Source organism: Pseudoalteromonas rubra (genome assembly GCF_000967655.1).
GTDB lineage: Bacteria > Pseudomonadota > Gammaproteobacteria > Enterobacterales > Alteromonadaceae > Pseudoalteromonas > Pseudoalteromonas rubra_A.
On the sequence record NZ_JXYA01000016.1, the window covers coordinates 115,343 to 332,381 of the forward strand.

At 47.4% G+C, this 217,039-nt stretch carries 193 protein-coding genes and 3 pseudogenes (1 of these 196 only partly in view); 63 read left to right on the forward strand and 133 right to left on the reverse strand.

What is annotated here, in order from left to right:
* Positions 1 to 128, reverse strand: the start of a protein-coding gene (locus TW77_RS07800; protein WP_046004405.1) for a helix-turn-helix domain-containing protein. It extends 841 nt beyond the left edge of the window; the window shows 128 of its 969 coding nt (coding positions 1-128); its start codon is at positions 126 to 128; the stop codon falls past the left edge of the window.
* A 220-nt stretch (positions 129 to 348) separates the two neighbouring features.
* Here TW77_RS07800 and TW77_RS07805 point away from each other — a divergent pair, with 220 nt between their 5' ends.
* The gene (locus TW77_RS07805; RefSeq protein WP_046004406.1) at positions 349 to 1,470 is read left to right on the forward strand and encodes an efflux RND transporter periplasmic adaptor subunit; all 1,122 of its coding nucleotides are present in this window, start codon (positions 349 to 351) and stop codon (positions 1,468 to 1,470) included.
* Positions 1,467 to 4,520: an efflux RND transporter permease subunit gene (locus tag TW77_RS07810; RefSeq protein WP_082078872.1), complete on the forward strand. Its 3,054-nt coding sequence runs from the start codon at positions 1,467 to 1,469 to the stop codon at positions 4,518 to 4,520. Before TW77_RS07805 ends, TW77_RS07810 begins: the two co-directional genes overlap by 4 nt.
* A 268-nt stretch (positions 4,521 to 4,788) precedes the next feature.
* Here TW77_RS07810 and TW77_RS25105 read toward each other — a convergent pair whose 3' ends face one another.
* The 8 genes from TW77_RS25105 to TW77_RS07845 all read right to left on the reverse strand — a co-directional run bounded on the left by TW77_RS25105 (position 4,789) and on the right by TW77_RS07845 (position 14,413).
* Positions 4,789 to 4,956 (reverse strand): hypothetical protein, encoded by a 168-nt coding sequence (locus TW77_RS25105; RefSeq protein ID WP_156158623.1) that lies wholly within the window; start codon positions 4,954 to 4,956, stop codon positions 4,789 to 4,791.
* A gap of 218 nt (positions 4,957 to 5,174) precedes the next feature.
* Positions 5,175 to 5,423, reverse strand: a complete 249-nt coding sequence (locus tag TW77_RS07815) for a hypothetical protein (RefSeq protein ID WP_046004408.1) — start codon at positions 5,421 to 5,423, stop codon at positions 5,175 to 5,177.
* An 11-nt stretch (positions 5,424 to 5,434) separates the two neighbouring features.
* Positions 5,435 to 6,280: a CsiV family protein gene (locus TW77_RS07820; protein WP_046004409.1), complete on the reverse strand. Its 846-nt coding sequence runs from the start codon at positions 6,278 to 6,280 to the stop codon at positions 5,435 to 5,437.
* Positions 6,277 to 9,750, reverse strand: coding sequence for a transcription-repair coupling factor (mfd, locus tag TW77_RS07825; RefSeq protein WP_046004410.1), 3,474 nt, complete (start codon positions 9,748 to 9,750; stop codon positions 6,277 to 6,279). Before mfd ends, TW77_RS07820 begins: the two co-directional genes overlap by 4 nt.
* Positions 9,751 to 9,866: 116 nt before the next feature.
* Positions 9,867 to 10,757 (reverse strand): carbon-nitrogen hydrolase, encoded by an 891-nt coding sequence (locus tag TW77_RS07830; RefSeq protein ID WP_046004411.1) that lies wholly within the window; start codon positions 10,755 to 10,757, stop codon positions 9,867 to 9,869.
* A 5-nt stretch (positions 10,758 to 10,762) separates the two neighbouring features.
* Positions 10,763 to 11,806: an agmatine deiminase family protein gene (locus tag TW77_RS07835; protein ID WP_046004412.1), complete on the reverse strand. Its 1,044-nt coding sequence runs from the start codon at positions 11,804 to 11,806 to the stop codon at positions 10,763 to 10,765.
* A gap of 54 nt (positions 11,807 to 11,860) precedes the next feature.
* Complete coding sequence (locus tag TW77_RS07840; protein WP_046004413.1) at positions 11,861 to 12,454, reverse strand: PilZ domain-containing protein; 594 nt, start codon at positions 12,452 to 12,454, stop codon at positions 11,861 to 11,863.
* Between the two features lie 84 nt (positions 12,455 to 12,538).
* The gene (locus TW77_RS07845; protein WP_052713099.1) at positions 12,539 to 14,413 is read right to left on the reverse strand and encodes a methyl-accepting chemotaxis protein; all 1,875 of its coding nucleotides are present in this window, start codon (positions 14,411 to 14,413) and stop codon (positions 12,539 to 12,541) included.
* Positions 14,414 to 14,586: 173 nt separating this feature from the next.
* On the opposite strand from TW77_RS07845, the gene TW77_RS07850 reads away from it, so the two are divergent.
* Positions 14,587 to 15,546: a DUF4382 domain-containing protein gene (locus TW77_RS07850; RefSeq protein WP_046004414.1), complete on the forward strand. Its 960-nt coding sequence runs from the start codon at positions 14,587 to 14,589 to the stop codon at positions 15,544 to 15,546.
* A 49-nt stretch (positions 15,547 to 15,595) separates the two neighbouring features.
* Here the strand turns inward: TW77_RS07850 and TW77_RS07855 are convergent, their stop codons facing one another.
* Together TW77_RS07855 and ald are read right to left on the reverse strand one after the other, a co-directional pair.
* Positions 15,596 to 16,423, reverse strand: coding sequence for an HDOD domain-containing protein (locus tag TW77_RS07855; RefSeq protein WP_046004415.1), 828 nt, complete (start codon positions 16,421 to 16,423; stop codon positions 15,596 to 15,598).
* Between the two features lie 136 nt (positions 16,424 to 16,559).
* On the reverse strand, positions 16,560 to 17,681 hold the full coding sequence (ald, locus tag TW77_RS07860; RefSeq protein ID WP_046004416.1) for an alanine dehydrogenase: 1,122 nt from the start codon (positions 17,679 to 17,681) through the stop codon (positions 16,560 to 16,562).
* 139 nt (positions 17,682 to 17,820) lie between these two features.
* Here ald and lrp point away from each other — a divergent pair, with 139 nt between their 5' ends.
* The 7 genes from lrp to rmf all read left to right on the forward strand — a co-directional run bounded on the left by lrp (position 17,821) and on the right by rmf (position 25,398).
* The gene (lrp, locus tag TW77_RS07865) at positions 17,821 to 18,300 is read left to right on the forward strand and encodes a leucine-responsive transcriptional regulator Lrp (RefSeq protein ID WP_046004417.1); all 480 of its coding nucleotides are present in this window, start codon (positions 17,821 to 17,823) and stop codon (positions 18,298 to 18,300) included.
* A 68-nt stretch (positions 18,301 to 18,368) separates the two neighbouring features.
* Entirely contained in the window at positions 18,369 to 21,023 is a 2,655-nt protein-coding gene (locus TW77_RS07870; protein ID WP_046004418.1) for a DNA translocase FtsK 4TM domain-containing protein, read from the forward strand.
* A complete protein-coding gene (gene lolA / locus TW77_RS07875; protein WP_046004419.1) occupies positions 21,023 to 21,679 on the forward strand; it encodes an outer membrane lipoprotein chaperone LolA in 657 nt (218 codons plus the stop codon). The genes TW77_RS07870 and lolA overlap by 1 nt, the downstream gene beginning before the upstream one ends.
* Positions 21,672 to 23,024 carry a replication-associated recombination protein A gene (locus TW77_RS07880; protein ID WP_046004420.1) on the forward strand — a complete coding sequence of 451 codons (1,353 nt, stop codon included), beginning with the start codon at positions 21,672 to 21,674 and terminating at the stop codon, positions 23,022 to 23,024. The genes lolA and TW77_RS07880 overlap by 8 nt, the downstream gene beginning before the upstream one ends.
* Positions 23,025 to 23,029: 5 nt before the next feature.
* On the forward strand, positions 23,030 to 23,410 hold the full coding sequence (gene crcB / locus TW77_RS07885; protein WP_046004573.1) for a fluoride efflux transporter CrcB: 381 nt from the start codon (positions 23,030 to 23,032) through the stop codon (positions 23,408 to 23,410).
* A gap of 11 nt (positions 23,411 to 23,421) precedes the next feature.
* Positions 23,422 to 24,711, forward strand: a complete 1,290-nt coding sequence (gene serS, locus TW77_RS07890) for a serine--tRNA ligase (RefSeq protein ID WP_046004421.1) — start codon at positions 23,422 to 23,424, stop codon at positions 24,709 to 24,711.
* 516 nt (positions 24,712 to 25,227) lie between these two features.
* Positions 25,228 to 25,398, forward strand: coding sequence for a ribosome modulation factor (gene rmf, locus TW77_RS07895; protein ID WP_046004422.1), 171 nt, complete (start codon positions 25,228 to 25,230; stop codon positions 25,396 to 25,398).
* Positions 25,399 to 25,477: 79 nt separating this feature from the next.
* Here rmf and fabA read toward each other — a convergent pair whose 3' ends face one another.
* A complete protein-coding gene (gene fabA, locus TW77_RS07900; RefSeq protein ID WP_010384707.1) occupies positions 25,478 to 25,993 on the reverse strand; it encodes a bifunctional 3-hydroxydecanoyl-ACP dehydratase/trans-2-decenoyl-ACP isomerase in 516 nt (171 codons plus the stop codon).
* 361 nt (positions 25,994 to 26,354) lie between these two features.
* Here fabA and TW77_RS07905 point away from each other — a divergent pair, with 361 nt between their 5' ends.
* From TW77_RS07905 to TW77_RS25755, 5 genes are all read left to right on the forward strand, one after another.
* Positions 26,355 to 27,209 carry a 6-carboxytetrahydropterin synthase gene (locus TW77_RS07905; RefSeq protein ID WP_046004423.1) on the forward strand — a complete coding sequence of 285 codons (855 nt, stop codon included), beginning with the start codon at positions 26,355 to 26,357 and terminating at the stop codon, positions 27,207 to 27,209.
* Entirely contained in the window at positions 27,202 to 28,050 is an 849-nt protein-coding gene (locus TW77_RS07910) for a M23 family metallopeptidase (RefSeq protein ID WP_082078873.1), read from the forward strand. The genes TW77_RS07905 and TW77_RS07910 overlap by 8 nt, the downstream gene beginning before the upstream one ends.
* Positions 28,047 to 28,478 (forward strand): acyl-CoA thioesterase, encoded by a 432-nt coding sequence (locus TW77_RS07915; RefSeq protein ID WP_046004424.1) that lies wholly within the window; start codon positions 28,047 to 28,049, stop codon positions 28,476 to 28,478. The genes TW77_RS07910 and TW77_RS07915 overlap by 4 nt, the downstream gene beginning before the upstream one ends.
* A 216-nt stretch (positions 28,479 to 28,694) precedes the next feature.
* Positions 28,695 to 29,207 (forward strand): GNAT family N-acetyltransferase, encoded by a 513-nt coding sequence (locus TW77_RS07920; protein WP_046004425.1) that lies wholly within the window; start codon positions 28,695 to 28,697, stop codon positions 29,205 to 29,207.
* A gap of 8 nt (positions 29,208 to 29,215) precedes the next feature.
* Complete coding sequence (locus tag TW77_RS25755; RefSeq protein ID WP_240479470.1) at positions 29,216 to 30,127, forward strand: hypothetical protein; 912 nt, start codon at positions 29,216 to 29,218, stop codon at positions 30,125 to 30,127.
* 103 nt (positions 30,128 to 30,230) lie between these two features.
* Here TW77_RS25755 and TW77_RS07930 read toward each other — a convergent pair whose 3' ends face one another.
* Genes TW77_RS07930 through TW77_RS07950 form a run of 5 tightly spaced genes read right to left on the reverse strand, consistent with a single transcriptional unit; the run spans position 30,231 to position 35,753 of the window.
* On the reverse strand, positions 30,231 to 31,568 hold the full coding sequence (locus TW77_RS07930) for a Na+/H+ antiporter family protein (protein ID WP_046004426.1): 1,338 nt from the start codon (positions 31,566 to 31,568) through the stop codon (positions 30,231 to 30,233).
* 4 nt (positions 31,569 to 31,572) lie between these two features.
* A complete protein-coding gene (locus tag TW77_RS07935) occupies positions 31,573 to 33,519 on the reverse strand; it encodes a transglutaminaseTgpA domain-containing protein (RefSeq protein ID WP_052713100.1) in 1,947 nt (648 codons plus the stop codon).
* Positions 33,509 to 34,459 (reverse strand): DUF58 domain-containing protein, encoded by a 951-nt coding sequence (locus TW77_RS07940; protein ID WP_046004427.1) that lies wholly within the window; start codon positions 34,457 to 34,459, stop codon positions 33,509 to 33,511. Before TW77_RS07940 ends, TW77_RS07935 begins: the two co-directional genes overlap by 11 nt.
* Positions 34,460 to 34,461: 2 nt before the next feature.
* Positions 34,462 to 35,373, reverse strand: a complete 912-nt coding sequence (locus TW77_RS07945; protein WP_046004428.1) for an AAA family ATPase — start codon at positions 35,371 to 35,373, stop codon at positions 34,462 to 34,464.
* Complete coding sequence (locus TW77_RS07950) at positions 35,370 to 35,753, reverse strand: response regulator (protein ID WP_046004429.1); 384 nt, start codon at positions 35,751 to 35,753, stop codon at positions 35,370 to 35,372. Before TW77_RS07950 ends, TW77_RS07945 begins: the two co-directional genes overlap by 4 nt.
* A 586-nt stretch (positions 35,754 to 36,339) precedes the next feature.
* Between TW77_RS07950 and TW77_RS07955 the strand changes: the two genes are divergently transcribed.
* Positions 36,340 to 37,248 (forward strand): substrate-binding periplasmic protein, encoded by a 909-nt coding sequence (locus TW77_RS07955; RefSeq protein ID WP_052713101.1) that lies wholly within the window; start codon positions 36,340 to 36,342, stop codon positions 37,246 to 37,248.
* Positions 37,249 to 37,409: 161 nt separating this feature from the next.
* Here TW77_RS07955 and TW77_RS07960 read toward each other — a convergent pair whose 3' ends face one another.
* The 8 genes from TW77_RS07960 to ggt all read right to left on the reverse strand — a co-directional run bounded on the left by TW77_RS07960 (position 37,410) and on the right by ggt (position 44,604).
* Entirely contained in the window at positions 37,410 to 37,982 is a 573-nt protein-coding gene (locus TW77_RS07960; protein ID WP_046004430.1) for a tRNA-(ms[2]io[6]A)-hydroxylase, read from the reverse strand.
* 137 nt (positions 37,983 to 38,119) lie between these two features.
* Positions 38,120 to 38,758, reverse strand: coding sequence for a sulfotransferase (locus TW77_RS07965; protein ID WP_046004431.1), 639 nt, complete (start codon positions 38,756 to 38,758; stop codon positions 38,120 to 38,122).
* Complete coding sequence (locus tag TW77_RS07970; protein WP_046004432.1) at positions 38,758 to 39,132, reverse strand: MAPEG family protein; 375 nt, start codon at positions 39,130 to 39,132, stop codon at positions 38,758 to 38,760. Before TW77_RS07970 ends, TW77_RS07965 begins: the two co-directional genes overlap by 1 nt.
* Positions 39,133 to 39,180: 48 nt before the next feature.
* A complete protein-coding gene (locus tag TW77_RS07975) occupies positions 39,181 to 39,879 on the reverse strand; it encodes an SIMPL domain-containing protein (RefSeq protein WP_046004433.1) in 699 nt (232 codons plus the stop codon).
* Positions 39,880 to 39,969: 90 nt separating this feature from the next.
* Entirely contained in the window at positions 39,970 to 40,785 is an 816-nt protein-coding gene (locus tag TW77_RS07980; protein ID WP_046004434.1) for an ABC transporter substrate-binding protein, read from the reverse strand.
* Complete coding sequence (locus tag TW77_RS25395) at positions 40,730 to 40,888, reverse strand: hypothetical protein (RefSeq protein ID WP_162197949.1); 159 nt, start codon at positions 40,886 to 40,888, stop codon at positions 40,730 to 40,732. The genes TW77_RS07980 and TW77_RS25395 overlap by 56 nt, the downstream gene beginning before the upstream one ends.
* Positions 40,889 to 40,972: 84 nt before the next feature.
* Positions 40,973 to 42,667, reverse strand: coding sequence for an NAD-dependent malic enzyme (locus tag TW77_RS07985; RefSeq protein ID WP_046004435.1), 1,695 nt, complete (start codon positions 42,665 to 42,667; stop codon positions 40,973 to 40,975).
* Between the two features lie 173 nt (positions 42,668 to 42,840).
* Entirely contained in the window at positions 42,841 to 44,604 is a 1,764-nt protein-coding gene (gene ggt, locus TW77_RS07990; RefSeq protein WP_046004578.1) for a gamma-glutamyltransferase, read from the reverse strand.
* An 82-nt stretch (positions 44,605 to 44,686) separates the two neighbouring features.
* Between ggt and rrtA the strand changes: the two genes are divergently transcribed.
* Positions 44,687 to 45,259 carry a rhombosortase gene (gene rrtA, locus TW77_RS07995; protein ID WP_046004436.1) on the forward strand — a complete coding sequence of 191 codons (573 nt, stop codon included), beginning with the start codon at positions 44,687 to 44,689 and terminating at the stop codon, positions 45,257 to 45,259.
* A gap of 43 nt (positions 45,260 to 45,302) precedes the next feature.
* On the opposite strand, the gene TW77_RS08000 is transcribed toward rrtA, so the two are convergent.
* The 5 genes from TW77_RS08000 to TW77_RS08020 form a co-directional block, all read right to left on the reverse strand.
* A complete protein-coding gene (locus TW77_RS08000; protein ID WP_046004437.1) occupies positions 45,303 to 47,777 on the reverse strand; it encodes a S9 family peptidase in 2,475 nt (824 codons plus the stop codon).
* A gap of 304 nt (positions 47,778 to 48,081) precedes the next feature.
* On the reverse strand, positions 48,082 to 49,023 hold the full coding sequence (locus TW77_RS08005; protein ID WP_046004438.1) for a YeiH family protein: 942 nt from the start codon (positions 49,021 to 49,023) through the stop codon (positions 48,082 to 48,084).
* A gap of 62 nt (positions 49,024 to 49,085) precedes the next feature.
* Positions 49,086 to 50,234 (reverse strand): 5-(carboxyamino)imidazole ribonucleotide synthase, encoded by a 1,149-nt coding sequence (locus tag TW77_RS08010; RefSeq protein WP_082078874.1) that lies wholly within the window; start codon positions 50,232 to 50,234, stop codon positions 49,086 to 49,088.
* A gap of 2 nt (positions 50,235 to 50,236) precedes the next feature.
* Entirely contained in the window at positions 50,237 to 50,719 is a 483-nt protein-coding gene (gene purE / locus TW77_RS08015) for a 5-(carboxyamino)imidazole ribonucleotide mutase (protein WP_046004439.1), read from the reverse strand.
* Between the two features lie 119 nt (positions 50,720 to 50,838).
* Complete coding sequence (locus tag TW77_RS08020) at positions 50,839 to 51,048, reverse strand: hypothetical protein (protein ID WP_046004440.1); 210 nt, start codon at positions 51,046 to 51,048, stop codon at positions 50,839 to 50,841.
* 223 nt (positions 51,049 to 51,271) lie between these two features.
* On the opposite strand from TW77_RS08020, the gene TW77_RS08025 reads away from it, so the two are divergent.
* Positions 51,272 to 51,793: a TetR/AcrR family transcriptional regulator gene (locus TW77_RS08025; protein WP_046004441.1), complete on the forward strand. Its 522-nt coding sequence runs from the start codon at positions 51,272 to 51,274 to the stop codon at positions 51,791 to 51,793.
* 79 nt (positions 51,794 to 51,872) lie between these two features.
* On the opposite strand, the gene TW77_RS08030 is transcribed toward TW77_RS08025, so the two are convergent.
* The 3 genes from TW77_RS08030 to TW77_RS08045 form a co-directional block, all read right to left on the reverse strand.
* Positions 51,873 to 53,486, reverse strand: coding sequence for a PepSY-associated TM helix domain-containing protein (locus tag TW77_RS08030; RefSeq protein ID WP_046004442.1), 1,614 nt, complete (start codon positions 53,484 to 53,486; stop codon positions 51,873 to 51,875).
* Positions 53,483 to 53,794 (reverse strand): hypothetical protein, encoded by a 312-nt coding sequence (locus TW77_RS08035; RefSeq protein ID WP_046004443.1) that lies wholly within the window; start codon positions 53,792 to 53,794, stop codon positions 53,483 to 53,485. The genes TW77_RS08030 and TW77_RS08035 overlap by 4 nt, the downstream gene beginning before the upstream one ends.
* Positions 53,795 to 54,143: 349 nt before the next feature.
* A complete protein-coding gene (locus TW77_RS08045; protein ID WP_046004445.1) occupies positions 54,144 to 54,593 on the reverse strand; it encodes an HPP family protein in 450 nt (149 codons plus the stop codon).
* A gap of 95 nt (positions 54,594 to 54,688) precedes the next feature.
* Between TW77_RS08045 and TW77_RS08050 the strand changes: the two genes are divergently transcribed.
* From TW77_RS08050 to TW77_RS08065, 4 genes are all read left to right on the forward strand, one after another.
* Positions 54,689 to 55,255 carry a TetR/AcrR family transcriptional regulator gene (locus TW77_RS08050; protein WP_046004446.1) on the forward strand — a complete coding sequence of 189 codons (567 nt, stop codon included), beginning with the start codon at positions 54,689 to 54,691 and terminating at the stop codon, positions 55,253 to 55,255.
* 79 nt (positions 55,256 to 55,334) lie between these two features.
* Positions 55,335 to 56,627: a polysaccharide biosynthesis C-terminal domain-containing protein gene (locus tag TW77_RS08055; RefSeq protein WP_046004447.1), complete on the forward strand. Its 1,293-nt coding sequence runs from the start codon at positions 55,335 to 55,337 to the stop codon at positions 56,625 to 56,627.
* Positions 56,628 to 56,758: 131 nt separating this feature from the next.
* Positions 56,759 to 57,154: a glutaredoxin family protein gene (locus tag TW77_RS08060; RefSeq protein WP_046004448.1), complete on the forward strand. Its 396-nt coding sequence runs from the start codon at positions 56,759 to 56,761 to the stop codon at positions 57,152 to 57,154.
* Between the two features lie 99 nt (positions 57,155 to 57,253).
* Positions 57,254 to 58,342, forward strand: coding sequence for a tetratricopeptide repeat protein (locus tag TW77_RS08065; protein ID WP_156158624.1), 1,089 nt, complete (start codon positions 57,254 to 57,256; stop codon positions 58,340 to 58,342).
* A gap of 239 nt (positions 58,343 to 58,581) precedes the next feature.
* Here the strand turns inward: TW77_RS08065 and TW77_RS08070 are convergent, their stop codons facing one another.
* Positions 58,582 to 59,976: a fibrinogen-like YCDxxxxGGGW domain-containing protein gene (locus TW77_RS08070; protein ID WP_046004449.1), complete on the reverse strand. Its 1,395-nt coding sequence runs from the start codon at positions 59,974 to 59,976 to the stop codon at positions 58,582 to 58,584.
* Positions 59,977 to 60,322: 346 nt separating this feature from the next.
* Complete coding sequence (locus tag TW77_RS08075) at positions 60,323 to 61,309, reverse strand: rhodanese-related sulfurtransferase (RefSeq protein WP_046004450.1); 987 nt, start codon at positions 61,307 to 61,309, stop codon at positions 60,323 to 60,325.
* A gap of 237 nt (positions 61,310 to 61,546) precedes the next feature.
* Between TW77_RS08075 and TW77_RS08080 the strand changes: the two genes are divergently transcribed.
* The 3 genes from TW77_RS08080 to TW77_RS08090 all read left to right on the forward strand — a co-directional run bounded on the left by TW77_RS08080 (position 61,547) and on the right by TW77_RS08090 (position 64,253).
* On the forward strand, positions 61,547 to 62,878 hold the full coding sequence (locus TW77_RS08080) for a DEAD/DEAH box helicase (RefSeq protein ID WP_046004451.1): 1,332 nt from the start codon (positions 61,547 to 61,549) through the stop codon (positions 62,876 to 62,878).
* Between the two features lie 2 nt (positions 62,879 to 62,880).
* On the forward strand, positions 62,881 to 63,717 hold the full coding sequence (locus TW77_RS08085) for a CvfB family protein (RefSeq protein ID WP_082078876.1): 837 nt from the start codon (positions 62,881 to 62,883) through the stop codon (positions 63,715 to 63,717).
* A gap of 104 nt (positions 63,718 to 63,821) precedes the next feature.
* Entirely contained in the window at positions 63,822 to 64,253 is a 432-nt protein-coding gene (locus TW77_RS08090; protein ID WP_046004453.1) for a hypothetical protein, read from the forward strand.
* A 45-nt stretch (positions 64,254 to 64,298) separates the two neighbouring features.
* Here the strand turns inward: TW77_RS08090 and TW77_RS08095 are convergent, their stop codons facing one another.
* From TW77_RS08095 to TW77_RS08120, 5 genes are all read right to left on the reverse strand, one after another.
* The gene (locus tag TW77_RS08095) at positions 64,299 to 65,150 is read right to left on the reverse strand and encodes a GNAT family N-acetyltransferase (RefSeq protein ID WP_046004454.1); all 852 of its coding nucleotides are present in this window, start codon (positions 65,148 to 65,150) and stop codon (positions 64,299 to 64,301) included.
* 117 nt (positions 65,151 to 65,267) lie between these two features.
* Entirely contained in the window at positions 65,268 to 65,963 is a 696-nt protein-coding gene (locus tag TW77_RS08100) for a hypothetical protein (protein WP_046004455.1), read from the reverse strand.
* Between the two features lie 302 nt (positions 65,964 to 66,265).
* The gene (locus TW77_RS25400) at positions 66,266 to 66,556 is read right to left on the reverse strand and encodes a hypothetical protein (RefSeq protein ID WP_046004457.1); all 291 of its coding nucleotides are present in this window, start codon (positions 66,554 to 66,556) and stop codon (positions 66,266 to 66,268) included.
* Positions 66,556 to 69,609, reverse strand: coding sequence for an efflux RND transporter permease subunit (locus TW77_RS08115; RefSeq protein ID WP_046004458.1), 3,054 nt, complete (start codon positions 69,607 to 69,609; stop codon positions 66,556 to 66,558). Before TW77_RS08115 ends, TW77_RS25400 begins: the two co-directional genes overlap by 1 nt.
* Positions 69,610 to 69,625: 16 nt before the next feature.
* Positions 69,626 to 70,666: an efflux RND transporter periplasmic adaptor subunit gene (locus TW77_RS08120; RefSeq protein WP_162197950.1), complete on the reverse strand. Its 1,041-nt coding sequence runs from the start codon at positions 70,664 to 70,666 to the stop codon at positions 69,626 to 69,628.
* Between the two features lie 654 nt (positions 70,667 to 71,320).
* On the opposite strand from TW77_RS08120, the gene TW77_RS08125 reads away from it, so the two are divergent.
* Complete coding sequence (locus tag TW77_RS08125) at positions 71,321 to 73,132, forward strand: hypothetical protein (RefSeq protein ID WP_046004460.1); 1,812 nt, start codon at positions 71,321 to 71,323, stop codon at positions 73,130 to 73,132.
* 72 nt (positions 73,133 to 73,204) lie between these two features.
* Here the strand turns inward: TW77_RS08125 and TW77_RS08130 are convergent, their stop codons facing one another.
* The 6 genes and pseudogenes from TW77_RS08130 to TW77_RS25770 form a co-directional block, all read right to left on the reverse strand.
* Entirely contained in the window at positions 73,205 to 73,543 is a 339-nt protein-coding gene (locus tag TW77_RS08130; protein ID WP_046004461.1) for a hypothetical protein, read from the reverse strand.
* A gap of 109 nt (positions 73,544 to 73,652) precedes the next feature.
* A pseudogene (locus TW77_RS25760) lies at positions 73,653 to 73,888 on the reverse strand (transposase); the annotation flags it as partial.
* A 379-nt stretch (positions 73,889 to 74,267) separates the two neighbouring features.
* A complete protein-coding gene (locus TW77_RS25110) occupies positions 74,268 to 74,579 on the reverse strand; it encodes a hypothetical protein (RefSeq protein ID WP_156158625.1) in 312 nt (103 codons plus the stop codon).
* Between the two features lie 43 nt (positions 74,580 to 74,622).
* Entirely contained in the window at positions 74,623 to 80,889 is a 6,267-nt protein-coding gene (locus TW77_RS08135; protein ID WP_046004462.1) for an ATP-binding protein, read from the reverse strand.
* Between the two features lie 97 nt (positions 80,890 to 80,986).
* Positions 80,987 to 81,163 carry a hypothetical protein gene (locus TW77_RS25765; protein WP_156158626.1) on the reverse strand — a complete coding sequence of 59 codons (177 nt, stop codon included), beginning with the start codon at positions 81,161 to 81,163 and terminating at the stop codon, positions 80,987 to 80,989.
* A 78-nt stretch (positions 81,164 to 81,241) separates the two neighbouring features.
* A pseudogene (locus tag TW77_RS25770) lies at positions 81,242 to 81,481 on the reverse strand (transposase); the annotation flags it as partial.
* A 200-nt stretch (positions 81,482 to 81,681) separates the two neighbouring features.
* On the opposite strand from TW77_RS25770, the gene TW77_RS08145 reads away from it, so the two are divergent.
* The 3 genes from TW77_RS08145 to TW77_RS08155 all read left to right on the forward strand — a co-directional run bounded on the left by TW77_RS08145 (position 81,682) and on the right by TW77_RS08155 (position 84,360).
* Positions 81,682 to 82,977: a hypothetical protein gene (locus TW77_RS08145; RefSeq protein ID WP_046004463.1), complete on the forward strand. Its 1,296-nt coding sequence runs from the start codon at positions 81,682 to 81,684 to the stop codon at positions 82,975 to 82,977.
* Between the two features lie 158 nt (positions 82,978 to 83,135).
* Positions 83,136 to 83,609 (forward strand): peroxiredoxin, encoded by a 474-nt coding sequence (locus TW77_RS08150; RefSeq protein ID WP_046004464.1) that lies wholly within the window; start codon positions 83,136 to 83,138, stop codon positions 83,607 to 83,609.
* A 157-nt stretch (positions 83,610 to 83,766) separates the two neighbouring features.
* The gene (locus TW77_RS08155) at positions 83,767 to 84,360 is read left to right on the forward strand and encodes a GNAT family N-acetyltransferase (RefSeq protein WP_046004465.1); all 594 of its coding nucleotides are present in this window, start codon (positions 83,767 to 83,769) and stop codon (positions 84,358 to 84,360) included.
* Between the two features lie 39 nt (positions 84,361 to 84,399).
* Here TW77_RS08155 and TW77_RS08160 read toward each other — a convergent pair whose 3' ends face one another.
* From TW77_RS08160 to TW77_RS08190, 7 genes are all read right to left on the reverse strand, one after another.
* The gene (locus TW77_RS08160) at positions 84,400 to 84,687 is read right to left on the reverse strand and encodes a transcriptional regulator (RefSeq protein ID WP_046004466.1); all 288 of its coding nucleotides are present in this window, start codon (positions 84,685 to 84,687) and stop codon (positions 84,400 to 84,402) included.
* Positions 84,680 to 85,162: a hypothetical protein gene (locus tag TW77_RS08165; protein WP_046004467.1), complete on the reverse strand. Its 483-nt coding sequence runs from the start codon at positions 85,160 to 85,162 to the stop codon at positions 84,680 to 84,682. Before TW77_RS08165 ends, TW77_RS08160 begins: the two co-directional genes overlap by 8 nt.
* 85 nt (positions 85,163 to 85,247) lie before the next feature.
* A complete protein-coding gene (locus TW77_RS08170; protein WP_046004468.1) occupies positions 85,248 to 86,375 on the reverse strand; it encodes a PAS domain-containing protein in 1,128 nt (375 codons plus the stop codon).
* 190 nt (positions 86,376 to 86,565) lie between these two features.
* A complete protein-coding gene (locus TW77_RS08175; protein ID WP_428838743.1) occupies positions 86,566 to 87,777 on the reverse strand; it encodes a metallophosphoesterase in 1,212 nt (403 codons plus the stop codon).
* Between the two features lie 99 nt (positions 87,778 to 87,876).
* Entirely contained in the window at positions 87,877 to 90,666 is a 2,790-nt protein-coding gene (locus TW77_RS08180) for a TonB-dependent receptor (RefSeq protein ID WP_046004470.1), read from the reverse strand.
* 399 nt (positions 90,667 to 91,065) lie between these two features.
* A complete protein-coding gene (locus TW77_RS08185; RefSeq protein ID WP_046004471.1) occupies positions 91,066 to 91,992 on the reverse strand; it encodes an electron transfer flavoprotein subunit alpha/FixB family protein in 927 nt (308 codons plus the stop codon).
* A complete protein-coding gene (locus tag TW77_RS08190) occupies positions 91,989 to 92,741 on the reverse strand; it encodes an electron transfer flavoprotein subunit beta/FixA family protein (RefSeq protein WP_046004472.1) in 753 nt (250 codons plus the stop codon). The genes TW77_RS08185 and TW77_RS08190 overlap by 4 nt, the downstream gene beginning before the upstream one ends.
* Before the next feature lie 176 nt (positions 92,742 to 92,917).
* Between TW77_RS08190 and TW77_RS08195 the strand changes: the two genes are divergently transcribed.
* The gene (locus TW77_RS08195) at positions 92,918 to 94,567 is read left to right on the forward strand and encodes an electron transfer flavoprotein-ubiquinone oxidoreductase (protein WP_046004473.1); all 1,650 of its coding nucleotides are present in this window, start codon (positions 92,918 to 92,920) and stop codon (positions 94,565 to 94,567) included.
* Between the two features lie 117 nt (positions 94,568 to 94,684).
* Positions 94,685 to 95,167 (forward strand): acyl-CoA thioesterase, encoded by a 483-nt coding sequence (locus tag TW77_RS08200; protein ID WP_046004474.1) that lies wholly within the window; start codon positions 94,685 to 94,687, stop codon positions 95,165 to 95,167.
* Between the two features lie 34 nt (positions 95,168 to 95,201).
* Here the strand turns inward: TW77_RS08200 and TW77_RS08205 are convergent, their stop codons facing one another.
* Entirely contained in the window at positions 95,202 to 95,999 is a 798-nt protein-coding gene (locus tag TW77_RS08205; RefSeq protein ID WP_046004475.1) for a MipA/OmpV family protein, read from the reverse strand.
* A 305-nt stretch (positions 96,000 to 96,304) separates the two neighbouring features.
* On the opposite strand from TW77_RS08205, the gene TW77_RS08210 reads away from it, so the two are divergent.
* A complete protein-coding gene (locus TW77_RS08210; protein WP_046004476.1) occupies positions 96,305 to 97,093 on the forward strand; it encodes a response regulator in 789 nt (262 codons plus the stop codon).
* Here the strand turns inward: TW77_RS08210 and TW77_RS08215 are convergent.
* Positions 97,090 to 97,443, reverse strand: coding sequence for a hypothetical protein (locus tag TW77_RS08215; protein WP_046004477.1), 354 nt, complete (start codon positions 97,441 to 97,443; stop codon positions 97,090 to 97,092). The two genes, TW77_RS08210 and TW77_RS08215, sit on opposite strands and share 4 nt — an antisense overlap.
* Before the next feature lie 150 nt (positions 97,444 to 97,593).
* Between TW77_RS08215 and tsaA the strand changes: the two genes are divergently transcribed.
* The 3 genes from tsaA (at position 97,594) to TW77_RS08230 (ending at position 101,114) form a co-directional block, all read left to right on the forward strand.
* The gene (gene tsaA, locus TW77_RS08220; protein ID WP_046004478.1) at positions 97,594 to 98,304 is read left to right on the forward strand and encodes a tRNA (N6-threonylcarbamoyladenosine(37)-N6)-methyltransferase TrmO; all 711 of its coding nucleotides are present in this window, start codon (positions 97,594 to 97,596) and stop codon (positions 98,302 to 98,304) included.
* A 158-nt stretch (positions 98,305 to 98,462) separates the two neighbouring features.
* Positions 98,463 to 100,187 carry a proline--tRNA ligase gene (locus tag TW77_RS08225; RefSeq protein WP_046004479.1) on the forward strand — a complete coding sequence of 575 codons (1,725 nt, stop codon included), beginning with the start codon at positions 98,463 to 98,465 and terminating at the stop codon, positions 100,185 to 100,187.
* 126 nt (positions 100,188 to 100,313) lie between these two features.
* The gene (locus TW77_RS08230; RefSeq protein WP_046004480.1) at positions 100,314 to 101,114 is read left to right on the forward strand and encodes a UDP-2,3-diacylglucosamine diphosphatase; all 801 of its coding nucleotides are present in this window, start codon (positions 100,314 to 100,316) and stop codon (positions 101,112 to 101,114) included.
* Positions 101,115 to 101,156: 42 nt separating this feature from the next.
* Here TW77_RS08230 and TW77_RS08235 read toward each other — a convergent pair whose 3' ends face one another.
* Genes TW77_RS08235 through TW77_RS08245 form a run of 3 tightly spaced genes read right to left on the reverse strand, consistent with a single transcriptional unit; the run spans position 101,157 to position 103,961 of the window.
* Positions 101,157 to 102,365: an ABC transporter permease gene (locus tag TW77_RS08235; protein WP_046004481.1), complete on the reverse strand. Its 1,209-nt coding sequence runs from the start codon at positions 102,363 to 102,365 to the stop codon at positions 101,157 to 101,159.
* The gene (locus tag TW77_RS08240; RefSeq protein ID WP_046004482.1) at positions 102,358 to 103,143 is read right to left on the reverse strand and encodes an ATP-binding cassette domain-containing protein; all 786 of its coding nucleotides are present in this window, start codon (positions 103,141 to 103,143) and stop codon (positions 102,358 to 102,360) included. The genes TW77_RS08235 and TW77_RS08240 overlap by 8 nt, the downstream gene beginning before the upstream one ends.
* Entirely contained in the window at positions 103,140 to 103,961 is an 822-nt protein-coding gene (locus TW77_RS08245) for a DUF3025 domain-containing protein (RefSeq protein ID WP_046004483.1), read from the reverse strand. Before TW77_RS08245 ends, TW77_RS08240 begins: the two co-directional genes overlap by 4 nt.
* A gap of 181 nt (positions 103,962 to 104,142) precedes the next feature.
* On the opposite strand from TW77_RS08245, the gene TW77_RS08250 reads away from it, so the two are divergent.
* Together TW77_RS08250 and TW77_RS08255 are read left to right on the forward strand one after the other, a co-directional pair.
* Positions 104,143 to 105,774, forward strand: coding sequence for a M28 family metallopeptidase (locus TW77_RS08250; RefSeq protein ID WP_046004484.1), 1,632 nt, complete (start codon positions 104,143 to 104,145; stop codon positions 105,772 to 105,774).
* A 72-nt stretch (positions 105,775 to 105,846) separates the two neighbouring features.
* Positions 105,847 to 107,007: a putative manganese transporter gene (locus TW77_RS08255; RefSeq protein WP_082078885.1), complete on the forward strand. Its 1,161-nt coding sequence runs from the start codon at positions 105,847 to 105,849 to the stop codon at positions 107,005 to 107,007.
* Between the two features lie 53 nt (positions 107,008 to 107,060).
* Here the strand turns inward: TW77_RS08255 and TW77_RS08260 are convergent, their stop codons facing one another.
* From TW77_RS08260 to seqA, 17 genes are all read right to left on the reverse strand, one after another.
* Positions 107,061 to 107,588, reverse strand: coding sequence for a DUF3833 domain-containing protein (locus tag TW77_RS08260; protein ID WP_046004485.1), 528 nt, complete (start codon positions 107,586 to 107,588; stop codon positions 107,061 to 107,063).
* A gap of 4 nt (positions 107,589 to 107,592) precedes the next feature.
* Entirely contained in the window at positions 107,593 to 108,180 is a 588-nt protein-coding gene (locus tag TW77_RS08265; RefSeq protein WP_052713103.1) for a chalcone isomerase family protein, read from the reverse strand.
* Entirely contained in the window at positions 108,173 to 108,685 is a 513-nt protein-coding gene (locus tag TW77_RS08270; protein ID WP_046004486.1) for a DUF2878 domain-containing protein, read from the reverse strand. The genes TW77_RS08265 and TW77_RS08270 overlap by 8 nt, the downstream gene beginning before the upstream one ends.
* Positions 108,663 to 109,940, reverse strand: a complete 1,278-nt coding sequence (locus TW77_RS08275) for an SAM-dependent methyltransferase (RefSeq protein ID WP_046004487.1) — start codon at positions 109,938 to 109,940, stop codon at positions 108,663 to 108,665. Before TW77_RS08275 ends, TW77_RS08270 begins: the two co-directional genes overlap by 23 nt.
* Before the next feature lie 3 nt (positions 109,941 to 109,943).
* A complete protein-coding gene (locus TW77_RS08280; protein ID WP_046004488.1) occupies positions 109,944 to 110,753 on the reverse strand; it encodes a DUF1365 domain-containing protein in 810 nt (269 codons plus the stop codon).
* Positions 110,753 to 112,006 (reverse strand): NAD(P)/FAD-dependent oxidoreductase, encoded by a 1,254-nt coding sequence (locus tag TW77_RS08285; protein ID WP_046004489.1) that lies wholly within the window; start codon positions 112,004 to 112,006, stop codon positions 110,753 to 110,755. The genes TW77_RS08280 and TW77_RS08285 overlap by 1 nt, the downstream gene beginning before the upstream one ends.
* Positions 112,003 to 112,728, reverse strand: a complete 726-nt coding sequence (locus TW77_RS08290) for an SDR family NAD(P)-dependent oxidoreductase (RefSeq protein ID WP_046004490.1) — start codon at positions 112,726 to 112,728, stop codon at positions 112,003 to 112,005. Before TW77_RS08290 ends, TW77_RS08285 begins: the two co-directional genes overlap by 4 nt.
* Entirely contained in the window at positions 112,713 to 113,198 is a 486-nt protein-coding gene (locus TW77_RS08295; protein ID WP_046004491.1) for a nuclear transport factor 2 family protein, read from the reverse strand. Before TW77_RS08295 ends, TW77_RS08290 begins: the two co-directional genes overlap by 16 nt.
* Before the next feature lie 247 nt (positions 113,199 to 113,445).
* Positions 113,446 to 114,096 (reverse strand): ChrR family anti-sigma-E factor, encoded by a 651-nt coding sequence (locus TW77_RS08300; protein ID WP_046004492.1) that lies wholly within the window; start codon positions 114,094 to 114,096, stop codon positions 113,446 to 113,448.
* Positions 114,089 to 114,748 carry a sigma-70 family RNA polymerase sigma factor gene (locus tag TW77_RS08305; protein WP_052713104.1) on the reverse strand — a complete coding sequence of 220 codons (660 nt, stop codon included), beginning with the start codon at positions 114,746 to 114,748 and terminating at the stop codon, positions 114,089 to 114,091. The genes TW77_RS08300 and TW77_RS08305 overlap by 8 nt, the downstream gene beginning before the upstream one ends.
* Before the next feature lie 104 nt (positions 114,749 to 114,852).
* Entirely contained in the window at positions 114,853 to 115,410 is a 558-nt protein-coding gene (locus tag TW77_RS08310) for an LON peptidase substrate-binding domain-containing protein (protein ID WP_052713105.1), read from the reverse strand.
* Positions 115,411 to 115,605: 195 nt separating this feature from the next.
* Positions 115,606 to 117,153 (reverse strand): dihydrolipoyllysine-residue acetyltransferase, encoded by a 1,548-nt coding sequence (locus TW77_RS08315; RefSeq protein ID WP_046004493.1) that lies wholly within the window; start codon positions 117,151 to 117,153, stop codon positions 115,606 to 115,608.
* A 10-nt stretch (positions 117,154 to 117,163) separates the two neighbouring features.
* Complete coding sequence (locus TW77_RS08320) at positions 117,164 to 118,141, reverse strand: alpha-ketoacid dehydrogenase subunit beta (protein WP_046004494.1); 978 nt, start codon at positions 118,139 to 118,141, stop codon at positions 117,164 to 117,166.
* Positions 118,141 to 119,358: a thiamine pyrophosphate-dependent dehydrogenase E1 component subunit alpha gene (locus TW77_RS08325; RefSeq protein ID WP_046004495.1), complete on the reverse strand. Its 1,218-nt coding sequence runs from the start codon at positions 119,356 to 119,358 to the stop codon at positions 118,141 to 118,143. The genes TW77_RS08320 and TW77_RS08325 overlap by 1 nt, the downstream gene beginning before the upstream one ends.
* Positions 119,359 to 119,602: 244 nt before the next feature.
* Positions 119,603 to 120,634, reverse strand: coding sequence for a succinylglutamate desuccinylase (gene astE, locus TW77_RS08330; protein WP_046004496.1), 1,032 nt, complete (start codon positions 120,632 to 120,634; stop codon positions 119,603 to 119,605).
* A 114-nt stretch (positions 120,635 to 120,748) separates the two neighbouring features.
* Positions 120,749 to 122,386, reverse strand: a complete 1,638-nt coding sequence (pgm, locus tag TW77_RS08335; RefSeq protein WP_046004497.1) for a phosphoglucomutase (alpha-D-glucose-1,6-bisphosphate-dependent) — start codon at positions 122,384 to 122,386, stop codon at positions 120,749 to 120,751.
* 9 nt (positions 122,387 to 122,395) lie between these two features.
* Entirely contained in the window at positions 122,396 to 122,938 is a 543-nt protein-coding gene (gene seqA / locus TW77_RS08340; protein ID WP_046004498.1) for a replication initiation negative regulator SeqA, read from the reverse strand.
* Positions 122,939 to 123,063: 125 nt separating this feature from the next.
* Between seqA and TW77_RS08345 the strand changes: the two genes are divergently transcribed.
* The 5 genes from TW77_RS08345 (at position 123,064) to fur (ending at position 125,503) form a co-directional block, all read left to right on the forward strand.
* On the forward strand, positions 123,064 to 123,837 hold the full coding sequence (locus tag TW77_RS08345; protein ID WP_046004499.1) for an alpha/beta fold hydrolase: 774 nt from the start codon (positions 123,064 to 123,066) through the stop codon (positions 123,835 to 123,837).
* Positions 123,838 to 123,923: 86 nt separating this feature from the next.
* Entirely contained in the window at positions 123,924 to 124,145 is a 222-nt protein-coding gene (locus tag TW77_RS08350) for a DUF2788 domain-containing protein (protein ID WP_046004500.1), read from the forward strand.
* On the forward strand, positions 124,145 to 124,423 hold the full coding sequence (gene ybfE, locus TW77_RS08355) for a LexA regulated protein (protein ID WP_010384731.1): 279 nt from the start codon (positions 124,145 to 124,147) through the stop codon (positions 124,421 to 124,423). The genes TW77_RS08350 and ybfE overlap by 1 nt, the downstream gene beginning before the upstream one ends.
* A 14-nt stretch (positions 124,424 to 124,437) precedes the next feature.
* A complete protein-coding gene (fldA, locus tag TW77_RS08360) occupies positions 124,438 to 124,965 on the forward strand; it encodes a flavodoxin FldA (RefSeq protein ID WP_046004501.1) in 528 nt (175 codons plus the stop codon).
* A gap of 100 nt (positions 124,966 to 125,065) precedes the next feature.
* A complete protein-coding gene (fur, locus tag TW77_RS08365; protein ID WP_046004502.1) occupies positions 125,066 to 125,503 on the forward strand; it encodes a ferric iron uptake transcriptional regulator in 438 nt (145 codons plus the stop codon).
* A 300-nt stretch (positions 125,504 to 125,803) separates the two neighbouring features.
* Here fur and TW77_RS08370 read toward each other — a convergent pair whose 3' ends face one another.
* The 19 genes from TW77_RS08370 to TW77_RS08460 form a co-directional block, all read right to left on the reverse strand.
* Positions 125,804 to 126,193, reverse strand: coding sequence for a response regulator (locus TW77_RS08370; RefSeq protein WP_046004503.1), 390 nt, complete (start codon positions 126,191 to 126,193; stop codon positions 125,804 to 125,806).
* A gap of 131 nt (positions 126,194 to 126,324) precedes the next feature.
* Entirely contained in the window at positions 126,325 to 127,764 is a 1,440-nt protein-coding gene (locus tag TW77_RS08375) for a M1 family aminopeptidase (protein ID WP_240479473.1), read from the reverse strand.
* Between the two features lie 423 nt (positions 127,765 to 128,187).
* Positions 128,188 to 129,057: a hypothetical protein gene (locus TW77_RS08380; protein WP_046004504.1), complete on the reverse strand. Its 870-nt coding sequence runs from the start codon at positions 129,055 to 129,057 to the stop codon at positions 128,188 to 128,190.
* Positions 129,058 to 129,436: 379 nt separating this feature from the next.
* Positions 129,437 to 130,009 (reverse strand): NAD(P)H-dependent oxidoreductase, encoded by a 573-nt coding sequence (locus TW77_RS08385; RefSeq protein WP_046004505.1) that lies wholly within the window; start codon positions 130,007 to 130,009, stop codon positions 129,437 to 129,439.
* A 61-nt stretch (positions 130,010 to 130,070) separates the two neighbouring features.
* Positions 130,071 to 130,424 carry a MerR family transcriptional regulator gene (locus TW77_RS08390; protein ID WP_046004506.1) on the reverse strand — a complete coding sequence of 118 codons (354 nt, stop codon included), beginning with the start codon at positions 130,422 to 130,424 and terminating at the stop codon, positions 130,071 to 130,073.
* Positions 130,425 to 130,535: 111 nt separating this feature from the next.
* A complete protein-coding gene (locus TW77_RS08395) occupies positions 130,536 to 130,964 on the reverse strand; it encodes a hypothetical protein (protein WP_046004507.1) in 429 nt (142 codons plus the stop codon).
* A 108-nt stretch (positions 130,965 to 131,072) separates the two neighbouring features.
* The gene (locus TW77_RS25120) at positions 131,073 to 131,240 is read right to left on the reverse strand and encodes a hypothetical protein (protein ID WP_156158627.1); all 168 of its coding nucleotides are present in this window, start codon (positions 131,238 to 131,240) and stop codon (positions 131,073 to 131,075) included.
* Positions 131,241 to 131,665: 425 nt separating this feature from the next.
* On the reverse strand, positions 131,666 to 133,693 hold the full coding sequence (locus TW77_RS08405) for an amidohydrolase family protein (RefSeq protein ID WP_052713107.1): 2,028 nt from the start codon (positions 133,691 to 133,693) through the stop codon (positions 131,666 to 131,668).
* Positions 133,694 to 133,808: 115 nt separating this feature from the next.
* Positions 133,809 to 134,429: a substrate-binding periplasmic protein gene (locus TW77_RS24195; RefSeq protein ID WP_162197951.1), complete on the reverse strand. Its 621-nt coding sequence runs from the start codon at positions 134,427 to 134,429 to the stop codon at positions 133,809 to 133,811.
* A 303-nt stretch (positions 134,430 to 134,732) separates the two neighbouring features.
* Positions 134,733 to 136,478 carry a PAS domain S-box protein gene (locus TW77_RS08415; protein WP_046004509.1) on the reverse strand — a complete coding sequence of 582 codons (1,746 nt, stop codon included), beginning with the start codon at positions 136,476 to 136,478 and terminating at the stop codon, positions 134,733 to 134,735.
* Between the two features lie 150 nt (positions 136,479 to 136,628).
* Positions 136,629 to 136,955, reverse strand: a complete 327-nt coding sequence (locus TW77_RS08420) for a gamma-glutamylcyclotransferase family protein (protein WP_046004510.1) — start codon at positions 136,953 to 136,955, stop codon at positions 136,629 to 136,631.
* 20 nt (positions 136,956 to 136,975) lie between these two features.
* Complete coding sequence (locus TW77_RS08425; protein WP_046004511.1) at positions 136,976 to 137,875, reverse strand: helix-turn-helix transcriptional regulator; 900 nt, start codon at positions 137,873 to 137,875, stop codon at positions 136,976 to 136,978.
* A gap of 54 nt (positions 137,876 to 137,929) precedes the next feature.
* A complete protein-coding gene (locus TW77_RS08430; RefSeq protein WP_046004512.1) occupies positions 137,930 to 141,022 on the reverse strand; it encodes an efflux RND transporter permease subunit in 3,093 nt (1,030 codons plus the stop codon).
* Positions 141,019 to 142,158, reverse strand: a complete 1,140-nt coding sequence (locus tag TW77_RS08435) for an efflux RND transporter periplasmic adaptor subunit (protein WP_046004513.1) — start codon at positions 142,156 to 142,158, stop codon at positions 141,019 to 141,021. The genes TW77_RS08430 and TW77_RS08435 overlap by 4 nt, the downstream gene beginning before the upstream one ends.
* A complete protein-coding gene (locus tag TW77_RS08440) occupies positions 142,148 to 143,035 on the reverse strand; it encodes an ABC transporter six-transmembrane domain-containing protein (protein ID WP_205623851.1) in 888 nt (295 codons plus the stop codon). The genes TW77_RS08435 and TW77_RS08440 overlap by 11 nt, the downstream gene beginning before the upstream one ends.
* 166 nt (positions 143,036 to 143,201) lie before the next feature.
* Positions 143,202 to 143,639, reverse strand: coding sequence for a GNAT family N-acetyltransferase (locus TW77_RS08445; RefSeq protein ID WP_046004514.1), 438 nt, complete (start codon positions 143,637 to 143,639; stop codon positions 143,202 to 143,204).
* A 112-nt stretch (positions 143,640 to 143,751) separates the two neighbouring features.
* Positions 143,752 to 145,089 (reverse strand): N-succinylarginine dihydrolase, encoded by a 1,338-nt coding sequence (gene astB / locus TW77_RS08450; protein WP_046004515.1) that lies wholly within the window; start codon positions 145,087 to 145,089, stop codon positions 143,752 to 143,754.
* 258 nt (positions 145,090 to 145,347) lie between these two features.
* On the reverse strand, positions 145,348 to 145,722 hold the full coding sequence (locus TW77_RS08455; protein ID WP_052713109.1) for a hypothetical protein: 375 nt from the start codon (positions 145,720 to 145,722) through the stop codon (positions 145,348 to 145,350).
* Positions 145,723 to 145,880: 158 nt separating this feature from the next.
* Positions 145,881 to 146,867 carry a zinc-dependent alcohol dehydrogenase family protein gene (locus tag TW77_RS08460; protein ID WP_046004516.1) on the reverse strand — a complete coding sequence of 329 codons (987 nt, stop codon included), beginning with the start codon at positions 146,865 to 146,867 and terminating at the stop codon, positions 145,881 to 145,883.
* A 98-nt stretch (positions 146,868 to 146,965) separates the two neighbouring features.
* Between TW77_RS08460 and TW77_RS08465 the strand changes: the two genes are divergently transcribed.
* The 3 genes from TW77_RS08465 (at position 146,966) to TW77_RS08475 (ending at position 148,791) form a co-directional block, all read left to right on the forward strand.
* The gene (locus TW77_RS08465) at positions 146,966 to 147,859 is read left to right on the forward strand and encodes a LysR family transcriptional regulator (RefSeq protein ID WP_046004517.1); all 894 of its coding nucleotides are present in this window, start codon (positions 146,966 to 146,968) and stop codon (positions 147,857 to 147,859) included.
* A gap of 63 nt (positions 147,860 to 147,922) precedes the next feature.
* Complete coding sequence (locus tag TW77_RS08470; protein WP_046004518.1) at positions 147,923 to 148,441, forward strand: RNA polymerase sigma factor; 519 nt, start codon at positions 147,923 to 147,925, stop codon at positions 148,439 to 148,441.
* A complete protein-coding gene (locus TW77_RS08475; protein WP_046004519.1) occupies positions 148,438 to 148,791 on the forward strand; it encodes a DUF6768 family protein in 354 nt (117 codons plus the stop codon). The genes TW77_RS08470 and TW77_RS08475 overlap by 4 nt, the downstream gene beginning before the upstream one ends.
* Before the next feature lie 16 nt (positions 148,792 to 148,807).
* Here TW77_RS08475 and TW77_RS08480 read toward each other — a convergent pair whose 3' ends face one another.
* The 6 genes from TW77_RS08480 to TW77_RS08500 form a co-directional block, all read right to left on the reverse strand.
* Positions 148,808 to 149,176: a hypothetical protein gene (locus tag TW77_RS08480; protein ID WP_046004520.1), complete on the reverse strand. Its 369-nt coding sequence runs from the start codon at positions 149,174 to 149,176 to the stop codon at positions 148,808 to 148,810.
* Positions 149,177 to 149,205: 29 nt separating this feature from the next.
* Positions 149,206 to 149,856 carry a flavin reductase family protein gene (locus TW77_RS08485; protein WP_046004521.1) on the reverse strand — a complete coding sequence of 217 codons (651 nt, stop codon included), beginning with the start codon at positions 149,854 to 149,856 and terminating at the stop codon, positions 149,206 to 149,208.
* A 63-nt stretch (positions 149,857 to 149,919) separates the two neighbouring features.
* A complete protein-coding gene (locus tag TW77_RS08490) occupies positions 149,920 to 151,482 on the reverse strand; it encodes a cryptochrome/photolyase family protein (RefSeq protein WP_046004522.1) in 1,563 nt (520 codons plus the stop codon).
* On the reverse strand, positions 151,475 to 151,627 hold the full coding sequence (locus TW77_RS24755) for a DUF2256 domain-containing protein (protein ID WP_082078882.1): 153 nt from the start codon (positions 151,625 to 151,627) through the stop codon (positions 151,475 to 151,477). The genes TW77_RS08490 and TW77_RS24755 overlap by 8 nt, the downstream gene beginning before the upstream one ends.
* 15 nt (positions 151,628 to 151,642) lie before the next feature.
* On the reverse strand, positions 151,643 to 153,094 hold the full coding sequence (locus TW77_RS08495) for a cryptochrome/deoxyribodipyrimidine photo-lyase family protein (RefSeq protein ID WP_046004523.1): 1,452 nt from the start codon (positions 153,092 to 153,094) through the stop codon (positions 151,643 to 151,645).
* Positions 153,091 to 154,449 carry a DASH family cryptochrome gene (locus TW77_RS08500; RefSeq protein ID WP_046004524.1) on the reverse strand — a complete coding sequence of 453 codons (1,359 nt, stop codon included), beginning with the start codon at positions 154,447 to 154,449 and terminating at the stop codon, positions 153,091 to 153,093. Before TW77_RS08500 ends, TW77_RS08495 begins: the two co-directional genes overlap by 4 nt.
* A 161-nt stretch (positions 154,450 to 154,610) precedes the next feature.
* Here TW77_RS08500 and TW77_RS08505 point away from each other — a divergent pair, with 161 nt between their 5' ends.
* Positions 154,611 to 155,450, forward strand: coding sequence for an alpha/beta fold hydrolase (locus tag TW77_RS08505; RefSeq protein WP_046004525.1), 840 nt, complete (start codon positions 154,611 to 154,613; stop codon positions 155,448 to 155,450).
* A 175-nt stretch (positions 155,451 to 155,625) separates the two neighbouring features.
* Positions 155,626 to 156,834 (forward strand): endonuclease/exonuclease/phosphatase family protein, encoded by a 1,209-nt coding sequence (locus tag TW77_RS08510; RefSeq protein ID WP_052713110.1) that lies wholly within the window; start codon positions 155,626 to 155,628, stop codon positions 156,832 to 156,834.
* Positions 156,835 to 157,293: 459 nt separating this feature from the next.
* On the opposite strand, the gene TW77_RS25125 is transcribed toward TW77_RS08510, so the two are convergent.
* A complete protein-coding gene (locus TW77_RS25125) occupies positions 157,294 to 157,452 on the reverse strand; it encodes a hypothetical protein (RefSeq protein ID WP_156158628.1) in 159 nt (52 codons plus the stop codon).
* Positions 157,453 to 158,478: 1,026 nt separating this feature from the next.
* Here TW77_RS25125 and TW77_RS25940 point away from each other — a divergent pair.
* The 5 genes from TW77_RS25940 to TW77_RS24200 all read left to right on the forward strand — a co-directional run bounded on the left by TW77_RS25940 (position 158,479) and on the right by TW77_RS24200 (position 160,805).
* Positions 158,479 to 158,610, forward strand: a complete 132-nt coding sequence (locus TW77_RS25940) for a hypothetical protein (protein WP_275041930.1) — start codon at positions 158,479 to 158,481, stop codon at positions 158,608 to 158,610.
* Positions 158,611 to 158,625: 15 nt separating this feature from the next.
* Complete coding sequence (locus TW77_RS25945) at positions 158,626 to 158,757, forward strand: hypothetical protein (RefSeq protein WP_275041931.1); 132 nt, start codon at positions 158,626 to 158,628, stop codon at positions 158,755 to 158,757.
* Between the two features lie 15 nt (positions 158,758 to 158,772).
* Positions 158,773 to 158,904 carry a hypothetical protein gene (locus tag TW77_RS25950; protein ID WP_275041932.1) on the forward strand — a complete coding sequence of 44 codons (132 nt, stop codon included), beginning with the start codon at positions 158,773 to 158,775 and terminating at the stop codon, positions 158,902 to 158,904.
* Positions 158,905 to 159,352: 448 nt separating this feature from the next.
* Positions 159,353 to 160,123, forward strand: a complete 771-nt coding sequence (locus TW77_RS08515) for a hypothetical protein (RefSeq protein ID WP_046004526.1) — start codon at positions 159,353 to 159,355, stop codon at positions 160,121 to 160,123.
* A gap of 4 nt (positions 160,124 to 160,127) precedes the next feature.
* Positions 160,128 to 160,805 (forward strand): hypothetical protein, encoded by a 678-nt coding sequence (locus TW77_RS24200; protein ID WP_052713111.1) that lies wholly within the window; start codon positions 160,128 to 160,130, stop codon positions 160,803 to 160,805.
* A 122-nt stretch (positions 160,806 to 160,927) separates the two neighbouring features.
* On the opposite strand, the gene TW77_RS08525 is transcribed toward TW77_RS24200, so the two are convergent.
* The 7 genes from TW77_RS08525 to TW77_RS08555 all read right to left on the reverse strand — a co-directional run bounded on the left by TW77_RS08525 (position 160,928) and on the right by TW77_RS08555 (position 167,350).
* Complete coding sequence (locus TW77_RS08525; RefSeq protein WP_046004527.1) at positions 160,928 to 161,776, reverse strand: S1 family peptidase; 849 nt, start codon at positions 161,774 to 161,776, stop codon at positions 160,928 to 160,930.
* 149 nt (positions 161,777 to 161,925) lie between these two features.
* Positions 161,926 to 162,531: a DsbA family protein gene (locus TW77_RS08530; RefSeq protein WP_046004528.1), complete on the reverse strand. Its 606-nt coding sequence runs from the start codon at positions 162,529 to 162,531 to the stop codon at positions 161,926 to 161,928.
* A gap of 34 nt (positions 162,532 to 162,565) precedes the next feature.
* Positions 162,566 to 163,369 (reverse strand): DUF2071 domain-containing protein, encoded by an 804-nt coding sequence (locus TW77_RS08535; protein ID WP_046004529.1) that lies wholly within the window; start codon positions 163,367 to 163,369, stop codon positions 162,566 to 162,568.
* 116 nt (positions 163,370 to 163,485) lie between these two features.
* Complete coding sequence (locus TW77_RS08540; protein ID WP_046004530.1) at positions 163,486 to 164,499, reverse strand: hypothetical protein; 1,014 nt, start codon at positions 164,497 to 164,499, stop codon at positions 163,486 to 163,488.
* Between the two features lie 94 nt (positions 164,500 to 164,593).
* On the reverse strand, positions 164,594 to 165,478 hold the full coding sequence (locus tag TW77_RS08545) for an NAD-dependent epimerase/dehydratase family protein (protein WP_046004531.1): 885 nt from the start codon (positions 165,476 to 165,478) through the stop codon (positions 164,594 to 164,596).
* A gap of 10 nt (positions 165,479 to 165,488) precedes the next feature.
* Positions 165,489 to 166,040 carry a hypothetical protein gene (locus TW77_RS08550; protein WP_046004532.1) on the reverse strand — a complete coding sequence of 184 codons (552 nt, stop codon included), beginning with the start codon at positions 166,038 to 166,040 and terminating at the stop codon, positions 165,489 to 165,491.
* 113 nt (positions 166,041 to 166,153) lie between these two features.
* The gene (locus TW77_RS08555; RefSeq protein ID WP_046004533.1) at positions 166,154 to 167,350 is read right to left on the reverse strand and encodes a serine hydrolase domain-containing protein; all 1,197 of its coding nucleotides are present in this window, start codon (positions 167,348 to 167,350) and stop codon (positions 166,154 to 166,156) included.
* A gap of 299 nt (positions 167,351 to 167,649) precedes the next feature.
* Here TW77_RS08555 and TW77_RS08560 point away from each other — a divergent pair, with 299 nt between their 5' ends.
* On the forward strand, positions 167,650 to 168,429 hold the full coding sequence (locus TW77_RS08560; RefSeq protein ID WP_046004534.1) for a substrate-binding periplasmic protein: 780 nt from the start codon (positions 167,650 to 167,652) through the stop codon (positions 168,427 to 168,429).
* Positions 168,430 to 168,523: 94 nt separating this feature from the next.
* On the opposite strand, the gene TW77_RS08565 is transcribed toward TW77_RS08560, so the two are convergent.
* Positions 168,524 to 170,920, reverse strand: a complete 2,397-nt coding sequence (locus tag TW77_RS08565) for a TonB-dependent siderophore receptor (protein WP_046004535.1) — start codon at positions 170,918 to 170,920, stop codon at positions 168,524 to 168,526.
* Between the two features lie 169 nt (positions 170,921 to 171,089).
* The gene (locus TW77_RS08570; protein WP_046004536.1) at positions 171,090 to 172,289 is read right to left on the reverse strand and encodes an MFS transporter; all 1,200 of its coding nucleotides are present in this window, start codon (positions 172,287 to 172,289) and stop codon (positions 171,090 to 171,092) included.
* A gap of 161 nt (positions 172,290 to 172,450) precedes the next feature.
* Between TW77_RS08570 and gtfA the strand changes: the two genes are divergently transcribed.
* Positions 172,451 to 173,923, forward strand: coding sequence for a sucrose phosphorylase (gene gtfA / locus TW77_RS08575; RefSeq protein ID WP_046004537.1), 1,473 nt, complete (start codon positions 172,451 to 172,453; stop codon positions 173,921 to 173,923).
* Positions 173,924 to 173,937: 14 nt separating this feature from the next.
* Here the strand turns inward: gtfA and TW77_RS08580 are convergent, their stop codons facing one another.
* On the reverse strand, positions 173,938 to 174,981 hold the full coding sequence (locus TW77_RS08580; protein WP_046004538.1) for a LacI family DNA-binding transcriptional regulator: 1,044 nt from the start codon (positions 174,979 to 174,981) through the stop codon (positions 173,938 to 173,940).
* A gap of 6 nt (positions 174,982 to 174,987) precedes the next feature.
* Complete coding sequence (locus TW77_RS08585) at positions 174,988 to 175,875, reverse strand: LysR family transcriptional regulator (RefSeq protein WP_046004539.1); 888 nt, start codon at positions 175,873 to 175,875, stop codon at positions 174,988 to 174,990.
* A gap of 108 nt (positions 175,876 to 175,983) precedes the next feature.
* On the opposite strand from TW77_RS08585, the gene TW77_RS08590 reads away from it, so the two are divergent.
* Positions 175,984 to 176,358, forward strand: a complete 375-nt coding sequence (locus tag TW77_RS08590) for an isochorismatase (protein WP_046004540.1) — start codon at positions 175,984 to 175,986, stop codon at positions 176,356 to 176,358.
* Between the two features lie 21 nt (positions 176,359 to 176,379).
* Here the strand turns inward: TW77_RS08590 and TW77_RS08595 are convergent, their stop codons facing one another.
* The 7 genes from TW77_RS08595 to TW77_RS08625 all read right to left on the reverse strand — a co-directional run bounded on the left by TW77_RS08595 (position 176,380) and on the right by TW77_RS08625 (position 188,234).
* Positions 176,380 to 176,766: a DUF805 domain-containing protein gene (locus TW77_RS08595; protein ID WP_046004541.1), complete on the reverse strand. Its 387-nt coding sequence runs from the start codon at positions 176,764 to 176,766 to the stop codon at positions 176,380 to 176,382.
* A 135-nt stretch (positions 176,767 to 176,901) separates the two neighbouring features.
* On the reverse strand, positions 176,902 to 177,690 hold the full coding sequence (locus tag TW77_RS08600) for a tetratricopeptide repeat protein (RefSeq protein WP_046004542.1): 789 nt from the start codon (positions 177,688 to 177,690) through the stop codon (positions 176,902 to 176,904).
* A gap of 189 nt (positions 177,691 to 177,879) precedes the next feature.
* Positions 177,880 to 180,273: a glycoside hydrolase family 15 protein gene (locus TW77_RS08605; protein WP_046004543.1), complete on the reverse strand. Its 2,394-nt coding sequence runs from the start codon at positions 180,271 to 180,273 to the stop codon at positions 177,880 to 177,882.
* A 19-nt stretch (positions 180,274 to 180,292) separates the two neighbouring features.
* Positions 180,293 to 181,783: an MFS transporter gene (locus tag TW77_RS08610; protein ID WP_046004544.1), complete on the reverse strand. Its 1,491-nt coding sequence runs from the start codon at positions 181,781 to 181,783 to the stop codon at positions 180,293 to 180,295.
* A gap of 1 nt (position 181,784) precedes the next feature.
* Positions 181,785 to 183,641: an alpha-amylase family glycosyl hydrolase gene (locus TW77_RS08615; RefSeq protein ID WP_046004592.1), complete on the reverse strand. Its 1,857-nt coding sequence runs from the start codon at positions 183,639 to 183,641 to the stop codon at positions 181,785 to 181,787.
* Positions 183,642 to 183,801: 160 nt separating this feature from the next.
* Positions 183,802 to 185,310 (reverse strand): tryptophan halogenase family protein, encoded by a 1,509-nt coding sequence (locus TW77_RS08620; protein ID WP_046004545.1) that lies wholly within the window; start codon positions 185,308 to 185,310, stop codon positions 183,802 to 183,804.
* 68 nt (positions 185,311 to 185,378) lie between these two features.
* Positions 185,379 to 188,234 (reverse strand): TonB-dependent receptor, encoded by a 2,856-nt coding sequence (locus tag TW77_RS08625; RefSeq protein ID WP_046004546.1) that lies wholly within the window; start codon positions 188,232 to 188,234, stop codon positions 185,379 to 185,381.
* Positions 188,235 to 188,966: 732 nt separating this feature from the next.
* Here TW77_RS08625 and TW77_RS08630 point away from each other — a divergent pair.
* The gene (locus TW77_RS08630) at positions 188,967 to 190,589 is read left to right on the forward strand and encodes an alpha-glucosidase family protein (protein ID WP_046004547.1); all 1,623 of its coding nucleotides are present in this window, start codon (positions 188,967 to 188,969) and stop codon (positions 190,587 to 190,589) included.
* 55 nt (positions 190,590 to 190,644) lie between these two features.
* Here TW77_RS08630 and TW77_RS08635 read toward each other — a convergent pair whose 3' ends face one another.
* The 7 genes from TW77_RS08635 to TW77_RS08665 form a co-directional block, all read right to left on the reverse strand.
* Positions 190,645 to 192,207 (reverse strand): EAL domain-containing protein, encoded by a 1,563-nt coding sequence (locus TW77_RS08635; protein WP_240479471.1) that lies wholly within the window; start codon positions 192,205 to 192,207, stop codon positions 190,645 to 190,647.
* A 188-nt stretch (positions 192,208 to 192,395) separates the two neighbouring features.
* Complete coding sequence (gene ihfA / locus TW77_RS08640) at positions 192,396 to 192,695, reverse strand: integration host factor subunit alpha (protein ID WP_010384797.1); 300 nt, start codon at positions 192,693 to 192,695, stop codon at positions 192,396 to 192,398.
* Between the two features lie 2 nt (positions 192,696 to 192,697).
* The gene (gene pheT, locus TW77_RS08645; protein ID WP_046004549.1) at positions 192,698 to 195,085 is read right to left on the reverse strand and encodes a phenylalanine--tRNA ligase subunit beta; all 2,388 of its coding nucleotides are present in this window, start codon (positions 195,083 to 195,085) and stop codon (positions 192,698 to 192,700) included.
* A gap of 13 nt (positions 195,086 to 195,098) precedes the next feature.
* The gene (gene pheS, locus TW77_RS08650) at positions 195,099 to 196,079 is read right to left on the reverse strand and encodes a phenylalanine--tRNA ligase subunit alpha (RefSeq protein ID WP_046004550.1); all 981 of its coding nucleotides are present in this window, start codon (positions 196,077 to 196,079) and stop codon (positions 195,099 to 195,101) included.
* 192 nt (positions 196,080 to 196,271) lie between these two features.
* The gene (hda, locus tag TW77_RS08655; protein ID WP_046004551.1) at positions 196,272 to 196,976 is read right to left on the reverse strand and encodes a DnaA inactivator Hda; all 705 of its coding nucleotides are present in this window, start codon (positions 196,974 to 196,976) and stop codon (positions 196,272 to 196,274) included.
* Position 196,977: 1 nt separating this feature from the next.
* Complete coding sequence (locus tag TW77_RS08660) at positions 196,978 to 198,033, reverse strand: DUF2066 domain-containing protein (protein WP_205623852.1); 1,056 nt, start codon at positions 198,031 to 198,033, stop codon at positions 196,978 to 196,980.
* Between the two features lie 111 nt (positions 198,034 to 198,144).
* On the reverse strand, positions 198,145 to 199,350 hold the full coding sequence (locus tag TW77_RS08665; RefSeq protein WP_082078883.1) for a sensor domain-containing diguanylate cyclase: 1,206 nt from the start codon (positions 199,348 to 199,350) through the stop codon (positions 198,145 to 198,147).
* 224 nt (positions 199,351 to 199,574) lie between these two features.
* On the opposite strand from TW77_RS08665, the gene TW77_RS08670 reads away from it, so the two are divergent.
* The 4 genes from TW77_RS08670 to gloA all read left to right on the forward strand — a co-directional run bounded on the left by TW77_RS08670 (position 199,575) and on the right by gloA (position 204,261).
* Entirely contained in the window at positions 199,575 to 201,074 is a 1,500-nt protein-coding gene (locus TW77_RS08670) for an ethylbenzene dehydrogenase-related protein (RefSeq protein WP_046004553.1), read from the forward strand.
* Positions 201,071 to 201,745 (forward strand): DUF1566 domain-containing protein, encoded by a 675-nt coding sequence (locus TW77_RS08675; RefSeq protein WP_046004554.1) that lies wholly within the window; start codon positions 201,071 to 201,073, stop codon positions 201,743 to 201,745. Before TW77_RS08670 ends, TW77_RS08675 begins: the two co-directional genes overlap by 4 nt.
* Before the next feature lie 21 nt (positions 201,746 to 201,766).
* On the forward strand, positions 201,767 to 203,725 hold the full coding sequence (locus TW77_RS08680; protein WP_046004555.1) for a pre-peptidase C-terminal domain-containing protein: 1,959 nt from the start codon (positions 201,767 to 201,769) through the stop codon (positions 203,723 to 203,725).
* Between the two features lie 95 nt (positions 203,726 to 203,820).
* The gene (gene gloA / locus TW77_RS08685; RefSeq protein WP_046004556.1) at positions 203,821 to 204,261 is read left to right on the forward strand and encodes a lactoylglutathione lyase; all 441 of its coding nucleotides are present in this window, start codon (positions 203,821 to 203,823) and stop codon (positions 204,259 to 204,261) included.
* A gap of 1 nt (position 204,262) precedes the next feature.
* Here the strand turns inward: gloA and TW77_RS08690 are convergent, their stop codons facing one another.
* The 6 genes from TW77_RS08690 to TW77_RS08715 form a co-directional block, all read right to left on the reverse strand.
* Positions 204,263 to 205,162, reverse strand: a complete 900-nt coding sequence (locus TW77_RS08690; RefSeq protein WP_156158631.1) for a hypothetical protein — start codon at positions 205,160 to 205,162, stop codon at positions 204,263 to 204,265.
* A gap of 75 nt (positions 205,163 to 205,237) precedes the next feature.
* Positions 205,238 to 206,005 (reverse strand): hypothetical protein, encoded by a 768-nt coding sequence (locus tag TW77_RS08695; RefSeq protein ID WP_046004557.1) that lies wholly within the window; start codon positions 206,003 to 206,005, stop codon positions 205,238 to 205,240.
* A gap of 91 nt (positions 206,006 to 206,096) precedes the next feature.
* Positions 206,097 to 208,874 (reverse strand): collagenase, encoded by a 2,778-nt coding sequence (locus TW77_RS08700; protein ID WP_156158632.1) that lies wholly within the window; start codon positions 208,872 to 208,874, stop codon positions 206,097 to 206,099.
* 333 nt (positions 208,875 to 209,207) lie between these two features.
* The gene (locus TW77_RS08705; protein ID WP_052713113.1) at positions 209,208 to 209,510 is read right to left on the reverse strand and encodes a hypothetical protein; all 303 of its coding nucleotides are present in this window, start codon (positions 209,508 to 209,510) and stop codon (positions 209,208 to 209,210) included.
* Between the two features lie 181 nt (positions 209,511 to 209,691).
* The gene (locus TW77_RS08710) at positions 209,692 to 210,207 is read right to left on the reverse strand and encodes a hypothetical protein (RefSeq protein WP_156158633.1); all 516 of its coding nucleotides are present in this window, start codon (positions 210,205 to 210,207) and stop codon (positions 209,692 to 209,694) included.
* Positions 210,208 to 210,334: 127 nt separating this feature from the next.
* Entirely contained in the window at positions 210,335 to 210,754 is a 420-nt protein-coding gene (locus TW77_RS08715) for a hypothetical protein (RefSeq protein ID WP_046004560.1), read from the reverse strand.
* A gap of 275 nt (positions 210,755 to 211,029) precedes the next feature.
* Here TW77_RS08715 and TW77_RS08720 point away from each other — a divergent pair, with 275 nt between their 5' ends.
* The 3 genes and pseudogenes from TW77_RS08720 (at position 211,030) to TW77_RS08725 (ending at position 213,954) form a co-directional block, all read left to right on the forward strand.
* Entirely contained in the window at positions 211,030 to 212,001 is a 972-nt protein-coding gene (locus tag TW77_RS08720) for a hypothetical protein (RefSeq protein ID WP_046004561.1), read from the forward strand.
* 748 nt (positions 212,002 to 212,749) lie between these two features.
* Positions 212,750 to 212,902 (forward strand): annotated as a pseudogene (locus TW77_RS25775) (transposase); the annotation flags it as partial.
* A gap of 80 nt (positions 212,903 to 212,982) precedes the next feature.
* Positions 212,983 to 213,954: a hypothetical protein gene (locus tag TW77_RS08725; protein WP_046004562.1), complete on the forward strand. Its 972-nt coding sequence runs from the start codon at positions 212,983 to 212,985 to the stop codon at positions 213,952 to 213,954.
* A 309-nt stretch (positions 213,955 to 214,263) separates the two neighbouring features.
* Here TW77_RS08725 and TW77_RS08730 read toward each other — a convergent pair whose 3' ends face one another.
* Positions 214,264 to 216,903, reverse strand: a complete 2,640-nt coding sequence (locus TW77_RS08730) for a DNA repair protein (RefSeq protein ID WP_205623853.1) — start codon at positions 216,901 to 216,903, stop codon at positions 214,264 to 214,266.
* Positions 216,904 to 217,039: the final 136 nt, after the last annotated feature.

Genomic DNA, 217,039 nt, shown 5'->3' on the forward strand with positions numbered 1-217,039 from the left:
CTGTCTAAATAATTGAATGCAGATTTTTCTGTATTCAGGTGATGAAAACCAAAATGACTTCTTAGTTGAGTAGAAGCGTCAAATGCGCTCTGCGTTGTGTACTCTTTTGGCACATATGCTTTGTTCACAAAATACTCCAGGTGTCGATATTGGGATATTGGTGTTGTTATTAGGATATAGATATTACTTCATCAAGTCTAATATTGGCGTTCTGAATTTTAGCTCCTTCAATAAGTGATCCCTCAAGCCATTTTCCTTTAGAGATCACAGTCGCAATTGTGGAAAACAACATAGGTCAATTAATGCAATTTGTTAGTACTTCAATGTATCAGAAACCGTCGGAGGCTCATGATGTCAACTCAACGAAATAAAAACAGCCTGTTACTTGCGCTTATCATGTCGATTGGTCTGGTAGGATGCCAACCTATTGAGCGTCTGCCGATAGAGACTATCAGGCCAATTAAGGTCATGCAGGTTGGTTCAGGGGAGCAACTCGCTGCGGAGCAACTGCCAGGAGTTGCCAAAGCTACTCAGGAAGTTGAGCTGTCTTTTAGGGTCTCCGGTACATTACAAAATATGCCAATAAGAATCGGTCAGGAGGTGCGGATCGGGGATACATTGGCTGAACTAGATAAACGAGATTTTGAAGTTGCGGTAGATAATACGAAGGCGGCGTTAGCAAGTGCAGATGCCCAGCTTAAAAATGCCAAAATAGAATATGATCGAGTTACTCGTATTCAGCAAAGAAAACCTGGCGCTGTGAGTCAATCAACCGTTGACCTTCGTCATACAGCCTACAATAGTGCGAAGGCAAGTTATGCCGCTGCGATGGCCCAATTAAATGCTGCTGAGGACAGGCTTAGCTACGCAACGCTAAAAGCACCATTCGATGGTGTAGTGGTTCAACGCTATGTGGAAAATTACCAGGATATTAATGCCAATAGTCCAATTTTCCGATTGGTTGATATATCAAAGATAGAGATGGATATCAGCATTTCGGAAAACCAGATTTCGAACTTGCCATATGTAAAAAAACCAAGAGTCGTGTTTGATGCTTTTCCGGACATTGAAATCCCGGCACGCATTAAAGAGGTTAGCAGCGAAGCGTCTCAAACAACCAGAACATACAATGTTAGATTAATCATGGATCCACCTCCTGGCATTGATATATTACCTGGCATGTCAGGCGTCGCGATGGCTGATGTCGATTTACCCGGCCAGGAAAATCAAGTCATGATACCTGTGAGTTCAGTGTTTAGCTCAGCAGATAACAAAACCACCTATGTGTGGCGCTACAACCAAGAGTTACAGCAGGTGAATAGAGTAGCTGTAGAAACCGGAGGTATCGGCAATCAGGGCTTAGTTATAACGAGTGGATTGGCCCGCGGCGACCAAATCGCGACTGCTGGCATACACTTTTTAACTGAAGGGCAGAAAGTGCGTTTACTCAGTGAGCACGGAGCCAGATGATGAATCTTACTGAATTTTCTGTTCGGCACCAAGTCATTACCTGGTTTTCAGTTGCTTTACTGGCAATCGCCGGGGCATTGTCATTTTTTAAACTAGGGCAATTAGAAGACCCTGTTTTTACAGTGAAGACAGCGTTAGTTATGACCCCATATCCAGGAGCAAGTGCAGAGCAAGTTGAACTAGAAGTCACTGACAAAATAGAAAATGCAATTCAGGAAATGCCGGAGCTGAAGTCTCTGCATTCGCGCTCGACTCCTGGCCTGTCTTTGGTTACCGTCGAGATAAAAGGAGAATACTGGTCTGACCGTTTGCCGCAAGTGTGGGATAGATTGCGTCGTAAGGTCGGGGATGTTCAGAGTGCTTTGCCAACAGGTACAGTGCCTTCAAAAGTGATAGACGAGTTTGGCGACGTATATGGCATGTTAGTCGGTGTGATCGGCGATGGTTACAGCTATCGGGAGATGGATGAATATATCAAAAAGCTAAAAAAAGAAGTTAGCTTGGTTAAAGGGGTCGCGAAAGTCGGGGTGTGGGGAAATCAACAACCTGCTGTTTATCTCGATGTATCTGAAGGTAAGTTGTCAAACTTGGGCTTGTCATCCGCAGAAGTGACAGGGCTTTTGAAGAATCAAAATTTGGTCGTAGACGCGGGGCATATTGAATCGGGACGATTTCGGCTCAATATTCATCCGAGTGGGAGCTTTACTTCTCCGCAGGACATTGGAGATTTGCTGGTACATGTAAAGTCACGGACTAAAGCCAATGAATTCATTCGTATCAGTGACATTGGCACGATCAGAGAAGGGTATATTGAACCTGCTGAAAGAATAATGCGCTTAAATGGCCGCCCAGCGATTGTTTTGTCTATTGCACCACTTGAAGGGACTAACGTTGTTGAGGTCGGTAAATTGGTGGCTGAAAAGATAGACCAGATGGCAGCGGAGTTTCCTGTCGGGCTGGAAATCGAAAAAATCCATTGGCAGCCACAAGTTGTAGATGAATCAGTGCATTCTTTTTTGGTTAACTTTGGCCAAGCAGTGTTAATTGTACTCGTTGTACTAGCACTTGCAATGGGCTGGAAAATGGGAGTCGTTATTGGCTCAGCGCTGGTACTGACCATTTTGGGCACTTTCTTCTTTCTCGCTATATTTGGCATCGACTTACACCGTATGTCACTAGGCGCCTTGATTATTGCTTTAGGCATGATGGTAGACAACGCGATTGTTGTTGCAGAGGGCTATGTAGTAAAGCTGCAAAAAGGTGTGAGTAAAACGCAAGCGGCCCTGGAGTCTGCTCAGGCACCGTCTATGCCTCTATTGGGGGCAACGATAATTGCCATCATGGCATTTTATCCCATTTTTGCATCAGAATTAGATACGGGGGAATACTGTAGAACGCTCTTTATCGTCGTAGCAATTTCTTTAATGGTAAGCTGGTTTGTTTCACTTACGCTAACGCCCTTGCAGTGTATGCTATTTTTGGATGTCCAGGCTAATGAAAAGGAACAGGAAGGCAAGTTACTGTCATCCTTCCGCTCATTTCTTGAACTGGCTTTAAAAAGGCGCCTGCTCGCTGTAAGTTGTTTAATTTTGTTGTTAGCGGTGGCGCTTGGAACATTTGGCAATGTCAAACAGATCTTTTTCCCTAATTCGGCAATGACGAAATTTATGGTTGATGTTTGGGGGCCTCAGGGTAGCCGCTTACAGGCAACAAAAGCTGAAATTGTAAAGATCGAGCAATATCTATTGCAGGACAAACGAATAAAAACAGTGTCGAGCTTTGTCGGCGAAGGCGCCCCCAGGTTTTACTTGCCCGTGTCACCAGAAAACCCTAACTCAGCGTTCGGTCAATTGATCGTTAATGTCCATAATTATGAAGATTCCGAAGCTGTTACTAGAGAATTGCGCGATTGGCTCGCAGACAATATGCCTGATGCAATGACCCGGGTCAGGAGGTATACTGTAGGTCCGGCAATTACCTGGACATTTGAAGCCAGATTTATAGGACCTGCAGATGCTGATCCGGCAGTTCTTCGGGAGTTGGCGGAGCAGGGAGCGGCAATATTGCGTGATTCTTCATTAGCAAAACACATATCAACAGACTGGAGGCAGCAAACGCTCAAAGTTGTGCCGGAGTACAGCCAAATTAAGGGGCGGACCTCAGGGATAGCCCGTAACGATTTAGCGAGTACAACTAAGCAGTTTTATGATGGCAATACAGTGGGTACGTATCGGCGCGCAGACACACAGCTACCAATAATCGTACGTGAAGACATAAACAACAGGCACAACAAAAACTTAGAGCTGCTTCAAATCGAATCATCTATTCCCGGCTCCGCAGTGCCATTGGACCAGGTCGTCGATGGCATTAGGGTGGAGTGGGAGAATTCGGTAATTTGGCGATATAACCGACATAGAGCTATTACCGTTCAGGCTTCTCCCATAGAAGGCGTGACACCAGCTGCATTGAGGCAAACTGTGCTAGAAAAATTCGAGCAGATAAAGTTACCAGAAGGATATAGGTTACATTGGTTTGGCGAGCATAAGAGCACAACGGATTCTAACGAAGATCTCAAGCCCGGAATGCTGCCTATGTTTGGCGTGATTTTACTTATTCTGGTCGGTTTGTTTAATGCTATCAGGCCGATGCTGATAATTATGCTTTTGCTTCCCTTTGTGATGATAGGAGTATCCGCTGGGTTACAGCTAACCGGTGCTGCTTTTGGGTTTGTTGCTATCCTGGGTGTTATGAGTCTTATCGGTATGATTAGCAAAAATGCAATCGTGTTGATTGACCAAATCAACTTGGAAAAGGAGCAAGGCAAAACACCGCATCAAGCGATTATCGATGCGGCAGTATCTAGGGTAAGGCCCGTATTTTTAGCTGCAGCGACCACAGTTTTAGGGGTAATTCCATTGATCCCAGATCTGTTTTGGCAAGGTTTAGCTGTTTCAATTATGGCTGGTCTTTCATTTGGCACAATTTTAACTATGGTTCTTCTACCTGTGTTTTATTCGCTATTTTACAAAACACACAGTAATCCCTATTGATTTCCCCCACTAAACTACATCGCTCTGTAGCTCAAAACAAATGGGTGCAGACATTGACTGGCAGTTACCGTTTGTTATCGGTAGCTGTCGGTTTAGGCTTGAGCCCCAGCTTAATCAACGAGCGAATCAACTTGGTCTACGTACGGGTCTTTATGATTGGTGCAGATGTGTTATTTCGTTTGAAGGGAATATAAACCGTTAATCCGTTATTTTTTTATACAGGTGTAGGATTAGCAAGAGCACACGAGTGCACTCTTGCTTGTAGCTATTAACCAGGCATACCGTCGGTACCACCTGTTCTGCACTGCTGTACAGAGTTTATACACACATTAGTAGCAGAGCTGCCGCCTGCGATAAACTGTGTTGCTTGCTTGGCTAGCATTTCATTGTTGGTCAAATTTTTTAGTTTCTTTGTTTTAAGATTTAAATGGTTCATGGTTTCTCCTTAATGTATATTGTATGCAAAATAAATCGAGACCTATCTAATCATGGTGTGTACCTGTTGTCAACGTTCAGTGAATAGCAAACACGACAAATCAAGGATCTGTATTTAAGGGTAAACAGGAAGACTGGGATTGATAAAGCGAAATTAGATATGAGATAACTGTTCGCGGATGAGGCAAACAGGTAAGGAAACCTGTTTGCCGGTACATCTTACTCCAGCCCTTTTTTGCTGTACAGGGTAACCTTATCCGATACCAGTGTTACTTTAATGTGTTTGCTGTCGTTGCCCCAGGTGCAGTTGGTGTGCAGGGTTTTCTCTTCGCACTGATCTGCTGAGCCAAGGAGCTGCTCAAGTTCAGTCTTGTCCATACCTACTTCGATTTTGTCGTAGTTTTCCATGCTTACTTTAGAGCAGGCGGCCAGGCCGAGGAGCAAAGTCAGGGTTAAAATTTTTTTCATAGTAGTTTCCGTCAGTGTCTGTATTTTCTGATTTGGAAGATGATCCCCATCTTGGGATGATCTAAATAATGGATGTCGCCGCTGTATACCCGGGTAAACTGAGACATTCTGGCGCTTTCTAAGTCGCCTTCATCACTTTTGTAATGATAGTCAAAGTTACTGGTGACGTATAAATAATGCCGCACGTGGATCTTCATCCAGCCTTGCAGCTCCCATTGTGCCGGGTCTTGTTCTTTTACCGCACGCGGCTCTGGCTGACCCAGCAGGCTGATAAAGCCATCATCGGGTGCTTCCAGACGGGCTACATAGCTGGCGGGTTGCTCAAACTTTTGTCCGCCGTAAACCAGTATGTTTGGCGCGCGCTTTTTACTTTGTTCTGGAAAGCGCCAGCCGGTATGTAAAATGGGCTCAAGTCCTTTTCTTTTTAGCTGATTGAGCACGCTGTCAAACCTAAGCTGTTCTTCATTAAGCAAATAGATGCTTTGCATATGCTCTTGCGGCTCAGCGTAGGGCGTCAGCGGCAGTTGCTGGTATTTTTTCATATAGCCTGCGCCATCAGCGCAATGCCAGGAGGCATCCTGCTGCACAAAACGACTGGTAACCGGGCGCGTATCAAAACGACTGTCGCCATTCAGACAGGCCTGCTGGCCAGCACCGTTATAGCCTTTGGTAAGCAGGTCCAGTGTTCGGTTTAAATCCAGCTCGGGGTTTTCTATCGTAAAGTCTTCGCGCAGCTGCTCGTTGTCCTTTTGAGCAAAGGCGATTAGCTCTACCTCAAACCAGCGTTTTGCGCTGGCAGGTGCAGAGGCCAGCAAGGCTGTGCTCAGTATTGTCAGTGAAAGGGCCGTCCTTATCATGCCACCGCCTTTTTCTGAAAGTCGTCTATCATTGCATTTACCAGTTTTAAGCGTTCCTGACCATTTTTCTCTTCGATATTAAAGCGTAACTTACTGGCACCTTCCATGCGGTACACAGCCGGGTTGCTTTGTATCAGAGCAATGATGAATGTCGGGTTAACCGTGGTACTGGCGCTGAATTCAAAGTAGCCGCCTTTTTGGTTGGCTTCTACTTTGGTGATCCCCAGTTTAGCCGCTTTTGATTTCAAAAGTTGGATACTAAAGAGGTTTTTCGCTGCATCCGGCAACAGGCCAAAGCGGTCGATAAGCTCAACCTTAAGTTCGTCCAGTGCCTCTTCATCATTGGCGCTGGCAATGCGCTTGTACATGCTCAGGCGCATATTAACGTCATGGATATAGTCATCAGGCAGCAGGGCGGGGATCTTCAGGTCCACATCGCTTTGCTGTTGTAACAGGTTCTCAAGGGTCGGCTCTTTGCCCTCTTTAAGTGCCTGAACGGCCTGTTCCAGCATTTCCATGTACAGAGTAAAGCCCACCGTCTGGATCTGGCCGCTTTGCTCATCACCGAGCAACTCACCAGCGCCTCGGATCTCTAAGTCGTGGGTGGCCAGGGCAAAGCCGGCACCAAGATCTTCAAGTGATTCGATGGCCTGCAAGCGTTTTACTGCATCTTTGGTCAGTGTCTGGCTGTTACGGGTTAGCAGGTAAGCATATGCCTGGTGGTGGCTACGGCCAACCCGACCACGTAACTGGTGCATCTGTGCAAGGCCCAGCTTGTCTGCGCGGTCCATGATGATGGTATTGGCAGACGGGATATCAATCCCGGTTTCTATGATGGTGGTACACACCAGCACATTGTGCTTTTGGTGATAAAAGTCGCTCATCAGCTGCTCAAGCTCTTTTTCACGCATCTGGCCGTGGGCGATGGCAATGCTGGCTTCGGGCACCAGTGCGGCAATGTCGGCTGCGGTTTTATCTATGGTCTCGACATTGTTGTGCAGGAAGTACACCTGACCACCGCGTTTGATCTCCCGCAGTATGGCTTCGCGGATCACGTCATCGTTGCGCTCCTGCACAAAGGTTTTAACCGCCAGGCGTTTTGCTGGTGGCGTGGCAATGATAGACAGGTCGCGCATACCGCTCATGGCCATATTCAGGGTTCTGGGAATGGGCGTGGCGGTGAGGGTGAGTATGTCTACATCGGCGCGCAGTTGTTTGATTTTCTCTTTTTGTCTTACCCCAAAGCGATGCTCTTCGTCGACAATCAGCAGACCTAAGTCTTTATACTTGATGCTCTGTTGCAGCAGCTTGTGCGTACCGATGACAATATCGAGCTGGCCATTTTCGAGCTTGTCCAGGGTGTCTTTTTGCTCTTTGCTGCTGTTAAAGCGAGACAATACGCCCACCTCAATAGGCAAAGACGCAAAACGGTCGCGGAAGTTTTCGTAGTGCTGCTGCGCCAGCAAGGTAGTGGGTACCAGCACGGCCACTTGCTTGTTGTCGTTAATGGCCACAAATGCGGCGCGCATTGCCACTTCAGTTTTACCAAAGCCAACGTCACCACACACCAGCCGGTCCATTGCCAGCGGGGTTTGCATATCACCCAGTACAGCATCGATGGCGTTGCGCTGGTCGTCGGTTTCTTCAAACGGGAAGGTATCGCTGAATTCCCGATAGGCCTGGCCGTCGAGCTTAAATAAATGGCCGGGCTTGCTCTGGCGTTTCGCGTAAATGTCCAACAGCTCAGCGGCAACATCACGGACTTTTTCGGCCGCGCGGCGCTTGGCTTTTTCCCATACATCAGAGCCGAGCTTATGCAGCGGCGCCGAGGCTTCTTCACCACCAGAATAGCGGCTTAGCATATGCAGTGCCGATACCGGTACATACAACTTGGCGTCGTTGGCATAGATGATGGTTACAAACTCAGTGGCAACACCAGCGGCGTCGATGGTTTGCAGACCAAGGTAACGGCCAACACCATGGTCCAAGTGCACAATCGGCTGGCCTTCTTTAAGTTCGGCCAGGTTGCGAATAAGCGCATCCTGCCCTTGATCGTATTTATGCTTGCGACGGCGGCGCTGCGACACCTTAATGCCCAGCAGCTCTTGTTCCGTCAGTATGCTCAGTGGCTTGTCACCATCAAGCAGTACCGAACGCTCCAGCGGGCTGACGATCAGACCCACATCGTTGCGTGCATCAACAAAGTCGCTAAAGGTGTCGAACTCTTTGAGTTTTAGGCCACTTGGCTTGAGCAAGGTCATCAGGGATTCGCGACGACCATCCGATTCCACGCTGAACAGCACCCGGCCTTTGTTCTTCTTCTGGGTGGCAATGTAATCCAGCAAGGGCGTGTAAGGGTCGGCCTGTTTATGGTCAACGCGAACATCGCTTACCAAATTGGCGCTGAGGTTCGTATGACCAGCTTTAGTGCCTAAGCTTGCTTCACTCAGGCGAATTCTGGGGTAACGTGCAAAGCCCTCAAACAGGGTTTCGACATTTTGATACAGGCGCACCGGCTCCAGCAGAGGGCGCAGCGGGTCAACCCGACGGCTTTCATAGCGTTTGTTAACATCGAGCCAGAACTCCGAGGCGGCTTGTTCAATGTCACCCAGATGCATAAACACCGCTTGCTCTGGCAGATAGTCAAAAATCGTTGCAACTTGCTCATAAAATAGCGGCAGATAATACTCGATACCCGCCGGCCAGTTGCCGCGGGTAACCTGCATATAAATGGAATCCTGCTCGCTGCTCGCGCCAAAGGTCTCACGATACGCAATCCGAAAACGCTCTATGTCTTCTTCATTGGTGGGGAATTCATGGGCCGGTAACAGGTCGATTGACTTGATCTGCTCGCTGGAGCGTTGGGTTTCAATATCAAACAGGCGAATACTGTCGAGTTCGTCATCGAAAAAGTCGAGCCTGAATGGCGTGGTGCTGCCCATCGGGAACAAGTCTATGATAGAACCGCGCACGGCAAATTCGCCATGCTCCATTACCTGTTGCACATTGCGATAACCGGCCTGTGCCAGTGTTTCTTTGAGCTTTTGTGCATCCAGCGAGTCACCAACTTTAAACTGTAAGGCATTACCGTAAATAAACTCCGGCGGTGCGGTGCGTAACATTAAAGTCGACACCGGCAGCAGTAATACGCCCTGATGTTGTTGGCGCAAAGAGTTCAGACTGGCAAGACGCTGCGAGATAATGTCCTGGTGCGGCGAAAAGTGATCGTAAGGTAAGGTTTCCCAGTCGGGAAAAACATGGACTTTGTCTTCGCCCAGCAAATAACCCAGCTCAGTCTCCAGGCGCAGCGCACTTGGCGTGTCGGGGGTGACGACCACAACCAGTGCATCATGTTGCCTGACGCCCTCGCTGATGGCAATGGACATGCTGCTACCGACCAGCTGGCCCCAATGGATTTTATCCTTTTGTGATTTGACCCAGGGAAGTTTGCTCCACTGCGCTGTTGCCATTCATATACTCCTGTTACTGCTCGTTGTTTTTATTACACTGTGTTTTATTCAATGCGTTTTTGCGATGATAAAACAGAACGGCCTGACTGAGTGTCGAGGCCGTTTGATGGGATGATTTAGTCCCGATAGATTTTGCAAAGATCCTGATAGTGGTCGATGCGACGATCTCTCAGGTACGGCCAGATGCGTCGTACCGACTCGCTACGGCTTTGGTCCAGTTCAACCACCAGAAGCTGCTCTTCAGACTCGCTTGCGTGTGCCAGTAGTTCACCCTGAGGCCCGGCAACAAAAGAGTTACCCCAGAACTGGATCCCCTCGCTTTGGGCGCTAGGGTCGGTTTCGTGGCCAACGCGGTTGACACTTAACACTGGCAGGCCATTAGATACGGCATGAGCGCGCTGTGCGATCATCCAGGCATCGCGTTGACGAATTTGCTCACCCTTATCATCGCGCGGATCCCAGCCAATGGCGGTCGGGTAGATCAACATATCAGCACCAGCCATCGCCATTAAGCGTGCGCCTTCGGGGAACCATTGATCCCAGCATACCAGTACACCCAGTTTACCGACTGAGGTTTGAATTGGGGTAAAGCCCATGTCGCCCGGTGTAAAGTAGAACTTTTCATAAAAGCCCGGGTCGTCGGGAATGTGCATTTTACGATATTTACCGGCAATGCTGCCGTCGGCTTCAAACACGACCGCCGTGTTGTGATACAAGCCGGTTGCGCGTTTTTCGAAAAGCGAGGCAACGATCACCAGGTTCAGCTCTTTGGCAAGCTGGCAAAATAGGTCTGTACTTGGGCCTGGAATGGTTTCTGCCAGGTCAAAAAGGTCGGTGTCCTCGGTCTGGCAAAAATACAGGCTGCAATGAAGCTCCTGCAATACCACAAGTTTAGCGCCCTGGGCCGCCGCATCACGGATCCCCGCAATGGACTTGTCCAGGTTGTTTTGTAGATCTGCACTATTGCTGTGCTGAACCAGTGCGACTTTTAACGTGTTGTTGCTCATTAAAATTAGTCCTGTTTTAAAAATCCGGCGGGTAGCTGCATGGTAATACAGTGCAGGCTGCCAAACTGATGAATAATAGGCAGGCAGTCAATGCCAATCACGGTACGTTCCGGGTGAGCGCTTTGCAATTGAGCCAGCGCTTGGGCGTCGTTGTCATCGCCATATAACGGCATCAAAACGGTGTCATTGATGATCAGATAATTCGCATAGGTGGCAGGTAAACGGTCACCTTCATCGTTAAAGACCGCTTTGGGCCAGGGCAGGGCAACCAGGTTGTATGGCTGACCTTGGGGTGTGCAAAACGACTTAAGTTGTGTTTCCATGGCGCTCAGGGCCGCATAATGCTCATCCTGCGGGTCATCACAGCTGACATACACCAAAGTATCATTGGGGGCAAAGCGCACCAGCGTATCAATATGGCTGTCGGTATCATCACCTGCCAAAAAACCATGGTCGACCCACAGAAACTGTTTTGCTCCCAGTATGTTACTTAACTCATGCTCTAATTCGGTTTTGCTCAGGTGCGGATTACGGTTTGGATTGAGCAAACACTCAGAGGTGGTTAACAGGGTACCTGCTTCGTCAATTTCAATACCGCCGCCTTCGAGTACCAGCTCTATGCGCTCATAGTGGTTTGCAGGGTTGACGACTTGAGCCAGAAGCTGCGCGTTTATCTGATTATCCAGCTCGGCCGCAAACTTATTACCCCAGCCATTAAAGGTAAAGTCTTTCACAGACAGCTGACCCGATGCGTCACGGGTAGTGAGTGGACCATGATCGCGGGCCCAGGTGTCATTGCAGGGCGCATCCACGAACACAATTTGCGCCATGTCGACGTCCGCTGCAATCAGGGCTTCAGTAATGTGTGCTCTGAGCTCGCTGTTGTGCGCCACAATAACCACTTTCTCAACCTGAGAGATGTGCTGACATAAAGCGATATAAACGGGTTCAACCTGGGGTAAAATATCTGCCCAGTCGGTATCTTGATGTGGCCAGGTGAGCATCACCGCATCTTGCGGCGCCCACTCAGGTAAAAGTGTAAAACTCATGGTGTTATCAATCAAAATTAGTAGACGACTAGTTTAGCACTGACAGCTTGGCTGTCAGCTATTTTGTTCGTTTTCGTCAGGCGACTGACGTTTTTTTAGCTGCCGGGTTTGGGCGTGTAAACTGGCTCGCACCAGCAGTTCCTGATCGTTATCGCGGATCTGAGTAAAAGCCAGGGTATAGCGAAAGCCCAAGTCCACGGTTTCTTTGTCTATGACCTGAGCATAACAAAAGATGGCGCTGGCTTCGTGCTGCAAAAAAACCTTGGTTCTGAAATCCTGGCCTATCTCATAGTCCTGCTCAAGTGTTGCGGTAATGCCACCGCCGCCGTAGCTGTCGCACCTCAGCAGCTCGTCCTCAGGTTGCTCTGTGGCCAGAATATGACTCATGATCAGGTCTATTTTACGCGACTGAGCTTGCAGGTAGGCGGCCAGGTCGCTTGCCACATCGCCCAGGTTGCGCAGTGGTCGCAGCGCATTTAAGTCCAGCTCGTTGATTTCATTTGCCAGTCTGAACAGCGGTGGAATAGCCGCCTCCAGCTGTGCCTGGCTCTTTGGTACCATGTTGGCATCTACCGGGTACAAATTGATTTGGTTTGATTCGGCAATCTGGAAATATTGCTCGAATGTCTCTTTAAGGTCGCTATGCATATGCCGAAATGATACTGATACTGTCTTTATATCCATATACTAGCGAGTTTTAACCGCACTCGCTAGTATTATGCTGTGGCAAAATTAGACTCTGAACTGTTCTAACATATTTTCCTGCTTGGCAATTTTCTCTACCTGAGACTGCATGGTGTGATCAACGGCCTTAGCTTCATCAAAGACGGTGTCTGACAGGTTGCGAATTTGCGAAGCGTTATTATTCACCTCTTCTACCACATGCTTTTGTTCACTGATCATATCGGCAATGTTGACATTTAAATCCACAATACTGGCGATAGACTGGCGGATAGACTCCAGCGCGTCGCGGGTATCGTTGGCTTTGCTGACCGACTTTTCTACAATGCTCTGGCTCTGATTCATCACCCCAACGGCACTTTGTGCGCCGCTTTGCAATTGGTCAATCATGGCTTTGATTTCGGTGGTGGCTTCCTGAGTACGTTGCGCCAGGGTTCTCACCTCATCTGCCACAACAGCAAAGCCACGGCCAGATTCGCCAGCACGGGCGGCCTCAATGGCAGCGTTAAGGGCCAGCAGGTTGGTTTGCTCGGCAATGCCATTGATCACAGATAAGATCTGCTCAATGCCTGAAGAAGACACTTCCAGCTCGGCCACCACATCGACCGCTCGCTTGATTTGCAACGACAGCTCGGTGATGGCGTCGGTCGACTCGGCCACTATGGTTTCGCCATTACTGGCAAGGTTGTCGGTATTTTGTATGGCATCCGCAGCTTGCTGCGCGGTATCGGCCACTTGCTGCTCTGTGCTCGACATATTGCTTGTCGCGGTTGTCAGCGTATTGAGGGCATTCAGTTGCTCCTCAATGGCCATGGTTGCCTGGTTTGCACCGGTGGAGGTTTGACGGGCATCCTCTAACACTTCGTGGCCAAGCTGCTGAATGTCTGCGATCAGATTTTGCAGGCGCGAGGTAAAGCGATTAAAGTTTTCTGCCAATGAGGCAAATTCCGGCTCGCTGGAGGCTTCAAGGCGTACGGTTAAATCGGCATGGCCCTGCGCGATATTAGCCATGGCAAGGTTTATATCCTCAAGTGGTTTTAGTAGTAAGTTAATTACCAAAGAGAGTACAACCACTGCTGCGATAACAGCGATAATTGAGAACAAAGTCGCGTCCTGCGCCATAGTGTCGACCGCTCCGAACACTTTGTCTTTTTCCAGTGCTACACCGACATACCAGTCCAGCCCATCCACATCTTTAAAGGTGACCAGATAGGTGCGGTTGTTCATTTCCACTTCCTGCACCGTTTGTGAAACCTGAGTACGGCCTAAAAATTCGCTTGCCTGCTGGCCATTAAGCTCTGTGTTGGGGTGGGAGATAATGGTACCGTCTTTACTGACCATAAAAGCAAAGCCGGAATCAAATAGCTCGAACGAGTTGATCATATTGCCGAGCTTGGCCAGACTGACATCAAAAAAGATAGCGCCATGGAAACGGCCGGCTTTTTTCACGGGCGTGCCCACCGACACCACAATTTCTTTAGTAACAGAGTCGGCGTAGGGCGCGGTTACAATCAGCTGATTTGCCTGCTTGGCACCGGCAAACCAGGGTCGCACTCGCGGGTCCCAGGTCGGTCCAGGATCCCAACCCGGGTCACTGGCCACATACTTGCCTGTGGCGTCTTCACCGTAACCTATCAGTAAAAATGTTTCTTTAAGCTTCGGCTGTGAGATCAGTGGCAGGGCCTCCTGCAAGGAGTCGCTTTGTTCAACAAGGCCTGTGGTCAGGACTGCCAAATCAATGGCACCTTGCATTTGCGAGGTCACTGTATTACTGATCCCCTGAATGATTTCTCCTACACTATCATTAACTTGTTGTTGTAGATTATCTTTCAGTAAAAAGTACTGTTTGAGTGATAGTAGTAACAGGGCCAGAAAGAGCACTGAGGCTGAAACGGCTATTACCTTAAATTTGAACTTCACAGGCATATCTCCTAACTGCTTCCCTCTATAAAGGTAAATCATTGACGGAAACTTTCAATTATTTAGGTATTTAAATCCAAAGAAGGGTTTGGCTTTAAAACAGGGTCGAGATATTAAAGTTACGTTCATAACAAAGTGACTACATTAAATTGCGAAATAAGCAATAAAGGGGTTTGGGTATGTTACACAAAGTATATGGTCTGGCATTGGCTTCAACATTTTTGGTTGCCTGTGGAGGTAGCGATAGCAATAGCGAACCTAACAATCAGACGAATGTACTGTCGGAACAAAAAACCATGTTTTCTTTAGGGGTGTCGGATGCAGCCGTTAATAATGTGGCGCAAGTTAACCTGGTATTTAAAGAGGTTGTTCTTCAAGGTGCCACCGGCACAACGACTCGTTTTGAAACGCTGGATGAGTCTGGCAATCCACAGAAAGTGAACTTACTGGCCTACCAGGGCAGCAGCACTTTTGAACTGATTGCAGATACGGAGATTGACGCTGGCGACTATGAATGGATGCGTGTCACTGTGGTCAATGGGGTTGAGGGTGAAGCAAGCGAGATGCGCTCTCATGTTGTTTATGAAGATGAAAGCCGGGCTGCACTGGCAGTCAAGCGTAAAGGCAATGATGGTGAGGGTGAAATCCAAATCAACTCAGTGCTGGTTAACCAGGGTGAGAATGACTACGTCCTTGAGTTTGACTTAGGCAAAGCGTTGGTCAAAACAGGTAACAGCAGCACGGTCTACCTAAAGCCAACCGCCGTCAGGCTAGAAAACCAGGCGCTGGTATTTGATATTTCAGGTACTGTAACAGCAGATCTACAAACAGCCTGTATTGCCGATAATGCGGCTCTGGCACCGACAGTCGGTGGGTTTAAGCAGGTTGTTTATTTGTATACCCAGACCGAGGGAGAGCTTGGGGATGTTCAGGAAGAGGGGAGCGGACCTATGGCAACGGCGGTCATCAATCAGGAGGGGCAGTTTGAGATAGGCTTTGTACCCGCAGGAGACTATCAGATAGCGTATTCTTGCCTTGGGCACCTGGACGACCCTGAGTCTGTTGACGCCAACTTTGCATTGTACTCGACGCAAACTGTTTCTGTGAGTCAGGATACGCAAGTGACTTTCTCAGAATAACCGAATACGATTTAATCAATAAACCCGCTTTAGCTAGCCTGGAGTGGGTTTATTCACCCCAGAGTTCATCCAGCTCTTCATCGGATATTTCCAGATAATCTATCACATCATCTTTGATCACCTGCCACTCGGGGCTTTGTTCACTTACCGGGTTGGTCGATAAATAGGTTTTATGACGGGCAATTTTTAAAATAGACAGCAAATCGTTACCAAGACCATCCAGCTCTCCCGAAGTGAGAATGCCATCGACATCGTGTTGATAATAAATCACATTAATGACTACCTTTGGCAATCGCCATTGCTGCGCCAGTAATGCGCCTATAGTGCCATGGCTGGTATGAAATTGTGCGAACTCAAACTGACTGGCCTCAGTCCAGCCATCGGATTGTGCTTTATCCAGGACGCTCTGATAATCGTCAAAGTGCTGGCATAAAATCGGAATACCAACGCCATGAAACAACCCAAGCATGTAAGCGTGGTTAGCAAGCGCAGGGCGATTAAGGCGATTGCAGATGACGGACGCATGTTGTCCTATCTCTGACTGGGTTTCCCAAAAGTCACTGAGCGCTGGTGGCAAGTCAACGGATGACTTTAAAGCGACGGCTTTCACCAGGGGAATAAGCCGCTTTAGACCCAGTATCATAACGGCCTGTTCGATGGAATCGATCTCGCGAGAGCGCCTAAAGGCGGCAGAGTTCACGACTTGCAAAATGGCCGCACTGATCGCCACGTCGCTTTGCAGTATGTCGGAAATTTTTGTGATATTGGGCTCAGGCTGTTTCGCTTCTTCTGAAAACTGCAATAACGCCTGAGGGCGCGGAGGGATGTTGACCGTTTTTAAAATGAGTTTTTCTTGCTGTGTGAGGGAAATGGCCATGCAACACTACCTGTACAACTGACTATTATAAAAAGATAGTCAATAATCAGTGGTGCAGGCAACTCTCTGTTTCAGGGCGCTGTAAAAAGCAAAAAGCCCCGCGTGAGCGAGGCTTTTGAAATGCTATACGTCTCTATTACACGTTAGCAAGCGCTGCACGTGCGTCAACATATTCCATGTTGAAACCTTCAGCAACTTCTTTACAGGTGATCTGACCTTTCATTACATTCAGACCATTCAGGAAGTGCTGATCAGCAAGCAGGGCTTCTTTGTAACCCAGGTTTGCAAGCTTGATGATGTAAGGCAGAGTTGCATTGTTCAGTGCAAATGTAGAAGTACGAGGTACGGCACCCGGCATGTTAGCAACACAGTAGTGAACTACGTCGTCAACAATGTAAGTTGGCTCTGCGTGTGTAGTTGCTTTAGAAGTGGCAATACAACCACCCTGGTCGATAGCAACGTCAACAATGGCAGCGCCTGGCTTCATTGCTTTGATGTGATCCGCAGTAACCAGCTTAGGTGCAGCAGCACCCGGGATAAGTACACCACCGATAACCAGGTCGGCTTCCAGTACGTGCTTCTCAAGCGCATCAGCAGTTGAGTAGATCACTTTTGCCTGGCTACCGAACTGAGCGTTCAGGCTGCGCAGTACGTCGATGTTACGGTCAAGGATAGTAACGTCAGCACCCAGACCAACCGCCATTTGTGCAGCGTTACGGCCAACCATACCACCACCGATAACAACCACTTTAGCTGGCTCTACGCCTGGTACGCCGCCAAGCAGCATGCCACGACCTTCGCGAGACTTTTCAAGCGCCTGAGCACCAGCCTGAATAGACATACGGCCAGCTACTTCTGACATAGGTGCAAGCAGAGGTAGACCGCCACGTGCGTCAGTCACTGTTTCGTATGCAATACAGATTGCGCCGCTCTTAACCAGGTCTTCTGTCTGAGGCAGGTCAGGTGCAAGGTGCAGGTAAGTGAACAGGATTTGATCTTCACGTAGCATCGCGCGCTCAACAGCCTGTGGCTCTTTCACTTTCACGATCATGTCTGCTTCTTCAAAAACCTGTGCTGCCGTGTCGCGGATCTCAGCACCTACCTGAATGTAGTCTTCATCTGTGAAACCGATACCGATACCGGCATTTGTTTCTACTATTACCTGGTGGCCGTGATTAATCAGTTCACGAACACTTGCTGGAACCATACCAACACGGTACTCGTGGTTTTTTATTTCTTTAGGTACACCAATAATCATAACAATTCGCCTCAATTAAGAACGGGGTAAAAATTTTCGACCATTATAGATATGGTTTGCTAGTATGTCCTACCTTTTTTGATATACTCAGTAGTTATTAACACTGTATTAAGTAAATATTCAGGATAAAAAACTGATCATGCATACTCAGTTAGATAGAACCGATAGAAAGATTTTAGTTGAACTGCAAAAAGACGGACGAATTTCTAATGTAGAATTGGCAAGAAGGATTGGGCTCAGCGCAACACCTTGCCTGGAGCGGGTCAAAAAGCTTGAGCGTGAAGGCTATATAAAAGGGTATAAGGCCGTGGTAGACCCGGTAAAGCTGGGTCAGGGTCTGCTGGTGTTTGTTGAAGTTACGGTCAACAAAAACTCGCCCGACGTTTTTGACCGGTTTAATCAGGCGGTAAAGCAACACGACGAAATTATTGAATGTCACCTGGTATCCGGTAACTTCGACTATCTATTAAAAACCCGGGTAACGGATATGTCTGAGTATCGTGGCGTGCTGGGTGAGATATTATTAAAATTGCCCAGTATCAGTGAAAGCCGTACCTATGTAGTTATGGAAGAAGTAAAAGGTGAGCAAGGTGAAGTGATAAAACCTTGTGCACCCTAAGGAAATTCTTGCTAAGGTGTGCAAAAAGTCATGTTAGAATTAACTAAACAGTATTTAGGTATTACATAATGCGCTTAAATGGTATTCAGCGCCTGCTGGAGACTGGCCTGATCATCAGTACGGCGGCGGCAATTTTTACGCTGTGCGCACTCATCAGCTTTGATCCGGCCGATCCCGCCTGGACGCAAACGGGCGAATTTATCAAGGTCAATAACATCACTGGCGCTGCCGGTGCCTGGGTTGCCGACATTCTGCTGCTCAGTTTTGGTTGGCTGGCCTTTCTGGTGCCGGCTTTTATTCAGTTATTCGGCTACTTATTGTTTAAAAAACCACACAAATTATTGCAGCTCGATTATACCACATTGGGGTTAAGGCTCATTGGCGGTACTTTGTTTATCACCTCTGCGAGCGCTATCAGCAGCATTAACTTTGATGATATTTACAATTTTTCCTCCGGTGGGGTAGTGGGGGATGTAGTCGCCAGTGCCATGATGCCTGCGTTCAACTTTACCGGCACCACCATCTTATTGTTGTGTTTTTTCTTTGCTGGTTTGACGCTGTTAACCGGCGTTTCCTGGGTTGAGTTTGTTGACTATATCGGCGAAAAGGTGGTGGCGTTTTGTAAGTGGTGCTTTGCTAAGCTCAAGCAGCGTACAGAAAGTCCGTCGGTTGTCGCTTCAGAGGAAGTAAATGAACCACAAGCGATAGCAGAGACGACCCCGAGCGCTGCAGTGACACTGAGTGAACCCGAAGAACTGCAAGCTGAAGACCCCACGCGCATGCCTGCAATAGAAAACACCGCGCAGAGCACGGAGTCAGCCGGGGAGCCACAAGATGAGTCTGCAGAGCTTGAAAAGAGCAAACCGAAAAAGCTCAAAGACAGATTGTTTGGCACTAAATCAGACGCTCAGAGCGAGCCTGTGGTAAATCACGCCGAAGAGGCTGAAAAAGCAACGCTTAATAGCGACGATATTGCCGTCGCGCCGAGTGTTTTTGATGAACTGGACGATATTTTAGAGCAGGAAATTAATTTCTCTGCGGTTGATGATGAAGCCTTTGATACGGTTGCGGCACTAAACGCATTGGACGATACGCCGGCGCCCGCCGAGACCAAAGTGGTGTCGCCAGCAAGACCTTTAAAACCCAAAGAAAAACCGGCATCGGGTTATCAGCCGCCACCGACTGCTAAAGAGCAATTCGAGGCGTTGCTTGAAGCCGAGCCACCGAAAGATCCATTGCCGTCCCTTGATTTACTCGACAGACCCGATAAAGCGAAAAACCCAATCTCTGAAGAAGAGCTTGAAGCCGTGTCTCGTCTGGTTGAAGCTAAGCTGCTGGATTTCAATATTCAGGCAAAAGTGATGGGAGTTTACCCAGGCCCGGTGGTTACCCGTTTTGAGTTGGATCTGGCACCGGGCATTAAAGTTGCTAAAATCACCGGACTGGCTAAAGATCTGGCACGTTCGTTGTCTGCGGTCAGCGTGCGTGTGGTGGAAGTGATCCCGGGTAAAACATACGTGGGCCTTGAGCTGCCCAACAAGAACCGTGAAATAGTGCGGTTATCCGAAGTGATCAACGCCCCTAAGTTTGAGCAGAATCCATCGCCCCTGACTATGGTACTGGGTAAAGACATCGCCGGTCAGCCTGTGGTGGCCGACTTGGCCAAAATGCCGCACCTGCTGGTGGCAGGGACAACCGGTTCAGGTAAGTCAGTGGGCGTTAATGTGATGATATTAAGCTTGCTATACAAGTCGCCGCCAGAAGATGTGCGGATGATCATGATTGACCCGAAAATGCTTGAACTGTCGGTCTATGAAGGTATTCCACACTTGTTATGTGAGGTGGTGACCGACATGAAAGAAGCGGCCAATGCGCTGCGCTGGTGTGTCGGTGAAATGGAGCGCCGTTATAAGCTGATGTCGGCTCTGGGGGTACGTAACCTCAAAGGGTATAATCAGAAAATACTGGATGCCAAAGAAGCCGGTCACCCAATCCTGGATCCGTTGTTTAAGGATACGGATGGCATGGCGGATGAGCCACAGGAGCTCGACAAGCTGCCAAGCATTGTGGTGGTGATTGACGAATTTGCTGACATGATGATGATTGTCGGCAAAAAGGTGGAAGAGTTAATCGCCCGGATCGCACAAAAAGCACGTGCTGCCGGTATTCACCTGGTACTGGCAACCCAGCGTCCTTCTGTTGATGTGATCACGGGTTTGATCAAAGCCAACATCCCAACCCGGATGGCGTTCCAGGTATCAAGTAAAATTGACTCGCGCACAATTTTGGATCAGCAAGGCGCCGAAAACTTACTCGGTATGGGTGATATGTTGTATCTGCCACCAGGCACCAGCGTCCCAATTCGTGTGCATGGCGCGTTTGTCGATGACCACGAAGTGCATGCCGTAGTGAGCGACTGGAAGGCGCGGGGTAAACCGAACTATATCGAAGACATCCTATGTGGTGAGGCCACAGAAGATATTTTACTGCCAGGCGAGACAAGTGAGGGTGAAGACGAGGAGTCGGATCCGCTCTACGATGAAGCGGTGGCATTTGTGATTGAAACTGGCAAAGTGTCGGTCTCAAGTGTCCAGCGTAAGCTGCGCGTGGGTTATAACCGCGCGGCTCGTCTGGTTGAACAAATGGAAATGTCCGGCGTTGTTAGTGCGCCCGGGCACAATGGTGCCAGAGAAGTCCTGGTGCCCAAAGGTGGAGCGAATTAATGAAGTTACAACCACTTATTCTGGCCCTGTGTGTTATCGGGGCAACGCCTGCTGCTTATGCGGCGGCGCAAGCAACAGACAAGCAGCTCGCTAGTGTGGCTGCACAGTCATTAAAAGATAAACTAAAGGGACTGGAAAGTTTTCGGGCTCAGTTTGAACAAAGTGTGATTGATCACGAGGGCCACCTCATCCAATCAGGTAAAGGTGAAATCGCTTTGCAGTATCCCGCGAAAATTCGCTGGCAACAGGATGAACCAGACGAAACACTGCTGGTGTCGGATGGGTTGCGGACGGTCTATTTTGATAGCTTCGCGGAGCAAGCGACTATCTTAAACACGCTCGGACTAATCGATACCACGCCTTTTGTGTTGTTAACAACACAAGACCCAAAACAATGGCAAAAGTACCAGGTTGCTGAGATTAGCGGAGGCTATCGGATTGAGCCTGTTCAGTCGGGGGCTCAGGTGGAGCGCCTCGACGTTTTGTTTGCTGACGGCGGCCTGAAGATTGGCCAACTAAACGTGACGGACTCATCGGGCCAGATCTCCAGCTTTAAGTTTAGCGATGCGCAGGTTAATGTTCCAATCGATGCCGCGCAGTTTAAGTTTGTGATCCCTGAAGGGGTGGTCGTCGACGACCAGACGCAAAGTGACTAACCTGGGGTTTGACTTTGCGCCCGACGTGCGGCCTCTGGCTGCACGAATGCGCCCAACAGAACTTGGCGGCTACATAGGTCAAAGCCATATTCTGGGCTCAGACAGCCCACTTCGCCGTGCAATCACTCAGGGACGCTGCCATAGTTTGATTTTATGGGGGCCGCCTGGCGTGGGTAAAACCACGCTTGCCGAAATCATCGCCCATCATGCGAATGCGCAACTTTGTAAGCTCTCTGCCGTCACAGCCGGAGTCAAAGAGATCCGCGAGCAAGTGCTCGATGCAAAACATCGCCTGAGCCAGAGCGGTATGCGAACCATACTGTTTGTCGATGAAGTCCACCGCTTTAATAAGTCGCAGCAGGATGCCTTTTTGCCACATATTGAAGACGGCACCTTTATTTTTATCGGCGCAACCACGGAGAACCCGTCATTTGCGCTCAACAACGCGATATTATCCCGCGCACGGGTTTACACCCTCAAACCGCTGAGTCTTGACGAGCTCGCTCAGGTGCTGCGTCAGGCACTAGCTCAGGATAAAGAGCTGAGTCGTCAGCAGATAACCCTGGACGATGCCGTCATCGATGCGTTGTCACGTGCCGCGGATGGTGATGCCAGAAAAGCGCTAAACCTGCTTGAGCAGGCCACGGACTTAGGTGCCAACGGGGAAGGGCAAATTGTAATCGACGAAGCGGTGTTAAAGCAGGTTTTACCCTCACATCTGGCGAAATACGACAAAGGCGGCGACATCTATTACGATTTGATCTCGGCGTTTCACAAATCAGTGCGAGGCAGTGACCCGGATGCCGCTTTATACTGGTATTGCCGTATTCTAGCCGGTGGGGGCGATCCACTTTATGTGGCCAGACGATTACTGGCGATAGCGACCGAAGACATAGGTAATGCTGATCCTCGTGCCATGCAAGTGGCGCTCAATGCCTGGGACATTTATCACAGAGTAGGGCCCAGTGAAGGCGAACGAGCCATAGCACAGGCGACCATTTACCTGGCCAGTGCAGCCAAAAGTAACGCAGTTTATATGGCGTTTAATCAGGCCAAACAGGATGCCGCCAGTGATCCCGATTTTCCGGTGCCGGAACATCTGCGCAATGCACCCACTAAATTAATGAAAGAGCTGGGCTTTGGTGAAGAATATCGCTATGCACATAATGAGCCGGGGGCGTTTGCCGCCGGAGAGTGTTATTTTCCTGCGGATATTCAGCAGCGCCGTTATTATGAGCCCAGCGACAGAGGCCTTGAAAAGCAAATCTCAGAAAAGCTCCGTTACCTGCGCTCATTGAATGAACAAAGCGCGCAAAAGCGCTATCAAGATAAAGACGAGCGCTGATGGACTTGCTCAAAACTTACCTGATGATTGCAACAGGCGGCGCACTCGGTGCCTGTCTGCGCTTTTTTATTAGTGATATCACCCTAAAACTCTTGGGTAAGGGATTCCCTTTTGGCACGTTGACCGTTAATATTCTGGGTTCACTGTTGATGGGCATTCTCTACGGATTAATTGATAAGCAGATCATAGAAGTATCACCGGCCAAAAGTTTGGTTGGGATTGGCTTCTTGGGTGCTTTAACGACATTTTCTACCTTTTCGATGGACTCTTTGCTGTTACTTCAGCAAGGTCAGATACTGAAAATGGTACTGAATATAGTGTTGAATGTCGTGATGTGTATTTTCATGGCCTGGATAGGCCTGTGCTTAGTCATGCAAAAAGGTTAAAAGAACAAACTATGTTAGATGCAAAGTATTTACGCCAGGACATTGAGGAAGCAGCAGCGCGTTTGAAAAAACGTGGCTTTGAGCTTGATGTGGCAGCGATTAATGCGCTGGAAGAAAAACGAAAAACACTGCAAACCAAAACGCAGGAGCTACAAAGTGAGCGTAATAGCCGCTCAAAGGCAATAGGCCAGGCCAAGGCCAAAGGTGAAGACGTACAGCCACTACTGGACGCAGTTGCCGATTTAGGCGATCAGCTTAGCGCTGCAAAAGCAGAGCAAGATGAAGTGCTGGCTCAGTTGCAAGATATCGCAGCAACTTTACCTAACCTGCCGGCCGAAGATGTGCCTGTGGGTGCTGATGAAAGCGAAAATGTTGAAATCAGCAAATGGGGTGAGCCTAAAACATTCGACTTTGAGGTAAAAGATCACGTTGATCTTGGTGAAGCGCTGGGTAAAGGCCTTGACTTCGAAACGGGTGTTAAACTCAGTGGCTCACGCTTTACTGTTATGCGTGGCGGCATTGCGCGTCTGAATCGTGCATTATCACAATTTATGCTCGATACGCACACAGATAAAAATGGCTACACTGAAATGTGTGTGCCTTACCTGGTTAACAAAGCAAGTCTTTACGGTACTGGACAGCTGCCTAAGTTCGCAGAAGACCTGTTCCATACAGAAGCGCTGAGCGAAGATCAGGATGGTTACAGCTTGATCCCAACCGCAGAAGTGCCGCTGACCAACTGCGCACGTGACGAAATCTTTGACGAAAAAGAGCTACCTGTTCGCATGACTGCGTACACGCCATGTTTCAGAAGTGAAGCAGGCAGTTATGGCCGCGATACCCGTGGTCTTATCCGTCAGCATCAGTTTGACAAAGTAGAACTGGTTCAGCTGGTCAAGCCTGAGGATTCAATGGCCGCGCTGGAAGAGCTGACAGGCCACGCAGAAGGGATCTTACAAGCGCTGGAACTGCCATATCGTAAAGTGGTACTGTGTACCGGTGATATGGGCTTTGGTGCGGCGAAAACCTACGACCTGGAAGTATGGTTGCCAGCACAAAATACCTATCGTGAAATTTCTTCTTGTTCAAATATGCAAGATTTCCAGGCTCGCCGTATGCAGGCGCGTTTCCGCCGTGCCGGTGAGAAGAAGCCTGAGTTGCTGCACACACTGAACGGTTCTGGTCTGGCAATTGGCCGTACCCTGGTAGCAATATTAGAAAACTATCAACAAGCTGATGGCTCTATTGTGGTGCCAGCCGTACTAAGACCTTACATGGGTGGTCTTGAAAAAATTCAGTGAAGCACTTAACGCATTGATCTGAGGCCGCATTCCTGCGGCCTTTTTTATTACAAATTAATGAATGTTTTTTTACGCTACTTTTTGTATAAATAAGTTTTTACATCTTTATTTTTAGATGATTTTTCTATCCATATTCTACATTCATGTATTAATTATCCTTTTTGTTATTTTTAGCTCTCCCCACTCACCGCCAGCTAGTTGCATGTCAAAACGATATATGATTTATTGTTTTTGAAGGTTTGGCCAATCCTGAATTAGTCGACGTGTGTCTGGCAAAATAGTGCATTCACAGTCGGCCGTTGTTTAACCATATGCAATAGTAAAAATGTTAGTAGTTAAATGAAATTCGAGCTATCGGCTGTCAGGCAGCCTGCGGCGAAGCACTGAATCAAATTGTACAGAGGACCTTTTCGTGTTTCGTACGGATTGATATTTACGAATTTATTAACTATTTATTAAATGTGGATGTCGTTAAGACGAAAGCAACTTGAAAAATAGAAGGTGAGGAATTTACCTATGAAGAGACAGAAAAGAGACCGTTTAGAAAGAGCACATGCCCAGGGATTCAAAGCAGGTTTAGCGGGCCGGTCCAAAGAGTTATGTCCATATCAGCAAGTAGAGCACAGATCAGAATGGTTGGGGGGATGGCGAGAGGCCATAGATAACCGCAACATGTACAAAACCTAAATTCCTATAAAATATCTAATGACTAAGCAACGTCAAAAGCCCCTATAAAGGGGCTTTGTTTTTTTATCAGCACACTAAATTAGAATGCGCTGGTGTCCTGGAACAGACCTACTTTTAAGTCTTTTGCTTCGTAAATAACACGACCGTCTACTTCTACCGTGCCATCAGCCAGACCCATAAAGAGTTTACGCTTGATAACCCGCTTCATGTCTACGCGATAAGTCACTTTCTTGGCGGTTGGCAGGATTTGACCGGTGAATTTAACTTCGCCCACACCCAGTGCACGACCAAGACCCGGACCACCTGACCAGCCCAGGAAGAAGCCAACGATTTGCCACATGGCATCCAGGCCCAGACAACCTGGCATGACAGGGTCGCCACGGAAGTGGCAGTCAAAGAACCACAGATCGGGGTTAATATCCAGCTCAGCAACAATCTGGCCTTTGCCAAATTCACCGCCGTCTTCGTTAATCTCGATGATACGATCCATCATCAGCATGTTATCAATTGGCAGACGACAGTTGTTCTCGCCAAACATCTTGCCTTCAGCGCACAGGATCAATTCTTCTTTTGTATAGCTATTTTTTGGTTCCATAATCATCAGTCTTAGTCTTAAATTGTCGCTACTTTAGCTTACACTTGTACGCCAAACAACTCTGAACAGTTGAAATTTGCCTGCTCTTTGAGCACTTTACCTATTTGGCGGTTAATTATCTATCAATTACCTTGGCTGAGCCTCGTGTTTTTAATGCCGCCAGCCAAACTAGGCGCTTGTGCTTACAGGCTTATAGCGCTTTGAAAGCGCAACAATCCCGCAAGGTTGAGATTAATGAATGAAAATCATTCAAAGAGGCGGCTCAAATTGATAATTTCCTTGTTTCTCGACCTTTCAGGGCGATTTTTGCGTTAAAAATCTTTATAATTGACTCAGTCGTTTTTAATGTTAACGGAAGTTTATGATCCTTTTTGTAGATGCTTTGACGGTAATTGATTTTTCTTACCTGTGTAGTAAACGCGGCGCCGTGGGCGAGAGCTGGATTGTCGATATGACATTGCATGGCCAGTTAAATGAAGAGTCTATGGTACTGGACTTTGCCAAGGTAAAGAAACAGATCAAGGCGATTATCGATGACACAATTGATCATAAGCTGGCCATACCCAGTCAACTGGCATGCAGTTATTCATCACAACACGGCAGAGTGCAGTTTGATGGTGAATTTGGTGGCCACCACCTGGCGATGAGCGCGCCTGACGAAGCTGTGTGCATTGTTGAAGGTGAGACTATCAGCGAAGCCACGGTTATTGCATTTCTGAAGCAACAAATTTTGCCGAAAATGCCGGACAACGTAAAAGACGTTGAAATTGAATTGCGCCCTGAGCCTAGTCGCAGCTTTTACTACCATTACAGCCACGGCTTGAAAAAGCATGACGGCAACTGTCAGCGTATTATTCACGGGCACCGCTCTGACATTGGCATTTATCTGGATGATATTAGCATGCCTCGTTTGCAAAAAGAGTGGGCGGAGCGCTGGCAGGACATCTACCTGGGCAGTGAAGAAGATTTGATTGATGTAAGCGCACTAAAGCACATTACTGCACGCGACAATGATTATGCTTTTGCTTACTCGGCGTCTCAGGGCTACTTTGAGCTGGCCATCAGCAAATCACGGTGTGACTTGATCCCCTGTGACAGCACCGTTGAGTGTATTGCAGAGTATCTCGCTGGTGAGATCAAAGCACAGTATCCAGAGCGAAAAGTGAAAGTGAAGGCGTTTGAAGGCGTTGGAAAAGGAGCAATCGCTTATGCCTGATTGGCTAAGTAAAGCAAAGAAAACGGCCACGATTTTGGCCGGTTTATGCCTTGGTATGGGCTCTGCTCATGCCATTGAGCTGAAAGGATCACTCACCCAGGGGGGGATGGTGATTGCGCAGCTGGATGGGGTGCAATCTGCCAAGCTTAACGATAAAGACCTGACCATTGCCCCGGGTGGTAAGTTCGTATTTGGTTTTGGCCGGGACGCCGGCGTTGAACACAGCCTGAGCTGGGTCGACAAAGACGGCAAAACCCATACTAAAACTTTGCTTATCACGTCTCGCGACTATGACATTGACCGTATTACCGGGGTTGAGAAAAAATATGTCTCACCACCAAAGGAAGTGCTGGCTCGGATCCGCAAAGAAGGTGCGCAGGTCAGCGCCGCTAGAAGCAAGCTGAGCACTTTACCGTATTTTGATGACCCGGTATACCGTCCAGCAAAGGGCAGAATATCTGGGGTTTACGGCAGCCAGCGTTATTTTAACGGCAAACCAAGAAGGCCCCATTTTGGACTGGATATCGCCAATAAAACGGGCACGCCGGTATTAGCGCCAGTATCTGGCAAAGTGGTCTTTGCCAACCCCGACCTTTATTACAGTGGCGGTACGCTGATCCTCGACCATGGCTTTGGCATTACGTCTACCTATATTCACCTCAACAAGTTACATGTTGAGGAAGGAGAGGTTGTTGAGCTTGGTGACCATATCGCTGATATTGGTGCCACTGGCAGGGTAACTGGGCCACATTTGGATTGGCGTTTTAACTGGTTTAATGAACGCCTGGATCCACAACTTTTAATGATTGATAAACTCGCAACGAAAAGCAGTAAAGAATGACACAAACAGATAAAGACGCAGTAATTGCTCAACGAATTAAAGACTCGCAAACCTCGGTTACCAAAACGGTATTTCCAGGTCGTACCAACCACCATAACACACTGTTTGGTGGCGATGCGTTAGCCTGGATGGATGAGGTCGCGTTTATTGCTGCGACGCGTTTTTGCCGCAAACCTTTGGTAACGATTTCATCAGACAGAGTCGACTTTAAAGAAGCGATCCCGGCTGGCACATTTGCAGAGCTCGTTGCTAACGTGGTTCATGTCGGTAACACCAGCTTAAAGGTGGAAGTTCACATTTACCTGGAAACCATGCACAAAGATGATAAGCACCTGGCCATCTCTGGTAGCTTTACCTTTGTTGCCGTTGATGACAACCACAGGCCAACACCGGTTGTGTGTGATCAGATGCTAAACGGTTTTAGTTAACAGACAGCAATAGGGGGAGTCAACTAGACTCCGTTTAATTAAAGTGGAACACATCATACTTCGGAGTGGTATTAATAAACGTAGCACAGACTAAAATAGGCCCAATTTTTCAACAAACTGGTTTGAAAAAGCAAGCTAGTTTGGCGTACCATCAATACGACTATTGAGGCACAAGGAGCTCAATAAGTAGGATAGGCTTATACCTGGAAGGAATTCATGGATTACTACATTTCACCGCATTTATATCTCACTCCTCTGAACATAGAACAAGCTAATGTACTGCTGGAAGCTGTAGATATGAGCAGAGAGAGCCTGGAGATTTGTTTGCCCTGGGCGCAAGCTGTTACGGATCTGAATAGCGCCAAAAAATACATCACAGAGCGCCAAGACATGCCCGGCAGTCGCTATTTTTCGATCATGTATCATAAACAATTTATGGGCGTTTTCGCGGTTAAATCGGTAGAAGCACCAAATACCTGCGAGATTGGATACTGGCTGTGTGAACAGGCACGTGGAAACGCAATAATAGATCAGATCCTTAGTGTGATGCTACCCAGCCTGAAAGAAGAACAAGAGATACGACATATTGAGTTTCACTGTCTGGATTTCAATATACCAAGTATTAAAATCGCGCAGCGGGCAGGGGCCAAATTGCTCCGATGTTATTCCGTTACAATGCAAGATAAGCTGCCAAAAACGATGTGCATATATGCCGCTGATCTATCATAAAGGGTTATATGAAAGAGTTACTTAACAAAGGCAAAGCCGTGTTGTCTGACATGCCAGAAAAGGTGTCAGCAGATCTGTTGTCAGGCTTTCAGTTTGTAAGAGAAAAGGTGAATGGGCTGCCTATTTTCATGTCTGTGGAGAGAACCGCTACTAATAGCGCCATAAAGTATGATGAGAAGCACTATTTTTTCGTCCCCTTTGCGCTCAGTGAGCATGGTTTTGCTCTGCATACTCTAAGAAATCTGCCCGAAGGCGTGCCTGAAGTGAATAAACTGCCAAAAAGGCGTGTTTTTCACTTTCCAACCGTTCATGCTGAAGCCATGCTGCGAGAATATATGGTGAACTGTGCTGCTCAGCTTGCTATCGAACGAACCAGTGAGGACCCGAATTCACTCCATTCTCTGGCAGATCAGATAGATGCATTAGACCGCAAACTCACCTATGGTATGCTTTTGATTGGTGGCATAGCAGCTTTAACTAACCCCTTGCTCGGTGCGGGGATCGCCGCAAAAGCGTTACTCCCGGGTGTTGCAGGCATAGTATCTAAATTCACGCTCAGACCCGCTGCGCAGACACTGGCTGAACGTAAAGAAGGTGAAGCCATCAGGCAAGCAGAAGAAAATATACTGAGAGAGTTCAGCGACGCAAGTACGGTTAAGGTTATCAACCCAATTTTACAGCAGCTGGATCTGGCGTTACGTACTACGGAAAACCAGCACGACCCTTTGCTTGATTTTAACTTTAGTACGCTGGAAATCAAGGAACTTGACGGCGATAAATGGCAAGTACTAACTGAAATTGCTATGTATCATATCTACAAAGATATATACCACGACCCAACACTTTACAAACAAGCACAGCTTGGCCCTGAGGACATTCGTTGGTTTCACGCGCTGTTCAACGATCTTAAAAGCACTTAGTGATGTACTTGGCTTTAGCGTGTAAGTAGTCACGAAACACGTTTACACGGCAGGTGAGAGCATTGAATGTAAAAAGTCGACCTTAAGGTCGACTTTTTTGGTTTTAAAGCACCATTGCGGCTATCCAGCCAAAAATTAATAGCGGGATATTAAAGTGAATAAAAGTTGGCACTACTGAGTCCCAGATGTGGTCGTGCTGGCCATCGGCATTTAAACCCGATGTTGGGCCAAGGGTCGAATCAGAAGCCGGTGAGCCTGCATCACCCAGCGCACCTGCAGTCCCTACCAGAGCAACCGTTGCCATAGCAGAAAAACCGACTTCCATTGACAAGGGAACAAACAGCGTAGCAATGATTGGCACGGTTGAGAAGGAGCTACCTATGCCCATGGTGATCAGCAGGCCAACCAATAGAATCATGGCTGCCGCCAGTGGTTTATTCTCGCCAACAAAGTCAGCACAAGCACTCACCAGGCTGGCCACGTCACCGGTTTCTTTCATCACAGAGGCAAAGCCCTGGGCAGAGATCATGATAAAGCCAATCATCGCCATCATAGCAACGCCTTTGCTGAACACATCTGAGCTTTGGTCCCATTTTACGATACCGAACAGACTAAACATCATCACCCCGACCAGGCCACCCAGGATCATGGAGCCACTCACGTTTTGTGCAAGCAAAGAGCATACGACGGCTAATGTCCCGGCCATGATCACTTTACGCTTTTCCTGGGCACTAAGCTGTGGCTTATCTGTCGGTTTTACGTGGCCAGAAGGTGTGTCCTGAGTGTAGTCACGGTCTTTTCTATAAGTGATAAAAACCGCAATGATGAGGCCCGCAAGCATTCCAAGCGCAGGGATCACCATCGCATAAGGGACCTGTGTATTAACAATCTCCAGGCCATTATCAACCAGGTTTTTGTGCAAAATAGAGTATAAATAAATACCACCGAAGCCGTAAGGCAGAACCATATAGGAAGTTGCCAGACCAAAAGTTAAAATGCAGGCAATGGCACGTCGGTCGATATTCAGCTGGTTAAAAATCACCAAAAGCGGTGGGATCAGTATAGGGATAAATGCAATATGAACCGGAACCAGGTTTTGCGAGGCAATCGAGCAACCCAAGATAATGACCATGATTAACATGCTCAGTAACTGGCTCGAGTTTTGTTGATTACCATGGACCAGCGAAAGTAGTTTATCAGCCAAAATCTGAGTTAAGCCGGATTTCGAAATGGCAACGGCAAAAGCACCTAGCATGGCGTAACTGAGCGCAATTTCTGCCCCCCCAGAGAGCCCGGAATTAAACGCATTTAATGTATCCGACAGCCCCAGACCAGCAGTCAACCCGGCGACCATCGCGCTGATTGTCATTGCAACAATCACGTTCACTCTAAACAGTGTCAGGCCGAGCATCAGCAAAACACCAACAATAACAGCATTCATAATATTACTTTTTCGCCTTTTTTATTATTAAACGACCCAGCGCTTTCATCCTTGTCGCCTCCGATTTGGTTAGTTGCGCTCGGGAAAATCTTGATTTTACAAAATATTGATTAAACTCTGCCAGTTCCTGCGACAAATTAGGGTACTGAGACTGCAATGCAAGCAGCGCTTGTGCGGGGGTTACTTTATGTAATTCCCCCTCAGCAAGCTGACAAATAGCATGGTGTAATCTTACCGCTTCAGGCAATTTGACAACCTGCTTACGTTGCAGATACCAGAAGCGGGCAACGAATATAGCTATCAGCAACAAAAATACACTCAGCGCGGGCAACAGTCTGTGATATTGGCCAAATAAGTCGCGCAGCAACCGGGATTGTTTTTGCTGATCAAAGTTCAACACCCAGCGGGTCCATTGATAATCGAGCTGCTCTATTTGCAGTCTGACCCAGTTGACCAGAGCCAGATTTGAGTAGCTCATCAGGCTCAGCCCCAGGTTATCCTTAAATTCATCTTCTAACGCGGTCAGCTCAGACAAAGAACCGCTGAGTCTGTCAGGTGCAACCCAGGCAGTGGGATCGAGGCGGTACCAACCTTGCTGAGGAACATAGTATTCTACCCACGCATGGGCATCATACTGATAAACACTGTAATATCCTCGCTCCCCATTATACTCACCACCCAGATATCCCGAAACCAGACGCGCGGGGATCCCGGCTGCTCTTAACATAAAAGCGGCACTGGCCGCATAATGACCGCAAAACCCTTCGCGTGTTTCGGTTAAAAACCTGTCTATGCTATTCCGATCACTTATGGTGGGCGGCTTTAATGAATAATGAAATCTATTTTGTACAAAATATTGCTTCATCTGCTGAATAAATTCAGCGGTATTGCCGGTTGATGCATCCCACTGCAACGCCAGTGCTGTGGCCAACGGGTTAATGCCGTCGGGCAGGGCGGTGTTGAGCCTATACTGCCAGTTCACTAAACCAGGCCCGGCAGTGTGGATGGGCGTAACTTGATATTCCATGCTGCTGCTGAGGCGTTTTTGCATAAACAAAGTGCCAAACTGGTTGGTATTCACGCCCCGAGTGGATGACTTGGCCTGGCCAAGATTATACAGCCAGGTTTTGCCCGATGCTCTGGCGATAACCGTATAGCTTTCACCGACAGCACGGAAAGGTGCCTGCAAAGGAACATCGTGCTGTGCTGAAACGCGCCAGCGCGTACCATCATAGTTATCGTGAACCAAAGTACGCCAGTAAAATGGTGGTTTCATCTGGGTATTGTCGGGCAGGATGGCTCGAAACACCAGCTCATCCGAGCGAGATAATTCTGAGATTTCAAACGGATCTATGTCCTCAGAAAGACCGGTTTGGGTTTTATTGGCACCGGGTAGCTGCCAGAATGGTGACACTTTGGGCAGCAGTACAACCATGATTGCAGCCAGCGGCAGTGCAAGTAGTAAATGTCTGGCAGCCTGGCGTATCGCACTGCGCAGCGCAATACCATGTTCAATCCACAGCATTTGAGCTAAATTTACCACCAAAAGCACCAGCACAAATAACAATGACAGCACATTCTGAGAGAAGATAAAAAAACAGGGGTAGACAAAAAAGTTTAACAACTGCACCGACATAGCTTGTTTTTTCGTTTTTGCCTGAATGGTTTTCAGTGCGCAGGCACCCAGTAGTAAAGAAACGAACATTTCTACCAGGTTCGAAAAACCTATGGCGACAAACACCACCAGTATGACGGTAAATGCTAAGAGGTTGACCAGATTTTCCGAAGGACCTTGAACCAGTCCCCGGTAAATGGCCAGTTTAAACAGCACAATCAACAACATGGCGCAGGTGAATACAAGACCAAAACTGTTAAACAACAAGATACTGACTAGCCCGTACAAAAGGGTAGTCAGTAAGGTTTGGGCGCCCAGTAGTTTGTCAGAAGTCACTCAGCGCCTCCAGGCAAGCTTCTCTGTGTTTGTCTCCACGGCCCGCAGTCACCTGAACGGCATTACTCAGCCTGAGTGCAAACTCATCTCCCTGTTTGTCCGCCTCAAGTACCTGATAACACAGCTTGGACAAGCGCGCTTCTTTAGGGCCGTCGTGTGCCGCATAATCGAAAGTATGCTGAGAGTAGAAGCTGTCACCACTGTATTGCTTGACCAGCAATTGCTGACTTTTGGCGAAATGCCGCCAGGATATACGGCTTTTACTGATGCCGGGTCTGAATCGCTCAAGCCCGTCAAAGTTTTCATGACTTTGCGTGCTTTGATGCACATATTGCCCCTTCTCAGCTGTGACTTCTTGCTCACTAAATGTCAGCTGGCAGGCAAGTGGCGAAGGATAGACACAAAACGTTCTGTCAACGTTCAGGTAAGTCCAGACGCGAACCAGGCCAAATGGATAGTTACTGGATAACTTGAGTCTGCCAAGCGTGTAGCGGCCACGGGGCCCTGGATGTAAAAACAGTGACATAACCTGGGCACCTTGCGAATAGTGACTGTTACAATCACTGAAGTCGAATCCCTGGCTGGCAACATCCAGAGAATAACATGTGTGTGGCGAGGTGAGTTTTATCTGCACTTCAACAGGTTTTTCGGCAAAGTTGTTTTTTACGTCCAGTAATTGAATGCTCAGGCCATGCAAATTGAGATATCCGTATATCAGCGCCAGCACCAGGATCAGTAACATGACGTAGGCCACGCCAAGAATCAGATTGTTCTGATAATTACTGCCCAGAATAAAATTGAGGGTCACCATACATAAGAAGAATGCTCCCTGCCTGGAGGGAACAATATAAATATTGTGGTGCGACAGGGTAATTTGCGCAGCGCTATGTTTACGTTTGATGATGTCAGCCAGCCAAGACTGTAACCAGTCACGGCGCATAGTTACAATACAACCGCAACGTTATCAAAAATCCCCTTGACCACATCATCCAGCTCGTTGGCAGAAATGTTCAGACGGTGGCCGGCTACTGCGGCAAATACAGCCTGGACATCGTCTGGTAACGCATAATCCCGGCTTTGGGTCAGGGCATAGGCGCGTGTTGCCAGCCCTAATGCGATACTTGCCCGTGGCGAAAGGGGATCGCTGAACTGACCACTGTAACGTGTAAAGTTAACCAAATTGATGATGTACTGTACAATCGAGTCTGACAGGTTAACGTCAAGCACCGCTTGCTGAAGGGTTGCCAGCGCATTTAAGTCAAGTACACAGGTTAACTCACTCAAAGATTGCCTTTGCAGATTATTCCCGAGGATCAGGCTTTTTTCGGCATGCTCATCGGGGTAGCCCAGGCTGATCCGCAGGAAAAAACGGTCGAGCTGAGATTCTGGCAAAGGGTGCGTACCTGACTGATGCAGCGGGTTTTGTGTTGCGATAACAAAGAATGGCTCAGGTAATGGGTGGGTTTTACCATCCACGGTTACCTGGCGTTCTTCCATTGCTTCAAGCAAAGCGCTCTGAGTCTTCGGGCTGGCACGGTTTATTTCGTCGGCCAGTAAAACCTGGCTAAAAATGGGGCCCGGATGAAAATCAAAGCTCTGTTGCGAGGTATTAAAAACACTGGAGCCGGTAATATCTGCGGGCAGTAAATCACTGGTAAACTGAACACGCTGATAGCTCAGTCCAAGTACATTGGCCAGGCCGTGGGAGAGGGTGGTCTTGCCCATGCCCGGCAAATCCTCGATCAGCAAATGTCCTTTACACAATAAGCAGACAACGGCTAACCTAATCTGTTCTTCTTTACCCAGGATCAGCTCAGATAGCTGACTAATGATGTCTTGTGTGGTTTTATTCATGCAATCATTTCGAGTCTTTTCATTACTGAATCGACTTTTTTCGCGTTAAATGGCTTAGCAATAAAGCCTTTTGCACCCAGTTCCCAGGTATTTTGTACGTTCTCCAGGCTGTTATGGCCGGAGCACATAATGACATGCACATTGGGGTAGTTATCATTGATGTATTCGAGAATTTGTGTGCCATCGGTATCGGGTAACTCGATATCCAGGAAAATCACATTGGGAGATTTTTCGGCCATCAAAGGCATTGCAGATTTGAAGTCTTCAGACTCATAGACTTCTTCAAAACCCAGGTTTTCAAGAATGTCTATCAGGTAACTGCGCACATCTTCAACGTCATCGATGATCAAAATTGGCTCTAGGGGTCTGACAAGTTCCATATTGTATTTACTTCTTTTGAACGACAAGGCTAATACTAAGACAAGCGCAAAGTGAGCTCAATGGCAATTTATAAATTAACTGTAAATTCATCATAGCGATAAGATAACAAGGACATAAAAAGTCAGTTTTGAGATCAGGCTTAGCGCTTTCAATCAATGCCTACATGGACGTAGATACCTCAGCGATAGCAGGACGCGGGAGCGGTGTTATCGAACAATTAAGCAAATTGGTATAAGTTGCTGAGCTCATCAATGCCTGGAGTTTTAATTTGACTGGCTGAGCCAAGATTAGTTTTATTGTGTAAAACAGATTATGGCTGTGGCCATCTGTGATGAATCCCATGAAATTGAAAACTCAGGGCGAAATAAACAAACAGTCCATTTTATGTCAGAAATTACTTAATGTCCGATACCGTCTAGTATTGGACATTAAGAGCTAATTTATAGTTAAACCGAGAGTTCGAGAGCGCTCTAAACTGAGCTTTACTTTATATCCTATAATTTACGTTATGTTAAATACGGTGTCTGTGACAATACCCTGGTTTATGTCTAAGCTTATATTTAATCAGGCTAAGAGTTTTCAACAATGCCATTTGCTTTGTTTGTGTTTTTCAGTGTCTTTACCTTCCACAGCCTTGCTTCTGCCACACTCAGTAAGCAGCTAAGCGTAATCTACCGTGACTATAAAGGCACGCATACTGTGTCTGGTAAAAAAGTCAGTGATCATACTTTTCGCTACAACCTCACTGCACCCAAACAAGTCGATGTGACCACTTTGGAATGGCAACCCTATATCGGACAAAGTTTGTGTAAGCAAGGCTGGGTAATGCAAGCCGTAATCGCTTTGTTGCACAGCCAAAATTATGGCGCAACCGTGACTTTCTACCCCTGGGCTCGCGCCGTAGCCAATGCCGAAAATGGTAAAGTAGATATTCTGGTGCCGGAGTATTTTATTGAGCCCGAAGCGCCTTCGGATACTTTTCCCGGTACGCGCCGTTTGGATCATCTCACACTGACAGAACCATTTGGCTGGGGCCCAATTGCACTTTACAAACGTCTGGATTATAACACCGACCACTTTACCAGCCTCGGCGCTTTGGCCGATGAACGCATTGGTGTGGTTCGGGGCTACCAAAATACGCCGGAGTTTGACCGCTTAATGGACGCAGGAAAATTTAACGTTATTGAAGCCGTTGACGACGCCCACAATATCAGGCTGCTAATGGCCGAGCGCGTTAATCTTATCATCGGCGACCCGGAAGTTATTGAAATGGAAATTGCCTCTTTGTCGCAAGCTAACAATACGACCTCTCAGGCAAAAAACTTGGTTATGGTTGACCCCATTTTACAAATGAATGGTCTATTCTTTGCTGTCTCCAAACACAATAAGTACGGCAAAACTCTGCTGTTTGAACTAAATCAGGCCATAGCCGAATTTAAAAAACACGGCATTCTGGAAGAGATAAAATACAATACCGCTAAGAGTTGCGAGTAATACTGGCTGTCTATTTTAAAACACCTAAGCACCCTGCTGTTTTTCTCTGTTATGGGCATTATCAGGAACAAAAAAGGGAGCAACTTATATCTCCCTTTTTAACTCTATGCGCAATTTAACATAATGAAAAACAGCGCATTTTTAGCCTGAATTTTGTCCAGTTAATGCAATGCAGCGCTAAATGGAATGCTTTCGCAAATCTCGGCTTCTGCAATCAGTATTTCTTCCAGTCGTGTGTCGATCACGGTCTTGTCAAAATACTCGTAACCTAGCTCAACAAACAGGTTTTTGTGCTTTTCTTCTGATTTGGCAATGGTCACATAGAAATCTTTTTCTTTGCCTTCAGGTAAAGCTTCCGCGACCAGCGAAAAACGTTCATGGCCGCGCGCTTCAATCACGGCAGCAACTAACAGGCGATCAATTAAAAATTCATCTGAGCCCTGACGAAATAAGGCGCGCATTTTTTTAATGTAAGGGTCGGCCTTGTCATTGCCTAAAGTCACGTTGCGGTCGGTCAATAACTTCAGCACTTGTTTAAAATGGATCATCTCTTCGATGGCCAGATCCGCCATCGCTTTTACCAGTTTGATGCGATCCGGATAATGGCTCAACATAGACATGGCCATACCAGAGGCTTTTTTCTCAGCGGCTGCGTGATCCTGTAAAAAGGTATCAAAGTCAGCCATGACTTTATGAGTCCAGTCGAATGGTGTGTGGAATTTTAATTCAAACATCGTTTAATCTGTTCCGTTATCGGTTTTGGGGCATTTTACCCAACTCAGGCGCTAATTTCCAAAGCCAGCAAACAATTTGCAGCTAACACCCCTGCTCTTTATGCACATTTAAAGTAGAGTTTTTAATATCGGACATTTTATTGTTCACTGTATAACAGGCTGTCTCTGTCTGCCTTGCCATGACGGGTTGACTCGACTTTGAGCGGATGCTCAATTTGTTTCCAGGCTGTGACTTTGCCCCCCTGGTTAAGGTTTGGCATTGGCTTAGTTGAGTTTGTGTGAATACCCAGAAAGTCGCTCAGTTGTTGTAGACTGTGTGGGTGCGACACATCCAATATCAAATACTCAATCTGGCTTGCGTCTAAAAATCGCAGTAATTTTTGACGATGGCGCTGGTAGATGTCTGTCAGGTAGTGATCACACGCGATATTATCAGCACTTAAGTTGGCAAAAGTATCAAAGTAGCAGCGTTTTAAAGTGTCGTTGAATCCGCCCTGCTGAGTCTCTAGCCTGGGTAGCATGCGGGTGAGCAAGCGTCTGACTGATGGGATCCAGCTTTCCATGGCTCTGTCCAGATATATAAAGCGGCTGTTCGGATATAAAGTAGCGAGTTGTTCGTAGTCATTAAAGACCGGTGTGTCTGCTATTACTTGCGCTTGCGATAGCGCTTCACGTGTGTAAGCTGTATGTGCTGTTTTAAACCCAAACTCGAGAAATGCAGCACATACGCTGGTAGTACCGGTTCTTGGCAAGCCGGCAATAAAGATTTTTTCCATTAAACAAAATAACAATAAAGATTAATAATAGACAGCGCCAGTAATGATAAAAAGCTCAGCGCCATTCCCATTACACGCAGCTTAAGGTTAGCCAGGTTCAGGGCAAATGAATGCAAAATACGGCCGACTAGATAGGTACCGCCGGTGAGATACAACCAAATTGCCTGACCGCCCTGAAATTCCAGTGCAAACAAGAGAATTAGTAACAGCGGCGTGTATTCCATAAAGTTGGCATGGGCGCGGATCGCCCGCTCTAACGCGGGATGACCACCATCTCCGAGCGCAACCTGGTGTTTATGGCGTAAACCTATGATATCAAAGCTGAGTTTGATATAAAAAAGGGTAAATATGGCAGCAAAAAATCCTGTTATCATGACGCAGACCTACTTGTAAGTATTATAAGTAGGTCCAGTATAGAGAGTTTACTCGATAAAATACACTGCATACACTTCGGCAGTCAGTGTTGTATCTCCGGTATTATAAGCCTGGCTGACATCCATCGCTTCTGCGGCCATCATTTTGCCACGGGCATAAGGCTGCACAGGTACGTTCATCGGTGAAAATGACACAGAGTATAGTCGGCCCAAGTCCACATCAAAGTCATCGGCTAGTTCTCTGGCGGCCGCTTTGGCTTCTTCAATCGCAGACTTTTTAAGCTTTTTCATATATTCAGCTTTGTCTTCAACAACAAACTCGGTGTTATTAAACTGATTGATACCACTGTCTACAAAAGACTGAAGTAGATTAGGATATTCTGAAAGGTCTTTAAGCTTTACCGTCAGGCTGCGGCTTACTCTGAAACCGTCGAACTCTTCTTCGTTAGTGGTGCGGTTGTAGCGTGTCTGGCGATGCACATTCAGCTGCTCGGCATGGATATCGTTGCTTTTAATATTAAAGTTTTTCGCAATTTGGATTGCCTTTGCCATTATCTGATCAACGTTAGATTTGGCATCCGGTAATGACTTGTGTTTTTCAGTTATCGCGACACGAATAATGGCTGCATCAGGCTGCACTTCCATTGACGACATGCCCTTTACATACAAATGTGGTCCCTCGGGTAAACTGCCTGCTTGTGCGCAGGTACTGATCGCAAAAATTGCAGCGGCTAAAAGTGAGCGCATGTACGCCTCCTTACTCTGTTGGAATAGGATGATGTGATTATGAATTATAAAACCACAAGAGATGCGCCAATTAAAGCACAAGTTTGTTAATCAATGCTGAATGTTAAACGCTTTGTGTAAAGCGCGCAGTATGAAGGGCTCTTCTTGTTCAAAAAACAGCCCCGTATGCGCGGTGATGATCGCCAGCTGTAGATCTGGCCTTTGCAGCGCAGCTTGCAACAGGTCAATCGCTTGCTTGCCCTCGTTCGATTTAGCACAAGCGATATAGCCAAAAATGGTCAACCCAGCTTCTTCTATTGCGTGAAAGCTGTAGCCATTAAGGGCCTGTGCCGAAGGATGTTCATTAATGAATACCGAGCTGTATTCAATGATCCCATCCAGCTTGCCCTGACTCAGCATCGTTCTGAGGCGATAAGCGCTTTGGTTCCCCTCTGCAACCCAAAATGCATTGCGGTTAGCTGTAATAAAATTGTCAATCTCGAGGCCATATGAGCGCCCTTCAGACACACCTATGTTGAACCCCATTCTGAGCGCAGTTCCCAGTGAAATGGTATCGGGAATATTTGGCTGGTTTTTGAGGATCAGGCGATTAGCCGGGAAAGACATTAGCGGATAGGCGGTGAACAACGCCATCGCTTCGCGTTCAGGTGTCTTAACCTTGTTGTACAAGCAGGCGTTTGGGTTACGTACTAATTCGCGCCATTCCCTTTCGCGGCTGGCGGGCATAAAATCCAGGGTTACTTTGCCCTGAAGAGTGTGTTCTATTTTTAGTAGTAACTGGGTTGCCAAGTCGGCGGGCGCTTGTTTCGAGTCAGGAGAATAATCAGAGATAATGTCTATGTGTATCGGTTCACTTTTTACGGTTACCGAGCAGAGACATACAATAAGTAAGATGGCGTAGCGCATTCAGTTCACCTACATCGAACATCAATGCAAAGCCGGTTTTGCTGGATTCCTGCTGCATAGCAAAGTGAGGTCGGATCTGCACAGATTCTCTACAGTGCTCCATGCACAGCCCAACGCTGAGCGAACAGCGTTGAGATCAAGTGTGGCGCAAAAATCACAATTGCGCCACACTGTTTATACTACTGAGTTATACGCTACAGCGTTTATAGTTACGGTACTCAGGTAACCAGTAGTTCTTCTCAATTGCTGCCCAGATCAGATCTTCAGGCATTTCCAGCGCAACGCCCTCTTCCATTGCTTTTTTAGCAACGGCATAAGCAATGCGCTTGCTCAGTGGCTCAATTTCAACCAATGAAGGGAGTAAGCTGCCTTTACCGGTGTTAGCCCATGGCGAAGACTCAGCAAGTGTTTCACTGGCGACCATCAGCATAGATTCGGTAATGCGCGATGCTTTGGCTGCCAACACGCCCAGACCAATGCCCGGGAAGATGTAACTGTTATTACACTGCGGAATGGTATAGGTTTGACCATCGAACTCAACCGGCTCGAATGGGCTACCGGTTGCCACGATTGCCTGGCCCTGGGTCCATTCAATTACATCTTTTGGATGTGCTTCGACCTGACGAGAAGGGTTACTCAATGGGAAGATAATTGGACGCTCACAGCCTGAGTGCATTGCCTTAATAACCTGCTCGGTAAACAGCCCTGGCTGACCCGACACGCCAATCAGAATGTCAGGCTGCGCACAATGCATCACGTCAAGCAATGAAGCAAATTCGCCACTGAAGCTCCAGGCTTCTAGCGCTGATTTTGACTGAACTAAGGCTGCCTGGAAGTCACGTAACCCTTCCATACCTTCAGTCAGCAGGCCATAGCGGTCAACCATAAAGATTTGGCTACGCGCTTGTTGATCAGAAATGCCTTCGGAGACCATTTGCGCGATGATCTGCTCTGCAATACCACATCCGGCAGAGCCTGCACCGACAAACACCACTTTTTGTTCAGATAGTTTAGTGCCTTTAACACGGCACGCGGCTAACAGTGAGCCCACAGTCACAGAGGCAGTACCCTGAATATCATCGTTAAAGCAACAGATCTCGTCACGGTAGCGGCTTAATAACGGCATGGCATTTGGCTGTGCAAAATCTTCAAACTGTAGCAACACATTAGGCCAGCGGCGTTTGACCGCTTTGATGAATAAGTCCAGGAACTCGTCATACTCTTCCTGAGAAATACGCTTGTGACGCGCGCCCATATACATAGGGTCGTTGAGTAGTTTTTCGTTGTTTGTACCTACATCAAGCATCACAGGTAAAGTGTAGGCTGGGCTGATCCCGCCGCAGACGGTGTATAGCGCGAGTTTACCGATTGGAATACCCATGCCGCCGATCCCCTGATCGCCCAGGCCCAAAATACGCTCGCCATCGGTCACAACGATAACCTTGACCTTGCTTTTGGTTGCGTTGCGCAAAATGTCGTCGATTTGATGACGTTCTTCATACGAAATAAACAAACCGCGCGAACTACGATAGATATCTGAAAACTTTTCACACGCATCACCCACTGTTGGGGTGTAAATGATTGGCATCATTTCTTCAAGGTGGTCGCGTACCAGGCGGTAATACAGGGTTTCGTTGTTGTCCTGAATAGCACGCAGATAAATATGCTTGTTAAGGTTGTCGTTGAAACTAGAGAACTGTTGATAGCAGCGTTCGACTTGCTCTTCAATAGTTTCAAAGCGTGGCGGTACGAGACCTGTCAGGTTAAAGTTCTCGCGCTCGCGCTGACTAAATGCACTGCCCTTATTTAATAGCGGCGTTTCTAAAAGCGTAGGGCCAGAGTATGGAATGTAGAGATAATTGGGATCGGATTGTTTAGTCATATTTACAAGCTGTGACTCGTTAATTTAAGTACAAGGGATTATTATTGCGCAAATGCATTAAAATTCAATGAATTTTAAGCATGTCAGACCAATAAAAAACGGCTCTGCTGAGGCATGGTCAATGCGTAAACAGAGCCGTACATTATACGTTATTTAGTGAATGAGCGCCAAGGTTACTCGCTGGATTCACCCATTGCAGCCCCTTCCCTCCGTGGATCGGCACCACCGACTAACAGATCATCTTTTACCTCGATGGCGTGAATACCGGAGTTTAGATCTCTGACCCTGACGGTATGCCCTTTGGATTCCAAAATTGGCTTTAATTTTGCGACCTCGGTGCCCTTTTCAAGCGTGGTGTATTGGTTGCGATTTGTCACCCTTGGCAAGTCAATCGCCTGCTGTGGTGATAACCCCCAGTCAAGTACGCCAATGATGGTTTGTGCAACATAATTAATGATCCGGCTGCCGCCCGGAGAGCCAACCACCAATTTGAGTGAGCCATCTTTATTAAATACCATCACCGGCGACATCGAGCTGCGCGGCCGCTTGTGTGCCTCAACCCGGTTGGCAACCCACAAGTCCCCCACTTTTGGTGACAATGAAAAGTCAGTCAGCTGATTGTTTAGCAGATAGCCGTTCACCATTACGGTTGAACCAAAAGCCATCTCGATAGAGGACGTCATCGACACCGCGTTGCCATCGGCATCAACAATAGAAAGATGCGTGGTTGAGGGTAATTCATAGCTGTCGTCCATGGCGTATGCCAAAGTGCCCTTGCTGGGATCGCCAATGGGCACCTCTTTGTTGTCCTTGTCTGTGATGAGCTTGGCCCGCTGTTTCAGATAGGCTGGGTTGAGTAAGCCTTGTGTAGGTACTTCAACAAAGTCAGGATCGGCAATGTAATAGTTGCGATCGGCAAATGCCAGGCGCGAAGCCTGAGTGAATAAATGAATCGCCTGCGGTTCATTCGGTTGATATTGACTGAGCTTTTTACCTTCCAGTAGTTTTAAGATCTGCAGCACTGCAATCCCGCCACTGCTGGGCGGTGCCATTGAACACACACGGTAGCTGTGATAGCTGGTACAAATGGGGGCGCGCTCTTTGCTGTGGTAATTTTTGAGATCGGACAATGACAACACACCCGGCGCGATGGCGGCTTTTTGCACTGCACGCACTATATCATCGGCATTTTTACCTTCATAAAAGCCCTTCAGGCCAAACTCGGCGATTTCGCGGTAGAGCTTGGCCAGCTCCGGGTTACGCAGTAACGTGCCGGCTTCGAGTGGTTTACCATCAGGATAAAAGTACTCTTTGGCCGGAGATAGCTTAGTCAGACCCGGGTTGAGCTCCTTTTCTAACAGCATATGTAGGCGGGGTGACACATTAAAGCCGTTCTCGGCCAGCTCGATTGCAGGCTTAAACAGATGCCGCCACTTGAGTTTGCCATATTTATCATGTGCCTGTTTTAACGCATGAAGTATCCCGGGTGTGCCAACAGAGCGACCCCCTACAACCGCCTCAATCCAGCGAACCGGCTTGCCTTCTTTGTCTAAAAATAATGACGGGGTTGCGTCTTTCGGTGCCGTTTCACGACCATCAAAGGTGGTGAGGTATTCGTTTTCTTTATCATAATGCAGAATAAACGCACCGCCCCCAATGCCTGAGGATTGAGGCTCTACCAGGGTCAGCACCAGCTGAGCGGCAATGGCAGCATCGATGGCACTACCGCCTTGTTGTAGCATCAACTGCCCGGCTTTACTGGCATGGGCATTGGCTGCAACCACCATGTACTTTTTAGCCGTTTTCTCTTTTTTTAGCTGCAATCCGGTCGCGGCTTCGGGCTCTCTGACTTCTCTGGTGTTGTTGTCTAATGCTGAAGAAGTGAATGGTAATGCGGCGCCGAGCGCCAGTGTGGCAAGTGATAGGCGATATTTCATAGAGTCTGGAAATTCTTCTGATAGATGATTGGCATCATAAAAGTAAACAGGCACAATATGCAAAAAAATTCTAAGAAATATTATGTTTGATCTGCCGTTAGCGCCTCGCTACCTTCTTCCACCTGCAATTTTGATTGTTCTTTGTGCGGTACTTATGTTGCCACCTGTCCAGGCATTACTCACCTTCAACCGTGAGCTGATTGACCAGGGCGAATTTTGGCGGATCCTGACCAGCCAGTATGTTCATACCAACTGGACGCACTGGCTCCTGAATGTGGTTGGCGTGGTGTTTATCTGGGTGTTACATGCAGAATACCGCTCGCCAAAAACTTATGCCGTTCATCTGCTGCTGCTTGGGCTGTGGACAGGTCTGGGCATCTGGCTTTTTTGTCCGGATATCCGTATTTATACTGGCCTCAGTGGCTTACTTCATGGCGTAATATTCTGGGGAGCAATAAAAGATATTAAAGTGGGAGAAAGAACCGGCGTGCTGCTCTTTTTGGGTATTCTCGGTAAACTTGCCTGGGAGCAGTATGCCGGCCCCAGCGATGAAGTCGGTCAGTTAATTTCATCCCGGGTTGCGATTGAATCACATTTAATTGGTGCCATTGGCGGTGTGGTGCTGGCTCTGCCCTTGCTGTGGCAAAAGAAATAATGCTTAAAAAGGCGCAGCTCCAGTAAGCTGCGCCAACTTTAAATTACAGGTTTTCTTTGAACAGTTTATAAATACGACGGTATTGGTCCAGCCAGCTTGAAGGCTGCACAAAGCCATGCGGCTCTACCGGATAAATTGCCGTTTCATAATTTTCTTTCTCCAGCTCTATCAACCTTTGCACCAGTCGAACTACATCCTGGAAAAACACATTGTCATCGATCATAGGCGCATTGATCAGCATAGGCTTGTTCAGGCCTTCGGCAAAATAAATGGGTGAGCTGCGACGATACGCAATGGGATCATCCGCCGGGCGGTTGAGGATATTGGAGGTGTAAGTATCGTTATAATACGCCCAGTCAGTGACAGGTCTGAGTGCTGCGCCGGCCTGAAATAGCTCTGGCTGTGTAAACAGCGCCATAAAGGTCATAAAGCCGCCATATGATCCGCCATACGTACCTACAGCGCCTTTGTCGACATTGACGTTTTCAACCATCCAGTTCACGCCATCGGCCAAATCTTCAATTTCAGGTTTACCCATATGACGGTAAATGGCGGTACGCCAGTCTCGTCCGTACCCTTTAGACGCGCGATAGTCCATATCCATGACCACGTAGCCTTCACTGGCGAGCAGAGAATGGAACATAAACTCACGGAAATAGACGGACCACCCCATATGTGAGTTTTGTAAGTAGCCAGCGCCATGATTGAAAATCACCGCTTTGCGTGTATTACCTTGCTCACCTTCCTGGTAATCGGCCGGATAGTAAACCTTGGCATAGATTGGTTGGTCGGTATGACTGGATGGCACAGCGACAACTTTAGGGGTGATAAGTTTTTTGCTCAGGAATGCCTCAGAAACGGTATGGGTGATCTGTTCGGCTGCACTGCCCGGCTTTGCATCGGCAATAAACAATTCTGGCGGCATGGCTATTTTTGAGTGCGTCAGCAAAAGTTTGCTTTCATCCGGGCTTAGTACATAGTCCGTCATACCATTGAGGTTGGTCAGCGTTTCCAGTTCACCTGATTGCACATTTACACGATATATCTCATAGACACCCGGATGTTTTATATTCGCCTTGAAATAGATAGCGCTATCATCTTTGGTCAGCGTCAGCTCAGACACTTCGTATTTTCCTGAGGTCAGCTGAGTCGCCTTACCTTCCAGTGGTTTGGTATATAAATGACTGTAGCCAGATTCCTCAGACAGGTAATACAGCGTATCTTCATGGTTTAGCCAGCCAAAGTCATTGTGAGTATAGTTAACCCAGGCTTTATCGTGCAGGCGATGCTGCGACACCAGCTTATTGTTAGCAAAGTCTACGGTTGCAATCCAGCGGTCTTTATTGTCCCAGGCTTCAACCATTACTGCGACTTCAGAACCTTGTGCGTTCCACTGGATAGCAGATTGATCCCAGGCCCAGTCAAGGATCAGCGCAATGTGACGTGGTGACTTTTTGCTGGTGTAAGTTTTACCCTGGGCACGGGCATTTTCGCTTTTTACCTCGGCCAGTACATCTTCATCAAAACCAGGCAAGCTCTGGTAGCTCAACGCGTGTTGCCCTTTGGTATTCAGGTCAATGAATATCAGCGTGTGCTCAATGGGTTTGTTGTCTGCCACACGGCTACGCGCTTTAACGGGGTCAATATTGCCATCTTGCGTAACGTAATTAGGCATGATGTCTTGTGCGCTTCGTTCAGGCACGTCTTTGGTGGTGGCAACAATGAGTTTATCACCCGCTGGCGATAAGCTGGTCTCGACGATACGCTGACCCTCACCCAGGTAAAACAGGTTTTCGTCGAGCGTATCATTTTGCGCAATCAGCGCCTCTTTTCGGCTTTGCGCGTCTTTGGCATTCTTATGCTGAAGTGCAACATAACCAATGAGCTTGTGTTGCTCATTAGCAAGATAACTCAGTGGCTCAATGACGCCTTTTGGCGCATTTGCCGTGATGAGCTTGGCCAGCTCAGTAGTCAGGCCTGACGTCAGATCAATGGCATAAAAGGTATTGTCTGCAGCGTAGGCAAGTTGCCCGTTGGTCAAAAACTGCAATTGCTCGGCTTTTTGGCTGGAACGTGTCAGCTGGGTGACCTGGTTGGTGGTGATATCTTTGACAAATACATTGCCCGAAAAGAGGTAGGCCTGTAGCTTGCCATCGCGTGAATAAACCGCATCATCTGCACCTATCTGGTGCTTGTTCGATAAGGCGATTTGCTCAAGCCCTTTCTCACCATAGCTGAAAGTGTCTCTTAGTTTACTTCCCACTTGTTTTTGCTTAAACAGCACAGACTGACTATCTGCGCTCCAAAAAGCAGCTTCCGGCTTTCTGCCAAGCCAGTCAGGATGAGCCATTGCCTGTTCGAGCGAGATGCTTTCAGTTCCTGTCGCTTCAGAGCTGGCCATGACGGCTGGGGGGACTGTTTCGTATGCTGTTGATTTATTATTACTTGTTTGAGTGACCTGACAACCAGCCAGAAATAACGCTGATGCCACGGCGAGAGAAGTAAGAGATTGTTTCATTTTATGAATTATCTAAATTTGCTATTGAGTGCTAATTTAAGCAAATGAATACAGATAATTCGAACAATTTTAGACAAATGACCAGTTTGAGCGATTATTGCGAAAAAAAGGCCAGTAAAGCTACTGGCCAAATACTCTCTGCGCTCACATAGTCGTTGATGGACAACGAGTATGAAATGAGGCCTATCCACGCCTCATAAAAGTAGACCTGTGGTCGCCTGAATAAGTTCCAAAAAAATTCATTTTTTTTATTTTTTTTGTAATCTGCTGATCTGCATGCAGGTAACTCCCTGAACCATAGAGACTACAGCGCTATCAGGCCGTCCAAAATGAGTAACAACATCACGCCACTGACGATAAACCAGAGCACAGTTGCCATTGCAAATGGTCGCCAGCCACTTTGACGCAACATGGCCATAGATACACCGCTGCCGATCAAAAACAAGCTGGCAACCAGCACCGACTTAGCGCCACTATAAAATACAGACCAGACACCCTGATACTCAGGCAACCAGGTATTGATAGTAGCAGCAGCAATAAAACCTACAATGAACAAAGGGATACTGGCTCTTTCACTAGAGCGCGAGAATACCCCCGCCATGGCAGCATATGGCACTATCCACATCGCTCGGGTGAGTTTAATGGTGGTTGCCATTGCCAACGCGGTTGGCCCGTATACCGCAGCTGCTGCAACAACACTGCTGGTATCGTGAATCGCAAGCGCACTCCAAATCGCAAATTGACTTTCAGTGAGTGAAAAGTAATGGCCCAGCCAGGGAAAAATGAGTAGGCCCAGCGCATTTAAGGCAAAGACGACACTCAGGGAAATCGCGATTTCATCCTGTTTTGCTTTGATCACAGGCGCCATGGCAGCAATCGCACTGCCACCGCAAATAGCGGTACCAAATGAGATGAGCGTGCCGGTATTGCGGTTGAGACGAAACACCTGGCTGAGAATTTCACCCAGCCCAATTGTGGCGGTGATACTAACAATGGTTAACACCACAGAGCTGCTGCCAACAGCCAGGACATCTTCGATATTGACGTTAAACCCCAAGCCTATCACGGCGATCTTTAACAGCCATTTTGATGCGGTGTTGGAAAGATCAGTCACAGGATTCCCTAATACAAGCGCAAATCCAAGGCCGATAAATAGTGCCAAAGACGCACTGGCAAAAGGCGAAAGCGTAAATAAAAAGGCAAACAGAAATAAGGCTTTGTGAAGACCTGGTCGTTCTAATAACATAATAACGCTCGTACGCGGTCATCAGATAAAATGACGCCGGGTAAACCCGGCGTCGGCAATCCTTAATTGAGGATCAATGCATGACTGGTTTGGGCAATGCCTGGATAGGCATCTTCCGGGAGTAATTCCGCCAGTTCAGCAAGGCGCTCACCCAGTTCATGTAAGCTACTTGCTGAGACATTGATATGACCCATCTTTCGCCCCGGTTTGGCCGCTTTACCATACCAGTGACTGGTAACACCGTTCACACTCAATACCTCGGTAGGAATACTCGCCTGTCCCAACACATTGATCATAGCTGTTGGTCTGACAAGGCTGGTATCACCTATGGGTAAACCCGCAACTGCACGCATGTGGTTTTCAAACTGACTGACATGACAACCCTGTTGCGTCCAGTGGCCAGAATTGTGCACGCGCGGCGCAATTTCATTGACCAGTAAAGTGCCGTCGACATCAAAAAACTCTATCGCAAGTACGCCAACATAATCCAGCTCGCTGGCAATGGCCGAGAAAGCCGTTTCCGCCTGAGCCTGAATTGTTGATTTTTCCTTACCCGCAACAGATAGCGTCAGTACGCCATTGGTGTGCTGGTTTTCAGTTAGCGGGTAGATGCGGCATTGGCCGTGATGGTCTCGCACGCCAATAATAGACACTTCTCTGTCGAACGGGATCATCTGCTCCGCGATAATAGCGTGAGGCGTGGTGTCGGTACCGGCAGCCAGAAACTCAGACATTTCCTGCCAGATGGCATCCACTTCATCGTCATGCTTGACGCGCCACTGGCCTTTACCGTCATACCCTGCCTGACAGGTTTTAACCACAAGTGGCTTGCCGAGTTTGTCGATAGCGTCCAGAAAATGCGACTTTTCGGTGATCAGGGCATAAGGCGCGCAGGCCACCTGAGCCTTTTCAAGCAGCGCTTTTTCTTTGCCGCGGTCGCCGCCGGTTAAGATGGCTTCTGCGCCGGGATAAAACTTGCCGGTTTGCTGGCACACAGCTAACACGTCAGCCGGAATATGTTCAAATTCCGCAGTGATCGCATCTACATTCGCAATGGCTTGCTCTAGTGTGGCTGAGTGCGCTTCAAAAGTAACCGGATTAATTACTTGCTGGGTGGCAACATCGTAGGCTGAAACCTGGATATCTAAGTGCGTGGCCGACAAGCTCATCATGCGAGCTAACTGGCCTGCGCCTAAAACTAATACTTTCATTACTACTCTGCTGGGTTAGGGTTAGCCAGAACGGTTTCAGTTTGCGCCTTGCGGAAGGCTTCAACCTTTTCAAAAATTTCACTTTGCTGACAGCCCAGAATTTGTGCAGCCAGTAGGCCTGCATTTGCGGCACCAGCATCACCAATTGCCAGTGTACCGACAGCAACCCCTTTAGGCATTTGACAGATAGACAACAAGGAGTCTACGCCATTAAGTGTTTTAGATTTAACAGGCACGCCCAATACAGGCAAGCTGGTAAACGCTGCGGCCATACCCGGTAAATGAGCAGCACCGCCGGCGCCGGCGATAATCACTTTAATACCACGCTCAGCGGCTGAGGATGCGTAGTCAGCGAGCAATTGAGGTGTACGGTGTGCAGAAACGACTTTTGTTTCGTACTCGATACCGAACTTATCCAACATTTCTGCTGCGTGTTGCATTGTAGGCCAATCGGACTTAGAGCCCATAATGATGCCAACCGTCATAATTATTCCTCAGTTTAAATTGAACGATTTAGGCGCAGTTTTTTGGGGTATGCGCCAACTTCAGGCGTATTATACCCAAGTGGCGCGGCAAAGCGAATCGACATTTCTGCTAGAGCAGTTTAACCGGGAATGTTGTTTGTCACGGCAATATCAGGCTGACTGCTACGGGCTTTGCGCCAGTGATAGAAAAATGCCTCGGGTCCCAAAATAAAAAACAGGATTGCCAGTCCGCCTGGCAGCAGAACGGCTTTGAGTACAGGGCCAAGCACATAACTATAAAAAACGATGAATGGAATAAACAAAACATAACCTAAGAATCGCTGCAACATATCGCCTCCTTAATATATTTGAGCGTGCTCATATTTTTAATTGAGCGCGCTCAATTGTCAATAAATATTGTTATAGCAGCTACTCATACTGATATGATAAAGGCTAACACTCTTTCTTAATCAGTCAGTTACACGCAAGCATATGGCAACTGAAATATGACGGGCTATGTTAAGGCGACTTCTTATCGTGATATAATGCTGAAAACGGTTAGGCTGGAAACCAATGAAAAAGAGTGAAAAAACCAAGCAGCTGATCCTGGATGAAAGCTGGCAACTGTTTGTCGAAAACGGCTACAAAGATACCTCTACCCGTCAGATAGCGACTGCCGCGGGCGTTGCGGTGGGTACTGTCTTCAGCCACTTTCCCAATAAAATTGATATTCTCAAAACGGCCATGCATCAACGCATAGATGTGGTGATTGAACAAGCAAGCAGTGCTGATCAACACCACTCCGCACGGCTTAAGTTACGTCACTATGCAGGCTACCTGTTTTCATTTTACTTGCAGCACAGAGAGTTTAGCCAGGCACTGCTGAGTGATTTACTGTGGCACCAGGCCTATTTTTCCGAGCAGATTGAGATGTTTAAACAACGCCTGTTCGCTGAACAAGCGTATGACGACACAAAAGCGACGGTTATGATGGACTGTTACTTTATGACACTCATACAAGGTCTGTCTGACCCTACTTCCTGCAAAGAAAGCATGTTGCGAGTTCTCACTAATAAGCTGACCTTGTTATATTAAACATTATGTATGATGTGTTCTTTATATACTTAAAGAAAAGGCAGAACTTTCGTGTGTTCTGCCTGCTTACATTAACTGTTTAGCTGTGTTTAACCGATAGGTTTGACGTTATGGTATCCGGTGTTTCAAGATGCCAGATGCTGCCTGGCTCATTAGCCATTGCTCTGCGTTTAACATGACCTGACAGCCACCAAAACACAACGGCAAATGCCAATGCAATCACCTCAACCATCAAAGTGCCCAGACTATTTGGAAACCATAAATTGACAGCAGGAACTAAGCCTGCCAGTACAGAAGTAACAGGTATCAATACACACAGCAGTGCCAGCACCTTCAAGGTGTTTATGGCTGTTTTTGCCGGCCCGTATACAAACGCACTTATCATTACGCAGCTAAAACTTGCGTAGTAAACAAACATATATGCCTGATTGATATTCACAGGGAGCAGTGTTAGCCATTTGCTACTGGCGAATGTAGCCGCTATCCCTGTCAATGCGCCCAAACAAACACCTACGGTCAGCGCGCCCATAATGCGATAGGCCCTGCGCTGTTGCATGCCCTTCTGACGTCTTTTTTCAAGCCAAAGTATATTACCTGAATAAAACAAACAGGCACCTGCAAGGCCCATCATAAAGTAAACCCAGCGCATCAGATCGCCGCCATAGCTGCCAAAATGTAATCCAAAGAAGCTCGACACCAGTCGCGCCCAAACGGTTTGTTCCGGGTGAGCCACACTGGAGGACACCACTTCTAGTGTATAAGGATTAATAAACATAAAATCATGAAGCGCGCCTCTGGCTACTTCACCTTCATTAACCACATCTATAGTTGCAAACGCAGAAGGCTTATTCAGGTTGCTTAGCTTTATCTGAGCCACCTGATAACCCGGTGCATGCGACTGTGCTAAAGCCACCATTTCACTGACTTTAGGCAAATCAGCAATGTTACGCTCTATTTTTGATGGCGGATTGCGTGGGAATAACGGTTTATCGCCATACACTTGCGCCAAAGTACCGTAAAGCAGGTCGTGAAAAGCGAATACACAAACAGTCAACGCAATTACAATATGAAAAGGCAGGCTGGCTATCCCTAATAAATTATGTCCATCCAGCCAAAAGCGCTTTCTTTCCCCCTGATCACGGACCGCCATAAACCGCTTGACCAAGGTTGGGAGCAAAAAGATCACACCAGATACCAGTGCCAGGAAGTATAGACCGGCTGCAATACCAAGGACAAAGACACCTGACTGTGTATGGCCTATTTCACCGCCAATACCGGCGGTGCGATGCAACATGTCCAACAGTTCCGATAAGCGGTTAACGGGCACCTGCTCAGCGACCAGCTGGTCATTTTCATCTAAAGTTGCATGCCAGCGTATATCATCTAGCCTTAACCCGCGCGGCGATCCCTGCTCATACCAGCTCACAGGTGACAGCGCGTCATTAAAATGCAAGATCACATTATCACTGGCTTTAGGGTGTGACGCCAATACCGTATCCAACAGCGCATCATAACGCTCCGTGTCTATATTGGCCATTTGATGCTTGCTGGGCGTGGCCCAGCGGTCAATTTCAGGTGCAAACATGGTCAGGGCACCGGCAAAGAAACCGATAAACAGAAGCAGACTAGATGTTATTCCGGTCCAGGTGTGTAAACTTTGGTAGGTTTTCAGAATATCCGCTCTGACTTTCATAACAGCCCCCTTAAAATTGCTAAAACGCCATAACCTACCGCACTTGCAGACAATAAGCAGAACCAAGCCTGAGCCCCCGTTCTGAACAGGTAAGTAAAACTAATTATAAGTAACCAAATTGGCACACTCAGCCACATATTAAACTGAGTTTTCCACAACAACTCTGTACCACTTAAAGACGAGTTAAGACCGGAAGGACCAAACCAGGCAAACAAGCCAATGATAGAAAAACTCAGCAGGGCGCCGCCAATCAGTCCGGCCAGCGTTTTACTAAGCCAGTCAGCTTGTATCGGAGTATAATTTTTCATTCCCTACCTCTGTCTATTAACGGCAAAAATGGGATAAGCGTCAGCGACAACATGATGATCATCAAGCACACAAACAGACTGACAGGTATGCTCATGCTGGTATTGAAACCGATGAATGCAACAAAAAACAAAAGATAAGCCAAGGCGCGCCAGCCACTTTTAATTTGCTGTTTTAACCAGCGCTGGTTCTTATTACTGAGGTAAATAACGGTAGTTCCTGCAAGTAGCAGCATTACCAATATTGAAGTAAGCACTTTTCACTCCCTGTTATTGCGTAAAGACGATCCTGTCCATTATACACAAACAGTATTGATAATCACTATTATTTACTTTCCAACACAGTTAAAAGCTAAACAACCTTGCGCTTTCGGATCAGATGATAGACGCGGCCCAACAAAACCAAACAAATGGCACCCGTTAAAACCGGGAACAGCAAAAACCCCCAGCTTTTACCGGTTAGCATGATAAACAGCGGGTTTGCACCTGCTGGCGGATGTACGGTTTTGCTTAGCATCATCAGCATCACAGCCAATCCCGTTGCGAGTCCTAATGACAGTGCATTAACAGGCACAAAAGTAACAAACACGACTCCTACGACAGCAGTAAGAGTGTGACCCGCAATCACATTGCGCGCTTTCGCCAGCGGACTATCTGGCACCGCAAAGATAAGCACGCAGGATGCGCCAAACGCCGCCATCAACAACCAATACTCCTGATTGTGATGTCCAATCAGCGCTAATGCGGAAATTGCCAGCATAGTGCCGACACCCGCAGATAAAGAAACAGTCCAGTTAAACACAACACCTCCTTCAAAGTAGACAGATTGTTCTACTTGTCATGGTAGACAAATTTGTCTACTCATGTCAAGATAAGTGAAAATTGAAGGAGGCTGATATGTCGGACAAGCGAGCGTTACTACTGAACAGTGCGTTAGAGCTGTTTTACGAAAAAGGCACAGGCACGGTTGGGATCAATGAGATCATTGCACACAGCGGCGTTGCCAAGAAAACCCTGTATCATCACTTTAGTTCAAAAGAGGACCTTATCCTCGCTGCTTTGTCACTCAGGGACCAAAGGTACTTGCAGTGGCTGAGGGAAAGGCTCGCGGATGCTGACAGCAACGCCGATTTAGTCAGGCAATTATTTAATGCTCTTAATGACTGGTTTAATGACCGCGCTACCGAGCTTGGTCATTTCAGAGGGTGTTTTTTTATTAATACTGCCGGTGAATCTGCAACACGGAATCAACTGATTTCAGACCGCTGCGCCAGTCATAAAGTTGCAGTACGTCGTCTTATCACCGACAGCCTGCCCCAACCCAATGACAGGCTGGTTGACGCATTGTGCTTACTCAAAGAAGGAGCAACAACCTCTGCGTTTGTGCAGGGAGACAAGCAGGCCGCATTGCGCTGTATTGATATTGCCCTTGCATTCGATACACCTGCACCTTTTGCGGTGTAATGTGGTGAAATTTAATCGTCTGGCCCGCTGCACTATAATGGGTTAGAACTAATAAACATTTAAGTAACAACAAAACATTGTGCAACAAGATAAGTATCTGAAAAAAGGCGCACTCACACTCAGCGTGTCCGTTATTATTGGCTTTTTAGTTGATTATGCGTTCAATTTGAGCCTAAGTCGCACGCTGACGACGCACGAGTACGGCGACTATAAGGTTGCCTACGCTTATGCCACCATCTGTGGTGTATTAGTTTTACTCGGAGGAGACAGAGTCGCGCCTAAGGTCTTAGCCCGGCCATTAGCGAGCAAGTCAGCTCGTGAAGTTGGCGGCTTTGTTGCCTTCTTTAGTAAAATCGCATTCGCTTTATCACTCGCAGTCTTTTTATTTACCTATTTAAGTGGCTACCTTCACGTAGGCAGCTGGTCGGTTAACGATCACCATGCGTTGCTTTGGATCTCAGCTGCAATCCCGCTCATCGCACTCGGCGCAATACTGAGCCGGGTTTTACAAAGCGCAAAAATGCTGGTTCACGCTAATTTGCCTTGGCGCATCGTGCTTCCTTTAGCCAAGACCGTGGTGATCCTGATACTGGCGGCTGTGTTAGAGCAAGTGCATTTATGGCATATTATCGGCGCGGGCATTGTGATCCTGGCGATGATTACCAGCTGGCAGCTGAAAGTTTTACAGAATAACGACTTGCTCACCTTCTCGTACATAACGCCCGTCAGCAACCAGCCACAGCTTCTGGCAACCTCCATTCCCATGATGCTCGCGATGCTAGTGACCATTGCTATCTCACAGCTGGACTTATATATGCTCGAGCTGCTGGCACTGGAGCATGAGGTTGGGCATTATGCTGGGGCTGCTACCACAGCCCACATGATCCCGGTCGCCCAGGTCAGTGTCATCGCTTTGTTCGTTCCCTTGCTGGGACAGGCGCTGGAAAAAGGTGAAGAGCACGCAGAGCACATATTATGGCAAGGGCAGAAAATCATGCTTGCCACCGTTTTGGTACTATCGTGTGGGCTATTTATGTCGGGCTCGCACCTATTACAATTATTCGGAGAAGATTTTTTTAGCGCTAATGACGCGTTACATTACCTAATTCTTGGCTCGTGTTTCTGGGCTGTGACAGCGTTTATTTCGACCTGGCTACAATACACAGGTAAAGGCAAGTATGTTGTGATTATCGGTATACTTACACTCTGTACAGACGGCCTGTTAAATTGGTTATTGATCCCCACCTATGGCATTACCGGTGCCGCAATTTCAACTTGTGTGGCCCTTTTTCTCGCCTCACTGTTAACTTGGGCGGCATTTTTATCGACCAAAAAGCACGCGCTAAAAAGCCACAGTATTCGCTCTGGTTAACCCTGGGATCGCTCATTCTGAGGTAATTGTCGATTATTCATTAAAATAATTGACACAATATGTACCATTTTGTAACTTTAACCTGTTTGCTAGTTTGCACTCGGGAACTAATAAAAATAATAGGGAAAATTATGAAACAACAAGTAAAACAAAGCGCTGCATTGACAGTAATGCTATTGTTTGGCTTATGCTTGGGCGCTGCTCTTAAATATGGCTATACCAAATTAACTTACCACCCGCATATTTTAACACTGGATACATCGGCCCACTACGAGGGTACTGATAAGCCCGTGATCCTCTATACCACTCAATGGTGCCAGTACTGTAAGCAAGTTCAAAGCTACTTTAAACAGCATAATATTAATTACCTGAGCAGAGATATTGAATCCGACGACCAGCGTATCGAAACCCTGTTTGATAGTTTGCAGCGTGCTGATATACCTCAAATTATCATCGGAAACAAAGTCATTACCGGCACCAACCTGAGTGTTGTAGAAAAAGCGCTGCGAGAGCAGTCTTTTCTATAGCTCCCACTCGCGAGGCGAATACCTATTACGTAGACGCCTCGTCTTTGTTGCGCTATCTTAAAGAGTGTCTCCCAGTTAGCTCACTTTTTGGAGTATGCTTTGCAAAAAACTTGGTTATTTCTGGTGATTGGCGCGTTTTATAGCCTCTCCAGCTTTGCCACCCCTCAAACCTCGGTTCGCTCTCCTGCTGATATTTTAAGAGAAGCAGAGGATTACATTATTGTTGAGCCATCACACTCGTACCGTTTACTCAGGCAAATCACTTCAATTGAGGCACTCACCCCGTCACAACAGGTACGCTGGCACTTAATTAAAGTCCGTTCTGCCATCGCAACGAACAACTTAAACAATATTGAAACAGAACTGGAAGCGCTCATACAATTGCAGGAGCAAGCTTACTTTAAAAAACACCTTGCGAGCATGTTAAGTGCCATGGGTATCGCTTTAAGACGGCTTGGTTACCTTGCTGAAGCAAAAAACCTTTATACCTGTGCCCTGACACTTAAGCTCTCTGACAAAAAGCGAATGGCTTTGCTTATCAATCTGGCGGTGCTTTCAAGACACATGGACGATTATTCGCTTGCCCGTCAGTCCTACCAGTCAGCACGAGATATCGCGCTGAGACTTCACCACGAACGCGCACTCGCAAACGTAAATAATAACCTGGGCACACTTGCTCTGGACGAAGGAAAGATTGAATTAGCCGAAACTTACTATCGCGATGCGCTTGTTGGTTACCAATCCAGTGATAAACGTTCGGGCAACATTACCGCAGGCACCAACCTGTTGCTTGTATTCGCCATTCAGAAGCACACGCTCAACTTCCAACGCCTGATCAGCCCGATTTCGGCGTTGGTTGACGCTTACCCAGATAGATCTAAAAAAGCACTGCTGCTTTGGTTAGTCAGTGCTAATGATGCTAACTTGGGCAAAACGCTGCCTCAGGACACCCGGGAGAACTTATTATCTGCGTTTGAACAACTTGAAAGTGAAAAGTTGCAGCAACTGGTTAAGCGGTACCTCGCACCTAAAGTTAAGCTAGAAGTTATCCCAACCAAACGCCCGGAACGAGTCAAAAAAAAGCTGCCTGACTGGTTTAAAGCACGTTCTTTTTGCACTGAGTCTGCTGCCAAACTCAGTGCCCGGAAAAATCTTGCGTCTCAAAGTACAGAGACTGAATCAAAGTAAACGACTTAAGTGCAGCGCCAATCAGCGGGGTTTAAGCTTGCTCTCGGCCAGTTCGCTTGAATCAATCTGGCCATGGCAGTTAACCTGAGCTATTTGGTCAAAGCTCGGTAGCCTGCCAATTTTGAGGCAGTAACCAGGCTAAGTTCACAGAGCTGGCGCCATGAGCAAATCCCAACGCTTTCCCTATGCCTTAAATTGCAGCGCCATAAAGGAGCTGCAACCAACATTATTGCCAGTCGTTATCTGACGTAGATATAAGTGACCTGGCTTGCAGCATATCCATTGACATTGCTTGACTTGTACATCGCGCCGTTAAAGTTGTAGATGTTGGCATAATTCAGCATAGTGTAATCTGTGCCGCTGCCCGAGCATCCAGATGTCTCATGCCAGAACAGTCGAAATCTTGCTTCACCGGTTCTGTCTTTATTCTCTCCAAGTGTGTCCTGAAGTGGAATACAGTTTGCGATGTTTAACACGCTGAGATCGGCAATGGCGTAGTTATTAATCGCAGGCATCACCATTAGCATTTCCTGCATGCTGTTTTTGTAGTTTACCCACTGTGCATCTGTCAGATGGTAGTTGGCATCAAAACTTGTGATATTTTGCGTAGCTTCAAACCAACCATCCAGCGTCGTGTTACTGTTTGCGTAGTTATATCCCACCACTCGACGCAAACCAACCAGAGTCCAGCCACCGCCGTGCTCATCCATATTACAGTACGTTGTAAACTCAGGCATAACACCGTTGCCGTCCTGATCAAGCACATAGAACCCGGATGGAGACTGAGGTTCATTTTGTAGCAAAGCATTACAGCTAGCGTAATAAGGACTTGGTAAGGTGATGGCGTCTTTGTTTGCTCGGATACTTACCGTGTCTGAGCCGTAAGACGTCACGTCCTGAGCAAACAAGTGGCCGTCGATCGTCAGTACATTAACGACTTCCTCAATGTGTGTTAGCTCAGCGTCTTTGGATTGCTCTTCCGATAAAATAAGTTCGTGTTGTTTAAACGCAGCACCAGTGTGATCCATAACGACTTGATCGATATTGTAGGCCTCACCTGAATCAAGCGCCCCTTCCTTATTGGGCGCATAAACAGCCAGATATGCGATGCTCTGCTGCGTGGTAGCACGACCAGCAACCGATTGCTCCTGGTACTCTACATAAGCACTAAAGCCGAGCTGATTAACGTTACTCGCGCGAGCGACATAAGAAGACTGGTTGGCATCACTTTGACCACTCAAAAATAAGTAAGGCATTTGCGGCAACTGCTGAGTGAAGCGAAACGCTTTTTGTGAAGTGCCAACCTCAATACTGCCCACTTCCCATATTGACCCATCCGCCATTTCATGACGGCCTTTATCAAGCGTAAGTGTAGATACCGTTTCGCCTTGGTGAGTCCCATCCAGATAATCCCACTCAGCAAATCGTACCGACACAGTACCATCGCCATTGTCTGATACCATCACATTGCCCGGCTCAGCATCGTTTAAACTTGCCACACCAGTAACGAGGACCTGTTGTGCTGTTTTGGGAACAGCCACGCTTTGATCTGTCACTGTGATCTCTGCCAGGTTAAACGCCTGTGCAGAAGCACCAGCAAGAATACAACAGGTGAGTAGAGTTTTCTTAAACATATAAAAGTCCTTTGTGGGTCATATTATGTAGAGCTGTTTTTGTGGGTAACCTTTATTGCTAATAAGGTTACCTAATAGTCAAGTTCATCCTGGGTTCACCACGATGCTTGAATTGAAGCACATATTATCTACACATACCTTGATTTGATTCAATACTATTTTATTTTTTAAATTATGAAGGTAATTATTTAGGATTGGTTTTGTGCAAATCAGCCACAAAGGTACAACAATTCCGCCTATCAGGCGCAGGGATCATGACAAAAGAGGGAGTAATCTGGTTAACGGATAACAAAAACATAAAAGCCAGCATGACGCTGGCTTTTTCATTATTGGTTGCTCAGAGCGATTACGCCGATTTAGCGCGCTGCGCTTCTTTCTTTGCTTGTTTTTGCTCTTTACGAGCACGCAGCGTTTCTTGCGCTTCATGGCCGATATGGCCTTCACCACGTTGCTTTGCCAGTTCAATTTGTTTCTGGCGCTCAGCAAAACGGGCTTTTTGTTCTTCAGTCACGTGCTCGTAACAGTGGTGGCATGACACCCCTTCCATGTATTCAGGACGCTGCATTTCTTCTTCGGTAATTGGCATACGACAAGCGTGGCATTGCTCGTAAGAACCCTTGTTCAGGTCGTGATCAACGGCAACGCGGTTGTCGAATACAAAGCACTCGCCTTCCCACATGGTCTCTTCTTTTGGCACGTCTTCCAGGTATTTAAGAATACCGCCTTCAAGGTGATAGACTTCTTCAAAGCCCTGCTCTTTCATATATGCCGTTGATTTTTCACAGCGAATACCACCGGTACAGAACATGGCCACTTTCTTGTGTTTTGCCGGGTCGAGGTTTTTCTCGGCCCACGCCGGGAACTCACGGAAAGTTTTAGTATTGGGGTCAACGGCGTTTTTGAATGTGCCAATCTCGATTTCATAATCGTTACGGGTATCAACCAATACCACGTCTGGGTCAGAGATCAGTGCATTCCAGTCCTGTGGCTTAACATAAGTGCCCACCACTTCTTTAGGATCGATGCCCTGCACACCCATGGTGACGATTTCTTTTTTCAGTTTAACCTTAGTGCGGTAAAACGGGCAGGTTTCGTCGTATGACTCTTTATATACTATGTTGTTCAGGCCTGGCTGCTTGTCCAGCCACGCTAGCAAGGCGTCAATGCCTTCACGTTTACCCGCGACCGTGCCATTTATACCTTCTTCTGCAAGCAATAAAGTACCGCGCACTTCATTGGCTTCCATCACATCTAGCAAAGGCTGACGGATCGCTTGATAATTTGGCAAAGACACAAACTTGTACATTGCACATACAACAAAATGGTTATTCATAACTTTCTCTTCGATAAGCTTTAAAACAGCCTACACTTAAGCACGACGTGTAAGCACATAACCGGATCGTAAATCCGGCGCCAGGCGCGATATTTTACGGATTTTAAGGATAATTGCAAAACCGTTTGAGCGCGCCCGTTACAGAACTGACATTAAGCACTGTAAAGTTATGGTTCTTGGGAGAGTTAGTTTGTTATAATGCTGCGTTTTAGAAAATAATTACTGGAGAAGAGTACCTTGAGATTTTCCGAACTGGGTCTTGACCTGCGCTTTGAAAAACAATTAGAACACCAGGGGATCACCACCCCTACCGAGATCCAGGCCCAGGCCATCCCAACCGCCCTTGCCGGGCACGATACCTTTGCACAGTCAAAAACCGGCTCAGGAAAAACTCTGGCATTTTTGCTCCCAGCAGTTCAGCGCGTAATGAAACAAAAAGCACTTAGCAAGCGAGATCCTCGCGTGCTGATCGTTGCACCTACGCGAGAACTGGCTACTCAGGTGTTTAACCAGTGCCGGTTACTCATTGCCGGCACCGCTATGTCGTGCACAAAAGTGCTCGGCGGTGAGAACTTTAATGATCAGGTTAAAGCGCTTCGCAAAGACCCCCACTTTGTGATTGGTACACCGGGCCGGATCACGGACCATATAGAACAACGTAGCTTGCAGCTTCATGGCCTTGAGCTCCTGATCTTCGACGAAGCTGACCGTATGCTGGACCTGGGCTTTGAAAAGCAACTGTCGACCATTAACCAGGCGGCCGATCACCGACTTCGTCAGACCTTACTATTCTCAGCAACGCTTGAGCATGCTCAGATTGAAATCACGTCCAGAGATCTGCTCAAATCACCCAAGCGCATCCTGCTCAGTGGCAGCAACGAAAAGCATGATGATATTCGTCAGGCAATGTATTTTGCCGACCACCTGGATCACAAAGAAGCCCTGCTAAAGCACTTTGTACAACAAGGTGATGTAAAGCAATGTATTATCTTTACCGCCACGCGTCAGGATACCAACCGATTCAGTGACATGCTCAATGACATGGACATTAAAGCCGTTGCACTGGCAGGCGATTTGCCACAAAGCAAACGTCTGGAGATCATGGATGCGTTCAGCCGTGGCCTTTATAAGGTGTTAGTTACCACAGACGTTGCGTCTCGCGGTCTGGACTTACTTAATGTTTCTCATGTCATCAATTTCGACTTGCCAAAACAAGCGGAAGAATATGTTCACCGGATCGGGCGTACTGGCCGGGCTGGGTTTAAAGGCGATGCGATTTCATTTGTTGGGCCTAAAGACTGGAAGAGCTACGAAGCCATTGCAGCTTATCTTAAGGAGTCAGTTCAGTTTCAGTCCGTTGAAGGGCTTGAAGCAAAGTTTAAAGGCTTTAAACCCAAAGTGGCTAAACCTAAGCCAGGTGCTAAGCGCAAGCCTACAGAAACAAAAGCAAAGGCAAAACGGCCACTTAAACGTAAGCCACAGCAAGCGAAAAAAGCCATTCCGGCACCGTTTGATGTCGACGGACACGCGCCACTAAGAAGAAAACCTAAAAAGCCAACCGAGGAATAAACATGCTAGGTACTACTCAATTTTTAATGATCGAAGAGATTTGTGCCGAAGGTGCATACCTGGATGGCAAAGAGCATGGCGACGTTTTTTTGCCACTCAAAGAGCTGCCTGATCACCTTGAAGCCGGCGACAATGTTGAAGTGTTTGTGTACAGCGACAACCAGGGACACCCCTGCGCAACCACCCAAAAGCCACTTGCTCAATTAGGTGAGTTTGCCCTGCTCCGTGCCAAGCAAATTAATAAGGTCGGTGCGTTTTTAGATCTTGGGATTAGCAAAGATGTATTAGCGCCTTATAACGAACAGAAGCCAAAAATGCGCGAAGGCTACAGCTACCTGGTTAAGCTGTATCTGGACAACGCCAGCAAGCGTTTATGTGCCTCCAGTAACCTTGGAAAATTTGTAAACAAGACGCCTGCACAGTACAAAAAGTTTGAGCAGGTTGAGTTAATTGTCGCCGCTAAAACCGACCTGGGCTATAAGGTCATCGTCAACGAGCAACACTTTGGCATGGTGTTTTTTAATACCGTGTTTAAACGTATGTACATAGGGCAGCGCATGACCGGCTATATCAAGCAGGTTCATGAAGACGACAAAATTGACGTGTTACTCGAAAAACCTGGCATGGATAAGATCTCAGACTTGGGTGAACAGATCCTTAAAAAGCTCGAGGAAAACAACGGCTTTTTACCACTGGGTGATAAGTCAGATCCTGAGCTTATCAAAAAAACCTTCTCTACCAGTAAAGCCAACTTCAAAAAGGCCATTGGTGGTTTGTTCAAACAAGAGAAGATCCAGATTGAAGCCACATCAATCTCACTTTTAAAAAACAAAAAATAAAATTAATGCAATTTTAATTTTACATTTAACTTAAGTTTCCCTAATATGCAAACGCGCTTGTCATTTGGATACGAGCGCGTCTCATATACATAAGGAAATTTATAATGAAAGTTCTAAAAACATCACTAATTTTAGCAACCCTTACGCTTACTGGTGCAGCACAGGCTGCTTCTTTGGGAGTCAGTATCGAAGAACAACCTCGTCCGGGCGTACCACAAGCACGTTGGACAACGGTTAACATTGGTGATGCTTATTCACAAAACCAGAACGCGAAGTTTAACTACAGTGTTTCTAACTACAACATCAACTTTTCGTGGACGACCAATGACGGTGCAACGGGTGGTTGTAACATCTACTACGATGTTAACAAAGATAGCTCGACTAATTTCAACGATCAGGTTGCTAAACGTCGTTATGACACAACGAAAGCGATCCTGACGAACCTGAAGCAAGGTGATGAGTTGTTCATTCAGTCAGCGTTCGGACGCGATGGCGAACCGTGTGAAGTAACGTTAAGACACAGCATCAGCCTGTGATCTGATATGATGGGCGCACTGATGTGCGCCGTTTAGACTATTTGACTACCCTATCTCAAACGATGTTACGCCAAACGTTTGGTCTACGCCTATATCAGGCATTTCTTGCGTATACATACGTGCTGTATCAAACACCGGAGTCATATTGAGCTTTTGAGCAAGCTCATCCGCCGCTGAATGACATGCAGGTACGTCCAGAAATACCGCACAATCATCCGCAACTTGTGAGCTCAATGCGCCAATTATTGCCTCAGCCTGCTGGGTATTCTGGGCAAACAAAGGACCAATTTTATAGCCTTCCCGACACTGCCTGATAATCCCAGCCCCCTGCAATTGTCCGTCAATCAGCACACCAACAGACTTTGCATTACTCTGTGTTAGCCAGGCATGCCAAAAGCCGGTCCTTTGTACCGGGAAAAACGGCTCAAAAAATTGCGTTATTGTACTGAACGGTAAGGCATCGAGGTCTTCCAAGTCTAACGCACTTTGAACGGCCAGTTTGTGACTGCAGCCCTGATAGCGACGATTTGAATAAGCCAGAGAAAAACCGGACTTTTTATAGTTTTCCTGCTGTTCAACCACACCGTCCAGGCCAATATTACATCCGGCCAGTCTGGTCATAGCAGCCTGCCATATTTCCAATCCAAAACCCTGTCCTCTATATTCAGGCTTTACTATGTAAAATCCGATAAACCCGAATGCGTCATCATATTTGACGGCCGAGATGACTGCGATTGGTTCATCATTCAACAAGCCAATCAGAAACCCTTCTGGGTCGGCCTGATAGTAGCTTTGCGCATCTTCAAGCCCCGGGTTCCAGCCTTCCAGCGCGGCCCACTCGATTGCCAGGTCGACCTCGTCACGAGTCATAGTGCGGATTGTATAGGTGTTACTCATAAATTAGCTCCTTGATGTGAACCCACATCTGACTTACGGATATACCCGCACTATAGCGGGCCTGAGAGGAAAAGGAAGTCCGATTAGCTGGGAGCGCATTCTGTCTCTCATTCATGTTTACATGCCATTTCTTTTACAGGCCTCTGTTATCAACGTATTTATCATCGCCTTTCTATCTTGGCTATTTTCGATGACTGAGATTGCCCATGAGCAGCCCGAAAGTTCAAAGTGGACTTTCCAGTTCGGCCAGGCTAACAGTTCTTCCAGTGTATAACTTCGTCCGCCCCCGGTGTCTGCAATCCCCCCTCCTATCGACTGGCTGATAGCAAAGAGCTTTTCATTGAAAGGCGCTATAGACACAGAAAAAACATGATGCCTTGGATGACGATTCGTCGGTGCCTGATTTCTGCAACAAAGCCCGAGCCACTGTTTTTCAAGCAATTCAGGCTCTATTCGCTTTGAATTAAGAAACAGATAGTCCGCGTCCAGCTCACCACCAAATTCTAAGGATACTTTTTCTGGCGTAAACGTAAATCTCTTTGCGTTACGGGGATAGTCAAGCGCTTCCCAGCCAAAAGTCTCCCTGGGGATACTTAAGCTAAGCACGCGATACTCGTTATCTGGAAATTGTACAATCAAGTCCCCTGACTCATTGGGTGTTATACTCACAATCCGTTTGGTTATCGTTCTCGAAGCAACAGACAGGGTTGTAAGTTCATTGTTTGGCTTTGGCTGAGACTGCCTGGAAAACCCCTTTTCCATGACCAATAAGATGACTAACCCTGCCATAGCGATAACAAATGCGACTAGCAAATTCTCTCCTTATTAGATTCTACTGGCAACACATTAGCCCAAGCTGGCCATTTGCCTGTGCGCGAGATAATCCTAGCTACTTATACCGCTCAGGAAACATTTTTCTTATTATGATGCCTGACCATAGATTTGCGTCGATTTCTCTGTGCCTGATTGCGTGGCGATTTACAACATACATAATATCCATAATCAGCGCTGAAAAAGCGCCAGGGTTTCTGGAAAACTCTGTCTGCGCTTTTTCACAGTCACTATACACAGACTGAAATAATGGATTGTGTTCTAATTTTCTGGCAAGAGTTTCGTCATAGCCCATGCATGATAGTCGGCTTCTTGTTTTCGTCTTTGGTTGCCTGAGCATTTTGCTCAAATTTAGGTCGCTGAGCTTGCCTCTTAAACAATGTGACCACAAAGCAGACCAAAAACGCAAAGAGCATAACCGACATATAAACCTGTATATAGCTCACAACTCCCCCCTTATTTCCAGACATAAAAATAACCATACCATAGATACAACCACCACATGAACGAGTTGCCATCAGTGAGCCTTTTACTAACCCACTGACGCACCCCATCACCGCAACAAATGAGCTCATCAAGCGCTTTTGCGTATTAGCTGTGTTGCGCCCTGTTGGCTTGTAACCCAGGGTAAGGAAAGCAAAGCAATCATAAGCAGCAGGCCGAGCGTTATATTGGTCAACATGCCGCCTATGATAACAACCGCCAAACCTTGGTATATTTCGGAGCTCGTCGCGCCAGGCAGTAGCAAGGGCATCATGCCCACAATACTGGTCAGCGTACTTAACAGAATCGCTCTCTTTCTATGTGTGATAGCGCTGCTAATGGCTTCGATTCGGGATGCGGACAAAGCCAAATTATCCATAAAGGAAGACACCAATAGGATGCCATTATTGATCACCAATCCCATAAGCATGATGAAGCCAATGATGGTGATCATATCCAGGTTTTGATACCGAATTAGGCCAAATAAATACACGGCTAACAGGCCACCCGCCATTGAAATTGGCAAGCTGAGCATCACCACAAGCGTTGCTTTAACGGACTTAATAAACCACCAAATCAAACCGAATAAGATCACAATTGAGATAGCCAATATCTGCGCAAATTCGCTCATGAATGTGCCCATATCATCGGTGCTGCCTCGGTATTGTACAGCGACATCAAAAATTTGTTTTTGCTCGAAAAAGTCCGCAACATGGCCTTTTAGAATGGTGATAAACTTGCCAATTGGCATTGTCTCTGGGGCTTCAATATACAGCGAAGCGACCTGCTCGCTGTTAACACGCATAATCAATGAATCCGTTGGCTTCATTGCCCCTTGCGTTAATTCACCTAACCTTCGCAAGTTACCATCGGGAGTGATCACCTGACGACTCAGCAAGTCATCAACTGATGTCACCTCACGACCTTTAACATAGGCAGCAACTGCCCGGCCTTGGTTAAAGTAATCACCAATGTAATACCCATAACTCATGGCGACTAAGTAGTTATTAAGTTGCTGAACACTCATGTCTACAAATGCCAGTTTCTCTTTTTCTGGCGTGAACTCAATCACTACATCGCTTTTGACAATTTCACTATTCTCAAAGACTTCGGCACCTTGCAACTTTTCAGTTAAGTACGCCATGAGTTCAACACCGACACGGGTTAAGGTCGACAGCTCAGGGCCAACTAAATCAACTTCAATGGCTCTGTGGTTAGGTAGAGCAAGTTCAAGTAGTGCTTCTTTTTCAGCGCTACCACGGACCCCAACAATCGATGCGAGGATAGTGCTATTCAGCCAGTCATCATAAATCTCAACGGGAATATTCTTATTTGTGGCAAAATTCAAGAAACAACCTCTGGCAACACAGCGTTGCGTGAAATAATCAAATTCCGGTGCCGTATTATTTTCGATGGAGCTCAGAATGGCCTTGTTAATAGGGTCTGCCACTTGGCGTTCGATGGCCCTGGCCGATAAGTTCTTTTCAAATCGAACAAACGCAGTTACATCTCTCACCTGCGGGTTTGGCAGAACATCGAGTTCAGGTCTGAAAAACATCACCGAACACACAGTGAAAAGCACACCAAGTACAATAGACCCCATCGCCAAAGCGGGATTGCTCAATAAGGTCACAAACTTGTATGACTTTGTCTCTTGCGATTTAATTTCATATCGATTCTCAATATTGAATGCGGTGCACAGAGCAGGCAGTACATAGAGTGAATAAACCAAAGAAGCCACTAACGCAATTGAAATCACAAAAGCGAGATCTTCAAACAACTGCCCCTCTTTTGAGCTCATCAGCACGATGGGGATAAAGATTAAAACACTGGTCAATGTTGAAGAGATCAGTGCAGAGCGTACTCTCATCAAGCCTTTATACATATGTTCAAAACTGAATTTTCGCTTTAATTCTCGTTGAATGCTTTCGATGGTGATGATGGAGGCATCCACTATCAGCCCCACGGATAAAGAGATCCCGGCTAACGAGATCAAATGCAATTGTTTATCCGCAACCCACATCGCAATGAAGACAATCGACAGGGAGAATGGCACACTGGCAAACACCAATCCAATCGACGGCACATTGCGAATAAACGCAAAGATAGCGATGCAAGCCAACGCCAGGCCAAGCATTGAACTGAACGAAATGAACTTGATCGAGTCGATAATAGCCAGTGAGTTATCCATGCGCAGATCCACTCTAAAGCCACTTCTTTTTTCGAGTTTTTGGTTCATTTCCACCAGCTTCTCTTTCACCAAACTGATCGTTTCAAGTACATCAACGTCGCTAGTCGGCTGGATAAAGAAAAACATGGCAGATCTGCCGTTATAGGAAGTAGGCAGCCACTCTTCGTCCTCGATGATTTCCGTGGTGGCAACGTCTTTAACGCGTACTAGCTGTTGCCCGTTCGCTTTGATGATCACTTCACCAAGTTGCGCGAGCTTTTCTTCTCCTTTAAACACCATCTGATAAGCACGTTTACCCAGGTGTAGCTTGTCTCCCGACTGGTCATACAACTCATCCAGTGCGGTAATTACCTCATCGATCGTCACATTGTTGTGTACTAATTTTTGTTCATCAAACAGGATATTTAAGCGCAAGCGAGTACTTTGATTCGGCACCTTGACCGCTGCAACCCCTTTAATTCCGATAAGCGCCGGTTCTACTTCATCTTTGAAGACTTCAATAAAGTCTACGGTAGGCACATCGTCGCGAGCATGAAGAAAAAACGACGCCAAAGTCGAACTGGCACCGTTACTAAAGTCAAAAATCAAAGGTTTAGGCGCTTCCAAAGGCCAATTGGGCACTTGGTTTACTTTAGTTTGGATCTCCGAATAGGCTTTGGCCATATCCGTGTTGCTGTGAAAAGTGACGCTTGTCCAGGATTGACCCTTTTCGACCCAGGACACGGTACTCTTCACGTTAGCTATCCCTGCTAACTCTCTTTCTAGTGGTATTATCAGAGACTTTTCAACTTCGCTGATCGACTTCCCGGGCCAGGTGACTGCCAGGCCTATCTCTGGCAACTTCATTTCGGGCAATAGCACTTTAGCAACCCGCTGTGAGCTCATAATGCCAATGACTAAGCACAGGGCCGCAATAAATAAGATAGGCACCTGATATTTTTTTAACGCATTCATTAACTAATTTGCCCCACTACAAAGTACTGTTCACAAGTTCAACCGTTTCGCCGTCAGACAACATGTTGGCGCCCCGCACGACTAACCGCATACCATGGGTTAAGGCACCAGAAACCGTCGTCCTGGCATTAAATGACGTACCCTCGACCATGTTTACTTCAACGCGCGATGCAGACTTGTTATCATCAATCGCCCAAACATAGGAACTGCCATCCAAGTCAAAATTCAAAGCGTCGGCAGAGATACGAAATAACTTCTGCTGCGTGGTATGCACCATTTCAACACTTAAACGCTGACCAACATCGAGCGCTGAACCGTCTGGCTCGTTAAGGTAAATTCGCTTACTCTGGGTGTTTGTATTGACCACGTTACTCACTCTCTTGAGTTTGAGTGGTTGGCGGTTATATGAGAAGCTAGCCTGCTCATAGGTGCCATGAGTGGCAAATGAAAGCGGCATATCACACACGACTTCGTTATCACTCAATGGGCTTAATTGTGCAACCGGCTCTCCGCGACTCACAAACTGACCCAATTTGCTTAAGTGACGCTCTACTTCGAAATCCCCAGGTGCGCGCAATTGTGCTTTTTCACTATCCCGGGATAGCCTTGCAATTTCACTCTCTGCCAAGGCGATTTCCGCCATACTGGTTTTAACCTGCCATTTGAGCCGGTGTAATTCTGAAGGAGAAACGTGCTCACCTTGGTTTTTACGGCGCTCATACTCACTTTGGTGGAATGCCAGGTCGTGTCGTCTTTGCTCTAGTTTAATTTGTTTTTGTTGTAGTTCATTTTGTACGTAGAAATTGTCCTGGCTCGCGACCAGTTGGTTTTTTTTGACCTGGCTGCCAACGGGCAAAATTGACGTTAACTCAGCATCAACCGCAGCAGATAACACAAAGGTCCGCTGCGACATAAATTCACATGATAGAGACGATATCGCCCCGTTTTCGACTTCCTCTGCTTGTTCCACAAAGACAGCCACCCCCTGGCCTTCTTCGGCAAAGATATTCATTGCGCTTAACAAACAGCAAATCAGTGCGATGTTTTGAAATTTCACGGTGATAACTCCTTTTAAAATAAGGTCGATAGACATGGTTCAATACAGTCCTTTCGTAAGTAGGCTCATCAGTCGTCGAGCAATCGTCAACATATGACGGTTAGATTAACTTCGCGCAGTCACTTTTATATTTAAGATTGCGGAACATCTGACTACACTTCGGTTACTTGCTCTGAACTGTGGTAGCAAGTTCACTAGCGCTTTGCGACTACCAAAAGAACATCAAACTCAGTCATGATGGTGTAAGTTGATGAAAAAGGATGAGAAAACTTGGCCATTAAATACCTCTATACTTGTTGTTTTTATACTTTAACGGTGCGTGAACTATACACAAACAAAATGATAAGTACATATTTGGACTACTAGAAACGCATTCACGTAAAGTGGCAAAAAGCTTTGGTAACAGCTGGTACGCTCGGTTAATTGAGTATGAGTTCCTCCGTTATTACCCATCAGCCAATAGTATCAACCTAGTCCTGCCGCGGTACGAACCAAAGGGTTGCAGCGCGGCATGTTCAACTATTTAAAACTGACCAAACGTTATTCACCCAGAATAGGGTCAACAAATGTAATCCACTGTAATTTAGTAAATGGCTAACCTTGACTATGGTTTAGCGCGACGAGCGGTAGAACCTAAATCAACGAGGAATTGAGATGAGCGAACAAATCCCAAATGACCAAACCAAAGCTGATCCCACATGGCGCAAACGTAAATGGTCTGACGTTCAGGTTAGCGGTAAGTGGTTGGCAACCCAGACCAGTAATAAAACCACAGATTTCATTACTCAGGGTAATACGCCTGGTAACGTCGGCATTTGCTTTTCCGGTGGCGGCTCCATAGCCATGATTGCAGCACTCGGTCAGATGCGCGCACTCAACGATATGGGGGTACTTGGTCAGGCACGGGCAGTTTCAACCGTATCTGGTGGCAGCTGGGCTGTTGTACCTTTTACTTATCTGCCCGATCACATCGACGATGCAACTTTTCTCGGCCCTTTTGTGGAAGATCCTTCCACGCTGACATTAAGTACTCTAGATTACGCACCATCGGGCTATCTCGGCACAACCGTCACTCTGGATGGCATTAAGTGGGATAACATGGCGTATTCGGCTGGAAAGTTATATGTTAACCCATACTTTCCAAACAACCGGATCTGGAATTATCAAATAGCAAAGAACATTCTGGAACCATCAGGACTGTCTTCCACTCATTTCGACGGACTTATGACGCCAGTCATAGAAACCGCATGGTTTGCGTATAGTCAGGCAGATGCAGCATACATAAAAGCACAGAACCCGGGGTTACCTGACACAGTGCACACTTATCAGCAAAGTGAGGGGCGTATAAAACGACCCTTCCATTTGTGCAATACAGCCGCATTTATTACCCCGAATACAAACCCGCAAACCGGTGATATGTTGGCGCCCGTCCAGTGCACCGCTATCGCAACAGGCATCTTTGCTGACGACTTAGGTACTGTGGAAACGACGGCTACTGATTTACAACAGGTTGGTGGCGGTTTAGTGTCAAGTTATTGTTTTGACACTAAACTCACCTCCTCGGCTAAGTCCAACATCAATGCCAAACTGCCCCTGAATAATGACAATCAGGTCTCAGCGTTTTCGCTGGCTGATATTACCGCCAATAGCAGCGCGTTTTTTGCAACGGCCATTCAAGGAATGGATGGCATAGATCCTAAATATAATTACTGGTCAGCGGCAGATGTTGCTGAGGAAAAGCCGGGTGTGGCTGCGCGCTTTGCCGATGGCGGTGGCATTGAAGACAATGTTATCGCCAACCTGCTTGCCTTTGACGACATTGATCAGGTGCTGTCGTTCTCAAACGCACTGCAAAGTGTTTACCGTGATCCGGATAACTCAGACAACAGCTGGAATATTGTGGTTGATATATGGCTGCCCACTTTATTTGGATATACCCCCTACCAGCACACAGGTAATAAAGCAGGTCTGCCTACTGGCTATCATCAATATGCCAACCTCACTGAAGCCCAGTTACAGGGGCAAGGCATTCGTTACTTCAGACACAACCAGATATTTGACTCGGCACTTTTCCAGCCATTTTTACAACAACTATGGGACAGCATGGACAACTACACCAGGCCTGCGGTTTACTTCAACGACGCCATAGAGGTGATGGAAAATACCTGGTTTAACATTAAACCTCGCACCATTAAGTGGCTGTTGATCCACTATGGCCCGAATAAAACATTTGAAGCAACGCTAAAACCCGATGTAAGGGCCAAACTAGACTCATACACGGCGCACTTTTCAGGCGTTCGTAAAAAACACCCAAAACTCTATCCGCCCACACCTTTGGCCGATCAGTTTCCTAATATGGTTTTATTTGCAACTCATATGGAAGCGCCCTTAATGAACCTGTTTGCTCACTTCACCAGCTATGCGACAATCAAAGAGCGTGACCGGATCCAGACAATGTTTAAATAGCCCTGAGACTTTTTGGCGGCCGACAGGCCGCTTTGTTTCTATGTAACTTCTGGGTTTCGGGTATGCTTCTTACTATCCTCTTAACCTTAAAATCAGCTTATACACGCCAAAATAAACCAACCAGAATAGTAAAAAAGGTACAAATGCGAAGGCCAGTGTTCCGATCATAAGCCTTGATGGCTCAGTTGTGAAAAGACTTACCACGCTTAATGCCATCGCAATAATTGCAGGGGCTGGAAAAGAAAACGGAAACACCCAAATAAATGCAGGGCTAAAAAAGCAAGCTAACAGGCCACTTCGCAATGACATTTTGTTCTTTAAGCTAATATTTTCAGATTTCTTATAACCAACTAAGACAATCAGGCCAGCAATAACCATATAGGCTAAAGATAAAAATATCAGCATCCACATAAAGGCTTATCCATGTTTGTCTCTGACCATTCGTATTGCAGGGTTCTCTCTTTGGCATTAGAGACTACAATTATTGTGTACTCTTCGAGAATTAGAACTGTCGACAATAATATGCGCCATCCGCTTTTGCCGAGCTGACCTTCCTGCGCAATGGTCTGAGTAAGTCGCCAAGAACTTCTGAATCAGCTACGGAGATTGTAGATAACTCAGCCCCACGATTTGGTGCGTATTTGCTTCAATGGCCAGATGTAACTTTCGCCATGTCCGGCGTTTGTTTGCGCCGTGTTTTCTTGCGTGCCACTCGCCGTTTCAGTATACCTTCAAACCAGTACTATCAACCACGATATCAAAGCCTCCGGAAGTAATGGTATTTGGTCTTTAATGAACAGCCAGCTCTGCACTTCGCTTGCACAAACAACTTGCTTTTGAGATCTGATCACACAATGCTAGATTAGTTCAATGATTTAGGAAACAACGCAACGAGCAACTCTGAATACGGCACTTAAATGTTATCTCAAACAATTATAAGAACTAAATGAGTTATAACTGTTAACCCGTGATTTTTTGAGCTAAGTTAACAAACTCCTTGGTCTTCGCAGTTAATTCATCAAATAAATCACCACTACGATCTTCAAACTCATCTTTAATAGTATTAATCTTATCAATAAACTGAGCTTCCGTATCATCATCAAGTTTCAGCGCAACTTTTAATTTTTGCCATTCTTTATCGTGAGAGACAACTTCTGATAAAGAGCGATATATAAAACTGCTTTATTCTACGAGATATACTTTCAGTTTTATTTGCCAAAGTAAGCCATTCATCTGATTCTTCATAACCTCGATAGGGATTTGGGTTAAATACGTTATCTAGAGAAGAGATTAATTCTTGTGTCATTTTCAATGGTTCTCTATATTTGAAAACTTCGTTTTTATGTTTCCATAACTCTAAAATCACATCGCAACATTCCTTTTTTTCTTCATTAGTTGCAGTTTGTTCTTCACATTTCAAAAGAAGCTCAGCAAGATAGTTAATCATCCACTTTGATAAAGTATCGTTAGTTTATTCTAACTCATACTCTTTAATTAATTTTTGACCCAATAAGAGTACAGCGTCTAAGTTCATACAAATATCCATCAGCTTTAAGCACAAAAATTTTCACGTAGTCATCATATTGATAGTCAGGATAGCCATCGTTTCTACCATTATCCCTATCAATGACAACTTCTATAACAATATCTTTTCCTATAATTTTCAAACAACTACATAGCTCATCTATATTTGCTATTAACCGCTCACCTTTTCCTTTGCCCCTATCTCGCTTATCCCTATGCCACTTTCCCCAAATTTCAGCGATAAAAGCAGGTTCAGTTTCTCCATTTCTAGACCAAACTCCGTCTTCAACTTCTACAAGTTGACATTGGTTAACAACATCTGAACTTATAGAAACAGGTGGATAATCAATATCTCCCGCCATTGGATCAAACTGTTCGATCCCATATTCCCTTTCCCTTCTGTTTATATACCCACTCATATTAAAGTCAGGAACATGATTCTCTTGGTCGTGGCTATCTTGTCCAAGCAGTGGAATTGAGTAGATGTGATGATTGGGCTCTAGCTGCAAACTTCTTATAAGTGCGAGCGAGCTTTTAGGAGTAACTAAAGCACTTGTTATATGGACTCTTTCGGATTTTCCGTACTCACCACTAAACACAATCTCACTATATAGCTGAATAAAATCACTTTCTGGTAAAAGAATATCCATGAAATCTTGATTACTGACAGCCCATTTCCAATCTTCATCATTATATTCTTTCCCCATCCAAGGACGCTTTGGCAATGGGCAACCATTTCTACGATCTGCTTGCCATTTAGAAGTATCTACACTAACGATATGGCGGTTTAACCAAGATTCAAAGCGTTCACCATCATAATCGTCTTCTAGTACAGGATGCTCAGCTAGCAACTGCCCTGCAACTATCGCCATTGCATGCAAACCATAGTAGAAACTAAGACGATCTGTTTCTGGGTAGCTGCCGTGAGTAGAATGAGACTCACCACTATAAAGTTGTTGTTTAGCCCTAAGATCATCTTTCCAAACCCATGAACTACTACCTCCCCATCCAACAATTAAGTCCGAAGCCATTTTTTCTATTTCGGTAGTAGGAAAACCAAATACATCACTTAAATTGGGGAACCAATATCTATCCATATCATTTGTAAAATGGAAATTTGATTCCTCCTTCCCAATAGAGGTTCTCCTATACGCCCTTGTTTTAGGTTCTTGTGCCTTAGGAAATACTGAGGTATTTATTTGGCTTAAAAGGTCTACTTGTTGTGGCGTATATAAGTCATTATCAAAATCATATAGTACCAATGCTGCAACCTTAGCGTATTCTCTAATAAAAACATGCGGTTCACCTTCTGTCGCAAACTTGAAAATCGTATCAGAATACTGAGAAAAAAATAGCGGATAGTTATGAACCTCTCTGGCAACAACCATCAAAAAATGCATTTCCGCATGCATTTTATAAAATGGCAAGCGATTATCGCGGTATGCTGTATGACTCCCACCTTTTAATAAGTCAAACAAAGCTATAATTACTTTTTCTTGCTGTAAATAACAAAGACGCTTAATCATATGAGCCGAGCGCCACCTAAATTCACTCTCAGGTGAGGCTAAGCCACACCATATAAAGCCTGCAATTGAGCTTTCCATATTGCTAGGAGGAGTTAGCTCATTCCTCCAATTGCCATCCGCAACATCACCACCACAGTACCTTTCAAACCTTTGTAAAACGAACCGCAGAACATCTTCTTTATTATCAATTTTAAAATATTGGTATAGCTGTCTGAGTAAGTATTGCAAACTATTACTCGGTAGGGCATCAATATGGCTGGTTATCGTGCCTAGGATTTTAGTGAATATTTCAGCTTCGCTTTGTTGTGTAAGAGCAGCTAGATTTTCGATGTTTCTATTGGCCATATACCATGAACCAACAATATCAACACCTCTTTGCTGGATAAAACCGTCAATCACTCTTGGTATGAGTTTTTTTACTGCTGGCGATGCTTTCCACATGTGACAACAAACGTCTATTTCTTTTAATAATTCATCGTGATCAACATCATTACACTCACTAAGAGATTGAAAATATCTAGCTCTCTGGCTAACAGTTAACTTTGCTCTTAACGTACTAAATACGTCAGCCCAATTCCAACTTCGAGGTTTATCTTCATGTTCTAGTCTATTTATTAGACTTAAAAGACTCCGTTCATCATCAAACGAAAACGATTCCAGGAAATTATTAAAATAAGCAGGAAACTCAACGCTCTTAGGCTTTCGATATTCCCTTTGCGAATTATGAGAAGTATATTGCTCTTTTTTCTTACCTTCCCTTCGAGCTGCTATTTCTTCAAAATTGAACGAAGGTAGCTGAAATTCTTTTACAACACTCTCAATACCTTTGCTGACCTCTGTAGAGAACTCTTTTCTATCGCTTTTAACGTCACTAATTAATAAATTATATATGCGTTCACGCTCTTCAAAAGAAGAAGCGCCATGAAGTAATAAGCTGAAATATTTGGCATAATCCCAATGCTCTCCATAAACTTCTAACGCACAAATCATACTAGGCGAAGCAGCCTTTATTTCGGCTAAATATCTAGTAGCTACTTCAATATTTTCTTCTATCCAACCAACCTTACGCTCTCGCCATCGACTAATAATTGCCAAGCTTGACTCAGGGGATAAATAGGTAATTGATTTAACAATGCTTCCCCATGGAAATTTATGATCGTTCATTGAATGAATCAATTCAGCAACTCTTGCAAGCCTATAAGCATCCTCTGGCCTAGACACAGTATCAGCCCCTACTTCATTAGCTAATAGACAACAAGCATCGAGCATTTCTCGTGAGTTATGATCTAGTTGCTCTAATGCTTCAAACGCTATATCTAAATACGCATTTGCATCTTCATGGCTAACAACCAATGCAACTTTTGAAATATTTGCATAAGTTTGCGCTTTATCACTAGCTGATTCTAAAAAGTCGCTCAAACGTTCTGATGCTGAAGCCAGTAATTCCATTATATAAACGGAAACTTCTTCACTACTTGAGAATTGGCATAGATATTTAGCTAACTCGACCCTAATTGAAGCTGGCTGAAAGAGCTCTATCGACTCTATTTGTTCTAGAAGCTTAGTTAGTTCGCCGCAATCAACCTCTTTACTATTACACATCGCACTAAATACAGCTTTCGTCAAAAATGCCACAACACTATTAGCATCTAAGTCATAGCTGTGTTTCAGCATGTAACAGTTGCTACGAATTGTACTCAGTAATGACTCAAACAAGCCGAAAGCTTGAGCCTTATCAATTGTTCCAAATAATAATTTGGCTCTAATTTCATATACTCGCCCAAAGTATTCGATTTGCCTGCTTACTTTTTCATACGCTTTGTCATAATTATCAGAGTTCCTCATTTTTTCTTTAGGTAGCAGAATAGCTTCTGGAGATAAATCTACGCCTTTAAACGATGATGCTAAACTGAAGAAGCGCATTCCCCACTCTTTAACGTCAAAGGTCTCACCATAACTTGCAAAGTAACCATCCTGTAAAGGCCAAGCATATTTCTCTAAAAGAATCGATAGCGTTGGGCTCCCACTCTCATGGCACATATTTTCAGCTAAAATAACAGCTGCACTTCTATGCCAAGACTCTATCTCCCCATCAAAATGTGACAACTGCTTTGACAATTGAGACAAAATAGCTTTTGGTAAACTAACTTGGTGTTCATCAGCAGCAACAATTAGCCCAATAAGAATATGCATTTCATCTATTGCGGCCTCAGCAACTTTAAAAAAAGCTGAGTCAGGAAAAGGAGAATGCATCAATAGATTTATTCCTAACTTGTAGGAACATTGAGTTTGAAATAGTTTAGGTTTCCACCTGGCAATATAATCTACAACACTTTCTGGTGTTCGGATAAATAAAATCGCGAAACAAATTGCGGCAATATCTTGAGAGTCAAATTCTTCTCGATGAAATTCTTCTTTCGGTTTATTAAAGTAGTCTTGAAGCCAAGCTTCTGCCATTTCTAAAGATTGAAGGCACTCCGAATGTAAAACCTCATGAGGAGACATAATGGCCGCTTTTCGGCCTTGTTCAATACCATACCAATCGTCTTTGTGTTTTCTAAACAGTACATCCGCCACTTTACTACTTGAAGCCAACACCGACAGCAGCGCGTAATTTTTTTGAATAAATTGTGATTGGCGATCTGTTGTTTCCACTTCCTCGCTATATCTAAACAACAACTTACAAGCTAAATCATATTTTTTTGTTACTAGGCAAGCCTTAAGCGAGTATTCTATCCGGCGTTTAAAAGTTTCCCTTTTAATTATTGGATCATCAAAGTCTAAATTATCTCCCAAAGAAAGTTGGACTAGCTCGTCAAAATGCCCAACTTGGAATAATAGCCTTGGAAATGTAGTCGCAACATACGGGTCATTGAACGATTTATCTGTAAGTGCTGATACAAACTGTTCAAAGTTTTTATGTTCCGCATTAAAGTTATTCCTAAACCAAGTTTCCACTGGTTCGTCTCTAAACTGCACTCCATCATCTGAAATTCTTAGCGGATACTTCAGATCATTAATGAAACTCTTAACCCTCTGTTCATCTACACCAGCAACATTACTCAAAATATGTATAGGTACTAGCGGAGGTAATTCAGCAAGAGCGATACAAAGTAAGTTTATTTGTTCAGGAGTGTCACTAAACTTTTTAATTTCGTTCAGTGCTAACTGAACTTCATCCCCGATAAGTTCATCTGAGCTTTTTATGTCTCCCCTAATAATTTTTAAGAGTTCTTTTTTATTTTTAACACGCTCTAGATAATAGGCTTGGACTCTTGGTACACCTCTTGTATATGAATGGAACTCCTGTATCGAGTAATCGTCTACTTTATTTAAACGGCTTAATACATGACGCTTTGTTTCATCTAGAGTGAAAGGGTTAAGTTGTATCGAATGACTTTTTTGAGGTAAGGGCAGACATTTTAGGCGCTCAGTTCTTGCAACAGCTAGGATGTGAACGTCTTTTACTCCTATTTCATTCAGTACTGCGTTTACAAAAGACGTGTCATGAGCAAGCTCAGCTCCCATTACTATATTGTCTATCGCATCAAAGACAAGAACAAGCTTTGAGTTTTGTGAGCTAGCTTTTAATGACGTTATTGATTGCTCTAACCTTAGAGTGAATTTTTTAAATACTCTGTGATCTTCACTACCTGATATAGGAATAATAGGGTCACATAAGCCTGCATAAGCCAGTTCATTTGCGATTTGAATTAGCCCAAAATCAAATCTATGCCTAGGAGATGTCTCTTGCCTGTAGCTCCCTCCACCAAAACCATCGAAAACTACACAATGAAATTCAACAGGTAGAGCCTTAGCTAACTGCGAGACAATTACGGACTTTCCAATGCCTCCCTCAGCATGCAAAACCGTCAACCGATTGTTATGAATTGAGGTTACTAAATCTTTTTCTTGTGTCCTAGAAAAAAATGCTCCATTTTCTTCTATTTCTGAAGGAGCTGGCAACAAGCTACTTTTATCATCAACACCAAATTTAAGTAAAAGTTCAGGTAATCTGATTACGGGATCATCTCTGGTATCAGATAGAGTTTTCGAGTGAATTAAATCTTTTAGTCTAATTTCAACATCAGGATCATGAGAACTTGTCATGCCAATTAAGGACGCGCTCAACTGGTTAGATTGCTCATGTCTATTATCATTATGCCCATGTAAATCTAAAAGCTTAATAAACGATGGAAAGCGATTTTTAGTTCGACTAGCAGCCCTCAAAGTGTTTCTAGCATTAATTGCATGCTTTGCTGTTGCATCAGAGTGATACAATCCCTCGACAATATTTGTTGAAATTGGTCTATTGGTAACAAACTGAAAGCGTACTTTTTTATGGATAAGCTCTTTGCCATACTCATCTATCAACTCTAAGTATCTGGCACCAAAGTACTCTATTACTTCAGATATTTCTTGCGCAGACCAAGCTTTTTTTGGAGTAGTTGTAGAATATTTTAACTGACAGTATTCAACCTTCTCGGCTTCGTCAATGGCTTCACTTCCATAATAAAGAGCTGTATCTATTCCTAAAAGCCCACCATGTATTACACTATTGCCAGTCTCTTTATTAGAAATACCTTCTACAGCTACTGCGACTAGTTTGGAAGCAGGATCTAGTAGCTTTAGTGCCCTCCTTGCAGTCCAAACAATGTGAAAATCATCACCATCATTTCGATATCTAACTTTATCCTCGTGGTTCAAAAGCTTTCCCTTATTATTCTTCCGTATAATCGTTAGATGTTATACATTGAGTTGGCCTTGTTAATCAAATCCAGATAGCTTAGGCAACACTGCGATTTCAGCTGTTTCCCTGATATTCAGGCATACCTGGCCCTGCCATTCTATTGAGCACTTTCACTTTGATCATCGCTTCAGTGTGCTGCTGATTGAATCCAAGACTGAGCAGCTTGTCACCCATTAGCTGTTTATCCCGATACATTGCCGTTTCCGCCAGTGAACGTTGAAGGTAGTTCACACACTTTTTCCACTTACTGCTACCTATATGCTTTGTTAAAATGACCGCGCTGTTGGAAGCATGTCCATCCTCTCAGAACTACGCGTTGCACCTTGGTGGGATCACTGCGTCGGCCTTTTTGGCTGCTACTTCGGCATAACAGCCTCTAGTATCATATGCGCCATCCGCTTTTACCGAGCTGACCTTCCTGCGCAATGGTCTGAGTAAGTCGCCAAGAACTTCTGAATCAGCTACGGAGATTGTAGATAACTCAGCCCCCACGATTTGGTGCGTATTTGCATCAATGGCCAGATGTAACTTTCGCCAAGTCCGACGTTTATTTGCACCATGTAATCATGCCAGTTAGTGATACGCTTGTCTTTCAAAGTTCAGTCTCGGTGTTTGCTTTCAAGATCTGATCACACAAGACTAAATTAGTTCAATGACTCTAGAAACAACGCCTGTAATCGCCGGTAATGGTAACTTCTTACAATTGCTCTACAGTTAACAAGACCGTCTCGATATTGAAAGGAATTGTTATGCGCCCCCTCAAACTTTCTCTGCTCAGTGCAGCCATCACAACATTATTAGCCTGCTCTAGCGAACCGTCAGGCTCAGCTGACTCAAATAATACCGCCTCCAGCCAAGACCCGATGTTTTGCCCGGCAAATATTAATTGGGTTACCAACCCAAATAGTCCGCCCAGTGAAATCCCAGGCGGCGGGCAGAATTTGTGTCAGTTTTACCAGTTTTCATGGCAATGGTTTATTTCGTTGCTGAATGCACCCGATGGTAAAGAGCGTACTTTTTTAAACGAAGACCGCTATGCCATATATATTGGCGGTGGCCAGAACTCCTGTGCCCCCAATACCTTGCAGTCCAAATTGTTTGTCAGAGGCCCTAAAGACCCGCATACCACAAACGAAGACTTTACCGCACCCCATGAGATGAATCAGGCTCTGAACAATGCGGTATTGTACGACCAGAACGGTAATATCGTATTATATGAAACCCGTTTTGATCGTGGCATGTGTAATGTCGCTCAAGGCTCAGCAACGCTGCCTGCGGGCACAACCGAAATCAAAACATCCTGGCGCAAGATCAGTGAAAAAGACAAACCAAACTATGTTTGGGTGCGCTCCGATACCAATAATAATGGCGAGCTAGATGCCGATGAAGTGTATGGCATGGTCGGTTTTCATTTAGTCATTAGTACCCCGAGTCACCCTGAGTTTATCTGGGCCACCTTTGAGCACAAATACAATGCACCGGATTGTCAAAAGGCAAACCAGCCGGTCTCGGACTGGAGCTTTGCCAGCGAGCAATGCACAGCATCCTTACCTTATCCGGACACGGGTTGTAACTTTAATAAAACCTTTGACCCAGACTCGAAAGGCGATTCACCACTTGAAGGCCCTCCGACTGAGGTTTGTCAGGTATACGCGCAAGGCACCGCAGAGGGGGATAACCAGGCCGAGCACAACCGCGCGAATATTATCTCGCTAAATGAGCAGCTGAATAACGTGTTTAAACGCATGCCAACCTATAATTCGCTACGAGTACTGGCCAAGTATGAATTGGTTGGTGGGCTGTGGCTGAATGACGTGGCCCAACCCTCCAGCAATCGCGATAATCAACGCGGCTCTATCCAGCTTGCCAATACCACCATGGAAACCAATGCCCAGCAAGGGCGCAAATTTAATGAAGTGGTCTATACGGGCCCTGAAAACCTAACACCCGCAACAAACTGCTTTGATTGCCATGCGTACTCGGGCCCCACCAAAAATGCCGGTGTGAGTCACATCTTTAACTACATACACGGTTCAACTAAGTAGCCTGCCTAAACAGCTGGTAGCCTGAGTCATTCAAGCTACCTCTGTCAAATCAATAATATTTGTAAAAACATCGATTAACCTTGCGTTTTGTCTGTGTTTAAACTGAGATTTTATGTCTAAAATAGGGTAAATCTCTTAACATCCAATTGAGGAAAATCATGATTGAACAAGGACAAGCCTTACCCCAAGCGACATTAAGTGAGCTGACAGCAGATGGCATGGTGACACACCATAGCGACAGCCTGTTCGCAGATAAGAAAGTTGTACTTTTTGCGGTCCCCGGTGCTTTCACGCCGACCTGCTCTGCGGCTCATTTACCAGGCTTCGTAACACTTGCTGATAAAATCAAGGCCAAAGGCGTGGATATCATCGCGTGTGTGTCTGTGAATGATGCTTTCGTGATGAAAGCCTGGGGAGAGGCACACAATGCCAGCGAAATAATGATGCTGGGTGATGGCGACGCCAGTTTTACCAAAGCCCTTGGGTTGGAAATGGACACAGAAGGATTCGGTGGGATCCGCTCACAGCGCTATGCCATGATAGTTGACAATGGTGTTGTAACAACCCTGCTGGTTGAAGCGCCTAAAACCTTTGAGGTCAGCAAAGCAGAAGTGGTCCTGGAAAAACTATAAGCCGAGTTTTTAACCGAGGGAGTGTGAACTCAACGAGTGTCAACTCAGCGAGTGTGAACTCAACGAGTCTTCAGCTCCCTCATTTTGGTCTTGCGAACAAGCCAATCTGCTGCCTCATTGTCTGTATCAGCTAATTCACATGTAAGGGAGTAACCTCGTGACAGTCAAATTTGAACGAGGATGGGATATCAAACACGCTCAGTCAATTGCTAAACTCTACGACCAAGCATTTGGTAGTAAGTTTTCTCATGCCATCCCCGACAAAGCAAAGCGAGTTGCCGTTCTGCAGAATTGTTTTATACCCAGGTACTCGTTCGTCGCACTGCATAATGACACGCCGATTGGGATCGCGGGATTTAGTGATGGCTATGGTGCGCTAACAGGCGGCCTGGGTATTATCGGGTTAATTAAACATTTGGGTCTACCGGGTGGTATACGTGCTGGCCTGCTATTCAGCCTGTATGAACGCCAGCCCGATTTGAATGGACTGGTTATGGACGGGATCGCCGTTCAGGAGGCCTATCGTGGCCAGGGAATAGGTGCTCAGCTATTGGACTGTATTGTTACTCATGCCCAGAGACACAAGTATTCGTCAGTGCGCCTGGATGTCATAGACCGCAATGCCAGAGCAAGAAAACTCTATGAAGCTAAAGGGTTTGTCGCGGTTAAAACAGAGCATTTTCCTTATTTAAACTGGTTGCTCGGTTTTTCAGGCTCAACAACAATGCAGTTGAACCTGTCACCTGGTTGATATTAACCGACTAACTCAACGCTTAGCTACTGGGCGCTTTTAAAGACCAACAATCTCCCGCAGCGCCGCTACATGACCCAGATAAGCGAGTTCTCCATCACGGGTTAGAGACAACCAGGTACGCTGGCGAGCCAGACTGGTACGTTTGCTCAGCGTGATATAGCCGGCCTGCTCCAGCGCTTTGACATGCTTAGATAACACCGAATCACTGACCGAAAGCTGTGCTTTTACAACAGAAAACTCCATTTCTGCGACGCTTTCAAGCAAGGCGCAGATCTGTAACCGGTTATGGGCATGGATCAGCGGATCAAAACACGCTTTAGCCATTATTTGTGTCCTGTGATATCCACTCGCCTGCAGGTAACTTGTGTAACCCTACACTACACAAAATCCCAATCAGTAAACCTGCCAGATAAGCAAATTGCCAGCTCTCTTGCTGTGTAAGATGGTACCCCAACAGGACGATAAATGCGCTAAGCAGAGCCAGTGCAAGGTTACGGGCGGTGCTTTTAGAGTTATTGCCAAGCGGGCTTTTTACGCTAACACCCGAAAGCTTGAGATAAAAGGACCAGCCCGCCACCAGAGCTATCAGGGCGGATGAAGTACTGAGCGCAAAGAAAGTCCAAAGGCTGCTATGACTAGCCTGTGCACTGGTAATGGTGGCCGCAGCGGCCAGCAAGCTTATTATTCCATTCAGCCAAATGGGTGGCCTGAGTAAAACAAGCGCCTGTCGTTTCGCCTTGCCCGACAGCGCCAGAGCAGCCCGTGCCGCATCCACATCTGCTTTAGTGTCTTTATTCATTGTCATTCCTTTACTTTCCATTATGGAAACTAAAGACTAACAGTGACTTTCCATAATGGCAAGTGATGGGCGGTTAATTTATCGCCTATTCTTTGCCAATTAAAGACAGCAGCTGCTCCCCTGCCATAATGGCATTACTTTCACCCGCAAAGACGTTTCCGGCTTGTTTCTCTACAAAAACCTCATGCAGCCAGCTACTGATGTCTTTGTTAAACATCAGCAAAAATTCGATTGGAAACGAAGAGTTGGTAGCCTGAGCGTCAAGGCGTTCGGCGACTTCATCTATCATCAAGGCGCCATCGTTGAATTCAATACAAAAATAGAGCGTGTTGGCGAGCTCTTTATATAACCTGGCAACATTTTTAAAGCGCGCCTCAGAATACCCATTGAGCTCTATGAGGCCCGTTTCAGATTCCAGTTCACCCAGTGCACCGACGATTGACTCAACATCATCTTCTTCAATCGGACTGTCTGACCAAAATTCCTCTGCACTCAGCGCCTGTTTATTAAGACGTTGGTCGGCCTCACCTGCGGACGCTTCATCCAGGTCAAAAAACAGTTCGTCAAATTTGTCTTCTTCCGGCTCCTGATAAGGAAAGGCGTCCTGGAAAAGCTCAACATTGTCTTTCAGTTTCAATCTGCCATTGAACAATTTAGCACTTCTTTTTAGTGCCTTGAGCACCGAATCAGAGCCGCTGCCAAAGCGACTTCCTTTGCCCAAAGAATCCAGATAAAACTGTTTGAACACTTCGGTAGAGTCGCGAATTTGCCTGACCAAACGACGCATGTTGGTCAGATCTTTCTGTAGTGAAATATAATGAGTGACCTCACCGGCGTCGTTGGTGATCGCCGAGATGTTCCATTCTACCGGATACATGGAACCGTCTTTACGGTAATTCACCGACGAGCCATAAAAATAGCCATTTTTTTCCAGCGCCGGGCTGAGACGGGCCAATACCCTGCGGTTGCTCTTTGGCCCCTGTAATATTGACGTCGACTGCCCCACCAACTCAGCAAGTTCGTAGCCAGTATGACGACAGAATACCTGGTTTGCGTACACAATACGGTAACCATGGTTACGATCCGCATCGGTTACCACAATGGCATGCTGAGAATTCATCAGGATTTGTTTGAGTAATTCAATTGGAGAGGAGTTCTCCATTAGCTGACCGAAAAACAAGGTTTCTTCCATTGACGGATCATGAGTATTCATTGGCAACTCGACTCTTATTTAATCTTAGATACGCAACCCGAACTAGGGTTATATCAGGCATATACGCTATCTGTGTGTGAGTATAACTATAGTGCACAATACGCACTGCCATGAACTTTTGTTCAGACTAAAAAAGCACTGCATTAGGGTGACGAACAGCCCAAACGCCGTGCTTTTTTTCGAACTCCCTTTAGTTACTGCGCCTGGCGAAGCTAAAGGATGGCTCTGCTTTTAACCGGCCACTGCGATCATGTGGCGTGGTATAAAAAGACACATTCAACCTGTCATGCTGGTTATCTAATTCAATGTGCGCAAAGCCCCAGATAAAACTTTTCGACCACACCAGATCGTATTCCGGATAGCGCTTTTCTTGCTGCTGGGCAAAGGGCGTATGGGTGCCACGCATTTTTGCAGCCGCGCCGCTGATGATCAGCGGAAGTTTAGGTTTAGTATTGCCCGGCATGACGCGACTGCAATCATCCGTCAGTAATTCCAAATCATGTTCATGCCCGGCAATGTACGCATCAGCATACTGGCACAGCTCAGGTAAAATAAGCCGTCGTAACACATGGCCTTCGTCATATTTGGTGCCGCCAATCGACCACAATATATGGTGTCCGTACACCAGTTTCCATTTTGCTTTGGAATTTTTCAGCCCGTTAGCCAGCCATGCCAGCTGACGATGATCCTCACCGTTAACGGGCACTTCATGACGTTCAATGTCTTCTACCTCAGCCTGGCCGGAAGCCAGTGCACTGGCCAACCCCTGCTCGCTGCCGTCGGGCCGCAATGGCACCTCGTAGTAGTGCTGGCCTGAAAGCAGCATATTGGTATCCAGTACAAACAGCTCCACATCATTGCCCGGCTCCCCAATTGTGTAGCTGTAATAGCCCTGGGGCGACATGGTAAAGTTTGGCTGCTTTGCCATCCATTCGGTTTGTAGCTTGACCCCTTTGCGTGAGGTTTTCCAGTCGTGGTTGCCCAGCGCAGAATACACAACCAGATCAGGCTGTTGGGCAAATAAAGGCTGTAGTGGTTTTAAGATCAAATCATTCATACGTTGTTGATCGTCTTTACCATCGTTGGCGCCCGCCCCGTCTGGGTAAATGTTATCGCCCAGCTGAATGGCAAAGTCACAGCGTTTTTGCTGACACAAGGTTGCCATAGCCTTACCCGTGGCAATCGCCCCGGTCTGCTCTGTGGCAATGTCAGTATCAGGATAAACGTAGATAGGCGCATGATTAAACTCATCAAGCGGACGGTGTTCTTGCAGCCAGTCGGCTTTTTCAGCGGCAATAAACTGCGCCTTATTTTTTGGCTTTTCGATATGTTTTAGTTTTGGATAGTCGGGATGATAGCCGCCATCGCCAAAGGCCAGGAAAGAAATAGTGTCAGCCGACATCGCTGAGCCGCAAAGCACGCTCAGGCAGCAAAGAACAAGTGGTTTTAAAGTCATAAGGTATACGCAGTGCCGGGTTACCCCGGCACACTCCGGCCAAGTTTAAAATGAGGTGTAAGTAAAGCCCAGCTCAAACGAGCGGCCGTATTGCTCATACTGGAAGTTATATTTTTGCTCACCGTGATAAATATAAAGCGGCTCGTCGGTCAGGTTAATGGCATTGAAATACAGCTGCATTTGCTCGGTAAAGTAGTATTTCACGCTCAAATCTAACTGCATGTGGTCGTCCTGATAAACACGTGCCTCATTTTCTGTACTCAGGTAGGCCTTACTTTTGTAGTTACCGCTGATGCGCGCACTGAGTGTGTTGTCTTCATAGCCAAACATCAGGTTTGCCACGGTATCGGATTGACGGGTCAACTTGTCATCAGCATCTATCAAAGTGGTGTTTGCCGAAAACATCAGGCCATTTTTGAAGTTTTTACTGTAAGCCAGTTCAATCCCCGTCAGGTCTGCTTCACCACCGTTGACGTATTGCATGACTTTTTTATAACCCGCCCACTGAGGCTCCCCTTGTACTTCCTGCTCAGTGATAAAGTTGTCGATTTGCTTGTGGAACAAACCTGCAGACATAACGCCAATGTTCCCGGTGTAGTATTCAATCGACAGGTCTAGATTTTGCGACTCATAAGGGTCCAGATCAGGGTTACCAACTTCGCCTTCACGTTCAGTCACAACCTGACCATCGTCTTCACCCGTTTCACTTTCCAGTAGCTGATAAGCAGCCGCCTCTTCAAAGCCGGGACGAGCAAGTGTTTGGGTATAAGCAAAGCGGGAGATCAGGTCGTCTGCCAGCTCGTAACGCAAGGTCAGGTTTGGCAGTAAATGGTCATAGGATTTATCCACCTCCCAAGGTGTAATGTTAACTTGCTCACTGTCTGTCAAGTTGTCTTTTTCGAGCGCTACTCTATACCCTCTGGTGGTGTAGTCTGTATCCTCGTATCGCACTCCCGTGATGAGATTGAGTTTGCCAAAATCAATGTTAACCATTGCATACAGAGCACTGACCGTTTCATCAGAGCGGTAACTGCGCCCCTTTGATTCTATGCTAGTTTCCTGTTCGTTACGCTCAAAGCTGCCCTTATTTTGTGCAAAATAGGCTTGCAGCCCGTGCTGCGACAAACCCGGACCAAAATCACCCGGATCGTATTCTGGTGCAGGCGTTTTAAACTGCTCTGCCGTAACATCATCAAACCCGCCGTCATACACCACAGCATTAACTAAATTAAACTTCTCGCGGTCGCGGTACTTAGCACCAAACTTCAGTTCCGCGTTATGCCCCGCGATCAACAGATCTTTGCTCAGATCCAGCTTAAAGCTGGTTGCCTCGTCTTCGCTGAGATTGTTTTCGTAAACAATTTCATCCAGTTCAAAACCACTTAACTGATGCGCGGCCTCACTACGAGACAGTACCGGGGTGTCGCCCAGGCTAGCATATCCCAGCATCAAGTCTTCCCCGGCAAAGGCAATATCCAGGCGCTCCGGCTCTCGCTCATCTGATTTTGAGTACACCAAACTGTATTCAATAAACCAGTCGCTGATCAGATGCTCACCGCCAGCCACCACAGACAGAATACTTTGCTCTTCGTAGCGGTCTTTGGTATCCCGGTCCATTTCTGCGCCGCTAAAATAGGCCATGGTATCGCCCGATTGCTCGCTCAGATACTCGCCTTTATCAAACTTGTACTCATTACGCAGGCGAAACTCATCGTCTGAGAACTCACTGTACATAGTTCTGAGGTAATATTTGTTGAACAACCCCTGATGCAGATCTAAGTTTAATGCAGCACCCAGTCGCTCTCGGGTAATGCTATAGTGACGCTGCTCAATTTCCTCAGCACCAAAAAATGCCACTTCCTCTCCTGTATTGGCATCGTCCATTTCAAGTGCCATCCAGCCACCATCGGTTTCCATATTATGCGAGCCAAACTTGCGCTCGAACCAGGAAACCGCGGTTGCAACACCCAGCTGTGTCTGGCTGCTGATCTCATAAATATCACTGTAACTTGCCGACAGTTTCGGGCTGCTCTTCTCGACCTGCTCATTGTAGGCTCCCTGCACCGTAAAGCTGTAGCTCTCCCCTTCGCGGTCAAAGGCACTTAAGCTTTTCACTTCGATGCTGCCGCCAATGGCATTGGCATCCATATCCGGCGTGACCGTTTTGCTGACTTCCAGGCTCTGGATAATTTCACTCGGCAGTACATCCATCGCCACACTGCGTACACCGCCTTCTGGAGACGGCACGGCAGCACCGTTAATAGTCACATTGTTAAGGTTCGGATCTATGCCCCGAATGCCTACAAAGCGGCCTTCACCCTGGTCACGTTCGATAAACAAACCCGGTAAACGTTGCAGCGCTTCAGCAGCATTTTGATCCGGTAACTGACCAATGCTGTCTGCGCTGACCACAGATTTAATGCCATCGGCATTTTTTTGTCTGTTCAGGGCACCAGCCTGCCCGGCACGCTGCCCTTTGACTATGATGTTGTCCATTTCCCCCTGATAAGCACTGAGCTGAACTCGTGTTTGAGTCACCTGGTTGTCTTTAATCACGACTTGCTGGGTAACAGATTGCGCACCAATGTAACGCACTTCCAGCGTATAGGTGCCAGCCGGTAGATTGATGAATCTGAATTCACCATTTCGCTCAGAGCTGACTTCGCGGCCCAACTCCTTGATGATGACTTTGGCGCCTTCAAAACGGGCTTTGTTTTGCTGATCGGTCAGTTCACCTTGCAACGTATTGGCAAACGCAGGCGCACTTAACACGCCAAGTGCCATAGCAACGCCAACACAGGCTTTGGATATCACGGAAGGTAGAGTATTTTTCATATTTTTCTCGCACAGAAAGAGTCGTTTATAAAATCCGCGAAGACCTTAACCGTGCTCAATGACCAAATTATTGCAGCCAGTGTCGGTACAGGGCTTAACCCCCTTGAAACCAAGCCGTTTTCGCGCTGGGTGAGCCAAAATGCCCCCTTCTATGGCACTAACCTCTGGGATTTGAAGAGAAAAAAGCGCTACATACGCTCAGAAGTGTAATTATATGAGCTGTTTTGACCCCGCCTAAGAAAAGCAGCTGATTAAGGTAGTGCTTTTTGGTTATGAACTAACAGACAGAAATGGGGAGCAAGCTAAAAATCATAAAATTGGCGTCATAATGACACGCTGGTTAAACGAAAAAAGCCGCGGCACTGGCGTGCTCACGGCTTTAACAACCAGAATTTGTTGTTACAGGGCTTGTTCGAGCTGAGGTAATACGTCGAACAAATCAGCCACCAGACCGTAGTCAGCCACCTGGAAAATAGGCGCTTCCGGATCTTTGTTGATGGCAACGATGACTTTAGAATCTTTCATACCTGCCAGATGCTGAATCGCACCGCTAATACCAACAGCAATGTATAGGTCTGGCGCTACGATTTTACCCGTCTGACCGACCTGCATATCATTTGGTACAAAGCCTGCGTCAACCGCAGCACGTGACGCACCAATGGCCGCCCCTAGTTTGTCTGCTATGCCTTCCAGCAGTGAGAAGTTCTCCCCGTTTTGCATGCCGCGACCACCAGAAATAACCACAGGTGCCGCCGTTAGTTCAGGGCGCTCAGACTCAGTTTGCTCAACACCGACAAAGCTGCTGCTGGTGTTTTCAACCGACGCAGTAAGTGTTTCGACAGCAACAGGGGCTTGCTCACCAGCCGCATCAAACGCACTGGCACGCACGGTGATAACTTTTTGTGCTTCTAATGATTTAACCGTAGCAATGGCGTTACCAGCATAAATAGGACGCATAAAGGTGTCTGCATCTACCACATCTACAATTTCAGAGATTTGTGATTTATCCAACAATGCCGCAACGCGAGGCATGATATTTTTACCTGTAGTCGATGCCGCAGCCAGAATATGGCTATAGCCTTGTGCAAGTGTGATAACCAAGTCCGCTGTGCTTTCGGCCAACTGATGATCAAGCGCACTGTCGTCAACCAGCTTAACCGCCGTTACACCGGCGATTTGTGCAGCAGCCTCTGCCACCGAGCCAACGTTATGACCCGCGACCAGAACATGGATCTCTGCGCCAAGCTTGCTCGCCGCATGAACCACTTTTGCCGTTTCTGGCTTTAATACACCATTTTCGTGTTCAGCAATGACTAGTACGCTCATGAGATCACCTTAGCTTCAGTTTTTAGTTTATTAACCAGTTCTTCTACACTTTCAACAACGATACCCGCTTCACGTTTGGCAGGCTCTGCCACACGAACCAGCTCCACACGCGGCGCCAGATCAACGCCCAGCGTATCTGCTGCAATCACATCAAGTGGTTTACGTTTGGCTTTCATAATGTTGGGCAAAGATGCATAGCGCGGCTCATTCAGGCGCAGATCTGTGGTTACAACCGCAGGCAGGTTAAGTGCGACCGTTTGCAGACCACCGTCTACTTCACGGGTGACAACCGCTTTACCGTCTGCAATTTCAACTTTAGACGCAAACGTGCCCTGAGGGCGTTTAGTCAGTGCAGCTAACATCTGACCAGTTTGATTGTTGTCAGAATCGATAGATTGTTTGCCCAGAATAACCAACTCAGGGCTTTCTTGCTCTACCAGCTTTGCCAGTAGTTTAGCAACATGAAGCGACTCCAGTTTGGCGTCAGTTTCAATGTGAATGGCTTTGTCAGCGCCCAGCGCCAGTGCGGTGCGTAGCTGCTCCTGACAGGCCTTGTCGCCTATCGACACAGCAATGACTTCGCTGGCTGTACCGGCTTCTTTAAGGCGGATTGCTTCTTCTACCGCTATCTCACAGAACGGGTTCATTGCCATTTTTACATTGGTCAGATCAACATCGCTGTTGTCGGCCTTGACTCTTGCCTTGACATTGTAGTCAATCACGCGTTTGATTGGCACAAGTACTTTCATGGTTACTCCATCATCTGGTTATTCTATAGGGCTGACGTAAACGTCAACAAAACAATTTAATGAATCCAGACTACTTCCTGTTGACGTAAACGTCAACCTAAAATAACCTTAGCTTAACCTTAACAAAACTAAAGCCTCGTTTTAGTTAAACTACCGTCAATCTATGTGAGGTAAAAATGGTCGAACGCGAAACCATGGAATTTGATGTTGTGATCGTTGGCGCGGGCCCTGCGGGCTTATCGTGCGCGATCCGACTTGCACAACAGGCACAGGAAAAACAACAAGAACTGATGATCTGTGTCGTTGAAAAAGGCTCAGAGGTCGGAGCACATATATTGTCTGGTGCTGTCTTTGAAACTAAAGCGCTGGATGAATTGATCCCGGATTGGGCTGAAAAAAATGCGCCTGTCACCACAAAAGTGACCGAGGACGAAATCTACCTGTTTAAAGATCAGGACAAGGCAACCAGTATTCCCCACTTTGCCGTGCCGAAAACCTTTAAAAACGACGGCAACTACATTGTCTCTATGGGCAATGTCTGCCGCTGGCTGGCTGAGCAAGCTGAACAACTGGGTGTGGAAGTATTCCCCGGATTCAGCGCGCACTCGCTGATAGTCGAAGATGATGAAGTGAAAGGCATCATCACCGGTGATATGGGTGTTGGCAAAGATGGCGAGCCAAAAGACAGTTACATGCCTGGTATGGAACTGAGAGCCAAGTACACCGTATTTGCAGAGGGTTGTCGTGGCCATCTGGGTAAACAGCTGATCAGCCAGTTTGCACTGGATAAAGATGCAACCCCTCAGCACTACGGTATTGGCTTTAAAGAGATCTGGCAAATTGACCCGGCAAAACATCAGGAAGGTAAAGTTGTCCATGGTACGGGCTGGCCGCTCGATAACGAAACCCACGGTGGTTCGTTTATGTACCATGCTGAGAATAATCAGGTCGTAGTCGGATTAATCATAGATCTTAACTACAAAAACCCCTACCTGAGCCCGTTTGACGAGTTTCAGCGTATGAAACATCAGCAAGTCTTTAAAGACACGCTGGAAGGTGGTGAGCGCATTGCTTACGGTGCTCGTGCGATTGCCAAGGGTGGCCTTCATGCCTTACCTAAAATGCACTTCCCTGGCGGACTGCTGGTGGGCTGCGACGCAGGTACCCTGAATTTTGCCAAAATCAAAGGTAACCACACCGCGATGAAATCGGGCATCATTGCCGCAGATACCATTGTGGCGGCCCTGAGTGAGGAAGCACATCGCGCAGACTTAAGCGAATTTGCCGATAACTTCAAAAGCAGCTGGCTATATGACGAGCTTTATCAGTCACGTAACTTTGGCCCGGCCATGCATAAGTTTGGCCGCATCTTAGGCGGTGCTTACAACATGGTTGACCAAAACCTGTTTTCAGGTTCATTGCCTTTTACACTCAAAGATACCACGCTGGACCACGCCTCGCTTCGACTGGCAAAGGATTCGCAGGAAATTAGTTATCCCAAGCCAGACGGAAAACTGAGCTTTGATAAGCTGTCGTCGGTGTTTTTATCCAATACCAACCATGAAGAAGAGCAGCCTTGTCATTTGCAGCTGAAAGACGCCTCTATTCCTATTCAGGTAAATCTTGAACAGTATGCAGAGCCTGCACAGCGTTACTGCCCGGCAGGTGTGTATGAGGTCAACGAAGATGAAAACGGTGATAAACAGTTTGTGATCAATGGACAAAACTGTGTTCACTGTAAGACCTGTGACATCAAAGATCCGAGTCAGAATATCACCTGGGTGACGCCAGAAGGCGCAGGTGGTCCTAACTATCCCAACATGTAATTTATGCTGGCAGGTGTCCCAGACCTGCCACAAACGCTTTTTATCCTAAATTGCCGGGGCAAAATGCCCCTTTTTTTCTATACTTAAGCAAACGTTTTTTGGAATAAGAGGTGCCCTATGGCGCAGCAATCTGAAGTGGTGTTTCGCTTTTTAGCCGAGCCAACCGATGTGAACTTTGGTGGTAAAGTGCACGGTGGCGTAGTAATGAAATGGATAGATCAGGCGGGCTATGCCTGTGCTGCGGGCTGGAGTGGCGCCTATTGTGTTACGGTTTCCGTCGCGGGCGTGCGTTTTCACCGCCCTATTTTGGTTGGCCAGATTGTTGAAGTCTCTGCACGCATTGCCCATACCGGCAAAACCAGTATGCAGATTTTTATTCAGGTACGTTGTGGCGACCCACAAAAGCAACACATGGTCGAAACCAATCATTGCATCATCAGCTTTATTGCCATGGACCAGGCCGGCTACCCTATTCCGGTTGCCAAATATGAAGCGAAAACCCAGGAGCAAAAAGCGCTGGAGCAATATGCCATTAAGATGAAAGAAATCGCGATTCAGACTGAGTCGTTATTACAAAACACGCTGGATCAGGGCGACTGAACCAGCGTGATCATGAGCAAAAACAGTATGACAATTAAAATTGGTAAAGCGCACCAATAAAGGCAACATCCATGGTGTCATCACCGACCAGTGGGCTTTTGCTGATCTCATCATCCAGCTCCGTTCTGCTGACACTACCGATTAAAGTGATTTCTGGTGTCAGCTGATAATAAGCATTTAGACCAAAGGTTACGTTTAATGCATTGTCATCGGTCTGATAAGCCGTCCGACCAACTGAAGCATTGATATTTTTACCGCTGATCCCATAGACGGTATTTACGTAATCTGCATCCAGCCAGCGTACCTGCGCCTGTGCAGATATACCAAATCCATTAGCACTTTCATATAAAGGGACTTCTGCGCTGAACGTAAAATTGGTTGCGTCTGATTCATCAGACAAGTCGGTATGTCCCGACAGCCCAAACCACAAAAATTTGGCCCCATAGTTTAAAACCAGCTCTCCATCCGGGGCATCGTAGCCTTCAAACACTTTACTGCTGGAGCTGTTATCGCCAAACAGGCTGTCGTAGCCCTCATTGCGATAGCCAAGACCCGCGTAGGCACTAAAAACATCCTTGATATTCAGAAACTGATAACCAATTGTCGCGTCTTCATTAGAAAACCAGTTGCCTTTTTTAATGTCGGCCATAGGTATCAACGCAAATTCGTTGTCAACGCCTTGCCAGGGCAGATCAGCCACCAATACGCCAGCCCCTACTTTGACCTCCCAGTCATCTTGCCCGGGTTCAGAGGCGTAGCTATTCACGCTTGCCAGACCCAAAAATAAGCCACCTACAGTGGCCGCTAACGTGTGTTTAGTAATCCCGATCATAATGAGCTCCTTTGTCTCTAAAAGTGTTGTTGCGCTGAGATTGAAAATACGGGAAGGCCGTGAGTGGCCATGTTGAGCAACACTCAGACTGTCCCTAAATCTGTAGCTCAATAATGCGCCGAATAAATGCAAAACTCAGTGGGAGCCTTGTGAGCAAGTGTAACTTTGCGCACCTTTTCACAACAATTACTCACATATACAGCGGTACTCTGTGGTTAAGTCACCCAAATTGGAACGGTTTAAAATTATCCAATAGAACTCTTACCTACTGGTATGAGCTGTGCTATGATTGCCGCCGGCTTAAAATGTGGTCAAATGTAGAGCAAGTAGTAGTGAGAAATGTCCGGTTTTTGGTGGTCGATGACTGTACCACTGTGCGCAATGTTGTGCGCAACATCATTAAAACGCGTCTGGGGTCAGAGCAGGTGCTGATGGCCACCAATGGCAAGCAGGCGCTGCAGATCCTCGAATCACAACCGGTCGACATTATTATTTCTGACTGGCAGATGCCCCAGCTCAATGGCGAGGAGCTGCTCTATCGGGTGCGCAACAGCGCCAGATTCAAAGACATCCCTTTCATTATGATGACCTCAAATGGCGAGCGGGACTTTGTGATTACAGCCATTCAAAACGGCGTCAGTCATTTTGTAGTCAAACCGTTTCGGGCAGACAAACTGGAAGCCGCAGTTAATAAATCCTGGAATGGGGCAAGTAAGCGTGACTCTGTGCGTCACTCAGCTCTCCCCTCACACGCAATGCGGATCATTGCATCCGATGCATTGCTTGAGGGCAAAGTACACAATATCAGTCACACCGGTATGCAGGTTTATACCGATTATGTCGATGCCCTGAAACTCTATAAAATCACAGAGTTTAATCTCAGCTTTAACAATTTTGACGGGCCTCACGCACTCAGTATTTCGCCTTTGTATGGCACCATAGTGCGTATTGAAGCCAATGATGGCCCGGAGCAGGACTGCTTATTAGGGGTTAGATTTGAGCTGGATAAATGCGCGGCGCCGGTAGTTAAGAATCTGGATAAACTGATGCAAAAGCTCAACAACGCTGTGCCGGATATCGTCGATAATCACTAGATTGCCTGTCTGGCAAGCTCAAACAGGGTTTTATTTGTGTGCCTAACCAGTTCATGACGCGGTATATCGCACTGCGACATGACCTTGCTGACGACCAGCTCAATTTCACACTGTAAGGCCGTATTAAGCTGTGTGGCGCGAATAGTGCCATCCCCAACACCGGCAAACAACGGCTGTAAGAACACGCGCCGTTTACGTAATTGCTCAACCACTAGTGGCATGACCGGCGATTGCTCGGAAAAGACCTTGCGACAAATATGACTGACCAGACGACTATAGGTCGGCTCCATCATATTGGAAACCATCTCGCCTTGCTGCGCAGCCTTGGGTGAACTTTCGATACTAAACATTTTACAAACCAATACATCATGTAATAACCCGATCCTAGCTACAAACCTGAGTCTGGGGAATTACACGTGATTACAGCACGTTGCAGTTGCATTTGTTCCGCAGGCATTACGCCGTTACAATACGCGCAAAATTACTTGCCGGAACAACGCGTGCATTTCGACATACAGCCTATAGGGGTGATCCACTCACCCTACAAACAAAAATTTGCCATACCAAGACAACCCCGACTGGTGCCAGAGGCCAGAGCCAAACTGGTATTTTGTGATGCGTTTAATCGCGAAGAGTTTGTGCGTGGCATCGAGGAATTCAGCCACCTTTGGCTGTTATTTCGCTTCCATGAGACCGCCGACAAAGGCTATTCCGCATTAGTGCGCCCACCCCGTTTAGGCGGTAACGAGCGCAAGGGCGTGTTTGCAACCCGTGCAACCTTTAGACCCAATGGTATCGGCATGAGCGCGGTAAAGCTCGAAGGAGTCGAATACAAAAACGGTCAACTGGCCCTATTGTTATCCGGGATTGACCTGCTCGATGGCACCCCGATTGTGGATATCAAGCCCTATTTGCCCTATTCCGATGCGCTCAGCGATGCTGCTGCCGGTTTTGCCGATACCCGCCCCCAGACGGCGATGACAGTGGCATTTAGTGAGCAGGCTGAGGCTTTTATTAATGCCCAGCACACCTATCCGGAGCTAAAAGCCTTTATCACCAATGTGCTTAAACAAGACCCGCGCCCGGCTTATAAGAAAAAACAGGCCAGTACACAAAGTTATGGTATGAACTTGTACGATTTTAACATTCGCTGGCAAGTCGATGGCGAACACAATTATGTGCTGGAAGTCGCTCATATCCGGGCGGATTGAGTAAAAATACTCCAGCCATTAAAACAGTCGCTTGTTCGCGGTAAATAAAGCTTTTTAAGCGGTTTTAGCACTGTTAAACTAACCCGACAAAAATACTACAACAACGTATGGTTGCCCGGGCAAACGGCCTGAACAATCATCAATTGAACGGAACAAGTATGCGTACCAGTCAATATATTTTAGCGACTCAAAAAGAGACGCCTGCAGATGCAGAAGTGATCAGCCATCAGCTGATGTTACGCGCGGGTATGATCCGCAAATTGGCCTCAGGTTTATACACCTGGCTACCTTCGGGCCTGAAAGTGCTGCGTAAAGTAGAAAAAATTGTCCGCGAAGAAATGGACAAAGCCGGCGCCATTGAAATGCTGATGCCTATTATCCAGCCCGCCGATCTGTGGCAGGAATCGGGTCGTTGGGAGCAATTTGGTCCTGAGCTGCTGCGCATTAATGACAGACACAATCGTCCGTTTGCACTGGGTCCGACTCACGAAGAAGTGATCACCGATCTGGTACGCCGTGAAGTCAGCAGTTACAAGCAATTGCCTCTGACTTTGTATCAGGTTCAGACTAAAGTGCGTGATGAAGTGCGTCCGCGTTTTGGTGTAATGCGTGCCCGTGAATTCACCATGAAAGATGCTTATTCTTTCCACCTGGATGAAGCCTGTCTGGAAAAAACCTACCAGGCTATGCATCAGGCTTACTGTAATATCTTTGAGCGCCTGGGACTGGATTACCGCCCGGTTATCGCAGATACCGGCTCAATTGGTGGTAGCGTGTCGCACGAGTTCCACGTTTTGGCCGAATCGGGTGAAGATGCCATCGCGTTCAGCACTGAAAGTGACTACGCAGCTAACATCGAAAAAGCAGAAGCCGTTGCGCCTTCTGAGCCTCGCCCGGAGCCAGCTAAGGCACTTAACACCTTTGACACACCAGAGGCCAACACCATTGCTGAGCTAAAAGAAAAACACGGTGTTAAACCACATCGTGGCGTTAAAACGCTGATAGTCTATGGTGCACCTGACGAAAACGAGCAGCGTGGTCTGGTTGCCATTATCTTACGTGGCGACCATGAACTAAACGAGCTAAAAGCCGAGAAACTACCTTTGGTTGATGCTCCGCTGGAAATGGCCAAAGAAGAAGACATAGTCGCGGCGATTGGTGCAAAGCCTGGCTCTTTGGGTCCGGTTGGCCTGAACATGCCAATCATTGTTGATCGCAGCGCTGCGGTCATGGCAGACTTCGTTGCGGGTGCCAATAAAAATGGTGTTCACTACAGTGGCATTAACTGGGACCGCGATGTAACAGAGTACACAGTTGCAGATCTGCGTAACGTGGTTGAAGGCGATCCAAGCCCGTGTGGCCAGGGCACGCTTCAGATCAAACGTGGTATTGAAGTCGGTCACATCTTCCAGCTGGGCACTAAGTACTCAGAATCGATGAATGCCGGCGTACTTGGCGAAAGCGGTAAAAACCAGGTCATGACCATGGGTTGTTACGGCATTGGCGTATCTCGTATTGTTGCCGCTGCAATTGAGCAGAACAATGATGACTACGGCATTAAGTGGCCACAAGCCATTGCCCCATTTGAGCTGGCTATTGTACCAATGAACATGCACAAGTCTCACCGTATCCCGGACATTGCACAGAAGTTCTACACGGATCTGCAAGCGGCAGGGGTAGAAGTGCTGTTTGACGATCGCAAAGAGCGCCCGGGTGTCATGTTTAACGACATGGAGCTGCTTGGTGTACCCTTTACCTTAGTCATTGGCGAGCGTAACCTGGATAACAATCAGGTTGAGCTGAAAAACCGCCATACCGGTGAAAAGCTAATGCTGGACATTGATTCAGCGGTTGCAGAAATCGCCAAAGCGCTGGGCAAGTAACGCCCCACAGGAGCGCCCCCGTGCGCTCCTTACTCTTTTGCAGTGTCATAATAGCTTCTCTTAACTGCCCTGCTATTGTCATCCGTCGTCTCTAACTTAGGGTTTATTACGCTCGAGAGCATGGCTATGACACACACCTACTATCCGACGATTTGGATCTCTGATGTCCACCTCGGCTATAAAGACTGTAAAGCCGAATTTCTGTTAGATTTTCTCAATAGCACCCGCTGCGATACTTTATACCTGGTCGGTGACATTGTTGATCTCTGGTCTTTAAAACGTCAGTTTTTCTGGCACCCAAGTCACTACCAGGTGCTGGAGTGCATTCAGCGCAAAGCCGAAAACGGTACTCGGGTAATATATATTCCCGGCAACCATGACGAAACGTTTCGTAACTATGTCGGCAAAACCCTGTTTCATGTTGAAGTCCATAAAACCTATATCCACACCACCTCGGCAGGTAAGCGGTTTTTGCTGTTGCACGGTGACGATTTTGACTCCGCCACCCGCTACAACAAACTTATCAGCATCATAGGTGATGCGGCGTATGATTTTTTACTCTTCCTCAACCGCTGGACCAATCGGGTACGCAGGTTATACGGCGGCCACTACTGGTCTTTGGCATCCTGGCTCAAAAACCGCGTACACAAAGCCCGCGAGGCCATTCATGCCTTTGAGCAAGCCGCGGTTCACGAGGCGAAAAAACGCGGTGTTGATGGCATTATCTGTGGCCACATACATCAGCCCAGGATCTCAGTGATGGACGGTATTGTGTACTGTAATGATGGCGACTGGATAGAAAACTGCACTGCCCTGGTAGAAAACGAACAGGGCCGCATTGAACTGCTGCACTGGTCAGATATCAAAAAAGTCCTGACGGTGGTTGAGCCAGAGGCTGTTTCTTCTGAAGACGTGAAAGCTGCCTGAATTGCCAGCATGGTTAGTGTGAGATTAACCATGCTGTTGGCGTTATCTGAATAACACCGCTTCGCGGCTAAACCAGCGGACACAACACGCCAACAAGGCGCTGGCAAGAAGTGTTGAAGCCAGAAAAATCAAGCCGACGGCCTGATAGTCGACGGTCCCTTTGACAATTTCCTTGATGGCCAGTGCCACATTGGTAATGGGGATCCAGGCGGTGTTGGCAGTCAATGTCATGTTAGGCAAAACCGACACCACAATCGGCACAAATACAAACATGCTCAGTGGTCCCATGTAGTTTTGTGCTTCTTTGAAGCTGCGGGCATAAATTGAAATGGCCAGTACCAGGGATGACAACATCATAGCGACCGGCAACAACAAAGCAAAAATCAGCAGAAAATCCCACTGAGTCACCGTTGCAAATGCACTCAGGATAGGATCCAGTGCACCAAACCCACTGGCAATCCAGATCCACACAGACATACTGGATACGGTCACCAGTGCACAGGCAATGGAACTGATTAAAATGGTGAAAAATTTCCCCAGTACCAGCTGAGTGCGGGTCAGGGGCGTTAGCAACAAGGTTTCGAGTGTGCCACGCTCTTTTTCACCGGCCCCCAGATCAATGGCCGGATAGCTGGCCCCCATCAGCACCAGCGGGATCAACATATACGGAATAAACGCACCAATTTTTTCGCCAATGTTCTCTCGCTGATCGGCTGTATCGACCTTTTCCATCTCCACAGGTTTAAGTATGGCAGCCTGTTTTTCCACAGCCACACCCAGCTCGCCCAATGCCTGCTCCCTGAGTGTGGCCGCGTACTCATCTATTACTTTCTTGATCCGGCTGTAAATATAGTTGATAGATTGGGCATCATTAAAGACCACCTGAAACCGCGTCTGGTTACCCAGACTCAGCTGCTTATCAGGCGCTGCCGGAATATACACCCCCACATCAATAATGCCTTGCCTTACTGCATCGCGAAGCGCTTCGACACTATCAAGTTTAGCGTCGCCGTCATAGCGCTTAAAACTGCGATGATAGAATAAGGTATCAGCAAAGGGGCGCGCATAGTCTTCGTTTACCACGTAAAAGGTATGAACCTGTTGCTCGGCTTCCAGCGCCGCTTTAGACGTGAGAAATGCGACAAAGGCGAATAACACCGGAAAAATAACAATTGGCAGGGCAATGACAAAGAACAAAGTTTTACGGTCTCTGAGCAACTCCCTAAGTTCCTTTAACATGACTTCAAACATCTTGTGCCTCCCGAATGATAGTCATAAATGCCTGGTTGAGCTCATTATTGCGCCCCAGCGTACGAAAAGCGTCCAGGTCGCCTTCAAAGCAGCTTATCCCTTTGTCAATTACACACACCTTGTCGCACAACATATCGACTTCGTCCAGATGATGGGTAGAGAAGATCACGGGGGTCCCCTGCTCTTTAAGCTGCCTGATGAAGGTCAGCACGGTCTGTTTGGTCATAATATCCAGACCTGTAGTCGGCTCGTCCAGAATAACCACCTGAGGCTGGTGCACCACAGCTCTGGCAATATTGGTTTTTTGCTTCATACCGGTAGACAAGCTGTCTGAGCGCTTATCGAGAAATGCGGTCATATCCAAAGTTTCAAATAACAGCTCGCAGCGGGTCTTGAGTGCTTTGCCTTTGAGGCCATGCAACCTGGCAAAATATTCGACATTTTCTTTGGCGGTTAGTCGCCCGTACAGGCCTGTCGTACCCGACAAAAAGCCGATACAACGGCGGCCATAGAGGGGGTTTTTAACAACATCCTGCCCATCGACCAGAATTGCGCCGCTATCTGGCGTAAGCGCCGTGGACAGCATTCTTAATGTGGTGGTCTTGCCCGCGCCATTTGGGCCAAGTAGCCCAAGCACTTCAGCTTGCTGGCACTGAAACGACACAGACTCTACGGAATGAAAATAGCCATCCCGCTCTCTGGCGTCCTGGCTGGTTTTGTTTTTGCTGTGCTCCTTGCTGAGCTTGAAGCGTTTTTGTAAACCTTCAACCTGTATCACTGTGTGTCCTTGTTTGTCGCTTTCTGCCGCTTGGGCCGAAAATAGTCGGTGTCATTGTAAAAAGCCAGGTCCTGTTGCCCCTGATACCACTGAGGTATACCCAGCAAAGGCAAAGGCGACATCTGCTTATTGTTATCGAGCAACCCCTGCTGCTCAATCATGTTTGCCAGTTGCTTATCTAAATGGCGATACTGAAGCGCCAGCGGCAGATGATAGAATGCTTCATCGACCTCAATACACACAACTTTGCCCGTTAGCCCGATAAACGGCTTAGTAAGCATTTCATAGTTGGCATGGCCAAAAACAAATGGCAGCAGGTTATGGTGCCACATTGCGCTGTATTCATAAAAAACTTCCTGCCACTGGTGTGCTCTTAACGCGGTTTGCCAGCTCATATCAGGCACCGCCAGCACCACGCCACACTCATCAAACAGCGTCAGCGCATTACGCTTTTTACTACGTTGCTTCAGGCCATGCTCGGCAATTTCCTGCATATGCAGCTGATTTAACAAAGATTTGGTTTGAGGAAACAGGCACCAGATCAAAGCCCCAAAGAAGTCATGCCAGTTATTTTCCCGGGTTGGAATGCGATTAGTCTGCGCGATAATCTCTTCGTAGTACAAGGTTTCGCCTTCCAGTTCACTGTTGGGGGTAAACACCACCTGGCGGTTATGCTGCTGATTTTGCTGCGCATTCAGCCATTCAAAAGCGGGCCAGTCTGCGTGCTGGCTGAGAGTAAAAAGTTCTTCAAGATGCTCAAAGGGTGCCTGAGTAAACAGGTCTGCATGCCAGTGCTCTGGCGCGGTAAATTTATTCATATTGCCGGTTAGTCTTTATCTGGCACAGTCAAAGCCGCCATTTTAACCCAGCATGGGCTCGTATCCCAGCCAACTTTGTGTAGTAAATAGCCAAACCCGTCAATTATCGCCAAAAGTCGAAATCCCCGTGCAAATAACGTTATACTAGCGGCGTATAACAACAAGCGAAGATAATAACACTATGAAACTAAAACTCGCGCTAAGCGCACTTTCTGTTGCTGTGTTAGCTGGCTGTATGGCGACACAAACCAATCAGCCTGGCGACGTAACCGCCGCTTATAACAGCATTAATGCCGAGCAACTGACTACGCACATTAAAACTCTTGCCTCTGATGAATTTGGTGGCCGCGCCCCGTCTACCAAAGGCGAAGAGCTGACACTGGCATATCTTAAGAAACATTTCACTGAGCTGGGTTTCCAGCCAGGCAATGGCGACAGCTTCTTTCAGGAAGTGCCTCTGGTATCCATCGAAGCCGACTCTAACATGACCCTGAGCATTGGCGGCAAAGATTACGAGTATAAGAAAGATATGGTGATGGGTACCGGCCGTATCAGCAAACTGGAGTCGATTAAAGATTCAGAGCTGGTGTTTGTCGGCTATGGTGTCAATGCCCCAGAATATGGCTGGAACGATTACGAAGGCCTGGATGTACGCGGTAAAACGGTGGTGATGCTGGTTAATGACCCAGGCTTTGCACGTAAAGATCCGGCTTTGTTTACCGGTGAAGCCATGACCTACTACGGCCGCTGGACATACAAATATGAAGAAGCGAGCCGCCAGGGTGCAGCAGGTGCCATTATCGTTCACGAAACCGCGCCAGCCTCTTACCCCTGGAGCGTTGTTGAAAACTCCTGGAGTGGCCCTCAGTTTGGCTTCCAGAAAGAAAACAACAACATGGACCGTGTCGCTGTCGAAGGTTGGGTAACCAGTGATGTTGCCAAAGAGCTATTTGCAAAAGCGGGTCTGGACTTTGCCGAAGCAAAAGAAAAAGCGGCGGCCGGTGCCTATCACGTAGACATGGGCGACTTAAGCGCGTCTGTCACCGTGAAAAGTAAGATCAGCACCTCAACGTCTTATAACTTCATCGCGACCCTGCCTGGTGCCAAGCACAGTGACGAGCACATCATTTACTCTGCACACTGGGATCACTTGGGCACAGATCCTAACCGTAAAGGCGATAAGATTTACAACGGTGCACACGATAATGCAACCGGTACAGGTGGCATGATTGAAGTCGCCGAAGCTTTCAGCAAGCTGCCTGTTAAACCGGATCGTTCAATCACTTTCCTGGCCGTGACCGCGGAAGAACAAGGCCTGCTGGGCTCAAAATTTTATGCTGCAAACCCGGTTATCCCTGCGGATAAAACGGTTGCCAACATTAATATGGACAGCCTGAACTTGCTGGGCAAGGTAAAAGATATCAGTGTTGTGGGTATTGGCAAGTCATCGCTGGACGAAATGCTGGAAACCGCCGCAAAAGCACAGGACCGTGTTGTCTCGGGCGATCCACGTCCGGCTGCAGGTGGCTACTATCGTTCAGATCATTTCGCCTTTGCTAATATGGGCGTCCCGGCCATGTATGCCGGTGGCGGTACTGAAGCGCGTGATGAAGCCACTGAGCAATACCGTAAGCGTATGAGCCTGGTTTTACGCGGTTGTTATCACCAGCCTTGTGATCGCTACCGTGAAGAATGGGACTTAAGCGGCGCGGTACAGGATCTGCAATTGTTCTTCCAGGTAGGGTACGACATTTCTCAGCAGAGTGAATGGCCGACCTGGAAAGCAACTTCTGAGTTCCAACGCAATAAATAAACGCAAATGATATTGATTTTCATTTAATATCATTCTAAAGTGCAACTGTGTTTTCAACCGGTTGCACTTTTTATGCTCTCACAATCCTACTCTACAACCACCAAACGCAGCTCAGCTCTCTCTTCGTTACTGGCAAACAAGCGTTTGCTGCTGCCGATGTTAATTTGTCTGGCATTGCTATTTGACCCTCTGCGCACTTTAACCATTGCCACGCTCGCCGACGCGTTTTTTCAGGTGAGTGTGTTTGTCGCCGGTACCCTGGCAATCTATTACTTTCTTATCGACAGGCTGCCTCAGTTAGAGCTCAGTTATCTCAAAGCCAGGTCGCCGCTATTGGAGATCTCAATGGCGGCGATACTCGGGGCGCTACCCGGCTGCGGCGGTGCAATCATCGTGGTCACTCAGTTCACCAAAGGACAGGCAAGTTTTGCCTCTGTGGTTGCTGTATTGACGGCAACCATGGGCGATGCCGCGTTCCTGCTTCTGGCTAAGAAGCCGCTCGAAGGCCTGACTATCATCGCCCTGGGTGTGGCTGTGGGAATCGTCAGTGGTTTGGTGGTTAATATGCTGCACAAACCTGAATTTTGCCAACCCAGCAGGCACAGCAGAACCGCCATAGAGTGCAAAACGCCACCCAGCGCTATCCGCTTCAGCGAGCCTGTATGGCGCTGGGTTTTACTACCTTGTGTGGTTATCGCGCTGCTTATCGCTTTTAATACGGACCTGGGCATATTAACCAAGCCTGTTGAGCTGACAGGCGCAGCGCTGGCCCTGTTCGCCCTGACTATCTGGGCATTGTCTTCAAAAGGCCAAAGCTACCGCGAAGTCACCGCTGAGGACGATGAACAGGATCCCCCTTCCAAACTGGCCAAGGTCATCCACGACACCCACTTTGTGACCGCATGGGTGGTGGCCAGCTTTATGCTGTATGAACTGTCCGTTGCCTTGTTTGGCCTGGACCTGGCGGCCTGGTTCTCAGAGTACGCAGTATTTGCGCCGCTGATTGCCATTGCAATTGGTATGCTGCCCGGCTGTGGGCCACAGATTGTCGTCACCAGCTTGTATATTCAGGGTGTCTTACCTTTCAGTGCATTAGCTGCGAACGCCATCGCCAACGACGGTGATGCCCTATTCCCGGCACTGGCGCTGGCCCCCGGGGCCGCCGCTCTGGCCACCGTTTACTCGGCGATACCCGCCTTGCTTGTGGGTTACGGCTTATATTACTTCAGCTAAAAACATAAAGGCCTGCTTGTGCAGGCCTTTTCAACGTCAAGTTCTGTTTGGTTTTAAGTATCATGCTTTTCAATGATGAGGATAACTTCCCCGACTTTAAAACCCCATTTGATGATTTCTGTGCGGTTAAACAAGCGTTTTTCGTTAACCAAATACATCCAGTCGTCTAGCGTCACCTCCAGCGGCTTACCCTGATATTGGATCTCCAGCTGATATCGCCAATACAAAGCCGATCCTGCTGTTTCGCCTTGCGCAACCCCAATCACATCACCGGCGGTACCTTTATAGCGGTTATCCGCGGTTTTCTCGAGCTGCCAGACTCTGGTTGACTTCTCCCCGTCGTCGAAGCGAAACCACTCTTTCAGCTCACCTTTATTGCCGCGCCAGGTGCCTATCAAGTCGGCCTCAAAGCGCCGGGTAAGATTGCCACTGCGATCCAGCACTATCCCGTAGGCCGTGAGCTCACCTTCAAAAAATTGCTCCAGTGCCAACTCTGGTTTGGTGTCGCTGTAATCCGCAATCGTTTTGCTGGTGCAGCCACTCAGAGCCAACGCCAGCAGCAAAGTTATAACTAGTTTCATTGTGTTACCTTCTTCCTATGAGCTGCTTTCTTAGCTTAGGCTCTGTGGTTTTTTCGGACAGCCAGATCCCTAAAAAGGCCGGCCCAAATGCACTGTCCTTAATCGCTCCTAAAAAACGCGCCGACGCTTTAAGATCAGATTCGGACAGCGACCCACTCAGCTCAGCTGGCGGTTCAGGGCGGAAATAAAAGCGACTTTGCAGGTCCTCATCGACCACCAGGATCAACTGGTTACCTTTGCGTATATCAGGCCAAAGCTGAGCAAGCTGCCGCAGCCATTGTTCACTGTTATCAAGCGAAAGCTGCTGTTTTTGCCACTGCTCTTCGGTTGCGTCAACCAACTCCTGCGCCTCAATGTCGCGCTTGTAGGTCAAGCTCAGTATCTGGGGATATTCAGTTTCCCGATAAGCCTCACCGCCGGTGTAAAGCGCAGCTGAGTAAACATCCCAGAACAAATAGCGCAAGTCTGCCGTACCGCGTAAATCAAGCTCCGACAGCTCAATTGATGTTGATGCCTCAGCCTGCGTCGAAACCACAGCGGGCGCCACAATTAATGCAACTGACAAAATCAAGCCGTTTAACTGTTTAAACATGTTGTACTCCTGTTTTCGCGACAAAACGGCTGTTAAGGTGAACCACCAGAGGCAACACAACCGCCCAGACAGCGCCAAAGACTATAAACAAATTGAAAACGGTCAGCGCGCTATCAAGTGCACCGAGTTTTATGCCGCCAATGTAGCTCAGAGCGCCAAACACCGCACCGAGTAAAGACTGAACGCCCAGATGGCAACGTCCTAACCAGCTCAGACTGTGGTTGAGCGTCAAGGTAAAATGCCCCCACAAAAAAGCAAGCCACACAGGAAGCCAGGGCTGATCACCGGCAAACTGGATGACGCCCGCTGCCGCCAGAGCTTGGTCTACCAACAAACCAAGGGGTAAAACCATCAAGCTACTGAGGTCAGCCTTGCGACTTGGCGACAACGCAAAGTGCAGCGCCAGCAACACTATGACGCCAATCAGTGCCTGGTGAGTGAACAAAGCACTCAACCACCACACTGACTGGAATATAACGAGGTTAACTAGCCAGAAATTGCTCATCATTGACCCCAACATATCTGGGTTTACGTGCAACTAAATGATGCGTACTGATCACCCGCTCCAAAAATGCGCCTTCACAATATTGCAGATAAAAGAGCCATAAACGTCTGAACTGCTCGTCAAATCCAAACGTGCGGATCTGCTGCCAGTTCTGCTCAAACTGAACCCGCCAGCGTTTGAGCGTTTGCGCATAATGCAGTCCGATATCGTCTATACCTCGCACCACCATATCCGTCTGTGTGGCCAGGTGTTGTGACATCACAGCCACAGATGGCAGACACCCGCCTGGGAAAATATAACGCTGGATGAAATCCACGTTATTGCGGTAATGATCGTAGCGACTGTCAGAAATGGTAATAGCCTGCAGTAGCATCAGACCATCGTCTTTTAACAGGCTACTGCACTTGGCAAAAAAGCCCGGCATATAACTGTGCCCAACGGCCTCGATCATCTCGATGGAAACCAGCTTATCGAACTTACCCTCAAGTAAGCGATAATCTTGCTTTAACAGGGTTATCTGCCCCTGCAAACCAGCCGCTTCAATTCTTTGCGCTGTATAGTCATGCTGAGCGTCGGAAATCGTCGTGGTCGTCACCTTACAGCCATAGTTTTGCGCCGCAAATATTGCCAGTGCACCCCAGCCCGTTCCAATTTCTAGTAAATGGTCATCGGCGCTCAGCTCAAGTTTGTCACAAATGATTTTTAGCTTGTTATGTTGGGCCTGCTCGAGGGGCTGCTCCAAGGTTTCAAAGACCGCGCTGGAATACATCATGGTTGGGTCAAGAAATGCCTGATACAGATCATTACTTAAATCATAATGGGCCAGTATGTTTTGCTTAGAGCCCGACTCACTGTTGCGATTGCCAAAGTGAAAGAGGCGATTTTTCACGGCGCTAAGCCAGGACATTTTGCCTTCCAGTTCATCCAGCTGAGATTGTGCGCGGGCAAACATGCGGATCACTTTGGTCAGGTCAGGGCTATGCCACTTCCCTTCAATAAACGCCTCTGCGGCGCCAATACCGCCTCCTTTAAGCACATCCAGGTAAAAACTAATGTCATTGACGAAGATGGTTGCCTGTAGTCTGGGTTGCATCGCCCCCAGTATGACTTTTTCACTGCCCTCAATGATCTCAAGGCGGTCATGTTCCAGTTTTTCAAGCAACTTAAAAATGACGGCTCTGGCTTTATTTATCATCAACTGATGCCACCAGGATACCGTGGCAGGCTTAGAGATGGTTTGGCTATTTTGTTCCATGTATCACTTCGCTTTATTACAGTTAGAATGCGTTTCGGGGTGCGGTATGAAAGGCACACGCTTCACCCAAAGTTTGAGTGCCTGCCAGTAAATCGCCAGGCATATTTTCAATGTCATAGAGGGCAAACACAGGCCAAGCCCCAACAGGCTTTTAACCGACAAGGGTGTTGACTTGAGTGCCATGGTGGCATCAAACAGCTTGTCGTCTTGTAAGGCGCCCTTTTGCTTGTACTCATGTTCGGCCGTAGCGTGGTTTTCTATGTGCACCAGTAATCGCCCTGCTCCTTGTGCGGGCGGCGCACTAACACGCCACAAATACTGCATATCCAGAGTCATAAATGGCGACACATGAAATACCTTATCGGTTCTATGCGCCTGACTGATATCGACCAGATAATAATGTCGCTGATTCCATGGGGTGTTGCTTACTTCTGCCAGCATCAGGTTACACTTGCCCTGCTCGTCGTAACAGAAGTACACATTAAGCGGGCTGAAATATAATCCCAGACAACGCCCCTGAACCAGTGCTTTTACGCGACCTCCGGGCCATTGCCCGCCAAGCTCTATGACTTTGTTTTTTATACGTTGTTGCAGCGTGCCGGGATCACCTTTGAGGTAGTCTTGTTGGCAAAAACGAATGGGCCGATACCACTGGGGACCAATGAGTCCTCTGCCTTTTTGCACAAAGGTGTCTTCATCCAGATCCAGGCACAGCATATAAAGGCGATAGGAAAAGCCATGAGGCACAGGAGCAAAGCGCCGATGCCTGACTTGGCCTACATATAAGGGCGAACTGTGCAGCGTGTCACTCATTACAGGTCATCCAGGCTAATGCCGAACCGTGCTGCTACATCAACCGCACTGCGCACGCCGTCTTCGTGAAAACCGTTGTACCAATAGGCGCCCGCAAAATGAGTATGCTGAAGTCCACAAATTTCCTTGCGACGCTGTTGGGCCGCCATGCTCTGGGTATTGAATACCGGATGCGCGTATTGATATTGTCCAATCACCTTGTCTTCATCGATTGGCTGGTTCAGCGTCACACAAAAGGTGCATGGTGCCTCAATACCCTGCAATATATTCATATTGTATGTTACTGCCGCAGGGCGAGATTCATTGTTGTCGAGCAAGTAGTTCCAGGCAGCCCAGGCTAAACGACGCTTCGGCAGCAAGTCCGTATCAGTATGTAAAATCACTCTGTTTTTTGCGTAAGGAATAGCCGAGAGCACGCTGATTTCTTCTGCGCTGGCATCGCCGAGTAAGTTGAGCGCCTGATCGCTATGACAGGCCAGTACCACCTCATCAAATTCACTGACGGTATCAGCAAAGTGCAACTGAACACGGCCGTTTTCTCGGGTCACTTTTTTGATGTCTGCATCAAGATGGATATTGGCCTCCAGACCACTTAACAGCGGCGCAATATACTGCTTAGAGCCACCCGGGATCACATACCACTGGGGCCTGTCGCTGATATTGAGTAAGCCGTGATGATAAAAAAAGCGGACAAAAAATTTGAGCTCGAATTCCTTCATTTTCTGTAAACTGGTAGACCAGATTGCAGCGCCCATCGGCAAAATATAATGTTCAGCAAAAAATTCGCTGAAGTTTTGCTCATCAAGAAAACTGCCCAATGTTTCGTTAGCAGAAAATTCATCTTCCGCGAAGCGCTGTTTGGCAGTTTTATTAAAACGTACAATTTCTCGGATCAGGCGCCAAAATTTAGGACGAACTAAGTTACGTCGTTGTGCGAACAAGGTATTAAGGTCGTGACCGTTGTATTCCAGCCCGGTGTCTTTATTGTGCACACTGAAACTCATTTCAGTGGGCTTGCCCTGGATCCCCAGTTTATCCATCAATTTAATGAAGTTTGGATAAGTTCGGTCGTTATAAACAATAAACCCGGTATCAACCTGATAGGTTTGGCCCTGGTACTCAACCTCTTTTGTGGCAGTGTGGCCACCAAGGCGGTCTCTTTTTTCGAACAAATGTACATCGTGTTGGGTACTGAGCAAACGTGCACAGACCATACCTGAAACGCCACTACCAATGACGGCTATTTTTTTCATCTTTTTATCCATTTTGCCGCAACATGTCGCCAAACGTTATGCGGCAACCAACCAAAAAATTTAAGCAGGTAGGTAAACCTGCGAGGAAAGTGAATATCAAACTGTTTGTTTTCTACCCCTTGAAAGATACGCTCCGCGGCTTGTTCGCTGGTTACCTGACAAGGCATTGGGAAATCATTTTTTTGGGTAAGCGGGGTATCTACAAAACCCGGATGTACAACACTTACCTGAATACCGCTTCCGGCCAAATCCACATCCAATGTCTTGGCCAAATAGGTCAGTCCGGCCTTGGAAGCGCCGTAGGCCTCAGCACGTGGCAGTGGTAAAAAGCTGGCCGATGAGCTGACAAAAACCAAAAATGCGCTGCTGTTAAGTTTGCCAAGCCAGGCATCCAGGCAGTAGCCGACTGAGATCAGGTTAACGCGGATGATGCGCTCAAACAGTGCTGAGTCGAATTGTTTGGCGTCGTCTATGTATTCACAACCACCGGCGTTGAGAATAATCCCATCCAACTGTGGCAGCTTATCCGCCACCTCAAAAATGGCAGCCTTATCGTTAAGATCAAAGCATATATGCCGGACTTGTTCAGATTCAGGCAAAACCGATTGAAGCTTGTCTTTGTTACGGCCACAAACGTGCACTCTGTATCCTGCGTCTTTATAGCGCTTGGCCAGTGCCAGCCCTATTCCGGAGCTGGCGCCGGTAATTAAAACTTCGGGCATGTCTGCTGCCCTCCATTGTCTGTGCCAGACGCTTGCTCCCCACTAATGCGAGATTTAAGCCAGCGTACCCCCATCCCCATGACGGGAATATGCTCATACAGTAAGCTGCCAGCATCAAAGTAGTCACGGTGCATTATCACTCTGCCATCCTGCACTTTTAAAAAGGAGTGGCCATCTACACTTATCTCTCGCCCTTTACTCAAGCGCTTGTGTCTGTAGTGCATAGTCCAGTACAACGCAGCCTGATCGCCCTGAGATAAGCTGTGCTGTATATCAAACTGACAGCTGATCACATTGCTGTACATATCGCTAAAATAAGTGCTCAGATTTTGTAATCCACTGATCCCATGAAGCGGGTCACTAAACTGAATGTCAGGATGGTAAATTTCTTCCAACAAGTGCAAGGTTTCTTTGTCCAGCTTATTGTAAATCCTTACAAAATTGCTGAGCCAGTCTGGTTGTTCGGTCATTACTCTGTCCTTTTTGCTAATATGCTTTGTTGTACGCGTGCAACACAGCATCAGATCAAACTCTTCCAGGTTCCAGCAACCTTTTGTCCGGGCGGCAGCCTTCCAAAGTTCGTAAACTTGCTCTTTTACTACATTAGCAGCATTTGCGATAAAACGCCTGAAATCAGCACCCTATAAACGAAAAAAGCACAAAGACGGGCTTTGTGCTCAACTCGAAGGACGAATTAGAAGGTATTTTACTGCTGGCCTAGTAAATCAGCTTGCCAATAGGATTAAACAGCTGACTAAGCCCCTGGCTAAAGTGCAGTGCATCGTCAGCCAGCGTAAAGCACAGGCACGACTCGGTTGCGACTGGCGAGTGTTCATGCTCCCCGTCAAGCATAATGAAATCGCCCGGCACATAGCTGTCCATTTCATCTTTGAAAGTGCCCGAAAGCAGCAACGTCAGCTCAAACCCTTTGTGGGTGTGTTGTGGCACACTACCACCTTTTTCAATGTGTAATAAACTGGCATGAAGCTTTCCATCGCCCAGATTCAACCTGGAGCGAGATAACTTGCCGAGTTTTAACCAGCCACTCAGACCGACATTTTGTAAACTGGATGGCAGTACAAATTGCTCTCCCTTAACCTCTATTTCGAGAGGCGCTGGTGCAGGGTCTTCAGCAAACATAGTGTTTTCTGTTATCTGGGCGATTAAATCGTCCCAGTTTTCATCGCCTTGCAGTTCCATATCCTCACCGGCAAAGCTATGCGCACAGCTTGCTTCAAACTGACTAGTCAGCTGCTGACATTGCGGGCACATAGCCACATGCATACTCACAGCCACACTGAGTGACGCGCACAGTTCTCCCTGAACATAAGATTGAAGAATTTGTTCGGATGGGTGATATTTAATCATGGTGCTCCCCCATATGTGCTTTCAGTTTACCCAGTGCCAGTCTCAGTCGGGATTTTACGGTGCCCAAAGGTATGCCGAGTTGATTTGCCAACTCTTCCTGGCTCAGTTCCTGAAAATAAATGCCTTTAACAACATTTTTTTGTTCTTCAGGTAGCTTTTCTACATACTCTACGAGCTGCCTGTCCAACAAATGATCGGAAAATTCGGCGCTGTCATCACGTTCATTGCTATGTTGCTGCCAGATGTCCTCACTGAGGTTGTCCTCGCGGTTGGTCTGCATCTTTCTGAGCATATCGAAGGACTGATTACGCACCAAGGTATAGATCCAGGTGGTTACCGCGCCTTTTTCGGCATTAAATAGGTGCGCTTTTCGCCACACATTAGCCATGCTTTCCTGCAACAGCTCTTGTGCCTGGCTTGCATCGCCAAAGCGTTGGCGCCCTAAGTGCAACACCTTAGGTGCAAACCACTTAAATAAACAGGCGAATGCTTTTCTGTCCCTTTGCTTGGCAATGCGGTGCATCCAGTCGCACAGCTGCGCCTGTTGCTCGGGACTGAGCAGGCGTTGCTCCGAAGTTTGTGTAGCAGCAACGTCTTTCATAACTGACCCTTGTGGCGTTTCGGTACTTTGCTGACGGCTTTTTTCTATCATTAGCTCACATCCATACATAATGGAAGTTTAAAAACGGATTTTTTATTTCTGTAGACCCTATACGTGGAACGAATAGATTTGGATCACACATGCTGACGAATATATCAGTCGTCCTGACCCGTTAAAATGGTATCAAGGAATTTCAGTGCCTGAGGCAATGTACCTGGCTCGCAAAAACCCTCTTTATGCTCCGGAGAAAACGGTAAAATTTCCAAGAAACGTCCGGCTACCCAGGCGGCATCCTCAAAGCGCGGCTCAGGATAGAGCGCTGCCAGCTCTGGATTTTGTTTGAATATACGCAGCAGCTCGTCACTGACGTGCTGATATCTGGGCGCCAGCTCGCAATGCGACCAGTGTAATCTTACATCAAAGCGAGCCTGACGTAATCCGTCCGCTTCCATCCAGACTTCGGTTACATCCAGCAAGCCCTTAGAGCGCACATCTATGGTCAGAATATCATCTTCCGCGGAGCCAAAATCAATAATTTCGACCCAGCTTGCCCAGGGGGCTGTCTGATATTCAGTCGCAGACTTATACAAGCTCAGCGCAAAGTGACGGTCGTCACCCGCTTCTTTCACCATACGTAAATACTTTTGTTCAAATATCCGCAACCGGGTGACGCCACCGGGCAGCAGAAATAGGGGTAGTGGAAAAAGTGCCATTTGCACGCTTTGCATCATAAAATCAGGCCAAACAATTAATTCTGACTTGTAATACGCATAAGCGATTTACACGGATCAACGAAAATCTAACTCGCTAAGCCAGTAGGTGCTTTTTAGTTTTTTGAGCGGTGAGGGCATTAAAAAAGGGCCGTAAAGGCCCTTTACAACAAGTAAGAAACTAGCAAAAAGCGATGATTAGCGCATTGCCATCATCATTTTAGCCGGCTCCTCTAAGTAAGACTTCCACAAATTGTTGAATCTTGCAATCGTTCCGCCATCAATAACCCGGTGATCGCCAGACCAGCTCACCTGCATAATCGCGCGAGACACCACATTGCCCTGCTCATCAAAGCGCGGCAAGTGCTGTAACTTACCCAGTGCAACAATGGCTACCTCTGGTTTATTGATAATCGGGGTTGCTGTCGTTCCGCCGATTGCGCCGATGTTCGAAATTGAGATCGTACCGCCTTTCAGGTCATTAGGAGACACTCGCCCTTCACGCGCAGCGTCTGTAAGTTGCGTGACCGCTTGAGCAACATCGACTATCGACTTGTTCTGACACTGTTTAATGTTTGGTACCAGTAATCCAAGCTTGCTGTCGACCGCCATGCCTATGTTGTGGTCGTCAAAGTAAGTGATCTCTGTACACTCGTCGTTGACCTGCGAATTAAGAATTGGGAATTCTTTAATCGCCAGTGATAACGCTTTGATAAAGAACGGCATCATTGTGAGTTTAATGCCCTGCTTTGCGTACTGGTCTTTTAGCGATTTGCGCAGTGCAATCAGGTCCGTCAGGTCAATCTCATCACTGTAAGTAAAATGCGGAATAGTCGAAACCGATGCAACCATCTGCTTGGCCATCGCGGCTTTCATACCACGGATAGACTCCACACGTGTACCACCTGATGATACTGGTGCTGGCGTTGATTGCTCTGCCTGAGCAGGCGTAGACGACTGAGCAGCGGTGCCACCTTGCGCAAAGCGCTCTAGGTCTTCTTTAAATACACGACCGTTTTTACCTGAGCCTGGTACCTGAGTGATGTCGATGTCCATCTCACGCGCGCGACGTCTGACCGCAGGCGAAGCAACGGCTTTGCCGTTCACTTTAGTCGCTGTCGCTGGTTGTGCAGACGGCGCTTTGCTTTCTTTGACAGGCTGTGGCTTATGGACCGCCAGTTCGTCTTGTTTCGGACTGTGATCCGCACCTAAGCGCATCTGGAATAACGGACTATGCACCTGCGCGATATCGCCTTTTTGATAATATAGTTTTTCAACCACACCATCGTATTTAGCCGGAATTTGCACCAGAGCTTTGTCTGTCATCACATCACACACAGCCTGATCTTCTTTGATTTCATCGCCTTCTGCGACCAACCACTCGACGATTTCACATTCAACAATGCCTTCACCGATATCCGGCAAAATAAAGTCTTCTAAATGCGCAGAAGAAGCAGCTGGCGCTGAACCGCTGTCACCTGTATTGCTGGCAGGTGCAGGCGCTTCGCCGGCAACATCCATTGCAAACAAAGGCTCATGGACTTTAGCAATATCACCTTTTGCATAGTGTAACTGGGTGATCACACCGTCATGTACAGCCGGGATCTGGACCAGTGCCTTATCTGTCATTACATCACAAATAGGCTGATCTTCTTTTACTTCATCACCAACATTCACCAGCCATTCGACCAGTTCACATTCGACGATCCCCTCGCCGATATCAGGTAAAATAAATTCTTTAGACATGATCCGTCCCTTAAAACTCTACTGACTTCTTAATTGCAGCGAATACTTTAAGTGCATCCGGTACATACTCTTTTTCCAGTGCCAGTGGATAAGGTGTATCCAGGCCACAAACACGCTCAATAGGCGATTCAAGATGCAGGAAACACTCTTTCTGAATAGTCGCTGCAATTTCAGCGCCGAATCCATTCGTGATTGGTGCTTCGTGGCTGATAACCAGGCGACCGGTTTTAGTTACAGACTTAGCGATGGTTTCAACATCCCAAGGTAAAATTGAGCGCAGGTCAATGACTTCACAACTGATCCCGGCTTCTTCTGCCTTGGCTGCTGCCTGCTCAATGATCTCCATCTGTGCGCCCCAGGCAAGTAGTGTCACGTCTTTACCTTCTTTCACTACTTCCGCTTTACCAATTTCAATGGTGTAATCGCCCTCAGGCACTTCACCCGTAGAAGCGCGGTACAAACGCTTTGGCTCAAAGAAAATAACCGGGTTATCGTCTTTGATACATGCGCGTAGCAGGCCCTTCGCCTGATACGGGTTACGCGGCACGACCAGCTTCAGACCAGGAGTATGAGCAAAGTAAGCCTCGGGTGATTGTGAGTGATACAAACCACCGGCAATACCACCGCCGTAAGGTGTACGAATGGTCAGATTGCCGACATTGAACTCATTACCAGAGCGATAACGGAACTTGGCCGATTCGTTTACTATCTGGTCGAACGCCGGGAAAATGTAGTCAGCAAACTGGATCTCAGCCAGCGCCGGTGCGCCGAAAGCCGCCAGACCGTTTGCAAAACCCAGGATCCCCTGCTCAGTCAGTGGCGTGTTGAACACACGGTGTTTACCGTATTTTTCCTGTAAGCCTGAAGTGGCACGGAATACACCGCCAAAATAGCCCACATCCTCACCAAAAATACACGCCTGCGGGTGCTCTGCCATGGTGATGTCTAGCGCCGAGTTAATGGCGTGCAGCATGTTCATTTTAGCCATTATTTTATCCTCCCAGCCGTGATTGGATACGCATCCGGATGCTGTTTAATATGCTCTTTAAGTTCTTCGTATTGTTTTTGTAGTGCCGGGATAGGCGTATCGTAAACGTCGGAAACGAGCTCTTCCAGTGCTGGTTTTTGAACCTTTTCAGCCACCTTCAGCGCAGCCAGGATCTCTTCGCGGATCTTGTCTTTTTGTGCTTCGTCTTCTTCTTCGTTTAGCCAGCCTTGTTTTAGCAACCAGGCCTTGAAGCGGGCAACCGGACAGTTTGACTTAAACTCGGCTTCTTCGTCTTTGGTACGGTAACCCGACGGGTCATCCGACGTAGAGTGCGCGCCTAAGCGATAAGCAATCGATTCAATAAGGACAGGCTCACCTGTGGTGACTGCGATTTCACGGGCTTTTTGCGTTGCCGCATAAACAGCTAATGTATCCGCTCCATCGACACGAATGGTCTTAATGCCATAGCCGACACCACGAGACGCAATACCGTCGCCTTTAAACTGCTCATCAGCTGGCGTAGAGATGGCGTAACCATTGTTACGGGCAAAAAACAGTACCGGTGCCTTATGCACTGCGGCCATGTTCAAACCAGCGTGGAAGTCGCCTTCCGATGCGGCCCCTTCCCCAAAGTAACAAATGGTGACGTTGTCAATTTCACTGCTTAGCTCACCGCTTTGCGCATCAATATGCTTCAGCTTCTGGCCGTACGCATACCCCGTTGCTTGCGGGATCTGTGTGCCCAGTGGCGATGAAATGGTCAGGTAGTGTAATTCGTTTGAGCCATAATGAACTGGCATCTGACGACCCTTACCCAAGTCTTTTTCGTTAGAGAACAGCTGGTTCATAAACTGCTCAAGCGAGAATCCACGATAGTGCAGCGCCGCCTGTTCACGATACTGCGCCATGATCATGTCTTCTTGTTTTAGCGCAGCCGCACTGGCGGTAATTGCAGCCTCTTCACCTAGACACTGCATATAAAAGCTGATCCGACCCTGACGCTGGGCCGCCTGCATACGTTCATCCAGCAGACGGATAAAACGCATAGTAGAATAGATACGCAGCGCCGTGTCTTTGTCTAACTCAGGTGCCGTTGCACCGTCCAAAATATCACCGTCTTCGCTGAGAATTTTCAGCGTCGGGATGTTAAGCGCATGGCCATCGATAAATTCGAGCGCATGGCTGATATTCAACGATATGTTATTGGGGTTAGTCATAACCTACCTTCTCTTGTTGTCATAACTAATTTGCAACGCCAAAGCCGCTTAAAATGGGCCGGATCCGCGGTTAGAGATTTGAATAATTAGTGCGGTAAATGCAAATTAATTAAATTAAAGCTTTTGCCACTTTACGTTAACGTAAACGGTTATTCAACTAATCCTAGATGAATAACCGTTAATTTGCACATTTTGCGGTGGAAAGTTTTTGATACGCTTTATTAAGCGCTTTATTTACAGGGGGTTACACGAAGTTTTCGTCTACTTCCAGCGGGATCACAGTCAATAATGCACGCTGACCCAGCGCGACTTTAGCATTCGGGAAGATGATGGCTTCGCCCTCAACTTCTGCAAAGTAGGCCGTATCACCATCGGTTGCGAGCAATTCGCCTTTCGCAAAGCCGGTGAAATTTACCGCAGAATCAGGGAATGGGAATGAAAACGCCTCACAGGTGCGGTTTATCGTGCGATGCACCTGGAACAACTCGAAGTCATTTGCATTAAACTCACCAAAATCGACATCTTCTTGGCTAATTAATGCTTTTAGTGTTTGCTTTACCGCGGCAAAGCGAGACATATCATTCTGACCAAAAGGCTTCACCTGCCCCAGTTCAACTGTAAAGGCGTCAGCACCAAACTGGAAAGATGAGAAGTAGCTGAAAGTAGTCGCTGCTGAGCGCATCATTAAAATGGTATTGACGCCACAGGCCAACATAAATTGCAGCTGCGACTTCTTCCACGGTTTCCCATGCAGGAATGGATAAACTGCAAATTTCTCGTTTTTGGAGCCACGAATTGCGGTATGCAGATCGTAGTGACAGCGATAACGCCCCTCTGGCATGCTGGTGAAAAAGTCACGTACATAGCCTTCAAGTTTTGCAGCGCGGATCTGCTCCGGGTTTTCGGTGCGGTTTTCGTGGGCACCGTTGAACAATCGGTTCAGGTTTTCATCCACAAAGCGCTCTGCGATATTGATGGACTTAGGGTTACCAAACACAAATAACACACGGTGTGCCAGTTCAATGCGCTCCAGGATCACATCCTGAATAAACTCGTCACATATTTCGATGGGAGCGGTTTCATTGCCATGCACCGCGCTCGATAACACGATGTCTTTGTTACCATAAGTGGCAGGCGTAAACTGAATAACACCTGTGTTTTTTACTTCAACCAAAGTACCGTTGCTCAGCGTAAATTGCTCGGCGGCAAGGGAAAACTCGTTATTGCGAGTCAGAGTCAGGAAGTCTCCAGTTTGTTTTAACGTATCAAGGTACATACGAACATCACCTTTTGTGAGAGAAATGAGCGTCGCTGAGAAGTCAAATTTCAGCAACTAAATAGTAGGTATAAAAAAAGGCCATCATAACGTATGGCCTTTTATCACTTAAAGTTAGCGGATCACGCTATCTACCAATGTCTTGGCCGCCTGTTCCAGTTCAGCAAGATGCGCTTCGCCTTTAAACGACTCAAGATAGATTTTATAAATGTCTTCGGTGCCTGATGGACGAGCCGCAAACCAACCCGACTCGGTCACCACTTTTAACCCACCGATGGCGGCATTATTGCCTGGTGCCTCAGTCAGAATATCTGTGATGGCGTCACCAGCAAGCGTGCTGGCCGTCACATCTTGTGGGCTCAAGGCTTTCAGTTTGGCTTTTTGCTCAGGTGATGCCGGTGCATCAATGCGCTTGTAAACTGGCGCGCCATATTGCGCTTCAAGTTCTCGGTAGTATTGTGACGGCGTTTTACCGGTCACAGCCAGGATCTCCGCAGCCAACAAACCCAGAATAAAGCCGTCTTTGTCTGTATTCCAGACCTCACCGTTACGGCGCAGGAAAGATGCGCCGGCGCTTTCTTCACCGCCAAATGCCAGCCATTGTTCACTCAGGCCTTCAACGAACCACTTGAAACCGACCGGTACTTCGTACACTTCGCGCTGATTGCCTTTAACCACTTTATCGATCATGGCGCTGGATACCAGGGTTTTGCCAATTTTAATCTCACTGCCCCAGTCGCGATGCTTAAGCAGATAGTCTATCGACACAGCCAGGAAGTGGTTTGGATTCATCAGACCGTCTTTCGTGACAATACCGTGACGATCGTAATCCGGGTCGTTACCAATGCCGATATCATAATCGTCTTTAATCGCTACCAGGTTTGCCATCGCAAATGGCGAAGAACAATCCATACGGATTTTGCCGTCTTTGTCCAAAGGCATAAAGGCAAAGCGTGGGTCAACCTGCTCATTCACAACTGTGAGATCTAACCCGTATTGCTTGGCAATCACCGGCCAGAAATTAATGCCAGAGCCGCCCAACGGATCAACACCAATGCGTACGCCTGCTTTTGCAATGGCTTCAAGATCGACAATATTTGCCAGGTCTTCTACATAAGGTGTGATCAAATCGACGTATTTTACAAATCCAGAGCGGCTGGCTTTTGCAAATGGGAACAGTTCAACTTCAACTAAGTCTTCGACCAATAGTTGATTGGCGCGATCTTCAATCCACTTAGTGACGTCTGTATCGGCTGGTCCACCATTGGGTGGATTATATTTAAAGCCGCCATCTTCTGGCGGGTTATGCGATGGTGTCACCACAATACCATCGGCCAGCTCATGCGGGTGCGTCTTGTTATGACATACAATCGCGTGGCTTATCACCGGGGTTGGTGTGTAATCATCGTTTTCTTGCGTTACCACATGAACTTCGTTGGCAACCAGCACTTCGATAGCGGAGTTAAACGCAGCTTCTGACAAGGCATGGGTGTCTTTGCCTAAAAACAGCGGGCCAAAAATATTGTTGGCTTTTCTGTAATCACAGATAGCCTGAGTAATAGCCAAAATGTGAGATTCGTTAAATTTCACATTATACGAACAGCCACGGTGACCTGATGTGCCAAAAGCAACGCACTGCTCCGGGTTTTGTTCCAGATCTGGCTCATTCAGATAGTAAGCCGATACCAGTTTGGGAATATTCGCCAGCTGACTTAACGGAGCTGGTTTGCCTGCATTGGGGTGATTTGCCATCACATTTCCTTATAGGTAGTCTCGGATAGTTTCTGCTTGTTGCGCCGAATAACCAAGTATGAGCGCAACTTCGTGCAACATCATTTTTTTGCGCGTCGTGTTTGAGTTTGTCATAACCCAATACTGACTGTCTGCAATGTTTTTGGGGTTTGTACTACTACCACTTTCGAGCAGCGCAGCTTTGCTGGTCGAAAAATAAATACGATCTCGCCCTTTGATTTCCAACACTTTGTGAAAATCAGCTTTGTGACTGCGATGAAACGCCGCCAAAATAAACAAGAAGCGACCAACTACGCCTTTTTGCATAGCCAGTTCCTCTTTATTTAGGATATCAAATACATTGCCTGAAGGTTCGTTTGAAACCGGCGCTTGCTGTTGCTCAACTTCTGGTTGAGCAGTTACCTCAGCGGTTTGCTCGGTTTCCTGAGCGGGCTGCGCCACAGAGTTCAGGTTCAATAAACGACGCAGGATCTGGGAAGCGCTTTCACCAATACTTTGCGTGTTACTGGCAATGTACTGATATAGCTCGTCATCTATTTCTATTTTTTTCATGCTTGTCCTGTCATTTTATACATCTACTGCATCTTCACGGGATTATATCTAAATTTAACTTATTCCTCTACGGCTATGATTTTGCTTTCAACACTGGCAAACTATGCGCCGGATCCGGAGGTATTATGTTGCTTAACTACAAATTATCGGGACAGCCACTGGGCAGTGCCGAGCCAGTTGTGTTACTCCACGGCCTGTTTGGCTCGCTGGAGAACCTGAATATTATAGCCCGCGCACTGAGTGAGTCATTTACAGTTATAAACCTGGACTTGCGAAATCATGGCCAGTCGTTCAAAAGTGATGTGATGGATTACCCTAGCATGGCTCAGGATGTGCTTACTCTGCTCGACCACCTGGAAATAGAAAAAGCACACCTGGTTGGCCATTCCATGGGTGGCAAAGTGGCCATGCAAGTCGCCATGCTCAATGAAGATAAAATCAATAAGCTGGTAGTCATGGACATTGCACCGGTGGATTATCACCCGCGACATGATGCCATTATTCAGGCGCTGAATGCGGTCGCTGCAACACCGGTGGCAAGCCGCAGTGAAGCTGACACCATCATGCAAACCTATATAGAAGAGCAAGGTGTACGCGGCTTTTTACTTAAGAGCCTGGCAAAAGACGAACAAGGCGTGCTTACCTGGCGATTTAACTTAGCTGTCATAGAAGCCAACTACGATAAGATCATATCAAATATAAATACTACTCATTCTTGTTTGTGTGATACTCTGTTCCTGAAAGGAAACAACTCAGATTATATTCTGGCCGAGCACAGAGACGCCATTATGCAATCCTTTAGCAATGCCAGAGCAAAAATCATTCAAGGTGCCGGACATTGGCTGCACGCAGAGAAGCCACAAGCCGTCAATCGTTCAATTATTGATTTTATTCAATAATTAGCCCAGTTTTTTCTCTGCGAACTTAATTTATCGGTTACAGGTATGCTATAGTAGCCGCCGTTTATGTTTTGAGTAGTGCAAAGATGATCAACGAATTTATGAATGAGTTTGAAACCATTGGTCTTTACTTTGCTCTCGCCGGGATTTTCTTCTTTATAGGTATGGCCATTCAGGACGTCCTAAAGAAAGGAGACGTGCCCAAGTTTGGTCGATACATTGTCTGGTTAGTGCTATTTTTAGGGTGCTCAGGCTTTATCGCCAAGGGCCTGATACAAGTATTTTGGCAAGGTGCGGGTGTTGGTTAATGGCCAAGTCTGAATTAGATAGAACCACTATCGACTTGTTTGAAAATGAAAAGCGCCCTGGTCGGCCTAAGACAAATCCTCTCCCCAGAGAGATGCAGCTAAAGATCAACAAGCGCAATCAGATTAAAAGAGACAGAGCAAGAGGGTTAAAGCGCGTTGAGTTTAAAATTTCCTCTGAACTATATCAGGCATTGAGCGATATGGCAGAAGAGCAAAACATCAGTCGTAGCGCGCTGATAGAAACCATTTTGCAAGAAAAATTAGCGATTAATAGATAAAAGGTAAGTAGTTAATGGCAAGCGTAGGTATTTTTTTCGGCAGTGACACGGGTAACACCGAACACGTTGCAAAAATGATCCAAAAAGAATTGGGCAAAAAATTAGTCGACGTAAAAGACATTGCCAAGAGCAGCAAAGCAGATATCGAAGAGTTCGACTTGATCCTTTTTGGTATCCCTACTTGGTACTACGGTGAAGCCCAGTGCGACTGGGATGACTTTTTCCCAGAACTGGAAGAAATCAATTTTGAAGGCAAGCTGGTTGCAATCTTCGGGTGCGGTGACCAGGAAGACTATGCCGAGTACTTCCTCGATGCAATGGGTATGGTCAATGACATCGTCACTGAACGTGGTGCAATCGTGATCGGTAACTGGTCGACAGAAGGCTATGACTTCGAAGCTTCTAAAGCCCTGGTAGACGATAGTCACTTTGTGGGTCTGGGTATCGACGAAGACCGTCAGCCAGAGCTAACAGAAGAGCGCGTTAAAAAGTGGTCTGCTCAGGTATATGAAGAAATGTGCCTAAGCGAGCTGGAAGACTAAGCCAGACCTATTCGGTTTAGTATCCAAAGCGCACTATTTTTAAGTCTGTGTCGTGCTAGACTTAAGTAGTAACTGAAATTAGACAAATTGAGACAGATTAATGACTGATCACAACTTAGAGCTAAAAAAAGCGGGTTTAAAGGTTACCCTGCCACGCATTAAGATCTTAGAGATCCTGCAGTGTCCTGATAACCAGCACATCAGTGCCGAAGACGTATACAAAATCCTGCTGGATAAAGGCGAAGAAATCGGTCTTGCGACCGTTTACCGCGTACTAAACCAGTTTGACGACGCCGGCATTGTGACCCGTCACCACTTTGAAGGTGGTAAGTCTGTATTTGAATTGTCAGGCAGTACACACCATGACCACCTGGTTTGCCTAAAGTGTGGCAAAGTGATCGAGTTTGAAGATGAGCTTATCGAGCGACGTCAGGAAGAAATTGCCAAAGAAAATGGCATTAAGCTGACCAACCACTCACTGTATCTGTACGGTGAGTGTAACGATGAAGAAGCGTGCAAAAACTACGGTGATGAATGACCGCAAGTAAATGAGTTACTGTTTTGATTGAAAAAGCCGACCAGTTGTCGGCTTTTTTGTGCCTAAACGCCCTAAAACTCATTCACGATTGGAGGCTGTGGCCTACCCTATCAATAGATTTGGCTAATACCAATTCCACTTAATGTCTATCCAGTTCTAATAAGCGTATATGACGCTAATGGTGTTAAAAGTTTCCTTTTTCAAACCTATGCCTCAGACAAAGGTTGAAATACTTTCGCCCCAAACTAGAACACTTAGTTCAGCAAATTGGTGTGACCAACATGAGGTATTAATCACAACTTAACTATTAAAAGTATTTCCCGGTATTTTATGTACAATAACGCTCTCAATTGCTTCTCTCAATCCACCTGCAGTGAAAGGTTTAACAATATAATTATTTACCCCGGCTCTGAGCGCTTCACTGATCTCAGTACGTGATGCGATGACAGTCATCATTAAAAAGCTCACATTATTGTGAGGCCCGGCCCAAATGGTCTTCACAAACTCAAGCCCCGACATATCGGGCATATGCCAGTCAGCTATGACAAGATCGAACCCTCCCTTGTTGAGCTCCTCTAATGCTGCACTGCAGGTGTCCACCTGAACTGAATCTTGATAGCCCATTTGAGACAGAACTTGTACAACACTCTTGCGTATAAAAGCACTGCTATCCACGACTAAGGTTTTCATATAACGCCTCCTTTTAAAAATAGGACATTCATTTATTTTAGTACTAACGGCGGTGCTTGGTCAGTGATTGCATAACCCAGCTCTATACCGTGAAAACCAGCAATCACCAAAGCCTTTACCAAACCAGTGTCTTAATCAGTGTGCGCTGTAGGCTCAATATGATTGTTGGATTTATAGAATTCATACAGTTGTGTGTATGATTTATAATAAACTAATCGCTTAGAATATTTTGGAGAGTACGCCCATTCTTCAAAAAAATGTTCTAAGTTCGCATTAGCATATTTTTTAATGTATTGAACAAACTGTTCTGTTGTAGCACCGGTAGAATAGTAAGTCCTGTAGAAGCCACCAATCATCTCATTAAATTTTTTTTCTCCAACCAGGTCATAAAGCAAATGAAAAAAAACCATCCCTGTGATGTATGAATTTAGACCGTGCTTACCATAATCAACAAACGCTGTTCTTGTATAAAGTGGATTTTCTTTTATGACCTTTTTCAGGTGAAGCAAATTCTTTTCTGTCTGGGTCCTCAAGTGACCTGATTTACCAAATTTATCTAATGTAAGTTCTTCTAAAAATGTTGCAAGTCCTTCATTCCACCTTGGTGAATATGCATCAAGGGTTTTTACGTTCCATTGGTGACTGATTTCGTGATATACCCTGTCAAGCTCCTTAAAGCCTTTAGCATCTTGAATAACGGCTGTTACATCTGCTTGTGCCCCATAATCTTCTGGTACTTCAATAAAGGTATAGCCTAAATCCTTCTGTAAAGGTCCAAACCACTTAGTGTATAAATCAAACGTTGCAGCAATTTTCTCAAGCAGCTGAAGAGAAGCTTGCTCTGATTCCCAACTGAACACTGAGTAATTTCCCTTTGAATAATGCTGGTAATTTGCAACTGCGAAATCCATTCGCCATGCTGGCAGCTTATTGGCATAGCGATAAGTGCTAACCTTATTACGGGTGCTGTGAGATAGTAACTCTCCACCATTCGCTACCACCAACCCCTCCGGTACATTGATAGTGACGTCATACTCATAAGTGTTCAGCCAAAACTTTGCTCTTTTGTTCACTCGGTCATTTGGATAGGTAACAAGAGGGTATGCCAGGGCGTCCATTCTGATAATAGAAAACGCTTGAGAGATGTTATCTCTAACATAGTTCATTCCAGTTTCTGAATAGCCTCGTAATGAGCCGTCAAAACTGATTTGAAACTCAAAAAACTGATTTGGTTTAAGAGGCGTATCTAGCTTAATTTCAATATAATTAGTCTGCAATACAGGCCAATCTTCGTTACTCAACACTTGCTGCGTAAATTCTAGTTCATTGCCTTTACTATCGAATAGCGAAGATACCCTAAATAAACGATATAAGCGCAGAGGAATATGATCTGCATTTTTGTTTGAGGTATTAATAACAGTAATAACACCTGAAGCGGCTAAGCTTCGCTTTTCAACATTAATATCATAATTCAACGTATAGTGATTAGCAGCCAGTTGCAGGCTTCGCTTAGAAAAAGGCACTTGCGCATGAACTATGCTCGTGAGCATCGCAATTAAGAATACAATCACTTTTGACAAAATTCATCCCTGGCTACGCCTAAAATTTAACCATTAATTATCTTCCAAAATGTCGAAACATAACCTGACAAAATGGACGGTATGACATATTGGTATCAATCAAGAGAATAAATTTCAAGCAAAGAATGCTTTGTATTTGTACAGGCATCATAATGTAACAATCGAATAACAAAGTGCACTGAAGCGATTTAAGATGGCCCCTGCGCATAGCTGTATAGTTAGCATACCAGTTGCCACATTATAGGTTCATGAATTCATTGTTTCTCTTAGCCATTTTATTGAAGCTAAAAGTCTAAATTTATCGCGTTATTTGACGTGAAAAAGCCGACAATTGTCGGCTCTTCCTGTGTGCTATGGTTAATTTAATAGCGCATTTCATATGCTGTTAGCTATTTGGCACGCATTTAATGATGCTTAGTTCAGGTTAGGCTTAAAATATAGCGGCGGATAGGCAGGGTTAAGCGTTTTGTCTTCAATAATTTGCCCTGTTTTCAAGCCACGATTTGCTGAATCAAGCGTTGACTGCTGTTGCCCATTCACCATAAATGCAACTGCCACCTGTTTGTTAGAGGCACCGACATTGGAACAAACCTTCACACGCATACTGTCGCTCATATCCTGCCAGGTGCACTGGAGTAAAGACGCTTCAACCCCTTCTATAAGTCGCTTAGCTGGGAATGGCCTAAAGTAAACCGGTGCCAGGTCACAGGCGTTCGAAGCGGGTTCTTTGTCAATAACTGCCTTACCACCCTGGAAAAGATCTAATGTAAACGAGTTTAAACTCATTAGACATTGGGCAGAGTTTTCTGCTTGTATTTTAGTCGCTACTGGGTATCCAATAGTACCGCCGTCAACCTCATCACACATTAATTCGTGAAAGTTGTTGGCTTGTTTATCCCAACGGCAATTCAGAAGCTGCTCCTGAATACCATCAACAATGCGCGTCTCGGGCTCGGGGCGAAATGAAACTGAGTGACCGTAACAAGCAGATTTGTCTCCCTCAACTTCAACCGTTCCTTTAAGCTCGGTGCGATAACCGTCAAACCAACTAACACCGCAATGGTTTTGGTTGAGCAGAATTCCCCGGCTTGCTACAAACACGTCTGGTAAGCTGGCATCCTGTGGGTTGCTACAGAGCTGGCGCTCCCAAATACCAAGTTCATTTTGACTCTCTACCTGCCAGTAACAAGACATAGGTGAACTGTCTTGTGCATATACCGTTGTCATAGCGCTGGATGCGATTAGTGAAGATACTTTTACGAGTGTTTTTATTTTATTTCTCATACTGATTGTCCTTTCTAGTAATTGAGTATTTAATGCCATCCAAAGGCAAACCGATGATAACACTTTCTTTTGCTTTTAAAATAATACAAAACAATTACTTACAATCAGTGACTCGAATTCACGAAAAGCAGTTATTGTGCTACAAAATACATCGACTTACTCACTCTGCATTCATTACAGGTACATATTAGAGGATTTCACAATAAGAAAACATCAATGTATCTGAACACGGCAAACCATGACGGGTACATATGAGACGTCATCAACCTGACTCGCCTACTGCTCTGGTTCTATTGGCCCAATGCTAACTGCGGCGATGTTTGGAGAATATACTGAACAAAACGACCCAAAAAAAAGCCGGCAACAGCCGGCTTAATTGTTAAGTTACACTCATTCCCAGCGTTTGTACCTCATCAAGCCAACTCGTTCGCAAACTCTCATCAGATAGAATTACTGACCCAAATAAAGTCACTTCAGCTTTGTTTATGCCGCAAAATTCGAGCGTATACAGGCCCAGCTGCTCCAAAACCGGCCGGGATTGTTGTTCAGCAAACTCTTGCGGCGCATCCATAGTTAATATGACTCTCGCCGTTTTACCAGTCAGCAATTGCACAACGCTGGCACAGTCATCCTGGTAAGAAAACGCCGTTCCAGGTAAAAAGCCTCTATCAAGTAGTCCTTTGAGCTTTGCAGGCAACCCGCCCCACCAGACAGGTGCAACAATTACAATATGTTCTGCCCACACAAGAGCTTCAATAAAATCGCTCAGGCAAGCTTCCAGCGCCTGAACTTCATCGTAGCCATAAGTCAAATTTGGGTCAAAATTCATATCTGACAAATTGAAACGGCGTACTGTTGCCGATTTTTCGGCGTGGTGTTGATACTCAGAGCTCAGACGATGAGTAAAGCTATTTTGTTTTGGGTTGCCATTTAACAGTAAGACTTTTTTCACTATTTTCCTCTTTAATTTAGGTAAACAATGAACATCTTAGAGTCTCCCGTTAGGGGAAGAGTCAAGCGGTTTTTTGACAAGAATTAATTGAACCTATACAGACATCTAGCTTCGCTATTTTTTCAGAAATGGCATGCAGCTCGTTTTCAAGTCTTTTCCTTATTACTACCAGGAATGCGTTAATCTCCGTCCAATTTGCGCTGCCATTGTGATATTTAATCACTCCCTTTAGCTCTGCCAGGGTTACCCCCAGCCCCTTCGCCTCTGAGATCAGTTTCAACACCTCAATATGTTCTGGGGTATAAACCCGATACACCCCTTTTCTCTTTGGTGCTATGATCAAGCCCTTCTCTTCATAAAACCGGATTGCTTTGATGGACAAACCGGTCTTCTTTGCCACTTCACCTATATACACGGTCATTTCCTTGAAAATACGACGCCTGCGTCAATTATAATCACAACACGGTTTAATCATTAAATAATGTCAGGCAAAAAAGTCGGGCTAGGCCAAACCCTAACTATGCCATTAGCTTTCAAGCGCTTTTTCAATCGCGGCGAGCAGTTTTTGAGGCTCGTTGGTGCCCAAGCTAACCGCGGTGCCGTCTTTCAGCTTAAGTTCTACGGCGTTTGAACCGGAAACATTGTATAGCCAGCCAGTGGATAACAAGCGAATACCCAGGCCATAATACCATTTGGTTGTTATAATACGGGCGGATTCTATCTGGCTGTAATCGAGTGATTTGCGCCAGAAGCCGGGGCCGAAAAACCAGCGGATCTGGCCTTCGCTTACTGTAATGGTCAATGAGCAAAATAATATGGCGATGATGCCTACAATCACAAACGCGAAGCCAATAGGCTCCTCGGGTTTAGCAATGCTGCCGTAGGCTAACACCAGTGCGGATGTGCCCATAACCGCTAATATGGCGGTACCAACCTGGGTGTGCTTATAATCCATTTTGCTTTCTCCTTAAGGTTTTTCTTAACGATGTCTCCTGACCCTTTTGTTTTATAAACCGCTTAAGTAGCAAAGGGCCGACCATAATAACCCGGTCAGCCCTTAAGTTTAGCAGCGATATCCATTTACAGACACAGGACATGAATAGTTTGGATCTGAAATTGGACCGCATCCCATCGCAGAAATCGCTCCGCCAATCAGACGTGTCTTATAAGCGTTGAGGACCGTCTGTTCAGACAGGTTTTTTACCTTCTTCTTGTTGAGTACTAATGTCATTATTTTCACCTTTACATGATTGCACCAATATTGGTAACAAACAGTGTGTTGGTGTTTTGCTCAAAAATCAATCACAAAAGGCTGATACACAAATATTTAATGGAAATACCATAATTAACAAGAACGGACGCGGTGCTGAATTTCACGTGCAAACCGAGTACAGTCAGCAAGCGCGGCATTATGATCTGTACCGTGTGCACTAACACTTCGGCCACATTGATCTCGTCCCTCAGCAAGATATTGACCTGGGCCCACTCCCCGGCATCTGAAATGCCAGCCTGGAACGGCACCGAAAATCGGATAGTCTTTCACCAAGTCGTCTACAGACATTGCTGCCGTACGTTTTTTCACAGTCGTTTAAGCCTCCTGCCCTTATGATTGATTTTTAGCGCAAGCTGACGAGGTGCCAGCTTGAAACTAACACATCAAAGTACAATGCGACTTGCTTTAGTGAAAGGTGCGATCCCGATTTGCTCAAAGACAGCCTCCGGTTTAAACACTTGCGTGCCTTTGACCACCAGCGAAAGCTTACGTAATGCTTTGATATCCTGACTCGGATCGCCGTCGACCAGGATTAGATCAGCCACTTTACCTTCGCTCACAGAACCGGTCTGGTGTGCGACTCCCATCAACCTGGCACTGTCGATGGTGGCCATTTTCAGCACCTCTGGCGCAGGGATCCCGGCCAAGGTGTACAGCTCAAGCTCTCGCAATAAGGTAAACCCGGGTACGCTATCTGTGCCTGCAACCATAGGTACGCCGGCGTCATATAGAATTTTGACCATTTTCAGCATAGCGTCGCCCGAATTCTGATAAGCACTTAGGTGCGCGTCGTCCACCTGCATCTGCGCACCTTTCAGATTGCGCACAAAGTTTGGCGGCAAATGGGCTGCGATTTCGGCAAACTCCTGATCAATTTGTTTATTTTGACTCATTAACAGACTTCTGAAGGTAGACACGGTCGGGTCTATGACAATGTTTTTATCAGCAAGCAGCTTGATAAAGGCATCCATTTGCTCGCCTGTCATCGGCATATCCGAGGCTTTTTCACCAATCAGGGAAAAACGCTGCTTGGTGCGTGTATCAACTTCTTCACCAGCCAAAAAGTTCAAAAACAACATGTTGATATGCTGGATCTCATTGTAACCAGCGTGCACCGCCTGCTCTGCCGTCATAAAGGCCGGAATATGACCACTCAGGCGCAGGCCTCGACTGTGCGCCCGCTCGGCAATTGGTTTTACCCACTTAGGGTCAATCGACGAATAGAGTTTGATCTGGACATAACCATTATCGGCAAAGAAATCGACCATATCGAGTGCCTCTGCCAGAGTCTTAACACTTAAACCCGCCGAGTTTTCACTGTGCTTATCCATAAACCCGGCACGATATACGCGTGTGCCAAGTACTTTGCCCGTATCAAACAAAGACTGGATCTCCATCAGGTTTTGGTGCTCATTCCCCATGTCCCTTACACTGGTTACGCCAGTCGCAATATTCAGGATCCCGGTATCTTTACTTAAATGGCCATGCATGTCCCACAGGCCCGGGATCAGGGTTTTACCCTCGCCATTTACTGTTGCCACGCGTTTGTTGAGCTTAATCATCGGCGCAACCTGAACGATTTTGCCTTGCTCAATTAACACCTGCTGAGCTTTGAGCGTCTTACCTGTGCTCACATCAAACACGTTCACTTTATCCAGTAATAACGCAGGATGATACTCGGTAAGTTGCTCCGCCAGATTTTCCAGGTATGCCTGCTCGGCCTTAAGCTGACGGGCTTTTAGCTGCTCAAACTGTGCTTTATTAAAACCATCGCGGATCACATACATACCACCCCAGCTCTGCGCAAAGTAGTTACCCGTTTTGTCATACCAGGCAAAATCCGGGGTCATACTCAACCCCGACTTGGCATACAAATGGACTTGCTCGTCACCCAGCTGTACCTCGTCCAGTTTAGTCAAAGTCACTTTTCCGTAGGGCAACACGTCAGTCTTTTTCAGATCGTTTTTGATCATATAACGGATCAAGGCGTTATCTATCGCCAACGTACTATTTTTCGGCACATAAAATTGAGGTTGGGTCGCTTTGGTGCTGCCCTGCTCGTCCTCATTGTGCCACTTTGCGTGACCATTTTCCCATGTATAGGACTCGCTGATCTTCGCACCAAAAGCCGACTGCCCCTCGGTTTCAAACGCAATTACCCGGCCTTTATCATCAAGCTTAAGGGTTTCATCCAATATAATTCGCCGGTTGTTCCAGCCAAATCGAGACTCAGACGTATAGGTGTTTTTATCTACCTGAGTCTGACTCATAGTACCTGCCAGTCCCTTTTCTGAGTAGATGTTGTTGACTATGGTTTCGGCCAGTGACGAGGGTAGATACATGACAGATAAAAAGGTGGTTGCTGCTAACAGATGCCGTGTTGTACAGCTCCTTCTGGTGTGTTGTTTCATTCTATTTTCCTTAAATACTATTGTAATCAAGGACGTTTATATCATACTCAGCCGCGAAATCTTAGAACCACTGAAATAATCAGCTGAATTATGCAAGGAAGTCACACGTGATAACTTAGTTTTGCTCAGCGAGTTTTTGCTGGAGCAGTAAAATAATATCAGCTGAGGTTTGCCTGTTAGCAGCAAGATAAAAGTCGTTGCTAAGTTCATCCAGTTCGAACAAAAAGCGAAAATCACTGCTTTTACAGCCAATTTTCTCACACATGTAGTCAAGGTGTATTGGTGAGGCGGCTATGATATCAGCGCGACCTTTTAGCAGCATTTTTACTGTGACATATGTCTCGGGCAAGACCACAATGGTGTCTAGCATCCCCTTGCTTTGTAAGTACTGGAATACTACATCATCGCGTTTTACTCCGACGCTGTAGTTAAGCAGATCTGACAGTCTCTCAACTTTAATGTCGGATCTTTTGCGCAATGAGATAAGGTAGGTTTTGGTGCTCATTAATACGCCCAGCCAGTGAAACAAGTCCTCTCTGGCAGGTGTTCTGACAATCGAAAAAATCAAGGTACCAGGTTCATGAGCTGCTATTTTATAGGCCCTTGCCCAGGGCATAACCTGAATATCGGCTTGAATGTTCAAATCAGACAGTAACTTATTGACCTTCTCGGCAGCCACACCCTGAACCTTACCTTGCGGGCCTGGCATTTGATAGGGCGGCAAATTTTCCGTCACAATTTTGATTTGTCCAGGATAAGCCAACCCGGAGTCTTGGCTTACCACTTTAACTGAATACAGCAAAAGTACAATAAAGAAACATAGGTTAGAAAAGCGCATTTATAACCGACTTATAGAGTGTAATAACCATAACAACGTGTATTCTTTAATACGTCTGAGATTGTTTTTCAGATGCTCTGCACCTCAAAAAATATACAATGTAGCGCAAACTATCGCTGCAAGCCCAACAAGGGCTTACATTTATTCCATACAGTCCATTTGATTAAGATTACTTTGCGGCTGCGCAGCGCTGCGCGCACTTTACTTTGACTGAATGTAGCTACTTAACTGGTCAACATGGTGACGTGTTTCATCAATCAGCCCACCGATTTCTCCTGCTGACTCCGTGGTGCGCATCGCAAGGCTTCTGACTTCATCCGCAACCACAGCAAACCCTCTGCCCGCATCGCCCGCTCTGGCCGACTCAATCGCCGCGTTGAGCGCCAGCAGGTTGGTCTGATCTGAAATACTGTTAATAGTATTGATAATCGTGCTGATCTTCGACAATACCTGCTCCATGGCATGATGCGTTTCAGTGAGTACGGCGTTACGCTCAGACACATCCGTACCGTAAAGCAGAATTTTATTCAGCTTGCCGTCTTCATCTAATACTGGCGAAATGGCGGCGTCTATCTGCACTTCACTCAGGCCAGTGGGCAAAGTAAGCTGGGTTTTAACAAACTGACCGGTGCGTATAGATTGCCATTGCTCATCACTGAGATAACTCGACAAGGTATTAAGCATTTGTTGTACTGCGCGTTTGTCGGTCGCGCCCAACGCACTGAGGCCCATCGGATTAATGAGCGTCAACTCGCCATGGGGAGCAAATTCCAGCACAATATTGGCTTCGCCTATGGCTTTTAGGCGTACATCGTTTTCCAACGCCACACGCTTGGTGCTGTCAACATTCGCCTGAATAGAGACAAAGCGCACCAGGTTGCCCTGCTCATCAAAAACCGGGTTAATGGCCAGACTTATCCAGTATGGTTCTCCCTCTTTGGTGTAATTAAGGATCTCTTCATAAAACGGCGTGCGCTGCTCCAGGTTTTTTTTGATACGCTTTTTGGTATCTGGCGAAGTATGTTTACCCTGTAAGACATGTCCGGGCTTTTTCCCCAGCACCTCATGCTGTTCAAAACCAGAGAGCTTAGTAAAACCCGGGTTTACGTATTCTATGAGCCCATTCGCGTCTGTAATAATCACTGAGTTATCGGTTTCATTGGCCACCAGAGAAAGCAGCGCAATCTGGTCGCGCTGGGCTTTTTCTTCGGTAATATCCTTAACAAACGCGGTGTAGGCGATTTTTCCAGCCACATTAACTTTGGATAACGACAAATTTGCCCACAGCACCTGACCATCGCTGCGTTCAATTTCCACATCCCGTGATGTACCTACGATTTTGTCTTCGCCGGTCCTGCGATTGCGGTTGACCATTTCATCATGGTTTCCCTGAATGACTTTGGGCACCAGCATTTTAACGTTGTGGCCGATAACTTCTTCCCGCTGATAGCCCCATAATCGCTCCGCCGCGGGATTAAAAAACGTCACTATGTTGTTGTGGTCAATCGATACAACGGCATCAATGCACTGCTCGAGCGTTTGGTCAATGCGCTCCTGAGCTTCTTTTTGCGCCGTAATGTCTTTGATAAATGCGGTATAATGAATGCCATCGGACTGGCGCACCTTAGACAATGACAGGCTGCACCACTTCCTGTCGCCGCTACGGGTTTCAATCTGGATATCGCGAGACGTACCGACGATTTTATCAGGCCCGCCATTGCGATTGGCATTCACATACTGGTCGTGATTGGTCGCAAATTCGCGTGGCACCAGCATTTTGACGTTTTTCCCCAGCACCTCTGTTTTGCCATAACCAAACAGTTTTTCTGCTGCCGCATTCATATAGGTAACGTTATTGTTCGTATCGATACTGATAACGGCATCAATAGCCTGGTCGAGGATCGCGCGAGTATTGTCCGACTTACTAAAAAAGAGTGACTGGATCATCAATTAACCTCAGAGCAAAGGTGAAAGCACGCCGCTAACAAGTTTAATGTGCTATGCAGATAAACATACCAGCATTACACTGCGGTTAATTAAACGTAGACCGAATTGTGGAATAGTGTCAATTTTAGGCATACCCGAATTATGCAATTTTTAGCGGGCAAGCGTATATACATAAACCTCTATAAATTGGCCGCCCTCCAGCTGGGCATTCGTTAGCACCCTGGTGTAATGCGCACCTTCAAAGTCATCCAACCTTTGCCAGTGGGCATCCAAGTCATCTGAAGTAAATACCAGACCTGTCACCTCCCCTGGGTGCTCATCCAAAATCAAACCGGGATAGCCTAACTTAGCGCCCCACCCCTCATTTTGTAGCTGGCCTTTTACTGTTGCGCTTTGCCATTTCCCGGTGAGTTCGGCCAGAATATGCGCATTCACGCGGCCCGGTGCCAAAGTACCATAGACAAATAAATGCGCCATAGTGCCTCCTGAGATAACCATCAACAAAGTATGGGGATCTGAAATTGCATTGTGATCCCCCCATAGTGCGCCATATCCACCTCTTCAATGTGCTCAATAAAATAGCCGTGCGGATCTATTTCGTACCCAGCGGTTTGCGCTTTGTCAAACAGGGTACTGAGCACCTGACTGTAGGCGACGTCCGACAACAAGTAAGCGCGGCAACAAAAATACGCACCGCCCGGAATGACCAAATCATGGGGCTCAGACTGACTGACCATTCTTGCTATCTGAGTATTAATCGCAGACCAACTTTTCTCCAGTTCGCTGCAAGGAGTAACGCCCAGCAAACCCACAGACTGCTCACCATATTGATCTAATATTTGATCCCAGTCCGTGGTTGCACTGGCTACTCCCATAATGTAGCGAGCATCTAGTCTCTCAAGCGTACACGGCAATGCTTCCGCCAGTTGCTTCTCCAGTGAACCTGCTTTACCTGGATGTGCCAGTTTGTCGAGCAGTACTGTGGTTTGCGCCGGAGTTGCCTGTTGACCCATCAAACGTACCGCTTTAGCGGTAAGCCCCAGTTCACGCTTAAGGGCCTTGCCTAGCGCTTGTGACGAGGCAAATCCACACATTTGCGCAATATCAGTGACAGACAAAGGGTCGTGATAGAGTAGATAATACACCGCATGTTGCAGTCGTATGCGGCTCAGGTAGCGCCCGGGTGTTTCATTGAACAGCTTGCTAAACTGACGATGAAAATGAAACGCGGAAATAGCACTTTTTTTGGCTATCTGCTGCCAGCTTAACCCTGCTTCAAGCTGCTCGTGCATCAGTAATAGCGCCTGCTCAAAGCGGTTGCGCATGTGCTCGGGTAACGGCGCCAGTAAAGCAATCTCTGGCACCAGATTAAACGCGGGCTCTTGTTTTTCAGACATAGGGGCTCACAGCTGAATCCTGGGCGACAAATATCGCCCAGGCGCTGCCCCAAGTCAACCTGCCGTAGCAGCCTCCTGCTGCGACACAGTTACGGGTTTTGGTTTGCGGTAAAAAGCCCCCAGCAATACAGGAATTAAAAACAAGGTGATCAGAGTCGCAAACAGCTCACCAAACACCAGCGAGACCGCCGCGGGTTTGAGATACTGGACCTGCTCCGATGTACCGAATAACAGCGGCAATAAACCACACACCGTCGTTACTGTGGTCAGGAAAATCGCCCTGAAGCGGGCGGTCCCTGCAACTATTAAAGCTTGTCCGGGCTCAGTGCCTTTGCGGTATTCACTGTTAAACCGGGTCATCAACACCAGCGCATCATTCACCACTATCCCCGTCATGGCCATCATGCCAAACAGCGACAATAAACTGACCGGTAAGTCCATCACGGCATGGCCAAAAATGGCACCGGCAAAGCCAAATGGGATCACGGCCATGATGATCAGCGGCTGCCAGTAGGACTTTAACGGGATCGCCAGCAACACGTATATCAGCATCAGGGTCAGAATAAGCGCCCCTTTAAAGCCTTTGCTGACCTCTTCGATTTCTTCATACTCACCGGCCGGCTTAATGCTGACGTCCGGATACAGGGCATTTAATTGCTCAATCTCGCTTGCCAGTAGTGCCAGAGTTTGCTCCGGCGAGCCTGCGGTGCGATCCTGAGACCAATAGAGGTTGATCACCCGCGCGCGCTCACGCCGTTGCAGTGTCTGAGGTTCATATTCGTCATTCAGCTCGGCCACATCACCAAGCGCCACGCTCTGCCCGTCATTGAGCATAACCCGCATGTCGAGCAATTCATGTTCGGTACGAATGGCGCGCTGGTCAAACCGCAGCACGACTTTTAGTTCCTGGGCCTGATAGAGCAATCGGTGTACTTCGCGCTCACCCAGAGCATTGGCAACCAGCTGCGCCAGATGTGCCTGAGTCAGTCCCAGCTGGCGACCAAATGCATTCAGCCTGACGCGAATTTGCCGCTGTGCAGCCTGATGATCGTCGCGCACATCTTTAACCCCAGGCAATCCTGCCAGCTTGCTGCTAAGTCTGGCACTCACCTGCTTGGCCTGCTGCGCATCAGCGGCTGAAATCGCCAAAAATGTCCCGCCCGCCGGTGGCTCGGCGGCACTGAAGTGCTGTGCATAGCTTCCTTCTATCAAGCCGGTTTGCGTACGCCATGCATCACTCAGTGTATTTGCCGGTAAGGCATTTAAGGCCTCGGATGTGAGCTCGGCAGTCACCTCAATGTCGCCATAGCCGTTAGACCAGGCCAGAACATTGTTCATCGGCGCCGTGCTCAGACCATACTCAGCTTGCAAGGCCTGGTTGGTCTTTTGTGCACTCAGCTCAAGCTGGCTTAATGCACGCGCCTGCAAGCCTAATGGCGCGCCCTCTTCCAGCGTCACTTTAGCGGTCACATAGCGCCCCGGAATTTCCGGGAACAAAGTACTGCGAATTGCGCCACCAAGCCACAATCCATATGCCAATACAAAAGCCGACACAAACATCACCAGGGTTGATCGTTTGTGATTCAGGCTCAATTGCAGTAAAGGTTTATAAACACGCTGAATAAACTGAGTTAACGCCCAACGTGCTTTGTTCTGGATTGTTGCAATTATGCCGCTTCGCGCTCCTTTTTTTGCCATTGCGGCCAGGTGGGATGGCAGAATAAATTTACTTTCAACCAGCGAGAAACACAGTGCCAGAATTACCACCGCCGAAAACCCCGCAAACAACTTGGCCAAGTCGTTATTGATCCACAACATGGGCGAAAACGCCGCAATACTAGTCAATACACCAAATACGGTGGCAACCGTTACAGACTCTACCCCAGTGTATGCCGCTTGTTTATAGTTTGCGTTACTGGTTTGATGCTCATCGATGGCTTCACCCACCACCACAGCATCATCGACCAAAATGCCCAACACCAGAATAAACCCAAATAAAGTGATGTCGTTGAGGCTGTAATCCAGCAGCTGCATGCCATATAAAGTGCCGCAAATGGCAACCGGGATCCCGGCAGCCACCCAAAATGCCAGCCTGAGATTTAAAAACACCCCTAATAACAAAATCACTATCAGCAACCCCTGCCAGGCACTGCTGCCCAGCCTTTGCAACTGCTCTTCGATGTAAGGCGCCATGTCTGCCATGGTCGTCAGCTCAATATCTTCTGCCAACACAGGTTTTAGCTCAGCAATGGTGTCACGAATTGCCGCACTAACATCAAGTAGATTGTCGCTCTGACTGGTGCTGACCATCAGTGCAATGCCCGGCATGCCATTGTTTCGCACAATGGCGTCACTTTGCTCATAGCCTCGACGCACAGTTGCAACCTCGCCTAAAGTCACTTCTCCCGCCGGGCCGTTTATCACAGGCAGACTATTCAACTCACCCAGTGCGTTCAGGTAGCCGTCTCCACGCAAGGTAATACGCCCGCCCTCGTGTTGCAACTGACCGCTGCGGGTTTCAAGTGACATTTGAGTCATGATATTGGCCAGTTGCTCTATCGTCATACCATAACGCTGCAAGGCTTCAGGCTTGGGCTCGATAAATAGTCTGGGCTCCCGTGCGCCCCAGTTGCTGACTTTAGAGATATCCGGATGTGTTTTCAGGGCCAGCTCCACACGCCTGGCAACCTGCTGCAATGCGTCATCGCTGCGCGGCGCCGAGACAATCACAAACGCTGCAAGATTAGTAAATTCATCGCGCGTGACTATGGGCTTTTCGGCCTGCGCCGGAAAGTGGCTGATAGCATTAACCTGATTGCGAACTTCCTCCAGTAACTTGCCAAGATCGGCATCGGGCTTTTTACGAATGGTTACGGTAGACAATCCAGCCTGCGACTGGCTGGTAATTTGTTTTATCCCCGCCACCGAGCTGACCGACTCCTCAACACGTTGTGTAATGCTTTCGTCAATCTGCCTTGCTGTACCGCCCGGATAGGCTACGTGAATACTAAGGCTGGATGGCGCTATCTGAGGAAAAGACTCCACCCTGAGCTGACCAAACGCCAGTAAACCACCTGCAATAATCATCGCCATAAGTAAGTTCGCAGCCACCGGGTTATCAATAAACCATTTGCTTAGCCAGCTCATAGCGCCTCCTGTTTATCCGCGACCTGCACGGCATCAGACTGAACGCTGACGCGTTTACCAGCCATCATGGAGCGCAGCGGATAGCGCACCAGCTGTAAAGTGTCAGGCTGCTCGCCTTCAAGGGAGACGAGCACTTTGTCCCCTCTGACTTCAATCACCTGAACCGGGACCTGACGCAATTGCTGCGCCTCGGTTACTATCCAGATTGTCTGGTCAGGGTCGACCGCACTCAGTGGCAGCTTATAGAGACCTTTGTGTGTAATTAGCTCAAAATGTACGGCTACTTGTTGATTTGGCAGCAACCGGGTTGAGTGCTGGTAAGGCTCAGATACCGCCAGCACCAGGGTGCGCTGACGGGTCATTGCATTCACCTGAGGTGACAAATAACGAACGAATGCGGGCCATTTTACGCCTGTGCGGCTAACGACCGTGATTGGTTGTTCACCCAGTGTCGCGCCAACTTTGTTCCAGTCACGCTGAGATAAGGGCACATGCACGTCAATGCTGTCACTGGCCACCACCTCAAACAGCGTTTGTCCCGCTTCCAGCCATTCACCTGGGCTTATCAGCCGCTGCGTGATAACGGCGTCATAGGGCGCGACAATGATGGCATCGTCCAGTAGCTGACGGGCACTTTCTACATTCTGTTGCGCACGTGCCAGCTCAGAGCGTGCAGCAGCCACGTGCGGCTCCATTCTGGCAAAGGCCGAACTGGCACCCGGGCGCATGGTTTTGGCCACTTGCTGCTCATGTAACTGCTGTTGCAAGTTAAGCTCGGCCTGTTTCAATGTGCTCTGGGCCTGGGCAAGCTGAGATTCAAGTAACCGGGTGTTAAGCCGCGCCAGCACCTGACCTTTTTTAATGTGATTACCCGGCTCCATATCCGCGCCTAAGTAGTCTAACCTGGCACTGCTGGTTGCTTTGAGTTGCAACGGCCAGCGGGCCTGCGTGTTGGCCTGTATTGTTAACTTTGGATTAAGCTCGCGGCGCTGCACCTTTAGCACCGAAACAACCGGAGGTTGTACCTCCTCGCCCTGCATCTGTGGCTCAGATGGCGTCATTAATACGACGGTCACGAGCGCCAGCAGCAAGCTAGTTGCGGCAAAGACGGCCGGTTTTCGGGATTTAAACGTCATGGATAACCTCCTGGTTCGTCGCCGAATCAACGGGCTGATTCAGTCGTTTACTAATTTCGCTTAAGCGGGACAGCGTCTGTAATGTGATTGGCAACATGATGGCAGTGTCGACAAATTCCAGTGAATAGGTCACGATGGAAAACACCTGACCGACGCTGATATCAGGGATCAGCTGGACCATCCATAAATTGCTCAGTACCGCAATGAACAGCACCAAGAAGATCAGGCCATACACCCAGGCTTCGGTATCTGACAGGCGGATCTCACAGCGCTTAAGGCGCTCAAAATGCGCACTCACTGCAACCAGTGGCCGATGGCTCAGCACCCACACTTGCTGCTCCAGTTGATCATTCAATTTGCTGTTTAAGTGGGTGAAGCGATCGTGAAACAGGCCATAAATCAAACACATTAAACCGGCGGCAAAGACCACACTGAACGCCAGATAGATATGAAAAGCAGCCAGGATCACCACCGTGGCAATTAGCTGAATAACGGCGGTAAACACCCTCGGCAAATCATTTTCGAGAAAGTCGACCAGCTCCCGTGACATCGTCAGGCGCGCATCTTTCACCGAGACAGGAGCGGCGCGCAGTTTAAAGGCCAGCATTTCAGCCAGTTTCACCCTTAGGGCGCCAAATACGCGAGTATCATAAAAGCGCCTGAGCACACTAACAACAACAAGGGCAAGCAAGACGCAGGCGAACCAGACTAACGGGTTAAATGACTGTTCAAGTACGCCGTCGATGGCATAACCAATAAATAAAGGTAATAAAATGAGTAGGATATTTTCTAAGATCACCATAGTCCAGGTGAGCAGAATTTTAACTGGGCTGGTGCGAATAATCGCACCAAAAGAAATTGAATTAAGGAGGTTCACAACCGGCTCCGCGAGTACTACAAACTTACGGCCAGTGTGACAGAGCGCGACACTAAAAAAGTGTCCCAGATTGCGCTTTACACTTTCTAACGTTTCACTACGTGGGGGGCCTGTATTCATTCACCCCCAATTCTCTTTAGAGCGGTTTAGCCTAGAACTGCAATAATTAGCGGCTTTGCTGATTTAAATAGATGTCCGGATGACAAATTTGCATCAGGATACTTGGGTCTTCCACAGCGGCAAAACCAAACTGGGCATATAAGCCGTGCGCGTCCTTGGTTGCGAGCATTATTCGGCGCAGGCCTTGTAACTCAGGGTGGTTGACCACCGCGTCCACCAGCTGCTTACTTAAGCCCTGGCCCCTGTGCTGCTCAAGAATAAACACATCTGCAAGGTAAGCGAACGTGGCTTTGTCGGTGATCACCCGGGCGAACCCCACCAGCTCTGTCGCCTCGCAGTACACGCCAAAGCACAGTGAATTATCAATTGCCCTGGCCATAGTCTCGCGGGGAATCCCTTTTGCCCAGTAAGAGCCAGAGATAAAGTTGTAAATTACGTCAAAATTGAGCCGTGTCGGGTCGTTGCTGATGGTATAAGCAGGCATAATATTCCTTTTAAGTAGTGCATGGTCTTGTTTGTTATTATCAAGACCATTAAACCTGCTAACCCTTAACTCTGGCAAGCCCGCAAATGAAATTTGTTCTGGACTGTGCTGTCTATGCCTGCTGAAATGGGTAAACCGACCCCAAATTCAGGATAGTCGTGAGCGTATCCAGAGCCGTCTGACTCTCTGTCATTAAACTTGGGTCTGCGAGATCGGCTTCGCTCAACCTGTCGCGATAGTGCGTGTTTATCCAGTCACGCAGGCGGTGATACAAACCCTCGTCCAGTAAACATGCCGGGTTCACAGCACTGAGCTCTTGCTGCGACAAAGTAACTCGCAGACGCAGGCAGGCCGGCCCGCCGCCATTTTGCATGCTTTGTTTAAGATCCATATAGATCACTTCACTTACCGGGTTGCTGGCCTGACACAGCGCAGATAAATACTGCTCCACTTTGCCTACCATCTGACATTCGCCCGGCGCAATCACGGCCATGCCACCGGAAGGCAGGCTGACCAGCTGGCTGTTAAACACGTAACTCTTAACCGCATCTTCAACACTGATATCGGCATTTTTTACCTCAATCAGGTGAAGCGGCCGGTCGCCCTGATAGCCCGCTTTGATCTGCTCAATCACGCCTTGCTGCTGATAAAACGCCTGCTCATGGAATAAAAAGACATTTTCATTGCCAATGGCAATCACGTCATTGTGAAACACGCCCTGATCAATCACCTCAGGGTTTTGCTGAATAAATAAAGTGTTCTGCGGGTCCAACTGGTGGCTACGCGCAACCGCCTCGGATGCCTGGCGCGTTTGGCGAGCAGGGAATAATTGCGGTTTTACCTGAGTATGGGCGTCTTCGCCATAAACGAATAGTGCCAGACCCTGATGGCCGTAGCTGTCTGCCAGACGCGTGTAGTTTGCCGCGCCCTCGTCGCCATACAATGGGTGCTGTGGCAGTGCCTCATGATGACTAAAAAAGTCAGGATCACTGAACATGGCCTTGAGGATCTGGCTGGTCTGCGGCGCTTCAATGGCCCGGTGCAGTTTGTTATTCAGGTTGGCTGGTGTGATATGTAGTTTCCCGTCGGCCGAATCACAGCTCGGTGATACAGTCGCCGCGTTTGCTGTCCACATTGATGAAGCGGAGTAGCATGCCTTCAGCAGCTGAGGCTGAGCTTTTGCCGCTTTGCTTATCACCGCACTGTCTGAGCCCGCGAAGCCGCAAGCCCTGAGCGTGATCAGGTCCGGCCGGGCATTCGGTGCAACCACGCCCTGATGCAGACCCAGCTGAACCAGGTGCCACATTTTCTCAAGCCCCTGAAGTGCCGCCTGTTTTGGGTTCGAGGTTTTATTGGCATTTGACTTGGACGCCACATTACCATACGACAGCCCGGCGTAATTATGTGTTGGGCCAACCAGGCCATCAAAATTTACTTCGTAGTAGTTCATATTGCCCCCTTTTGGTGCAAGCAGCCTGTTTCAGACTCATGCATTGCACCAGATTGGTTATTGTTTTTGTAGATGATCCGCCTTGCATTTTTTCTATACCCCTATAAATTTATATATTTCAAAATGTTAGGCTTTTAATGCTCGCAAGACAGTAATTATTTCTCAGTTACAGAATCAAAAGCTATGCCATGTCAGCCTGCCTAATGGCGTATCCATAGTTAGATAGCAGCAGGCTCCCTTAAATGGGTTTTGTATTGACTAGCTGCCAAAGACTTTAAAACTGAGGATAAGATAAGCGATGTAGCCGCTGAGCAAGGTGCCGCCTTCCAGTCGACTTAGGCGACGCCCGCTGAACAGAAAAAACAACAAAATAAACGCACCGGCAAGTAGCACCCACAAATCAAACTGCAACACGCGAGGGTGAGCTGGTAGTGGTTGTAATAAAGCAGAAACACCGAGGATCCCAAGGATATTAAAAATATTACTGCCAACTACATTTCCCATGGCTATATCGGGCTGAGCCTGAACGGCAGCATCCACAGAGACCACCAATTCCGGCGCTGAAGTGCCAAACCCGACAATCACCAGGCCACTGAGCAAAGGAGAAACGCGCAACCGCCGCGCCGCTGCCACTGCACCGCGGATCAGCGCCTCCCCCCCAGTGTCAGCATGGCAATACCCGCTAAAATGAGTCCCAAATCCAGCATCATAAGTTGTTAGTCCTTGTCAATTAAGCACTTATACTTTAGACGCTGTTTCCTTTCTTTTACAAAAGATACTAACAAATCACGCTAAACATCAATCACGACTTTGCCCATCGCCTGACCACTTTGCAGACGTGCATGTGCTTGCCCTGCCTGGGCCAACTCAAATCGCTGTTCATCCAGAAGCGGCTTTAGCTCACCGGCTTCGACTATGTTTGTTAACTCGTTCAGAATGTGATGATGTGCTTCACGTTTGTGGTTATGCAACATGGGGATCAGCATGAAGACCACATGCAACGACAACCCTTTAAAGTGCGCCTGCGACAGATCCAGGTCCACCATGGCCACCGTTGAGGCAACATGACCATTGAGTGCAGCCGCTTCAAACGAGTTGGCCATATTAGCTCCCCCGACCGAGTCAAAGATCAGATCAAACCCTTTGCCATCGGTGTGCTTAGCAACATAGTCAGCAACCTGCTCGGTTTTATAGTTGATTGGTTCGGCGCCCAGACGCTGAATTAAGTCCAGCTGGGCTTCACCGCCGCCGGTAGAATAAACACGGGCACCAAAATGCTTAGCTAACTGCAATGCCACATGACCGACCCCACCTGAGCCGCCATGTACTAGCACCTGTTGACCGGCTGTAATACCACCACGCTGTAACCCTTCATAGGCGGTGATCCCAACCAGGGGTAACGCCGCTGCTTCTCGCATACTCAGATTACGCGGTTTACGTGCAATCAGTCGTGCATCGGCGAGCATATATTCCGCCAGCGCACCTTGTAAGTCGGCCAGCCCACCGGCACAGCCATAAACTTCATCGCCTGGTGCAAAGCCGGTTACGCCTTCGCCTACCTCAACCACGGTTCCGGCAAAGTCCATCCCCAAAATGGCAGGCAATGCTGGTGACAAGGGCAGCGCCTCACCCAGGGTACGGATCATAGTATCCACGGTGTTAACACTGCTGGCTGCAACCTGCACCAGCACATGACCGGCGCTCACGCTGGGTTTAGCCACATCTGTAACAGTAAACTCAGCGTCATCGCCATATTGATTCAAAACCATTGCTTTCATAATTATGCTCTCCTGTGTTGATGACGAAAACTATACTTGCCTTTCACTATTTTGATAATAGACTTGGTTTTATAATTACTTTATGTATTTTGTTGATAATGAACATTGAACATCTGAAGCTGTTTATCCGCATTGCCTCCACCCACAACATCAGTCAGGCAGGTCAGGATTTGGGTCTGTCAGCCGCTGTCGCGAGCAGTCATATTAATAAGCTTGAAACCGACTTGGGCGTAAGATTGTTGCACCGTACCACCCGCAAGGTCGCTTTGACCGAAGAGGGACAGGCGTTTTTGCCTCATGCCGAGGATGTCTTAAATGGCGTTGAAGCCGCCCGTGCTGCTATTGGCGCAGGCACCACCAAACCCAGTGGCACACTGAGGCTGACCATGCCCGCCTCCTTTGGCCGCATGCACGTTCTGCCGGCTTTGCCTGGCTTTTTTGCGCTCTATCCAGACATTAAGCTCGACCTGAAACTCTCCGACACCATTGCGGACTTGGTTGAAGGCGGGTTTGATCTGGCTATCCGAAATAGTGCGCTGAAAGACTCAACTCTGGTGGCCAAGCGGTTAGCAACAGACACTCGCCTGCTCACTGCGGCTCCCGACTATCTGGCCCTTAAAGGAGCCCCGCAAAGTCCTGAGGATTTGCGGGAACATGCCTGCATTACGCTCTCTGGGCTGGAACACTGGTCTTTTCAAACCCCGGATGGCGTGCAGACCATTAAAGTTCAGGGCCAGCTGCGCGCCGACAATGGCGACGCCATCAGAGAAGCCTGTCAACTTGGCCTTGGGATCACCATTAATTCGCGCTGGAGTGCGTATCAGGCATTACGCTCTGGTGAGTTAGTTGAGGTTCTGGCGGACTACCCTCTGAAGTCTGATACCGCCATCTGGCTGGTTTACCCCAGCTCCCGATTACTCGCGCCTAAAGTACGGGTTTTTATTGATTACCTGAGCCGCTATTTCGGCGATATCCCTTACTGGGAAAAATAATGTGATGTTCGTGAACCTTTTTATGTGCTGCGCCGTCTTGTAGAAAAAGCCACAAGGAATAGCATGGAACCATCAAAGGTCGCACTACTGGTATTGTCTGCCCAACAGGGTAACCGGCGTGCGTTCGAAACCTTATGCGAAGCGTTTTATCAGCCAAGCTGGCGGTTTGCAATGAAACTCAGTGGCCAGCGCGCCTGTGCAGATGATATCTGTCAGGACGTCTGGACCAGTGTGGCAAAAAAGCTGGGGCAGCTGAAAGAGCCCAGTGCTTTTCGCGCCTGGGTGTTCAGGGCCATCTATCGACGCTTTATCAGTCAAAAGCAAGGCGAAAGTCGGTTCGAAGACACCCAACCGGAGCAAGCCTACGAGACACCGGATCTGGATACCTCGCTGAGCATTCTGGCACTGATAAATCAGCTTGCAGACGACGAACGCCACTGCGTGTATTTATTTTATTTAGAGCAGATGTCGCTCAGAGACATCGCCAATATACTGGATGTCCCCCAGGGCACCGTTAAATCAAGATTAAACCGCGCACGAGCCCAATTGCGTGCCATGGTTAACGAGGAGCAAGCATCATGAATTTAGACAAAGAGATCAGTAAAGCATTACAACAAGAGCAAGCAGAGATGGCCCCGATCCTCGCTGAGGAAAAAGGCCTGTTTACTATGCTGGGCAATGTATATCAGGGCAATACCCGCTTTTGGGTGATTTTGGCGTCTATCAGCGCCCTGTTGATCACTCTAGGTTTTGTGTACAGCGGTTATCGTTTCTATATTGCCACATCGGTGATGGATCAGGTCTTCTGGGCGGTGTGGTTTATCGCCGGATTAGTGGTGCAAATAGCCACCAAACTGTGGATCTTTATGGAAATGAATCGCCAAAGTGTTCTTCGGGAGATCAATGCTCTGGCGATGCGAATGGGCAAATAAGCGCAGGGCCCCGCTTTTAGCGAGATGCAGCTGGCGGGGCTAGTTCACAGATCACTTTTCCAAACACGCTGGCGTCTACCTCAAGGCATTGCAAGCCATTGTGGACTGACTTCACAGCGTCGCTGCAACGTTTCTCCCGCACCACCGGATGACCCTTTGGCTCTACACGATAAGTACCACCTGCACACAACTCGTTTGCTGTGCTCAGCCACAATGTCAGCAACCCAGTTGCCAGCTCATCGGGGTCTGACACGGATACCAAATACACTCCGTTTACCCGTGAGTCTGTTACCTCTATTTTTGGCGCTGCCAGAACCGTGCTACAGGCTAATAAAAGCGTTGCTGCAATGGATGCATGCCATAACTTATGTGAAACGGTTGTCACCTTGCGCTTAATGCTCCTTTTTGTGGTGCCTATTCGCCGTCCAGACTCAGCGCCCTGGGCGGCTTTTCAGGCTTTGCATAACTCAAACGGCCCAGTCTTTGGGTTTTATGATAACTGTCGAGCCCGGATATAGCGACCGTGTTGAGAGACTCAATGTCAATATATCCATCGGCCTTGATGCTCTGTTGCGGCAGCTGGATGTCCATCACTTCGCCAATCACCAAAATAGTGCCATTGATCTCCAGCTTTTGCACTTCACGCAACGCCAGCGCAAACTTAAGCTGGCTTTGCGCGACATAAGGGGCCGCAATACCCGCTTCATGCTGAACCTCCAGCCCGACTTGCGCAAATTCTGAGATGCCAGGCGCATAGCGCGCTGAAGTCTGATGCGCTTGTTGCCAGATATCCGCATTCACATGATTCAGCGTATAAAAACCGGTGGCTTTAAGATTACTTAAAGTATCTCTTGTTACCGTATCGGGGCGAATGATCATGCCTATCAGCGGCGGGTTGGCCCCGATATGAAATACCGAGCTGACAATCGCCAGATTTGGGTTGCCCTGCGCATCTTGAGTCCCCACCAGGTTAGCACTTTTAAACCCCGACAAGCTGTTGATCAGCCGTGCCCTTTCTCGCTCCTGCATATTGGCTATGTCTTCCCGGTTGAGCTGTTTGATCATCTGTATACCTTCCTCATTTATCACTGTTTTTACTGCACTGAGTCCTCTTTTGGGACGTCAGTGTTATAGCTGTTCAATATTCTCGAGCACCTGCCTGGCGCGCTCGAGCACGGCTTGTTTGTCTTCGTCTGACTTTTTCAGCCAGTTGCTGTATACCATTTTGGTGCGCGGGTTACTGGCAAACTGTGCATGGTGTTGCTGCATAAAGTGCCAGTACAAGGCATTGAGCGGACAGGCAGAGTCAGTGACAGTTTCTGTCACCTTGTAGGCGCAATCGCCGCAATAGTCGCTCATTTTTTTAATGTAGTTGCCACTGGCCGCATAGGCTTTAGAGCCAACAATACCGCCATCGGCAAACTGGCTCATGCCCCGGGTGTTTGGCATTTCAACCCATTCGATGGCGTCGATATAAATGCCCAGATACCAGTCATCCACCTCATCCGGGGCAATGCCAGCCACCAGACAGAAGTTGCCAGTGACCATCAGGCGCTGGATATGATGCGCATAGGCATAGGTCAGCGATTGGGTGATAGCATGACTGAGACAGCGCATTTTGGTCTCACCGTTCCAGAACCAGGATGGCAGAGCACGCTTGGCCTGCAAATGATTGAGCTGTGCATACTGAGGCATATTGGCCCAATAAATCCCCCGCACAAACTCACGCCAGCCAATGATCTGACGGACAAAGCCTTCGATTTGAGCCAGGCTGATGGTCCCCTGAGACTGCTCGAAGGCCGCAATGGCCGCATCGATCACCATTTTTGGGCTGAGCATTTTGGCATTAATCGCAAAAGACAGGCGGGAGTGATACAAGCTCCAGCCCCGGTCTTCACCCAGCTCTATTAGCTTGCCCGTCATGGCATCCTGAAATCGACCGAAAGACGGCAAACAATGTTGGCAAAAAAACGTCAGCAAGTCTTTTGCCTGAACCCGATTAACGGGCCACAATAACTGCTTATCTGCCTGACCTATGGTTTTGATCTGGTGGCGTTCCAGTCGCGCTAAAATGTCAGTGACATCGTTAGCGAACACCAGTGGCTCGGGGATATCGGCAAGATCCGCCGCTTTGAGTTTGTTGCGGTTATCGCTGTCGAAGTTCCACTGGCCCCCTTGCGGTTCACCATCAACCATCAACACATTAAATTCGCTGCGCATTTTGCGATAAAAGTGCTCCAGGCGATGACGCTTGTCGCGCTTGAAGTAACGACTTAGCTGTTCGTCGGCGAGATAAAAATGCTCAGTGTCATACACACTTGATGTGACTGAAAGCGACTCACAGAACTGTGCCAGTTGCGTGCGCAACCTATATTCGTCAGGGAGCTGATAGGCAAAATGACTGATGTTGTGCTCGCTAAACAGATGCGTCAGTAGTTCAGGGAGAGAGGCAAAATCCTGAGTATCATCCAGCGTCAGGTGAAGTACCCGGTGCCCGGCCGACTCAAGCGCCTGCGCAAAGGCTTGCATTGCAGCGAAAAACGCACACACCTTTTGAACATGGTGGCGTGTGTAACTGGCTTCCTGATGCAGCTCGGCCACCACATACAGCACATCGTCGGATTTTTCTTTGTACCAGGTGTGACCAGCATTAAGCTGATCGCCCAGGATTAATCTCAGTTGCTTACTCATGAGGTTCTCTTTGCGTTGACTTGCTGCCTGCACAGCGTTTGGAGCAATACTTAACATTGGGCCAGTCCCGTTGCCATTTCTTGCGCCAGGAAAAGGGACGCAGGCAGACTGGACAGGTTTTTTGCGGTAACTGTGATTTTTTCATTCTCTCATCCAGCTTTTAACTTGGCCGTACGTGCCGTTTTAAGATCCGCTGCGCCTCTTTTTTTACCTGAGGTTTCTTGCGCCACTGCCACAGCAATTCCTGGGCTGCTTTATAGCTTAGCTTTAAATCAACAATCGGCTCGGGGTAGTCTTTGCCTAGTTCAATGCCGTACATCAGCTGCTCCATTGGCGAAAGTGCCCAGGGCTGATGGACCAGCGGCGGAGGAATATCTCTGAGCGCAGGCAGCCAGGTTTTCACAAATTCGCCATCGGGGTCTTTTTCTTCCCCCTGCTTAACAGGATTATAAATACGAATGGTGTTAATGCCCGTCACGCCTGCTTGCATTTGAAACTGGCTGTAATGAATGCCAGGCTCGAAATCCAGAAACAGACGAGCCAGGTGCGCAACCCCGGCGCGCCAGTCAAGCTCAAGGTGGTGGCATAAAAAGCTCACCAGCATGGCGCGCATACGAAAGTTAATATAACCAGTTTCAATCAGACACTTCATGCAGGCATCTACAATGGGGATCCCGGTGTTACCCGTTTCCCAGGCGTGCAACCTGCGCTGCGCCTCTTCGCCGGTGCAGCGCGGCAGCTGCTCATAGCCACGGTTAATGTGTCTGAACTGCATCTCGCATTCACTTTCAAACTTCTGGATAAAGTGACAATGCCAGTGCAGCCGGGAAGAAAAGGCCACCAGAGTGCGGCGCCAGCCAACCATTTGCCAGTGGGCCAGCACACTCTGGTACACCTGACGCAAACTGATGTTGCCCCACGCCAGATAGGCAGACATACGCGAGCAGGCCTGCTGACTGAGCAGTGGACTTGAAAGACTATACGAATACCCTTTGCCCCGCCCCTGATAAAACTCGTCCAGTACCCGCTGCGCCTGCGACTCTCCGCCCGGCTGATAATTCCCCGGCGGTGCACTAAAGCGTTGCTGAATATCATGAAGCTGACCAATGGACTTACCTGTTGTGAACCAGTTCACCTGCGACAGATCTGGCGTCGCGCAGATTGAGCGCATGGTTTTTTGCCATTGTTTATCCCAGCTTTGCCTTTGTCTTAAGCCACGCTGGACCGCACCGCTGCGCGACTCCAGCCAGTCGATCCCCTCTTCGCGGCACCAGGCAGCAACGGCCTTATCCCGCTCAAATGTATTCGCCAGGCCAATTTCCTGATGAGAATAAAGCCCGGCAATCTGGTGATCAGCATGGATCTGCTGCAGGGTTTGCAGTGCACTTTGCTCACACACCCACAATGCCGCGTGTGGCACGCGTGCCTGAATGTCCTGCAGCGACTGTAAAACAAACTGCCAGTGACGCGGCGAATAATGCGGGTCTTCCAGCAGCATAGGCTCAAAGCAGTATAACAATAACACGGGGTGACCACTGGCCACTGCCCGACACAAAGGCTCGTGATCAGACAACCTTAAATCGCGCTTAAGCCAGACCAGCGCGACACTCATACATCAGCCTCAGCAGGCATCGGCCAGTCAGCTGCATCCACACTATCCACAGTGGTTATGCCCTGTTTACCCCGCCACTTAGCCACGAATACGCCTTGTGGGTCGTACAACTGTGCCTGTTTTTCAATATTAAAGTGACGACCACCGCGGGGATCAACGCCTACACCGGCGATATACTGCCAGTTACCCCAGTTTGAGGCGACGTCAAAATCAAGCAGTTGTTGCTGGAAATAAGCTGCGCCATAGCGCCAGTCCAGCCCCAGTTCGTGAACAAAATAACTGGCGACAATCTGGCGGCCGCGGTTTGACATGTAGCCGGTTTCGTTGAGCTGGTTCATCAGTGCGTTAACCAAAGATGCGGGCGTGTTGCCCTCGCACCAGCGCACAAAGCGCTCGGGCATAAAGGTGGTTAAAGGTTTCGACTGAGCCAGCCCCTGAAAACGATAGAGCTTTGCACCAAGCTTGAGACTCAGCCACTGAAAATATTCACGCCACAGCAGCTCAAACTTGATCCAGTAGGTCGACTCATTGGCCTCTACTTGGCGCTCAAAGGTGTCTGTCGCCCACCAAATCTGGCGGGGTGACAAATTACCCAGCGCCAGATAAGGACTCATTTTGGTTGAATTCAGCCAGCCATCCAGTTCATTGCGGGTCTCTTTATATCTGCGTGCCACGCCACTCTCAAAATAGTCCTTAAGATGGGCCTGAGCGGCTTCTTCACCGGCTGGAAAGTCCAGCGGTACGCGGGTTTCTGACAAATTTGACTGGAGTTGTGCTTGCCACTGCTCAAGCGCTACGCCAGCGCTACTGTCGATGCCTAATGGAGCCGGCATTTTGTTTGAATCAAAACGGCACGCAGTGACCACCGACAAAGGTGCCTTTTCAACGCGCTTACGGAACTGAGTAAAGCTGCCTAAATCACTGTTGAGTGTCTGAATTTGTGCCTGGTCGAATAAGGTATGCTGCCAAAAGCTATGCACAGGAACTGCGCCCAGTGCCCGACGCGTCTGCTGCAATATCGCTCGTTCATAAAATCCGACGGGTTCGGCACAGATCACTTGATTTATCTGATACTTCGCAACTAATTCCGGCAACAGGTGATTGGGCTCCCCCTCCAGTACCAACAGTTTGTGGCCACAGGCTGTGAGTTGGCTGTCCAGCGTCATCAGTGAATCCGCAATGAATGCCGCCTGTCTGTCGCCAAGTAATTTACAGTGATGGTTGGTCTGAGTGCGATACTTTGGGTTTATCACATACACAAACGTCAGCGCATCACTGTTGTGAGCGGCAAAATCCAGTGCCAGATTGTCATCCAGCCTGAGATCTTGAGTAAACCAGTAGAGTGTTTTTTTCACACGCAGCCCTGTTGGATTCGGATATATGCGACCTTTTACGAACCAGAAAAAGAAAAAGTTCAGCGATTAAGTTTCAGTTTTTATTGAAAGTTCAATAACAACCGCGCTAAGCTAGCTGTGGTGAATCAAATAATAAACAATCAACAACAGGAACTTGCACTATGAATAAACTCGCCACTGTCGTGCTGCTGGGCACCGCATTTGCAGGCCAGGCAGGCCAATCGCAGGATGCTCATAATTACCAATATACTGAAATCGGGGGAAAGAAGCTGGCCTATGCCTGTGAGGGAGAAGGTAAAGTAACGGCGCTGCTGGTTGCAGGTATGGGGCTTGATGCCCATACCACCTATAAAAATACCTTGCACAATGCCAACCCTGAAGGTTACCGGTTGTGCTTTTACGACCGCGCCGGTTATGGCAAAAGCCAGTATGAGAACCCCAAAGTCAGAACCATGGTTGAGCTGCGCGATGAACTTGCCGGCCTGATTGAGCACCTGAAAGTCGAGTCTCTGGTGCTGGTGCCGCATTCTTTTGGCGGTTTTGTCGCCCGTGCCTACGCCAGCAAATACCCTGACAAAGTGAAAGGGATGGTGCTGATAGACACGGCCCATGAATCCTGGTTCGACGCCATGAAATCAAATATGTCAAAACCCGGTTGGGGCACGATGGAAATGATCATCAACTGGGAGCGTGAGCATAACTCGTTTGAGGACTTTGCCGAGGCATCCAGCCATTCTGCGCTTTATAAAATTAAAGATGATCTGCCTGTTAGCGTATTATCGCGCGGCATCCCTCATGTAACCATCAGACAAACCAAAATGAGTTACGCTGATATTGATGTCTACACACAGACCTGGAACGACTCACAAAAGAAACTGGCTAAGCTCAACAACAATACGCAGGCGGTTACCATGAAATACGCTTCTCACCTGTTTGATGAGACAGATCCCTGGATTGCACTTGAACACATAGAAGCCATGGTGAATAAAGCCAAGCTCTGAGGGTAAGGCCAACCCGCTCAGGCCCCTCCCCGGGTGTCCTGAGCGAATTACAAAATACACAGGCAAGCTCCTTATTTAACCTAGACTTAGAATCAAACTCACAACGAAATGTTAACACATTTTTCTGCAAAAAAACGGTATAGTAAAGCGAGTATTACTTTGTATCAGGCTAACAATGAAAGCGATTTTCTTACCTTTAGCACTGGCCGCCGGCGTTTTAAATTCTGGCTGTCAGAGCACGTCAACCAAAGTGTCCTCAGACTCACAACCAACAAGTCATCATACTCTGAGAGTGGCCACGTTTAATGTCAGTATGGAAGCCACCAACTATGATATGGCTAAGCATACTGCCCAATCGGGTAATGCATTAACCTTTGCCCTGCAAAGCGCAGAGTTCAGCCAGATCAACAATATTGCCCAGATCATTCAACGCACCCGCCCGGATATTATCCTGCTGAACGAGTTTGATTATATAGAAGACCCGGAGCAAGGCATTAACCTGTTCAAGCGAGACTACCTTGAAGTGTCTCAAAATGGCTTTGACCCCATAGAGTATCCTTATATGTATCTGGCACCGGTTAATACCGGTGTAGAAACCCCTTTTTCCGGCGATAATACTCGTCTGACGCATTATGGGTTTGGCAAGTATCCGGGTCAGTATGGCATGGTCTTGTTGTCCAGATACCCTATCAAACAGGGGCAGGTAAGAACATTTCAGCACTTTTTATGGAAAGACATGCCTGGCAACCTAATGCCGACCCAGCCAGATGGCAGCAGCTGGTATTCTGCACAAGAGGTATCCGCCATGCGCTTGTCGTCAAAATCCCATTGGGACATCCCGGTTCAGATCTGTAACAAGCAAATCAATGTGCTGGCCAGCCATCCGACACCACCAGTGTTTGACGGTCCGGAAGACAGAAACGGCAAGCGTAATCATGATGAGCTGAGGTTATGGAAAGATTATATCAGCGCCACGGGTAACGACTACCTATATGACGACAAAGGACAAACAGGGGGATTTAATGATGCGTCATTTGTCATCCTGGGCGACCTGAACGCCAGCTCGGTTGATGGTGATGCGTATCCGGGCGCCATTGACCAGCTACTTAAACACCCCCGTGTCAATGACTACCCGGCACCAACGTCGCAAGGTGGACTACTGAATAAGCCCGAAAACAAGCATGGTGCTACACACACTGCACACTGGGGTATGCGAGCAGACTATGTCCTGCCCTCTGCAGACCTTGCCGTTACCGACAGCGGCGTGTTCTGGCCTGCAAGCAACGAGACTGGCGCAGAGCTGGTGGCAGACAGAGCATCATCATCAGATCACCGCCTGGTATGGGTGGACATTAAATTGCCTGCACTTGAATGTGACAAATAACGCCCTCTGCTGAGGGCATTTAGGTCTTATTGCTAACGCTTTCGGCATCACATGCTTTATAACCAATCCAGGTTGAAAGATGTGGTGCCACTATCTCATCAGGGATGACCGCTTAATTTATCTTGGCTTTGCTCGCCTTTGCACCCTTCATAGTTTACTTGTAAATTGAACATCTGATCTGAGCCATCGGAAAAACCATCACCAAAGACATTGATTTCAAAGAGGTGTCGCTGTTCCAACGTTGCTATGAAAAGCTCTGAAATACACATTCTCACCAATAAACTGATTTAGTACATCTCTCTAACAGCTGTTTTTTCTCGGAGGGTGTTCTCCACCTGATAATGCTTATTTTTCAAAATGGTAAAGTAGAAAGCAACGTGGTTTATCACGTTCAATATAGCTAAAAACCTTTTTTTTAGTCATTCTTTGTAAGAAATAAAGTTAGCATCGCCAGCTTTTTTAAAGCATGGCTTTGCAGGCTCGCCATAAAAACCACCATAAAAAAGGATTGACCAAAAAATAAAAGATACCATTTATAATACCAAGCGCTTCCTTCTTGGAAGACTTATCCTGCTTTAATAATTCAAAGGAATTGGTAACCCGAGCTTGTGTTCTCATGATAAAGTTATTTCCTAGCACATTACACTATCTGCCTAAAGTGAGTTCTGAAATTAAAATAACTACCTGCACTTATCCAGAGAGCATAGGTAAATCGCTCTAGTTTCAACCTGGTATATGCGATAAATTTCATCTGATAGCTCACTTAAGCTAGAGTTGGAAAATCACTAAGCCCTATCATCTAACAAGTCAAAATCCTGGGGTTAAAATACTTAAAACTTCGTTCTAATTTATCATTTTCTCAAATGATACCTTGAAATGGTTAAATCACCTTCTTCTTTTGGCTTCACAGCACTAAACCCTTAAAATCCAAAATTCAAGAGTTCATTCTCGAGTAAATTTAAAAATATTCTCATTCTCCCACTAACTAATTTCAAATATAAAAACATGCACTAAAGATGAAAAAGGCATAGAGATTTAAATTCGAAAGTTAAAGAGCAACCAATCCCTTCTTCTGCACCAATTGTTCATCATACTGAAAGGTTATCTTCACCAATCTTTCCCCATACATTTTTTAAGCATTATTTATGCAAGCAATATAACCAAACAACCTAGTTGTTACCCGCTTATAATGAACAAGCTTAAGTTTATGTATTTTATGGATATTTCACAATTTCGGCGAATTTTGCATTTGCCAAAATTTTCATCCATTCTGTGTGGCGTCGGCTAGGAAGGACGTCACTAAAGATAACGTCTACCTGGCTCATAAATTAAAAACTTAAAGGTATAAAAATTATGAAAGCAATGACCAATGACTGTATACGCACCGTTTCAGGCGGTGAGCTTCCACCTGAAATAGTCCCTACCTTTCCGGAAGACTAAAAATAATAGAAAGGTATAACGAGGGTACTAATTAGATAGTCCCTCATTGATTTAAGATTCAAACAGGATTAACACCATGAAAAAAAGCAAAACATTTTCACCACAAGTTATTGAAGAGCTAGAAGTTAAATCAGCCGTTAACGGTGGAGGCATTTTTGAGCCACCGATCTTTATTGGCATGGCTTAACCAGGAGGCTTACCAACATGAATAAACCTAACCCCTTCAACCCTGAAATTATTGACGAGTTGCAACTTAAAGAAGCCGTAACAGGTGCAGGTATTGATCGACCAATTTTCATCGGCTACCAAGAGCCAATCGAGAACATTAAATTTTAATTAAAGGATTTAACAATGAAAAACGCTAAAACATTTTCACCAAAAACAATCGAACAACTACAGCTAAAAGATGTTTCTGGCGGCTACGCATTTGACCGACCAATTTTCATCGGCTATCAAGAGCCAATCGAAAACATTAAATTTTAATTAAGGGATATAACAATGAAAAACACTAAAGCATTTACACCAAAAACAATCGAACAACTGCAACTAAAAGATGTTTCTGGCGGTTATGCGTTTGACCGACCAATTTTCATTGGTTACCAAGAGCCAATCGAGAACATTAAATTTTAATTAAGGGATATAACAATGAAAAACACTAAAGCATTTACACCAAAAACAATCGACGAACTTAATCTGAAAGAAATCGCTGGCGGTTATGGCACTTCCATTCCACCTGAATTTATCGGTATCAAGTAAATAGACGTACTACAACTAATCGACTTTTCTGGTGGCTCTACATTTGACCGAATGACTTTCATCAGTTACTCAGAAAAATCAACAACACCAAGCTTTAACTGAAGGATATAACAATGAATAACACTAAAACATTTACACCAAAAACAATCGACGAACTTAACCTGAAAGAAATCGCTGGCGGCTATGGTACTTCACTTCCTCCTGAATTTATCGGTATCAAGTAAGTAGATAGCGTTATAGATAGGTCGAAGTAGCAGTGGTATCGCTACTTCACCTCTTCTCACGTAACAATTTCGTATACGGCAATATAAAAGGACGGCATATGATGACTGATAACTTTATGAGTATGTTATCAACAAACAGCTCAGTTGAAGATCTCGAAAACGCATTCTTTGACTATGTGCAAAAACAGCAATTCAAAACACAAATTGAGCGCATGGCTTTGTGCAAAGATAACACTTATTTGGGTGATATTAGCCGCAAAGGTATTACGCTATACGAAGATGATACTTGGCTAATGCTGATTACTTTGGATGCTTTTGCAACTCAAAGTGGTGTAGCGAACACGTTTTCATCCGAGTCTTTATACTGTGTTATCTCAGATCATCATTACGCAGTGGGCGTCTATCCGGAGACCAATGGTGTACTTGCACTATCCGGTGAAAATAACCTTACTAAGACTAAGAATCTGAAAATACTGGCAAAAGATCACGCTTACGTCTTTCATGGACAACAAGAAAAAGTCGTCGTTGCCCTGCACAATAAATCAGTCTCGCGAGACGTATGCCCGCAATATGAAATTGCAACCGGTAATAAAATCGCCAGTTACTCTGGTACTCAAAATCTGGAAAGACACAAGGTCCTAATTGGATTTCTACCTCAATTTGGTGCAACGGGCGCCCCGTACCTGAGTACGCTCACAAAACACAAAATAAATGCCATTCGCTGGCAAGCTCTGGTGGAACTGTTCAAGGTGGATCACCAGCTGGCAAAAAGTATTTTAATTGAGTTCTTAGAGGACCCCTGCCAAATCATCAGAGCACAAGCGAAAGCAACACTGGATCAGTTAACAGAATTTGAAGAGGCGTGTTAATCCTATGGAATTTTACTCACCAAAAACCGTTGCTCCCAATTCCATTGCAGGATTGATGGCGTTCATTAAAAATAATGTAAAAGAAGGTCAAAGACTGTGTGACACACCCGGCCTGGTAGATCAGCTGATGGGACTGAGAGCGAATATTCCCGATGTGCTTGATGGCATCATGCAATCACTTCAGCACCCCGAGGCCAATTCATACGGTAAAAACTCTTTTGTACTTTACAAAGACGATACCTTGATGCTCCGTGCCGTTGTATGGGAGCCAAGAGCAGACAATGATTACACTAAAGATGATGCAAACCTGTTCGCATACGGTTTATGTCATGACCACAATTTCGAGCTATTAACGCTAGGGCTGAGCGGCAGTGGCTACACAACGCACATGTACGAGTATCAACACAAAGGCAGTGACTACGAAGAAGGCGAAGAAATTGATATTCATTTCAATGGCGACTTTGTATTAGAGGAAGGATGTGTGCTCTATATGGATAAATCTAAGGATTTACATTCACAAAGTCCGCCTAAAGAACTGTCGATGTCACTGAACATCATTATGGATAGCGGTAAAAAAGAACAACCTGTTTTTGTCGATACACAATCGAAACGTGTTATCGCTTTTGGCAATGTGGTTGACGGCGACCGTTATATGCAGCAACTCCAGCAAGCACTGAGCTAGTACAGCTGAGGTGGCCTTCTCTGAACCTTGCTCAATGCTATGATGTTCAGCGAAGGTCACCTGACACTGTGTTCGCAGTGCAAAGCCTCAGTAATGGAAAAATGCCTTATTTTTTGGCCAGCTCACTTTTCAAAAGACAGTGAGCTGCACAATGCATCCATCTTTTTCTCTTCCATGTTTTCGTGCAAAAAGGGATCCAGACTGGCTAATTGACGCCTGGCAGCATCGCTTTGCGCGCCGATCACTTGCTCAATCCAGCTCTGATAAGACGAAACTCGGGTATATAGCTCAGTAACGCCATATTCTCCGACATCGTAAAACCAGGAGTCGGTCCGTGAACTCACACCGAGTAATACTAAGCGCCCGTCTTGTTTGATATAGGCAGGTCCTCCGCTATCACCATTACCAGAGACACCCTCCAACGCTTCTCCTTTGCTCCCTTTTTCAAATTTAAAGACAATATCGGAGTCTGTTACGTTGACGATTCTATTTTGCGCTTTTCTTAACTTCCCTTTGTTGTCCTTATAGTTGACGGTTTCTCCCTGATCACCGGTACCGAAACCACCCGCCCCAATAAACCAAACCACCTGACCTTGTTCGTCCTGCATATTGTAAACTTCAGCGGGTTTCACACTGGTCACTGGCTGAGAAAGCCTGAGCAACGCAATGTCGTGTTGTTTGCCCAATCGATATTCGGGGTAACTAAAACGCTGTGATACTTTAACGAGTTCATTCCCTACTTTTATCAATTGTCCAGGGTTCATACAAAACACGGTGTGGGCTGCTGTCAGTACCCAGTCGGGCGCTATCAAAGTGCCATGGACACCAATGTTATACAGGGTTGCCAATGGCACAAAGTCGGATAACGAGGCATCATAGTGCTGCTGCGGGACATCGTGTCGAATAACGATGGCGTTGGCTAACGAGCTAAACAAACCGATTGTAAAGAGAATAGAACTGCTAATTTTCAATGTATTAATCCTTATTTCTAACAGTTGTCAGATATGCAGAGACTTGCGGATTAATCTAGCAAATAGCAGTTTATATGTTGTTTATTAGCCGTTTCATTTTGTAAGGATAGATTACAACTCATTCAGTTGGCAGTTGGCCAAAGCGCTGCTCACAGTTGGCCAAAGCGCTGCTCAAGTTCTGTCGCGCTGCAAAACCCTAATGTCAGTGGGTAAGCTTCACCCTGTCCGTTGACATAAAACATCGCAGGAAAACCAGAAACCCTTAAACGACGTGTCAAATCCAGATGCTGGTTGAGTTGGGCTTGGGCCTGAGCACTGCCCAGTACTTTCTGAAACCTGGGTCCATCCAGCCCGATAGATTCTGCGCACGCTATCAGTGTGTCATCCAAAGAGGGGTTTTGAGCAAGCTGATAGTAAGCTCGTTGAATGGCTTTTACCATGTCCACAGCACTGTTTTCCCGTATGCTTTGTGCTGCAATCACGGCGCGACAAGCCTGATAAGTCGCACGCACTGGGGTATTGAGCTGCCAAAAGTCATGATTAAACACCACCTGGGTTTTGCGCTCTATTTGCCGCCAGTAAGAAGCAATGGTGTCTCTGAGCGCCGGATCCATCGGCTCGGTTGTGTCAGGTGCCAGGCCTCCCATAACCCAACTAATCTCGGCCCCGGGGCGGTTGGACAAAAACAACTCTAACTCTGGCTGAAAACCATAGCACCAGCCACACATAGGATCCATTACATATAAAAACTGCATTACTTTCTCACTTGAGGTCACTTAACCATAGTCACTATACCTCTTTTGAGCAGTTTTCCAGCACAGTTGGCGGAAGATAAATTGTAAACTCATTGATTGGCTCGACTAAAACACTGTGTGCCTGTTGTTGTTCTTGTTCAGAAACCAGCCCCAGGCGGGATAGCAAACCAAAATTTGCGGACTTTAGACGTGCACAGGATACCGCCAGTTGTTTATGCCACACTCTGTAGGTGCCCAAACGGCCATCCCGACGATAATAAAAGCCCGCTAAGGGGTGAGTGAGATATACAAGTCCAGTTTCTGTGTCCGGGAACCCTGGCAGCTCAATTGTAGCCCCTTTTTCCTGCACCAGCTCAACGCTTGCAGGAGCCCAGTTTGCTTTAGTAAGCATTTTATATCGGCGGTAAAAACCCTGTAACTCATCATAGTCGCAATCAAACACAACTTTGCCATCGTACCAGGGCAGCTTCCACACAGTGCTGGGTACAATTCGCGTCCAGGAATCCAGTGTGGTGCCAAGAAACCAGACACAGCGTTCACCGGTTTTTTTGTCAATGATATAAATACGGTAGTTTGTCTGGCCCATGGTGAATTTGGGAAAAGGGTAAACGGCAGAGGTAAAGTCTACGTCCACAAATGGTACAACAGAAATAAGCCCTTTCTCTTTGCCATCAATAACAACCGTGTCAAGCGCAAAACGCGCCGGAAATACCCCCTCAAACCTGCAAGGATCAACGGCATATGTAATGATTGCAAAGTGCTGAAGCTTACACAGCACATCGACCCCTGCAGGCATTGGTCTTGGTGTTAAGCAATCTTTGAACCTTAAGGCGTGCATTTTCGCTCCCTGAGTATCTTTTAAGAAAGTTGAGGCCCTCAATGCAAAGAGTCCCTGAACTATTTGCATCTTAGCGAAAGAATGAACGTCTGTCTTACTGACATCAGGTTGTATCTTTAAACCACATAATCAACCTGCTGAACAAGGCCAGGTTTTCCGTTCTCATCAAGATAAAAACCCGATTTTCGAATTGCGCCCTGTAACTGCCCGTCTGCTCTGATGTTCATAGGTGTGTCTGCATTTTGCAAAGCAATGGCACCTATGTTGGCTTCACTGAGTGACACGAGCTGATCCTGATCTTTGTTTTTAACCCAAACTTTAAGGCTGTCAAAGATGGCGTCATTTTCATCAATAAAGCCGTTACCGTCATCATCATACTGAGCCAGGTCGGCGAAACCATTACCACTGAGCGCGCCAAACAACTCTTTGCCGTCGTCTATCCGGTTGTTTTGATTGAGATCCAGTGCCAAATAACCATAACCTTTTTTGAGCTGAGCAAAATTATCGGTCTGACCGTCAGCATCAATGTCAAAATCCATACGCTCAGTGTCAAGCTCAACAGCCCGGTTGGTAAAACTAATGATCAGGGGATCTTTCATGTTGACGTTTTCTATGATGCGCTCATAGCTGGTGTGGGATTGTTCAAAAACAGACTTAAAGGCAAAGCTGATCTGCTGACCGTTTTCCAGACGGATCTGTCCGTCGGCTTTAAAGACATTGGACTGGCTCTCGTGCATTAGCCGTTCAACCAACACCTCGGTGGGCGGTGTTTCTTCTGCCTCAGACACCAGCTCAGACATTTCTGCCTGTGACATTTCTGCCTGTGACATTTCTGCCTGTGATATGTCTTTACCGACCACAGCGTCGTACCACTGCACTTCACTGCCGGAGAGTTTCTCTACCAGTAATTTCAGGATATACATTCTGGCACTGGTTTGCATATCCAGCTCAGTGGCGCTGCTATCTACCTCAGCAACTTCCTCTTGCAACGCCTGACCCCCATTGTCAGACAGTGCCGGGTTATCGCTTTGCGACGTCGACGCCGGTGTAATTTCAGTCCGCTTTTCATAAACATGGGTTTGACCTTCATGTTTATTACTCATATTAACTTGTGCATTTTCAATTTTCATAGCTCCTCCGCTCCCATCCATGTGGTTTGTTATCGGCTGAGCTGAACAAAGATTAAGCAAAAATTATCAACAAAGATACAGACAACGCCAACGGTTATCCCTGGCGTTTTAATACGGGTAATACTTCTGCGCTTTGCGTATCGAGCATCTGCAAAACGTGCTCATACCCATAGTCTGGCTGCCAGTTCAGCTGTTGTTGCGCTGCTGAAGAGTCATAGACCCTATCCAGAGAATCAGGCAGGGTCCAGCCACGTTGTTCGAATGCCGACACAAGTTGCGGACATTTTTCAGCAATCACCTTGCTGGCTTGCAAAAACAGGCGCGTTTGATCGTCACGACAAAAGGGCGTTGCGCCAGAAATAATAAAGCGCGTAAAGCCTGGCAGGCGTTTTTTGATAGCACACAGGTGTGCATTGGCAACATCCCGGGCGTCGATACTACGTGTCAGCCTGTAAACAGCCATCAGATCAGCAGGCTCAGGAAAACATCGGGACATCTGTAATACCGTTACCGGCAAACTGTGTTCTGTCGAGATAGTTTGTAATACTTGTTCTGCCAATATTTTACTGCGGTGATAAACCGATTTAGGCTGTGGCTGAGTATGCTCTGTGATCCAGCCAGCTCGTCCTGAAGGTGTAGAGGCATGACCGTACAAGGCAGTCGTGCTGGTAAACACAAAGTGCTTTATACCTGCTTTTACACCAGCCAATGCCAGTTGCTCCGTTGCATCGACATTGATGCTTTGAAACGCATCGTCATCAACAAGCCCGACATGCGGTGCATGTAACGCTGCCGTATGGACTATCGCCTCTACCCCGTCAAGCGCGCGGCTTAAAAGCTCGCTATCTCTAATATCACCAACAAAATCTGCAGTGGAACAAGGTGTTTTATCTAACCCAACCACCTGGTGCTCATGCATGAGTTTAATGTAGATGGCGCGTCCAACTCTGCCCGCAGAGCCCGTTACCAATACCTTCACTATCTATACCTTATTCCTGTAGCGACTGCAGCCAGTCAACTACTTTGTCAGCGCAGACCTCAACCGGCAGGTCCTGTGTAATGCTCAAATCGCACTTGCAACGGGCCATACTGACCGTGTCTGCATAAATTTCTTTTAAATGATCCTGATATTTTATCAGATAGTCTTGAAGTGCATTGGGTGCATCCGACTGCCTGAGCACAAAATGCCTGTTGATCACACGAGATAAACACTGCGCCAATGGCAGATCAAGCAGCACCACATAATCTATCAATGACGCGATGCTGGCACGCGCTTTGCCAAATGGCTCTTCAACAAACAGATATACGGGCCTAGCTGCGATACATTTTTCAAGCGCTTCTTTCATGGCTGGCGTTTTAATTTTTGATACATCCGCCCCGTCTGCGTGCCATTGTCGCAAATTCTGCGGATAGCTCTGAGCATCGACATAGTCATCAAACATTACGCTGGGACATCCGAAACGCGCAGCAAGCATATTTACCAGCGACGTTTTTCCACTTCCTGAAGCGCCGCTAATGGCAACAACAACAGTTTTACGCATGTCAATTTCTTTGTGAGATGAATGTATGACGATCCTATGCCAATACTCGCTCAATACCAATCAATTGTTTTACAAAGGAGAATAGCCCTTTGACAGGTATTCTCCATTGACTGCTACATAAAGGCAGGCAACACCCGTTCTGCCATTAATTGCAGAGTGCTGTTTTCCCTTCGATTGGCAGTCACCACAACCACCAAGCCGAGTTCTTCGACCAAAATAATATACTGACCACCTCCCCCTTGGGCAGACACACTATAGAAACGCTTCTCTCCTGATTGAAGCTCAGCGTTCCACCAGTAATAACCATAGCCCTGTTTAGATACGTCTTTACCACCCCCAAATATGTCTTCATCCCCAGTGTAAAGTTGTGGGCTGATTGCTTTTGCGATGTAACCTTGCGGGATCAACCGTTCACCCTGCCACATACCTTTGTTGCTGGCTAATGTGCCCCACTTGAGCATATCACGGGATGTCATGTTGACCCGCCAGCCTGCTTCAGGAAGGCCGTTATCAGCGGTTTGCCAACGATATTGTTTGATCCCCAGCTTATCTAGCAGCTCTTGCTTGATAAACGCTTCCGCGGATCCGGGCACCACGGCATCAATCACATGCATGATCAGCATCGGGTCATCCTGATATTTAAATGTTTGCGTTTGTGCACTGATGGGAGCACTGCGCTCCAGCAACGCCTGAGCATGTTGCTGACCTTTTAGCTGTTCAGATATTTGTTGCAATCCCTTCTTTTGCTCGTCACTCAGTCGAATACCTGAGCGCATGGTCAGGGCCAGATTGAGCGTGATTTTATCACTGCCTGTTGTCAGCTTGCTGGTATCCAGACCCTTTAAAAAACTCACCACAGGTTTGTCTAGATCTGCCATGCTCAGATAACCCAGCTGAATGGCCCTGCCAAGTGCCATGCTGGTGTACACTTTGGTTGCGGATGCCTGATAATGTGGCAGGTTGATGCGGCCACGGGAATAATAGGACTCAAACACCAGCTTGCCTTTGTGGGCGATAAGTAAGCTGTCAAACTGCCCATGCATGTTGTTTTCTATTTCTTGTGCCAATTTTATTAACAGCGCCCGATTACCACCATCAATACCGGCCACGCCGACAGCCAAGCCGTCGTTTTTTCGCTTTGGCGCTGTATCAATAAATGCGCTTTTAAGCTCTGTAACATCCCGGTACCCTCCCTCTAATTCGGCCTGCGTAGCCTCTATGGGCTGAGTACACTTTGCCATTGTTAACTGACTAAAACTGCCCATAAGTAGGGTTACCACTAAGCTCGTCACTATCTTTTGTTTGATCATGTTACCTCTCCTGTTTGTACAAGCGGTAACCTAGCGAAAGCAGCTCCTCACTACCTGACTTGCGGATGATTTATTAATGACTTTAAGGTAGTAAGGAAATATATTTATTAAATTCAGGATATTATAAAAACAAATGGTGCTTTGCGATAATAGTACAATGCTCTGCTGACTTTGCAGTTACTTCATGAGTGGCTGTAGCAATATCAACACAGAAACTGGCAACCTAGGCGTTATTCAATACATTGCCGCCCGGCTGTTTATTGACTAGACTCCCTGTATTGCCACTAATTTTCCCCAATATGCTACGCGTTTTTCTTATCATTCTGTTGCTGTGTTCTACAGCTGTTTTGTCAAACGACGACAAACTGGTGCTAATCGCCGGCGATAACTGGTGCCCGGTGAATTGTGGCGAAACAGATAAACACAAGGGCTTTATGATTGATGTCGCCACCGAGGCACTGGCCATTTCTGGCTATCAGGTTCGCTATATAGAAATGCCCTGGCTCAGGGCCATACACCAGACCCGGGAAGGAAAAGTACACGCCATTGTGGGCGCCTTTAAAGATGATGCACCAGACTTTTACTTCCCAAAAGTCCCGATACTGAAATTGAGCCCAAATACCTTGTTTACCCTGTCGGACAGCACCTGGACCTATAAAAATCAACATTCACTGAATAAAATTCGCCTCGGGGCAGTACAAGGCTACGATTATGGCAACCTCTTGAATGCCTATCTAAAATCCCACCGTAGCTCGCCCAATAACTACATCACGCTGTTGTCGGGTGACAATGTGGTCTCTCGCAGCCTTAATTTGTTAATCAGCAAACGTATAGATGCATACGTGGATGCCGGACCCGTTGTCTGGTATCAGGCAAAGCAACTTGGGATCAGTGAAAAAATAAAGTCGGTTGGCTCTGTCAGTCCGCCGGAGCCCGCCTACATAGCCTTTTCCCCGCGCCTAAAAAACAGCGAAAAACTGACACTGGCATTAGACTTGGGCGTGCTCAGGCTGCAATTGGACGGTCGCCTTGCTGAAATTGCCAACAAATACGGGCTTCAGGAAATACATTATAAGTAATAGACCCAAGGGCAAATAAAAGGCAGCGTAACGACGCTGCCTTTGCAATACAAACGCTAAGCCCCAGGGGCTGACTATCTAATCAGGCATACAATTAAAATTGATATTTGACTGTAATAGACGTGGTACGACCGTTGATGGTACGCGCCCGAATAATACCCGAGTCAGGAATAATGCCTTCTTCTGCTTCAGTGATCCCTACCGCATTAAACAGGTTGTTAACGTTGAGCGATAAAGACAAGTCATCGCTCATATCATAGCTGGCAAATGCATTAACCTGGGTGTAGCCATCAAATTTCAGCGCGTTATTATCCTGTGCGTAGGCACCGGTTGAGCCAAGCAGGCTTAAACCCACCGCGCCTTGTGCCATGTTGTAACGCGCCATCAAAGAGTAAATAAAGTCTGCCTGGCGCCTTGGCGTGTTGCCCACTACCTCAGGTGACAGAGCATCTTTGGCGATCTCGGCGTCCGTCCAGGTCAGGCTGCCTCTGAAATCAAAGGAGCCAACAAAGTACACCCCTTCAAGTTCAATGCCATGCGCTTCATATTCACGGTCAAAAAAGCGCTGGCTGGTGGCTTCAAAGTTTTGCTCTTCGGTTTGCGCATAAAACGCGGTGGCAAACACACTGCCGTTTTCAAGCCGTTGCTTCAAACCAAATTCAAGCTGAGTTACTTCGTCAATGGCGTCTTCCTTTGCCACACTGCCGTCTGCATTCACTTTGCCAAACAACAGACGATCTGCATTTGCTCTGGCCCCTTCACTGAAACGCCCAAATACCGCCTGCGTTGGGCTGAGCTGATAATTAGCGCCGAGGGAGTAGCTGGTGTAATGCCAGTCGTAATCAACGAGTGACGGATTAGCCAAATCTATGCCCGCAACCTGCTCTTCAGGTTTTGAAATCTCGCCATCGGCATTCACATCCCGCTGCGATACCACAGCCCCCGCATAGGTGCCCGAGGCTTCACCTGAGTCATAACGCACACTGGCATCAACGGTTAAATCGCCCACCTGCGAGGAAACCGCCAGATAAGGCGCGCGGGTTGAATAGTCCGTATTGTAATTACGCTGACAGCAATTGCCCCAGGCAGGTGTCCCGTATGCGTACAAGCCATTGTCAGAAAATGCGGTGCCATCAGCTGCAAATACATCCAAAAGCGCTGCATTCTGCCCTTTTAACTCCAGCAAATAAGAGTTCCACAACCAGGACATTTCAATGGCCTGCTCTGATGCAAAATAGCCAAAGGTTAAAGCGGTATCGCCCAGCTGTTTGGTCAGCTTAATGTCGTTAACCAGCGAGCCAAAGTCCTGCATCTCAACATCAAAAGTATGGATCCGCATCAGATTATCGTCGCTGAATTGACTGCCAGCACTGGCACCATTCGCATATTTTAATGTCGCCCCCTCACCGGCGATGCTCTCGGCGATAGACTGGGCACTGCCCACTTCAGCCGGAAAAGGCGCATTAAACGTGCCTTTTACCTTGGCTACTCTAAACCGGTTTTCAATTTTCCAGTCGTTGCTCAGCTCAAAGCTGGCCTCAACGCCAACGCTGTCTACCTGAGGATGCATGCCATCACGCATATCCCCACGGCGCACTTCGTTGTTGGCACCCAGCCCCTGTGTTTGGGTAAACAAAACCGAATGCGGCGTATCTGACAAGGCATCAAATCCCGGCAGTGAGTCGCCATTGGCATACATGGGCATAGGTAAGTAGCCAGTTGAGCGGTCATCCAGGTGCTTGAGGTAGACTCTGACATAGCCCGACTCAAATTCTTTGGTCAGATTGGCTTTAACCTGCCCACCCTTGTTGCCGGTATAACCGGTATCACGCGGCCCTTCGCCTTGGCGCATAAATCCGCCGATATGGAATCGTACGGTGTCGGACAGATAGGTGCCAAATTCAAAGTCGGTTCTGAATTCGTCATAATCAAGACCCAGAGTCGTTGCAATGCTGCCCGATTCGCTTTCACCCGTTTTTGAAATAAAGTTGATGATGCCACCCGGCGCGTTACTCGCGGCAGTCGAAGCCGAGCCGCCACGAATGGACTCGATTGATTGCACTGTGTTATCCAGGCGCATAAAAATATCAGCATTGCCGAATGCAATATCGCCAAACTGTAATATGGGCAAGCCATCTTCTTGCAATTGCAGGAACTTGGCCCCACCGGCCGCAACCGGTAGTCCGCGTACGGCAATGTTTGCATTGCCCTCTCCCCCGGTTGACTCAGATCTCACCCCAGGTAACAAGCGAAAAGCTTCGGCTGTGGTTCTGGGTGTTGCGACGCTTATCTGCTGAGCAGAAATGCTACTGACAGACACGCTGGATGCCATCACGGTGCGCCTTTGTGGCACGCCTGTCACAATGATTTTTTCCAGCTCATTCTGAGCCTGTGCATTTGCTTGGTCCTGGCTCTGTTGTGCCCACACTGTGGGACTAAGCGCCAGAGTCAGTGCACTGAGTGCAAACCAACCGGGAGTGTATGTTGTCATAATGTGCCTCATTGTTGTCAATTATATATTGCTGGCACCACATTAAGTGGATTTAGATACTTAATCGATTAAGTAAATTAGCAAATATTTGTCGCTTTGCAATCAAAAAATTACACACGACGGGTTTCTAGTTAGATAACGCTATGATTTAGTTTTAAAAGTATTTGAGCTAGTGTGCGTTTGCCAGCCTCAGCTGGGCTGGGTTTTTCCAGTAGTTGTACGCCATCGCCAGCATCAGCAAAGCCGCAAACCCCATCGCCAGTGCAAACCCGTAGCGAATATGGCCAAAATAATCACTGACCATCCCCATCAGCAAAGGCGCCAGGGCTGCAGACAATGCGGTAAAGAACAAGATCACGCCAGCGACCGAGCCATGCTGATGCTTATCGAAGCATGAGATCCCCTTCGAATTAAGTGTGGGGTATATCATCGACATAAAGAGCCCACTGAGTGGCAACGCAATGACGGCAGCATCAACACCAAACACAAAGGTCAGCAGGTAACAAAGAAAAATGGCCGAGCTCAGCGCAAGCATCACGCTCTGCCAGCTGAACAAGTTAAGCAGCCAGACAGCCATAAAGCGCCCCACCGCCCGCAAAATAAAAAAGATGGTCAGTGCATAAGTTGCCAGCAGGCCCCAGCTCCCCTCGTAGGTTTTGAGTAACGTCGGCATCCAGACATAAATGGCGACTTCCGTCGCAACATATAGCGCAATGGCGGCCGAAAAACCCAGTGCATGTTTGTCCTTGAGCATCAGCAGGGTCTGCCTGAATCCACTGCCCTGGCTAACCTGCTTAGCGGGCCGTTCGGGAAACTTCACAGCGAACGTGATTAAACACAGAACGCTGCATAAGCCCCCTGCCAGAATATAGAGGTAAACCCAGCTGACTCCCGACGCCAACATGTAGCTCACCGCCGCCGGACCCACGATGGCGCCGACAGCAAAGAAGCCTTCGACCATGTTCATGGTCCGGGTGTGCGCCTGACTGGTTGGCGTCAAATCGCCTAACAAAGCCAGTGCTGCGGTTTTAAACAGGCCGATCGCCAGGCCAATCACACTCAGTAAGCACACAAAGGTGATAAAGGTTTCACCTATTGCAAAGCCAAAGCAGGCACCGGCAAAGAGCACAAAACCAAGAATGATGGTCGGCTTGTGGCCTATTTTATCCGCCAAAAAGCCCAGCAACAGACCACTGGCGGCAATCCAAATCATTGGCGCGTAATGAAACGCGCTCGCCTGCGTCATGGTTAACTGATAATCCCGGATCAGCTCGGGAATGATCACGCCCACGGCGTCCGATGTCATGGCAAACATAAAAAACATCATGTATGTCAGCCAGCGCAATGCGCCTAAGTTGCTGCTTGTCATAGTTATTACCTCTTAGGTATTGCGGCAAAGCCCGGTTAAGTTTAAAACTCAATCGCACCCTTGTGCCAATTTTCCTGTAAATAGTGCTTGAATATCTTGTCGTGCTGATTAAAGATATAACTTAATCGATTAAGTTTCAACAATGAGAATTGAACTGAACCATGAAAAACCAAGTGCAACTGATAACCTACGCCGATCGCCTAAGCGGTGCAGGCCTGACGGAACTCACTCAGCTGTTGGACGGTCCGTTAGCGGGATTGTTTGGCGGTGTCCATATTCTGCCGTTTTACTACCCGATTGACGGTAGTGATGCCGGGTTCGATCCGATAGACCACAGTGAGGTGGATAAACGACTGGGCAACTGGGCAAGTGTGAAAACACTTGGGGAGCGCTTTGAGATAATGGCCGATTTAATCGTCAATCACGCTTCGGCTCAGTCACCAGAGTTTAAGGATGTACTCAAACACGGCGAACAGTCGCCCTACTGGCCTTTGTTTTTAAAGGAGCAGGATATTTTTCCCGATGGGATCAGTGACGAACAAGCCAAAACGATATTCAGACCCAGGCCAACCAGCTGTTTTACGCCTAAAAAGCTGCAAAATGGTGAAACGGTCAACTTCTGGACCACGTTTACTGATAACCAGGTTGATATCAATGTTGAAACGCCCCAGGGCAAAGCGTATCTGGACAAAATTCTCACTTTGTTTGCCAAAAACAATGTCAAGATTATTCGCCTGGATGCGGCTGGCTATGCCATAAAACGCGCCGGAACAAGCTGCTTTATGACCCCTGAATCATTCGACTTTATTAATCAGTTGTCGCGTCAGGCCAATGCGCTCGGGATGGAAACCATCGCCGAGATCCACAGCCATTATCAGACTCAAATTGACGTAGCATCGAAAGTAGACCGCGTGTACGACTTTGCTTTGCCACCGTTAATCTTACACGCTCTGTTTAGCAATAATGCCGATCCCCTGCTTTGCTGGTTACAGCAATCGCCGCGTAATTGCCTGACAGTACTCGATACCCATGACGGTATTGGCATTGTCGATGCGGGTCCGGACGGTGATAAGCCCGGTCTGCTCAATGCAGAGCAAATTGATACTTTGGTAGAGACCATTCACACCAATAGTCGGGGTGAAAGTAAACAGGCGACCGGTGCCGCTGCCAGCAACGTTGATTTGTACCAGGTCAATTGCACCTACTATGATGCACTGGGTCGCAATGATCTCGATTACCTGATAGCGCGCGCTATTCAGTTCTTTTCCCCCGGCGTCCCGCAAGTTTATTATGGCGGTCTGCTGGCACTGCACAATGATATGGCGTTGCTTGAAAACACCAACGTCGGTCGGGATATCAATCGCAGTTACCTCAATGAACAACAAGTTGAAGACGCGTTATCCAAACCCGTAGTCAGGGGCCTGTGCAAACTGATTGAATTACGAAACCAGAGCAGTGCATTCGATGGAGAGTTTGTTTTGTCAGGGTCAGAAGAAGCGCTCTCTTTACAATGGTGCACTCAGAACGCCCGTGCAAAACTCGACGTTAACCTGGCGACAAGAGAAGCGTTCATTACGCTCAAAGAGACGGACCTTAAAGAGCGCATCTGTCTGGCTGATTTTCTCCAGGCTTAGTAATACCAGGGCAGTCAGATTGACTGCCCAACTCTCAGTTCAAAAGGCAGGCGTATTTGCTGCTTTTCTTTACGGATAAACAAACTTGCCGCCTGTTCGCCCTTGTTTTCGCTGTTTTGATGAATGGTGGTAATGGCAGGTTGAAACAGCTCTGCTTCATCTATGCCATCAAAGCCTACGATCTTGAGCTCCTGTGGGATCTGGATCCCCTGAGCAAGCGCTTCACGGGCGGCGGCCAGCGCAATTAAATCACTCATACAAAGCAATACATTAGGCCTTGGCCGAATGGCTAACGCTTCTTTGGCGGCGATCCGCGCAAAGCGCTCGCTGCTTTCCGGAATATTCCAGATCCTGTCTTCAGGGAGTGTCACCTGGCATGTTTCGAGCGCCTGTCGATATCCCGCCAAGCGTTGGTGTGCGATAGAGGTGCTGAGCTGAGGCAAATGATGATCATAGACCCGGCAGATAAGCTCAGTATCGAGCAATCTCAGCCCCAGGATTGCCACATCAGCCTGCTCAGACGGCGCATTGAACTGCATTAATGCGGCTTTGGCCACTTCCCGGGCTGCACCTTGGTTATCGATATTAACACTGGCCTGATCTTGCAGCTCAAAATCGACGGTCACCACCTGCTTGGTTACCGTTGCCAGCTGTTCAATTAATTTGGGGTTACGCGGACGACCATAACAAATAAAGCCATCGACAAAGTCCACTATATTATTAACGCTGTCGGTATTGCCTGAAAACAACAACAGGTTGATCCCCTGTGGTTCAAGCACTTTAGCAACGCCGCGCATAAAGCTGCTGGCCACGGGGTCAGACACCATATATTCAACGCTATCGGGTAACACCAGGGCAACTATGTTAAACGTGCCCTTTCTTAACGAGCGCGCCGCTTTATTTGGACCAAAATATCCCAACGCCTTGCAGGCCGCCAGGATCTCCTCGCGCTTTTTACTGGAAAGCTGATCGGGTCGATTAAAGGCATTGGATACCGTTGCATTCGACACGCCAAGGTGGGCAGCAATGCTTTTAAGAGTCCATTTTTTTTCTGTCATGGTTCGCTATACAATCTGATTAATAGGCTTAGGCAATCTTTCCCGTATACCTGTACTCAGCGCATCCATGCATACCTGGACTGCCATTGGGGTATGTTTGGAAAAGGGAGTAAGTAAATACACTGAATTTTCGGGTAAGCTGGTGTGTGGCATAAGCCTGATCACATCCGACAAATCATTATTCAAATAAAAATCCGGAACTAAGCCTATTCCTGCCCCAGCCCGAATGAGAGAAACGGTACTATGAAATGCATTTGTGATGCAACTAACCTGAGGAGTTAGTTGTACTTTTTCACCACTTTGGGTCATAAACTGGTGCCTTACCTGTACCCCTTCCCAGGCATTTGCAATGTAAGGGACCTGTGTCAGCTCCTCGTTTAAAAAACGTGGATGTCCGCATAATACGTCGCAAAACGTGCCCAGCCGCTGCTGCCTGAGCGTGCTGTCTTTCGAGGCACCAATGCGAATAGCAATATCGATGTTATGGGCCATCAAGTCCAGATGCTTGTCATCACAAGTCAGTTTAACAACCACCTTAGGGTAGCACTGTATTAACTTTGAAATGGCTGGTGCCAGCAAGGTATCAACCAGCGCATGCGGCGCGGTAATATGAACCTGGCCCTCTGGCTCCCCCTGCTGTGCCTGCACATCATCCCAGGCATCGATTGCAATCTGGTTGAGTGCTTTACACGCCTCATAGAAGCGCTTTCCGGGCTCAGTCAGAGACTGTCGACGGGTTGTTCGTTTAACCAGGACCACACCGAGTTCTTGCTCCAGCGTTTTTAAATGCTGACTGACCACAGACTTTGACACACCCAGCCTGTCTGCTGCCGCAGAGATAGAACCAGCTTCAACGACATGGGCAAACAGCGACATTTTACCAAGTTGGTGCATTTTGATTGTAAGCTTTAACTAAACAGTGTGTTTTATTATCTCTGTTTTTCACATCAATTAATACCATTAAGCTGACCTTACTGAAAACACCACAAGTGGAGTCATTACATGACGCAACAACAAGAGCTGGACTTATGTAAGGCGGGCATTGCCGCGTGGCAGAACGCATTTAATAACCAGGATGCACGTGGCTGCGCAGCACAATATGCCACAGCCTGTATTATGCATGCGCGGCCCATTGGCGAGTTTGACGGGAGGGAAAACATTGAGGCATTCTGGCAAGGCATCATAGATCAGGGTTTCTGTGATGTTGCTTATACCGATGTGGTCTGGGAAAAACACCCTGAAGTTGGCTACCTGCTAAGTGCCAACTGGACGATGAACAAAGCGTTTGGCAAAATCCATGCTGAGCATTGGGTGGTTGAGCAAGACGGCAAGGCCCGCCTGCACAGTGATGATTTTGAGATCCTGGGTGAGCGATAAACTCACCCACTCAATGCTTAGCTAGGCAAGTGCGCTAGTCGACTGCTCTTTCGGGTTAGGGCCATAATCGTTGTCACCCGGCGTACTATCTATCACGTAAAACACCAACAGCACCAGCGGCCCTATCACTGGCACTAAAGAGATCAATATCCACCAACCACTGCGCCCGGTATCGTGCAAGCGGCGAATGCTCAGCGCAATACTGGGGATGATCACGGCCAGCGCATATAGACCACTGAGCAGCCCAAAACCGGATTCTTCGGAATAAAGCCCCAGTGTCATATCGACCAAACCCAGCACAATTGTAACGATGATATTACAAAGCATAAACAGCCAATATTCTTTGCGTCTCGCTCGGCCGTTAAACACTGCATACTTTTTTAACGCAGATAAATAAATGTCGAACACGGGCTTTTCTCCTTGTTAATTTGCGATGCCACAATGGCATAGCCTCAGCACCGGTAGGGCGTGCTGTTTAACAGGATAGACAAAGATCTTTGCAATACAAAGTCAGCCTCGCGTGATGTAAAAATACACCGGTCTCTATTGAGCCGTTCCGCGATTGCTTTCAAGTACCTGGTGCAATTTATTAACCATTTCCTCGAATGCCGCTTTTTTCTCGGGAAACTGCGTCATACCTTGCTGGAACAAATCCATTGCAGTCTGATATTCCCGTATTTCTGCATAACACTGGGCTTTGTAATACAAGGCTGTGGCGCCGGGTGATATCGCCAGAGAATGGTCAAATGCATTGATGGCATCCTGAAACTGACCATGATCCATCAAAATAAATGCGATGTTGTCGACAGCTTCTATGAACATTGGAAAGATGTCTAACGCTTCGTGGTAAAGATCCAGTGCCTGAGAAAATTGTTTTTGCTCACTCAGCGCATAGGCCTCGCGATATTTTGCGTTGGCAGATGCAATCAGTTCATCCACTTTTTGGCCAGTAACGTCAGCGTATTTATTAAAATCGTTATGTTTCAAATAGTCCACATACCCTGCTCGCTCAAGCTCGGTTACTTCCTGATTACCCAGTCGACGCCATCCCTCAGACAGGACAGCCTGAGACAGAGGCGCATGGCGCAGTTCAATGGTGAGGTTTTTAATATCTTGTAGCGTCGGCTTGCTTTCAGACGGGGTATACATAACGGCATGGTAAGTCGGCTCTGCCGGCACATCGCTATCAATACTGACCAGTTTAAGGGCTTGCCACTGCGTATCTTGTTTTATATACACGTCACCCGCCGTACCACGCGCCAGGGAGTGGCCACTTTTCAGCAATAATACAGCAGCAAAAACAGACCCCAATACTTTAAAAACCTGACTCATAGTATTCCTTATTTAACATACTTACTTCTTCTGGCCGCACGATGGACGCTTAAGCCAACAATAAAAGACACATTGTAAACTTTAACGGGACAAGTAACAAATACAGGGCAACAAGCGCAGACATACGCGCAATAAAAAACGCGGTGACCGACAAGGTACACCGCGTTTTTTATCAGCCTATCAGCGCGATTACTTAAGCGCCTGCTCAACAATCGGGTAATGATCCCAGACTTGCTTATCGGCAAGTGAGCGAACCAGCTTCACGTACTCAGCATGCGTCCACGCCAGTGGTGTTGCGGAGTTGGTGCCCTCGCCCAGTGTATAACCAAACGGGTTCACACCCACGCCATCCCACACCTGCTCGGGCAGCATTAGGCCTTCATTTGCAAAATGCTCCATGCCTTTGATGTAAGTGTATTTGATACGCTTAACCGCATTGTCATCCAGCGCATTAGCCTGGCTGGCCGCTGCAATTTCGTAATGACCGCGCTCACCTGTGAAGAAAGGCCATACCCGACCACGCTGACCGGCTGTGTTCTGACCCTGCTCAGCATAGTTGGTCCCGCGTACCTCATCTTCTCCATAGCCGTCGTTGCCATAGCGGCGGTAGCCTGGATAACTGTTCGGGTCCCCGGCAAAGTTAAAGCTGTATTTAACTCGCAGGTTCTCCGGCAGGTTTTCATCTTCGTACTCTGGCAAGGTATTGGTAATGCTGCTGGCATCTGCCGCTCTGACGCCATAGCGTACAAGCTCGAGGAAGCCGCCATCAATGATCTGCTTCTTATCCATACCCGCACGGCCATTGTTGTCGCTTAGCTTAGTATCGGTATTCGGGTTGGCGTCTTTGCCAATGCGGAAGAAATATTTACCATCGCTTTGCTTAGAAGGCAGGTTACCCTCAGTGGTGAACATAGTCGATTCCACTTCACTGTCGTAGCGCTTGGCTGTTGCCATATAACGCTCACTGCCGGCTTTATCTCCGGCCAGTTTCGCAATGTCACTGGCAGCGACCAGACCCGCGATAATGGCAGCGGTTGTCGATGGTGAATAGCCGTCCTGCTCTTCCCAACGCTCCTGTTGTGTTGCCGGTGGTGTAATTTGCGTGTCATTCCAGAGGATTTTTGCCAATCCGCCATCGACTAAGAACTCGGCCGCTGGTTGGAGCATACGCTTGTACCAGTAAGCAAGCTTCTCATCGCTCAGTACACCGGCCTGCCAGAGTTTCCACGCCAGCATAATCGGCATAGCAGTTTGGTCCAACTGCACGCCTACCCACTCCAGCTCACCGTCAACATGGGTTTTTTGTAAGAACCAGCCGGTGTCGCCGTGGTTGCCAGGCGTCTTGTCTGTAACCTGTACTTTTTCCAGATATTCAAATGCGGTCAGTGCAGTTTGCGGATCGCCCATGGCCAAAAATGCCATCGCAACCTGATAGAAGTCGCGCACCCAGACCGCTTTATAACCGGTGTGGCCTTGCTCAGCCGCCACGGTGTCACCCCAGGGGTTAGACAAAGAGGCAATCAAAGCACCTGCGTGGGTTTTATCTTCTTGCGCTTTTAACACCAAAGCACTGGTGTAAAGTAGTTTACCCTGATCGGCCGTGTAACCGCTGAGCTTTTGCATAGGCTCAAGACTGTTCAGGTAGTCGCGCCAGCCAATGGCTTCTCCCTCACCATTGTAGTGGGCCAGCACCTGCTGATAACCACGGGCCAGTGACTGAGCACCTTCCTGGAAACTCGCGCTTTGCGATGTGCCAAAGCTCAGTGCCAGGTCGAATGTCGCCTGCTTGTCCACGTCACCCAGCTCCGCCAGCCAATTAACGTTGCCGCTTTGTGCACCTGTGCTGATGTAACGCTGTGCCATTGACTGATTTGCCTTAAGCTGCGCCAGGCCATCGCTCTGACCGGTAAAGCCCACGCTTGCCTGCTTAAAGCCCGTGCTGCTTTGCAGTGTCAGATAATTGTCTCCTTCCCAGGCAACCAGGCCCTGCTCAGTGACTTTCGCATAATCGTTCAGGCCGTTGTTATTCACATACGGGTTCACGTTCACGAACAGCTTCACGCCATCAAGCGCTGTGTGTACCTTAGCCCGGACGAACAGCGTTTGCCCGTCAGGATCGGTGAATATGTGTTTCTCAAGCGTAAAACGGCCTTGCTTGTCTTTGCTTGTCACTTTGTATGCTAAAGACAGCGGACGACCTTGCGCATCTTTATCGAGGTAATCGATGCTGACGTCCAGCGCATCTTGCTCCGTTACCGTAAAATCCGGGCCGGTAACAATAAACTGCATGTCTTTGATCTGCGCCTGGTGAATAAGACCAAACATGGTTTCCGTGATCATGCCTTGGGCGATGGAAAACCACACTTTTGATACGGCTTTTGTACTTGCCTGATCAGAATACTGGCCCTGCTTGTAAGCTTCGTAAGAAGTGCCAATGCCGGTTTTACCTGAGTAAGCCCAGTATGGTTTGTCACCCGGTGCGCCTGGCGCAGCTTGTTGCGATTGAGCCGCATTGTTGGCACTGCCGCAACCAACGAGTCCGGCCGTAATCAAAGCCAGGGTTAAACTAGATAGTTTTTTCATAAAGTCTCCTTGGGTGGTGTTATTCTTGTTCGATTTTCACCCGCATCACAGCAACCGCTGCAAGCAGGAACGACACACCACCAACCACTAATGCAAAAATCGGTTGATTATCAAATAGGTTTCTCAGGATCAGGCCAAGTACACTGGCCGCCATCAGCTGCGGGATCACGATGAAGAAGTTAAAGATCCCCATAAAGACGCCCATTTTGTGAGCTGGCAATGAATTACTCAGCATGGCGTAAGGCAGCGACAGGATTGAGGCCCACGCAAAGCCAATGCCAATCATTGGCAGCCAAAGCAGGCTCGGATCGGCAATCATTTTAAAGCTCAATAATGCGCCTGCGCCCAGTAATAAGTTAATGCAGTGTGCGCCACGCATGCCCAGACGATTCACCATCACAGGGATACACACAGCAGCCAGTGCGGCAAAACCGTTGTAGGCGGCAAACAGTACACCCACCCAATCGGCCCCATCGTTATAGGCTTTGCTCGTTACCTCGGTCGTGCCGTAGTGAAAACTGGTGACCGCAGAGGTGGTATAGATCCACATAGCAAACAAGGCAAACCAGCTGAAGAATTGCACCACGGCAAGCTGACGCATGGTGCCGGGCATAGTAAAGACATCGTAGATAACGTTATAAAAACCACCTGAGGTGCTGCCGCGCTGCTGCAGGTAGCCAGCAATTAACAGGACCAGCGTAAAGGATAAGAACAATCCGCTCAGCAGATACAGCTCTTTTTCTAGTTGCATTCCAATTACAGCAGCCAGGATCCCCCCACCAATCACGCCAGAAATAAGTGCTGCGCGCGCATAGTTGATCACCTGATAGCTCTGACTGGTTTGCGTTTCAACCGCTTCACCAGCAAACTCCGCCAGCTGCTGTGGCGTGTACTCTTTGGTTTTTAGGATGGTCCAGCCCACCGCAAAAAACAGCACCACACCACCGAAATAGAAGGCATACTTAACAGACTCAGGGATCTGACCTGCTTCAGCGGTATTGCTGATCCCAAACCAGTTAGTCATCATCCAGGGCAAGGCCGATGCCACCACGGCACCTACGCCAATAAAGAAGCTTTGCATCGCATAACCATTGGCGCGCTGCTTTTCGTTGAGATTGTCACCTACCAGTGCGCGAAATGGCTCCATGGTAACGTTGATTGACGCATCCATGATCCACAGCATACCCGCCGCTATCCAGAGTGTCGGAGAGTTCGGCATAAAGAATAACGACAAGGTGGTCAGAATGGCACCATACAAAAAGAAAGGTCGTCTGCGGCCCAGCTTGCCCCAGGTGCGGTCACTCCAGTAACCAATAATTGGCTGCACAATCAAGCCTGTTAATGGAGCGGCAACCCAGAGAATGGGAATATCATCGACTTTGGCGCCCAGCGTCTGAAAGATCCGGCTCACATTACCGTTTTGCAGTGCAAAGCCAAACTGGATCCCCAGAAAGCCAAAGCACATGTTCCAGATCTGCCAGAAACTGAGTTGTGGTTTTTGTTTTTGCATATTAATTCTCTAGTTCAAAGACCGCACTGGCCAGTGGTGCCAGGGTGACTGTCAGCTGATTATTGTTAAGCGCAACCTGCCCATGTTGTTCCAGTCTGTCAATCGCATTGCCCTGCCAGCCAGCAGGCAAAGTGACAGAGACAGTTTGAGGAGCGTCTGCATCAAAGTTGCTGATCACAACCAGACGTTGTGACTCGCTCTGACGGCCAAACCCAATGACATTGGTTGCGCTTTGACCGCTGCGCGTTGTGACTGGTGTTGAGACTAACTCGCCCTGCGCTATCGCACTAAATGAGGCCATGTTCATCAGTTTTTGATAATAAGCACGCAACGCCTTTTGCTCTTCGCTCAGCAAGGCACCATCAAATTTGCCCTGGTTCATCCAGGCCTGATGGGCCGGTACACCGATGTAATCGAAGATGCTGGTGCGGCTGGGCTTGCCGAACCCGGCCATTTCTGAGCCGTCTTCACCCACGCTCTGCGCAAAATACAATAAGGTTGGTGACTGACTGAGCAAATGACTCACCACCATGGCGGGTTTGCCTTTATTGGCATCACCCGCAAACTCGGGGCTGGCAATACGTTGCTCATCGTGGTTTTCTAAAAAGTGCAGCATGTGCGGTGCAATATCCTTAACACTGGCATGCACATCCAGCACCTGCTGCGCCGTGCCTTTGCCTTGCATCAGGGCTTTGAGCGAATCGTACAAGCCCACTTTGTCGTACAGGTAGTCCATCTTGCCCTGTTCAATATAAGCACGGTAAAGCGTTGGGTTATACACCTCGGCAAGCAAGAAGGCGTCGGGGTTTTTCATCTTGATAGACGCATTGAGAAAGCTCCAGAATTCAACGGGCACCATCTCGGCCATATCATAACGGAAGCCATCTACGCCCTTGTCCAGCCAGTAATAGGTGATATCGCGAAACTTATACCAGCTGTCTGGCAGTTTTTTATCCTGCCAGAATGCATAGTGGGCACGGTAATCAAGCTGGGCATACTGCGCCGGCAAGGTAGCAAAATCGTAGCTGCCATCGGGCTTAACACCGTAATTCACTTTGACGGTTTCATACCAGTCATGAATATGGGGCTGCGCGGCACGTGCGCCGTTACCGGTCCATTTGGCCGGGCTTTCAGTGAACTGGCCATCGGCAAGCGGGTGTGGCTCGCCGCCAAGTACCTGATAGTCTTGCGAGCTTGGCACGCTAAAATCTTCGCCGGTCACATAATAAAAGTTGTTATCACGAGCATAGGTCACTGAGGTGTCGTCATTTGCACCGAAGTCGCTGATACCTTGCGGTGCGCTGAGCGATTGATAGTTTCGGGCAACGTGGTTGGGCACTATGTCAATCACCACTTTCATGCCCGCTTCATGGGTACGGGCTATCAGGGCTTCAAATTCAGCCAGTCTGTTGGCCGGGTTCACGGCCAGGTCCGGATTGACGTTGTAATAGTCTTTTACCGCATAGGGTGAACCCGCACGGCCTTTAACCACATCCGGGTCGTCCAGGACTATCCCATACTCGGTGTAATCCCCCACCAAGGCATGATGCAAAACCCCGGTATACCAGACGTGGCTCACGCCCATGGCTTTGATTTCGGACAGGGCTTTAGGGGTGAAATCAGCGAACTTGCCTACGCCATTTTGTTCTTTTGTGCCCCAGGGAATATTGTTGCTATTGGTGTTACCGAACAGGCGAGTGAAAACCTGATAAACAACTGGCTTTGCGTCGCTGTGCTGCGCTGCCAGATTTTGAGTATCGGTGATTGGTGTCTTGTTGTCGTTAGTACTGTTGCAGGCGCTCAGTACCACAGAGCCGGTGATCAGCCCAAGAGCAATCACCAGCGGTTTTATTGTCATCATAATATTGTCATTTTTAGTATTTTCAATGAGTCTACTGACTTGGTATTCACGGGTGAACCGCTTGCATACGTATTCAGAGTCCCTATTCATCCACGCGTCATGTTCAACATTCTTAGTGCTCTGATGTAAACACTGCTCAGGGACAAAGAATGTCGATTTATCGCATCCTCGCCAATCGCTCAAGCTGCGCACGGTGGTTTTCAAAATTTAATCCGCACCGGGCAATGTAATCCTGTACCTGTGATAAGTCGTACTTGTTCGCCTCCTCATTGCCTGCGATCAATTGAGACTGCTCCGGATAAATGCCGTAACCGGCAAGTAAACAGTGCCAGCTTACAGAGGGGTAATATTTGTCGATATCCTGACGATGTAATTCATCCGATAAGTTTTTGCCCGACACCCAGGTTTGCAATACGTCATATAAAGAACGTGAGAGCTGGTTGTTGTTCGCGTTGTCGCGCCAGTATTGGGTATCGGTTCTGCTGTTTACACGATAATGCGCCACAATGTAGTCACGAATGGCCTGATAGCGTGCATCGAGTGACTGGTTATGTCTGGTTTTGAGCTTATCGGTGAACTCGCCGTCCTGATAGCATTCAATAAAACTTTGAACGGTTTCCTGAACGATATGAAGCGCCGTCGCTTCCAGCGGCTCAATAAACCCTTGCGACAGTCCAATGGCAAGACAATTCTTATGCCAGTGTTTTTTGACCTGCCCCACCTTCATAGTTAAATGACGCGCTTCAACCTCACTGTCCAGTAACCCCAGTGCGGTACGTAATTCGGTCTCAGCTTTATCTGGATCGCAATAGCGTCGGCTGTAAACATAGCCGTTACCAATGCGGTTGGTCAGCGGGATATGCCAGCTCCAGCCAAATTTTCTGGCAATAGATTGGGTTTCTGACGAAATCACCTCGCCCTGCTCGGTTGGCAACACCACAGCGGCGTCGTTAAATAAGTTATTGGCAAAGGAGTCGAAGCCCACTTCTAAATGCTGCTGCATCAATAAACTGCGAAAGCCGGAGCAATCAATAAAGACATCTCCGGTGACTTCCATACCGGCTTCACAGATCAGGGCCGCTATATCTCCATCGGGATGTTTACGCACATCGCTGACATTGGCCTGAATATGCTCTACCCCTAAATCGCGGGCTGTTTGAGCTAAGAAGAGCCCAAGCTTACCGGCATCAAAATGATAGCCATAGTTGATTTCAAACGGAAAATGATGCGCAGCGATCGGCGCTTTAGCCTGCTCTGCCAGATAGGTGGTAAGGAAAAATGGGTCCGGGTGGCCCGCTACATCAATCGCTTTTCTTCGTACAAAGCTGTTGTGAAAAAAGGCAGGTGCTGAATAATCATCGGGCTGTGAAGGAAAAGGATGAAAGTAGCTGCTAAAGCCGGGGCGCGTTGACCAGTCAACAAAGCGAATGCCGTTTTTATACGTTGCGTTACACGCTGGCATCCACTGCGCTTCACTGATCCCCATAAAGTCCATAAAGCCCTTAAACTGGGGGGTGGACCCTTCGCCAACACCAATGATGCCAATATCCGGTGATTCAACCAGGGCAATCTCAATCGGCTGGTCCTGCCAACTTTTTGCCATCAGGTTGGCCGCCATCCACCCGGCGGTACCACCACCTAAAATAACGATTCTCTTTTTATTCATCATTTTCACCTCATAAAACAAAGCCACCAGTAAACTGGTGGCTTTTTTATTACAGCACCGCTCGGTACTTAGAAGCTATAGTTAAACCCTAAGAAGTACTGGCGACCGAACTCTTTGTACTCGCCGGTTGCCAATGCCGTACCATAGTTAGTGGTGTTTGGCTCATCGGTCAGGTTATTGATTTGCAATACAGCCTGCAGGCCATTGTCAAAGTCATAAGTACCCTGCCAGTCAACCACTGTGTATTCATCCGCCCACGCCAAAGATGAACCACCTGGTGATGCGCCTTCATAAACGTATTCATCACGATAACGTACGTTCAGGTGCGTGGTAAATGCATCGATATTCCAGAAAATCGTCGCACTCCAGACATTTTTAGACAAACCAGGCATAGGTAGCTGCTGATCCGGGAAGTTACCACCACCATCAACCGTTGTTTCACTCTCGGTGTATGAATAGTTAGCGTTAAAGCCTAGACCAGAGAAAACACCTGGTAGATTGTCAAACATAGTGGTATACGCCAGCTCGACGCCACGGATATAGCCACCCTGATCATTGTTTTGAGTTGTCTGGTACTGACCCGCTACAAAACCTTCTGGCACTTCAAGACCAATTGTATCCCAGTCAACTTCGCCTTCCTGATAAGTGATGCTCTCAATCAGCGACTCAATGTCTTTCCAGAAAACGGCTGCAACGAACGCACCACCATCTTCAAAATAACGCTCATATGATAAATCAAACTGAGTTGCTCGGAACGGGTCCAGGTTTGGATTACCTTTTGACCAAACATTGTAACGCGGACTCTCACCATCATTGGCTGTATCAGCCCAAGAACCTGCTCCACCACGCAATTGATACACAGGCGGACGACCCATTACTTTCGCAGCAGCAAAGCGTATCTGATCTTCGTCAGTCACACGGAAGTTAAGGTTCAAAGACGGTAATGTATCTGTGTATTCAGGTCCGTATTCAACATTACGGTAATCCGTACGTGCAACCCCGTTATCGTCAACAATGGTATCACCTACTTCATCACCTTGGATCTGCTGAATACCCACTGATTTAGTATCTGTTCTGACAACGCGTACACCGAAGTTACCTGTGACCGGGATATCACCAATTTCAGTATCTATGTTAGCCATCACATAACCGGCCAAGACTTCTTCCTTAACGGCGCCACTTTCGATCAGGGTCCAGTTATGCTCCCAAGTTTGCTGCGCGTCATAATTGCCCGGACCAAATACCGCGTCGGCAATGCCCATCAAGTCTAGCTCAAGATAATTGAATCCTCGGGTATGCTCAACCGTAACAAAGCCATCCAGAGAATGTGGCACACAGGTGTGGTTTTGGTGGTTAAACTCACACCCTTTGTTGGTAACAATGGTACCATCTGGCATTTTGTAGCCATTCTGGCCTTCACGCGCGCCCCAGCGGAATGTTGAACGCTGATCGGTAAACTCTCGGTCTGACCAGCGGGCACCTACTTCAATAGAAGAGATAAACCCAGCTTCAACATGGTACTTAAAGTCTACTTTAAAGCTGTCAAGTTCATCTGTGTATCTGTGTGGGAACTGCTCCCAGTCACCCAGGCGCATGTTAGACAGATCTGTGTAGCTATCACCTAAAGTCAACAGGGGTGAGTTTTTCTCTTGCTGTGCAAAAGAGAAGGTCTGATTGCGCATTTCCTGCCAGGTTTCGACCAAAGTGCCATCGACAGTTGCATTTCCAAACTCATAGGCGTGCATAGATGCGATTACATCACGGCGCGTTTTTTCACCTTCACTGTGTGCAAAGTCCAGTCTAAGTTCCCACTTATCTGTCACATACTCTAAGTCCAGACCAAAACTATCGGTGGTAGAATCGGTAGACTGGTCTTCTGAGCGCATTTCAACCCAAGGACCGTTGGGGTCAGTGATAACAACATCACCAGCGACAAGGAAACCATCTTTTACGACCGCATTGTTAAGCGAGTATAGCGAGCCTAAGTTTTTCTCGAACCCTTCAATGTTCAAACCGCTTTTACGATCTTCAGATTCAAACTCAGAACGGAAATAGTCAAATTGTACTTTAAGGGCGTCTGTAGGCTGGTAGACCAAGGTGCTCATCAGGCCCAAACGCTCATCCGAACCTTTCGCTGAGCGAACCTGATAACCATTAACAGAACGTTCTTCTGTGCCATCGCCATCAAAGTCTTGTGAGCGTTTTGGCGCATGCGCTGAAACGTCAATCGCATTGTTTGGTTGGTTTAAGAAAGCCGCACCAATACCAAAGCCTAAAGTCTCATCAAGGAATTTACCCTGATAAGAGAAACTAATACGCTCACCACTTGAATCGGCGCCGACATCAGATGCCGCATCATTATATGAGTAACGAACCGATGAGTTAAAGTTGTGCTGCTCTTTCGCCTCAAGCGGGTTCACTGTTTTCAGCTCAACCGTGGCTGCAACACCACCTTCAACTAAAGAGGCCTTTGGCGACTTGTATACCGCAGCCTGATTGATAAGCTCAGACGGGTACTGGTCAAATGAAATCCAGCGACTACCTGCAGTATAACCACTGGTGCTGGCCTGTTCACGGCCATTGAGCGTAGTCTGAATAAAGTCACCATTCATACCACGGATATTCAGCTGAGATGACTGACCACTTGCGCGTACCGCTGTAACGCCGGGCAAACGGCTCAGGGAGTCTGCAATGGAAACATCGGGCAAAGATGCCAGGTCACCGGCATCAACGACTTCTGCTACAGTGTCGCTGTAACGCTTTTTATCGATTGACGCGATGATACTGCGAGAGATACCGCGTACCTCGATCACTTCAACGTCTTCTTGCTTTACTGCTTTCTCTTCTTCTGCAACGACCGAAAAGTGGCTAACGCCAGCGGCCATAAGCGCAACTGTTAGCATGCTTGGTTTGAACATAGACATAGTGTTTTATCCCAATTAACCATTTTTATGACGCCTAGTTGTTTGTTAATTCGTCACACGGAGTACCGTGGAGCGCTACAACGATTTATCAAGGCGGTAATTTTGTTGTCAGCGGCAATAGTAGCGCTGCGTTCAACATGCAAACAACTTTATGCATACGTATTCAACGCAACCCCCCTTTCATTTTGTTCACAGAACATTCACCGCTAATGGCGCTAAGCCACTGTTCCCTTTATAAATGTTATCGCAACAATCACAGCATGGACGTCGGGTAATCTCCTTCACTTGAATTTACTAAGTGTTAACTAAATTCAAATATCTGCCAGTGAAAGCGCCGCAAAATTTTGCTGAACTTTTTAACTCGCCGCTCATTAGGTAATTGGTATTACCAATTAATCTAACTGTAACACAGATAATAAAAGGCTATGTCAGGCAGGTACATATATTGGTAAACAGTCCCGACAAGTTTGCATAGGCTAATTTATATTAATTCAGTCGCAACTAATTATGCTGCATACGTATGCAGGCTTTTTACTCATATCAGCGCATGCCGTATGCTTTTCGCCATTGTTAATAATACGTGTTGGCGTATCCAGCTTAACCAAAAACCTGACCTCAATTCGTCTGAGTTGACTACAGTTATTGAGCCACTCAAAACAGAGTGTTGCCAAATGACCTAAGAGGCAGGTTTTTATATACGACAACCCGACTGCACGGCGCAGGAGAATGTGCATGGCTCAAAAAGAATGGTGGAAAGGCGCGGTAATTTATCAGGTTTACCCTCGCAGCTTTTGTGACACTAATAATGATGGAATTGGCGATATTCAGGGGATCATTAGCAAGCTTGACTATATCAAGTCGCTTGGCGTAGATGCCATCTGGGTCTCACCCTTTTTTAAGTCACCGATGAAAGACTTTGGCTATGATATCAGCGACTATCGCGATATCGACCCTATGTTTGGAAACCTGGATGACTTTGACGAGCTGATTGATAAAGCACATCAACGCGATATTAAGATCATTATTGATCAGGTACTGAGTCATACATCGGATGAGCACCCCTGGTTCAGTGAAAGCCGTATCAGCCAGGATAACCCGAAGGCCGACTGGTATGTGTGGGCAGATGCCAAGCCTGATGGCAGCCCGCCGAATAACTGGCTGTCAATTTTTGGTGGAGTTGCCTGGCAATGGGACTCACGCCGTTGTCAGTACTATTTGCACAACTTCCTGACCGAGCAACCGGACTTGAACTTCCATAACCCAGACGTGCGTCAGGCTGTGCTGGACAATGTGGAGTTCTGGCTGAAAAAAGGGGTCGATGGCTTCCGCCTTGATGCGATTAACTTCTGTTTCCATGATGAGCAGTTACGAGACAATCCGGCCAAACCTAAGGAATTGCGCCAGGGTCGCGGCTTTAGCGAAGACAACCCTTATGCGTTCCAGTACCATTATTACAACAATACTCAGCCGGAAAACCTCAGCTTTATGGCCGAGATCCGTGCCCTGCTCGACCGTTATCCGGGCACTGTGAGTCTGGGCGAGATTTCATCAGAAGATTCTCTTCAGACCATGGCGGAATACACCTCTGGCGGCGACAAACTGCACATGGGCTACAGCTTTGAGTTACTGACCAAAGACTATAGTGCAAGTTATATTCGTGAAACCGTATCGCGCCTTGAAGCGGTCATGACTGAAGGCTGGCCGTGCTGGGCATTCAGTAATCACGACGTTGAGCGCGTTGCGAGTCGCTGGTCTAAAGACGGTAAAACAGTTGATGATCGTCAGGCAAGTATGCTTACCGCCTTGCTCGGCTCTTTACGTGGCAGCGTGTGTATGTACCAGGGCGAAGAGCTGGGTCTGGGCGAAGCGGATGTTGCCTTTGAAGACTTACAAGACCCCTATGGCATTACGTTCTGGCCTAATTTTAAAGGTCGTGATGGCTGCAGAACACCCATGCCGTGGGATACTCAGCTGGGACATGCAGGTTTTACTGAAGGCAAGCCCTGGCTGCCGGTTTCGCCAGCGCATCAGCTTCGAGCGGTCTCTGAGCAAGCCGACACGGCGGACTCAGTGCTAAGTCGCTATCAGGCGTTTATGGCCTGGCGTAATACGATGCCTGAACTACAGGTCGGTGATATTGAGTTTATTGATACTCCGGAACCGGTACTGGCATTTTATCGCCGTCATCAGGGCAAGACTTTGTTGTGCGCATTTAACCTCAGCGAGCAACCTGCACAATTGGCGATAACACTTGCAGAGCATGCTCAGCATCTGGAAATCGTTCACCATAATGGTCACTATGAGGACAGCCAGCTATCCCTGCCCGGATTTGGCTGCTACTTTGCTTCATTGTAACCCCTTGAACAAAAGCCCCGACATCGGGGCTTTTTATCGCCCATTCCATGAATCTCTAGCAAATTTGCTTCAATTCGTGAATGGGCATCGCTTTATAATAATACCAGCCCTGATGAGTTGTGACCCCCTGGCGGGATAAATATTCAGCCTGATGCGCGGTCTCCACCCCTTCTGCTATCAGTTTTTTATCAAGCTTATTGGCCATTTCAATCACGGCATTGAGTACGGGAGATTGCAGGTTGTCCATGCCGATGGATGCAACAAAGGTTTGGTCAATTTTCAGCAAATCAATGGAAAAACTCTGTAAATAGTGCAGCCCGCTGTAGCCCGTCCCAAAATCGTCTATCGCTATCTCAACGCCCTGCTCTACCAGGGATTGCAGCACCGAGTGTATCTGTGCCTGAGATAGCACGTCGCGCTCGGTCAGCTCTATCGTAAGCTGAGGGATAACTTCATTGGCTTGATGTAGCATCTTAAGGTAATCCGGACAGGTCAGCAGGTAGCCGTTTACGTTAAAAGAGACTTTAAAATTGTGTCTGCTCTGCACAATGGTGCGCAACTCACTCAGCGCCTTTTCAATCTGGTAGACGGACAATTCCTGAATACTGCCATCGCGCTCCGCTTCCGGTATGAAATAGGCCGGACTCAGCTCGCCTTCAAGGGGATGTTGCCAGCGGATCAATACCTCAACCCCAACAACCTCGCGGGTGGTCGCATCAACCAGAGGCTGATAGACGTTAAACAGCTCCTGCCGGCTTATCGCGCCCAGCAAGAGTGCACGACTGCTCAATACGCGGCGGTCATAATGGTTTAACAACATAGTTAACCCCACCAAAGAGGCGCAATAGAGCAGCAGCAGAGTAAGCAGCCATACCGGCTTAATGGTAGACAACTGTTTTGCATCGCTGGCAACCATAATGGTCAGTTGCGGCAAAGCGGCCAGTGGACGGGCAAAAATATATTTTTGTGTGCCGTCATCAAAGCCTCCTTCAAACTCCGTCTCGTCACGCATCGGAAATATCACCTCACCCAGCGGCAAGGTGTATTGCCCGCGCAAAAAAATGGGCACGCCTGTGTCGCCGTCAAGCAATGCGATAAAGGCCAGGTTTTTATGCCGGGTAATGTCCAGTGTATCGCTCAGCCAGCTGGTTGGCAGCAATGCATTCACCTCAAAGCCGTCGCTGCGCGTACGCGCCAGTACAAACGCAGGTACTTGTAAAAAGTCCGTGATGATCGGGCCGTGGTATCTCAGCCCGGGTTGTTTGATAGGCTCGGTCGTTTGCACAGCGGGCTCCAGCCGGCCAAAAGAGTTACACAACAAGCGCCCGGACTGATCAACGATCCCAATCTCACTCAAGGCAGGATTAACAAACACCTGCTCTCGCATCAAAGAAATCGTGCGGCCATCACACGCCTGATTAAGTTGCTCTGCTTGCTTAAGAAAACGATCTATGTTTCGCAGCTGGGTGTCCAGTTCAAGCCTGATCAGCTCTGAAGCGGCTTGGACGGATTGCTTAGCGGCATCTTTTTGTTGCACATAAACAAAAATTGCCAGTAAACCAAACAGTAAGGAGCTGATCAACCAGGCAACAACGATGTTTTTAATACGATCGGTCAAGGAGTGATTACCCTGAGTCAACTTCGCACTCCAAACTCAAATACAAAGGCCAGATGGTAAAACAGCTAAATGAAGTTTTTATGACAAAAAACCCCGGCTTGCGCCAGGGTTTCTTAATTATCAGACAGATAGCCTATGAGCACCTCAGGAAAAGCTCCCTGAGGTTAACTACTTAGCACACTGCGTGATCACAGGTTTTTGCTGGTTCCTACTTCTACACGTGTCTTTAACTTCTGACCAGGTCTGAAAGTTACAACACGACGTGCCGAGATGGGAATATCTTCACCAGTTTTAGGGTTACGACCTGGGCGTTCTTTCTTATCGCGCAGATCGAAATTACCAAAACCGGACAGCTTTACCTGCTCTCCACTTTCCAGCGCTGAGCGGATTTCTTCAAAAAACGCTTCAACTAAGTCTTTGGCATCCTTTTTATTTATCCCCAATTTCTCAAATAGGTGTTCAGCTATGTCGGCTTTAGTAAGCGCCATATCTAGTCCCTCAACGATGCATTAAATTGTTTGGCCAATTCGGCCACCACGATTTCTACAGTGTCGTTGATGTCTTTCTCTTCGAGCGTTCTATCAACGGCTTGCAGTGTTAGAGCAATGGCTAAACTCTTATAACCAGGCTCAATACCTTTGCCCTTATACACATCGAATAAGTTTAGGTCAACTAATTGATTTCCGCCAACTTTCTCAATGCTTTCTAAAATATCGCCTATTTTTACATCATCTGCAACTAAAATAGCAATATCACGGCGATTTGACGGGAATTTCGAGATACTAACCGCTTCTGGAAGCTGTCGCTGAGCGATTGCCGCTGTTTCAACTTCAAAAACATACGCGGTTTCATTTAGATCCAATGACTTTTGCAGTTGTGGATGCACCGCACCAATAAAGCCGACTTGCTCGCCGTTAGCATAGATTGCCGCCGACTGACCAGGATGTAGCCCATCACATGCCTGTGCTTTAAAGCTGAAACGCGCTTTATCGTTACACAGAGCCAGTAATGCCTCAACGTCTCCTTTCACATCAAAGAAGTCGGTTTTACGGCTTGCAATACCCCAATGTTCATTATGGGTATTACCATAAACAACGCCGCCAATGACCGGCGTTTGACGAACGCCGTTTTCTGCAGTTTCATCTTTAATGAACTTCAGGCCGTGCTCAAACAAACGAATACGTGACTGCTGACGGTTTTGGTTATACGCCACCGCATTTAGCAATCCTGGCATTAGGCTCACGCGCATTGCCGACATTTCAACAGAAATTGGGTGAGGCAATACCAGTGCGTCACTTTCAGGGTGTAACAGCTGTTGTTTCTTCGGATCAACAAAGCTGTAGGTGATCGCTTCCTGATAACCACGTGCAACCAGTTCATTGCGCAGGCGAGAAACCGGTAAACGCGCTTCCTGATGGTCGGTCATCTTTAACGCCGCTGTCGGGGCAACGTTTGGAATGTTGTTGTAACCAAACACGCGTGCAACTTCTTCAATCAGATCTTCTTCAATGCTGATATCAAAGCGGTAGCTTGGTACCGTGGCTGTCCAGCTGTCGTTGGCAAAGGTCACATCCAGACCCAAACGCGTCAGAATGTCTGTCACTTTGCTGTCTTCAATATGGTAGCCGATAACGCGGTCTAGACGTGCGCGACGAAGCGTTACTGATTTTGCTTCTGGCAAATCTGACTCAGACACCGCTTCGACCACAGGACCTGCCTGTCCGCCCGCAATCTCAAGTAGCAACGCCGTTGCGCGCTCCATAGCATCACGTTGCAGCTGATAATCAACGCCACGCTCGTAGCGGTGTGATGCATCGGTATGCAGGCCATAGCTACGTGCCTGACCGGCAATCGCTAAAGGACTGAAGAATGCACTTTCAAGCAAGATGTCTGTAGTGCCTTCTTTAACACCTGAGTTTTCACCACCGAAGATACCGGCCATCGCCAGTGCTTTGTTGTGATCGGCAATAACCAGCGTGCTTGGCTTCAGCTTGGCCGTATTGCCATCAAGCAATACCAGCTCTTCGTTTTCTGCTGCGCTGCGTACTTTAATCCCACCTTCAATGGCATTCAAGTCAAAGGCATGCATTGGGTGGCCCAGCTCAAGCAGCACATAGTTGGTAATATCAACAACCGGATCGATTGAACGAATACCCGAGCGACGTAGTTTTTCAACCATCCATAATGGCGTCACCGCATCCAGGTTAATGCCCTTAACCACACGGCCAAGGTAACGAGGACAAGCCTGGCTGTTCACCAGTTCAATCTCAATTTTGTCATCAATAGTAGGTTCAACGGCCGGGATAGCCAGCTCATTGACATCAATACCATTTAATACGCCGACTTCGCGCGCCAGGCCTTTAATGCCCAGACAATCACTGCGGTTTGCAGTCAGGTCAACGTCGATGGTCACATCGTCAAGGTTGAAGTATTCGCGGATGTTTTGGCCAATTTGTGCATCAGCTGGTAACTCTAAAATACCATCTGAGCTTTCTGCCATACCCAGCTCTTCAAACGCACACAGCATGCCGTGTGAAGGCTGGCCGCGTAATTTTGCTTTTTTGATCTTAAAGCCGCCTGGCAAAACTGCACCGACTTTGGCCACAGCTACTTTCAGGCCCGCACGACAGTTTGCCGCACCACAGACGATGTCCAGCAGCTCGTCTTCGCCAACGTTTACTTTGGTTACACGCAGTTTGTCTGCATCCGGGTGCTGACCACACTCAACTACTTCACCAATAACCACGCCATCAAAATCACCTGCAACCGGGTCGACACCGTCGACTTCCAGACCGGCCATTGATAGCTGTTCAGATAGAGCCTCGGTATCAATCGCAGGATTAACCCATTCTCTTAACCACTTTTCACTAAATTTCATTGTTGTATCGCTCTTATCTGAATTGGTTTAGGAATTTTAAATCGTTTTCGAAGAAAGCACGCAAGTCGTTAACGCCATAACGCAGCATGGTCAGACGCTCTACACCCATACCAAAGGCAAAACCGGTGTACTTCTCAGGGTCAATGCCGACTGAACGCAGTACATTCGGGTGCACCATGCCGCAGCCTAATACTTCCAACCACTTACCATTTTTGCCTTTCACGTCGACCTCTGCTGAAGGCTCAGTGAACGGGAAGTAAGACGGACGGAAACGGATCTCCATGTCTTCTTCGAAAAAGTTACGTAAAAAGTCGTGCAAAATGCCTTTCAATTCAGTAAAGCTCACGTCGGTGTCTACCATCAGGCCTTCTACCTGGTGGAACATTGGCGTGTGTGTCTGGTCGTAGTCGTTACGATATACCCGACCCGGAGAAATAATACGCAATGGCGGTTGCTCAGCTTCCATAGTACGGATCTGTACACCACTGGTCTGGGTTCTCAGAACCAGCTTAGGGTTAAAGTAGAAGGTGTCATGATCGGCACGCGCAGGATGGTGCTCTGGAATATTCAGCGCATCAAAGTTATGGAAGTCGTCTTCTACTTCCGGGCCTGATTTAACCGCAAAACCCAGCTCACCAAAAAATTGTTCAATACGCTCGATGGTACGTGTTACCGGGTGTAAGCCACCTTGTGGCATAGTGCGGCCAGGTAAAGTCACGTCGATGGTTTCTGCAGCCAGCTTTTGAGCCAGTGCAGCCTGCTCAAGCGCTTCACGCTTGTCATTGATCGCGGTCTGAACCTGATTTTTTGCCTGGTTAATCACCTGGCCCGCTTCTTTACGTTCTTCGGGTGCCAGTTTGCCCAGGGTTTTTAGTAGTCCAGTGATCTCACCTTTTTTACCAAGGTAGTTAACTCTGACTTCCTCAAGTTGCGCAACTTCGCTCGCGTTTGCAACGGCGTCCAGCGCTTGCGCTAAAATATTCTCTAAGTTCATTCTATACCTGATCTTGTTGAGGTAATTTGCCTTTCATTGAATCGATTATAATAACTGAAACAACGGGGCAGATTCTAGCCCAAATTGGGAGCTTTTCTTGGTCAATTTACGGGTTGTTAGTTGATTTTGGGCCGGTTTGAGGTTTTAGGTGGAATTTGTGACGCAGACGCTCAAAAATTCCACAGCCAATGGTTACAAATTCAATGTGGTTTTAATAAAGGGGATGGTCAGTTTTCGTTGTGCCGCCATGGATGCATGATCCAGTTTATCAAGCACATCTAATAATGCGCGCATATCGCGGCTCAGTCGGGTCAGTAAAAACCGGGCGCATTCGTCACTGAGTTCCAGGCCTCGCATTTTTGCTCTTTTAACCAACGCTTCTGCCTTATCGTCGTCACTCATTGAGCGGATCTGAAAGGTGGTGCCCCAGGTAAAACGTGACTCCAGATCTGGCAGGCTGAGATTGAGCATATTTGGCAGCAGATCGGCCGTTACAACCAAACACTTACCTGGCTCGTTAAAACGGTTAAAAAAGTTAAACAGGGCTTTTTCCCAGGACTCATTGCCCGCCACTAAATGCACGTCATCGATGCAAACCACATCCAGCGCTTCGAGCCCGTCGAGCACAGCCGGGCCAAAGTTAATCACTTCTCTGAGCGACAGTAATATGGTCGACAGGCCCTGTTCCTGAGCATGAATACAGGTGGCATAAAGCAGGTGAGATTTACCCGAGTCACCCAGGCCACACAGATAGGTAAACTGAAAGTCCTGATGGATCGCCTCCAGCGCATTTTTCAGGTGTGTCACCTCCAGCGACCCTTCGCCGCCAAAATAGGCACTAAACGTTTCATCATCAGGCAGTGTAACAGGCAACGCCATTTGCATCGGCTGCATCATATTATTGCCCTACCCAGCTGTATCTGAGGTTATTAGCACTGGCCACCTGATAAAACGCACGCGGGTCAACAAACACACTGAATGCACGCTCTAATTTCAGCGACTTTTGCAAATCAACCACAGACGAGCCGTGCTCTACTTCAAACTTAACCAGATCGCCCTGACGATAAATCACATCAACATCCTGGACCGTACTAATACTGAGCAACTGTCGTCTGGCCAGTTCAATTTTGCTGAACGAAGTCAGTTTATCAACGGTTAAAACGGTGCTGTTGGTGGCATAAGAGCGGTTGGGATCAATCACATATTCCGCAGCCAGCGCCGTTGACATATCATTGATCATGGCAATAAGCAGTTGTTGTTTGTCGCCGACCTGCTGGGTCGACTCAAACTGATCAGTATCGGTATAACGCCAATCCAGTTGCCAGCTGCTGCTGTTGGGTTGTTTAAACAGCCGTCCGGTGATCACCCGCTCTGCGTTATAGCGCATGGATGCGGCCTCAACAGGCTCAGAAAAATTACCCCATACTTCAGCGATGCCAACCTGAGCGCGGTCGGTCAAGTCCATCAGTGGTACAACCACAGGGATCCCCCACTCGGCTGCCGTGTCATAAATGAGTCGCTCCAGCTGAGGGTAGCTTTCCTGCGTTACAAACTCTCGTCGCAAATTGTCTTCAATCACTAACCAGATAGCAATCATAGGACGACGGTTGCCCCACAAAGGTAAGTTACTGTCCCTGACCAGCTGCTCAACCTTATCGGCTTCAAACCGCACGCGGATTTTGATGTCGCCGTCGGCTGAGTCGATATACTCGTATTTGAGCATATAATCGGAAATGCGTTTTTTACTTTGGCGGATCAGCGGATGGTTTAAATGCTCCGTGCGGCCTGTCAATTTTTGGATCACACGGTCCAGGGCCTGCTGACTGGCAATAACGCGTTTTGCGCGCGTCTTGTTATCTACCTCCAGGGTAGCTTCGTATAGATCGGTTACCTCAACCGCGCTTGCGGCCATACACCAGCCAAACAACCCCAGTAAAAATAATCTCAGTGCCATAACAACCAAAAAGTTAAGGATAAAACCCGATCCTAATGCAATCGTCGCTGCAAAGCAAAAGCCAGTGCCGATTGATTTGCAGTTAACGGCATGAGGTTGCAGTGTTTGTAGTCAAAGTACCCGCTCATCATAAAAGTAAGCCTGATTTTTACCCAGCTCTTTGGATGAATAAAGCGCGCTATCGGCACACTTGAGCAGCGCCTCAGCCGTGAATACTCCGCTGTTGTTCGCAACCCCTATGCTACACCCACACTGTACTGTCTGTCCTTCTTCCAGCGAGATGGGAGCACATAAGCAGGCAATTAGGCGAGTGCAGATCTGCATTAATACGGGTCTGTCTATGGGATCAGACAAAACCACAACAAACTCATCCCCACCGAGGCGACAAAGTACGTCGTAGCTGCGCAATTCACTTTGAATTCTGCGCGCTACTTCCTGCAATACAATATCGCCATTGTGATGGCCATAGTTGTCGTTAATGGGCTTAAAATCGTCTAAATCAAGATACAAAATATGCACAGACACCGGGCCACGCTTTGAACGCTCGGCCAGGTTATTCAGCTCTCGGAATAAGAATTTTCGGTTGGTCAGGCCCGTTAGCGTATCATGTAAGGCTTCATGCTCCAGCCGCTGCTGAAGCGCTTCGCGGGTTCGAATTTCTTTTTGTAGTTCAGACAGGCTGGACTCTAGCTCCTGGGTCCGCTCGGCCACTTTGCTTTCTAACTCACTTTGGTAGTTTTGCAACACTTTGTTGGCTTCTACCAGGGCCTGCTGGTTGTTAAAAGCATCCAGCGCAGAAGAGATCACATGGCTGATGGTGTAAAGCACATCGACAATCACGCCTGAGTATTCATCTTCACGCCGATAAGACTGGATGATAAACGCCCCCATAAAATTATTGCGATTAACCAGCGGAAAGCACAGCCATTGCTTTGGCACAGTGCCGATAATATTTAACCGACCCTGAGCAACCAGCTGATGCAGCTGCTCGCAGTTATAGTTACACACACTTTGTGACTGTAACGCATAGGCCGTCAATGAATGGGCGATTTCGTCCAGTGACAAAGCTTCCAAATCTTCGGGGTTAATATCATCCTTTACGTCGTGGAAGTAAGGGAAAGTCAGACTGCCGTCTTCGCGAAACAACACAACGTAGAAGTTGTCTGCATACGTCACCTTTTGCAAAATACAGTGTATATCCAGCAAAAAGCGCTGGATTGAGTCACTGGTATTCAGGCAGGCAACGATGTCCGTCATGCTGTCAATCACTTCTCCACTGTCGAGGGCTTCCATTTTCTCTAGTACAACCTCATTCATCCTGTTCTCACTTGTTCCACTTTAATTATGGCACTTGTTTAGTTTAGTCGAGGATTTGCCAGATTGCGTCAAAAAAGCGCGCAGTAAACCAGCTAACTTGCCGCACTCACTCACAACCCGGCTAACTGGGCTGAGAATGAATTTATTCATAAGCAATTACTTGACATAAATACGCAACTCTTTATGTTTACACTATTTAAACAACAAAATAACAAACAAAAGACATGCGTAGAGTCACTTTTGTACTGCTTCATGCCCTGGTCATCGTACTTGTGTTGTGCAGCTTATTTACCGGATTGCGATTTTCTTTATTAACACAAGACTGGCTGATGTTCATCAGCCCCCTGTTACCGCAGGGCGATCTGTACCCCTGGCATCTTGCCAGTGGCAGTATCCTCAGTGTATTAGCAGCCGGGTATCTGCTGCTTTCATTATGGCGGCCTTATCGCAGTAACCCTGACCTTTATCACCTCTGGGTAAATCGCCTTGGGTATGTGGTTATTGTATGCCTGATATGTTCCGGCTGGTTTCTCTGGGCTGGCCAGTTTGTGGGTGTTATGCAGCCGATGCATTTTTATAGTCTCTGGCTACTGCTACTTTATTTAGTGATACACGGCTGGATTTACTTCATTCAACACGGTAAGCATATCCTGAGTGCATTACTGCCCAAACGACTCGAAAAACAGGGGTTATCCTTGCTGGCTGGCGTATGTATTACAGGCTTTTTGTTATTCACCGCCACCCGACATTCAACAGAGCCGCTTCAGGTCGCACACCTGGGTCCTGATGAATTTATAGAAATAGACGGCAAAGGGAATGAACCGCACTGGATGAGGGCCCCGGTTTACACCATAGAAACCCATGGCGGTGCTAACTTTGACGATGGTCGCAGCACTATTCACGTGCAGGCGCTGGCCAACCAATACGAGAGCTACTTTCTGATCCGCTGGACAGACCCAAGTCAAAGCACGCATCACCTGCCTTTGCTTAAAACCCAAAATGGCTGGAAAGTGCAACAAGACGGTTTCTATCGATTTGATGAGCGCACTTTTTACGAAGACAAACTGGCCGTGATGCTCTCTCCTTCCTGCATCAGCGGCGCCGACAGCACCACCTACCTGGGCAAGCGCCCTTTGCAGGGCAAACCGCCCAACTGGCACGGTAAAGGGTTTCACGCAAGCATGGACGGTGGGATCAGGGACTTGTGGCACTGGAAAGCGGTACGAACCAATGACATGTATCTGGCCGATGACAACTTTTTCGGACCACCCGCAAAGGTGCAGCAAGGACAGCGGCGCTATAGCGCAGGGTACCAGCCAGATGGCAAAGAAAGTGGCGCATATGTGATGAACTGGCAATGGTATACACCCAATGCCGTGGTCCCAAAACGACTGCCAGATCCCAAAAATGCCGATCTGAGTGTTTTGCCCTGGTTTGGCAGCGCCCCCTACCTAAGTAAAAACGATAAATATCCCCCAGGCAGTACCCTTTCCTCAATCCTGTATCGCTCCAACCGATTCGAAGGAGACCGTGCCGATGTCAGAGCGCGCGGCCTTTGGGATAAGGGCATGTGGACACTGGAGCTGGTACGCAAACACGAAACCGGCTCTGTCCATGATGTAGCGCTTAAAAATGGCACCTGCATGTGGTTTTCCGCTTTTGATCATGCCCAGGTTGCCCACACCCGCCATATTCGTCCCGCTGTTTTGAGGTACTCACTATGATCGCACGGTTATTGATGACATTCGCCGCCCTGTTACTTATTACGCCCTTGCTGTGGTTCCAACCGCTGAGCCCAATTGCCCAGCCGCATCCCAGGTTTGTGAAACTGGATAAAGCCGGTACCCCTTTATCACCCTGGCAGGGCCCATGGTCTTGCGTGCTGGATACCCAGAAACAGTTAGTCTGGGAAGCCAAAACCGACAATGAAAACATCCACGATGGCTACTGGACCTATTCCTGGTATCTCGCAGCCAATGAGCACCGTCCGCCAAGAGGCGACGCAAACCTGGGTGATTGCTATTTTGAATCTTCCCGGTGTGATACTCAGGATCTGATCAATAAGACCAGAAAAACAGCTCTGTGTGGCCTCACACACTGGCGTCTGCCAACCAGTGACGAGTTAAGCAGCTTGCTGCAAAGCCCCGCTCGCTCTGGACATGTACATATTGCCCAGGATTTTTTTCCGCATATGAAGCACGGAGACTACTGGAGTGCAGATCATTCACAACCACTTTCGGGCCATTACCAGCGCTTTAAACAAGGTGCAACGGCGGTTAATTTTCATACCGGAGAGCTCTACCCGCTGCCCTATCGCAACGCGGCCTTCGTGCTGCTGGTCGCCGACTTGCCACCAGAGTTTCAATCATCTCGCCTTAAAGGCGTGATCCATTAACCAACAACAGGAAACTTCTCTATGAGAGTGCTTTTTGCAGGCCTCACAACGGTTACTTTATTTACCACAGCAGCCCACAGCGCCAGTGATTATCATCGCCTGATCTGGGACACCAACCCAAGTAATCAGGCAACGCTGGGATATACGCCAACCGGTGGTAGCAATCATTACGTTAAATATGGTACCACCACCGATGAGCAAAGCTGGACGACTCAGCAACCTACTGCCAAATACGTTTTTGATGGCAGCTTAGAAAGTGAGTTTGTGACTCTGACAGGGCTCAGTGCCGACACAGCCATCTATTACCGAGTATGTGACAGCACTGGATGTGGCCAGCGTATGTGGTTTAAAACCGCGCCGGCAACCAGTACCGGGTTTGTTGCCATTGCCGGTGGAGATACCCGCACAGGCTGGACAACGCGCCGCGAAGGCAATGCGCTGGTTGCCAAGATCCGCCCGCTGTTTATTATGCATGGTGGTGACTACACCAACGCCAACTCGGCTCAGGAAATGCGTGAATACCTGAAAGACTGGCAGCTGACACTATCAAATGATGTGATTGACGGGCAAAACTATAAACGCATCTACCCGTTTGTTGCTACATTTGGTAACCATGAAGGCGACAATTTTAAAACGCTTTGTCAGGTGTTTGGCGTCGACTATGACAAAGACGGAGCCTGTACCAACAAAGACAGTTACGGGGCCTTTAACATTGCCAATCTGTTGCGCGTTTATACCCTAAACAGCCAGTATAAAGACAGTGGCTGGTCCAGCTATGCGACTGCCATGAACAACTGGCTAAAACAAGACCTGCAAAGCAATGGTGCCGGTGCCAACTGGCGTATTGCTCAGTATCACAAACCTATGTACCCGCATTACTCAGGGAAATCGGACAACACCATACTGCATACCTGGTGGGCTGACTTGTTCTATCAGCATGGGATGAACCTGGTCGTTGAATCGGACACCCATATTAATAAACTGACCGAAGCGTTGCAGCCCTCAGGCTCCGGATTTACTAAAACCACCACAGGCGGCACTGTGTATGTGGGTGAAGGCAGCTGGGGTGCCCCTGCTCGCTCGGCCAATGACCCTAAAAGCTGGACCATTGATTTGGCCAGTATTCAGCAATTTAAAGTGCTGAGTGTGACCCCGGACAGTATGAAAGTACAAACCGCCCAGTTTACCTCCGGTGCGGACACGCTGACGCGCGAGCAGCGTGCTGCCGACCCACTTGCCCTGCCCGCCAATATCAGTTGGTGGTATGCCAGTGAACTGGGTGAAACCATGACCCTCAAGCGTGCCGCCAATTCGCTGTCAATCATCGACAGAGACAGTGGCCCGGTTGACCCGGGCAATGAGCTGCAAAATGGTCAACCTGTTGGCACCTTTGCAGGCGCTGCGGATAGCGAAAAGGTATTTACTATGGTGGTGCCACAAGGCGCCAGCAACCTGCGCTTTACCATGAGCGGTGGCAGTGGCGATGCCGATCTGTATGTGCGCTTTGCACAAAAGCCAACCACCAAAAATTATGATTGTCGCCCCTATAAAGAAGGCAACAATGAGAGCTGTACCATAACTAATGTACAGGCAGGTACCTACTATATTGTTATCCGTGGTTACAGCGCGTTTTCCGGCGTGTCATTGGTTGGCCAGTATGACATGGGTACACCACCGGGCGATGACAACAAGCAAACCTGGACAGACCTCACTGCGACGGAAGGTAACTGGATCCACAAAACCTTTGAGGTACCAGCCAGTGCCACTAAGCTCACCGTGAGCACCGCTGGCGGCACTGGAGATGCTGATCTGTATGTGCGTTTTGGTGCGCAGCCGACCTCTTCTCGATACGATTGTCGCCCCTATGAAGATGGTAATGCGGAAACCTGCACACAAACGCAGCCTCAAACGGGCACCTGGCACATCTCAGTTAAAGCCTATAAAGACTTCAGCGGCGTGACATTGACCGCAGAGTATTGATAGTCTGACGCAACAAGGAGCGCAATAGCACTGCGCTCCTTGATTTTTCCTGGTTTGCCCTTATCTTTGACTCCTGACATTACAGGGGCAATTTTATGAAATATCTGCATACTATGGTTCGGGTTGAAAACCTGGACGCATCATTAGACTTTTACTGTAACCTGCTGGGACTGGTAGAGGTAAAACGCAAAGACAGCGAAGCCGGGCGCTTTACACTGGTGTTTCTGGCAGCACCTGACCAACTGGAAAAGGCTAAATCCAGCTTTTCCCCTACCCTTGAGCTAACTTATAACTGGGACACAGAGCAATATACGGGCGGGCGTAATTTTGGTCACCTGGCGTTTGCCGTAGAAGATATCTACGCGCTGTGTGACAAGCTCCAGGCTGCGGGCGTTACCATTAACCGCCCACCAAGATGCGGGCACATGGCCTTTGTTAAATCGCCAGATGGTATTTCGATTGAACTGTTACAGCAAGGAGAGCCGCTGCCACCGCAGGAGCCCTGGCTGAGCATGGAAAATACCGGAAGCTGGTAACTCAAGTCGTCGAAAGGCAGCGATGAAGCGGTGCCCAGACATATCTTGCATTCATCAGCACATCACGTGTTCTGGCGCTAAGCTCCGGGTTTTGCAGCTTTAAAGTCTGTCTTTCATTAAACTTACCCAACTTAATGGCATCACGCGTGATCGGATGCGATGCAAACAAACGGTCAAACGAGCCATCATCAATGGCTTTTTGTAAGCCATAAGTCAGCCGCGCTTTTAATCGCGTATTTTGCTTGTTGACAAAAAAATACATGGCCGTGGGATAACAAAACGCAAACCTGGGCTCCACAACGACCCCCTCAAGATTTGGCAACTCTGCCCAGGGTTCATGAAGCGCACGAGGAAATAACTCAAACCGTTTTTCTTCTAGCATTCTGGGCAATAACGTTGCAACGCTGGTGACCACAATAAAACCATTTTTCTCGTAGATTTTTGTATCCGGCCAGTCAATCCCACTGCCAATAAAAAGGTCCATGAGCTGAGCCGGTGAGTGAAGCTGGTCCAGCTTAGGCAAAATGTCTTTATGGGCCAAAAATATCCGCGCGCCCATCATCCCCTTAAGGAGCGGTACGTAAACGGCGGCCAACTGAGTTTCTCGTTGCTGAGACGTCATAGTCCAGTGTACATCCAACAACTTTCCTTGTTCCAGGATCTCGAGTGTGCGGCCCTGAGGTGTGTGATCAAATGAGTTTTCGCTTAACTGATATGGGCCATATTTATCGCGGCTTTTGTTCAAAGCGAGGCGCAATACCGCAATATAATAATCCTGTTTAGGGTCAGCGTATGCTTTAGACACATTGTAGCGCACCAGATCGGCCCCCAAACTGTGTGAGCTCGTGAAGAGTGAGGCTACCAATATCGCCCCAAAGAACCATAAAATACGTTGCCACATGCCACCACTCCTTTTTGCCGACCTTCGACTTAAATATAGGTAACTTTATTCTTATGTGCACGTAGTCCAGTTTGATCAGGGCAATACAGGCTCCACCTGATAACTGGTCATTAATTGCGCCAGCTTTATGCGCAAAGCACTGTCATAGAGTAATTCTGACAAGCGCTCAAACTGCGGCTGAAGTTGCCTGGGCGACAAAATGGCCCGGTAATAAGACTCATGGGGTTGTTTTGACAGGTAAAAGTGGTTTTGCCAGCGGTTTTTCTTAATAAAGTAATTCAGTGTGGAGCGGCTGACAATGGCAAAGTCGACTCGCTCGCGCAGCGCCAGCTCCAGTAAGCCTTCCTCGCTGTTTGCATCAACCCGTTCAAGCGCGCCGCTGTTGACCGGCTCAACGGTACGAAAATAATGATAACCCAAAATACCACCAAATTTTTTGTTTTGCATTGATGACGTACCAATGTACTCAAACGGCGTGCCCGCGCATGACACAAACTCGTCGGTGTCATACATCAGCGGTTCACTCCACAAGTAGCGCGTCTTGTCGGGGTCTTTAAACCAGACAGGATGCACACCCAGTACTACGCCGTCTAATGTTTGCTCAGTCAAGTCTCTTTCAATCCGTCGCCTGGGCAGATAGACAAGCTTATATCGGGTATGCGACTGCGCCCCATTGAGCAAAGTCACCAGATCAAAATACAAACCGCGCTGCTCAGCCTGGTTAGTTATATAAGGCGGCTTATTATGGTAGACATATATGTTCAGCCGCTCTACTGCATGCACCAGGTTCACCGCACTGAACAGCAGCCATATCAAGCTGACAATCAACAAGTTTATTTTCACAAATCACTGCCATAAAAGGCTGGAGAAGACCCTTTAAATCTAGAGCGTGTCTCTCCAACCTTCAAGCAAGTTTGTTTAATTCTATGCCTGCTTAGTTACACCAGCCATCGTTATAAGTCACCTGAATTGTTGCACCAACAGGCGCACCACTGACCTTGAGATAGCCCCAGTACTGGCTTTGACCACTGAGATTAATGCACTCGCCATTACCCGCACGCGCCGAGCGCGCTTCGACATTCTCGCCGTCAGGCCAGCCCTGATTACTGTATTCCAGCGTCAGATCGCCATTGCCATGTGCGGTTTCAATGCGAATACTTTGCTGCGCGCTGACATTTTCAAGGCTAAACCACATGGGTTCACGATTGCCCATACACACCGGCACGCCATCTGACAGGCGACCATCAGAAACACTGCCCTGAGTGGCGCAGGTATCAGGTAAAGCGGCACTGGGCGCTGTGAAACTGGCCATGAGCTCAACATCGCTGTAGGCGTTGTATCCGCGCAGCATAATGTAATAATCGCCAGCCTGTGGCGCCGCAATATCACAGCGCTCGCTGTTGCCCCCTACGTAAGGCCGACAGTCATAGGTGTCTTGTGTTGGCAACTCTCCGTAACGCAGGTAAAGATCTGCGTCACCGCTGCCACCACTGATGGCCGCACTCAAATCAGTAGCACCCTCGGGGAGTCTGACTTTAAAATAGCTTAGCTCTTTGTGCGCACCAGATACTTGCACAGCGCGGCCATTTTGTAGCTCCACCGTGCCCTGGCCTGACTCAATCACAGCCTGCGTGCTAACCTGGTGGGCCAGCCCTTGCTCGTCTGTGACGCTCAGCGTGACCGTATAGCTGCCTTCATCCTGATAGGTGTGAGTCGGGTTGGCCTGGGTGCTTTGTGCGCCATCGCCAAACTGCCACAGATAAGCCAAAGTGCTGCCCTCGGGATCTGAACTGCCCTGACTGCTAAAGCTTAGCGCCGTGCCTACCGTGCCCTGATAAGGACCATTGATAACGGCTGTCGGAGCCTGGTTTTGGTCGCCGGCCAGCTGTTGCGTCCACTGCGTGAATTCAGTGCCATACTGGGCCGCCCAGTTGTCGATACGCGTTTTATATCCAGCCCAGTTACCGACACGAGTTTCGCTCAGCATGGCATTGACTTCGTCTTTATGGGTTTCAATCATAAAACGCACCGCCAGATAACCCCAGCGGTAAATACGGTCCTGATCAAAGCCATCATAGGTGGTCGCAAAAACCTCGCCCAGTTGATAGGTACTGCCGTCTTTAATGGTATCAATGGCATCCTGATTGTCATTCAGGTTGGCAACATATTCGGCAACGCCTTCGCTCCACCACACGATTGTTTCTGTGGGCGCGTTAAAGTCGCCATAAAGGTCAAAACGGCCATCCAGATAATGGACATATTCGTGTTCCAGGTTCCAGACATAGTGATCGGGTTTTGCATAGCTGGCCTCGTAGGCAATAAAGTTTGCCTGATTGCCCACCACGCTAGGATCGCCTTCCAGGTACATACCGCCATTGTCGGTGCTGATCCCAAAAATCGGGCCCGCATACTTCTTGTAATCTGCGCTGCTGTTAAAGATATTCACCTGTAGCATGGTGTTGTTGTCGTCTGCGACCGGCGTTTGGTTGGTTTCGAGCATAGTATGGAAGCGCGTTTCTTCGGCTGCCATGGTATCGCACGCAGACAGGTGCTGCGCCTGGGTCATTTCCTGCGAGCGGATCCGAATGGTACTGCTACATTGGTAGGTCTGCGACAGTGCTTTATCCCTGAGCTCCTCCTTAAATCCACAGATCCCGAAGTCTTCACAGTTGGCATAGTAAGTCGCAACATCTGCCGCCCCCAGCCAGACACCGTCGCCATAGCCATAGCTCTGATAGGTGGCGAACAGAGATTTTAGCGCCTCATCAACGGCACTCTGAATGGGTGTCCCCTGATAATTTTTCAGCCTGGCCAGCTCGCGTGCCGCATTGATGATCAAAAACTCAGCGTCCGACCCCAGCATCCAGTTTTGTTTGGTAAAGTTTGCAAGCAAAGTGACCAGCTCGGCATCGCTGCCAACCAGAGCAACAAAATCGCTATTCCACTGACCACGGAATAAAATGGTAAAGATCCCATTCACCGCACCACGCATGTGCCAGCTGTCGGCATAGCTTTCGCTCCAGCGCGACAACCAGGCTTTCACTACAGGCAGATAAACATGCTGAAGCTCGGACGAGTCCATGGTGGTGATCACCTCTCCCAGTACTTCACCATGGGCATCATTGTTGTCATAGAAATGGCTGTTAGCCACAAAGGCGTCCAGCGCGCCTTTAACCGCAGTTTGCACACTGCTGTCAAAGCTGACCGAGTCATTATAAAACTCAACATAAAAGCCAGCCCGAATAAATAGGAAGAGCGCTTCCAGACCCGCACTGCCGGTGCCTGTGTAAGCAACAGACAGCGTTTTTGCCTGAGTCGCTACCGCCAGCATTTTTGCGGTTGTAAAGGTCGCCACCTGGGTGTCGGAAGGTGCACTGAACAAATCGTTGACGCAACCTGCCCCCTGTCCGGAGATTTGCGCCACAATGGTGGATGCACTGGCATTGGCAAAAGCTGCCAGGTCGCAGCTGCTTGCCACATCAACCGGCTCTGACGCAAGGCGCATCATCACCGGTAAATGCGCGTGCATAACGGACTCACGCGCGGCGGTCGGCGCATTATCCTGAGCCACATGACTATGGCCTTCGTCTCCATGCGCCAGTTGCAGATCCTGAGCACTGAGTGGTTTAAACTGTCTTTCAACTTGTTGCTGCGCGGCTTCCACACTGGTACAGAGCAGAGGAAGTGCAGCGAGTATTGCTGTTATTTTCATAATGTAACCTTATTAAAATGTGTATCCAAACCCCAAAAGAGGAAATATATAATTAACACCACAGACACAGTGTATACAATATAATTTATATAATATTATTGAATATGCTACCTTACTTTTCCTTTTAAGCATAAAATATTCAATTAAGTCAGAATGTTAAAAGTTTAGTGACAGTTTAACCTGGGCCAGAACAGTTCACTTTATTGCTGCTCGTGAACAGCGAATGAACCAAAAAAGGGAATGACAGAATGAAAAGCGCCACTTCAATTGGTGCTTGTTAACATATCTTTTAACAAAGTGGCATTTTGAGGAGGACTACAAAACGACGAATGATCAGGTATTGTCTGAAAGCAGTGAGGTAATAGACACAATGCCATGGTTTTCAATGGTTACAATTAACGTCTGATGCTCCAGCCTGATTGGATACTGGCCATCTGGCAACTTTCTGGCAGTCAGATTGTTCAGCCCAGTGATCAGGCCATCGACCTCACTGGCGTGATGCTGCGCCGCGCCCGGACGTCCTCGCATATACTCCATTCCCTGTTGCAGGCACTTTTCAACAACCGCATCAGCCACTTTTCGGCCCGCTTTGTGTTTCAGTGACTTAAACAGTAACCCTTTGATTAAAGAAAACATAATACTTCCTATATGCGACAACGGTGATGCAGGAAGTGTAGCAAAGGTGGGTCCAGAGGAGTATGACAAATCGTTTCAAAGTATGTCGGTGTGGGCCGGAGTGAGTGAGCAGTGGACGGCCGCTCTAGCTCATTTTTGGACGTCAATGACTTAAGACAAATGCTTCCTTTTGAGTAACTTGTTAGCTGCCTTTTTGAATAGAGCCCCAATACACTTTGTGCCTGTCAGCCAAAGGAATGATTCTATATTTTTGGATACCAAGAAGGCACCCGACCCTTGAATGCCCCTCAACTAAATGAGGCATGCCAGATTTACCACCAAGAACCTTTGCATCTAGCAATATTGGTGGAGTTAACCAAGTACCATGCTTTTTCCAATGATTGAGTACTTCCTCTCGGCAATCAATCACAGCCTCTTCAACATCGTGGAAATGCGATGCATCTTCTGATACCTCCTCAAGGAAATCAGGAAATGAAGCGTTGCTACCTATTTGCAAAAATCTTGTTGTATCAAGTTCAACTAGCTCCCACTTTAGATCAGAAAGTGATAAATCACCGTAGAGAGCTAAAAAGCGACTGTTAGCATTATGATCAATATAAAACTGTTCAATCACAGAATCAGGTGCACTAACTCCATGCTGCCTGAGCAACTCGATACTCTTATCTGTGCTACCTGGATCAAGTGCAATTTTCGACAAGTCTCTATACTTCAATTTATTGCCTCAAAACTCTGGTGACACATAACGCCCCACTTAGGGGCACAAATACGTAGGCTATAATGAAGGGAGCCTGCGTGTTTGTGTCCCAACGAGCGCTAGCGAGTGACTACAGTGCTTTGTAAGATGCCAATGTGCCTTCCCTTTGTTTGGCATATGAAAGTAACGATATGCCAATGAAGTAGTAGATACCTGCTTGAATCAGCGCTAGCCAGCCATACTGACTGTAGTAGCCAGTAAAAATACCAACAATTGGAAGTAGCATATACATTACAGCTGCAACTCTGAAACCAAAAGGACTGATTAGTCCATTGCTAGCATTCAAATTGAAAATGAGTTGAAAACACTTAATAAACAGCCATGCATTTAAGATTGCACAAACAGTTGTAATTAATACGCCGAATAGATATTTCTCTTCATGTACAGCCATAGGCATTACGGTTACGCCCAGCAAGCACAACAAATTTATAAAAAAGAGGACTATTCCTGAAGGGACTCTAACCCATGGGCTTAGCATCGACTCCTCCATAATTGCTCTTGGCAGCTGACAGCTTCTTCTGTTCTACTTTGGTAGTTCATAGCACACCACAGCGACTCATATTACATACCTTCATAATTCCACTAATAATTACTAATGTAAACAGGCATATAGCATGGCAGAAAATTCCAGCTTGTCACTTTACCCCCACAAATAGCACATTCCAAATAGCCAAATAGCAAATAGCGGACACCCATTCCAAAACTTGTCTGCCACACAACTCTCGCCTATGCTTTTCATCTGCTCCAAGGATAAGGACGAAGCAAATGCCAGCGGCACGGAAAAGCCAGGTCAGCTTAGTTGACACAAAATACTACCATTGCATCTCTCGCTGCGTAAGGCGTGCCTTTTTATGCGGCGAAGACCCGTTAACAGGCCAATCTTATGAACATCGTCGTGAATGGGTTGAAGAAAAACTACTTTTGCTTGCATCCATTTTCTGCGTTGATATATGCGCTTACGCAGTGATGAGCAACCATACTCACATCGTTTTGTATGTGGACGATAAAAAAGCAAATCGATTGCATGACAAAGCTATCGTCATACGCTGGCATAAACTATTTAAGGGAAACTGGCTGACACACAAATTCGTGGATGGTAACGAACTCACTCCGTCCGAACGCATTATGCTCGACGATATTATCGACAAATATCGTGAAAGACTGGCCAGTATTAGCTGGTTTATGCGTGTACTGAATGAAGACATTGCCCGCCGAGCCAATAAAGAAGATGGCTGTACAGGCCGCTTCTGGGAAGGTAGGTTTAAGTCCCAAGCATTACTCGATGAAGCGGCCCTTGCCGCCTGCATGGCCTACGTTGACCTCAACCCTATCCGGGCTAAAATGGCCGCCACACCGGAAACTTCTGAGTTCACCAGTGTCAAAAAACGTATTGAACACGCACAGAACGGCAAACAACCAAAAAGCCTTCTGCGCTTTGCTGGCAACCCCAGACAAAACATGCCCAAAGGCTTGCCCTTTGAGCTTGAATACTACATTGAACTGGTTGAGCTAACAGGCCGATGCATTCGTGCAGACAAGCGAGGCCATATCTGCAATACCCAACCTATCCTCGCCAGATTGCAAATAGAGCCTGAAAACTGGCTAAAACTCACCACGCGATTTACAAAAATGTTCCATGGTGCAGTCGGCAGACAGCAAGCCGTGACTGAATTTTGTGAACACCTGCAAAAGAAGCGACGCCCTAACCTCGCTAATTGTGAGCGATTTCTGGGTTAGAATTGTCATCATCTTAACTTCGAGTGATGACTGTCGCACTTAGGCAGCGCTTAAACGTGTCCAAAAAATATCAAATAACGACTATTTCAGCTGAAATTGTTCACCCGTGAAGCCTGACTTCTGAAAATTTTGCTTTTTTATTTGCAGAAGCACTTGTATTCATAGCCTACGGACCCGTATCAAGAATAGATAAGGCTGGGTGTCTGTGTTATTGCGCCAGTTTCGGGTGGGTGTCTTTGTTTGTCATTGCCATTGGCATAATTTATCATCCTCAATCCATTGAGCATTACCTAAAGGTAGACGACGTACATTCCGCACGCCAGTTTCAGGTGGGTGTCTCTGTTTGTGAGTAAATTCACAGACCAATTGCGTACATTCAGCACGCCAGTTTCGGGTGGCTGTCCATTCAATCGTCGCACTTAGGCAGTGCTTAAATGTGTCCAAAATATCAAATAACCACTATTTCAGCTGAAATTGTTCACCCATGAAGCCTGACTACTGAAAATTTTCGCTTTTTTATTTGCAGAAACACTTGTATTCACTGCCTACGGACCCGTAACAAGAACAGTTAAAGCTGGGTGTCTGTGTTTTTGTCTTGTCTACGGACCCCTAACAAGAACAGATAAGACTGGGTGTCTGTGTTATGTGTTATGTGTTATGTGTTATGTGTTTGAACTATAGTGGTGCACTTCAAATTAGAACATAGCCCCGTACCAAGAACAGATAAGACTGGGTGTCTGTGTTTTTTCTGCAAATAGAATCTGAAAATTGGCTAAAACTCACCACACGATTCACCAAAGTTTTCCATGGTGCAGTCGGCAGGCAGCAAGCCTTGACTGAATTTTGTGAACACCTGCAAAAAAAGCGACGCCCTAATCTCGCTAATTGTGAGCACAAATAGCAGACACCCATTCCAAAACTTGTCTGTCATACAACCCTCGCCTATGCTTTTCATCTGCTCCAAGGATAAGGACGAAGCAAATGCCAGCGGCACGGAAAAGCCAGGTCAGTTTAGTTGACACGAAATACTATCATTGCATCTCTCGCTGTGTAAGGCGTGCCTTTTTATGCGGTGAAGACCCGTTAACAGGCCAATCTTATGAACATCGTCGTGAATGGGTTGAAGAAAAACTACTTTTGCTTGCATCCATTTTCTGCATTGATATTTGCGCATACGCGGTGATGAGCAATCATACTCACGTCGTTCTGTATGTGGACGATAAAAAAGCCAACCGATTGCATGACAAATCTATCGTCATACGCTGGCATAAACTGTTTAAGGGAAACTGGCTGACGCACAAATTCGTGGAAGGTAACGAACTCACTCCATCCGAACGCATTATGCTCGACGATATTATCGACAAATATCGAGAAAGACTGGCCAGTATCAGCTGGTTTATGCGCGTACTGAATGAAGACATTGCTCGTCGTGCGAATAAAGAAGATGGCTGCAAAGGCCGGTTCTGGGAAGGTAGGTTTAAGTCCCAGGCATTGCTCGATGAAGCAGCCCTTGCCGCCTGCATGGCCTACGTTGACCTCAACCCTATCCGGGCTAAAATGGCCGCCACACTAGAAACCTCCGAGTTCACCAGTATCAAAAAGCGCATTGAACACGCACAGCGCGGCAAACAACCAAAGAGCCTTCTGCGCTTTGCTGGCAACCCCAGGCAAAACATGCCCAAAGGTTTGCCCTTTGAGCTTAAATACTACATTGAACTGGTTGAACTAACAGGCCGATGCATTCGTGCAGATAAGCGAGGTCACATCTGCGATGCTCAGCCTATTCTCGCCAGATTGCAAATAGAGCCCGAAAACTGGCTAAAACTCACCACACGATTTACCAAAATGTTCCATGGTGCAGTCGGCAGACAGCAAGCCATAACTGAATACTGTGAACACCTGCAAAAAAAGCGACGACCTAACCTCGCTAATTGTGAGCGATTTCTGGGTTAGAATTGTCATCATCTTAACTTCAAGTGATAACTGTAGTACTCAGGCAGTGCTTAAACGTGTCCAAAATATCAAATAACCACTATTTCAGCTGAAATTTTTCACCCGTGAAGCCTGACTTCTGAAACTTTTCGCTTTTTTATTTGCAGAAACACTTGTATTCACTGCCTACGGACCCGTAACAAGAACAGTTAAAGCTGGGTGTCTGTGTTTTTTGCTTGTACTCATTGTCTACGGACCCGTAAAAAGAACAGTTAAAGCTGGGTGTCTGTGTTTTTCTTGCTGGAGCGTCCATATATATCTGTGTTTTTGTCAACTATTGAAAATTGGCTCTACTGGCACAACAACGCCAAATTTTTTCAGTTGAAGGAACTTTGAACCAAAAATATCCGTCGGAATTTTTCGTTGGAGCAAACCAAAGAAGTTTTCATCATGTGTCGATATGATGAGCTGCTTGTCAAACTGCAAGCATATACTACGTAAAAGGTCTATCGTCGAAAGGACGTTAATCGAATCCATTGATTGGATTGGGTCATCGATCAGAATAACATCAATAGGATTGCCTTCATCATCTGTCGCGTGGAGCGCATTCGCTAGGAATACACTCAAGCTCAGAATATTCGTTTGGGCTGCACTAAAATAGAGAATTGGGGATATCATTCCACCTGCTCCATCGCTTACCAAAATGTTTAAATTTGGATTTTCCGTTTCAAAGCTAACTTTGAACCCTACTCTTTTGAATGTAGGATGTGGGTCTATTTTCTTGTAAATAGAGTTGATAAGATCTTCGAAGAAGAAGTTATTAATGAGCACTTCTAGCTTTTCTATTATGACCGCCCTTTCTGCAACTAAAGCCTCGTCAACTTGATTTCTCCGTGCTAGCTGCCGCTCTAAGGCTTCCAGTTCTTTCTGAGTAGATATATGTTTTATGTAAGGCTTGAATGAGGTCATAAGTTCCAAGAGCAACTTAACACCACTTAGCAACTTTTCTAGCTCGTGAGCACGAATCTGACATTCGTCAGCCTTAGCTGTTATTAGCACTTTTACTTGCGTTAATGTGTCATTAGAGCGAATGCTAATAATATTGGATAAACTCTTATAAAACTCATTAATTACAGATTGAGTACTGGTTAGTGCTACCTCTAAAGTTTCCTTCTCTTTCTTCAGTTGTGAAAAATCCACCCACGTTCCATTAGCTAGCATCTCCTGTTGTAATTCATGACACTGACTAGCTAGGGATTCACATGAAGTTCTATATCCTTGGACAACTGCTTCAAGCTCATTTTTTTTCATTTCACAGTGCTTGTTTATCTCTTGAGGAGCAATAGCATTTTCATTTAGATATGCCAACACTGAGACATAAACATGCGAACTGCTTTTAGTCTCCAACTCAGACTCTAACATACTGTACTCAACGCGCTTGGCTTTAAGCGACTCAATAGCTGCTTGAATTTGCGCATTTAAGTTATCTTGCTGTTGAGTCAGATTAGGCCGCTTCGCGGATAACTGGTAAATCTCTGCTTGTACTCTAGTTACAAGCTCTTGATACGAAAGCCTCCAAACTGACTTCTCTAGTTCAGCATTTCTATGCTGTAAGTTCTTACACTCACCTTCAAAGGTATTCTTCTCTTGCTCAGCTTTAACAAGTTTAACTTTAATTTCATATAACTTATTGCGAAGACCGGTGAGTTGCTGAGCCTGTGATTCAACTGCTTGCTGAGTAATTTCTTGAATTTCATCTCTAAGTTCTTTCTCCCGTGTTGAAGACTGTGAGATTTTTTTAGAGTTTTCTTGACTCAGTTCAGACAGCAGGTTTTGGCTCTTAACTTTATCTATAAGTTCCTCTGGAGATGAATGAGGAGTTGTACATAAAGGGCAAATATGAGAAGGCTCAACACTAAGATAATCCAAGCCTATGGAAATCAACCTTTCATGCAATTCCATCTGTTCTGTTAAGGCCTTCTGAGTAGAATGCAAGGCCTGGTTATGTACTTCGAGCAAATCAAGAGCAGCGTGACATCTTGCTAGCTGTTCTATTTTTTCTTTTTCAAAAGCCATGGCTCCCATACTTCCAGCTAATAAAAAACTAGATGTAATCTTTAAAGCTGATAATTTGCTCAGTTCACGACTCAATTTATCTTGCTGGGTCTTATCTATCTGGATCTCATTATTTTTATCGGTGATTTGCTGATTTAAAACGTCGATCCGCTTTCGATTATTCGATAGCTCAGAATAAACTGGACCAGAGTTATCCAACGAGCTTCTAAGCTGGGAAACTCTTTCGTCATCTATCTTAAGCTCGTTATTTAACTCTGTTAGGTTCTTCTGAAAGCCAGCTAATTCAGCATTTAGTCTGGAGCAATCTTCAGTCAAAGCGCTTTTAGTTTTAGTTATTTCTTTAAGGCGCAATTCGGTTTGTAAAAAACACTCAGCACTTTCAGCTATTTCAATCAGACGATTTAGACGCACATTCGCCTGTTTCTGATCCTCTACACATTTCTCGTACGAGTCTAATAAACTTTTATACTTGTCAGCGTCAGTAACACCTTTCAAAAGCCGGGCAAGTTTAGTTTTTTGCTCTATTTCATAGCCCGCATGAAGCTCTATTTCGGGTATTTTGTTTAACCTTTCTGACAATACTTCAAGCATTTTACTATTGGCATGGATTGATGTGTTCAGTTCATGCTGTCGCGAAACAAGGTTGGCATCAAGTTTATGAGCGGTCTGAAATGTAAGACTCTCATCAGGTAATACAATGCTTTCACCCAAAGAGTTGAGTTCAGTCGCAACTGAATTAAACTGCTCAAATATAGAAAGATCAATTGGTTGCTTCAATTCCTCTAGCAAAGATTTACGTTTCTTATTGAGGGCGCTTAGCTCAGATTTATTATCATTTATGAGTGCAGACAACTCCTTACGAGCGGTCTCAATATCGCCACCAAAGCTTTCCATGAACTTGGAGTAGCGTTCCTGTGGCTTTGCCTCCCGAAGAAATCTATCAATTTCGTCTTGGCTAAGAATTACACGTCGAAAGAAATCATTTTCTCGTTTTTTGTTATCTCCTATAAGAAATGGTCCCTAAATTTTG

What these genes read in the sequence shown, in the direction of transcription:
- TW77_RS08730 (WP_205623853.1), bottom strand. Translation starts at nt 216,903, where the DNA reads ATGGAAAGCTTTGGTGGCGATATTGAGACCGCTCGTAAGGAGTTGTCT.
- TW77_RS07960 (WP_046004430.1), bottom strand. Translation starts at nt 37,982, where the DNA reads ATGTTTGAATTAAAATTCCACACACCATTCGACTGGACTCATAAAGTC.
- TW77_RS08210 (WP_046004476.1), top strand. Translation starts at nt 96,305, where the DNA reads ATGTGGTCAAATGTAGAGCAAGTAGTAGTGAGAAATGTCCGGTTTTTG.
- TW77_RS08445 (WP_046004514.1), bottom strand. Translation starts at nt 143,639, where the DNA reads ATGCCTGCTTATACCATCAGCAACGACCCGACACGGCTCAATTTTGAC.
- TW77_RS08660 (WP_205623852.1), bottom strand. Translation starts at nt 198,033, where the DNA reads ATGGCACTGAGATTATTTTTACTGGGGTTGTTTGGCTGGTGTATGGCC.
- TW77_RS25105 (WP_156158623.1), bottom strand. Translation starts at nt 4,956, where the DNA reads ATGAACCATTTAAATCTTAAAACAAAGAAACTAAAAAATTTGACCAAC.
- TW77_RS08000 (WP_046004437.1), bottom strand. Translation starts at nt 47,777, where the DNA reads ATGAAACAATCTCTTACTTCTCTCGCCGTGGCATCAGCGTTATTTCTG.
- TW77_RS07830 (WP_046004411.1), bottom strand. Translation starts at nt 10,757, where the DNA reads ATGAGCAACAACACGTTAAAAGTCGCACTGGTTCAGCACAGCAATAGT.
- TW77_RS08175 (WP_428838743.1), bottom strand. Translation starts at nt 87,777, where the DNA reads ATGTCGGCTGACACTATTTCTTTCCTGGCCTTTGGCGATGGCGGCTAT.
- purE (WP_046004439.1), bottom strand. Translation starts at nt 50,719, where the DNA reads ATGACGGTTGGCATCATTATGGGCTCTAAGTCCGATTGGCCTACAATG.
- TW77_RS08205 (WP_046004475.1), bottom strand. Translation starts at nt 95,999, where the DNA reads ATGATCGGGATTACTAAACACACGTTAGCGGCCACTGTAGGTGGCTTA.
- TW77_RS08380 (WP_046004504.1), bottom strand. Translation starts at nt 129,057, where the DNA reads ATGAGAAATAAAATAAAAACACTCGTAAAAGTATCTTCACTAATCGCA.
- TW77_RS08430 (WP_046004512.1), bottom strand. Translation starts at nt 141,022, where the DNA reads ATGAGCTGGCTAAGCAAATGGTTTATTGATAACCCGGTGGCTGCGAAC.
- TW77_RS08235 (WP_046004481.1), bottom strand. Translation starts at nt 102,365, where the DNA reads ATGTTTGAAGTCATGTTAAAGGAACTTAGGGAGTTGCTCAGAGACCGT.
- TW77_RS08370 (WP_046004503.1), bottom strand. Translation starts at nt 126,193, where the DNA reads ATGAAAACCTTAGTCGTGGATAGCAGTGCTTTTATACGCAAGAGTGTT.
- TW77_RS07955 (WP_052713101.1), top strand. Translation starts at nt 36,340, where the DNA reads ATGCCATTTGCTTTGTTTGTGTTTTTCAGTGTCTTTACCTTCCACAGC.
- TW77_RS08020 (WP_046004440.1), bottom strand. Translation starts at nt 51,048, where the DNA reads ATGTTGCAGCGATTCTTAGGTTATGTTTTGTTTATTCCATTCATCGTT.
- TW77_RS08420 (WP_046004510.1), bottom strand. Translation starts at nt 136,955, where the DNA reads ATGGCGCATTTATTTGTCTATGGTACTTTGGCACCGGGCCGCGTGAAT.
- TW77_RS08070 (WP_046004449.1), bottom strand. Translation starts at nt 59,976, where the DNA reads ATGTTTAAGAAAACTCTACTCACCTGTTGTATTCTTGCTGGTGCTTCT.
- TW77_RS08690 (WP_156158631.1), bottom strand. Translation starts at nt 205,162, where the DNA reads ATGTGGCAACGTATTTTATGGTTCTTTGGGGCGATATTGGTAGCCTCA.
- TW77_RS07910 (WP_082078873.1), top strand. Translation starts at nt 27,202, where the DNA reads ATGCCTGATTGGCTAAGTAAAGCAAAGAAAACGGCCACGATTTTGGCC.
- TW77_RS08495 (WP_046004523.1), bottom strand. Translation starts at nt 153,094, where the DNA reads ATGAGTGTCGCGCTGGTCTGGCTTAAGCGCGATTTAAGGTTGTCTGAT.
- TW77_RS08590 (WP_046004540.1), top strand. Translation starts at nt 175,984, where the DNA reads ATGACGCAACAACAAGAGCTGGACTTATGTAAGGCGGGCATTGCCGCG.
- TW77_RS25400 (WP_046004457.1), bottom strand. Translation starts at nt 66,556, where the DNA reads ATGAGCTCATTTGTTGCGGTGATGGGGTGCGTCAGTGGGTTAGTAAAA.
- TW77_RS08180 (WP_046004470.1), bottom strand. Translation starts at nt 90,666, where the DNA reads ATGAAAAATACTCTACCTTCCGTGATATCCAAAGCCTGTGTTGGCGTT.
- TW77_RS08295 (WP_046004491.1), bottom strand. Translation starts at nt 113,198, where the DNA reads ATGACCGAACAACCAGACTGGCTCAGCAATTTTGTAAGGATTTACAAT.
- TW77_RS07945 (WP_046004428.1), bottom strand. Translation starts at nt 35,373, where the DNA reads ATGAATAAAACCACACAAGACATCATTAGTCAGCTATCTGAGCTGATC.
- TW77_RS08250 (WP_046004484.1), top strand. Translation starts at nt 104,143, where the DNA reads ATGAAACTAAAACTCGCGCTAAGCGCACTTTCTGTTGCTGTGTTAGCT.
- lrp (WP_046004417.1), top strand. Translation starts at nt 17,821, where the DNA reads ATGCATACTCAGTTAGATAGAACCGATAGAAAGATTTTAGTTGAACTG.
- TW77_RS08280 (WP_046004488.1), bottom strand. Translation starts at nt 110,753, where the DNA reads ATGAGTGACACGCTGCACAGTTCGCCCTTATATGTAGGCCAAGTCAGG.
- serS (WP_046004421.1), top strand. Translation starts at nt 23,422, where the DNA reads ATGTTAGATGCAAAGTATTTACGCCAGGACATTGAGGAAGCAGCAGCG.
- mfd (WP_046004410.1), bottom strand. Translation starts at nt 9,750, where the DNA reads ATGGCAACAGCGCAGTGGAGCAAACTTCCCTGGGTCAAATCACAAAAG.
- TW77_RS08285 (WP_046004489.1), bottom strand. Translation starts at nt 112,006, where the DNA reads ATGAAAAAAATAGCCGTCATTGGTAGTGGCGTTTCAGGTATGGTCTGT.
- TW77_RS24200 (WP_052713111.1), top strand. Translation starts at nt 160,128, where the DNA reads ATGGAATTTTACTCACCAAAAACCGTTGCTCCCAATTCCATTGCAGGA.
- TW77_RS24755 (WP_082078882.1), bottom strand. Translation starts at nt 151,627, where the DNA reads ATGAAAAAATCACAGTTACCGCAAAAAACCTGTCCAGTCTGCCTGCGT.
- TW77_RS08005 (WP_046004438.1), bottom strand. Translation starts at nt 49,023, where the DNA reads ATGTTATTAGAACGACCAGGTCTTCACAAAGCCTTATTTCTGTTTGCC.
- TW77_RS07855 (WP_046004415.1), bottom strand. Translation starts at nt 16,423, where the DNA reads ATGGCCATTTCCCTCACACAGCAAGAAAAACTCATTTTAAAAACGGTC.
- TW77_RS08720 (WP_046004561.1), top strand. Translation starts at nt 211,030, where the DNA reads ATGCCAGCGGCACGGAAAAGCCAGGTCAGCTTAGTTGACACAAAATAC.
- TW77_RS08145 (WP_046004463.1), top strand. Translation starts at nt 81,682, where the DNA reads ATGCGCCCCCTCAAACTTTCTCTGCTCAGTGCAGCCATCACAACATTA.
- TW77_RS08195 (WP_046004473.1), top strand. Translation starts at nt 92,918, where the DNA reads ATGGTCGAACGCGAAACCATGGAATTTGATGTTGTGATCGTTGGCGCG.
- TW77_RS08620 (WP_046004545.1), bottom strand. Translation starts at nt 185,310, where the DNA reads ATGAATAAAAAGAGAATCGTTATTTTAGGTGGTGGTACCGCCGGGTGG.
- fabA (WP_010384707.1), bottom strand. Translation starts at nt 25,993, where the DNA reads ATGGAACCAAAAAATAGCTATACAAAAGAAGAATTGATCCTGTGCGCT.
- TW77_RS07835 (WP_046004412.1), bottom strand. Translation starts at nt 11,806, where the DNA reads ATGAGTTTTACACTTTTACCTGAGTGGGCGCCGCAAGATGCGGTGATG.
- TW77_RS08245 (WP_046004483.1), bottom strand. Translation starts at nt 103,961, where the DNA reads ATGAATAAATTTACCGCGCCAGAGCACTGGCATGCAGACCTGTTTACT.
- TW77_RS08535 (WP_046004529.1), bottom strand. Translation starts at nt 163,369, where the DNA reads ATGCACGCCTTAAGGTTCAAAGATTGCTTAACACCAAGACCAATGCCT.
- TW77_RS08665 (WP_082078883.1), bottom strand. Translation starts at nt 199,350, where the DNA reads ATGAATGAGGTTGTACTAGAGAAAATGGAAGCCCTCGACAGTGGAGAA.
- TW77_RS07915 (WP_046004424.1), top strand. Translation starts at nt 28,047, where the DNA reads ATGACACAAACAGATAAAGACGCAGTAATTGCTCAACGAATTAAAGAC.
- TW77_RS08170 (WP_046004468.1), bottom strand. Translation starts at nt 86,375, where the DNA reads ATGAATACTCATGATCCGTCAATGGAAGAAACCTTGTTTTTCGGTCAG.
- TW77_RS08510 (WP_052713110.1), top strand. Translation starts at nt 155,626, where the DNA reads ATGAAAGCGATTTTCTTACCTTTAGCACTGGCCGCCGGCGTTTTAAAT.
- TW77_RS07810 (WP_082078872.1), top strand. Translation starts at nt 1,467, where the DNA reads ATGATGAATCTTACTGAATTTTCTGTTCGGCACCAAGTCATTACCTGG.
- TW77_RS25755 (WP_240479470.1), top strand. Translation starts at nt 29,216, where the DNA reads ATGAAAGAGTTACTTAACAAAGGCAAAGCCGTGTTGTCTGACATGCCA.
- TW77_RS07845 (WP_052713099.1), bottom strand. Translation starts at nt 14,413, where the DNA reads ATGCCTGTGAAGTTCAAATTTAAGGTAATAGCCGTTTCAGCCTCAGTG.
- TW77_RS08325 (WP_046004495.1), bottom strand. Translation starts at nt 119,358, where the DNA reads ATGACTAACCCCAATAACATATCGTTGAATATCAGCCATGCGCTCGAA.
- TW77_RS08605 (WP_046004543.1), bottom strand. Translation starts at nt 180,273, where the DNA reads ATGAAAAAACTATCTAGTTTAACCCTGGCTTTGATTACGGCCGGACTC.
- TW77_RS08310 (WP_052713105.1), bottom strand. Translation starts at nt 115,410, where the DNA reads ATGGCACTTTTTCCACTACCCCTATTTCTGCTGCCCGGTGGCGTCACC.
- TW77_RS08300 (WP_046004492.1), bottom strand. Translation starts at nt 114,096, where the DNA reads ATGATTAAATATCACCCATCCGAACAAATTCTTCAATCTTATGTTCAG.
- TW77_RS08160 (WP_046004466.1), bottom strand. Translation starts at nt 84,687, where the DNA reads ATGGCTAAAGCGTGTTTTGATCCGCTGATCCATGCCCATAACCGGTTA.
- TW77_RS08555 (WP_046004533.1), bottom strand. Translation starts at nt 167,350, where the DNA reads ATGATCAAACAAAAGATAGTGACGAGCTTAGTGGTAACCCTACTTATG.
- ybfE (WP_010384731.1), top strand. Translation starts at nt 124,145, where the DNA reads ATGGCCAAGTCTGAATTAGATAGAACCACTATCGACTTGTTTGAAAAT.
- TW77_RS08275 (WP_046004487.1), bottom strand. Translation starts at nt 109,940, where the DNA reads ATGGAACAAAATAGCCAAACCATCTCTAAGCCTGCCACGGTATCCTGG.
- TW77_RS08600 (WP_046004542.1), bottom strand. Translation starts at nt 177,690, where the DNA reads ATGAGTCAGGTTTTTAAAGTATTGGGGTCTGTTTTTGCTGCTGTATTA.
- TW77_RS08270 (WP_046004486.1), bottom strand. Translation starts at nt 108,685, where the DNA reads ATGAGCAATTTCTGGCTAGTTAACCTCGTTATATTCCAGTCAGTGTGG.
- TW77_RS08115 (WP_046004458.1), bottom strand. Translation starts at nt 69,609, where the DNA reads ATGAATGCGTTAAAAAAATATCAGGTGCCTATCTTATTTATTGCGGCC.
- TW77_RS08485 (WP_046004521.1), bottom strand. Translation starts at nt 149,856, where the DNA reads ATGATCAAACAGCTCAACCGGGAAGACATAGCCAATATGCAGGAGCGA.
- TW77_RS08150 (WP_046004464.1), top strand. Translation starts at nt 83,136, where the DNA reads ATGATTGAACAAGGACAAGCCTTACCCCAAGCGACATTAAGTGAGCTG.
- TW77_RS07815 (WP_046004408.1), bottom strand. Translation starts at nt 5,423, where the DNA reads ATGAAAAAAATTTTAACCCTGACTTTGCTCCTCGGCCTGGCCGCCTGC.
- TW77_RS07870 (WP_046004418.1), top strand. Translation starts at nt 18,369, where the DNA reads ATGCGCTTAAATGGTATTCAGCGCCTGCTGGAGACTGGCCTGATCATC.
- TW77_RS08565 (WP_046004535.1), bottom strand. Translation starts at nt 170,920, where the DNA reads ATGACAACATACACTCCCGGTTGGTTTGCACTCAGTGCACTGACTCTG.
- TW77_RS25940 (WP_275041930.1), top strand. Translation starts at nt 158,479, where the DNA reads ATGAATAAACCTAACCCCTTCAACCCTGAAATTATTGACGAGTTGCAA.
- TW77_RS08075 (WP_046004450.1), bottom strand. Translation starts at nt 61,309, where the DNA reads ATGAATAACCATTTTGTTGTATGTGCAATGTACAAGTTTGTGTCTTTG.
- lolA (WP_046004419.1), top strand. Translation starts at nt 21,023, where the DNA reads ATGAAGTTACAACCACTTATTCTGGCCCTGTGTGTTATCGGGGCAACG.
- TW77_RS25395 (WP_162197949.1), bottom strand. Translation starts at nt 40,888, where the DNA reads ATGGAGCACTGTAGAGAATCTGTGCAGATCCGACCTCACTTTGCTATG.
- fur (WP_046004502.1), top strand. Translation starts at nt 125,066, where the DNA reads ATGACTGATCACAACTTAGAGCTAAAAAAAGCGGGTTTAAAGGTTACC.
- TW77_RS08580 (WP_046004538.1), bottom strand. Translation starts at nt 174,981, where the DNA reads ATGACAGAAAAAAAATGGACTCTTAAAAGCATTGCTGCCCACCTTGGC.
- TW77_RS25120 (WP_156158627.1), bottom strand. Translation starts at nt 131,240, where the DNA reads ATGACATTAGTACTCAACAAGAAGAAGGTAAAAAACCTGTCTGAACAG.
- TW77_RS08030 (WP_046004442.1), bottom strand. Translation starts at nt 53,486, where the DNA reads ATGAAAGTCAGAGCGGATATTCTGAAAACCTACCAAAGTTTACACACC.
- TW77_RS08515 (WP_046004526.1), top strand. Translation starts at nt 159,353, where the DNA reads ATGATGACTGATAACTTTATGAGTATGTTATCAACAAACAGCTCAGTT.
- TW77_RS08405 (WP_052713107.1), bottom strand. Translation starts at nt 133,693, where the DNA reads ATGAAACAACACACCAGAAGGAGCTGTACAACACGGCATCTGTTAGCA.
- TW77_RS08255 (WP_082078885.1), top strand. Translation starts at nt 105,847, where the DNA reads ATGCTCTCACAATCCTACTCTACAACCACCAAACGCAGCTCAGCTCTC.
- TW77_RS08215 (WP_046004477.1), bottom strand. Translation starts at nt 97,443, where the DNA reads ATGTTTAGTATCGAAAGTTCACCCAAGGCTGCGCAGCAAGGCGAGATG.
- TW77_RS08470 (WP_046004518.1), top strand. Translation starts at nt 147,923, where the DNA reads ATGGAACCATCAAAGGTCGCACTACTGGTATTGTCTGCCCAACAGGGT.
- TW77_RS08415 (WP_046004509.1), bottom strand. Translation starts at nt 136,478, where the DNA reads ATGATCCAGTCACTCTTTTTTAGTAAGTCGGACAATACTCGCGCGATC.
- TW77_RS08090 (WP_046004453.1), top strand. Translation starts at nt 63,822, where the DNA reads ATGAAAGTTCTAAAAACATCACTAATTTTAGCAACCCTTACGCTTACT.
- TW77_RS08490 (WP_046004522.1), bottom strand. Translation starts at nt 151,482, where the DNA reads ATGAGTAAGCAACTGAGATTAATCCTGGGCGATCAGCTTAATGCTGGT.
- TW77_RS25125 (WP_156158628.1), bottom strand. Translation starts at nt 157,452, where the DNA reads ATGAGAACACAAGCTCGGGTTACCAATTCCTTTGAATTATTAAAGCAG.
- TW77_RS08165 (WP_046004467.1), bottom strand. Translation starts at nt 85,162, where the DNA reads ATGAATAAAGACACTAAAGCAGATGTGGATGCGGCACGGGCTGCTCTG.
- ggt (WP_046004578.1), bottom strand. Translation starts at nt 44,604, where the DNA reads ATGAAATATCGCCTATCACTTGCCACACTGGCGCTCGGCGCCGCATTA.
- TW77_RS07975 (WP_046004433.1), bottom strand. Translation starts at nt 39,879, where the DNA reads ATGCGCTCACTTTTAGCCGCTGCAATTTTTGCGATCAGTACCTGCGCA.
- TW77_RS08035 (WP_046004443.1), bottom strand. Translation starts at nt 53,794, where the DNA reads ATGAAAAATTATACTCCGATACAAGCTGACTGGCTTAGTAAAACGCTG.
- TW77_RS08315 (WP_046004493.1), bottom strand. Translation starts at nt 117,153, where the DNA reads ATGTCTAAAGAATTTATTTTACCTGATATCGGCGAGGGGATCGTCGAA.
- TW77_RS08540 (WP_046004530.1), bottom strand. Translation starts at nt 164,499, where the DNA reads ATGAAAATTGAAAATGCACAAGTTAATATGAGTAATAAACATGAAGGT.
- TW77_RS07985 (WP_046004435.1), bottom strand. Translation starts at nt 42,667, where the DNA reads ATGACTAAACAATCCGATCCCAATTATCTCTACATTCCATACTCTGGC.
- TW77_RS08085 (WP_082078876.1), top strand. Translation starts at nt 62,881, where the DNA reads ATGCTAGGTACTACTCAATTTTTAATGATCGAAGAGATTTGTGCCGAA.
- rrtA (WP_046004436.1), top strand. Translation starts at nt 44,687, where the DNA reads ATGTTTGATCTGCCGTTAGCGCCTCGCTACCTTCTTCCACCTGCAATT.
- TW77_RS08010 (WP_082078874.1), bottom strand. Translation starts at nt 50,234, where the DNA reads ATGAAAGTATTAGTTTTAGGCGCAGGCCAGTTAGCTCGCATGATGAGC.
- TW77_RS07950 (WP_046004429.1), bottom strand. Translation starts at nt 35,753, where the DNA reads ATGGAACTTGTCAGACCCCTAGAGCCAATTTTGATCATCGATGACGTT.
- TW77_RS07965 (WP_046004431.1), bottom strand. Translation starts at nt 38,758, where the DNA reads ATGGAAAAAATCTTTATTGCCGGCTTGCCAAGAACCGGTACTACCAGC.
- TW77_RS08095 (WP_046004454.1), bottom strand. Translation starts at nt 65,150, where the DNA reads ATGAGTAACACCTATACAATCCGCACTATGACTCGTGACGAGGTCGAC.
- TW77_RS08550 (WP_046004532.1), bottom strand. Translation starts at nt 166,040, where the DNA reads ATGCGTAAAACTGTTGTTGTTGCCATTAGCGGCGCTTCAGGAAGTGGA.
- hda (WP_046004551.1), bottom strand. Translation starts at nt 196,976, where the DNA reads ATGATGCAGCCGATGCAAATGGCGTTGCCTGTTACACTGCCTGATGAT.
- TW77_RS08670 (WP_046004553.1), top strand. Translation starts at nt 199,575, where the DNA reads ATGCGTAGAGTCACTTTTGTACTGCTTCATGCCCTGGTCATCGTACTT.
- TW77_RS25950 (WP_275041932.1), top strand. Translation starts at nt 158,773, where the DNA reads ATGAAAAACACTAAAGCATTTACACCAAAAACAATCGAACAACTGCAA.
- TW77_RS08625 (WP_046004546.1), bottom strand. Translation starts at nt 188,234, where the DNA reads ATGTCTATGTTCAAACCAAGCATGCTAACAGTTGCGCTTATGGCCGCT.
- pheS (WP_046004550.1), bottom strand. Translation starts at nt 196,079, where the DNA reads ATGAACTTAGAGAATATTTTAGCGCAAGCGCTGGACGCCGTTGCAAAC.
- TW77_RS08615 (WP_046004592.1), bottom strand. Translation starts at nt 183,641, where the DNA reads ATGACAATAAAACCGCTGGTGATTGCTCTTGGGCTGATCACCGGCTCT.
- ihfA (WP_010384797.1), bottom strand. Translation starts at nt 192,695, where the DNA reads ATGGCGCTTACTAAAGCCGACATAGCTGAACACCTATTTGAGAAATTG.
- seqA (WP_046004498.1), bottom strand. Translation starts at nt 122,938, where the DNA reads ATGAAAAAAATAGAAATAGATGACGAGCTATATCAGTACATTGCCAGT.
- astE (WP_046004496.1), bottom strand. Translation starts at nt 120,634, where the DNA reads ATGTACCTTGATACGTTAAAACAAACTGGAGACTTCCTGACTCTGACT.
- TW77_RS08260 (WP_046004485.1), bottom strand. Translation starts at nt 107,588, where the DNA reads ATGAAACTAGTTATAACTTTGCTGCTGGCGTTGGCTCTGAGTGGCTGC.
- gtfA (WP_046004537.1), top strand. Translation starts at nt 172,451, where the DNA reads ATGAAAAACCAAGTGCAACTGATAACCTACGCCGATCGCCTAAGCGGT.
- TW77_RS08465 (WP_046004517.1), top strand. Translation starts at nt 146,966, where the DNA reads ATGAACATTGAACATCTGAAGCTGTTTATCCGCATTGCCTCCACCCAC.
- TW77_RS08435 (WP_046004513.1), bottom strand. Translation starts at nt 142,158, where the DNA reads ATGACGTTTAAATCCCGAAAACCGGCCGTCTTTGCCGCAACTAGCTTG.
- TW77_RS07940 (WP_046004427.1), bottom strand. Translation starts at nt 34,459, where the DNA reads ATGCGCCGTGACTGGTTACAGTCTTGGCTGGCTGACATCATCAAACGT.
- TW77_RS08125 (WP_046004460.1), top strand. Translation starts at nt 71,321, where the DNA reads ATGAGCGAACAAATCCCAAATGACCAAACCAAAGCTGATCCCACATGG.
- TW77_RS08705 (WP_052713113.1), bottom strand. Translation starts at nt 209,510, where the DNA reads ATGTTTTCTTTAATCAAAGGGTTACTGTTTAAGTCACTGAAACACAAA.
- TW77_RS08265 (WP_052713103.1), bottom strand. Translation starts at nt 108,180, where the DNA reads ATGTTTAAACAGTTAAACGGCTTGATTTTGTCAGTTGCATTAATTGTG.
- TW77_RS07930 (WP_046004426.1), bottom strand. Translation starts at nt 31,568, where the DNA reads ATGAATGCTGTTATTGTTGGTGTTTTGCTGATGCTCGGCCTGACACTG.
- TW77_RS08060 (WP_046004448.1), top strand. Translation starts at nt 56,759, where the DNA reads ATGAAACAACAAGTAAAACAAAGCGCTGCATTGACAGTAATGCTATTG.
- TW77_RS08305 (WP_052713104.1), bottom strand. Translation starts at nt 114,748, where the DNA reads ATGATAGAAAAAAGCCGTCAGCAAAGTACCGAAACGCCACAAGGGTCA.
- TW77_RS08230 (WP_046004480.1), top strand. Translation starts at nt 100,314, where the DNA reads ATGACACACACCTACTATCCGACGATTTGGATCTCTGATGTCCACCTC.
- TW77_RS08425 (WP_046004511.1), bottom strand. Translation starts at nt 137,875, where the DNA reads ATGTCTGAAAAACAAGAGCCCGCGTTTAATCTGGTGCCAGAGATTGCT.
- TW77_RS08190 (WP_046004472.1), bottom strand. Translation starts at nt 92,741, where the DNA reads ATGAAAGTACTTGTGCCAATCAAACGCGTGATTGACTACAATGTCAAG.
- ald (WP_046004416.1), bottom strand. Translation starts at nt 17,681, where the DNA reads ATGATTATTGGTGTACCTAAAGAAATAAAAAACCACGAGTACCGTGTT.
- TW77_RS08130 (WP_046004461.1), bottom strand. Translation starts at nt 73,543, where the DNA reads ATGTGGATGCTGATATTTTTATCTTTAGCCTATATGGTTATTGCTGGC.
- TW77_RS08560 (WP_046004534.1), top strand. Translation starts at nt 167,650, where the DNA reads ATGCTACGCGTTTTTCTTATCATTCTGTTGCTGTGTTCTACAGCTGTT.
- TW77_RS08050 (WP_046004446.1), top strand. Translation starts at nt 54,689, where the DNA reads ATGTCGGACAAGCGAGCGTTACTACTGAACAGTGCGTTAGAGCTGTTT.
- TW77_RS08475 (WP_046004519.1), top strand. Translation starts at nt 148,438, where the DNA reads ATGAATTTAGACAAAGAGATCAGTAAAGCATTACAACAAGAGCAAGCA.
- TW77_RS08505 (WP_046004525.1), top strand. Translation starts at nt 154,611, where the DNA reads ATGAATAAACTCGCCACTGTCGTGCTGCTGGGCACCGCATTTGCAGGC.
- TW77_RS07980 (WP_046004434.1), bottom strand. Translation starts at nt 40,785, where the DNA reads ATGCGCTACGCCATCTTACTTATTGTATGTCTCTGCTCGGTAACCGTA.
- TW77_RS08345 (WP_046004499.1), top strand. Translation starts at nt 123,064, where the DNA reads ATGTTGCTTAACTACAAATTATCGGGACAGCCACTGGGCAGTGCCGAG.
- TW77_RS08610 (WP_046004544.1), bottom strand. Translation starts at nt 181,783, where the DNA reads ATGCAAAAACAAAAACCACAACTCAGTTTCTGGCAGATCTGGAACATG.
- TW77_RS08185 (WP_046004471.1), bottom strand. Translation starts at nt 91,992, where the DNA reads ATGAGCGTACTAGTCATTGCTGAACACGAAAATGGTGTATTAAAGCCA.
- TW77_RS08395 (WP_046004507.1), bottom strand. Translation starts at nt 130,964, where the DNA reads ATGGATTATAAGCACACCCAGGTTGGTACCGCCATATTAGCGGTTATG.
- TW77_RS07905 (WP_046004423.1), top strand. Translation starts at nt 26,355, where the DNA reads ATGATCCTTTTTGTAGATGCTTTGACGGTAATTGATTTTTCTTACCTG.
- TW77_RS08725 (WP_046004562.1), top strand. Translation starts at nt 212,983, where the DNA reads ATGCCAGCGGCACGGAAAAGCCAGGTCAGTTTAGTTGACACGAAATAC.
- TW77_RS08225 (WP_046004479.1), top strand. Translation starts at nt 98,463, where the DNA reads ATGCGTACCAGTCAATATATTTTAGCGACTCAAAAAGAGACGCCTGCA.
- TW77_RS25945 (WP_275041931.1), top strand. Translation starts at nt 158,626, where the DNA reads ATGAAAAACGCTAAAACATTTTCACCAAAAACAATCGAACAACTACAG.
- TW77_RS25110 (WP_156158625.1), bottom strand. Translation starts at nt 74,579, where the DNA reads ATGATTAACTATCTTGCTGAGCTTCTTTTGAAATGTGAAGAACAAACT.
- TW77_RS08680 (WP_046004555.1), top strand. Translation starts at nt 201,767, where the DNA reads ATGAGAGTGCTTTTTGCAGGCCTCACAACGGTTACTTTATTTACCACA.
- TW77_RS08530 (WP_046004528.1), bottom strand. Translation starts at nt 162,531, where the DNA reads ATGCAGTTTTTATATGTAATGGATCCTATGTGTGGCTGGTGCTATGGT.
- fldA (WP_046004501.1), top strand. Translation starts at nt 124,438, where the DNA reads ATGGCAAGCGTAGGTATTTTTTTCGGCAGTGACACGGGTAACACCGAA.
- TW77_RS08025 (WP_046004441.1), top strand. Translation starts at nt 51,272, where the DNA reads ATGAAAAAGAGTGAAAAAACCAAGCAGCTGATCCTGGATGAAAGCTGG.
- TW77_RS08350 (WP_046004500.1), top strand. Translation starts at nt 123,924, where the DNA reads ATGATCAACGAATTTATGAATGAGTTTGAAACCATTGGTCTTTACTTT.
- TW77_RS07840 (WP_046004413.1), bottom strand. Translation starts at nt 12,454, where the DNA reads ATGCATAGCGACCTTAAAGAGACATTCGAGCAATATTTCCAGATTGCC.
- astB (WP_046004515.1), bottom strand. Translation starts at nt 145,089, where the DNA reads ATGAACTACTACGAAGTAAATTTTGATGGCCTGGTTGGCCCAACACAT.
- TW77_RS08715 (WP_046004560.1), bottom strand. Translation starts at nt 210,754, where the DNA reads ATGGAGGAGTCGATGCTAAGCCCATGGGTTAGAGTCCCTTCAGGAATA.
- gloA (WP_046004556.1), top strand. Translation starts at nt 203,821, where the DNA reads ATGAAATATCTGCATACTATGGTTCGGGTTGAAAACCTGGACGCATCA.
- TW77_RS08675 (WP_046004554.1), top strand. Translation starts at nt 201,071, where the DNA reads ATGATCGCACGGTTATTGATGACATTCGCCGCCCTGTTACTTATTACG.
- pgm (WP_046004497.1), bottom strand. Translation starts at nt 122,386, where the DNA reads ATGGCAAATCACCCCAATGCAGGCAAACCAGCTCCGTTAAGTCAGCTG.
- TW77_RS08290 (WP_046004490.1), bottom strand. Translation starts at nt 112,728, where the DNA reads ATGCCCGAAGTTTTAATTACCGGCGCCAGCTCCGGAATAGGGCTGGCA.
- TW77_RS08630 (WP_046004547.1), top strand. Translation starts at nt 188,967, where the DNA reads ATGGCTCAAAAAGAATGGTGGAAAGGCGCGGTAATTTATCAGGTTTAC.
- TW77_RS07850 (WP_046004414.1), top strand. Translation starts at nt 14,587, where the DNA reads ATGTTACACAAAGTATATGGTCTGGCATTGGCTTCAACATTTTTGGTT.
- TW77_RS07805 (WP_046004406.1), top strand. Translation starts at nt 349, where the DNA reads ATGATGTCAACTCAACGAAATAAAAACAGCCTGTTACTTGCGCTTATC.
- TW77_RS08460 (WP_046004516.1), bottom strand. Translation starts at nt 146,867, where the DNA reads ATGAAAGCAATGGTTTTGAATCAATATGGCGATGACGCTGAGTTTACT.
- TW77_RS08700 (WP_156158632.1), bottom strand. Translation starts at nt 208,874, where the DNA reads ATGAAAATAACAGCAATACTCGCTGCACTTCCTCTGCTCTGTACCAGT.
- TW77_RS08200 (WP_046004474.1), top strand. Translation starts at nt 94,685, where the DNA reads ATGGCGCAGCAATCTGAAGTGGTGTTTCGCTTTTTAGCCGAGCCAACC.
- pheT (WP_046004549.1), bottom strand. Translation starts at nt 195,085, where the DNA reads ATGAAATTTAGTGAAAAGTGGTTAAGAGAATGGGTTAATCCTGCGATT.
- TW77_RS07920 (WP_046004425.1), top strand. Translation starts at nt 28,695, where the DNA reads ATGGATTACTACATTTCACCGCATTTATATCTCACTCCTCTGAACATA.
- rmf (WP_046004422.1), top strand. Translation starts at nt 25,228, where the DNA reads ATGAAGAGACAGAAAAGAGACCGTTTAGAAAGAGCACATGCCCAGGGA.
- TW77_RS08585 (WP_046004539.1), bottom strand. Translation starts at nt 175,875, where the DNA reads ATGCACCAACTTGGTAAAATGTCGCTGTTTGCCCATGTCGTTGAAGCT.
- TW77_RS07970 (WP_046004432.1), bottom strand. Translation starts at nt 39,132, where the DNA reads ATGATAACAGGATTTTTTGCTGCCATATTTACCCTTTTTTATATCAAA.
- TW77_RS07820 (WP_046004409.1), bottom strand. Translation starts at nt 6,280, where the DNA reads ATGATAAGGACGGCCCTTTCACTGACAATACTGAGCACAGCCTTGCTG.
- TW77_RS08320 (WP_046004494.1), bottom strand. Translation starts at nt 118,141, where the DNA reads ATGGCTAAAATGAACATGCTGCACGCCATTAACTCGGCGCTAGACATC.
- TW77_RS08570 (WP_046004536.1), bottom strand. Translation starts at nt 172,289, where the DNA reads ATGACAAGCAGCAACTTAGGCGCATTGCGCTGGCTGACATACATGATG.